Genomic DNA, 208,616 nt, shown 5'->3' with positions numbered 1-208,616 from the left:
TTCCCTTCGGTATTTCGTGTTCCCGACTCTATCAGACTCTTTCGTGTCCGATTCCCCGTCGAGATGGGGTTTGTCTTTCCGACTGTTGGGCCGTTCCGACGTCCCGAACTCTAGCTGATTTCCCCGGCCGATTCATAATCGAGTCTTCCGGTGCGACCAAAAATAGAATTCGGCATGCCGAATTCACCCCGGGCGGGAGATCGTGCTGAGTTGGGTGCCGCAGAACCTGCGGCGGACGGCTGCTGCGGAACCGTTCCGGCTCCGTGGCAACTCGAAGGACCTTACGGCCCTGCCGGGCCGGCGTCAACTTCGGGGGTCAACCCGGCGCAACCCGGGGGCTGTAGCGTTCCTCCGTGACCTTGATCCTCGAACCCGACACCGCCGTCGCGCACGCCTGGTGGTGGCGTACCGGAGACGGCCCCATCGATCCGGCCGACCTGGCCCTGCTCAGTAAGGACGAGCGCGACCGCGCCGCACGGTTCGTGCACGTGAGGACGGCGGTGGGTTACGTCGCCGCGCGCGCCGCGAGCCGGCGGATCCTCTCGGAACTCCTCGATGTGGCGCCCGCAGAGATAGGCCTCGGCCGCAGGCCGTGCCCGGGGTGCGGTGATCCGCTGCACGGGCCGCCCGCCGTGCTGCACCCGGACTCCCCTCTATGGATCAGCATTTCGCACACGGACGGCTGCGGCATGCTCGCCGTGGCCCGCGTCCCTGTGGGGGTGGACGTCGAGGTCGTACGGGAATTCCCGATCGAGGAGCTCGCGCCGTCCACGCTGACCGAGTCCGAGCGCCGGGTCGTGCTCGGCGCTCCCGGAGGGGATGCCCGCACTCAGGCCTTCCTGCGCTGCTGGACGCGTAAGGAGGCCGTGCTCAAGGCGGTGGGTGTCGGGATCACCACCGATCTGTCCGCCGTCGAAACCCGGCCAGAGAGCTCCGGTCCGGCCGTCGTGGCCGCCGGGGTGCCCGGAACGCCCGGATCCTGGACGGTGACGGACCTCGCCGTGCCCGGCACCTGGGCCGCAGCCATATCCGTACCCGCGGAAGCCGACGGCGGCCACTTCGACGTCCAGCTCCACGAGCACGCCTGAGCGGCGCCACCAGCGGCCCCGCCGCCTCAGGAAAACCACCTGGCGCACGCGTTGAGGTGCCGAACTGTCCTGTTCCATCCGGCGAGTTCGTCCGACCAGCACGCCATCACTTGATAGGCGTTGAGGCATGGAAAACGCCCCGCCGTCCGCCGCCGTCCATGACTGACCTTCCCGTACCGGGATCCGCACCAGGCCGACCGTCCAGCACGTCAACTGCCCTGCCCCACGAGGAGAGCACCATGACCCTGCAGACACTGCCGACCGGCGACAAGGCCACCACGGAAGCCGCCATCGCGGAGCTCAGAAGCTCCATCGACGTGCTCGACGCCGAGATCATCGGCCTCCTGGAACACCGCCGCGAGCTGTCCGAGGCCGTCCAGGAGGTCCGGATCGCCGCGGGCGGGCGGCGTACCGAGTTCAGCCGCGAGAACGTGATCATCAAGCGGTACGCCGACCGGTTCGGGCGCCCCGGAAGCGCCATCGCGATGAAGATCCTCGAAATCTGCCGGGGCTCCATCAAAGTGAGCCGGTAGAAAGCCCGGTGGAAGGCGAAGGGGCCGGGACGGACTCGGTGTCCGTCCCGGCCCCTTCCGGGCTTCCGCGTTACTTCTCGGTCAGCCGCAGCGAAATGCTGTTGATGCAGTACCGCTGGTCCGTCGGGGTCGGGTAGCCCTCGCCCTCGAAGACATGGCCCAGGTGGGAGCCGCAGCGGGCGCAGCGCACCTCGGTGCGGACCATGCCGTGGGTGCGGTCCTCGATGAGTTCGACCGCCTCGGTGTCCTTCGGGTCGAAGAAGCTCGGCCAGCCGCAGTGCGACTCGAACTTCTCGCCGGAGGTGAAGAGCTCGGCCCCGCAGGCACGGCAGGAGTACACGCCCTCCGTCTTGGTGTCGGTGTACTCACCGACGAACGCGGGCTCCGTGCCGGCCTGGCGCAGCACCTGGTACTCGGCGGGCGTCAGCTCCGCGCGCCACTGCTCGTCCGGCTTCTCGACGTCGTACGACATGGGGTGCTCCTCGGTCGGATCAGTTCGACAGGCGGGCCAGGATGGCCGGGCCGAGGTCCGTCACGTCGCCCGCGCCCATGGTGAGAACGAGATCGCCGGGGGCTGCCATTCCCGCGACGACGTCCGGGACGGTCGACTTGTCGTGTACGGCGGTGACCGTGGCGCCCGCCGCCTTGGCCGCGTCGATGATCAGCGCGCTGGTGACGCCGGGGACCGGGTCCTCGCGGGCCGGGTAGATGTCGAGGACGACGGAGAGGTCGGCCAGTGCCAGGGCCTCGCCCATCTCCTTGCCGAGCTCCTGGGTGCGGGAGAACAGGTGGGGCTGGAAGACCACCAGGAGGCGCGCGTCGGATGCCGCGCCCCGCATCGCCTCCAGGTCGGCGGTCATCTCGGTGGGGTGGTGTGCGTACGAGTCGATGACCTGGACGCCCTTGGCCTCGCCCTTGAGCTGGAGGCGACGCTTGACGCCGGTGTACTTGCCGAGCGCGGAGGCCAGGTTGTGCGCCGGGATGCCGAGCGCGACGCCCGCGGCGAGCGCGGCCACCGCGTTGTGGGCGTAGTGGCGGCCGGGGACCGACACCGTGAAGGTCAGGAACTTGCCGTTCAGGAGGACGGTCACCTCGGAGGTGAGGCCGCGCGGGGTGACCTTGTGGACGCGTACGTCCGCCGTCTCCGACTCGCCGTACGTGACGACGTTGAGCGAGGACAGGTCGCGGACGCGCTTCGTGAGCTCGACCGCGCCGGGCTGGTCGGCGGCGATCACCAGGGTGCCGCCGGGCCTGACCTTGCCGACGAAGGTCTCGAACGAGTCGTAGATCTCGTCCATCGAGGCGTAGTTGGCGTGGTGGTCGAGCTCGACGTTGAGGACGATGGCGACCTCGGGGTCGTACTTCTGGAAGCTGCGGTCGCTCTCGTCGGCCTCGGCCACGAAGATGTCGCCCTCGCCGTGCCGGGCGTTGGTGCCAGGCCCTTCGAGGTCGCCGCCGATCGCGTACGAGGGGTCGAGGCCCAGCTCGGTCAGGGCGACGGCCAGCATCGAGGTGGTGGTCGTCTTGCCGTGGGTGCCCGCCACGGCGATGGCGCGCAGGCCGCCCATGAGCGAGGCGAGCGCGTCGGAGCGGTGCACGACGGGCACGGACAGCTCGGCGGCGCGGGCCAGCTCGGGGTTGTCGGCGCGAATCGCGCTGGAGACGACCACACAGGTGGCGTCGTCGGCGAGGTGCTCGGCCGCGTGGCCGATGTGCACGGTCGCGCCGAGCGCTCGCAGCGCTTCGGCGGTGGCGGACTCCTTCGCGTCGCTGCCCGCGACCTGGGCCCCGCGCTGGGCCAGGATCTTCGCGATGCCCGACATGCCGGCACCGCCGATGCCGATGAAGTGCGGCCGTTCCATGGCGGTGGGAATGGCGGATGCCATGCGGTTCTCTCCCGGGGTGCGACGTACAGAAGGAGCCCCCACCCTAATTCCTGCGGGGGCTCCGGCCGCGACACGGCTCCGGACGGGGCCGCGCGGGGCTACTCGCTGTGGGCGAAAAGCTTGAGGACGGGGACGCCGACCTTGTGGCGGGCCCGCGATGCCCAGTCCCGGTGGAAGAACTCCTCCACGTAGTGCGGGGCCGTCAGGACGATGACCTCGTCGGCGTTCACCTCGTCGACCACGCCCTTCAGCTTGTCCAGGGGATGGTCGTCGACCACATGGCCCACCGCCTTGCTTCCGGCGTCCCGCAGCGACTGCACGGAATGCTGGAGCGCCAGTTCGGCGGGTCCCTGCGCGGCGGAGCCCTCCGGTTCCTCACCCTCGTGGACGGCTTCGTCGAGTTCGCCGAGCGCCACGTCGTCGATGGCGCGCAGCAACCGGTCCTGATCGCCCCTCGGCTGCATGAGCACGACAAAGGAAACCGGCTCGTCCCCGTGCAGGGTGGTGACGAATTCCACGTCGACGGAGGTCAGGGGCTTCTCGATCATCAATACGCTCGTGAACACGACAGGCGCCCTTCTGTTTTCTCCATGGCCGCCGCCACCGCTGACTGGCGGGTACGGCCCCTGCGGAAACCATCCTTCCCCGTGCCCGCACGGGGTCTGCGTGAGTAAGTGTGCCCAGCGTGAGCTAACCGGAACGGCGAATTCCACCGATTGTCAGATTCGACGGTAACGCGTGTAGAGGAACCCGGCGTCCTCCAGGACGGACGTCGGCGCGAACCGCTGGGGGACCTTCACCGCGGGCCCGCCGGCGATGCGCTGCGCGTCGCCGGCGGTCAGCGTCGGGGACACCGTCAGGCACAGCTCGTCGAGCACTCCGGCAGCCACGAACTGGCCGAGCAGTCGCGGCCCGCCCTCGGTGAGCAGCCGCAGCAGGCCGCGGTCGGCCAGGGCCTGCACGGCCCACGCGGGCTCGACGCCGGGGCCGTCGCCCGCGACCACCACCTCGGCGCCCGCCCGCTCGGCCGCCCGGACCCGGTCGGGGTCGGCGGCCGCCCCGGTCAGGATCAGGGTCGGGACGAGGGGCGAGGTGAACAGGGGCAGCGAGAAGTCGAGGTCGAGGCTGGCGGTGACCACGGCGATCACGGGGGCGGGGCCCTGCCCGGCCGCCTTGCGGCGCTCGGCGAACTCCGCGCGCGCCCGGGCGGGCCGGTATCCCTCCAGGCGTACCGTTTCCGCGCCCACCACCACCGCGTCCGCGAGCGCCCGCAGGGTGCCGAAGATCCGCATGTCGGTGTCGGAGGACAGCGGCTGCGAGCGGCCTTCGTGCTGGCCCGCGCCGTCCAGCGAGGACACCATGTTGGCCCGCAGCCAGGGGCCGTCCGTACGGGGATAGGCGTAGGCGTCGGCCAGCCGGTCGAGCGACCACTCTGCGCTTTCTGCCTGCTCGGCGCCCTCGGCGTCCGGTGTCTGGTCGGTCACAGGGAACAGTTGTCGCATGCCGTGCAGTCTGGCACGGCCCTTACAGTTAGGGACTGTGTCGACCAGCCCCATAACCGAAGCGGCCCCGGTGTCGCTCTGCGCCCGCGCGCCGCATGTCCCCGCCGATCGTCTGGTCGCCGAGATGGTGCCGCCGCCGCGGTTCGACTCGGTCCGCTTCGAGACGTACGTACCGGACCCGAACCAGCCGAGCCAGAGCGAGGCGGTCACCGTTCTGTCGTCCTTCGCCGCGGGGCTCGGCGGGGCGCACGCCGTCGGTGCCAGGCGCCGCTGGTTCGCGAAGAAGCCGGCCGCCACGACCGGGCCGCGCGGGGTGTACCTCGACGGCGGTTACGGCGTAGGCAAGACCCATCTGCTCGCCTCGCTGTGGCACGCCACTCCGGCCGAGCCCGCGCTCAAGGCCTTCGGCACGTTCGTCGAGCTGACGAACCTGGTGGGCGCCCTCGGTTTCCAGCAGACGGTGCAGACGCTGAGCGGCCACCGGCTGCTCTGCATCGACGAGTTCGAGCTCGACGACCCGGGCGACACCGTGCTCGTGTCCTCGCTCCTCCGCAGGCTCGTCGAGAACGGTGTGGCGCTCGCCGCGACGTCCAACACGCTGCCCGGCAAGCTCGGCGAGGGCCGGTTCGCGGCCGTGGACTTCCTGCGCGAGATCCAGGGCCTCTCGGCGCACTTCCGCCCGCTGCGGATCGACGGCGAGGACTACCGCCACCGGGGGCTGCCCGAGGCCCCGGCCCCGTACTCCGACGAGCAGGTCACCAAAGCGGCGTACGCCACCGAGGGCGCGGCGCTCGACGACTTCCCGCAGCTGCTCGACCACCTCTCGCGCGTCCACCCCAGCCGCTACGGCGCGCTGACGGACGGGGTGCGCGCGGTGTGCCTGACCGATGTGCGGCCGGTGCCCGACCAGTCGACCGCGCTGCGCCTCGTGGTGCTCGCCGACCGGCTGTACGACCGCGAGGTGCCGGTGCTCGCCTCGGGCGTGCCCTTCGACCGGCTGTTCAGTGACGAGATGCTGAACGGCGGCTACCGCAAGAAGTACTTCCGGGCGATCTCCCGTCTGACCGCGCTCGCCCGCGACGCGAAGGGCCTTGTGGCGCAGTAGGTTTGGGGCCGAGGGGGCCGAAGCTGCATCCGTCCGTGGTCCCCTCGGCCACAGAAGGGAATCACCATGGCCACCACGCGCACGGCGCACACGGTCTGGGAAGGCGAGCTCATCAAGGGCTCCGGCACCGTCACGTTCGACTCCTCGGGCATCGCGTCCCAGGCCGTCTCCTGGCCGTCCCGCGCCGAGCAGGCCAACGGCAAGACCAGCCCGGAGGAGCTCATCGCGGGCGCCCACTCCAGCTGCTTCTCGATGGCGCTTTCGCACGGCCTGACCGGCGCGGGCACCCCTCCCACCCGCCTGGAGACCAAGGCCGACGTCACCTTCCAGCCCGGCGAGGGCATCACCGGCATCCACCTCACCGTTCGCGGCGAGGTCCCCGGCCTCGACGAGGAGGGCTTCCAGGCGGCCGCCGAGGACGCCAAGAAGAACTGCCCGGTGAGCCAGGCCCTTTCGGGGACCACCATCACGCTCACCGCCGAGCTCGCCTGAGGCTGCCGCCCGCCGTACGTTCCCTCGCACGATCGGGGGAACGTGCCGGGACCGGAGGGGGGTGCGCAGTGGCCGGGGCGGGGCACGAACTCCGCGAGCCGCCGCGCATCCCCGCCCGTCCCCGCCCGGATGGGTGAATGTCCCGCCGGAGTTCAGGACGTGCGGCTCAGGACGTGCGGGTCATCAGGCCCGAGATGTCGACGGTCTCGGCGGGGGACGGGGTCGCGGTGGGCACCGGCTGGTCGAAGCCGTCGAAGCGGACGGTCGCATCGGGCACGGCGCTGCCCCGGGCGATGGTGATCCGCACCGGGTAGGGCTTGCCGGTCGCCGCGACGTCGAGCGTGTAGGTGCGGCCCTGCTCGGTGGCCGTCACCGGGATGACCGCGGTGCCGTCGAGCGTGGTCGGCGTGCCCTTGGTGAGGCCGGTGGCCGGTATCTCGGCGGAGGTGTCGAGGTACTGCTGGAAGGTGTCGAGGTCGCACACGCCGGTCGTGGCCCGGAGCACCGGGTCGTCGGTGGTGCCCTTCAGATACCGGTTGCCGACGAGCGAGGCCAGCGCGCTGCCGCCGCCCGGCACCTCGTTCTTCCAGAATGCCGCGTCCGGCTTCATCCACACGTCCGCGCCCCGCTTCACGATCTCGACCGAGCCCTGCGGGCCGAGACTCACCGAACCGCGGCAGTTCCCGGACCGGTCGAGCGTGAGGTCGAAGGAGGTCGGGGAGCCGGGTGAGCGCAGGTCGCCCTTGGCCGTGATGTGCAGGGATTTCGCGCCGAGCAGGGCTTCGTGGGAGCGCTGGGAGATCTGGTCGGCGGTGAGTGAGCCGGTGTCGTCGGCGTGAGCGGTGGCCGCGCCCGCGAGGGGGAGCAGGGCCGCCGAGCAGAGTGCCGCCGAGCATGCGGCCGTACGGTATCCGGACACGTCGCCTCCCTGGGGCCTTGAACCGCGCCTTGCCTGCGAAGGGGCCTGTTCGGGCGTGTGATCCGTATGCAACGAGCCTAGTCCGCCGGGGCGGATCGGTCTCGTTGCGGGGCCGGAGGGCCGGGATCCCGGGCGTACGGGACGGGCCTTCGGAGGTGCCGCTGTACGGCATTGGCCGGAATCTCCGGGGCTGCGGGAGCGGCGCGAACAAATAGGCCGATACGATCGGATACTTTCCGTTTGTGACCATTACTGTACGTAAGCTGCTCGCGGTTGCCCTGCTCGGTGCCTCGCTCGCGGGCTGCGGCTCCGACCCCGCGCCGCACAAGGCGGCCCCCTCGGCCTCGGCGGCCGCGGGCGCGCCCAAGAGCCCTCCCACGCTGGCACCCGGCCCCGGCGGAATCACCCCGGTCTTCGAGCGGGCACCCAAGAACCCCCAGGGCGAGAAGGTCGTCGCGCTGACCTTCGACGCGGACATGACGGCCGACCAGGGTCCGCGCGCGGCGGGCGGCGAGCACTTCGACAACCCCGCGCTCATCGCCGATCTCAAGCGGCTGAAGGTGCCGGCCACGGTGTTCATGACCGGCCGGTGGGCCAAGGAGTATCCGGCCGAGGCCCGTGCCATCGGGACCGACCCCAACTTCGAGATCGGCAACCACTCCTACAGCCACTACGCGTTCAAGGCCGACTGCTACGGGTTGCCCGTGGTCGAGAAGAACCGCAGGCGGGCCGACGTGGAGAAGGCGGCGGCCCAGTTCAAGAAGGCCGGGGTGCAGAACGCCGTGCCGTACTTCCGCTTCCCCGGCGGCTGCTACGACGACGAGGTGCTGCGCACGCTGGCCCCGCTGAAGATGACCGCCGTCCAGTGGGACGTGGTGAGCGGGGACGCCTTCGCCAAGGACGCGAACGCGGTCGCCGAGCAGGTCGTGGCCGGGGTGCAGCCGGGCTCGCTCGTGGTCATGCACTGCACGCGCAGCGCGGCGCCGGTCACCGACGCGGCGATTCAGCGCATCGTGCCGGAGCTGCGCAAGCGCGGGTACCGCTTCGTGAAGGTCTCCGACCTGATCCGCAGCGCCACGCACCACTGAGTCCCGGCCGGCGGTCAGCCTGAGCAGGCCGTGCGCTGGGCCTCCTGCCACTCGCAGACCGGGCACAGCGTGCTGCCCTTGGTCGACTCCGGGTACTCGGTCGGCCTGCGGCACAGCACGCACTCGGCGAAGGGGCCGTCCAGCGGGCCGGGCGCGGCGGCCGCGGCAACGGGCCCGCCCGCGCAGTACGTCCCGGGATCCTGCGTCTCGTCCATGCCGTCGAGCCTAATCGGGTACGGGGGCGGGTTCAGCGGCGTCGTGAGCTGAGCGCGCAGACCCCGGCGGCGGCCGCTCCCGCGAGGACGATCGCTGCGGCGAGCGGCAGCACCGCCAGGTGTACGGCGCCGGTCCGCGAGCCGCTGACCAGGCCGAACACCGCGTACTGCGCGGGCGACGGCGCGAGCACCAGGGCGAGCAGTGCGGCCAGTGCGGTGAGCGAGAGGGACCAGCCCCGGCCGTGCAGCACCGGACGGCTGCCGAGCGCGCCGACCACGACGCCGGTCAGCACACAGACCCCGGTGGCGATCAGCCCCGCCAGGGTCGCGGAACCCAGTGGCACCGCGACCTTGTGGTCCCCGCTCGCGAGGCCGAGCAGGGCCGCCGAGCCGGTCGCCGCAAGCAGCGACGCGAGGTGGACCCGGGCCGGGCCGGCCGCCGCGGCGGCGCAGGTGCGGGCGGCCTCCGGCTCCTGGGTGACGCAGATCCGCACGAGCCATGCCGCGACCGGGAGCAGCCCGGCGGCCGCGTATCCCAGGGAGTCGAGGACCGGCTCCCCCGCCTGCACGCCGATGCCCAGGAAGGCCGCGTACAGCAGGACCGGACCCAGCCAGCGCTGGGAACGCAGGAGCAGCGCGCTCTGGTAGCGGAGAAGCGGGATCACTGGCTGCGCACTCCTTGGATGTGCCAGGGCGGACGGGCCGCGAGCAGGACGCGCAGCAGGTCGTCGGAGTGGTCGGCGGCCACACGGAGGGTGCGGGTGCCGTCGGGAGCTTCCAACTCCTCGGGGGCGCCGGGCAGGTGAGCCGGTAGCGGGGTGGTTCCGACTATGTCGATGAGGAGGGTCCGGCCCACGTGGGGCGGCGCCACGTGGGCGGGGGGCACATGGGTCGGCGCCACATGGGCGGGGGCCACATGGGTGGGGCTCACATGGCTCGGCACGACATGGTCCGGGCCCACACGGTCCGGGCCCACATGGTCCGGGCTCGCATGGCTCGGGCCCACACAGCCCGACACCACACAGGCCGGTCCCCCATGGCTCGGGCCCACATCGTTCAGGGGCACCCGCTCCAAGCCCGCCCCCACCACCGCGTACCGCGCGTCCTCCCCGCCGGACAGTCGCTTCGGGTCGTGGTCGACGAAGACGACCGTCGCGCCCGCCGCCACGCGTTCGTGCACCGCGCGGTCGAGTTCGTTGCGGGCCTCGGTGTCGAGGCCGGTCCATGCCTCGTCCAGGACGAGGAGTGCGGGGTCGGCGAGCAGGGCCTGGGCCACGGCGACCTTCTGGCTGGTGCCCTTCGAGAGTTCGGCGAGCGGGGTGCCCGCGTGCCCGGCCGCACCGAACCGCTCCAGCCACTGTCCCGCCCGCTCCTTCGCCGTCCGGCGCGGCAGGCCGTGGACGCGGCCGAGGTGCGTGAGATAGCCGAGGGCCGTGAAGGGCAGCGCCGCCGGGAAGCGTTCGGGGACGTACGCGGTGCGCGGGCGTCCTGTGACGCGGCCCTCGGTCGGCGCGTCGATGCCCGCGAGGAGCCTCAACAGGGTTGACTTTCCTGTGCCGTTGGCGCCCTCGACCCGGACCAGGGCGCCCTCGGCCAGGTCCAGGTCGATGCCGCGCAGGACCCAGGGGCCGCCGATGGAGTACCGGCGGCCCACGCCCCGCAGTGCGCGTGCGGTGTTCAGTGCTGCTGCGCCTTCTGCGGAGTCGCCTCGCTCGGCCGGACGATGACGTAGCCCTCGCCCTGGAGCATCAGCTGGACGGCTTCGCCGGAGCCGCCGCGCAGCATCGAGCCGATGGACTGCGAACGGTGCAGCGAGGTCTGGAGGTTGGCGCTCCAGCCGACCACCGCGTCGGTGTCGACGTACACCGGCAGCTGCGGGGAGACCGGGATGACCAGCGGGTTGCCCTCGCAGACCAGGCCGAGCCGGCCGTAGCCGCTGAAGACGCTGTTGAAGAGGCCGCCGCCGGCGATGCCGGAGCCCTTGACCGTCTTGATCTCGTAGCTGAGCGAGGCATCGAAGCACAGCACGTTGCGGCCGTTGATCGTCAGGGCGTCGCCCTGCTCGATGTCGACGATGAAGCAGTTCTGCGCCTCGTGCGCGAACCAGGCCTCGCCCTGGCCGCTGACCGACATCAGGGGCAGGCCCTCACCGGTCACCGCGCGCTTGAGCATGCCGCCGATGCCCTGGCCGCGCCGCTCGAACTGGAGGGTGCCGCGGTAGGCGATCATCGCGCCCTGGCGGGCGAGCATCTCGCCGTTGACGGCGTACTTGATCGACTTGGCGTTCTCCAGCGTCATTCCGGCGACGGTCGCCGGCTGGGCCATGTTCTCTTTGGCAAAAAGGTCGCTCTTCATGCGCGCATCCTGTCCCGGAACGATTCATTCCGCCAAGAATCACCGGTTCGGCGGCTGGCAGACTGGTGGGGTGAGCACTCAGGACACCTCTTCCGACAGCCCCTTCCACCACGAGTCCCCGCGCGACGAGGCGCCGCAGTACGTGCTGCCGCTGGTCGTACGCATCGAGAAGGCCGAGCCCCCGGCGCGTACCGACGCGCTGGAGACGGCGGCCCGCGCGGTGCTCGTGATGCTCTCCGACGAGCGGTCTCTGGGCGAGGGCGACGACGAGGGCGAGTGGGCTCGGCTCATGCGCGACTGGCAGGACGCGCGGATCCGCAAGGTGGTGCGACGGGCCCGCGGCGCGGAGTGGCGCAAGGCCTCGGCGCTGCCCGGCATCACGGTGACCGGGAAGGCGGCGGAGGTACGCGTCTTCCCGCCGGTGCCGCTGGACGGATGGCCCAAGGAGCTGGCCAAGCTCCAGGTGTCGGGGACGGACCTGGACGACCCGGCGGATCCGGATGCCCCCGATCCGCTCGCGCCGGTCCTCTGGCTCAACCCGGACCTCGACATGTCCGCGGGCAAGGCCATGGCGCAGGCCGGGCACGGCGCCCAGCTCGCCTGGTGGGAGCTGTCGGACACGGACCGAAAGGCCTGGCGCGAGGCGGGCTTCCCCCTCTCGGTACGCACCGCGGCCCCGGCCGCATGGCGCGAACTGACGCTCAGCGGGCTCCCGGTGGTCCGGGACGCGGGGTTCACCGAGATCGCCCCCGGCTCGTGCACGGTCGTCGCGGACCACCCGGCGCTGCGCGCGGCCTGACGCACGCCCTCCTGTCGGTCACCGCTCGCGCAACTGCCGGAACCAGCGGACGATGTCCGCCGTGGCCGCGACATTCGATCCCAGATGACGGGAGCCGTGGTGGTCGACCGGGCCGACATCGACGACCGGGACGTCCGCGCCGTTCTGGAGCAGCGCCTTGTGGCATGCCGTGGTGTTGGCGGTGGCGGCCTGTTCGTCCCCGGTCGCCAGGTAGAGCCTGGTCGGCGTGCGGGGCGCCCAGTCGGTGCAGACGGCGTCCGTGGTGCGCAGCGCCGCCGCCAGGGGGCCCGTCGGATGCGCGAGCAGTTCCCGGCCGTGCCGGGTCAGCAGCTCGCCGAGCGTGGCGGGGGTGCCGCTCATCAGCTGCTCGCCGGTGTGCGCGCCGTCGAAGAGTGCCTCTACGGTGCCGTCGTACGGGGCTCGGAAGACCTCGCCGGGCCGGTCGTAGAGGTGGTGGAGCCGGTTGAAGGCCACCAGGGTGTAAGCCGCGTACAGCACACCGGACTTGGCATCGAGGCGGCCCGCGAGCAGCGCGGACAGCTCGGTGCCGCCGAAGTCGTAGGCGCCGCTGACGGGTGCCAGCGCGCCCAGCCGGAACCACCGGTCCTCGCCCGCCTGAAGGGCCCGGCCGAGCGCCAGGGCCGCGGAGGCGCCTTGTGAGAATCCGGTGACCTGGACCGGGCGCTCCAGTACGTGCCCGGTGCGCGGCGCGAAGGCGCGCGCCGCTCTCAGCATGTCCAGGGAGGCCGTGGTCTCGGAGTCGATGTCCATCCAGGGGTGCGGGCCGGGGCCCTTGCCCATCCCCAGATAGTCGGGCGCCACGCCCGCGGCCCCCGCCGACGCGTGCGCGATCACCGGCGCGGACACGAAGCCGCCCCGGCCCATGGACGGGGAGTCGTTCTTGTGGGCGCCGGTGCCGTGTGCGAAGGAGACCGCCCGCAGCCGGCGTTCGCTGTGCAACGGCAGCACCAGCAGTCCGCTCGCCGTGGTGGGCCGCCCCTTCGGGTCGACCGTCCGGTAGACGAGGCGGTAGGCGACCACTCCGTGCCGGACCGCTCCGTCGTCGAACCCGGCGCCTCGCAGTTCGGCGGCCACCGCCCGCGCGGAGTCGAGCGTGTACAGCTTCTCGGCGGAGACCAGCGTGCCCCGGCCGTGCGACTCCTGTCCCGTCCGCGCGTGGGCGGAGGGCGCCGCGGCGGCCCCGGCCACGACCGGCCCGCCGAGCAGCAGACCGCAGCACAGGACGCACACGCCTGCCCGGCGGGCCGCCCGGTACCTGCGGGCGGTGCGCGACGACGCGGATGGTGACGGGAGTGGTGACGCGCAGATTCCCATGAGGTCCTCCAACTGGGTCTGGAACAAGGCCTGTTCAGACTCATGCGTCACCGCGGTCCATGCACTGGTGCAGTCCCCCGATGCCACCTGGGGCCCTCCCCCGCCGGCACCTCCCTCCCGCCGGCATACCGGTCGCTGAATTGTTCCTTCCGCCCTCTGAACGCAACACCCGCCCCAGCCGTATCCTCCGGTACCGCCGAGTAGCTCTTGCGCTCTCAACTGGCCGTCCCCGGGAGGCATCTTGTCGCGTGGAATAGTTCGTTCCGGTCGTTTTGCCCTGCGTCGCGTCAACGGCACAGGGCTGCTCATCGCGGTGCTCGTGGCAACGCTCGGCGCGCTCGCCTTTCCCGTCTGGTCGTACGCGGACCGGGGTGGGACCCCGCAGGCCACTCTCGACTCCGCGTCCACGCCGACCCCTTGGGGCCCGCTGTCCGCGACCGACCGGGAGTTCGTCACCAAGGTGCGGCTCGCCGGGCTCTGGGAGGGGCCGGCCGGGCAGCAGGCGCAGCAGCGGGCGCCCAGTGCGGCGATCAAGGCGGCCGGGGACCATCTCGTCATGGGGCATGCGGCGCTGAATCAGCACGACCTCGACGTCGCGTCCAAGCTCGGCATCGAGCTGCCCAGCCAGCCCAACGCCCAGCAGCAGGGCTGGCTGCGCCAGCTGACGGCGGACACCGGCATCGCCTACGAGCGGGACTTCGCCAACCTCCTGCGCGCAGCCCACGGCAAGGTGTTCGCCCTGGTTGCCCAGGTCCGCGCGACCACCCGGAACTCCCTCGTACGGGACCTGGCGACCGATGCCAACAACACCGTGCTCGACCACATGACGATGCTGGAGGCCACCGGCCTGGTGGACTTCGACGCGCTGGCCACGCCCAGCTGATCACCGAGGCCGCCAACCTCAAATCAAGCTCTGAACGTGCCCCGCGCGGGATTCGGCGGCGGGGCACCGGGCCATGACCTGTCCATGAAGCATTTGGGCATCGGCATCGGCTGGCGGCCTGAGATCGCTCGGGCGGTGGAGGGGCTCGACGGCATCGACTGGGTCGAGGCGGTCGCGGAGAACCTCTGCCCCGGCCACCTCCCCGACTCGCTGCTGCGCCTGCGCGAGCGCGGCGTCACCGTCGTGCCGCACGGGGTCTCGCTCGGCCTCGGCGGCGCCGAGCCTCCGGACGCGGGCCGCCTCGCCGATCTGGCGGCCCGGGCCGAGGCGCTCGGCTCCCCGCTCGTCACCGAGCACATCGCGTTCGTGCGCGCGGGCGGGGCGCTGACCGCCTCGCCGCCCCTGGAGGCGGGCCACCTCCTGCCGGTGCCGCGCACCCGGGACGCCCTGCACGTCCTGTGCGAGAACGTCCGCATCGCGCAGGACGCGCTGCCGGTGCCGCTCGCCCTGGAGAACATCGCCGCTCTGATCGACTGGCCCGACGAGGAGTTGACAGAGGGTCAGTTCCTGGCGGAGCTCGTCGAACGCACGGGTGTCCGCCTGCTCATCGACGTCGCCAATCTCCACACGAACCGGGTGAACCGCGGCGAGGACCCCGCGAAGGTCCTCGACGGGCTGCCCCTGGAGGCGATCGCGTACGTCCATGTCGCGGGCGGCGTCGAGCGCGACGGCGTGTGGCACGACACCCACGCCCACCCCGTACCCCCGGAGGTCCTCGACGTCCTGGCCGAACTGGCCTCGCGGGTGACGCCGCCCGGCGTGCTCCTGGAGCGGGACGAGGCGTTCCCGCCGGCGGCGGAACTGGCGGGCGAGCTCGATGCGATCCGGGCCACGCTGCGGGCCGCGGAGCCGCCAAGGGCGCCCTCCGCCCCCATGCGGCCCGGTCCCCACGGCGCCCCCGCGGACGTCGGCCGGTCACGCGAGCGGCTCGCCCTCGCCCAGACCGCCCTGCTCTCCTCGCTCACCGCGGGCACGCCCGCGCCCGCCGGTTTCGACGGGCCGCGCCTTCGGGTGCAGGCCCGGGCGCTCGCGGCCAAGCGGGCCGATGTGGTCGCCAAGGTGGCGCCCGAGCTGCCGGGGATCCTCGGGGAGGGGTACCGGGAGGCGTTCGCCTCGTACGCCAAGGCCCGGCCGATGCGGGGCGGTTACCGCCAGGACGCCCTGGACTTCGCGCGGTTCCTGCTCGACGCCGGGCGGCCCGCCGACGCGGAGGCCCGCCGCGCGCTCGCCCGCTGGTGGAAGGAGCGCGCCGGAGCCAGGCCGCCGGGCCGGGCGGCCCGGCTCCTTCGCACGCTGACCCGGGCGGCCTGATCCGGGAAGCCCAACCCGCCAACGTACCCCGCACTCAAGGGAGTTGACCGGAACTCCCGCACCACGTGACGACCCCCACACCATCCGGCCACCCATTTCACGAAACCTCCTCCGGGATCAGCGGCACCCGCACTACCGTGCGGCACCGCACCAGGAGGCACCCATGCGTCGCTTGTTGTCCGGTACCGGGCTCGTCGTCATCGCCCTCGCGGCGACCCTGCTCGCGCTGCTCTTCCCGCTCTGGTCGTACGCCGACCGCTCCGGCACGCCGCTCGCCGATCTCAACGCCGGTACGGTGGCGACCCGCTGGGGCCCCCTGTCCGCCGCCGACCGGGACTTCGTGGTGCGGGTGCGGCTCGCCGGGCTCTGGGAGGGACCGGCCGGCCAGCAGGCCATCGAGCGGGACCCCAGCGCCGCGGTGAAGGCGGCGGGGCAGCACCTCGTCGACGGGCACGCCTTCCTGGACGCCCGGGTCCGCGAGGTCGCGGCGGACCTGGGCATGGAGCTGCCCGACCAGCCCAACACCCAGCAGCAGGGCTGGCTGCGCCGGCTGACGGCGGACACCGGCATCGCCTACGAGCGGGACTTCGCCAACCTCCTGCGCGCAGCCCACGGCAAGGTGTTCGCGCTGGTCGCGCAGATCCGGGCCAACACCCGCAACTCGCTGGTGCGCGGGCTCGCCGACGATGCGAACACGACCGTCCTCGACCACATCAAGATGCTGGAAGCGACCGGGTTCGTCGACTTCGACGCGCTCGCGCGGGGCGCGGCGACCGCGAGCCCCACCGGGCCTCCGCCGCCCACGCCCGGGGCCACCCCGACGAGCCCGGTCCCCCTCCCGCCCCCGCCGTCCGACAGCGCGTCACCGTCGTTCCCGCTGCCGCCGGCCGCCTCCCGCCCCAAGGACGAGGCGTCGCCCGGACCCGCCTCCCACACTCCGTAACGAAGCAATAACCCGACGTCCATATTGTGGACAAGCCGTGGCGGCGAAGCGTCAACTTCGCATACAACTCGGCCATGTTCTGGGTCCTTTTCCTTCTGCCGGCGATCGTCGCGGCCGGGTTGTCCTGCGGCCGCCTGTGTCTCGCGGCCGTGGCCGCGGCCCGTCCCCAACCGCGGCCGGACGGGGAGCAGGGCCTGTCCTGTTACGAGGCCGCGTTCCTGGCGGGCGGTCCCTACCGGGTCGCCGACCTGACCCTGGTCTCCATGCACCGCGCCCGCCGGCTGCTGCTCGCGCACACCGGCTGGGCCACCGTCGTCGATCCCGAGGGACGCGACGACCTGGAGCGGTCCGTCCTCACCGCGATCGGCCCCGGCGGGCAGGAGCGGATAGCGGCGATACGGTCCGGCGCGGCCGCGGCCGACGCGGTGCGCTCGCTCGCCGACCGGCTCGCCGGAGCAGGGCTCGCCGTCCCCGACGCCGTGCGGTCCGGGGTCAGCTCCTCCGTGCGGGCGGTGCGCAGTGCCACCCTGCTGATCACCGTCCTCGCCGTCAGCGCGCTGCTCATGCCGGGCGAGGGGGACACCGGGCGGGGCGAGATCGCCGCCTGGTTCGCGCTCCCGCTCGTTCTCACGCTCGGCTGCCTCGTCATCGCCCGCGTCGAGATCCATCCGTACACCCGCTGGGCCTCGCCCGACGGACAGCGCCTGCTCGGCGGGCTCGACCCGGCGGGCGATCCGCTGACGGCGGTCGCGGTGCGCGGCCTGCGCGCGGTCGACGATCCCCAGCTGCGCAGCGCCCTGACGAGCGGTCGCTTCGCGCATCGGGGTCAATGACGGAGCCCGGAGCGGCCCCGCTGCTTTACTTCACCCCCGGCAAAGTATTCCCTTTCGAACCATATGTACTTCTGTAGTACCGCAGCACGAAAGGGAATGCACCGGCGATGAGAGCTGTAGCGCTGTACGGAACCCTGGGTTCCCTCGTTCTTTCCTCCCTCGTCGCCGCGCCCTCGGGCAGCGCCGACCCGCTGACCGCCGAGGCCCGGGGCGTGGCCGTGGCCGCCCAGCGCGCGGCCGCGGCGCCGATCACGTTCAGCCGCTGCCCGCAGGTCGAGTCGCTGCCCGGCTCGGTCCAGTGCGGCACCATCGAGGTCCCGCTCGACTACGCCGAGCCGACGGGCCGTCAGATCAAGCTCACCGTCAGCCGGGTCAAGGCCAGGGGCAAACGCGCCCAGCGACAGGGCGCCCTGGTGTTCAACCCGGGCGGGCCGGGCGCCTCCAGCATGTACTTCCCGATGGTCGCCCAGCTCGCCGGCTGGAAGCGGATCGCCGCGGCGTACGACCTCGTCGGCTACGCCCCGCGCGGGGTGGCCCGCTCGGCGCCGCTGTCCTGCCAGGACCCGGCCGACTTCACCAAGGCCCCGACCGAGTCGCCCTCGCACCCCTCGGAGTCGTACAAGAAGGAGCGGATCGCGCAGGCCCAGGCCTACGCCCAGGGCTGTGCGCGCAACGCCGGGGCGGCGCTGCCGTACTACACCAGCATCAACAACGCGCGTGACCTGGACGTGCTGCGGGCCGCGCTCGGCGAGAAGAAGCTGACCTTCATGGGCGCCTCGTACGGCACCTACTTCGGGGCGGTGTACGCGACGCTGTTCCCCTCGCACATCCGCCGGATGGTCTTCGACTCGGTGGTCGACCCGGATCCCCAGCAGATCTGGTACCGCAACAACCTCGACCAGTCACTGGCCTTCGAGAGCCGCTGGCGGGACTTCCGCACCTGGGTCGCCAAGCACGACGAGGTCTACCACCTGGGCACCACGGCCGACGAGGTGCTTGAGAGCTATGAGAAGGTGCGGGCCAAGCTGACCCGCGAGCCGGCCGGCGGCCTCGTGGGACCCGCGCAGTTGCAGGCCGCGATCCTCAAGGCCGGGTACTACGACGACTACTGGTCGAGCCGGGCCACCGCCCTGTCGGAGTACCTCAAGGGCGATCCGAAGCCACTGATCGAACAGGCCGCGCCCAAGCCGGAGACGGCGCGCGACGACGAGAACGGCAACGCCGTGTACACGGCCGTCCTGTGCAACGACGCGGCGTGGCCGAAGGACTTCGAGACGTGGGACCGCGACAACAGCAAGCTCGCGACGGTCGCGCCGTTCGAGACGTGGGACAACGCGTGGATGAACCTGCCGTGCGCGTTCTGGACGACCCCGCAGCAGACGCCGATGGAGGTGGGGGCCAAGGAGGGGGAGCTGCCGTCGACGCTGATCCTGGCGGCCGAGCGGGACGCGGCGACGCCGTACCACGGGGCGCTGGAACTCCAGCGGCGGCTGCCGGGCTCCGTGCTCGTCACGGAGAAGGACGCCGGTACGCATGGCATCGCGGGCGGCGCGAACGCCTGCATCAACGGCTATGTGGAGGACTATCTGCTGAACGGTCGGACGCCGGTGCGGCGCGCATCGTGCGCGCCGCACCCGGAGCCGAACCCGGTGTCGCTGGACGAGCGGGCAGCCGGCAGGCCGGGGCATGTGATGCCCACTCTCTGATCTTCCGGGTCAGGGGTGAGCCGGGTCCGCTCGCGTGGCGCGCACCCGGCTCACCTGGTCTTGCTAGGCGAGGCCGGCGACGAGATCCGCGACGGACTTCCTCCTGCCCGTGTAGAACGGGACTTCCTCGCGGACGTGCATGCGGGCCTCGGAGGCGCGCAGGTGGCGCATCAGGTCGACGATGCGGTGCAGTTCGTCGGCCTCGAAGGCGAGCAGCCACTCGTAGTCGCCGAGCGAGAACGAGGCGACCGTGTTGGCCCGCACGTCGGGGTAGCCCCGCGCCATCTTGCCGTGGTCGGCGAGCATGCGGCGGCGGTCCTCGTCGGGCAGCAGGTACCAGTCGTAGCTGCGCACGAAGGGGTACACCGACACGTAGTCGCGGGCGTGCTCGTCGGCGAGGAACGCCGGGATGTGCGCCTTGTTGAACTCGGCGGGCCGGTGCAGCGCCATGTTCGACCACACCGGCTCCAGCGCACGGCCCAGCTTGGTGCGGCGGAACAGGTTGTAGGCGCTCTGGAGCTCGTCGGAGGTCTCCGCGTGCCACCAGATCATGATGTCGGCGTCCGCGCGCAGACCCGACAGGTCGTAGGTGCCGCGGACGGTGATGTCCTTGGCGGCGAGCTGGTCGAACAGCTCCTGGACCTCGTCGGCGTAGCCCGACCGGTCCTCAGGGAGTACGTCGCGCAGCTTGAAGACAGACCACAGGGTGTAGCGGATGACCTCGTTGAGGTCCTTCGCCTTCTTCCCCGCGTTGGGAATCTTTTCCGGAGCAGCACTCATGTGGCTATTGTCCCGCGTCACTCTGGGTGTTCTGCGCCAGGGTCGACGTGGCGATGATCTCGTCCGCGGCGCGCCGGGCGCTGGCGATGCACGCCGGGATGCCGACACCGTCGTACGCGGCGCCGCAGACGCGCAGTCCGGGCAGCTTGGCGACCTCGGCCCGGATGCGGGCGACCTTGGCCAGATGGCCGACCGGGTACTGCGGAAGCCCGCCGATCCAGCGGGTCACCTCGGTCGCGACGGGCCGGGCGGACAGGCCGACGGCCTCGCCGAGGTCGCCGAGCGAGACGTCCACGAGATCGGGGTCGTCCCAGTCCAGGTGCTGCTCCTCGCCGTAGCGCCCGATCGAGGTACGCAGCACGAACAGGTCCGAGCCGCGCTCCTTCACCCACTGCCACTTGTACGAGGAGAAGGTGGAGGCCTTGATGGTGCGGCCGTCCACCGGCGGCACCAGGAACCCGGAGCGCTCCTCAAGACCGGCCAGATCGGCGCGCCGGAAGGCGAGCGTGACCAGGACCATCGAGGCGTACTCGACCTCGGAGAGTTCGGCGGCCGCGACCGGCGACTCGGCGGCGAGCAGCGCGGAGGCGGACCAGGCGGGAGTGGAGAGGATCACGCCGTCGGCCTCGACGAGTTCCGTGTCGGTACGGATCTGCCAGCCGTCGGCGGTCCGGGCGAGGCCCAGGACGGGGGTCTCGGTGCGGATTTCGCCGCCCTGGGCGCGCACGGCGTCGGCGACCGCGCCGGGCAGGGTGCCGAGGCCGCCGTCGAGGCCCGCGAAGACCGGGCCGGTCTGCTGCTTGGCGGCGGCCTTCGCCTGGATGTCCCGGACGCCGTCGAGCAGCGAGTCGTGGGTGCGGGCCGCCTCGAAGAGCTGGGGGACCGCGGCTCGCATGGAGATCTTGTAGGCGTCGCCCGCGTACACGCCGCCGAGCAGCGGCTCCACCAGGCGGTCGACGACCTCGCGGCCGACCCGCTTGGCGACGAACTCGCCGACGCCGATGTCCTCGCCGAGCTCGGTCGGGGCGAGTTCGCGGTCCTGCTCGACGCGGGCCAGGCCCTCGGCGGAGAGGATGTCGTGGAGGGTGCCGGGCTGCGCGGGGACGCCCATCACATGGCCCTTGGGCATCGGCCGCAGCGCGCCCCGGGTCCAGATGGAGGCGGCCGCGGTGGCGGGCGCCTGGAGCCGGTCGCCGAGGCCGGCCGCACGGGCCAGGTCGACGCCTTCGGGGCGGCGGGCCAGCATCGACTCGGCGCCGAGGTCGACGGGCGCACCCGCGACCTCCCCGGCCAGCAGCTTGCCGCCGAGCACCGCGCTGCCTTCGAGCACGGTCACCCGGGCACCGGCCCCGACCAGCCGGTGGGCGGCGGCGAGTCCGGAGATCCCGCCTCCGACGACGACGATGTGCGGGGCACGGGTGACGGCGTTGTCCATGCCTCCACTGTCTCAGACCCCGAACGGCGACCCGAAACGAGTCCCGCCTCCTTGATCAACTCCCTTCCGGCCGGGGCGAGTTGACCGGCCCGGCGAACCAACACACGGGAGGCCACCGGCCGGGCGGGGAATTCCGCGCTCCCCCGGTACGTATCTTCAACACAGGAGAAGGCGGATCCGGAGCGGCTCACGAGCGGAGGCAACCCCCATGGCGGCGGAGCGACTGGTGGTCATCGGCGGTGACGCGGCGGGCATGTCCGCCGCCTCGCAGGCCCGCAGGCTGAAGGGCCCCGAGGAGCTGGAGATCGTCGCCTTCGAGCGCTCGGGCTTCACCTCGTACTCCGCCTGCGGAATCCCGTACTGGGTGGGCGGCGACGTGCCGGAGCACGACGACCTGATCGCCCGCACCCCCGAGGAGCACCGGGATCGCGGGATCGATCTGCGGATGCGTACGGAGGTGACGGAGCTCGATGTGGAGGGCCGCCGGGTGCGGTCCCGCGATCTGGCGTCCGGGGCCGAGGAGTGGACCGCGTACGACAAGCTCGTCATCGCGACGGGGGCGCGGCCGGTGCGGCCCGCGCTGCCGGGGATCGATGCTCCGGGGGTGCACGGGGTGCACACCATCGACGACGGGCGGGCCCTGCTCGAGAGCCTGGAGGCGGCCGGAGAGCGGCGCGCGGTCGTGGTCGGCGGCGGCTACATCGGCATCGAGATGGCGGAGGCGATACTCGCCCGGGGCTTCGAGGTGTCGCTGCTCACCCGGGGCCCCGAGCCCATGCACTCGCTCGACCCGGACATGGGCCGGCGCGTCACCGAGGCGATGGAGCGGTCCGGGATCCGGGTGGTCACGAACGCCGAGGTCACCAAGGTGCTCACGGCCGGGTCGGGGCGGGTGCGCGCGGTGGCGACGGAGTCCGCCGAGTACCCGGCGGACGTGGTGGTGCTGGGCCTCGGCGTCACGCCCCGTACCGAGCTCGCCCGCGCGGCGGGTCTCCCGCTCGGCGTCGCCGGGGCGCTGCGCACGGACACCTCGATGCGGGTGCGCGGGCACGAGAACATCTGGGCGGGCGGCGACTGCGTCGAGGTGCTCGACCTGGTGTCGGGCCGTCACCGCCACATCGCGCTCGGCACGCACGCCAACAAGCAGGGCCAGATCATCGGCTCCAACGTGGGCGGCGGGTACGGCACGTTCCCGGGGGTGGTCGGCACGGCCGTCACCAAGGTCTGCGAGACGGAGATCGCCCGCACCGGGCTCCTGGAGAGGGAGGCGCGGGAGGAGGGCCTCCAGTACGTCACGGCCACCATCGAGTCGACCAACACCGCCGGGTACTACCCGGGCGCGGCCCTCATGACGGTGAAGATGCTGGCCGAGCGGCGCACGGGGCGGCTGCTCGGCGCCCAGATCGTGGGCGGCGCGGGTGCGGCGAAGCGGATCGACATCGCGGCGGTCGCCCTGACCGCCCGCATGACGGTGGATCAGATGACGGCGCTCGACCTCGGGTACGCGCCGCCGTTCTCGTCGGTGTGGGATCCGGTCCTGGTGGCGGCACGCAAGGCGGTGTCGGCCGTGCGCGCCGCCGGGCAGGACTAGCGCGCCGTCTGCTCGTGGACGTAGGCGACCAGGCGGGTCAGCGCGTCCGGGTCCATCGACGGGAGCACGCCGTGGCCGAGGTTGAAGACGTGGCCCTCCAGGCCCGCGGCCGCGTCCAGGACCTCGCGGGTCTTCGCCTCGACGGCCGCGGTCGGGGCGAACAGGACCGCCGGGTCGAGGTTGCCCTGGAGCGCCTTGCCGGGGCCGACCCGGCGGGCCGCCTCGTCGAGCGGGACGCGCCAGTCGACGCCGACGACGTCCGCGCCGGCCTCGCCCATGAGGCCGAGCAGTTCGCCCGTGCCGACGCCGAAGTGGATGCGGGGGACGTTGTACGAGGCGACCGCGTCGAAGACCTTCGCCGAGGCGGGCAGGATCGAGCGCCGGTAGTCGGCGGGGGCGAGCGCGCCCACCCAGGAGTCGAAGAGCTGGACGGCGGAGGCGCCCGCCTCGATCTGCACCTTGAGGAAGGCGGCGGTGATCTCGGCGAGGCGGTCGAGCAGGTCGGCCCAGAGCTCCGGGTCGCCGTACATCATGGCCTTGGTGTTCTCGTGGTTGCGGGACGGGCCGCCCTCCACGAGGTAGCTGGCCAGCGTGAACGGGGCGCCCGCGAAGCCGATGAGCGGCGTGGCGCCGAGCTCCGCGGTCAGCATGCCGATGGCCTCGGTGACGTAGTGGACGTCCTCGGGCGTCAGGTCGCGCAGCCGCGCGAGGTCGGCCCGGGTCCGGATCGGGTCGGCTACGACGGGGCCGACGCCCGGCTTGATGTCCAGGTCGATGCCGATGGCCTTGAGCGGGACCACGATGTCGCTGAAGTAGATGGCCGCGTCGACCTTGTGCCGGCGGACCGGCTGCAGCGTGATCTCGGTGACCAGATCGGGCCGCATGCACGACTCCAGCATGGGAATGCCCTCGCGCACCTTCAGGTACTCCGGCAGCGACCGGCCCGCCTGGCGCATGAACCAGACCGGCGTGTGCGGGACGGCTTCCCGCCTGCACGCCTTGAGGAACGCGGAGTCGTGCGTCTTGCTGTTCGGCTGGCCCACAGGGCGGTCGTTGGCGCTCACGCCCAGAATCTTCGCATGTGGCCGCAAGCCGCTGCCCCGGGCCGGGTGTCCCTACCGGCGCCGGGCTCCCGTTCCGCCTAGTCTTCCCCGCATGGCTGCCGCTCAGGGACGAACTTCGGATGGCGCTGACGGCAGGGAAGCCGCGGACGGGACCACCGTTCCGATCCCCTTCCGTCAGGCCGTCGACGCACTGCGGACGGCGCGACTGCGCCCCGAGATCGAGGTGGACGAGACCCGCCCGCCACAGCGCCTGGCCCCGTACGCCTACGCCCTGGAGGCAGCGGTAGTCGACGGCGAGGACGACCTGGCCGACGGCCGGCTCGTCCTGCTGCACGACCCCACCGGGCACGACGCCTGGCAGGGCACCTTCCGCCTGGTCACGCTCGTACGGGCGGAACTGGAGCCGGAGATGGCGGCCGATCCGCTGCTGCCCGAGGTCTGCTGGTCGTGGCTGACCGGCGCCCTGGAGGCGCGGGGACTCTCGTACGGGGAGGCGAGCGGCACGGTCACCCGGGCCGGCTCGCACTACTTCGGCGGGCTCGCGGAACGCCTTCCGGCCACCCAGATCGAGATCCGGGCGTCGTGGACGCCGCGCGAGGGGCTGGGCGGGGTGCCGGACACGGCGGGCCACCTCGCGGCCTGGTGCGATCTGCTGTGCCAGATCGCGGGCCTGCCGCCGGTGTCGGGTCCCACCGAGGCGGGCAGCGGTGTCGTCACCCTGCCGCAGCGCCGCGACCCCCGCTGACATCCGCTTTCCTGTCGGCCTGCGCCCCGCCTCCGGTGGGGCGCAGGCCGTTTTCGCAGCCCCCCGTGCGGGTCCACCCGCCCCGCCGATTACTCGACGATCGAGCACGCGTCCGAATTGCCCTAAATGTTTCTCACCAAATCGTGATCATTCTCTAAAGGCCGAGGGGTTTGGTGCCGAAGAGGTTTGTGACCCTAACTGCACGGTTCGCCCCGGCTTCATCCCCGAGCCGGCTACGTCCCGCACCTTTCCAGGAGGCCTGGTGTCCGTTCTTCTTGAGCAGCCCGCAAGCCTGGTCGCCTACCGCCCGAACAAGCCGACGGCCATGGTCGTCGTTGCCGACCCCCGAGTCCGCTCCACCGTCACCCGACACCTGTGGGCGCTCGGAGTACGTGACGTCATCGAGGCGTCGTCCATCGCGGAGGCCCGTCCCCGCGTCGGCAACCCGCGCGACATCTGCGTTGCCGACGTCCACCTGCCCGACGGTTCCGGGCTGACCCTGCTGTCCGAGACCCGAGCCGCGGGCTGGCCCAACGGCCTGGCCCTGTCCGCTGCCGACGACATCGGCGCCGTACGCAATGCCCTCGCGGGCGGTGTGAAGGGCTATGTCGTCACCGGTACGCGTACCAACGTCGGGCACCCCGGCCGTCCCGGCGCCGCCCCCATCGGCGCCGCGGCCGCCCGTATGCACCGCCGCCCCCCGGGTGCCCCGAGTCACCCGGGCGGCTACCGCGAGCTCTCCGGCCGCGAGGTCGAGGTGCTCCGGCTGGTTGCGGAGGGCCAGTCGAACAAGGCGATCGGCGTCTCGATGGGGCTGTCCGCTCTGACCGTCAAGTCCCATCTCGCCCGGATCGCACGCAAGCTCGGCACGGGTGACCGTGCCGGCATGGTGGCCGTCGCGCTGCGTACCGGAATCATCCACTGACTGGTTTACGACCCTCGCGCGCCCGTCGACGGAACGTTCCGTCGACGGGCGCCGTGCATACACAGATACCCTTGACAGGTGACCGACGCCCATAAGACCGCAGCAGAGACAGCACTGCGAACCACCGGGGGCGCTCCCCCGGACGACGTCGACAAGGCGCCGATTCCCTTGCTGGAGCCCCGAGAGGGCATTCCGCCTGTCGTTGCCACCGATGAAGCACTGGCCGAAGTGGTCGCCGCCTTCGCGGCCGGCACCGGCCCCGTCGCCGTGGACGCCGAGCGCGCGTCCGGCTACCGCTACGGGCAGCGCGCCTATCTCGTGCAGATCCGCCGGGAGGGCGCGGGCACCGCGCTCGTCGACCCCGTCGGATGTCCGGATCTCTCCGCCCTCGGGGAGGCACTTTCGGACACCGAGTGGATCCTGCACGCCGCGACCCAGGACCTGCCGTGCCTGCGCGAAATAGGCATGGTGCCCTCCCGGATCTTCGACACCGAGCTCGCCGGGCGGCTCGCGGGCTTCCCGCGCGTGGGCCTCGGAGCGATGGTCGAGAGCGTGCTCGGGTACGCCCTGGAGAAGGGCCACTCGGCGGTCGACTGGTCGACCCGGCCGCTCCCCGAGCCCTGGCTGCGCTACGCCGCCCTGGACGTGGAGCTCCTGGTCGATCTGCGCGACGCCCTGGAGAAGGAGCTCGACCGGCAGGGCAAGCTGGAGTGGGCCCGCGAGGAGTTCGACGCGATCGCCTCCGCACCCCCCGCGCCGCCCCGCAAGGACCCCTGGCGCCGCACCTCCGGCATGCACAAGGTGCGCAGGCGCCGGCAGATGGCCGCCGTGCGCGAGCTGTGGAACGCCCGTGACAAGGTGGCGCAGCGCCGTGACGTCTCGCCGGGCAAGGTGCTGAGCGACTCCGCGATCATCGAGGCCTCGCTCGCGCTGCCCGCGCATGTGAACGCGCTGACCGCGCTGCCCGGCTTCGGGCACCGGATGGGCCGGCGCCAGCTGGAGCAGTGGCAGGCGGCCGTCGACCGGGCGAAGGCCCTGTCGGAGGCCGAGCTTCCGCAGCCCGGCCAGCCGTTGCAGGGCCCGCCCCCGCCGCGTTCCTGGGCGGACAAGGACCCGGCCGCGGCGGCCCGGCTCTCGGCGGCCCGCACGGCCGTCTCCGAGCTCGCCGAGCGGCTGAACATGCCGCAGGAGAACCTGATCACCCCGGACACCGTGCGCCGGGTCTGCTGGGAGCCGCCGGGCGACCGCTCCGAGGCCGCCGTCGCCGAGGCGCTCGCGTCCTTCGGTGCCAGGCACTGGCAGATCGAGCAGGTCACGCCGCTGCTCTCGGCGGCACTGACGGACACCCCGGCCAAGTCCTGACCGGCTGAACGGGTCGGGCCCGCGGCACCTCCATGTCGCCGCGGGCCCAGAATTCCCCAAGACCGGACCGTATCCAACAGCCTCGAACAGCTTTAGGCTGTGCGCCGCATCAGATTCTTTCAGTGCACCGCACCACGGAAGGAATGACATGCGCACGCCAATGCGCGCGGCGGCTCTCGCGGTCACCACCGTGCTCGCCCTCGGCGCCGCCGGCCTCACCGCCACCGCGCCCGCCGCACAGGCCCGCCCGAAGGCGCCGGCCTCCGCCCACACCGTCGGCCACGACGACCACGCCCTCACCATCGACGGCAAGCCGCTCTCCATCTGGTCCGGCGAGTTCCACTACTGGCGGCTGCCCAGCCCCGACGCGTGGCGCGACGTCCTGCAGAAGATGAAGGCGGGCGGCTTCAACGCGGCCTCCATCTACTTCGACTGGGACTTCCACTCCCCGAAGCCCGGCGTGTACGACTTCACGGGCGTCCGCGACGTCGACAAGCTGCTCGACATCGCGCGGGAGGCGGGGATCTACGTCATCGCCCGCCCCGGCCCGTACATCAACGCCGAGACCGACGGCGGCGGCTTCCCCGGCTGGCTGGTCACCCAGAAGGGCAAGGCCCGCACCACGGCGCCCGACTATCTGGCCGCCGCCGACGAATGGCTCTCCAGGATCGACCCGATCCTGGCCCGCCACCAGCTGACCAACGGCACCGGCACAGTCATCGCCTACCAGGTCGAGAACGAGTACTACGAGGACACCCCCGACGGCCACGCCTACATCCAGCACCTGGTCGACAAGGCGCACGCGGACGGCATCACCGTGCCGCTGACGGGCAACCACAACGGCGTGTTCGCCAAGGAACTCGACATCGACGGACACGACTCCTACCCGCAGGGCTTCAACTGTTCCAGCCCCGACACCTGGCACGGGCTGCCCGATCTGTCCGGTGCGAAGAAGAGCGACGAACCACTGTTTCTGGCCGAATTCCAGGGCGGTTCCTTCGACCCGTGGGGCGGCCCGGGCTTCGACAAGTGCCGCCGGCTCACCGACGGCGACTTCGAGAAGGCCGCGTACGAGAACAACATCGCCTCGGGCGCCACGATGCAGAACTTCTACATGGCGTACGGCGGCACCTCCTGGGGCTGGCTGCCCTCACCCGGCGCGGTCTACAGCTCCTACGACTACGGCGCGCCGATCCGCGAGGACCGCCAGCTCAGCGAGAAGTATCTGGTCGACAAGCGGCTCGGGTACCTGGTGCAGTCGGTGGCGCCGCTGACGAAGACGGAGAGCGCGACGGCGAGCGCGCCCGACAACACCTCCGTGCTGCGCCGCGACCGGCGCAACCCCGACGACGGCACCACGGTCACGGTCGTGCGGCACAAGGACGTCAACAACAAGACGAAGGACACCACGCATCTCGCGCTCGGCGGGTATGCGTCGGTGCCGCAGAAGCCCGGCACGGCCCTGACGATCGACGCCCGGGACTCGAAGCTCCTGCTCTCCGACTACGCGATGGATCACCAGCAGCTGAGGTACTCGACGTCCGAGCTCATGACGCACGGGACGTTCGGCACGCGGGATGTGGCGCTGCTGTACGGGCGGCACGGGCAGGACGGCGAGAGCGTGCTGCGGTACGCGGCACGGCCCGGCGTGAAGGTGCTGAGCGGCGACGTCGAGCAGACATGGGACGCGGCGACCGGCGACCTGCGCCTCAACTACCGGCACGACGGTCTGACGCAGCTCCTCATCACCCCGGCCGACGGCTCGACTCCCCTGCTTCTGCTGCTTGCTGACGATGCGACAGCCGACACGTACTGGCGGCTGGACACCCCGCAGGGGCCGGTCCTGGCGAGCGGTCCGGAGCTCCTGAGGACCGCCTCGTACGACAAGGGCGTACTGAAGCTCACCGGGGACACCGACAAGGCGGCCTCGCTGCATGTCCTGACCGGCGCGCCCGCGACGTCGGTGAGCTGGAACGGGCGGCCCGCGCCGGGCGCGCTCGACACGACGGGCAGCGCCCTTGCCGGACCGAAGCCGGTCTCCCTTCCCGCGCTGGGAAGCTGGAGGGTCCAGCGCGAGACCCCCGAGGCGGCGCCCGGGTTCGACGACGCGGCCTGGCGGGCCGCCGACAAGCCGGTGCTCTCGGCGGACGACTACGGCTTCCACGCCGGGTCGATCTGGTACCGGGGCCACTTCGCGGCCGCCGGCACGGAGTCGGGGATCCAGGTCAACGCCAGTACGGGCAAGGGCGGTGCGTACCTGGCGTGGCTCAACGGCACCTATCTGGGCAGCTCCGCGGATGCGACCCATCTGTTCGCGGTGCCGGGCGGGGTCCTGAAGGCGGGCAAGGACAACGTCCTCGCGGTGCTCGCGGCCGACATGGCGCACGAGCAGGACTGGTCGGCCGACGACAGCCACAAGCAGCCGCGCGGGCTGACCTCGGTGCGGCTCGTGGGCTCGGCGAAGCAGATCGGGTGGCGCCTGCAGGGCGCGCTCGGCGGCGAGGACCTGGTCGATCCGGTGCGCGGCGGGCTCAACACCGGTGGCCTGTACGGCGAACGCCAGGGCATGCACCTGCCCGGCTACCCGGACGGCGGCTGGCCGTCCACCTCCCTGCCCGACACGCGCTCCGGCGCTGCCGGGGTCTCCTGGTACCGCACCGCCTTCGACCTGGACCTGCCACAGGGCCAGGACGTACCGCTCGGCCTGACGATCTCGGACGACAAGGCGAAGCACTACCGGGCGCTCGTGTACGTCAACGGCTGGATGACCGGCCTGTACGTGAACGCCCTCGGGCCGCAGAAGTCGTTCCCGGTCCAGCCCGGCATGCTGCGCACCCACGGCCACAACACGGTCGCCATCGCGGTGATCGGCGAGGACGCGGGCGGCGACGGGCTCGGGAAGGTGACCCTGGACGCGTACGGGAACCACACGACGCCGCTGCACTACGGGGACATCGCCTCGCCGGGCTGGTCGGCGACGAAGAACCGCGATCCCCTGGCAGGCGCGGATGTACGGATCTCGGCGCCGGACACGATCGCGCGGGGCGCGACGGGCGAGGTGACGGCGTCGTTCACGCCGCGCCGGACGGCAGCGCGGGACGCCTCGCTCACCGTGCGGCTGCCCGACGGGTGGACGGCCGCCACGCCGCTCACCCAGGCGCTGGGCGACGTACCGGCCGGGCGCACGGTGACGCGTACCTGGAAGGTGACGGCGGCGAGCGGGTCGGGACCCTGGTCGGCGGTGCTCTCGGCGGTGGCGCGGTACCGGGGCGGCACGGCGTCCGCGGCGGCGGGGGTGGCCTCGCCGCCCCCTTCGCCGGGGGCCGGCGCGCACGACCTCGCGGATCTCGACTTCACCGCGACGAACGGATGGGGGCCGGTGGAGCGCAACACCTCCAACGGGGAGAACGCGGCGGGTGACGGACGCCCGATGTCCATCGCGGGCGTGCCGTACGCAAAGGGGCTCGGGGTGCATGCGGCCGGGGACGTGACGGTGTTCCTCGGCGGGGCGTGCTCGCGGTTCACGGCGTCGGTGGGGGTGGACGACGAGACGGGTGGGGGCGGTTCGGTGGCCTTCTCCGTCCTGGCGGACGGGCGTGCGGTGGCTACGACGGGGGTGCTGCGGGGGCGGGGCGCCGCGGTCCCGCTGGCCGCGGATGTGTCGGGCGCGCAGGTGATCGACCTGGTCGTGACCGACGGCGGCGACGGGAACGGGCTGGACCACGGGGACTGGGCGACCCCCATGCTGACCTGTGCCTGACTCCGGCCCCTGGGGCTCCGCCGCAGATCCCGGTAGACCCCACCCCGCCCCTTCCCCGAACCCGCCGGGGGTGGGATGCGGCTGCGGATCATGCGTGGCTGGTCGCGCAGTTCCCCGCGCCGCTGACAGCATGCGGTAAGGGCATACTCGGCCCGTCCGGCGTTCGAGGACGAGCGCCGTTCAGGCGCGAACGGGGTCCGGGGCGGAGCCGCGGGGGACCGGAACGGAGTGTGACGTTCGCCGCTCCCGGGCCCGGGGGTGGGCAGCCGGGTTACTCGTAAGTAGCATGGGCGGGGTGAGCGCGCGCTCAGTCGCGTGCGCAGCAGTGCAGTGCCACCCCGCACCCTGGAGGAGAGCCATCGTGCCTCGTACCGTCAGGGACGTCGTCTTCGTCGACGGCGTCCGCACCCCGTTCGGCAAGGCGGGCCCGAAGGGCATCTACCACGAGACCCGGGCCGACGATCTGGTCGTCAAGGCGATCCGGGAGCTGCTGCGCCGCAACCCGGCCCTCGACCCCGCGAAGATCGACGAGGTCGCCATCGCCGCGACCACGCAGATCGGTGACCAGGGCCTGACCCTGGGCCGTACCGCCGGCATCCTCGCTGGTCTCCCGCAGTCCGTGCCCGGCTACTCCATCGACCGCATGTGCGCGGGCGCCCTGACCGCCGTGACCTCGGTCGCCGGCTCGATCGCGTTCGGCGCGTACGACGCCGTGATCGCCGGTGGCGTCGAGCACATGGGCCGCCACCCCATGGGCGAGGGCGTCGACCCGAACCCGCGGTTCGTCAGCGAGAAGCTGGTCGACGAGTCCGCCCTCTTCATGGGCATGACCGCCGAGAACCTGCACGACCGCTACCCGCAGATCACCAAGCTGCGCGCCGACGAGTACGCGGTCCGCTCGCAGGAGAAGGCCGCCAAGGCGTACGCCGACGGCAAGATCCAGCAGGACCTCGTGCCGGTCTCGGTACGCAACACCAACGCCGAGGTGGGCGAGACCGGCTGGGGCCTCGTCACCGCCGACGAGCCGATGCGTCCGGGCACCACCCTGGAGAGCCTGGCGAACCTGAAGACGCCGTTCCGCGTCCACGGCAACGTCACCGCGGGCAACGCGGCCGGCCTCAACGACGGCGCCACCGCGTCGATCATCGCGTCCGAGGAGTTCGCGCGGGAGAACAACCTCCCCGTGAAGATGCGCCTCGTCTCCTACGCCTTCGCCGGCGTCGAGCCGGAGGTCATGGGCTACGGCCCGATCCCGGCGACCGAGAAGGCGCTGGCCAAGGCCGGCCTGTCGATCGAGGACATCAACCTCTTCGAGATCAACGAGGCGTTCGCCGTCCAGGTCCTCGCGTTCCTGGACCACTACGGCATCGCCGACGACGACGCGCGCGTCAACCAGTACGGCGGCGCCATCGCCTACGGTCACCCGCTCGCCTCCTCCGGCGTACGCCTGATGACGCAGCTGGCCCGGCAGTTCGAGGAGCAGCCGGAGGTCCGCTACGGCCTCACCACCATGTGCGTCGGCTTCGGCATGGGCGCCACGGTCATCTGGGAGAACCCGCACCACAAGGACGCCGGAGGCAGCAAGTGAGCACCACCACCGCTGAGCTTCTCAAGGGCGCGGCCGAGCTGTTCCCCGACGAGGTCGTGACGTCCGCGCACGTCCGTCACCTGGAACTCCCGTACGGGGCGGGCAGGTTCGCCCTGATCACGCTCGACAACGGCTTCGACCACACCAAGCCGACCACCTTCGGACCGGGCTCGCTGGCGAACCTCAACGCCGCCATCGACCAGGTCGAGAAGGAGGCCGCCGAGGGCGCCATCGTCGGCGCCGGTGTCACGGGCAAGCCGTTCATCTTCGCGGTCGGCGCCGACCTCAAGGGCGTCGAGATCCTCAAGCGCCACGAGGACGCGCTCGCCATCGGCAAGAGCGGGCACGAGGTCTTCAAGCGCCTTTCCGCGCTGGCCGTGCCGACCTTCGCGTACTACAACGGTGCCGCGATGGGCGGCGGTGTCGAGGTCGGTCTGCACTGCACCTACCGCACCGTCTCCAAGGCGCTGCCCGCGTTCTCGCTGCCCGAGGTCTTCCTCGGCCTGGTCCCGGGCTGGGGCGGCTGCACGCTGCTCCCCAACCTGATCGGCGCCGACAAGGCCGTCTCGGTCATCATCGAGAACTCGCTGAACCAGAACCGCCAGCTCAAGGGCAAGCAGGTCTTCGAACTCGGCATCGCCGACGCCCTCTTCGAGGGTGCCGACTTCCTGGAGCGGTCCCTCGTCTGGACCGCGCAGGTCCTGAAGGGCGACGTCACCGTCGAGCGCCCCGAGGTCGACCGCGGCGAGGCCTGGGACCAGGCCGTCGCCAAGGGCCGCTTCATCGCCGACTCGAAGGTGCACGGCGCCGCCCCGGCCGCCTACCGCGCCCTCGACATCATCGCGGCGTCCAAGGACGGCGACCTCCAGGCCGGCTTCGACGCCGAGGACACCGCGCTCGCCGACCTGATCATGGGTGGCGAACTGCGGTCCGGCATCTACGCGTTCAACCTGGTCCAGAAGCGCGCCAAGCGCCCGGCCGGTGCCCCGGACAAGAACCTGGCGCGCCCGGTCACCAAGGTCGGCGTCGTGGGCGCGGGCCTGATGGCCTCGCAGCTCGCCCTGCTGTTCCTGCGCCGCCTTGAGGTGCCGGTCGTGCTGACCGACATCGACCAGGAGCGCGTCGACAAGGGTGTGGGCTATGTCCACGCCGAGATCGACAAGCTGCTCTCGAAGTCCCGGATCAACCAGGACAAGGCCAACCGTCTCAAGGGCCTGGTCTCCGGTGTCCTCGACAAGGCCGAGGGCTTCTCGGACGCCGACTTCATCATCGAGGCCGTCTTCGAGGAGATCGGCGTCAAGCAGCAGGTGTTCGCGGAGGTCGAGGCGGTCGCCCCGGCGCACGCGATCCTCGCCACCAACACCTCCTCGCTCTCGGTCACCGAGATGGCGTCGAAGCTGAAGCACCCCGAGCGGGTCGTCGGCTTCCACTTCTTCAACCCGGTCGCGATCCTGCCGCTCCTGGAGATCGTCCGCGGCGAGCAGACCGACGACGTCTCGCTGGCCACGGCCTTCGGGGTGGCGCGCAAGCTGAAGAAGACCGCGGTCCTGGTGAAGGACGCCCCGGCGTTCGTCGTCAACCGCATCCTGACCCGCTTCATGGGCGAGATCCAGAACGTCATCGACGAGGGCACCCCGGTCGCCGTCGCCGAGAAGGCCGTCGAGCCGCTCGGTCTGCCGATGTCGCCGCTGGTCCTCCTGGAGCTGGTCGGCCCGGCCATCGGCCTGCACGTGTCCGAGACCCTCAACCGCGCCTTCCCGGACCGCTTCACGGTCTCGGAGAACCTCGCAGCGGTCGTGAAGGCGGGCAAGCGCGGCTTCTACGTGTACGACTCCGGGAAGCCGGAGCTGGACCCGGAGGTCGCCGCTCTCCTCAAGCAGGGCGATGTCGCCCTGACCGAGGAGCAGACCCGGGACCGCGTCCTGGACGCGGTGGCGCAGGAGATCGGTCTGATGCTGGACGAGGGCGTCGTCGCCGAGGCCCAGGACATCGACCTCTGCCTGATCACGGGCGCCGGCTGGCCCTTCCACCTGGGCGGCATCACGCCGTACCTGGACCGCGAAGGCGTCTCGGAGCGCGTGAACGGCAAGAAGTTCCTGGCGCAGGGCGTCGCGAGCGTCCCCGCGTAGCACCGCTCCACAGCAGAGGCCCCGCACTTCGGTGCGGGGCCTCTGTCGTGCCCGAGTCCCGTCCTGGGCAAGGCTGTTGACGGTATGCCACCCCTGCGCGAGAGGCCCGGGGCCGATGATCCGGTCCCGGGCCTCCCCGCGCGGTGCGGTGTGCGTCAGACCTGCTGCCAGACCTCCAGGGCCAGGCCCGGCTCGTCCGTGCGCTGGCGGGTGATGCGCAGGCCGCCGTCCGGGGTGAACACGCCGAGGACGATCCGGCCGTCGGCGTCCAGCGCCAACGCCGGGGCGCCCGCGCAGACTTCGCCGGTCGGGGTCCAGGTGACCCCGGCGTCCTCCTGCTCGCTGGGGTAGGCCGCTATCGCGGGGCGGCCGTCGCGGTCGCGCTGGGCGAGCACCGTGCAGTCGATGCCGTCGATCTCCTTGCGGAGCACCGCGACCGGGCCCGAACCCCGGCCGCCGAGCGGCGTGGCGGGGCCGTCGCCGCGCCAGGCGCGCAGCTCGCCGGACTTGGCGTCACGCAGGAAGAAGGTGATGCGGCCGCCCTCCGAGGTGACCAGGCCGGTGATGGTGCCGGTCTCGGGGTCGGCGGCCAGCTTCTCGATCTCCTCGAAGGAGGCCTTCGCGTCGGCCCGTTCGAAGCGCATGATGCCGGTGTTGGACGGCGCGTGGATGACCATCCGGCCGGCCTCGCCCGCCACGACCGATATCGAGCGGTCGGCGCCGTTTCCGTTGAGGTCGGCCCAGCCCGCCCACTTGCCCGACGGCTCCTGGCCGCGCGCGGAGACCCCGCCGAAGGCGTTGCGCACCACGATCTGGGCGTTGCCCGCCGAGTCCACGCCCACCGAGGGGTGGCCCATCTTGAGGCCCTTCTCCCAGTCGCGGCGCGGGTAGGGGGAGCCGACGACGGCCCAGTTCTTGACCGGGCGGCCCGTCTGGTACTGGATGGCGTGGACGAGCTCGGCCCAGGTGCCGCCGTCCTCCATGGGGGTGTGCCGCAGCGCCGTCATGTGCACATAGCCGTCGGCGCCCTGCGCGATCGAGAGGTGCGACTGGAGGCCCTTGCCCGGGGCGACCAGGTCGGGACCCGTCCAGGCGCCGCCCGGCCGCGACTCCGTCCAACGGGCCACGCCGCCGGCGGCGGGCGCGTACGCGGAGAGCCTGCCGTCCTTGCCGAGCCGGAGCCAGCCGGTGACGGTGGGGCGGCCGTCCTCGGTCGCCACGGCCGGGGTGGCGCGGGTCGGCGCGGTGACGATGCCGCCGGACCTGGCGGGCTCCCCGCCCGATGTCTGTCGAGACCTCAGTGCCATGGTCCACGACCACCTTTCCCCACCGGATCCGCGCGACGCGTCCGGGTCCAGCAAACCAGCGACTTTCTGCCGACCATAACACTGGTAAGGGCCCCTGTTTTCCCCCGGGATTTCCGTCCCGACGTGCGGCTTTTCGTCACCCGGCACAAGGGCGGCGGGCGGCGTTCCGCTCGCTGTCGTTCACCCGGTCGAGTGAACTTCGGATGGCCGTGTACGGAGAGGACAGCCCCGTCCACGGCGAGGGGCGGCGGGCGGTCGGCGCGGAACACGGGAGCGAGGTCCGCGCCACCCCATGCGGCCCCGTACGCCCCGTTCAGGAGGGACGTACGGGGCCGCGGCCGCATCGGGCTCCGGCTACGGGGAGTCGCGTACGGCGTGGGCTACTCGGCGTCGCGTCCGACACGGGCCTCGACCCGGCTGTGCCTGCGGCCGTAGCCGAAGTAGATGACGACGCCGATCGCCATCCAGACGCCGAACCGGATCCAGGTCTCGGCGGGCAGGTTGAGCATCAGCCACAGCGAGGCGGCCACCGCGGCCGCGGGCACCCAGGGCACCAGCGGGGTGCGGAAGGCGCGGGGCAGGTCGGGGCGGGTGTGGCGCAGGATGACGACACCGATCGCGACGACGACGAAGGCGAACAGGGTGCCGATGTTGACCAGTTCGGCGAGCTCGCTGAGGCTGGTGAAGCCCGCGACGATCGCGATGATCACGCCGAGCAGGATGGTCGGCCGGTGCGGGGTGCGGAAGCGCGGGTGGACGTGCGAGAAGAAACGGGGCAGCAGCCCGTCCCGGCTCATCGCGAAGAACACCCGGGTCTGGCCGAGCAGCAGGATCATGCACACCGTGGTCAGACCCACCGCGGCGCCGAAGCTGATGACGCCCGCGAACCAGGGGTGGCCGGTGGCCTTGAAGGCGTCGGCGAGCGGCGCGTCCACCGAGAGCTCGGTGTAGTGCTGCATGCCGGTGACGACGATGGAGACGGCCACGTAGAGGATCGTGCAGATGAGGAGGGAGCCGAGGATGCCGCGCGGCATGTCCCGCTGCGGGTTCCTGGTCTCCTCGGCGGCGGTCGCCACGACGTCGAAGCCGATGAAGGCGAAGAAGACGACCGAGGCGGCGGTGAAGATGCCCATAACGCCGAAGTTGGTGGGGGCGTAGCCGGACATCAGCTCGATGAGCGGGGCCTTGAGGTTGCCGCCCGCGGTCTGCGGCTGCGCGGTGGGGATGAACGGCGAGTAGTTGCCGGACTTGATGAAGAACGCGCCCGCGATGATCACGATGAGGACGACGGTCACCTTGACGGCGACGACGACCGAGGTGACCCGGGCCGACAGCTTCATGCCGAGCACGAGGATGGCGGTGAGCACCAGGACGAGGGCGGCCGCCAGGATGTCGAAGCCGAAGCCGTGGGCACCGTCACGGCCGCTCAGCGACTCGGGCAGGTGCCAGCCCGCGTTGTCGAGCAGCGAGCGGACGTAGCCGGACCAGCCGACCGCCACCACCGCCGTCCCGAGGGCGAATTCGAGCACCAGGTCCCAGCCGATGATCCACGCGGGCAGCTCGCCGAGCGAGGCGTAGGAGAAGGTGTACGCGGATCCGGCCACCGGCACCGTCGAGGCGAACTCGGCGTAGCACAGGGCGGCCAGGGCGCAGACGATGCCCGCCACCACGAACGCGAGGGAGACCGCGGGCCCGGCGTTCTCCTTGGCGACCTTGCCGGTGAGGACGAAGATGCCGGTGCCGATGATGACTCCGACCCCGAAAACGGTGAGGTCGAGAGCGGACAGGGACTTTTTGAGTGCGTGTTCTGGCTCCTCTGTGTCCTGAATGGACTGCTCGATCGATTTGGTCCGGAACAGACCGGTACTGGCCACCCGTGCACCTCCGCTAGCTCAACGTCCTCGCCATGATCGGGAGGAGTGGCGGTACGGGTACCGGGCTGAGCGCTTTATTCACGCGAACGGGCCGGACCGATCACCCGTACAGGGAGATCGGTCCGGCCCGTTGACCGAACGGTCACATCATCAGTCGCGAGCGGGCTCCGCGGCGGCCCGGCTCTCCTCGAACCGGCCGTCCAGCTTCGAGACGAGACCGGTCACCTGACGTGCGATGTCCGGCGCGGTCAGGCCGATCTCCGCCATGACCTCGCCGCGCGAGGCGTGGTCGAGGAAGCGCGGCGGGATGCCGAAGTCGCGCAGCGGCACGTCCACGCCCGCGTCACGCAGCGCCTGGCTGATCGCCGAACCGACGCCGCCCGCGCGGCTGTTGTCCTCGACGGTGACGACGACGCGGTGCTGCTCGGCGAGCGGTGCCATGGCCTCGTCGACCGGCTTGACCCAGCGCGGGTCGACCACGGTCGTCGAGATGCCCTGGGCGTCGAGCAGGTCGGCGATCTCCAGGCACATCGGCGCGAGCGCGCCGACGGAGACCAGGAGCACGTCCGGGCGCACGACGGTGTCGGCGGGCCGGCGCAGTACGTCCATGCCGCCGATGCGGCCGACGGCCGTGACGGCGGGGCCGACCGCGCCCTTGGAGAAGCGCACCACGGTCGGGGCGTCCTCGACCTCGACGGCCTCGCGCAGCTGGGCCCGTACCTGGTCGGCGTCGCGCGGGGCCGCGATCCTGAGGTCGGGCACGACCTGGAGGATCGACATGTCCCACATGCCGTTGTGCGAGGCGCCGTCGGTGCCGGTGACACCGGCCCGGTCGAGCACGAAGGTCACGCCGCACTTGTGCAGGGCGACGTCCATGAGGACCTGGTCGAACGCGCGGTTGAGGAACGTGGCGTACACCGCGAAGACCGGGTGCAGGCCGCCGGTGGCCAGGCCCGCGGCGGAGACCGCGGCGTGCTGCTCGGCGATGCCGACGTCGTAGACGCGCTCCGGGAAGGCCTTGGCGAACTTGTCGAGGCCGACCGGCTGGAGCATGGCCGCGGTGATCGCGACGATGTCCTCGCGCTCCTTGCCGAGCTTGACCATCTCCTCGCCGAACACGGAGGTCCAGTCGAGGCCGGAGGTCGACACGGGCAGGCCGGTGTCCGGGTGGATCTTGCCGACGGCGTGGAAGCGGTCGGCCTCGTCGGCGAGCGCCGGCTGGTAGCCGCGGCCCTTCTCGGTGAGGCAGTGCACGATGACCGGGCCGCCGAAGCGCTTGGCGCGCTGCAGGGCCGACTCCAGGGCGTCGATGTCGTGCCCGTCGATGGGGCCGACGTACTTGAGGCCCAGGTCCTCGAACATGCCCTGCGGGGCGATGAAGTCCTTGAGGCCCTTCTTGGCGCCGTGCAGCGTCTCGTACAGCGGCTTGCCGACGACCGGGGTGCGCTCCAGGAGGTCCTTGCCCTTGGCCAGGAAGCGCTCGTAGCCGTCGGTGGTGCGCAGGGTCGCCAGGTGGTTGGCGAGGCCGCCGATGGTCGGCGCGTACGAGCGCTCGTTGTCGTTCACCACGATCACCAGGGGGCGGTCCTTGGCGGCGGCGATGTTGTTCAGCGCCTCCCAGGCCATGCCGCCGGTGAGGGCGCCGTCGCCGATGACGGCCACGACGTGGTCGTCCTTCTTGAGCACCTCGTTCGCCTTGGCGAGGCCGTCGGCCCAGCCGAGGACCGTGGAGGCGTGGCTGTTCTCGATGAAGTCGTGCTCCGACTCGGCGCGCGCCGGGTAGCCGGACAGGCCGCCCTTCATCTTGAGCTTCGAGAAGTCCTGCCGCCCGGTGAGCAGCTTGTGGACGTAACTCTGGTGTCCGGTGTCCCAGAGGACCTTGTCCTTGGGGGATTCGAAAACGCGGTGCAGTGCGATGGTCAGTTCCACCACACCGAGGTTCGGACCGAGGTGTCCGCCGGTCTTGGAGACCGCGTCCACCAGGAAGGTCCGGATCTCTGCCGCCAGCTGGTCGAGCTGCTCCGGGCTGAGCCGGTCAAGATCGCGCGGTCCCCTGATACGGGTAAGCAGCGGCACCCGTGCCTCCTTGCATCCGTGCTGGTCGAGCATGCCGATCCGTTGAGTCTAATGTTCCGCCCGGGACCGCGGTCGCGGGGCGGTGCGTTCTGTGTCGCCCGGGCGGCTGACGGGCGCCGCGACGCGCAGACGTGCCCGGCACCTCAGGGGTACCGGGCACGTCGGCAAGCGGGCAGGTCAGGCGCGGCCCGCGGACTTCTGGGTCTTGCGGGTCAGCGAGTCGATGACGACCGTGGCGAGCAGCACACCACCAGTGATCATGTACTGGATCGGGGTGGCGATGCCCTGCAGGGCCAGGCCGTACTGGATCGACGTGATCACCAGCACACCGAGCAGCGCGTTCCACACGCGCCCCCGACCGCCGAACAGGCTGGTGCCGCCGATGACCGCCGCCGCGATGACGTTCATCAGCAGGTCGCCGGTACCGGCACCCTGGTTGGCCGCGTCGATCTTGGAGGCCCAGAACAGACCGCCGACCGCCGCGAAGAACCCGGAGATCGCGAAGACCGAGATGCGCATCGCGGTGACGTTGATGCCGGCACGGCGCGAGGCCTCGATGCTGCCGCCGATCGCGAAGACCTTGCGGCCGTAGGAGGTGCGGCGCAGCAGGAAGTCGGTGGCAACGAGGACGATCGCGAACAGGAGCGTCGCGAGCGGCAGACCCTTGTACTGGTTGAAGATCGCGGCCGTGCCGAAGACGGCGACGGCGAGCAGCCCCGTACGCACCAGGATGTCGCTCAGCGGTCGCGACGGCACTCCAGCGGCCTCGCGGCGGCGGTTGCCGAGGTACGCCGGCACCAGGTAGGCAAGGACGGCGACGAGTGCGAGGCCGTAGGCGGCGGCGACATCCGAGAAGTAGTACTTGGTGAGGTTGCCGACGACGCCGTCGTACGGGGTGTTGATCGTGCCGTTGTCACCCAGGATCTGGAGCATGAAGCCGAGCCAGAACAGCAGGCCGGCCAGGGTGACGGCGAAGGCCGGCGCACCGACGCGGGCGAAGAAGAAACCGTGGATGGCTCCGATGACCGCGCCGGACACGAGGGCGGCCAGCACCGCGACCCAGGGGTTGATCCCGTGGGTGACGCTCATGACGGCGAACACCGCCGAGGACACACCGGAGACGGATCCGACCGACAAGTCGATCTCGCCCAGCAGCAGCACGAAGATGATGCCGACCGACATCATGCCGGTGGCCACCATGGCGACGAAGATGTTGTTGAGGTTCTCTGCGCCCAGGAAGGCCGAATTCAGGCTCTGGAAGATCACGCAGATGACGATCAGCCCGATGACGACCGGGATGGCCCCGAGGTCACCACCCTTGATCCGGCGCTTGAAGTCGCCGATGTAGCCGGCGAAGCCCTGCTCACGCACGAGTAGCCGCGGGTCCACCACGGTGGTGGCCGCCGCCGCCGCGGGCGGCGCGTCCACGGGAGCCGCGTGCGGCTTGCCGAGGTCGGTCGGGGAGGTCTTGTCGGTGTTCACTTCTGAGCCTCCGCGTTGCGCGCCGCACGGCGGGTCACGGCGTTGTCCGTGGCTCCGGTGATGGCGGAGATGATCTCTTCCTGCGAGGTGCTCTTCACATCGAAGACACCGTTGTTCCGGCCGAGCCGGAGCACCGCGACCTTGTCGGCGACGGCCTTCACATCGGCCATGTTGTGGCTGATGAGGACGACCGCGTGGCCGCGCTCGCGCAGCCGCTCCACGAGGTCGAGGACCTGCGCGGTCTGCTCGACGCCGAGCGCCGCGGTCGGCTCGTCGAGGATGACGAGCTTGGGCTCGCCGAGCATCGAGCGGGCGATGGCCACGGTCTGGCGCTGGCCGCCGGAGAGCGAGGCGATCGGGATGCGCACGCTCGGGATGCGGATCGACAGCGTGGTGAGCAGCTCGCGCGAGCGGCGCTCCATCTCGACCTCGTCGAGGACGCCGCGCTTCTTCAGCTCGCGTCCGAGGTAGAGGTTGCCGACGACGTCGATGTTGTCGCACAGCGCGAGGTCCTGGTAGACGGTCGCGATGCCGAGGCTCTGGGCGTCGTGCGGCTTGCCGATCTGGACGGCCTTGCCCTCCCACTCGATGACGCCGTCATCGATGGGGTGCACGCCGGCGATCGTCTTGACCAGCGTGGACTTTCCGGCGCCGTTGTCGCCCACCAGGGCGACCACTTCACCGGCGTGGACCTCAAGCTCTACGTCGGTGAGCGCCTGAACGGCACCGAACCGCTTGGAGACCCCGCGCAACGCCAACACGGGCGTAGCGGACACGTGAACCATCTCCTTCGCCGCCTGACCGGCGGGGATGCCGCGCCCCGAGGGGTGGGGGCGCGGAGGTCGAGCAGAAGAGAACAGAAAGACACGGAAAAGACACTGAGGAGGGGAAACGTTCCGTCCGGCGCCCGCGCCGCAGCGGGAGCTGAAAGGCGGGCGCGGGGCGCCGGAGGAGTTCCGGAGTGCTCAAGTCCCTCGTACGGAAAGCTACGGAAAGGGACTTGGCGGGGGACCTACTTGAGGCCGAGCGCGTCGCAGGCGGCCTTGTAGTTGGCCGTGCAGATGTCGGCGATCGTGTAGATCTTGTCCTTGATGACGGTGTCGTTGATGTTGTCCTTGGTCAGCGACACGACCGGGACGATCGTGGACGGGACGGCCTTGGTGGTCGGCGAGTCGACCTTCTTGGCGTCCAGCGAGCCGAGGTCCTGGCCCTTGGCGAGCTTGACCGCCATCTCGGCGGCGATGGCGTCCTCCTGCGGGTAGGACTTGTAGACGCTCATGTACTGCTCGCCCGAGATGATCCGCTGCACGCCCGCGAGCTCGGCGTCCTGGCCGGTGACCGGCGGGAGCTTGGAGAGGCCGGCCGCCTTGAGGGCGGTGATGATGCCGCCGGCCATGCCGTCGTTGGCGGAGTAGACGCCGATGACCTTGTCCTTGCCGAGGGCGGAGAGCGCGGCCTCCATGTTGGAGTTGGCGTTCTCGGGCTTCCACTCCTTGGTGTCGTACTCCTTCCCGATGTTCACCTTGCCGTCGAGCTCGGCGTGGGCGCCCTTCTTGAAGAGCGCGGCGTTCGGGTCGGTGACGGCGCCGTTCATCATGACGATGTCGCCGGACTTGGCCTTGTCGCCCAGGGCCTGGAGGAGGGCCTTGCCCTGCACGTGGCCGACTTCCTCGTTGTCGAAGGACACGTAGGAGTCGATGGGGCCCTCGGCGAGGCGGTCGAAGGCGACGACCGGGATGCCGGCGTCCTTGGCCTTCTTGACCGAGCCCGCGATGGCCTTGGAGTCGACCGCGTCCACGATGAGCGCGTCCACCTTGTTGGTGATCATCGTGTCGGCCTGCTGGTTCTGGGTCGTCGCGTCCTGCTTGGCGTTCGCGTAGACGATCTGGCCCTTGCCGTTGGTCAGCTCCTTGACCTTGGCCTCGATCAGCGGCTTGTCGAACTTCTCGTAGCGCGCGGTCTGGTTCTCGGGGAGCAGCAGACCGATCTTGAGGTCGTCGCCCTTCTTGGAGCTGCCGGACGACTTGGTGCCGCCGCCGGACTCCTTGGCACTGCCACAGGCGGCGAGCGAGACGGCCATCGCGGTGGCGGCAACGGCTACAGCGGCACGACGCATGTTCGTGTTCACTTCAGAAACCTCCCTGACGAGGCCGCGACGTTGCGGCCGAGGTGGCTGGAAGTCAACTCGGCGTTAAGCCCACCGTCAAGGAGTAAATCCTTAACGAGATGACAACGGTGCCATCCGTTATCTAAGTGAAGGCAGGCGCCGAGGCGGGGAGTGCACTGTCCAACAGGGTCGAATCCCCCATTTCGCTGAGTACGAGAGCGAGCGCGCCGAGCACTTCCGCGCGGCCGCCGAGCGCCCCCGGAAGAACCGACAACTGCCGTGCGGCGCTGGGGATCGCGTACCGCGACACGGAGTCCCTGATGGGCCCGAGAACGAGCTCTCCGGCCTCCGCGAGGTCGCCGCCGAGGACGACCCGGCTGGGGTTCAGGAGGTTGCAGAGGTTGGCGACGCCGCTGCCGATGTGGCGTCCGACGTCGGCGATGACACGGCGGCAGCCCGGGTCGCCCTCGCGGGCCAACTGGACCACACGCTCCATGGTCAGGTCCGCCCCGTGGCTGGATTGCAGCAGGGGGAGCACATAGCGGGCCGCGGTGAAGGTCTCCAGGCAGCCGCGGTTGCCGCAGCGGCAGACCGGGCCCGACTCGTCCAGGGTGATGTGCCCGATCTCGCCCGCGGTGCCGCCGGGTCCCCGGTAGATCTGCCCGTCGATCACCAGACCGGCGCCGACACCGCTCGCGACCTTGATGTACGCCAGGTCGCGCACCCCGCGCCCGCCGCCCCAGACCAGCTCGCCGAGCGCGCCCAGGTTGGCGTCGTTGTCGACGTACACCGGCACGCCGAGGCGCCCGGAGAGCTCCTCGCTGGGGTTGATGCCGGTCCAGCCCGGCAGGATCGCGGTGGAGCCGAGCGTGCCGGACTCCACGTCGATGGGGCCGGGCACGCCGAGGCCGACGCCGATGACCTTGTCCTGGCCGATGCCGGTGGCCGCGATCAGCCGCTTGACCAGCTCCTCCGCCCGGCCGAAGCCCTGCGCGGAGGAGGCGTCGACGTCCAGCGGTTCGGACTCCTCGGCGAGCACCTGGTGGGCCAGGTTGCCGACCGCCACCCTCAGGTGCGTATGGCCGAAATCGACGCCGATGACGATGCCGGCCGAGCCGCTGAGCGAGACGCTGCGGGCCCGCCGGCCGCCGGCCGAGGTGGGGGTGACCTCGACGGTCCCGCCGTCCTTCAGCTCGCGGACGATGTTGGAGACCGTGGCCGCGGAGAGGCCGGTCGTCCTGGCGATCTCGGCCTGGGTGAGCGAGCCCGCCATCCGCACGGCGCGTACGACCCGCTCAAGGTTGGCCCGGTGCAGTGACGTCTGCGACCCCGGAGTCTCCATCGACTCATCCACTCCCGCCGTAGGCGGACGGCACGACGGCCGTCCCCGCACGGAGCCGCAGCAATGAGGCCCCGTCTTTTCTCCAACATGTGAACTCTAAGCTCAGCCTTCTGGGTGGTCTCCCGTCAAGACCTGAGCAGATGCGGAGCGGGGCGCGGAAACGCGCGACCGCCCGCGGGCACGGGGCCCGCGGGCGGTCGGGGAAAGAGGGCGGAGCTACGGTTCGCCTACTTGAGCGCTCCCGCCGTCAGGCCCGCCTGGACCTGCTTCTGGAAGACGATGTAGACGGCGAGCACGGGCAGCATCGCGATCGAGAGCCCCGCGAAGAGCGCTCCCCAGTCGCCCTGGTAGCCCTGCTGCACGGCCAGGTCCGCGAGGCCCTGGGTGAGCACCCAGTTCTTGGTGTCGCCCTGGTTGAGCACCAGGGGCAGCAGGTACTGGTTCCACTGGCCGAGCACGTTGAAGATGCCGATGCTGATGATGCCGGGCTTGGCCATCGGCAGCATGATCTGGAAGAACGTGCGGGTGTGCGAGGCCCCGTCGATCAGAGCGGCTTCGGCGACCGTGGTCGGCAGCGTACGGAAGAACGCCGTCATGAAGAACACCGTGAACGGCAGCGAGTACGCGATGTAGATCAGGACGAGCCCGGGCAGCGTGTTCAGGATGCCCAGGTTCTTCGTGACGAAGAAGAGCGGTACGAGCACCATCACCACGGGGAAGGCCATGCCCCCGACGAACAGGAAGTAGATGAACCGGTTGCCGGGGAACTCGAACCGGGCGAGCACATAGGCCGCCATGGAGCCGAGCAGCATCGTGCCGAAGGTCGAAAGCCCCACCACGAACGCGGTGTTGAGGAAGTACTGCCCGATGTTGGCCTTGCTCCAGGCCCGCGACCAGTTGTCGAAGTGGAACTCGCTGGGCAGCGCCCAGGGGTGGGTCAGGATGTCGCCGGAGGTCTTGAACGAGCTCCACAGCGCCCACAGCAGGGGCACGCCCACCATGAGCGCCCAGACCAGGAGGAACACGTGGGAGAAGGCGTTGAGCACGCCTCCCTCGCTGCTGCGCCACTTCCAGCGGGCGGCGCTGGCGGCGGGCGCGGACGACTGCTCGCCGGCCGTCTTCATCGTTTCGGTCGTCATCGCGCCATCCCTAGAATTCGATGCGCTCGCGGCGCGAAAGACGCATGCTGAGAACGGCGAACACCAGGGTCACGATGAGCATCGCGACACCCATGGCCGCGGCCATTCCGTACTGGCTGTTGTCCCGGAACGCCGTCTTGTAGAGGAGCAGCGGGACCACGTCGGTGGATTCGTCGGGGCCGCCGACATTCACGGACATCAGCTGTACGTAGATGAAGGCGTCCATGGCGATGATGCCCATGTAGACCCAGGCGGTGGCGACGGTGTCCCGCAGCAGCGGCAGGGTGATCCGGAAGAACGTCTTGACCCGGGAGGCGCCGTCCAGCAGGGCCGCCTCGTAGATCTCGCCCGGAATGGAGGCCATTCCGGCGGAGAACAGGACCACGTAGAAGCCGACGTTCGCCCACACCATCACGACCATGATGCAGATCAGCGCGATATTGGAATCGCCGAGCCAGGACTGCTGGAGCGAACTCAGACCGATGTCCGCCAGAAGGGAGTTGAGCATCCCGTTCTGGGGATCGGGATTGTAGATCTGCTGCCACAGGATCGCGATGATCGTGATCGAGAGAACCTGCGGGAAGAAGAAGATCACCTTGTAGAGGCCGGAGCCCCGCACGCCGGCGACCCCCGCAGAACCTCTGCGACGGCCGCCGACATTCAGCATGAAGGCGAAGAAGAGACCGAAAGCCAACGTGACGACCGGCACGAAGAGGAGCAGAAGGACGTTGTGCCACAACGCCTTCCAGAAGAGGTCGTTGTGGATCAGCTTCTGATAGTTGTCAAGACCGATGAAGTTCTTCTCGGGGGTCAGTCCGCTCCAGCTCGTCATCGAAATCTGGAAGTCCTGGAGGAACGGCGAGATCACAAGGACCCCGTACAGCGCCAGGGGAATTGCCAGGAATCCGATGATGAACCGGTACTTGCCGTGTCGCATGTCGCCGGTCGCTCTCGTCTCAGCCAGTAGTGGTAAGCGGCCTCGTCAGAGGTGCTTGAACTTCGGGACGGAGGAGTCCTTCTTGGTGTCGTCCGACGCCTTCTGGGCCTTGTCGATCCACTCGGCCGCCTTGATCTTGCCGGTGAGCAGGTCGAGCGTCAGGTTGCCGAGGGTCTCGTTGTTGAGCTTCTTGTACCAGTCCTGCAGCCGGGAGTTGAGCACATTCGACCCGGCCGCCTTCAGAGCGGCGTTCGCCGAGGTCAGGCCCGGGGTCAGGGAAAGACCGTCGGCGGCGCCCTGGACGCAGGTCAGCGACTTGATGGCGTTGGTGAAGTTGGTGGTCTGCTTCTTGCTGAGCATGATGCGAAGCAGTTCCATGCCGCCGGTCGGGTTCTTGCCGTCCTTGGCGACGATGAACGGCTCGCCGGCCGCCGCGTACAGGGTGCCGAAGGGCAGCTTGTCGCCCGGGCCCGAGCCGATGAGGGAGCCGACCGCGAGGTCGAAGTCCTTCGGCATGGTGGGCGCCGCCTCGTTCTCCACCCAGGAGCCGTCGGCCACCATCGCGGCACGGCCCTGCGTCCAGGCGGTCTGCATCTGGATGTGCGTCATGCCCTCGGAGCCCTGCAGGAAGTAGCCCTGGCCTGCCAGCTCCTCGTAGTACGTGATGACTTCCTTGACCGCGTCGGTCTTGAAGGCGCCGTCGTCGAGGTTGTCGATCGCGTTGAGGGCTTCCTTGCCGCCGACCTTGCCGATCTGGTGCAGCAGATCGAAGTGCACGTAGTAGGGGTACTTGCCCGGGTACGTGAAGGGGGCGATGCCCGCGGCCTTGATCTTCTTGCAGAGCGCCAGCATGTCCGAGAAGGTCTGCGGATACGTCCAGCCCTTCTCCTTGAACAGCTTGTTGGAGTAGAAGCTGCCGTAGACGGTGAACGCGTAGTTGAACGCGTACATCTCCTTGGAACCGAACTGGCCCTGCTCGACGGTGCCGGCGATCAATACGTCGCGGACCTTCTTCGACGGGTCGTCGATGGTCGGCGCGTCCAGGAGCGGGGTGAGGTCCTGGAGCTTGCCGGTCTTGGCGAGGGCGGCGGTGTCGAGGTTGTCGGCGCCGGAGTTGTCCATGAAGTCCGGCGGGGTGCTGCTCGCGAAACGCGGCTGGAGCTTGGGGCCGATGGCCTGCGTTCCGGTGTGCTTGATGGTGATGCCGTACTTGGCGTTGTAGTCGGCTTCGGCGGACTTGATGTAGTCGTCGCCGAATCCGCCCTTGAAGACGAACGCCTCAAGGGCGGTGCCCTTGTTGACGCCGAGCGGATTGTCCGCCGACTTGGTTCCCTGGGAGCTCGGCTTCTTGGTGCTGTCACCGCCGTCGGAACTGGCACACGCGCTCAGCAGTGACGTCGCCGGCACTGCCAGCAGGCCGATTGCCATGGCCCGCTTGAGTGCGTCACGGCGGTTGATCTCGGATCCCATGCTCAAGTCCTCGCCTTCTCCAGGACTCATGCGGTGCAGCGGAATCCGCCGACGCCCGCGAACAGTTGAAGCGTGAGTGATGCCGTACATCCATCGCGGAGGCTGCCCGGTCCCGGGCCGACCGGCCCGCACGCGGTTCCCCCGCCCGCGTTCAGCGGGTTGCCCGGACGCCGACAGGTATAGTCCACTTCCCGTCAACTGAGCAAGATCGAAAGCAGGGTTGGCCGACAGTCTTTCCCGAGTTGAGACCTCGCGGATATGTCCATTGGTACGTACCAATGTGGATGAGGCTGCTCCTTTTGACGCGCATTACACACCTTGACGTCTGCATTGCCCCTGACGATTCAGGCCATCCATTCCTTCCCAACGCCCTTGACACCAACCTGCACTTGCCGCGCTACTGGATCCTGCGTTTCCACTCTGACAACGTTGTCCACCTCGCACCTGCCGGACGAGACCGGCTTGCGCCGAAGGAAAGGGCCCTCATGCTGCCCAGATCCCGGTACCGACGAGGACCGGCGGCCGCCCTGGTGGCGGCCTCGTTCCTGCTCGTAGTGACGGCGCAGTCCGCCGTCGGGGCGCCGTCCGCGACCGCCCAACCGCCGCAGAACGGCGGCCGGTTCAGCACCTCGTTCGAAACGGGGCAGCCACAGCCGGACTGGACCAATACCGTCGATACGGACCGCGCGGGGCACCCGCGGGCCTCGGGCGTCGACGGTGGCTTCACCAGCGGCATACCGGGCAATGTGACGGACAAGGTCACCGACGTCCGGGCCAGCGCCGAGAACACCGACGGCGGCGAGGTGAAGGAGAATCTCGTCGACGGGCAGCCCAGCACGAAATGGCTCGCCTTCCAGCCCACGGCTTGGCTCGAATTCGATCTGTCCGAACCGGTGAAGACGGTCACCTACGCGTTGACGTCCGCCAACGACGCCCCCGAGCGGGACCCCAAGGACTGGACGCTGAAGGGCTCGGCGGACGGCAAGGACTGGAAGACCCTGGACAGCCGCACCGGCGAGAGCTTCAAGGACCGCTTCCAGACCAGGACGTACGATGTCGCGAACACCACGGCGTACGCGCACTACCGCCTGGAGATCACGGCCAACGGCGGCGCCCCCATCACCCAGCTCGCCGATGTCCAGTTCTCCAACGGGGACACCAGCACCCCGATCCCGCCGGACATGCGCACCATGCCCGACCGGGGCCCCGGCGGCTCCCCCACCGCCAAGGCCAACGCGGGCTTCACCGGGAAGCGGGCGCTGCGCTACGCGGGCACCCACAAGGCGGACGGCCGGGCCTACTCGTACAACAAGGTCTTCGACGTCGATCTCCCCGTCGGCCGGGACACCGAGCTCGACTACAAGATCTTCCCTTCGATGACGGAGACCGACCTCACCTACCCGGCCACCAACGTGTCCGTGGACCTGGCCTTCACCGACGGCACCTATCTGAGTGACCTGAAGGCGCTGGACTCGCACGGCGGGCTGCTCAGCCCGCAGGGCCAGGGCGCCGCCAAGACGCTCTACGTCAACCAGTGGAACCAGGTGTCCTCGGTGATCGGCACGGTCGCCGCGGGCAGGACGGTGGACCGGATCCTGGTGGCGTACGACTCCCCCAAGGGGCCGGCCAAGTTCCAGGGCTGGATCGACGACCTCTCGATCGCGCCGAAGCAGCCCGAGAAGCCGCTCGCGCACCTCTCGGACTACGCGCTGACCACCCGCGGCACCAATTCGAGCGGCTCGTTCTCGCGCGGCAACAACTTTCCCGCGACCGCCGTTCCCAACGGCTTCAACTTCTGGACCCCGGTCACCAACGCCGGCTCGCAGGACTGGCTGTACGACTACGCGCGGCGCAACAACGCCGACAACCTGCCCACCCTGGAGGCCTTCAGCGCCAGCCACGAGCCGAGCCCGTGGATGGGCGACCGGCAGACTTTCCAGGTGATGCCGTCGGCGGCGGCCGGCACCCCCGACGCCTCCCGGACCGCCCGCGCGCTGCCGTTCAGGCACGAGAACGAGACCGCCAAGCCGTACTACTACGGCGTCACCTTCGAGAACGGGCTCAGGACCGAGATCACGCCGACCGATCACGCGGCGATGATGCGGTTCACCTATCCCGGTGACGACGCGAGCCTGATCCTGGACAACGTCACCAACCAGGGCGGCCTCGCCCTCGACCCGGCGACGCGTTCCTTCACCGGCTACTCGGACGTGAAGAGCGGCCTGTCCACCGGCGCCGGACGGCTCTTCGTGTACGGCGTCTTCGACACGCCCGTGACCGCGAGCGGCAAGCTGCCGGGCGGCGGGGGCGCCGACGTCACGGGCTACGCCCGCTTCAACCCCGGCAAGAACCGCACGGTGACCCTGCGCCTGGCGACCTCACTCATCAGTGTGGACCAGGCGAAGGCCAACCTGGCCGCCGAGATCCCCGCGAAGGCCGGCTTCGACGGGATCAAGGACCGGGCGCGGCAGGCCTGGGACGACATTCTGGGCCGCATCGAGGTCGAGGGCGCCTCGCACGACCAGCTGACCACCCTGTACTCCTCGCTCTACCGCCTCTACCTGTACCCCAACTCCGGCTTCGAGAAGGTCGGTACGAAGAACCAGTACGCCAGCCCCTTCTCGCCGAAGACCGGCGAGGACACCCCCACGCACACCGGCTCGAAGGTCGTCGACGGCACGGTGTACGTCAACAACGGGTTCTGGGACACCTACCGGACGACCTGGCCCGCCTACTCCCTCCTCACCCCGAAGAAGGCCGGCGCGATGGTCGACGGCTTCGTGCAGCAGTACAAGGACGGCGGCTGGATCTCCCGCTGGTCCTCGCCCGGCTACGCGGACCTGATGACCGGCACCAGTTCGGACGTGGCCTTCGCGGACGCCTATGTCAAGGGCGTGAAGTTCGACGCAGAGGCGGCGTACGAGGCCGCCCTGAAGAACGCCACCGTCGCACCGCCCTCCTCCGGGGTGGGCCGCAAGGGCATGGACACCTCCCCCTTCCTCGGCTACGCCCCGACCTCCACGCCCGAGGGCCTGTCCTGGTCGATGGAGGGCTACGTCAACGACTACGGCCTCGCGAAGATGGGCCAGGCGCTGTACGCGAAGACGAAGAAGCCCCGCTACAAGGAGGAGTCGGCGTACTTCATGGGCCGTGCCCAGAACTACGTGAAGCTCTTCGACGCCAAGGCGGGCTTCTTCCAGGGCAAGGACGCGAACGGGCAGTGGCGCGTGGACAGCGCCACGTTCGACCCGCGTGTGTGGGGCTACGACTACACCGAGACCAACGGGTGGGGCTACGCCTTCACCGCCCCGCAGGACTCGCGGGGCCTGGCCAATCTGTACGGCGGCCAGGCGGGCCTCGCCAAGAAGCTGGACGCCTACTTCTCGACGCCGGAGACCGCGTCGCCGGAGTTCGCCGGTTCGTACGGCAGCGTCATCCACGAGATGACCGAGGCGCGGGACGTGCGGATGGGCCAGTACGGCCACTCCAACCAGGTCGCCCACCACGTGACGTACATGTACGACGCGGCCGGTCAGCCCTACAAGGCGCAGGAGAAGATCCGCGAGGTGCTGCGGCGCCTGTACAACGGCAGCGAGATCGGGCAGGGCTACCACGGCGACGAGGACAACGGCGAGCAGTCGGCCTGGTACGTGTTCTCGGCGCTCGGCTTCTACCCGCTGGTGATGGGCAGCGGCGAGTACGCGATCGGCTCGCCCCTGTTCACGAAGGCGACCGTCCATCTGGAGAACGGCCGCGACCTGGTCGTGAAGGCGCCTAAGAACAGCGAGCGCAACGTGTATGTGCAGTCCCTGAAGGTCGACGGGAAGCCGTGGAACTCGACGGCGCTCCCGCACGACCTGCTCGCGCGCGGCGGCACGCTCGACTTCACCATGGGCGCGCACCCCTCGTCGTGGGGCACCGGCAAGAACGCGGCGCCGGTCTCCATCACGAAGGACGACAAGGTGCCCTCCCCCGCGAGCGACGCGATCACCGGCTCCGGCCCCCTGTTCGACAACTCCTCGGCGACATCGGCCGAATTCGGGCCGACGGACCTCCCGGTGAGCAAGGCCACGAAGGCCACCCAGTACACGCTGACCTCGGCCACAGCCGGAAAGGCACCATCCGCTTGGGTCCTCGAAGGATCACAAGACGGAACGAAATGGACAGAGTTGGACAGGCGATCCGGAGAATCCTTCGCCTGGGACCGGCAGACCCGGGTGTTCTCCATCCATTCACCCGGTTCCTACACCCATTACCGACTCGTCCCCACAACGACCACTTCGCTGGCCGAAGTCGAGCTACTCACAGCGTCCGCAAACTAGTTGACACGCAAAGATCGCGTGAAAGGATCCAGAAGATCTCGCGTTGCGCCTCGATCAGGCGCAGCGCGTCTCTTCCTCGACATGGAGAAATACGTGGCCATACTTTCCGGCCGTAAGGGCGGTCGCGCCCTGTCCCGCATCGCCGTCGCGGCGATCGCCGCCGCCCTGGTGGGCACGACCGCGGGCGCGGCTTCCGCGGACAGCGCGCCGTCCAGCGCGGCAAAGACGGCCCAGTCGGCGCAGAAGGCCGCCAAGGCCAAGCAGTCCGGCTCCTCCGCCAACAGCTCCTTCGCTGCGGGCGACGAGACCCCGGCTGCCGAAACGTTCCCGCTGATCGCGGCGGACGGCTCGGGCCAGGCCTACCTCTACCCGCCGAACGGTACGGGCGGCTTCGGCGAGCGCGTCGCCCTGGGCGACTACAGCAAGTTCAGCCAGGTCACCAAGGTGGACAACAACAAGGACGGCGCCTTCGACGCCTTCTACGAGCTGTACACGAACGGCCACCTGGTCTACGACAGCGTGGACGGCACCCCGAAGGACCTGGGCGCAGGCTGGGACGCCTACAACCTCGTCTTCTCCGCGGGCAACCTGGGCGGGGCTCCGGCCGACGACCTGATCGCCCGCGACAAGGCCGGCGTCCTGTGGCTCTACACCGCCAACGCCGACGGCTCCTTCGCCCCCCGCGTCAAGCTGGGTGCCGGCTGGGGCGTCATGACCAAGATCGCCGGTCGTGGCGACATGAACGGTGACGGCAAGGCCGACATCGTCGCCGTCGACAACTCGGGCGTCGCCTGGCTGTACCCGGGCACCGGCAACTGGGCCGCCCCGTTCGGCAACCGCGTCAAGCTCGGCGCGGGCTGGAACACGTACAACACGCTCGTCGGCCTCGGCGACCTGGACTTCGACGGCAAGGTCGACCTCGTCGGCCGCGACGCCTCCGGCGGTCTGTGGTTCTACGCGGGCACCGGCACCACCAACGGCTCGCCCTTCAAGGACCGCGTCAAGGTCGGCACCGGCTGGAACGGCATGCGCCTGATGTTCTGATCCACCGGCAGTACCCGAACAAGGCCCGTACTCCCCCGCGGAGTACGGGCCTTGTCTCGTATGTGCGGACAAGTCACCCCCGGATGCGGGGACTAGGTATGCCCTATGCGAAGATCTCGTAAAGAGTGCCTAAAGGGCGCTCACCGCATCTTGACCAGATGTGTATCTTTCGCTTTTTGCATGTTGGAGTAACACGTGGCCCTTTTCACTGGCCGTAAGCACGGGCGGACCGCCTCCCGCATAGCCGTCGCCGCCATCGCCGCAGCACTCGTCGCCACCACCGCGGGCACCGCGGTCGCCGACGGTGCCGCCTCCGCCAAGGACGCGGCCGGCGAGGCCCGCCAGCACGTCAAGCCGAAGGCCAAGAGCCAGCAGCGGTCCGCGCCGTACGCCTCCGGGTTCGGGGCATCCGCCGAGAGCTTCGAGCTCATGGCCGTCGACGGCGCAGGCGACCTGTGGAACTACCCGCCGAACGGCCGGGGTGGCTTCGGCGAGCGCTGGCACAACACCTACGGCTGGGACTCCATTTCCGAGGCGACCCAGTACGACAACAACAAGGACGGCGACGCCGACGGCTTCTACGTGAAGTCGACGGACGGCCACCTGATCTACGCGAACTACGGCACCGGTACCAAGGACCTGGGCGCGGGCTGGAACGCCTACAACCGCGTCTTCACGCCCGGCGACCTGGGCGGCGCTCCGAACGACGACCTGCTCGCCCGCGACAAGGGCGGCGTGCTGTGGCTCTACACCGCCAAGGGCGACGGCTCGTTCACCCCGCCCGTGAAGCTGGGTGCCGGCTGGGGCGCCATGACCAAGATCGCCGGTCGCGGCGACATGAACGGCGACGGCAAGGCCGACATCATCGCCGTCGACAACTCGGGCGTCGCCTGGCTGTACCCGGGCACCGGCAACTGGGCCGCCCCGTTCGGCAACCGCGTCAAGCTCGGCGGTGGCTGGAACACGTACAACCACCTGGTCGGCATCGGCGACCTCGACAACGACGGTCAGGCGGATCTCGTGGGCCGCGACACGTCGGGCGGCCTGTGGTTCTACTCCGGCACCGGCACCACCAACGGCGCCCCCTTCAAGGACCGCGTCAAGGTCGGCACCGGCTGGAACGGCATGCGCCTGATGTTCTGATCGATCTGATGCAGAACACCGCGCACGAGTAAGGCCCGCACCCCAACCGGGGTGCGGGCCTTGCTCGTTGGGTGCTTAGTTGCGGATCAGGTTCCGCAGCACGTACTGCATGATGCCGCCGTTGCGGTAGTAGTCCGCCTCACCGGGGGTGTCGATGCGGACGACCGCGTCGAACTCGACGCCCGTGTCGGTGGTGACCTTGACCGTGCGCGGGGTGCTGCCGTCGTTCAGGACGGTCACGCCGGTGAAGGAGAAGGTCTCCTCGCCGGTCAGGCCGAGCGAGGCGGCGGTCGCGCCCTCCGGGAACTGGAGCGGCAGGACGCCCATGCCGATGAGGTTCGAGCGGTGGATGCGCTCGTACGACTCGGCGATGACGGCCTTGACGCCGAGCAGCGCGGTGCCCTTGGCGGCCCAGTCGCGGGACGAGCCCGAGCCGTACTCCTTGCCCGCCAGGATGACCAGCGGGATGCCGGCGGCCTGGTAGTTCTGCGAGGCGTCGTAGATGAACGAGACCGGGGCGCCGTCGACGGTGAAGTCGCGGGTGAAGCCGCCCTCGGTGCCCGGCGCGATCTGGTTGCGCAGGCGGATGTTCGCGAAAGTGCCGCGAATCATGACCTCGTGGTTGCCTCGGCGCGAGCCGTAGGAGTTGAAGTCGCGGCGCTCGACGCCGTGCTCCGTGAGGTACTTGCCGGCCGGGGTGTCGGCCTTGATCGCACCGGCCGGGGAGATGTGGTCGGTGGTGACCGAGTCGCCCAGCTTCGCCAGGACGCGGGCGCCGGCGATGTCGGAGACCGGGGTGGTCTCCATCGTCATGCCCTCGAAGTAGGGGGGCTTACGGACATAGGTCGACTCGGCGTCCCACTCGAAGGTGTTGCCGGTCGGGATCGGCAGCGACTGCCACTGCGCGTCACCCGCGAAGACGTCCTGGTAGGACTTGTTGAACATGTCCTCGCCGATGGCGTTGGCCACGACGTCGTTGACCTCGGCCTCGGTGGGCCAGATGTCCTTGAGGAAGACCGGGTTGCCCTCGGTGTCGGTGCCGATCGCCTCGGTGGTGATGTCGACCTTCATCGAACCGGCGATGGCGTACGCGACGACCAGCGGCGGGGACGCCAGGTAGTTCATCTTGACGTCGGGGTTGATCCGGCCCTCGAAGTTGCGGTTGCCGGAGAGCACCGAGGTGACCGCGAGGTCGTGCTCGTTGATCGCCTTCGAGATCTCCTCGTCCAGCGGACCGGAGTTGCCGATGCAGGTGGTGCAGCCGTACCCGACGAGGTTGAAGCCCATCTTGTCGAGGTACGGGGTGAGGCCGGCCTTGTCGAAGTAGTCGGTGACGACCTTCGAGCCCGGGGCAAGGGTGGTCTTGACCCACGGCTTGCGGGTCAGGCCCTTGTCCACGGCCTTCTTCGCGACGAGAGCCGCGGCGACCATGACGTACGGGTTCGAGGTGTTGGTGCACGAGGTGATCGCGGCGACGGTGACGGCGCCGTGGTCGATCTCGAACGAGGTGCCGTCGGCCAGGGTGACCTGCGTCGGGCGGCTCGGCACGCCGTTGGCGGAGGCCGGGGCGTCGGAGGCCGGGAAGGACTCCTTGCCCGCCTCGTCGTCGTCCTCGACGTAGTTGCGCACGTCGAGCGCGAACTGCTGCGCGGCGTTCGCGAGCACGATGCGGTCCTGGGGACGCTTCGGGCCGGCGATGGAGGGGACGACCGTGGAGAGGTCGAGCTCCAGCTTCTCGGAGAAGTCGGGCTCGGCGGCCGGGTCCAGCCAGAGGCCCTGCTCCTTGGCGTACGCCTCGACGAGCGCGACCTGCTGGGCGTCGCGGCCGGTCAGGCGCAGGTACTTCAGGGTCTCGTCGTCGATCGGGAAGATCGCGGCGGTGGAGCCGAACTCCGGCGACATGTTGCCGATGGTGGCGCGGTTGGCCAGCGACGTGGCGGCGACACCCTCGCCGTAGAACTCGACGAACTTGCCGACGACGCCGTGCTTGCGCAGCATCTCGGTGATCGTGAGAACCAGGTCGGTGGCGGTGGTGCCCGGGTTCAGCTCGCCGGTCAGCTTGAAGCCGACGACGCGGGGGATGAGCATCGAGACCGGCTGGCCCAGCATCGCGGCCTCGGCCTCGATGCCGCCGACGCCCCAGCCCAGCACGCCGAGGCCGTTGACCATCGTGGTGTGCGAGTCGGTGCCGACGAGGGTGTCGGGGTACGCCTGGCCGTTACGGACCATGACCGTGCGGGCCAGGTGCTCGATGTTGACCTGGTGGACGATGCCGGTGCCCGGCGGGACGACCTTGAAGTCGTCGAAGGCGGTCTGGCCCCAGCGCAGGAACTGGTAGCGCTCCTTGTTGCGGCCGTACTCCAGCTCCACGTTCTGGGCGAACGCGTCCTTGGTGCCGAACTTGTCGGCGATGACGGAGTGGTCGATGACCAGCTCGGCCGGGGAGAGCGGGTTGACCTTCGCCGGGTCGCCGCCGAGCTCCTTGACGGCCTCACGCATGGTGGCGAGGTCCACGACACAGGGCACACCGGTGAAGTCCTGCATGATCACGCGGGCCGGCGTGAACTGGATCTCCTGGCTCGGCTGAGCCTGCGAGTCCCAGCCGCCCAGCGCACGGATGTGGTCGGCGGTGATGTTCGCGCCGTCCTCGGTGCGGAGCAGGTTCTCCAGGAGAACCTTCAGGCTGTAAGGGAGGCGCGCGGAGCCCTCGACCTTGTCCAGCTTGAAGATCTCGTACGACTCGTCGCCCACGCGCAGCGTGCTGCGGGCGTCGAAGCTGTTCGCCGACACGACAGTCTCCTTCATATATGTGCGCGTTCCACCACAATCCTGCCGCCACGACGTGTTGTCGATCCGCTAAGGTAAGGCTAAGTTAGGTAACCCTTACCGAGCGTCGGCTGCGGTGCGCCTCGGTAGATATCTCGATGTCGAGATAACTCTAGTACATGGCCGCCGGTAGGTCATGCGCGGGCGAGGCCATTCAGGCGCCGAGGTGTCGGCGCCCGGCCCCGCCACACCCTCGACCTCGGGTTACACGGTCACACGACTTCGGGTTCCACACGCATGGCGTACGACACGACCGACATACACACACATGCCCCACCCCGGACGGATCCCTTCCACTTGCCGCCCCCGCGCGAGGACCGCAGTATCGGAATTGACGGTTCCTCACCCCGTTGGCTCACCCCAGCGCGAGCAGCATCTCATATCTGAGATAACCTGCCCCCATGGCAGACGACTACCTCGTACGCATCGGCAAGCTCATCCGTGACGCCCGGCAGCACCGGGGCTGGACGCAGACGCAGTTGGCCGAGGCTCTGGGCACCAGCCAGAGCGCCGTGAACCGCATTGAGCGCGGGAACCAGAACATCAGCCTTGAGATGATCGCGCGCATTGGTGAAGCGCTCGACAGTGAAATCGTCTCGCTCGGGTACTCGGGCCCCATGCACCTCCGCGTCGTCGGCGGCCGCCGCCTCTCCGGCTCGATCGACGTCAAGACGAGCAAGAACGCCTGTGTCGCGCTGCTCTGCGGCTCGCTGCTCAACAAGGGCCGCACCGTGCTGCGCCGCGTGGCCCGCATCGAAGAGGTCTACCGGCTCCTCGAAGTCCTCAACTCCATTGGTGTGCGCACCCGTTGGATCAACGACGGGACCGACCTGGAGATCGTGCCGCCGGCCTCGCTCGACCTCGACGCGATGGACGCGGACGCCGCCCGCCGGACCCGCTCCATCATCATGTTCCTCGGCCCGCTGCTTCACCGCATGGACCACTTCCGCCTCCCGTACGCCGGCGGCTGCGACCTCGGCACCCGCACCATCGAGCCGCACATGATCGCGCTGCGCCGGTTCGGCCTGGACATCACGGCCACCGAGGGCATCTACCACGCCGTGGTGGAACGCACCGCGCCCGACCGCCCGATCGTGCTGACCGAACGCGGCGACACCGTCACCGAGAACGCGCTGCTCGCTGCCGCCCGCAACGACGGCGTCACCGTCATCCGCAACGCCTCCTCCAACTACATGGTCCAGGACCTGTGCTTCTTCCTGGAGGCGCTCGGCGTCCGGGTCGACGGCATCGGTACGACCACGCTGACCGTGCACGGCATGGCCGACATCGACGTCGACGTCGACTACTCGCCCTCCGAGGACCCGGTCGAGGCGATGAGCCTGTTGGCCGCGGCCGTCGTCACCGAGTCCGAGCTGACGATCCGTCGGGTCCCGGTGGAGTTCCTGGAGATCGAGCTCGCCGTCCTCGAAGAGATGGGCCTCGACCACGACCGCACCGCCGAGTACGCCGCCGACAACGGGCGCACCCGGCTGATCGACCTCACCGTGCGCCCCTCCAAGCTGGAGGCGCCGATCGACAAGATCCACCCGATGCCGTTCCCCGGCCTGAACATCGACAACGTGCCGTTCTTCGCGGCGATCGCGGCGGTGGCCCAGGGCCAGACGCTCATCCACGACTGGGTCTACGACAACCGCGCGATCTACCTCACCGACCTCAACCGCCTCGGCGGCCGCCTCCAGCTCCTCGACCCGCACCGGGTCCTGGTGGAGGGCCCCACCCGCTGGCGCGCCGCAGAAATGATGTGCCCCCCGGCCCTGCGCCCGGCCGTGGTCGTGCTGCTCGCCATGATGGCGGCGGAAGGCACGTCCGTACTGCGCAACGTGTACGTCATCAACCGCGGCTACGAGGACCTGGCCGAGCGGCTCAACTCGGTGGGGGCGCAGATCGAGATCTTCCGCGACATCTAGGGGGACGGGGACCGGGGCGGGCTTCCTTCACGGGCCCGCCCCCCTACTCGTTCCCGCCCCGGGCCCACAACGACCGTACGTGGCCCAGGTGGCGGGCCATGCAGGCCTCGGCGGCCGGGCGGTCGCCGGACAGCATGAGGTCCAGGAGCTCGACGTGTTCCTGGGCGGAGGAGATGAGTTCGCCGCGCTCGTCGAGCCGGGTGAGCCCGTACAGGCGGGAGCGTTTGCGCAGGTCGCCGACCGTTTCGACGAGGCGTTCATTGCCCGCGAGACCGAGCAGCCGGAGATGGAAGCGCCGGTCGGCGTCGAGGTAGCCGATCAGGTCGTGGGCGCGGGCCCGGTCCACTATCTCCTCGGCCACCGGTCGCAGCGCCTCCAGCTGTTCCGCGCTCGCGGTGTCGGTGACGCGGCCGACGGTCGGCACCTCGATGAGCGCGCGCAGTTCCTTGTACTGGTCCAGGTCGCGCTCGCTGACCTCGGTGATCCGGAAGCCCTTGTTGCGTACCGGCTCGACCAGGCCTTCGCGGGCCAGGTCGAGCATGGCCTCGCGCACCGGCGTCGCGGAGATGCCGAAGTCGGCGGCGAGGCCGGGGGCGGAGTAGATGGTGCCGGGACGCAGCTCGCCCGCGACCAGGGCCGCGCGCAGTGCGTGGGCGACCTGGTCGCGCAGCCGTTCCTGGGCGACGATGAGATGGCGCTGTTTCAGGTCGCCCATGGCGCCTCCTCCGTGATCCGCGGAGGCTCAGCGTACAATCTCACCTTCCGTCGTCGGGCGGTTCCGGGCCGCGCACTTCCGCCTCAACCGGCACTGCCCGCACGGGACTTGACGCGCGGTGCGCGGCGGCCGCCACCGCGAGGTCCTCCCAGGCCATGCCCACACTCTTGAAGAACCGCGGCCGGTCCCCGGGCGCCTCGGCCCCGCCCCGCACCAGATCGGCCAGGGTCCCCGCGATGTGGTCCTCGCCGATCACGCCCTCGGCCAGCGGGACCAGCAGATCGCCCGCCTCGCGCAGAGCGGCCGTCCGCGCCTCCACCCACACCGAGGACCGCCGCACCAGCTCCGAGTCGGTCTCGCGCACGGCCGGCTGGTGCGAGCCGACCGCGACGACGGTGGCGTGCCCGGGAATCCGCCGCCCGTCGAAGAGCGGCTCGTGGGCGGTGGTGCAGCAGATGACGAGGTCGGCGCGGGACACATCCGACGGCTTCCCGTCGCGCGCCTCCAAGCCGAGTTCGCGGGCGTACGCCACCAGCCGTTCGGCCGCCCCGCCCGTCCGCGACAGGACCGTCACGCGGGTCAACTCCCTGGTGTTCAGGGCCGATTCGAGATGGGCGTACGCCTGCGGGCCCGCGCCGAACAGGACCAGGTGGGCCGCGTCCGGTCCGGCGAGGGCATCGATGGCGAGGGCCGAGACGGCGGCGGTGCGCAGGGTGGTCAGGGCCGCCGCGTCGAACAGCGCGAGCGGGAGGAGGGTCGGGCCGTCCAGGAGGAGGAAGCTGCCGGTGATGCGGGGCAGGCCGCGGCCCGGGTTGGCGGGCGCGACCCCCGCGATCTTCACACCGGCGTGCGCGGCGGAAGCGGCCGGCATGATGAGCAACTCCCCCGCCGGAACAGGGAGGTTGGACCTGGCCGGGCACCGCTCCGGGTCGAGGCCCTCGCGCAGGGCCGCGGCCAGGGCCTCGGCCGCCGCCGCAGGAGTGAGCAGCGCCGCGAGGTCGTCCGCGCCGAGGTGGATCACAGCAGGAAGCCTTCCGGGAACGGGTCGGACGGGTCCAGGAAGTACTGGGCGGTGCCGGTGATCCAGGCCCGGCCGGTGACCGTCGGCACGACCGCGGGGATCCCGCCCACGCTGGTCTCCCCGACCAGGCGGCCGGTGAACTCCGTACCGATGAACGACTCGTTGGTGAAGTCCCGGTCGAGCGGGAGTTCGCCGCGGGCGTGCAGCTGGGCCATGCGCGCGGAGGTGCCCGTGCCGCACGGCGAGCGGTCGAACCAGCCCGGGTGGATCGCCATGGCGTGCCGCGAGCGCGTCGCGTCCGAGCCGGGTGCGGCCAGGTAGACGTGCTTCACCCCGGCGATTTCCGGGTTCTCCGGGTGCACCGGCCGGTCCGAGGCGTTGATGGCGGCCATGATGTCGAGCCCGGCGGCGAGCAGCGCGTCCTTGTGGTCCCGCGCGAAGGGCAGGCCCAGCTCTTCGAGTTCGACGAAGGCGTAGAAGTTGCCCCCGTACGCCAGGTCGTAGGTGACCGTGCCGAGGCCCGGGACCTGCACCTTGTGGTCGAGCGCGAGGCAGAACGCGGGGACGTTGGTGAGGGTGACCGAGCGGGCCTCGCCGTCCTCGACCCGCACGTCCACGCTCACCAGGCCCGCCGGGGTGTCGAGCCGTACGGTGGTGACCGGCTCGGTGACCGCCACCATGCCGGTCTCCACCAGGACGGTGGCCACCCCGATCGTGCCGTGGCCGCACATCGGCAGCAGGCCGGAGACTTCGATGTAGAGGACGCCGTAGTCCGCGTCGGGCCGGGTCGGCGGCTGGAGGATCGCTCCGCTCATCGACGCGTGGCCGCGCGGCTCGTACATCAGGAGCGTACGGATGTGATCGAGGTGCTCCATGAAGTACAGGCGCCGCTCGGCCATGGTGGCGCCGGGGATGACGCCGAGCCCGCCGGTGACGACGCGGGTCGGCATGCCTTCGGTGTGCGAGTCGACGGCGTGGTAGACGTGTCGGGTCCGCATGGATTCGCCTCCCTTCAGGGCTACTTGTGGCCTTCGGCGAGCGCCTTCTCGGTGGCGGCGCGCACCATGGCGTCCTGTTCGGCGGCGAGCGGCTGGCGGGGCGGGCGGACGGGTCCGCCGGGGCGGCCGGCCAGGTCCATGGAGAGCTTGATGGCCTGGATGAACTCGGTCTTGGAGTCCCAGCGCAGCAGCGGGTGCAGCGCCCGGTAGAGGGGACGGGCGGTGGCGAGGTCGCCGGCGACGGCCGCGTGGTAGAGCTCGGCGCAGGCGGCGGGCAGCGCGTTGGGGTAGCCGGCGATCCAGCCGACCGCTCCGGCCAGGGCGAGTTCGAGCAGGACGTCGTCGGCTCCCGCCAACAGGTCCAGTTCCGGGGCGAGTTCGGCGATCTCGTAGGCCCTGCGCACATCGCCGCTGAACTCCTTGACGGCGACGATGCTGCCGTCGGCGTACAGCTGGGCGAGCAGCGCGGGCGTCAGGTCGACCTTGGTGTCGTACGGGTTGTTGTAGGCGACGACGGGCAGGCCCGCCTTGGCGACCTCGGCGTAGTGGGCGCGCACCGAGCGCTCGTCGGCGCGGTAGGCGTTCGGCGGGAGCAGCAGTACGGAGCCCGCGCCGGCCTCGGCGGCCTGCTCCGCCCAGCGGCGGGATTCGGTGCTGCCGTACGCGGCGACGCCCACCATGACGCGGTCGCCGTCGCCCGCCGCCTCGACGGCGGTGTGCACGACGCGGGCCCGCTCCTCGTCGGAGAGGGTCTGGTATTCGCCGAGCGAGCCGTTCGGCACGACGCCGTCGCTGCCGCTGTCGATGAGCCAGCGCACGTGCTGGGCATAGGAGGTGAAGTCGACGGAAAGGTCGGAGCGCAGGGGAAGCGCGGTCGCGACGAGGATTCCGTGCCAGGGCCGGATGCGCTGGGGTGCTGCAGACGTCATGGTCGAACTCCCTAGTGTGGTGTGTGACATTTTACTGAGGGATGGCGGGCGCCCACAAGGGTCCGGACCAAGTCCGGGCGCGGCCCCTCATCCGGCGCGCGGATGCGGCCCGGACCTCGATCGACGTGCCCGGGCACGCACTGGGCGGGCTCAGGGGGTGGCCTGTGAGCTGTGACATAGTAATGTGAAATTGCACTCTCCGCCCAGTGTGCCCGTTCGTCCGCACACTCCGGCGTACCCACACCTGCCCGTCCCCTCACCCCGGGAGACCCGATGGCCGAGCGCCCCGCACGCCTCAACACCGGCAGCCACGACCTTCCCATCGGCCCTGAACTCGCCGCGTTCATGAGCGGCGGCTGGGCCCCGACTCCGCTGCCCCGGGACGCCCGGGTGCCCGGATTCGACGTCATGCCGGGCCGCCGGGCACGGCTGTCGGCCCGTTTCCCGGGCGAGCGGCTGATCGTGCCCGCCGGGGAGCTGAAGGTCCGCACCAACGACTGCGACCACCGCTTCCGTCCGCACAGCGCGTACGCCTGGCTGACCGGCCTCACCGGCGAGGACCAGCCCGGGCACGTCCTGGTCCTGGAGCCGTCCGGGTCACGGCACGAGGCCGTGCTGTATCTGCGGCCCCGCTCGCCGCGCGGCGAGGGCGACGACGAGTTCTTCCGCGACCGCAGGTACGGCGAGTTCTGGGTGGGCCGCCGCCCCGACCTCGCCGAGACCGAGCGCCTGACGGGCATCCGCTGCGCCCACGTGGACGGTCTTGACGCCAGGGCCCCCGGCCGCAATGCCGCCACGGACCCGGAACTGGCCACCGCGCTCTCCGAGTTGAGGCTGGTCAAGGATGCCTGGGAGGTGGCCCAGCTCCAGCTCGCCGTCGACCACACCACCGCCGGATTCGAGGACGTCGTACGCTCCCTGCCGCGCGCGCTGGCCCACCCGCGCGGCGAGCGGCTGCTCGAAGGCGTCTTCGGGACACGGGCCCGCGCCGAGGGCAACGGCACGGGGTACGAGACGATCGCCGCGTCCGGGGCGCACGCCTGCGTCCTGCACTGGATCCGCAACGACGGACGCCTCGACGCCCAGGACCTGCTGCTGCTCGACGCGGGCGTGGAGACCGACACCCTGTACACCGCCGACATCACCCGCACCCTGCCGCTGTCGGGCCGCTTCTCCCCCGTCCAGCGCCAGGTGTACGAGCTCGTCCTGGCCGCGCAGGACGCGGGCATCGCCGCGCTGCGGCCGGGCGCCGCCTTCCGCGACTTCCACCGGGCCGCGATGGCCGTGATCGCGGAGGGCCTCGCGGAGTGGGGCGTCCTGAAGAGCGCCTCGGGCGAGCTGCACCGCCGCTACACGCTGTGCGGCAGCGGGCACATGCTCGGCCTGGACGTCCACGACTGCGCGAAGGCCCGCGCCGAGACCTACCTGGACGGCGTCCTGGAGGCGGGCCAGGTCCTCACCGTGGAGCCCGGCCTCTACCTCCAGCCGGACGACGAAACCCTGCCGCCCGAACTGCGCGGCATAGGCGTCCGCATCGAGGACGACCTGGTCATCACCGAGCACGGCGCCCAGCTGATGTCGAACGGCCTGCCGAGGTCGGTGGCAGGGGTGGAGGAGTGGATGGGGGCGTTGTTGGAGGGGTGAGCAGCCGCCAACCCCGCTCAGTCCAGGACGGCGAAGCCATCCAGCTCGACCAGCGCCTCGCTGTCCCACAGCCGGACCACCCCGATCACCGCCATCGCCGGATAGTCCCGCCCCGCCAACTCCCGCCAGATGGAACCCAGTTCACGCGCCTGCTCACGGTAGGCCGCGACATCCGTCGCGTACACGGTGACCCGCGCGAGGTCCGCCGGCGAACCTCCCGCCGCAGCCAGCGCCGCGAGGAGGTTGGTCAGCGCGGTGCGGAACTGGTCGGGCAGGGTGGCTCCCACCACCTTGCCGCCGGCGTCGAGCGCGGTCTGCCCGGCGAGGAAGACAACGCGCGACCCCGCCGCGACGACGGCGTGACTGAACCCCGTCGCCGGGGACAGCGCGCCGGGGTTCACTCGATCGAGGCTCACCGGTACAGCTCCTTCGCGATGATCGTGCGCTGCACTTCGCTCGCCCCCTCGTAGATGCGGGGCGCGCGGACCTCGCGGTAGAGGTGTTCGAGCAGGTGCCCGCGTTGCAGCGCGCGGGCGCCGTGGAGCTGGACCGCCGCGTCGACGACGTACTGCGCGGTCTCGGTGGCGAACAGCTTCGCCATGGCGGAGCCGCGTGCGATGCCCGCGTCGCCCCGGTCGTACGCGGCGGCCGCCGCGTACACCAGGAGCCGGGCCGCCTCGGTCCGCGTCGCCATGTCGGCGACCCGGTGGGCGACGGCCTGGAGGTCCTTGAGCGGGCCGCCGAACGCGGTGCGCCGGGCGGTGTGCGCGAGCGTCGCGTCAAGGGCCGCCTGCGCCATGCCGACGGCGAACGCCCCCACGCTCGGCCGGAACAGGTTGAGCGTGTTCATCGCGACCCGGAAGCCCTGGTCCGGCTCGCCCAGGATGTCGTCGGTGCTCACGGGTACGCCGTCGAAGTCGAGGCTGCCGATGGCGTGCGGGGAGAGCATGTCGAGCGCGGCGCCGGTCAAGCCGGGCCGGTCGGCGGGCACCAGGAAGGCCGTCACTCCGCGCGCACCCGCGCCCGGTGTCGTCCGGGCGAAGACGGTGTAGAAGTCGGCCTCGGGGGCGTTGGAGATCCAGCACTTCTCACCGGTGAGGCGCCAGCCCCCGCTGTTCTCGACGGCGTTGAGGCTGAGCGCGGCCGCGTCCGAGCCCGCGTCCGGCTCGCTCAGCGCGAAGGCCGCGACCGCGCGGCCCGCCGTCACCTCGGGCAGCCAGCGCCCGCGCTGCGCGTCCGTCCCGTACGCGGCGACCGGGTGCGCGCCGAGGCCCTGGAGGGCGAGCGCGGTCTCCGCCTCGGTGCACGCGTACGCCAGCGATTCGCGCATCAGGCACAGATCGAGCGCGCCGGATTCGAAGAGCCGGGCGAGCAGCCCGTGCTCGCCGAGTGCCTCGACGAGTGGCCGGTTGACCCGGCCTGGCTCACCCTTGTCCGCAAGGGGGCGCAGCCGCGCCCCGGCGAGCACCCGCAGTTCCCCGCACCATTCCAGCTGGTCCGGCTCCAGCGCGAATCCGGGCATGGCCACCCCTTTCCCACTCGGGTTCCGACTGTCCCACTCGGCTCCGACAACGACAGGGAACGCCCTATCGCGAACTGTTGACTGTCGTCATCCAAACGATACGCTCCAGAGGCGACAAGGGGGCGATCCCGTATGGAGCTGAAGAACTCAGCGCACGCCGACACCTTTCCCCGCGACCATCTGCCGCCCACCGACCAGTGGCCGGACCTGGTCCTCGGCCCGCCGGGGCCGTACTACCCCGAGCGGCTCAACTGTGGCGCCGAACTCCTCGACGCCACCATCGAGCGCTTCGGCCCGGACCGCCCCGTCTTCCGCACCGGCCAGGGCGAGGTCTGGACGTACCGGGAACTGCGCGACCGCGTCGACCGGATCGCCCACGTCCTGACCGGTGAGCTCGGCGTGGTGCCCGGGAACCGGGTGCTGCTTCGCGGGCCGACCACCCCGTGGCTGGCCGCGTGCTGGCTCGCGGTGATGAAGGCGGGCGCGGTCGCCGTCACCGTACTGGCCCAGCAGCGCGCCCACGAGCTGGGTGTGATGTGCTCCATCGCGCGGATCGGCCACGCGCTGTGCGACGCCCGCGTTCTCGCCGATCTGGAGCAGGCCGAGGCTCCCGGCCTGCGCATCACGGCGTACGGGGGTGACGGGCCCGGCGATCTCCTGAACCTGGCCAAGCGGGCGCCGACCGGGCGGTTCGCCGCCGTGGACACCTCGGCGGACGATGTCGCCCTGATCGCCTTCACCTCGGGCACGACCGGACGCCCCAAGGGCTGTATGCACTTCCACCGCGATGTGCTCGCCATAGCCGACACGTTCGCCCGGCACATCCTGAAGCCGACTCCCGACGACGTGTTCGCGGGCAGCCCGCCGCTCGGCTTCACCTTCGGGCTCGGCGGCCTGGTGATCTTCCCGCTGCGGGCCGGCGCCTCGGCCCTGCTGCTCGAACAGGCAGGCCCCCGCCAGCTGTTGCCCGCCCTCGCCGAGCACCGCGTATCGGTCCTGTTCACCGCGCCGACCGCGTACCGGACGATGCTGGAGGAACTCGACGCGCACGATCTCGGCGCGCTGCGGCGCTGCGTCTCGGCCGGCGAGAACCTTCCGGCGGCGACCTGGCGCGCCTGGGAGCAGCGCACCGGGCTGCGCATCATCAACGGCATCGGCGCCACCGAACTCCTGCACATCTTCATCTCCGCGGCGGACGAGGACATCCGGCCCGGCACCACCGGCCGGCCCGTCCCCGGCTGGCAGGCCCGCATCGTCGACGGGCAGGGGCAGCCCGTCCCCGACGGCGAGCCCGGGCTGCTCGCCGTGCGCGGCCCGGTCGGCTGCCGCTACCTCGCGGACGAGAGGCAGCGCGCGTACGTACGGGACGGCTGGAACGTCACCGGCGACACCTACGTGCGCGAGAGCGACGGCTGGTTCCGGTATGTGGCCCGCGCCGACGACATGATCATCTCGGCCGGGTTCAACATCGCGGGCCCCGAGGTCGAGGACGCGCTCCTGCGCCACCCCGACGTCACGGAGGCCGCGGTGGTGGGACGCCCCGACGAACGGCGCGGCCATGTCGTCGTCGCGTACTGCGTGCTGCGGCCGGGGGTGGCCCGCGACGAGGACACGGTGGCGCTGCTGCGCGACTTCGTGAAGGCCGAACTCGTCCCGTACAAGTGCCCGCGCGAGATCGTCTTCCTGGACGCGCTCCCGCGCACGCCCACCGGCAAGCTCCAGCGCTTCCGGCTGCGGGAACTAGAGTGATCACGTGGCCGAGCTGCACACTCCCCGATCTCTGATCGTGACTCTGTACGGCGCCTACGGGCGCGAGACCTCCGGCTCCCTCGCGGTCGCCGAACTGATCCGGCTGCTCGCGGCGGTCGGTGTCGACGCGCCCTCCGTGCGCTCGTCGGTCTCCCGGCTCAAACGGCGCGGGCTGCTCGTGGCGCAGCCCACCGCCGCGGGCACGGCGGGGTACGCCCTGTCGGCCGACGCACGCCAGCTCCTGGACGACGGCGACCGGCGCATCTACGCCCACCCCTCGCCGCAGGCCTCGGACGGCTGGGTGCTCGCGGTGTTCTCCGTCCCCGAGTCGGAGCGCAGCAAGCGGCACGTGCTGCGCTCGCGCCTGGCCGGGCTCGGCTTCGGCACGGCCGCGCCCGGCGTGTGGCTCGCTCCGGCCCGGCTGTACGACGAGACCCGGCACACCCTGGAACGCCTCCAACTCGCCCCGTACGTCGACCTGTTCAGGGGCGAGCACCTCGGCTTCGCGCCCACCGCGGAGGCCGTCGCCCGCTGGTGGGACCTGCCGGCCATCGCCAAGCAGCACGAGGACTTCCTCGACCGGCACGAACCGGTCCTGCGCACCTGGGAGTCGCGGGCCCGCACCGGGCCCGGCACGCTCACCGAGACGGACGCCGAGGCCGCCTACCGCGACTACCTGCTCGCTCTCGACTCCTGGCGCCGGCTGCCGTACGCCGACCCGGGGCTGCCCGCCGAACTCCTGCCCGGCGGCTGGCCGGGCGGGCGCTCCGCCGAGGTGTTCGGCCGGCTTCACGAGCTGCTCCGGGAGCCGGGCGCCGCGTTCGTACGGGGTGCGCTGCCGGGCCCAGGGCCGCGGCCGCCTCGTACGATGACGACGTGACGGACCAGATGAGGCGCCCCCGACGGGGGCAGGGGGAGCTGGAGGCGCGGGTGCTCGCGGCGCTGCGTCAGGCGCCGGGGCCGGTGACCGCGGGCTGGGTGCAGGAGTGGCTCGGCGAGCCGCTCGCCTATACGACCGTCGTGACGATCCTGACCCGGCTGCACACCAAGCAGGCGGTGGCCCGCGAGCGCGCGGGCCGCTCCTTCGTGTGGATTCCGGCCGACGAGGCGGGGCTCGCGGCCCGCCGGATGCGCAAGGTGCTCGACGCCGAGCGGGACCGGGGCGCGGTGCTCGCCAGCTTCGTCACCGACCTCTCGCCGGACGACGAACAGCTGCTGCGCGAACTGCTCGGCGGGGCCGGGGACTGATCCGGTGGGTGTGTTCGTCGTCCTGCCGCTCGTGCTGCCGCTGACCGCCTGGCCGATCGCCCGGCTCGCCGGTCCACGGCTGCATCCGCGCACGGCGACGCGAGTCCTGTCCCTGGTGGGCGGGGTGCTCGCGGTGTGCAGCACGCTGTGCCTCCTCCTTCTCATGGTGGCGGGAACCGCGCAGTTGCCCGGCAATCCGCTGCCGGACGCCTGGGCCGATCCCGAAGTGCGGGCGGTGGTTCCGTACGACGAGGCGGTCGGGCAGGCCGCGCTCCTGGTCCTGGCCGCCGTCGCGGTGGCCTGCGGTCACCTCCTGTGGCGCCATGGGCGGGTGCGGGCCGGGGCCGCCCGGGCGCTGACCGGACTGCCTCCGTCCCGGCGGGCGGTGCTGCCGGACGAGCGGCCCTATGCGTACGCGCTGCCCGGCGGGCGTCGCACGCATGGGCGCGTCGTGGTGTCCAGCGGGATGCTGGACCTTCTCGACGCCCGCGAGCGCGACGCCCTGATCGCGCACGAGGAAGCTCATCTGACGGGCCGTCATCATCGGTTCCTCCTGGTGGCCGGTCTTGCCGCGCGCGCCAATCCGTTCCTGCACCCGCTGCGTTCCGCCGTGGCCTTCACGGCGGAGCGCTGGGCGGACGAGGACGCGGCCCGCGCGGTGGGCGACCGCAGGGTGGTGGCGCGCGCCATCGGCAAGGCGGCCCTGGCCTCGGGCCCGGGCCGCGACCTGCGCGGGGTGCCGCCGCTGCCCGCCTTCGCGGCGGCCGGGCCGGCGCCGGGGCCCGTGCCGCGCAGGGTGGCGGCGCTGCTGCGGCCGGTGCCGCCGGGCCGCGCCTGGCCGCCCGCCGGCACGGCGGCGGGGCTCGCCCTGTGGATGGCCACGTCGGGCGCAGCGGCCTCGGCCCTGTCCTCGGCGAACGCGACGCTGGTCCTGGTCACGGTTCTGCGGGACGCGACTTCCGCGTTGTAGCCGGGCCGCCCGGAGACGGCGCGGGCACGGCACGGCCGACGGGCCATCCCGAGGGCGCGACCACGACCCCGCGCCCCGGCCCGCGACCGGCTCCCCTCCTGCAGGCGCCTACAGGTCGAACTCCACCGGCGACAGGCCGAGCGCATAGCAGGCCTCGCGGACGACAGCCTGCTCGGTCTTGTCGAAGTCGCCGTCCGCACCGCCGATGACGATGCCTATCTGGATGACGGCGCGCGCCTCGGCGGGCTTCTTCTTCGCCTTGGCGACCTCCTGCAACAGGCCCACCTTGCCGAAGTCGAAGTCGGCGGCCAGCTTGTCGAGCCCCTCGTCGAAGCGGCGCTGCAGATCGGCGGCCGGGAAGTTCTGCAACACCTCGTTGGACGCGATGAGTTGGGCCACCCGGCGCCGCTCGGACGCGTCGATCGAGCCGTCGGCCGCGGCGACCAGGGCACACATCGCCATGCTCGCGTCGCGGAAGGCGCCGCTCTTCAGGTCGTTCTTCTTGGCCACGAGCTGCGTCTGCATCGTCGTGGCGGATTCCTTGAGGCGGTCCCACAGGGCCATGGTGCTTCTCCATGCGTCGTCAAACTTCTACAGCAATGTAGAAACTGACGAGCCTCGTGAATGGTTCCTGGGGGTCCTGAGTGTTTTCGGCGCGGGCGTGCGGCGGCCGGGCCGGGCGTTTCCGCAGAGGCCCCGCCCGGCCCGTACGTGCGGGTGCGTCAGTTCAGGCTGAGCCGTGGCCGCGGGGCGTCCGTACGGCCGGTCGGCGGCTTGCGGCTGCCCGCGCGGTAGGGCGGCGGCCAGCTCGCGCCGGGGCCCGCATAGCCCTGCTCGGCCGCGGCGTGCAGCGTCCAGTGGGGGGCGTACAGGTGCGGCCGGGCCAGTGCGCACAGGTCGGCGCGGCCCGCCAGGAGCAGGGAGTTGACGTCGTCCCAGGACGAGATGGCCCCGACCGCGACGACCGGGACGCCGAGCGCGTTGCGGATCCGGTCGGCGTACGGGGTCTGGTAGGAGCGCCCGTATTCGGGGCGTTCGTCGGGGACGACCTGGCCGGTGGAGACGTCGATGGCGTCGGCGCCGTGCGCGGCGAAGGCCCGCGCGATCTCGACGGCGTCATCGGCGGAAGTGCCGCCCTCGGCCCAGTCGGTGGCGGAGATACGGACCGTCATGGGCCTGTCGGTGGGCCAGACGGCGCGCACCGCGTCGAAGACTTCGAGGGGGAAGCGGAGCCGGGCCGCGAGGGAACCGCCGTAGCCGTCGGTCCGTTGGTTGGTGAGAGGGGAGAGGAATCCGGAGAGCAGGTAGCCGTGGGCGCAGTGCAGTTCGAGGAGGTCGAACCCGCAGGAGGCGGCCCGCCGGGCGGCGGCCGAGAACTGTTCGCGGATCTCCGTGAGCCCCGCGCGGTCCAGCGCGTGCGGGACCTGATTGACGCCCGGCCGGTACGGGAGCGGGGAGGCGGCCGCGACGGGCCAGTTGCCGGTGTCGAGCGGCTCGTCCATGCCGTCCCACATCAGCTTGGTCGAGCCCTTGCGCCCGGAATGGCCCAGCTGGATGCCGAAGGCCGTGCCGGGCGCCTGCTGGTGGACGAAGTCGGCGATCCGCCGCCAGGCCGCCGCCTGTTCGGGGGTGTAGAGGCCGGCGCAGCCGGGGGTGATGCGGCCTTCGGGGCTGACGCACACCATCTCGGTCATGACCAGGCCCGCGCCGCCCAGGGCGCGGGCACCGAGGTGGACGAGGTGGAAGTCGCCGGGGACGCCGTCCACGGCGGAGTACATGTCCATGGGCGAGACGACCACGCGGTTCTTCAGTTCCAGGCCGCGCAGCCGGAAGGGGGTGAACATGGGCGGGGTGCCCGGGGGGCAGCCGAATTCCCGCTCGACGGTGTCGGTGAAGCCGGGGTCGCGCAGCCGCAGGTTGTCGTGGGTGACGCGGCGGCTGCGGGTGAGCAGGTTGAAGGCGAACTGCCGGGCGGGCTGGTCGAGACAGCGCTCAAGATCCTCGAACCAGCGCAGGCTGGCGGCGGCCGCACGCTGCGTCGACTCCACGACGGGCCGGCGCTCACTCTCATAAGCGCCCAGGGCCGCGGGCAGATCGGGCTGCTCCTCGATGCATGCGGCAAGCGCCAGGGCGTCCTCGACGGCGAGCTTGGTGCCGGAGCCGATGGAGAAGTGAGCGGTGTGCGCGGCGTCGCCGAGCAGCACCGTGTTGCCGTGCGACCAGCGCTTGTTGACGACGGTCCGGAAGGCGGTCCATGAGGAGTTGTTGCCGCGCAAAGGCCGTCCGCCGAGGGCGTCGGTGAAGATCTTGGCGCAGTACTCGGCGGAGGCGCCTTCGTCGAGCGCGTCGAATCCGGCGGCCGCCCACACCTCTTCGCGCATTTCGACGATGACAGTGGAGGAGCCGGCCGAGTAGGGGTAGCCGTGCAGCTGCATCACGCCGTGTCCGGTCTCGGCGATCTCGAAGCGGAAGGCGTCGAAGGCAAAGTCGGCGGCCAGCCAGATGTAGCGGCAGCGGTGTGTGGTGATGCGCGGCGCGAAGTGGCCGGCGTGCGCCTCGCGGGTGAGGCTGTGCACGCCGTCCGCGGCGACCACCAGGTCGTAGGCGGTGGCGAGTTCGGCGGCGGGCGGCGCCTCGGCGCGGAAGCGCAGCTCGACGCCGAGGGCTTTGCAGCGCTCGTGCAGGATCTCCAGGAGCCTGCGCCGTCCGAGGGCCGCGAAGCCGTGCCCGCCGGAGGTGAGCGTGCGCCCCCGGTGCACGATGTCGATGTCGTCCCACCGGACGAACTCGGCGCGCAGCGCACGGTAGACGGCCGGGTCGGCGTGCTCGATCCCGCCGAGGGTCTCGTCCGAGAGCACGACGCCGAAGCCGAAGGTGTCGTCGGGCGCGTTGCGCTCCCACAGGGTGATCTCGCGGTCGGGGCCGAGGCGCTTGAGCAGGGCCGCGGCGTAGAGCCCGCCGGGGCCGCCGCCGATGACGGCGATCCGCAGAGGGGCGCCCACGGTGTGCGGGGCCGGCATCGCTAGCGTCCCTGCCACTTCGGGGGCCGCTTCTCGCTGAAGGCCGCGTGGAATTCGGCGTAGTCCTCGCCGTTCATCAGCAGGGCCTGGGTCGCCGCGTCCATTTCCACGGCGGCCGCGAGGGGCATGTCGAGCTCCGCGGTGAGCAGCGCCTTGGTCTGGGCGTAGGCGAGGGCGGGTCCGTCGGCGAGGCGGCGGGCGAGCTCGGCGGCGCGCTCGTCCGCGCGGCCCTCGTCGGTCAACTCGCTGAGCAGGCCGATCCGTTCAGCCTCCTGGGCGCGTACGGGATCGCCCAGCATGAGCAGCCTGGTGGCATGGCCGAGGCCGACGACGCGGGGCAGCAGATAGGCCGCACCCATGTCGCCGCCCGACAGGCCCACCTTGGTGAAGAGGAAGGCGAACCGCGCCGAGGAATCGGCGATGCGGAAGTCGGCGGCGAGCGCGAGCACCGCGCCCGCGCCGGCCGCGACGCCGTGCAGCGCGGCGATCACCGGGAAGGGGCATTCGCGGATCGCCCGGACGACCTGGCCGGTCATGCGGTTGAAGTCGAGGAGCTCGGCGGTGTTCATCGACAGGGTGGCGCCGATGATGTCGTCGACGTCGCCGCCCGAGCAGAAGCCGCGCCCTTCGCCGGACAGGACCAGGGCGCGCACGGAGCGCTCCCTGGACAGTTCGGCGAGCAGGTCGCGCAGGTCCGCGTAGGCACCGAAGGTCAGCGCGTTGAGTTTCTCCGGCCGGGCCAGGGTGACGGTCGCGACCCCGTCGGCCACCGTGAGCCGCAGATGGCGCCAGTGCTCGGTGGGCGATGCGGAGCTGGGAAAGGGGCTCATCCGGGCGGCCTCCTTCGGCGGGACGGCAGGTGCCGCCACCTCTTCTGCTGCCTGCCCGACGAAGGTATCACCCATGCGTGACTGTCGTCACGAGTACGCGATACGCCTGCGAGGGGGACCAGAGGCCAAGGTCCTTCGCGCCGATGCCCCACGGCCCCGGCCGCCCCGGCCGGGGTCCTCTACTGGGCCGCACCTCGGCTTCGTAAGGTTGAAAGCAGGACGACCCCCGCACCCGGCGCCGCCAGGCGGCACACCGCCTCCCGCAGACCCGGCAACACCCCGCACCCCGAACGGAACATTCCGCCTTGCCCGAGCCCTCCGGCCCCGACCACGACGCCACGCCGTCCGCCTGGCGCATAGCGCTCCCCCACACCACGGCAGCCGTGCCGATCGCCCGCGCCCTGGTGCGTACCGCGCTCGCGGACATCGACGCGCCCGCCGACAGCGACACCGCCGAGCTGCTCACCGCGGAGCTCGTCGCCAACGCCGTCGAGCACACCGTGGGCGAGGCGCCGATCGAGCTGGTGGTGGAGCTGCTCTCATCCGGCTGCCAGGTCGAGGTGCACGACGGCTCGCCGCTGCCGCCGGGCGATCTCTCCGCGCCGGGGGCGGACGACCACCCGGACCCGTGGCAGGAGCACGGCCGAGGCCTGCTGCTCATCCGCACGCTGAGTTCGGCCTGCGGGCACCGCCCCACCGCGCACGGCAAGGCGGTCTGGTTCACGCTGCCGGGTCGCCGGCGCTGACCAGGCGCGAGCGGCTGCGCCCGTAGAAGGCGTACACCAGCGCGCCGGCCAGCAGGAACACGGCGAACTGCACCCAGGTCGCCCAGCCGGTCCCGTACATCAGATAGAGGCAGAAGCCGACGCCCAGGATCGGGCTGACCGGGTACAGCGGCACCCGGAACGAGCGCTTCAGGTCCGGTTCGCTGCGGCGCAGCGCGATGACGGCGATGTTCACGACGGCCATGACGGCGAGGGTGCCGATCGTGGTCAGGTTGACCACCGCGTCCAGGGAGGCGAACGCGGCCGGGACCGCGAAGACCAGCGCGACGATCCACGTGTTGGCCACCGGCGTCGCGGTCTTCGCCGAGACCCGCTCGAAGACTCGCGGGACGAGGCCGTCGCGGGACATCGACATCAGGATGCGGGTCTGCCCGTACATCACGGCGAGCACGACGGACGCGATGGCGACGACCGCGCCGAACGCGATGACGCCGCCGCCGAACGTCGAGTCGGTGACATGGTTGACGATCAGCGAGAGCGCGGCGGGCTTGTCGCCGACCGCGTCCGCGCCGAGCCCGCCGATCGCGGCCACGGCGACCGCACAGTAGAGCAGCGTGACCAGGCCGATGCAGATCATGATCGCTATCGGCACGTTCTTGCGCGGATTCTTCACTTCCTCACCGGCCGTGGTGATCGCGTCGAAGCCGATGTACGAGAAGAAGGCCAGCGAGGCGCCCGCCGTGACCCCGCCGGCGCCGTGCGTCGCGAACGGCGAGAGGTTGCCCGCCTTGAACGCGGTGAACGCGATCGCCAGGAACAGCAGCAGGATCCCGATCTTGAGCACGGCCATCGCGGCGGTGGCCCGCGCACTCTCCCTGACGCCGCGCACCAGGAGCGTCGCGGCGAGCACGATGACCACGACGGCCGGAAGGTTGATCACCCCGCCGTCGCCCGGCCCCGCGGAGAGCGCGGCCGGCAGCTGCCACCCGACGAGGCTGTTCAGGAGCTCGTTCAGATACTGGCTCCAGCCGACGGCGACCGCCGACACCGAGACGCCGTACTCAAGCAGCAGACACCAGCCGACCAGGAACGCGGTGCGCTCGCCGAGCGTCGCGTACGCGAAGGAGTACGAGGAGCCGGAAACCGGGATCGCGCCGCCGAGCTCGGCGAAGGAGAACGCGGTGAAGACGCAGGTCACCGCCGCGAGCGCGAAGGAGAGGACCACGGCGGGACCCGCCTTGGCGACGCTGTCGGAGAGCCCGACGAAGATGCCGGTGCCGACGATCGCGCCGACGCCGAAGCACACGAGCTGGAAGAGCCCCATGGTGCGGCGCAGGCCGTGTCCTTCGAGGTCGGCGCCGGATTCGGCGATCAGCCGGCGCGGCGATTTGATGCGCAGTGCGGGGGAAGGGCGGGGGGCGAGGTGGGGGCGCCGCATGGGGTGGTTCTCATTCCTGGTCTACACAACGGCCTGGCAGGGGCCGCACACAAAGAAAGCGGGGCCCGAGCGTGCGAGCTCGGACCCCACCAAGAAGCGACATAGTAGCCACCCCTGCGCATGTTCACCCAATCGCGCGCATTCCTATTCGGCGCCCTCGGTCCCCTGCCGGTCCCCCAGCGTGGCGACCATGACCGCCTTGATCGTGTGCATCCGGTTCTCGGCCTCGTCGAAGACGACCGAGTGGGGCGACTCGAAGACCTCGTCGGTGACTTCGAGTTCGGTCAGCCCGTACTGCTCGTGGATGTCACGGCCGACCTGGGTGCCGAGGTCGTGGAAGGCGGGCAGGCAGTGCAGGAACTTGACGCGCGGATTGCCGGTGGCGCGCAGCACGTCCATGGTCACGGCGTACGGCGCGAGAGCCTTGATGCGCTCGGCCCAGATCTCCTGGGGCTCACCCATCGACACCCACACGTCGGTGGCCACGAAGTCCGCACCGTCGACGCCCTCCTCGACGGACTCGGTGAGGGTGATCCGGGCGCCGCTCACCCCGGCCGCCTCGCGGGCCTGCGCGACGATCTCCTCGGCCGGCCAGTACGCCCTGGGCGCCACGATGCGGATGTCCATGCCGAGCAGCGCGCCCGTGACCAGGTAGGAATTACCCATGTTGAAGCGGGCGTCACCCAGATAGGCGAAGGCGACCTCGCCCAGCGGCTTGTCGGTGTGCTCGGTGACGGTGAGGACATCGGCGAGCATCTGGGTCGGGTGCCAGTCGTCGGTCAGACCGTTGTAGACGGGCACGCCGGCGTTCGCGGCGAGGGTCTCGACGGTCTCCTGCGCATCGCCCCGGAACTCGATCGCGTCGAACATCCGGCCAAGGACGCGGGCGGTGTCGCGCGCGGACTCCTTCTTGCCGATGTGCGAACCGGCCGGGTCGATGTACGTCGTCGACGCACCCTGGTCGGCGGCGGCCACCTCGAAGGCGCAGCGGGTGCGGGTCGAGGACTTCTCGAAGATCAGCGCGACATTGCGGCCGCGCAGCCGCTGGACCTCCGTGCCCGCCTTCTTGGCGGCCTTGAGTTCGGCGGCGAGCGCGACGAGCCCGAGGAACTCCTCGGCCGTGAAGTCCAGCTCCTTGAGGAAGTGGCGGCCTGCGAGATCTGTCGCCATGGTGGCTGCTCCTGGGGCGGGTAGGGGGACGGCTGGGCCATGAACGGGATGCAACGCTGGAAGTATATACGTAAGAGCGCATCACTATACGGCATCGCGTTCGACGGGACAGCTCATGCAGCGCGGACCTCCCCTCCCCCGCCCCAGCTCACTGCCGCGGATCTCGATCACCTCGATGCCCTCCTTGCGCAGATGCGTGTTGGTGGTGACATTGCGCTCGTACGCGACGACCACGCCCGGCTCGACCGCGAGCACATTGCAGCCGTCGTCCCACTGCTCGCGCTCTGCGGAGTGCACGTCCTGGGTGGCGGTGAGCACCCGGATCCGGTCGAGGCCGAGCGCCGCCGCGATCGCGCGGTGCATGTGCTCCGGCGGATGGTCGGTGACCTTGAGCTCCTGCTCGCCCGCGCCCGGCTCGATCGTGTACGAGCGGAGCATGCCCAGGCCCGCGTACTGGGTGAAGGTTTCTCCGTCGACCATCGTCATCACCGTGTCGAGGTGCATGAACGCCCGTCGCTTCGGCATGTCGAGCGCCACGATGGTCCGCGCCGAGCCCGCCGCGAACAGGCCGCGGGCCAGCATCTCCACGGCCTGCGGGGTGGTCCGCTCGCTCATCCCGATCAGCACGGCGCCGTTCCCGATCACCAGGACGTCACCGCCCTCGATGGTGGACGGGTAGTCGCTCTGGCCCCGCGACCAGATGTTGAACGGCCCCGCCTCGAGCCCCTTGAACAGCGGGTGGTGGCGGTAGATCGCCTCGAAGTGGACGGTCTCGCGCTGCCGGGCCGGCCAGCGCATCGCGTTGATCGATACACCGTCGTAGATCCAGGCCGAGGTGTCGCGCGTGAAGAGGTGGTTCGGCAGCGGGCCGAGCAGGAAGTCGTCCAGATCCATCGCGTGGAAACGCACCGACGTCGGCTCCGGATGCCCCTCCAGGAACTCCCGCTTCGTCATCCCGCCGACCAGCGCCTCCGCGAGATCGGCGGCGGGCAGTTCGTCGAAGGCGGCCCGCAGATGCCCGGTGGCGAGCGGCCCGTACTCCTTCTCGTCGAAGACCCGGTCCAGGACGAGCGCGCGGGCCGCCGGGATCTCCAGCGATTCCCGCAGCAGATCTCCGAAGAGATGCACCTGGACGCCCCGGTCGCGGAGCACGTCCGCGAAACCGTCGTGCTCCTGTCTGGCCCGGCGCACCCACAGCACGTCGTCGAAGAGCAACGCGTCCTTGTTGCTGGGCGTGAGCCGCTTCAGCTCGAGGTCTGGCCGGTGGAGTATGACGCGGCGCAGCCGCCCGGTCTCGGAATCGACATGAAATCCCATGCCCCCATCCTGTCCCGCGGCGGCGCCACTCACCCGGCGAAGCGCCAGGCGCCCGGCCGGGGCGGGGCGGGGCGGCACGGTCCGCTCGGTCGGCTCGGTCGGCTCGGTCGGCTCGGTCGGCTCGGTCGGCTCGGTCGGCTCGGTCGGCTCGCGGAAGGGTTGATGACGACGCTTGCTCGTCAACAGCCCGCTCGGTGCGCTCCGGCCGGACGCCTCCCACGACGTCCCCAGCGAGAGCAGGCACTGCACCCCGCGCCCGCCACGCGCCTGCAGCGGCCGGACTGCCAGTTTCTTACGCCGACCGGCCCCGCACCCGGGCCGCCAACTCCGCGATCTCCGTCGGCCCGACCCGGCAGCAGCCGCCGACGAGCCGCGCCCCCGACGCCACCCAGTCCCCCACCCGCCCCGCATCGAACGTCGTGCCACCCGCCCAGCCGCGCCGCTCCGCGTCCCAGCGCTCACCGCTGTTCGGATAGACCACCACCGGCTTGCCCGTGACCGACACCGCGAGCGGCACTGCACGGTCGGCATCGGCGGGGCTGCAGCAGTTCACCCCGACCGCGATCACCTGGTCGTGGCCCGCCGCAAGACCGAACGCCGCGGCCAGATCCTGACCGGCCCGAGTGCGCCCGCCCGCGATGCTGTACGAGAGCCACACCGGCACCCCGCACCCCTCGACCGCCCGCAGCAGCGCCTCCGCCTCGTCGGCATCCGGCACCGTCTCCAGTGCGAGAACATCGGGCCCCGCCGCCGCCAGCGCCTCGATCCGCGGCCGGTGGAACCGCTCCAGCTCGCGCACGCTCAGCCCGTAACGCCCCCGGTACTCACTGCCGTCGGCAAGGAAGGCGCCGTAGGGGCCGATGGAGGCGGCTACCCAGAATTCGGGGGGCTGGGCGTGGCTTCGGGGGGCCTCCCCCCTCCCCCTCCCCACCCACCCCTCCCCGCCCCCACCCAACTCTCCGGCGCAACGCGCCAGTTGCACACTCTCCGCCAGCAGTCGTTCGGCCTCGCCACGGCTCAGCCCTCGGCGGGCGAAGCCTTCGAACGTGGCCTGGTAGCTGGCGGTGGTCACTACCTGGGCGCCCGCCCGTACGTACGCCGTGTGCGCGGCCTGGATCTGCCGCGGATCGTCGGCGAGCAGCCGGGCCGACCACAGCTCGTCGCTCAAGTCGCAGCCCTGGTCCTCCAGTTGGTTGGAGAGGCCGCCGTCGAGGACGACCGGTCCGTGCGCGAGGGCCGCGGCGAGTGTCCGGGCGGGCCGCACGGTCAGACTCCGGTCAGCTGCGGCAGCACCTGCGAGGAGATCAGTTCGAGCTGATCGAGGTCGTCGAGATCGAGCAGCTGGAGGTAGATACGGGACGAGCCGGTCGCCTCGTACTTGCCGATCTTCTCGACGACTTCGGCGGGCGAGCCCGCGAGTCCGTTGGCCTTGAGTTCCTCCACCTCCCGTCCGATCGCGGCGGCCCGGCGGGCCACCTCTGCGTCGTCCTTGCCCACGCAGACGACCAGCGCGTTGGAGTACACGAGGTCGTCCGCCCTGCGTCCGGCGGCTTCGGCGGCCGCCTTCACCCTGGTGAACTGCCGCTCGCTGTCCTCGATGGAGGCGAACGGGATGTTGAATTCGTCGGCGTACTGCGCGGCGAGCCGCGGCGTGCGGGTCGCCCCGTGCCCGCCGATCAGGACGGGCACCTTGGCCTGCGCGGGCTTGGGCAGCGCGGGCGAGTCACTGAGCTGGTAGTAGGTGCCCTGGTAGTCGAAGGTGTGGCCCACTTCGGTGGACCAGAGTCCGGTGACGATGGCCAGCTGTTCCTCCAGCCTGGCGAATTTCTCCTTCGGGAACGGGATGCCGTACGCCTTGTGCTCGTCCTCGAACCACCCGGCGCCCAGGCCGAGTTCGACCCGGCCGCCCGACATCTGGTCGACCTGGGCGACCTGGATGGCGAGGACGCCCGGCAGCCGGAAGGTGCCGGCGGTCATCAGGGTGCCGAGGCGGATCCGCTTGGTCTCGCGGGCGAGTCCGGCCAGGGTGATCCAGGCGTCGGTCGGGCCCGGGAGTCCGTCGGCGGACCCCATCCGGAGGTAGTGGTCGGAGCGGAAGAAGGCGTCGAAGCCGAGGTCTTCGGTGGCTTTGGCGACGGTCAGGAGAGTGTCGTAGCCGGCGCCCTGCTGAGGCTCGGTGAAGATGCGAAGATCCATGCCTCCATCCTGCACCGTTGGGCCACCGTCAACCTCGCCTCCACCACTCGCCCCACGGCAGCTCGGTCGGGTGAATATTCAGTGATCCAGCAGCTCGCGCCCCCTCTGACCAGTGACGTTGGCGTCAACCAGTCGTTGGCCCGGGGGGAGCCGGACCGCCCGGCCCGCGTGTCGGCGGCCCTGTGGTGCGTCGACCGATTCTCCGCCCTGTCCGCCCCGCGGGAGGGCTTGGGCCGAGGAGGCCGCCATGTCCCAGGAAGCCGTGCCCGAAGAAACCGTGCCGCAGCAGTCGGCGCCGCAGCCCGCCGTCGAGCGGAAGGGCGCGCCGAAGGGGCTGCTCCAGCAGATGGAAGAGCTGATGGCGGCGCTGAACGCCGATCTGACGCAGCTCGACGCGGACCTTCAGTCCACCACCGACCGCACGCCGCCCGCCGACGGTCCGGGCGAGGCGCAGCAGGCGCAGCAGGCGCACGGGAACGAGGCGCGCGAACAGCACAAGGGCCGCGAGGACCGCGAGGACCGCTGACAGCCGGGGCCGGGTGGGCCCTGGGTGACCGGTCGTCCGGCAGCGGCAGCGGCAGCGGCAGCGGTCAGCGCCGGAACGCGCCAAAGCGCCCAGGGCTCCCGCCCTCGCCCCACGCGCCCTCGTCCCCCGCGCCCTCACGGCGGCCCCGTAGCCCCGTCCCGCAGCACTTCGCCCGATCTCTCCTGCTCTCGCAAGGTGAGCCGGCGCAGCATTCCGCGGATGCGGTCGCTCGATTCGTCGGCGGCGTCGATGGCCTCTATGCACTGCCAGTACAGCCCCTCCTCGTCGGTGGCGCAGGCCACGGAGACGAGGGCCATCGAGACGTCGCCGAGCAGGGCGCCCAGGGATGTCAACGCGCCTGCGGGGTCGGTCACTTCGGTCAGTTGGGCGGCCCGGATGCCGCTGCGGCGCATGCCGGGATGGTCGAGGACGGCGCAGCCCCGGCCGCCGGCTTCGCTGAGGCCGCGGGCTTCGCCCCTCAGTTCCGGCGGGCCGGTGGCCGCGAGGTGGCCGCCGATCGCCTGGGCGAGGGCTTGGGCCTGCCAGGCCTCGCCGACGATGTCGAGCACTGCCCTGCTCTGGGCCAGGGTGTGTTGGCTGAGTTTGACGAGCCGTACCGCATCCATCCGATTTCCCCGTTCGTGCGACGGACCCGAGCTTCGCGTCCACTACCTAGCGTGAGCGTGAGTGGCTCGGAAAGCCAGAGGAAATCGGAAATCTGTGCACAGCAAGCCGATTGTGAGTATCTCGGTCACTCGGATGAGTGACTCTCCGTGTCCGTCGGCGAGTTGTTCGGGTGCTTCGGCGATCCCGGGACGGGGAAGCGGAGTTCATTGCGGTCGATCTTGGCGGAGAGGGCGGCCAGCGCGTCGATGCCGAGCACCTCGCAGAGTTGGAGGAGATAGGCGAGGACGTCGGCGACCTCGTCGGTGACGCGGTGGGCCCTGTCCGGGTCGGTCATCACCCGGGCCGACTGCTCGGGGGTGAGCCACTGGAAGATTTCGAGCAGTTCGGAGGCCTCGACGCTGAGGGCTGCGGCGAGGTTTTTCGGGGTGTGGTAGGGCTGCCAGTCGCGGGCGGCGGCGAAGGCGGCGAGCCTGCGCTGCAGGGCCGGTACGTCGAGTTGGTTCACGGTGCCAGGTCTACCACCGTCGCCCCGTGGGCCTCGCGGGCCCCCGCTCCGTCCCCGACGGCGGCGAGCAGCCGGATGTGGCCGCGGGCGCACATCTCGGCGGCCAGCGCGATGAGTTCGCGGCTCTGGCGGGGGTCGAGTGCGCGGTCGAGTCCGTCGGCCAGCACGGCGAGGGTCTGCATGGCCGGGGGTACTTCGGCGACGGTGTCGACGGCGAGGACGCCGGGTCCGGTGAGCAGGACGAGGGCGAGGGCCAGGTAGCGGAGTTCGCCTTCGCCGAGTCGGCCGACGGGGGTGGCGTGCCGGGTCGCGCCGCGAGCGAGGACGGCTCGTAACGTGCCGTCGGCGAGTTGCTCGGTGGTGAGCCCTGTGACGGGGCCGGCGCAGCCCGCGCGGGCCGCGGTGACGAGGCGGCCGTGGCGGATGCCGCATTCGGTGCGGGTGCGCAGGAGGACTTCGGCGAGGTTGTCGCAGCCGCGCCTCAATCGTCCTGCACCGCTTCCCTGGGCGGGGACGACGGGTTCGCGCATGCGCTGGGGCTGGGGGTCGCAGGCGAACACCGAGCGCAGGGCGACGACGACTTGTTCGGCGGCGGCCAGGACCCGCAGTTGCCCTTCCGTCTTGCCCGCTACGCGCAGTGGCAGCAGCGCGGTGCCGAGCCGGTCGTCGGGGAGCGGTGCGCGGGTGACGGGGACCGCGCCCGCGGTGTGCCAGGCCGCCTGGACGGTGGAGCGGCTCGGGTCGCGCAGGGCGGTGCTGAGGAGGGTCTGTCCTTCGCTGGTCAAACGCTCGCCGACGACGCGGAGTTCCGGTTCGGCCTGGATCGCGAGGTCGAGGCGGGCGGGTCCGGCGGGTCCGTCCACGGTGCAGCCGATGCGGAAGCCGCGGCGGCCCTGGGCGTCGGCGTCGGCGCGTTCGGGCACGCAGCCCGCGGGGTCGCGGAACACGGATCCCAGCGACGCGCCCGAGCCGAGTCTGGCGAGGGCTTCGAATGCTTCGAGGACGCTGGTCTTGCCGCTGCCGCTCGGCCCGGTGACCAGGGTGAGCGGGCCGAGCGGGATGGCCGCACCGCGGTGTGCCCGGAAGGAGGACAGCCTGAGTTCGGTGACGGTGGGTCGATCGGGGCGGCCGGTCCGGTCACTGTTGGTGGTCGTCGTGGTCATGGCTGGGACCGTACGCAGCCGTAAAACTGACGAACCGTTCCGCCTCGGTGACCTTCCTACTAATGAGGGACGGCACAGCGCTGCGGGACGGTCCTGGGGCGGGGCGGTGGGGCGATGGGGGGCGGGTCAGGGGTGCGGGACGGCCGCCGCGGCGATGCCTTCCACTTCGGTGCCGGCCGGGGCGAGCAGGAAGACATTGCGGTCGACGCGGTGCATTCCGCTGCCCAGGCCGAAGACGACGCCGGTGCTGAAGTCGAGGATCCGCTTGGCGACTTCGGGGTCGGCGCCCGTCAGGTCGAGGAGGACGGGGATCTGTGCGATGAGGTACTCGGCGACTTCGCGGGCGTCCGCGAAGATCTGCACCCTGAGGACGACGAAGCGCCGTTGTTCGACGGTCGCGTAGTCGCCGGGGATGGTCTGGTGGTCGACTCTGGACGGCCATTCGTTGCGGCCGCGCAGCGGAACGACCTGGGCGAGCCCCTCCCACTGTTCGTCGGTGACGTCGTACCTGCTCACCGGACCACCTCGCCCACGTGCTGTATCTGCATCCGGCCATGATGACGCCGCTCACCCGTTCAGCCCAACTTCGACACGGCTCAAGAGGTGTCGGCTATGACTCATCTCATGGGCTACGGCTCTTCTCACGGGGTGGCGCGCGCAAACGCGTCCCTATGGGAGGCCGTTCGGGATCGTGTCTAGGAGCAGGCCGGGCACAGTCCGCGGTAGGTGATCTCGGCGCGGGACAGGGTGAAGCCGAAGCGTTCGTCGGCCGGGAGATCGGCCAGTGGGTCGCCGGTGGGGTGGACGTCGCGGATGGTGCCGCAGTTGGAGCACACCAGGTGCTGGTGGGGGTGGTGGGCGTTGGGGTCGTAGCGCTTGGCGCGGCCGTCGGTGGAGACCTCCAGGACCTCGCCGAGGGAGACCAGCTCGCCCAGGGTGTTGTAGACGGTCGCCCGGGAGATCTCGGGGAGCCGCTCGGCCGCCTGGACGTGCACTTCGTCGGCCGTCAGATGGACGTGGTCGCCGCCGTCCAGGACCTCCGCGACGACACGCCGCTGGGACGTCATCCGCCAGCCGCGCCCTCGCAGCCGTTCGAGCAGGTCACTCATACCGGTTCACCTGTCCACGCTTCAGGGGTCGGGATTCGGTGGAACACGCGCAGTGTGCCAGGGAGCAACCGCGTTCCGAAGGGATCTGGGCTTGGTGTACTTCTTGACTTGGATTTGGTCCATCGTAGGATCGATGCCGCCGATAGCCTAGGGACAGGAAGACTTCCGTCCCACCCGCAACGGCCGTGTCCCCCAGACCCTCGCGGCGAGGGCCCCGACCCGGTCCCCGTCCGCAGTCGCAGGCCCCGGCTTCACAACGCAACAAGGCCGAGGCCGTCAGCCGGTGCCCGTGCCCCGGTCGTTTCACCGCCCGCAGTTCCTGAGCACTGTGATCCACCGAGTGAAGAAGGATTGCCATGTCCGAGAACCCCGATGCAATCGTCACCGACGCCAAGACGGAGGGCACAGGCGGCTGCCCGGTCGCGCACGAGCGCGCACCGCACCCGACGCAGGGCGGCGGAAACCGCCAGTGGTGGCCGGAACGGCTGAACCTGAAGATCCTCGCGAAGAACCCGGCCGTGGCGAACCCGCTCGGCGAGGAGTTCGACTACGCGGAGGCGTTCAACGCCCTCGACCTCCCGGCCGTGAAGCGGGACATCGCGGAGCTGCTCACGACCTCGCAGGACTGGTGGCCGGCCGACTTCGGCAACTACGGCCCGCTCATGATCCGTATGGCGTGGCACAGCGCGGGCACCTACCGCATCAGCGACGGCCGCGGCGGCGCCGGGGCCGGCCAGCAGCGGTTCGCTCCGCTCAACAGCTGGCCGGACAACGCGAGCCTCGACAAGGCCCGCCGCCTGCTGTGGCCGGTGAAGAAGAAGTACGGCAAGAGCCTCTCCTGGGCCGACCTGATGGTCCTGACGGGCAATGTGGCTCTGGAGACGATGGGCTTCAAGACCTTCGGCTTCGGCGGCGGCCGCGCCGACGTCTGGGAGCCCGACGAGGACGTGTACTGGGGCCCCGAGACCAACTGGCTCGACGACGAGCGCTACACCGGCGACCGTGAGCTGGAGAACCCGCTCGGCGCGGTCCAGATGGGCCTCATCTACGTGAATCCGGAGGGCCCCAACGGCAACCCGGACCCGATCTCCGCGGCGCGCGACATCCGCGAGACGTTCCGCCGGATGGCGATGAACGACGAGGAGACCGTCGCCCTGATCGCGGGCGGCCACACCTTCGGCAAGACCCACGGCGCGGGCCCGGCGGACGCCGTGGGCAACGACCCCGAGGCCGCTCCCCTGGAACAGCAGGGCCTCGGCTGGAAGAGCAGCCACGGCACGGGCGTGGGCGCCGACGCGATCACCAGTGGTCTCGAGGGCATCTGGACGAACACGCCGACCGCCTGGGACAACAGCTTCTTCGAGATCCTCTTCGGCTACGAGTGGGAGCTGTTCAAGAGCCCCGCGGGCGCCCACCAGTGGCGGCCGAAGGAGGGCGCCGGCGCGGACACCGTGCCGGACGCCTTCGACGCGTCGAAGAAGCACGCCCCGACGATGCTGACGACCGACCTGTCGCTCCGCTTCGACCCGGCCTACGAGCAGATCTCGCGGCGCTTCCTGGCGGACCCGGCGGCGTTCGCGGACGCCTTCGCCCGTGCCTGGTTCAAGCTGACCCACCGCGACATGGGCCCCGTCGTGCGCTACCTCGGCCCGGAGGTTCCCTCCGAGGAGCTGCTGTGGCAGGACCCGCTGCCGGCGCGTTCGTACGAGCTCGTCGACGCGGCGGACATCGCCTCCCTCAAGGAGAAGGTGCTCGCCTCGGGCCTCTCGGTGTCGCAGCTGGTGTCGACGGCGTGGGCGGCTGCCTCGTCCTTCCGCGGCAGCGACAAGCGCGGCGGCGCCAACGGCGCGCGCATCCGCCTGCAGCCGCAGAGCGGCTGGGAGGTGAACGAGCCCGACGAGCTGGCGACGGTTCTGCGCACCCTCGAGGGCGTCCGTACGTCCTTCAACGCGGCGCAGTCCGGCGGCAAGCAGATCTCGCTCGCCGACCTGATCGTGCTGGCCGGCGCGGCGGGTGTGGAGAAGGCCGCCAAGGACGGCGGCGTCGCCGTCGAGGTCCCGTTCGCGGCGGGCCGGGTGGACGCCTCGCAGGAGCAGACGGACGTGGAGTCGTTCTCGGCCCTGGAGCCGACGGCCGACGGGTTCCGCAACTACCTGGGCAAGGGCAACCGCCTGCCGGCCGAGTACCTGCTGCTCGACAAGGCGAACCTGCTCACCCTGAGCGCCCCCGAGCTCACCGTCCTCGTGGGCGGCCTGCGCGTGCTCGGCGCCAACCACCAGCAGTCCTCGCACGGCGTGTTCACGGACAGGCCGGGGACGCTCACCAACGACTTCTTCGTCAACCTGCTCGACCTGGGGACGACGTGGAAGGCGACGTCCGCGGACCAGAACACCTTCGAGGGCAGTGACGGCGCCACGGGCCGCGTCAGGTGGACCGGCACCCGTGCCGACCTGGTCTTCGGCTCCAACTCTGAGCTGCGCGCGGTCGCCGAGGTGTACGCGAGCGACGACGCGAAGGAGAAGTTCGTGAAGGACTTCGTCGCGGCGTGGACCAAGGTCATGAACCTGGACCGGTTCGACCTCGTCTGATCCAGGGGTCCAGGCCGGCTCGATCGAGCCGGCCTGGACCGTTTCCGCAGGTCAGACCTCCCCGGCCGGCGCGGGTGCGTCGGCCCCCGGGGAATCGGCCTCACCTGCGGCGACGGCGGTGGTGGTCCGGTACGGCGCCGCGGCGTGCTGGGCGGCGTACAAAAGGGCGGGTTTCATCTTCGGCCAGAAGTAGGAGTCCTGGCAGGAGTAGGGCGGGGTGAATCCGTCGCAGCCGCGGCCGTCGCTGTCGCCGACCTCGATGGTGAAGCTGGCGAGGCCGAGCTTGTCGAAGGCCCAGTCGTCGGTGCCGCCGGACGCGTCGTACAGGATCTCGCCGGCCTGCCCGGACTTGTACCCCGTGAGCGAGCCCATCTCGGTGGCCAGGGCGCGCAGCGCAAAGTCGCTGCCGGTGTGCGCGGTGTGGTCGAACCCCCAGGGCAGCAGCACCATGTTCGCGTCGCCATGGAGGCTGATCATCATGCCCCGGGCCTCGGCCGGGGCGGGGTCGCCGTTCTCGGTGCCGGTGCGCACGGCCGGGTACAGCTGCCGGAACAGGCCTTCCAGGGCGGCGTTCTCCGGCTCGGAGTCGGCGGCCGGGCCGAGGTACTCCTGGCCGCACGGCTTCTGCGAGGTGCCCAGGCCGCCCCAGTGGGTGCCGGCGTTGCGGTTGAGGTCGATGCCGATCTGGCCGTTGCGGCCGCAGGTCGCGCCGTGGGAGTCGTTGGCGTTCTTGCGGTGGAGTACGGGGTTGTCGCCGCCGGAGGCGACGATGTCGACGCCGTCCGGGTTGGCGAGGGGCACGACCCACATCTCGGTGGTGTCCATCAGCCTGGTGATGTCGGCGTCCTTGCCGTACTGGGTCGTCAGCTCGTCGATCCACCGCAGGGCGACCTCGCCGGTGGTGATCTCGCGGGCGTGGATCTGCCCCATGAGGAAGAAGCGGGGCTTGGCGGCGTTCGGGACGAGCGCGCAGTCCCCCGGCTGCATCTTGGTGACGCAGACGGCCTTGAGGTCCCGCCCGGCGGCGCTGTCCTGCTTCTTCCGCCAGGACTGCCCGTACGTGACGACGGTGGCCAAGTCCGGGTGCTGGGTGGCCACTTGGTCGAGGTGGGCGTAGTTCCCGTCGACGGTGCGGTAGCCGCCGTGGTAAGTGGCGCCGACGGCGGGCCGGACGGTGGTGGGAGCCGGCCGCGGCTGAGTCCTGACGGCGGTCGGGCTGAATCCGATGTGCTGCAGGGAGGCGGCGGTCGTCGGATCTCCGAGAACGAACAGGTCGTTTCCCTCCCGCCGCTCCAGGAGGTCGAACCCCGCGGCGGCGAGAGTGTGCGCGTCCTGGGGGTGCCGGATCGGTACGCGGTAGGTGACGAGGGTGTCGGCGTACGGGCCGGGGGTGTCGGCCGTGGCGGCCGGGGGAAGCACGGCAGCAGCCAGGACGAGGCCTCCGGCGGCCATGAGCGCGAGCCGTCTGTCGGACATGAGCGGGCCTTCCGTGGGGGTACGGGGGCGCGCGGAGCCGACGAAGAAGCCCGGCGGCGGGCCTCACGGGCGCCCCGAGCCGTCGCCTTGAGCCTTGTGCCGCGAGGCTATGGCTGCCGGCGGGCTCGCGCCTGGGCGGCGGGGGATGTGGGTGATGCCGGGGGGCAATTGGGTGAGGGCTTGCGGGGTCGGCAGCGAGCACCTCATGCGGCCACGGCATACCGTGTTGCCCATGACGCAAGGTGACGGCGATCTCGACAGTCTCGTACGCAAGCGGATTCGTGCGCTGCGGCTGGCGCAGGGCTGGTCGCTGGAGGAGCTGGCCGGGCGGGCCAGGCTCAGTCAGTCGACGCTCAGCCGGATCGAGAACGGGCAGCGCAGGCTCGCCCTTGACAGTCTCGTCACGCTCGCCCGCGCTCTGGACACGACGCTCGATCAGCTCGTCGAGAGCGCCGCCGACGGTGTCGTCTCCAGCCCGGTGATCGACTCCGCCCGCGGCCAGATGCGCTGGCCCGTCAAGGCCGACCCCGGCATGACCGTGATCCGCCAGCGCATGACCGAGCCGCCTCCGGACAACCCCTCGCACATGCGCGCCCACCCCGGCCGCGAATGGCTCGTCGTCCTGTCCGGCACCGCGGTGCTTCTGCTCGGCAACCGCCGCTTCCGTATCGAGACCCACCAGGCCGCCGAGTTCCCCACGATGCTGCCGCACGCCATCGGTGCCGAGGGCGGGCCGTGCGACGTCCTGGGCATCTTCGACCGCGACGCCCGCCGCAGCCACCAGCGTCCTGACGGCGGTGGCGGCGGTGGCGGCGGTGGCGGCGGTGGCGGCAAGGGCCAGTCCTGAGGCTGCCGGCGACCGGCCCTGGTGTCGTTTGCGCGTTCGGCAACCCGGGAGGGCATCACCTTGCGCATCCCGGGAGCTGTCGTGCCGTATGCGCATGGCGGCCCTAGCGTCGACGGCATGACCCACGCATCCCCACGCCCAGCACACGACCACCAGCACGAGACCGACAGCGCAGCCCAGGCGGAGATTCTCGACCTGGACGCGGAGGTGCTCGCCGAGCACACCGCGTCCATCACCGCATCGCTGCCCCTGAAGTCCACCCCGCGTCACATCGTGGACCTGGGCTGCGGCACGGGGGCCGGCACCTTCGCTCTCCTCGCCCGCTTCTCCGAAGCCGAGGTGACCGCGGTGGACTCCTCGGCCGACCACCTGCGGCGCCTGCGCGAGAAGGCCGGAGCGAGCGGCGTGGGCGACCGGGTGCGTACGGTGCAGGCCGATCTCGACGCGGCGTGGCCCGACCTCGGAGCGCCCGACCTCGTCTGGGCGTCGGCCTCGATGCACCACCTGGCCGACCCCGCCCGCACGCTGCGCAAGGTCCATGAACTGCTCGCGCCCGGTGGTCTTTTCGCCGTCGTCGAGCTGGCCGGCTTCCCTCGCTTCCTGCCCGAGGGCGGCCCCGCGGAACGGCCCGGCCTGGAGGAGCGCGTGCACGCCGCGAGCGGCCGGCACCACGCCGCGCACATGCCGCACCGCGGCGCCGACTGGGGCCCCGAGTTGACCGACGCCGGGTTCACCGTCGAAGAGGCACGCACGATCGACGTGAACCTCGACGGCTCCCGCCACGAGGCGGTCGGCCGCTACGCCCTCCACAGCCTTCAGCGCATGCGCGGCACCGTCGCACAGACCCTGCCGGCCGAGGACCTCACCGCGCTCGACCGGCTGCTCGCCCCCGACGGCCCGCACAGCGTCCTGCGCCGCGCCGACCTCGTGGTCCGCACGGAACGTACGGTCTGGGCGGCGCGCCGCGCCTGATGCCCGTCCGGAGAGCCACAGTTCGGGGCGCCCGGAATGTACTGGAGTGGGCGCGTGTGACCGGCATCTCAGGTACGCCTCTCGCCTCGATGGCCTGCGGGCATACAGAGCGTGCATCAGAGATGCGCTCGATCGGTTTGCGGGCGGGATACCGGCTTTGTGTAATTCCAAGCCCAGTTGACCTGTCCTGCCTGTCAGCCCCCGGCGTCCGGCAGCTCGGCAGGTCGGCACAGAAACGGACTTGGAGCGCCTGGCATGAGCGCCACACAGACAACAACAACGACGACTACAGCACCGAAGACGCACGACGGTCGCAGCAGGTTCATTCCGCTCCTCGCGCTGGGCACGTTCGCGCTGGGTGTGGACGCCTATGTGATGGCCGGACTACTGCCTCGCGTATCCAAGGACCTGGGCATTTCGGCGTCGTCGGCCGGGCAGATGGTCACCGTCTTCACGCTCTGCTACGCGCTGGGCGGGCCGGTCTTCGCCACCCTGCTCGCCAAGCGGTCGGTGAAGGTGCTGCTCGGCGTGGCGCTGGGGGTCTTCACGATCGGCAACGCCTTGACCGCCCTCGCGCCCACGCTGCCGGTCCTCCTTGTCGCCCGCGCGGTGGCGGGCATCGGTGCGGGCGTGTACTCGCCGACAGCCGCCGCCACGGCAGCGGGCCTCACCACCCCGGAACGGCGTGGCCGCGCTCTCGCCACCGTCATGGGCGGCCTGAGCATCGGCACCGTCATCGGCGTTCCGGCCGGCATGCTCCTGGCCTCGCGCATCGGGTGGCGCGGCACGCTGTGGCTGATCACCGCCATGGGCGTGGTCGCGCTGATCGCCATCGTGCGGCTTCCGAAGATCGAGGTGAGTCCTCCGCCGCCGCTGGGCCGGCGGGTGCGGGCCCTCGCGAGCGGCCGGGTCGCGGGCATCGTCTCCGTCTCGCTGCTCGGCGGCATCGCCAGCCTCGGTCTGTACACCTACCTCGCCGAGTTCCTGCTCGACGCCGCGCACACCGATCAGACGGTCTGGGCCATGTGGGCGTGGGGCGCGGGCGGCATCCTCGGCAGCCTTCTCGTCGGCCGCATCGTGGACCGGACCAGGCGTCCCTTCGCCGCGGTCGGCTGGATCCTGGTGCTCGTCGTGGCCGGTCAGTTCGCGCTGCCCGCCGCCGCTCATGCCGCCGCGGCCCTGGCGGTCGTCCCGCTCGTGATCTGGGGTGCGGCCGCGTGGGCCCTACAGGTGCCTCAGCAGCACCAGCTCATCGCGGCCCAGCCCGAACAGGCCACGGTCGCCGTCTCGTTGAACAGTTCCGCCGTCTATCTCGGCAGCGCCATCGGGTCGGCGCTCGGCGGCCTCGTGCTGGGCCTCGGCACCGCCCCAGCCCTGCTGCCGTACTGCACGGGCGCACTCACCGTGCTCGCCCTCGTACTGCACCTGACCGTGGTACGGGGTGCGGCGCGGCCGGTCGCGGCGCGGCAGGAATGCCAACGCAGTACCCGTGACCTGGGGAAATGACCGGAGTTGGCTAGCATCGTGTGCATGGATATCGGGCTGCGTCACCTGCAATGCTTTCTGGCCCTGGCCCAGGAGCAGCACTTCACCTGGGCCGCCGACCGTCTCGGTATCTCCCAGCCCACGCTGAGCCGGCACATCCAGCGCCTGGAGGCGGTACTGGGCCGGGCCCTGGTGGACCGCAGCACCCGCCACCCCCGGCTCACCGCGGAGGGGCAGCGCCTGCGGGCCGATCTCCAAGTCCTGCTGCCCCAGCTGGAAACGGCGCTCCGGCCTGCCGAGCCGCCGTCCTCGCTGCGACTCGGCTATGCGTGGGGCTACCCCCTCCAGCGCGGCCGCCGGGCGCAGGCCACGCTGGAGGAGCGGCACCTCGTCCTCGTGCAGCCCGTACGCCGCGACGACCGCACGGCCGGACTGCGCGAGGGCGCCGTGGATGCGGCCCTGTTGTGGGGCACGGTCCGCGATCCGCGCCTTGTCTCCGCCGAGATCCTGCGGGAACCGCACATCGCGGCGGTCGCCCGGACCTCCACCCTGGCGGTGCGTGACCGGGTCACCTGGCGTGATCTGGGGCGCCGTTGCATCATCGTCAACACCGTCAGCGGCACGCTCACCGCGCAGGACTGGCCGGCCGACGCCACTCCCGAGATCGGCGCGGAGACCTCCAACATCGAGGAGTACCTGCACGCTGTCGCCGCCCGGCGCGGGGTCGGCGTGCTCCCCGTGTCGGTGGCCGCCCAGCATCCGGACCCGGACATCCTGTACCTGCCGCTCACGGGCGCCCCGCCCGCGGTCCTCACCTACGCCTACCCGCGCACCAACCCGCACCCCTACGCCGCGACGTTCGGCCACGCCCTGCGCCAGGACTGCCCCGCCGAGCGGTCCGGCGTCGTACGGGGCCTGAAGCGGAGGGCTTCGGCGGATGCTTAGGGAGTTGGGTGCGGCCCGGAGCGATGCGTCGAGGATCAGCGCTCTGTGCCGGAGCCGCCGACACGCCGGCAGGCGTCGAGGAGCGTGGCCAGACGGCGTGACGGCGCATCGGGGCGGACCGCCAGAAAGGTCTGGACGGCCGGCGCGGGGGCCCGCCCGGCACAGCGCCGAGCACCTCACGGTGGCACGACGGCGATGTGGGTGAGAGACCGGCTGAACGGGCTCTGGCACGACGAGGACTTCGAAGCCTGGTATCCCCAGGACGGCCCGGCCCGGGTTGTCGCCCGCGCAGCTCGCCACCGTCTGCGTGCTGCAGTTCCTGCTCAATCTGTCGGACTGGCAGGTTGTGGAGGCGGTGCTCTGCGGCATCGACTTCAAGTATGCGCGTAAGGGTTCACTGAGGTTGAATGCGAAGTGTCATGAAGGGCTGACCCCTCACGCCCTGCGGTCGCGATCGTCGGAGGCTGGGCTCATACGGTGGCGACGCCCCGTTCCGCGTGTTCCAGGAAGGCCGGGCCCGCGCGCTCTACTCGCCGCGCGGCAGGAGCAGGGTGAACCTGGTCGGGTGGGTCTGGGTGATGTTCAGGCGGCCCCCGGCGGACTGGGCCAGGTCCGTCGCGAGGGCGAGGCCGATTCCCTGCCCGGGCCCGGTGGAGCTGCCCCGCTCGAAGAGCGTGGATGGCGGCAGAGAGAGGGAGCCTTCGTCTCCGACGTCGATGGCGAGGGCTTCACCGAGGTCGCGCAGCGTCACCTCGACGGTTCCCCGGCCGTGCCGGTGGGCGTTGTCGAGGAGGATGTCGAGGATCTGGTCAGCGGTGCGCCTCGGCAGGGGCTCCGCGGTGACGGCAGGGTCGAGGGTGAGCTGGAGGCGGCGGCCGTCCTGGGCGAGCGGTCCGTGCCAGCGCAGTTCGGCGCGTTCGAGAAGGTGCGCGGCAGTCTGGGAGGCGGCGGTGGTGTTCGGGGCCGTCGGGGCCTTGGCGAGGCTCAGGACCTCGTCGATGGTGTCGTTGAGGTGGTGGGACTGCTCGAGTGCCTCTTCGACGGCTCCGCGCAGATCGGCGCCGGGCTTGGACAGGGCCGTTTCCAGGCCCAGTTGGAGACCGGCGAGCGGGGTGCGCAACTGGTGGGAGGCGTTCGTGGTGAACTCCCGCTCGTGCTGCAGCAGATGGGTGAGCCGGTCGACCATCGTGTTGTGGCTGTGGGCCACTTGGTCGATCTCGGCGACGCCACAGGCAGCGGCGCGAGCGGTCAGGTCTCCGTCGGCGACGGACTGGGAGGTGCGGGCGAGTGCTTCCAGCGGGGCGGCGAGGGAGCGCGCCTGGTGGCGGGCGAGGAGGAGTGCGACACCGAAGGCGGTCAGGGCCGCCGCGAGCAGGGCTCCCCACGCGGCCAGGACGCGTTTCCACACACCGGTGGTGCTCGTCGAGGCGCGGACCACGCCGATGACGTGTTCGGCGCTGGAGACGGGAACGGCCACGACGAGTTCGCCGCCGGTGTCCTGCTGTGCGACGGCGCCGGCAACGGCACGTCGGGTGACCGCATCGGCGGAGGCCGGGCCGGTGCCGGCACGCCGCCGCATCGCCGTGTCGTAGATCCCGAGGTCGCCTTCGGACTGTCCCGTGGGCAGTTCGACGGGGTCGCCCGCGGCGAAGTCCGGGCTGACGCGCACCGCCGCAGACAGGGCCTCGCGTTCCAGTTCGCCGCGCTCGTCGGCGAACAAGTAGCCCCGGATCACCACGGCGAGCGGTACGGCGAGCAAGGCCAGTGCCACCAGCACGGCCACGACGGCCACGCGGGCCACACGCTGTCTCATGCCGCCCATGATGATGGCGGCCGCGCCCACTCGGCGGGACGCGAGCGTGGTTTTGCCGTCCTCTAACCCTGGGCGCGCCGACCGTTAACCCGGTGCTCCCTAGCGTCACAGGTGTGGCAGCACGCCGTGTCCGTGACGGGCACCGGCTCTCTTGTGAAGGGGCACCGGGATCATGCGACGCACACTCTTCGTTCCGATGGCGTCTGCGGCGCTGACCGCGGTGGTACTGGCCGGATGCAGCAGCGGCAGCACTCCCCCACCAGGCTCCGGCACGTCCAGCGTCTCGCAGACACCCGCTCCGGGGGCGACCGAACCCAATCCCCCCGGCGACATCCCCGACAACCAGGCGTACGTACCCTACGCGCCCGGCGGGGGCGGCTTCACGGTCAAGGTCCCCGAGGGCTGGGCCCGTACGGACTCGGGTGGCACGACCACCTTCACGGACAAACTCAACCGGATAGAGATCGCCCCCCGGCCCGCCCCGGCCGCGCCCACGGCCCAGTCGGTGACCACCCAGGTCGTTCCGGTGCTCCGCCAACAGGTGCCCAAGTTCTCGCTGGGAAAGGTAAGTGTCGTCCCGCGGCAGGCCGGTTCCGCGGTCCTGCTCACCTACCAGGGAGACACCGCTCCGGATCCGGTGACGGGCAAGGTGGTGCGTGATGCCTTCGAGCGGTACGCCTTCCACTCCGGCGGCCGCGAGGTCGACCTGACGCTCTCCGGCCCGGTGGGCGCCGACAACGTGGACCCCTGGCGCATCGTGACCGACTCGCTCCGGTGGCAGTGATGACCGTCTCCTCCGGTGCCGTCGCACCCGCCCTTCCGACCACCGAAATCGCGGTGGAGGCACGGGAGTTGTACCGCTTCTACCGATCCGGCGATGAGGAGACGCTGGCGCTGCGCGGGGTCAGCGTGCAGGTCCGTCGCGGGGAGACCGTCGCTGTCCTGGGGCCGTCCGGCTCGGGCAAGTCGACGCTCCTTGTCTGTCTGGCGGGGCTGGACGAACCGGACGGCGGCGCGGTGCACGTCGCCGGGGAGCGCATCAGTCACCGGCCGGAGTCCGAGCGGGCCCACCTCCGTGCCCGTCGTATCGGAGTCCTGCTCCAGTCGGACAACCTCATCACCCATCTGGATGTGCGTGCCAACGTCCGCCTCGCCCAGACCGCCGTTCCCCGCGCCGGCGGCCGGGGTGTGGACGAACTGCTGGACGAGGTCGGCCTCGCCCACCGCGCCCGGGCTCTGCCCCAAGAGCTGTCCGGCGGTGAACTCGCCCGCGCGGGACTGGCCGTGGCGCTCGCCAACGGCCCGGACCTCCTGCTCGCGGACGAGCCGACGGGCGAGCTGGACGGAGCCGCCGAGCAACGCGTCCTCGAACTGCTCCGCAGCCGCGCGAGCGAGGGCCGCGGGGTACTGATCGTCACCCACAGCCCCGAGGCCGTACGGGTGGCCGACCGCGTCGTCGTGCTGCGCGACGGGAGGGTCGCATCATGACCGGCCAGGAGGTGCTGGTGCGCTGCGAGGATGCCGCGCGGACCTTCGGGAGGGGGCCGACGGCGGTCGTCGCGGTGCACGGTGCGACCTGTCAGATCCGTGCCGGTGACCGCATCGCGATCGCCGGGCCGTCCGGTTCGGGGAAGTCCACGCTGCTGCATCTCATGGCCGCGCTGGAGAAGCCCACCAGCGGGCAGGTCACCTGGCCCGGACTGTCCCAGCGGCCGCCGGCGGGCGCGATCGGTGTCGTCTTCCAAGGGCCGAGCCTGATTCCGGCCCTGACCGCGGTCGAGAACGCCGCCCTGCCGCTGGTCCTCGCCGGCGTTGCGGACTCTGCGGCGCAGCTCCGTGCCGCTCATGCGCTGGCCCTGGTCGACGCGACCGACCTCGCGAACCGGCTGCCCGAGGAACTCTCCGGCGGACAGGCCCAGCGCGTGGCGATCGCCCGCGTCCTGGCACTCGGCCCGCGCCTGGTACTCGCGGACGAACCCACCGGACAGCTGGACCGCACGACCGGCCAGCACATCATCGACGTGCTCCTGACCGCCGCCGACGAGCTCGGCGCCGCTCTGGTGGTGACCACCCACGATCCGACCGTGGCGCAACGCCTGACCGAGCAGTGGGCGATGCACGAGGGCCGCCTGGTCCCCGCGTCCACTGCGCGGCCACCAGCCGGGACCGAACCGCGGCAGAAAGGCAGGACGCCATGATCACCTCATGGACCGGCGGACTGCTGCGGCGGCGCACCGGACGGCTGATCGCCACCGCGCTCGGCATCGCCCTGGCCGTCGCCCTGATCGCCTCCCTCGGTTCCTTCCTGACCGCGTCGAAGTCGACCATGACGCTGCGCGCGGTGCGCGACGTGGCTGTCGACTGGCAGGTCCAGGTCCAGCCGGGAGCCGACCCCGACGCGGTCCTCGCGGCCGTCCGGTCGGCGGACGGCGTGCGGCAGGCCGAGCGCGTCGGCTTCGCCCGCAGCACCGGATTCCAGGCCACCGTCGCAGGCAGCACGCAGAGCACGGGGGCGGGTGTCGTCCTGGGGCTGCCCGACACCTACCGGGCGGCGTTTCCGCACGAGATCCGGCAGTTGACCGGCGCCGCTTCCGGGGTCCTCATCGCCCAGCAGACCGCGGCCAACCTGCACGTCGGCCCCGGCGACACGGTCGCCATCAGCCTTCCCGGCAGCCCGCCGGTGAAGGTGGCCGTGGCCGGAGTGGTCGACCTGCCTCAGGCCGACTCGCTGTTCCAGAAGGTCGGCGCCCCGCCGCAGTCCCAGCCGGCCGCCCCACCCGACAACGTCATCCTGCTGCCGACGAAGTTGTTCGCCCCCCTCACCGCGCCCCTGGGGAAGCTCGACCCGGCCGCCGTCACCACGCAGATCCACACCGCCCGCAACGGCCGGCTCCCCGCCGATCCCGCCGCCGCGTACACCACCGTCGTGGCGGCCGCGCACCATCTGGAGGCCCGCACATCGGGCGGCGCCGTGGTCGGCGACAACCTGGGTGCCGCCCTCGATTCGGCCCGCAAGGACGCCCTGTACGCACAGATCCTCTTCCTGTTCCTCGGCGTGCCCGGCGCAGTGCTGGCCGCCTTGCTCACCGCCGCGGTGGCCGGGGCAGGCGCAGGCCGGCGGCGCCGCGAGCAGGCGCTGCTGCGCACCAGGGGGCTGCGCATCCGTCAGGTCACCGCGCTGGCCGCGGCCGAGGCCGTCGTGGTCGGTGTGACCGGAGGGCTGCTCGGTCTCGGCACCGCGGCCCTGACCGGCACAGTCGTCTTCCGCACCGCGTCCTTCGGCGCCACGACCGCGTCCTCCGCCGCCTGGTCGGCTCTTGCGATGGGGCTGGGCCTGGTCGTGGCCGCCGCGACGGTCCTGGTCCCCGCCGTGCGGGACCTGCGGGGCGGCACGGTCGCCCAGGCCCGGCAGGCCGTCGGCCGTATCCGCTCGCCCTGGTGGATGCGCGTCGGGCTCGACTTCATCCTGCTCGCCGTGGCGCTGCTGGTCTTCAAGGCGTCCAGCGCGAACCAGTACGCCCTGGTCCTGGCCCCCGAAGGGGTGGCGAGTATTTCGGTGTCGTACTGGGCATTTCTGGGACCGGCGCTGCTGTGGTGCGGCTCGGCCCTGCTGTTGTGGCGCCTGGCCACCCTCGCCCTGACGCACGGACGCCGCCTCCTCACACGGGCGGTCCGACCGCTGACCGGAACGCTGGCCGCCACCACGGCCGCTGCGATGTCCCGCCAGCGCCGCCCACTGGCCCGCGCCATCGTGCTGCTCGCGCTCGCCGTCTCCTTCGCCGCCTCCACCGCGACGTTCAACGCCACCTACCAGCGGCAGGCCGAGGTCGACGCACAGCTCACCAACGGCGCCGACATCACCGTCACCCAGCCACCCGGCACCGCCACCGGACCCGGCGCGGGCGCCGCACTGCGTGTGGCAGGCGTACGGCACGTCGAACCCGTCCAGCACCGCTTCGCCTACATCGGCGCCGACCTCCAGGACCTGTACGGAGTCCAGCCCGCCACCATCACCTCGGCCACCGCCCTGCAGGACGCCTACTTCGCGGGCGGCACCGCAACGAGCCTCATGGGCAAGCTCGCCGCCCGACCCGACTCCCTCCTGGTCAGCGAAGAGACCGTCAAGGACTTCCAGCTCCACCCCGGCGACACCGTCAACCTGCGCCTGCAGGACAACCGCACCAAGGCGCTGACCAGCGTCCCCTTCCACTACGCGGGCATCGTCAAGGAATTCCCCACCGCCCCCAAGGACAGCTTCTTCGTCGCCAACGCCGACTACATCGCCAAAGCGACCGGCAGCAACGCCGTGGGCGCGTTCCTGGTCGACACCGGCGGCACACACCAGAGCGCCGTGGCCGCCGCCCTGCGCCACCAGGTGGGCACCACGGCGACCGTCACCGACATCACCCAGACCCGCTCCACGGTCGGCTCCAGCCTCACCTCCGTCGACCTGTCCGGACTCACCCGCATCGAACTCGGCGCCGCAGTCCTGCTGGCCGCCGCGGCCGGCGGCATCGTCCTTGCTCTCGGACTCGCCGAGCGGCGACGCACCTTCGCCATCACGACCGTCCTGGGCGCCACCCGCAGCCAGCTGCGCGGACTGATCCTGAGCGAAGCCGCCGTCATGACGGCCGGCGGTCTCACCGGAGGCGCGGTCATCGGCTGGGCCCTGTCGCAGATGCTGGTCACAGTCCTGACCGGAGTCTTCGATCCACCGCCCGCTGCCCTGACCGTGCCGTGGCCCTACCTGGCACTGACGGTTGCGGCGGCAGCCCTGGCCATCACAGCGGCAGCCCTCAACGCCGCCCGCCGCTCCACCCGCCCAGCCGTCGAAGAACTACGCGCCTTGTGACACCCCGCAACACCCGTGAGCCGGACCTCGCCGAGCGCACGGCCTGTCACCCCCCGATCCAGCTGCCGGCACCTACCCTTCACCTCATGCGCCAGCCCGAATCCCACGAGCGGACCAGCGTGCTCCTCATCGAAGACGACGAGACCATCGGACGCCACCTCGACGCCGGACTGCGCAGCCACGGCTACCACACGTCCTGGTGCCGAACCGGCGCGAACGGCCTGGCCCAGGCCCGGACCGACCCCCCGGACGTCGCCCTCCTCGACCTCGGACTGCCCGACACCGACGGCATCGACATCGCCCGCGAACTGCGCACCCACCACCCCGACCTGCTCCTGGTCATCCTCACCGCCCGCAGCAACGACATCGACATCATCGCCGGACTGGACGCCGGAGCCGACGACTACCTCGTCAAACCCTTCGCCCTGACCGTGCTCCTCGCCCGCCTCCGCGCACACCTGCGCCGCCGCCCAGCAAGCCCGGCCCAGGCACAACCGCTGATCCGGCTCGGCGACCTCACGGTGGACCTCACCGCCCGCCGCTGCCTCGTGGCAGGCCACGAAATCACCCTCCGCCTCAAGGAGTTCGACCTGCTCGCCGCCCTCGCCCGCAACGCCGGCGCCGCCGTCTCCCGCGAAAACCTCATGGCCCAGGTCTGGGACGAGAACTGGTTCGGCCCCACCAAGACCCTCGACGTCACCCTCGCCTCACTCCGCCGCCGTCTCCACCAGGAAGCCGCCACCACACCCCACCCCGTCAACCTCCCGCAGATCACCACACTGCGCGGCCACGGATACCGCCTGGACCTCATTCCGCCGACAACACCCACCACACCGAACAGTCCGTGAAGGCCAACGGCCTCACAGCGAAACATCACCGAACTTCATGACCGGGTCACCGGGCTGGTCCTCGTGCCGGTCGGACGTGACGACACATCTGATCGGCACGGGGAGGCGGGATACCGGAACCGGTCAGGGGCCGTACGTTGGCTGAGCACGAAGGGCAGACGCTGCAGCGGATCGAATGTTCGCGCCAGACCACATCGTCCGCTGCTTCGTCGGCAACCTGACCACGCGACCCAGAACGTTCGTACTGCTCGGACTCCTCTATCCGCCGCGCGACATCGTCGAGAACCACCATGAAGAACCGTTCTCGCTGTAAACGGGCCACGCAAGGAACGTCTCATCCGAACGAGGGGTCCTACATCCAGCTCCGAATTCCCGCAGAATCGGCGGGCATTGCGTCCGAGGCAGCACGCCCGGGGAACCATGGGAGGACCGCATGAACCGGGGCCTCAACGAGCGACAGCAGGCCGTGCTCGACTGGGTGAGCCAAGGGTGTCCCGACGGAATCTGGCCGGACAGCACGTACAAGGTCAGTGCTCGGGCCCTGCAAAGCCGAGGACTCATCAAAGTCACCAAACGCCACGGGCATTGGAACGCCCAACTCACCGACAAGGGGCGGCAGCATCTCGCCGACAGTAATGCCAGCCCCGGGGAGCGGAGCGGCGAAGCACCTGACGTGCCCGAGAGAACTCTGACACCGCCACACCCCCATACCGTGCCGAAGACCCGAACGAACTACACCGACCAGCTCCTCGAAGAGCTCGGGGCCAACAACAACTTTCTCATCAAGCCGGTCGAATCCGGCCCGCACGCGGTGAATTGGGCATCGCGGGTCAGCGCCGCACGCAAGTCCGGCAAGATCCCTCACACCCAGGAGCTCTGCGGAAAGCAGACCCACCGCGGCTACGAAATCAAGCTCACCGACATCCCCGCCTGGCGCCTCGCCGAACTCACCCCAGTCATCGTGCCAGCGAGACTCACCCAGCCCCATACCGTGGTGGCCGCTCTGCAAGAGCAACCCCGCCGCATGGAATTGACGAAATCCGTCTACGGCCGAGCCCTGCGCATCATCCAGGCCCTTGTCACCGCCACCGAATCACAGGGCCATACGGCAACACTCGGCCCCACTCAAACCGCTCCCCCACCCCGCCACCGCCGGAAGGCAGCACCACACTTCACTATCACCGCCCACGGCGAAAGCATCGACTTCCTCGTCCTCCAAGAACAAGACCACAGCAAACACATGCCCACCGACAAGGAACGCGCCGACGCCACGAAGCACACATGGACGCGCATCCCCCGCTTCGACTACACCCCCGCCAACCGGCTGCGTTTCATCGTCCGCGGCGGCACAGCACACCGTGGCAGCGAATGGACCGACCTCCCTGGCCGGCCTCTGGAAGACCAGCTCGCCGAAATCGCGCAAGAAGTCGACCTCCGCGGCGAAGACGCGGAACGCAACCGCCGCGCAGACGAGCAAGCCCAGGAGGCGGCACAGCAGAGCTGGGAAAGCGCCGTGCACAGAGCCTAACGCCGCATACACCCACGCCTATCGCGTCAAACACCTCGAAGAACAGACAGATGCCTGGCACCAGATCAAGCGCCTGACCGAATACGTCGCAGCAGTGCGCAGCCACGCCACATCACTGCCGCCCGGGCAGGAAAGGACCGAGATCGAGGCGTGGCTCGCAATCGCAGACGCCCACCTCCAACAGCTCACCGAGTCCGCCTTGACGCCGAAGCTGCCCACACCATCGCAGCCCAGCAGCTCAGATCTCGAGCCGTTCCTCAGCCACCAAAGCCTCTACGAACCTCGCTCCAACTGAGCCCCAAATCGGACCATAACCGGCAGGGTCTCACCAAGAGACAGTAAAGAAGGAGCCCCGGAGGGCCGCACCTGACGTACCGCCACCTGCAGGAAGTCATTCTTGACGACCCGTCAGAACGTGCGTCAAACGTGCGTCAGAAGGGCCTCACGTGCGTCGAATATGCGTCAAGATATCGCCCGTAACGCCCACAGCGCACATAATGCACACTCGGCGAAACCGCAGGTCAGGAGCCCTTTTCGGTGGGCTCAAGGATCGCGATGCATTCAACATGATGGGTCATCGGAAACAGATCGAACGCCCGCAGCGTCCGCGGCCTGTACCCCGCCTCCGCGAAGTACGCCAGGTCGCGGGCCAGGGCCGCCGGGTCGCAGGCCACGTAGGCGATGCGGCGGGCGCCCAGGGCTGCCAGGTGCTTGACCGTCTGCTTGCCGGCGCCCGCGCGGGGCGGGTCCAGGACGATTAGGTCCGCTTCGGTGATCTTGGTGCGGGGCAGGACCTGCTCGACCTTGCCCTGTTCGATGCGGACCCGGGGCAGGTCGGCCAGGTTGTGGCGGGCGTCCTCCACGGCTCGCTTGGAGGACTCGATGCCGAGGACCGCCCCGGTCTCGCCCACGCGCTCCGCGATCGCGCCCGCGAACAGGCCGACGCCGCAGTACAGGTCGAGCGCCATTTCGCCCTTGCGCGGCATCAGGCCCTGCATCACGGCCTTCACCAGGGTGTCCGGCGCCTGCGGGTGGACCTGCCAGAAGCCGCCCATGCCGACGCGGTAGGTGCGGCCGTCCGCACGCTCGCGGACGAAGGCACGGCCGTGCACGCGGTGGACTCCGCCGTCCTTCTCCTCGACCCGGAGGACCGAGACGGGCTTGTCGAGTTCGACCAGGGGGAGGCGGCCTCCCGGGTTCGGGGTGAGGACCACCTGGCGGTCGTGCGAGCCCGAGGACGCGATCGCCTCGACCGACGCCAGCTGCGGCCACTCCCGCTTCTCGATGCCCAGTTCCGAGACTCCGGGAGAAGCGATCATGCAGTGGTCCACCGGCTCCACGGCGTGCGAGCGGTGCTTGCGCAGGCCCGCGCGGCCCTCGTCGTCGATCGCGTACTGGACGCGCGTGCGCCACGCCGGGACCTGGCCCGCGGGCAGCTTGTCGCCCTCGGCGGGCACCACCGTGCCGTCCCAGCCCGCCTCCTCGGGGGTCAGGCCCGCGAGCCGGCGGAGCTGCTCGGCGATGACCTCGCCCTTGAGGCGGCGCTGGGCGCCGGGCTTGGCGTGCTGCCAGTCGCAGCCGCCGCACTTGCCCGGGCCGGCGAAGGGGCAGGGCGCTTCGACCCGGTCCTTGGAGGGCTCCAGGATCTGCACGGCGTCGGCGCGCAGGAAGCGCGAGTCCTCCTCGCCCTCGGTGACCCGGGCGACGATCTTCTCGCCGGGCAGGGCGTGGCGTACGAACAGGACGCGGCCCTCGGCGGTGCGGGCGATGCAGTGGCCGCCGTGCGCGACGGGGCCGACCTCGACCTCGTACTCCTCCCCGACCAGCGACGCCTGCGACGGCTCGGATGCGTTCTGCTGCATGGGTGGGTGACTCCAGAGGTGAGGGAGGAAACGGCAAGGCGGCCGGGTGAACAGCCCACCAGTCTACGTGGGTGTCGCCCGGCCGCCCGCCACAGGCACGGCACGGCTCGGCTCACGCCCGGCGCCGGGCGGCTCGGCCCGGGCCGGCGGACCGCCCCGCTCAGCTCTTGTTGCTCGGCTCCTTGGGCCGGGACACCGGGCCCCGTCGCACCGAACCCGGCGCGTTCCAGTCCGCCCGCCTGCGGGCCCGCTTCTTGGCGGCCTCGGAGGACTCCAGCTGGTACGGGACGGAGGTCACCATGACGCCGGGGGTGAACAGGAGACGGCCCTTGAGCCGCAGCGCGCTCTGGTTGTGCAGCAGGTGCTCGTACCAGTGGCCCACCACGTACTCGGGGATGAACACGCTGATCGCGTCGCGCGGGCTCTCGCGGCGCAGGCCCCGCACGTACTCGATGATCGGCCGGGTGATCTCGCGGTAGGGCGAGTCGAGGATCTTCAGCGGTACGTTGATGCCGCGCCGCTCCCACTCGTCCTTGAGGGCCTTCGTCTCGGCCGGGTCGACCGAGATCGACAGCGCTTCCAGCTGGTCGGAGCGCATCAGCTTGGCGTACGCGAGGGCGCGCAGGGTGGGGCGGTGGACCTTGGAGACCAGGACGATCGAGTGCACGCGCGAGGGCCGCACGCTGTCGTCGCTGGGCTCGTCGGGGGCCGCGATCTCCTCGGAGACCCGGTCGTAGTGCTTGCGGATCGCGGTCATCGTTCCGTAGAAGATCACCATGCCGAGCAGTGCGACCCAGGCGCCGTGGGTGAACTTCGTGGCGAGGACGACCACGAGCACCAGGCCGGTGAAGAACGCGCCGAACGCGTTGATCGCGCGGGAGCGGATCATGCGGCGTCGCTTGGCCGGGTCCCGCTCGGTGGCCAGGTGGCGGTTCCAGTGCCGGACCATGCCGGTCTGGCTGAGCGTGAAGGACACGAAGACGCCGACGATGTACAGCTGGATCAGCCGGGTCGAGTCCGCCCCGTAGATCACGACGAGCAGGACGGCCGCGCCGGCGAGCAGCACGATGCCGTTGGAGAACGCGAGGCGGTCGCCGCGGGTGTGCAGCTGGCGGGGCAGGTAGCGGTCCTGGGCGAGGATCGAGCCGAGCAGCGGGAAGCCGTTGTACGCGGTGTTCGCGGCGAGGAACAGGACGAGGGCGGTGGCCGCGGCGAGCACGATGAACAGGAAGCTGCCGTTGCCGAAGACGGCCTCGGCCACCTGGGAGATCACCGGGTTCTGGACGTATCCGGAGCCGAGCGGGGTGCCGTTGTGCAGCAGGTCCTCGCCGGGCTTCTCGGCCATCCGTACGTGGGTGCTCATGGCCAGCGCGATGATGCCGCAGAACATGGTGACGGCCAGGGCGCCCATCAGGGCCAGGGTGCTGGCGGCGTTCTTCGACTTGGGCTTGCGGAAGGCGGGCACGCCGTTGCTGATGGCCTCGACGCCCGTGAGGGCCGCGCAGCCGGAGGAGAAGGCGCGCAGGAGCAGGAAGACGAGGGCGAAGCCGGCGAGGCCCTGGTGCTCGGCCCGGACCGTGTAGTCGGCGGTCGGTGCCTTCATGGTGTCGCCCATGACCAGGCCTCGGTAGGCGCCCCAGGCGATCATGATGAAGACGCCGGCGACGAAGACGTACGTCGGGATCGCGAAGAGCTTGCCCGACTCCTTCACGCCGCGCAGGTTCATCAGGGTGAGCAGCACGATCACGGCGACGGCGCACAGCACCTTGTGCTCGACGACGAAGGGGATCGCGGAGCCGAGGTTCTCGATGCCGGAGGCGATCGAGACGGCCACGGTCAGCACGTAGTCGACCAGCAGGGCGGAGGCTACGGTGAGTCCGGCCTTGGGACCGAGGTTGGTGGTGGCGACCTCGTAGTCGCCGCCGCCGCTCGGATAGGCGTGCACGTTCTGCCGGTAGGAGGCGACCACGGTGAACATCAGCACCACGACCGCGACCGCGATCCAGGGGCTGAAGTGATACGCCGACACCCCCGCCACGGAAAGCACCAGGAGTACTTCTCCGGGAGCGTACGCAACGGACGAGAGCGGGTCGGAGGCAAAGACGGGGAGTGCGATGCGCTTGGGGAGGAGCGTTTCTCCCAGCTTGTCGCTGCGCAGCGCCCGGCCGATCAGGATCCGTTTGGGCACGTCGGTCAGTTTGGACACGCAGAGGATCGTAAGCGCTCTGTCTTAATAAGGCCCACCCGGCTCCCGTCGACGGGTTTGCGTGATGGGGGCACTGAGTGAGTGCATCGCCGGGCGGGCCGCATAAGCTCATCAGGCGGCAACGTGGATTTTTGTTGCCACGCTGTTGCCCGGCTAGCCGAGAAGGAAGTAGTGAGCAGGGTGTTTGCGCAGGTCATCGGGGCGACCAGGAGTGCGGGGTAAGGGGACGTGCACATCGTCATCATGGGCTGCGGGCGAGTGGGAGCCGCTCTCGCGCAGACCCTGGAACAGCAGGGGCACACGGTCGCGGTGATCGACCAGGACCCCACGGCCTTCCGTCGGCTGGGTTCGGGCTTCGGCGGGCGCCGGGTCACCGGCGTCGGCTTCGACCAGGACACCCTGCGCGAGGCGGGCATCGAGGAGGCCGGGGCGTTCGCCGCGGTGTCCAGCGGTGACAACTCCAACATCATCGCGGCCCGGGTGGCGCGCGAGATGTTCGGCATCGAGAACGTGGCGGCACGGATCTACGACCCGCGCCGTGCCGAGGTCTACCAGCGGCTCGGCATCCCGACGGTCGCCACGGTCAGCTGGACCGCCGACCAGATGCTGCGGCGGCTGCTGCCGTCCGGCGCGGAGCCCTTGTGGCGCGACCCGAGCGGTGGCGTGCAGCTGGCCGAGGTGCACACCTCGACGGCCTGGATCGGTCACAAGATCAGCAAGCTGCAGGAGGAGACCGGCGTCCGTGTCGCGTTCCTCACCCGGCTGGGCGAAGCGGTGCTTCCGACGTCCCAGACAGTGCTGCAGGAAGGCGACCTGGTGCACGTCATGATGCGTACCGACGAGGTCGAAAAGGTCGAGGCGGCGTTCGCCCAGGGTCCCGAGGAGGGCGGTCACTGATGCGGGTTGCGATTGCCGGGGCCGGCGCGGTGGGCCGTTCCATCGCGGGCGAGCTCCTGGAGAACGGGCACGAGGTGCTCCTCGTCGACAAGGCGCCCACCGCCATCTCGGTGGAGCGGGTGCCGCTGGCGGAGTGGCTGCTCGCGGACGCCTGCGAGATCACCTCGCTCGACGAGGCGGCGCTGCAGCGCTGCAACGTGGTCATCGCGGCCACCGGTGACGACAAGGTGAACCTGGTCGTCTCGCTGCTCGCGAAGACCGAGTACGGGGTGCCGCGGGTGGTGGCCCGGGTCAACAACCCGAAGAACGAGTGGCTGTTCAACGAGTCGTGGGGCGTGGACGTCGCCGTCTCGACGCCGCGTCTGATGTCGGCCCTGGTCGAGGAGGCGGTGAGCGTCGGCGATCTCGTACGCCTGCTGCGCTTCAGCCACGGCGACGCCAACCTGGTCGAGCTGACGCTGCCGCCGGAGTCGGCGATCGCGGGCACGCAGGTCGGGGACGTGGCCTGGCCGGAGGACACCTCGCTCGTCACGATCATCCGGGGTACCCGGGTGCTCACGCCGAGCCAGGAGGAGACCCTGGAGGCGGGCGACGAGCTGCTGTTCGTGGCCGCGCAGGCCCGCGAGGAGCAGCTGGAGGACCTGCTGTCGGTCCGCCGCGAGGACTGATCCTCCCGAGTACGCAAGGGAAGGGCCCGGAACCGATGCGGTTCCGGGCCCTTCCCTTGCCGTGAGCGGCTATGCCTCGCCGGCCGCGGCCCTGCGGGCCTTCTCGGCCGCTTCCTCCGCCTCCATCTCGGCGAAGACGTCGATCGGCGCCGGGGCCTTCGCGAGGAAGACCCAGGTGAGCCAGACCGCGAGCAGGAACGGCGGGATCTTCAGGGCGATCAGGACCCAGCCGAGCTGCGAGGTGTTGGCCCACCAGTACAGCGGGAAGAGGATCGCGCACTTGGCGAGCAGGATGAGCCCCCAGGCCCAGCTCGCCTTCGCGTACGCCGTCTTGCGGCCGGGGTTGCGGGTGCGCCAGGACAGGTTCTCCTTGAAGACCGGGCCGAGGATCAGCCCGATCAGCGGCACTCCGCACAGGGTGGTCACGATGTACGCGAGCGCCAGGCCGAGGGTGTAGAGCATGCCCGGCAGGTAGAAGTCCTTGGCGTTGCCCGTCATCATCGCGAAGACCACGCCGAAGGCCACGCCGAAGACGCCGCTGAAGGCGTGCTTCATCGTGTCCTTGCGGACCAGGCGGACCACGACGAGCAGCAGCGACACCGCGAGGGCGGCGATCGCCGAGGTGTGCAGGTCCTTGTTGACCGTGAAGATCGTGACGAAGAGAAGTCCCGGCAGGACCGTCTCCACCATGCCGCGCACGCCGCCGAAGGCCTCGAAGAGCGCGGCCTCGGTCACGGCTTTCGCGTCGTCGGCTGGCTGAGTGGGCGTGGTGGTCGGCTTGTCGACTGACGTCACCGGCTACTCCTGTCCGAGCGGTCGGAGTTCGTATTTGGGGTTGAACAGGACCCGCCGGCCGTGGCTCATGGAGATCCGGCCCGAAGCGATGAGCTTGCGGCCCGGCTCGATGCCCACGATCGAGCGCCGTCCCAGCCACACCACGTCCAGTGGGGCGGTGCCGTCGAAGAGCTCTGCCTCAAGGGCCGGCACACCCGCCCGCGGACGCAGGGTGACGGTCCGCAAGGTACCAGTCACCTTCACTATCTGGCGGTCACTGCACTCGGAGATGCGGGTGCACCCCGTGGCCTGCGTGTCCTCCTGCAGTTCCGCGGAGTGCAGGTCCTCCTGCGAGGTGGACAGCCGGTCGAGCATCCGGCGGAAGCGCCCCGCGGGCTTCTCGGTACGAAGGTCAGCACTCATACAGAAAGCGTACCGGGGGACACCCCCACGGGATCAAAGCGTGTGGTCAGCACGGATTCGGCACCGCCCGGGCGACTCAGCGTTCGAAGCGGTAGCCCATGCCCGGCTCGGTGATGAAGTGGCGCGGGTGCGAGGGGTCGAGTTCCAGCTTGCGGCGCAGCTGCGCCATGTAGACCCGCAGGTAGTTCGTCTCGGTGCCGTAGGAGGGCCCCCAGACCTCCTGGAGCAGCTGCTTCTGGCTGACCAGGCGGCCGGTGTTGCGTACGAGGACTTCGAGCAGATGCCACTCGGTCGGCGTCAGGCGTACGTCGCGGCCGTCGCGGTTGACCTTCTTGGCGGCCAGGTCGACGGTGAAGCCCTCGGTCTCGACGATCACCACGTCGTCGGCGCCGTCCGCGCCGCCGACCGGCTCGGCGCGGCGTACGGCGGCGCGCAGGCGGGCGAGCAGTTCGTCCATGCCGAAGGGCTTGGTGACGTAGTCGTCGGCGCCGGCGTCCAGCGCCTCGACCTTCTCGTCGGAGGTGTGGCGGGCGGAGAGCACCAGGATCGGGACCCGGGTCCAGCCGCGCAGCCCCCGGATGACCTCGACGCCGTCCATGTCGGGCAGACCGAGGTCGAGCACGACCACGTCGGGGTGGCGGGCGGCGGCGAGCTGGAGGGCACTCGCGCCGTCGGGGGCCGCGTCCACCTCGTACTTCCGTGCCTTGAGGTTGATCACGAGCGCGCGCACGATCTGCGGCTCGTCCTCGACCACGAGCACCCGGGTCATCTGGGATACCTGCCTTCTGCGTGTACTGGCTGAGCGGTTCGGTTCATGAGGTGACCTGGGCGGAGAGGTCGGCGGGGGCGCCGCCCGGGCCGGGGGCGGCGCGCACGGTGAGGACCATGGTGAGGCCGCCGCCGGGGGTGTCCTCGGCGGCGAGGGTGCCGCCCATGGCTTCGGCGAAGCCCCGGGCGACGGCGAGGCCGAGGCCGACCCCGGCACCGCGCGGGGCGTCGCCGTAGCGCTGGAAGGGCGCGAAGATGCGGTCCTTGGCGGCGTCGGGGACGCCGGGGCCGCGGTCGGTGACCCGTATCTCGACGCGCTCGGCCAGGCCGCTGGCGGCCACCGTGACGGGGCTGTCGAGCGGGCTGTACTTGACGGCGTTCTCGACGATGTTGGCGACGGCCCGCTCCAGGAGGCCGGGGTCGACCTCGACCATGGGCAGGGTTTCGGGGATGTCGAGGACGACGCTGTCCTCGGGGACGCCGCCGAGCGCCATGGGCACGACCTCGTCGAGGTCGATCTCGCGGATGAGCGGGGTGACGGTGCCGGTCTGCAGCCGGGACATGTCGAGGAGGTTGCCGACGAGGTGGTCGAGCCGGTCGGCGCCGTCCTCGATGCCTTCGAGGAGTTCGGCGCGGTCCTGTTCGGACCATTCGACGTCGTCGGAGCGCAGGGACGTCACTGCTGCCTTGATGGAGGCGAGCGGGGTGCGCAGGTCGTGGCTGACGGCGGCGAGCAGGGCGGTGCGGATGCGGTTGCCCTCGGCGAGCTTGCGGGCCTCCTCGGCCTCCCCCACCAGGCGCTGGCGGTCGAGGACCACGGCGGCCTGCGCGGCGAAGGCGCCGAGCACACGGCGGTCCTCGGCGGGCAGCACCCGCCCGGACAGGGCGAGCGCCATGTGGTCGCCGACCGGCATGTCGACATCGGCGTCCTCGGGCCGGGCGACCGGGTGCGGTCCGACGCTGCCCGCGCGGGTCCAGGGCTCGACGTCGCTCACGCGCTCCAGGAGGGCGACCGACTCCATGGCGAAGGTCTCGCGGACCCGCTCCAGGAGGGCGTCCAGGCTGGTCTCGCCGCGCAGCACGCTGCCCGCCAGGAACGAGAGGATCTCGGATTCGGCGCGCAGGCGGGCGGCCTGGTGGGTGCGACGGGCCGCGACGTCGACGACGGAGGCCACCGACACGGCCACCAGGACGAAGATCACGATGGCGACGATGTTCTTGGGATCGGCGATCGTGATCTTGTGGATGGGCGGCGTGAAGTAGTAGTTCAGGAGGAACGAGCCGAACGCGGCCGAGGCGAGCGCCGGGACGAGCCCGCCGAGCAGGGCCGCGGCCACCGTCAGCGTGAGGAACATCAGCATGTCGTTGGCGAGCCCGAGGTCCGCGTCGACATTGGTGAGCAGGACGGTGAGCAGGGCGGGGCCGATCACGCCGGCCGCCCAGCCCCACACGATGCGGGCCCGCCCGAGCCGGGCGCCGCGCGCCACGGGCAGGCCGCGGCCCTTGGCGACCTCTTCGTGGGTGACGATGTGGACGTCGAGGTCGGGCCCCGAGTCGCGGGCCACGGTCTGTCCGACGCCGGGTCCGAGGATGTACTGCCAGGCCTTGCGGCGGCTGGAGCCGAGGACGATCTGGGTGGCGTTGACGCCGCGCGCGAAGGCGAGCAGCGAGGCCGGGATGTCGTCGCCTATGACGTGGTGGAAGCTGCCGCCGAGGTCCTCGACGAGGGTGCGCTGGACGGCGAGTTCCTTGGGCGAGGCGGAGGTGAGGCCGTCGCTCCTGGCCACGTACACCGCGAGGATCTCGCTGCCGGAGCCCTTGGCGGCCATCCGGGCGGCGCGGCGGATGAGGGTGCGGCCCTCGGGTCCGCCGGTGAGGCCGACGACGATGCGCTCGCGGGCCTGCCAGGTGGACTTGATGTCGTGCTCGCCGCGGTACTGCTGGAGGTATTCGTCGACCCGGTCGGCGACCCAGAGCAGCGCGAGTTCGCGCAGGGCGGTGAGGTTGCCGGGCCGGAAGTAGTTGGACAGGGCCGCGTCGACCTTGTCGGACTTGTAGATGTTGCCGTGCGCCATGCGGCGGCGCAGCGCCTGGGGCGACATGTCGACGAGCTCGATCTGGTCGGCCCGCCGCACCACCTCGTCCGGCACGGTCTCGCGCTGGCGTACGCCGGTGATCGACTCGACGACGTCGCCGAGGGATTCCAGGTGCTGGATGTTGACGGTGGACACGACGTCGATCCCGGCCGCGAGCAGCTCCTCGACGTCCTGCCAGCGCTTGGTGTTGCGGGCGCCCGGCACATTGGTGTGGGCCAGTTCGTCCACCAGGGCGACGGCGGGCCGGCGTTCCAGGACGGCGTCGACATCCATCTCGGTGAAGGCGCCCCCGCGGTACTCGATCTCGCGCCGCTGGATCTGCTCCAGGCCGTGGAGCATCACCTCGGTGCGCGGCCGGCCGTGGTGCTCGACGAACGCGACGACGCAGTCCGTGCCGCGCTCCACCCGGCGGTGGGCCTCGGACAGCATCGCGTAGGTCTTGCCGACTCCCGGTGCCGCGCCGAGGTAGATCCGAAGCTTGCCGCGTGCCATGGCCCCATTGTCTTTCAGAATTCAGCTGCGTACGCTGCGTCGACCTTACGGCCAACAATTCCGGCAAATGGGGTGGGGGTAGGGCGGGGGCCGCGTATTGACGCGATTCTGATGCCCCGCCCCGCTGGTCACCCGCGGTTCGGCTGGGGGCCGTGGTCGACGAGCTCCCCGTCGTTCAGTTCCAGCACCCGGTCGGCGAGGCCGAGGAGCTGGCTGTCGTGGGTGGCGACCACGGCGGTGACGCCCTCGCTGCGCACCACGGCGCGGATCAGCTCCATCACCGCCAGGCCGGTGTCGGCGTCGAGCTGCCCGGTGGGCTCGTCGGCGATCAGCAGGGCCGGCCGGTTGGCGAGGGCGCGCGCGATGGCGACGCGCTGCTGCTGGCCGCCGGAGAGCTCGCCGGGGCGCTGCTTGGCGTGGTCGCCGAGCCCGACGAGGGAGAGCAGCAGGTCGACGCGCTGTTCGCGCTCGCGCGGGTCGGCCTTCTTGAGCCGCATCGGGACGCCCACGTTCTCGGCGGCGCTGAGGATGGGGATGAGGCCGAAGGACTGGAAGATGAAGCCGATCCGGTCGCGGCGCAGCTCCAGGAGGTCCTGTTCGCCCAGGCCCACGACGTCGGTGCCGTCGACCGTGATGGCGCCCTCGTCGGGCCGGTCGAGCCCGCCGAGGAGGTTGAGCAGGGTGGTCTTGCCGGAGCCGGAGCGCCCCTTGAGGGCAACGAGCTCGCCTCGCGGCACCTCGAAGGAGATCCCGCGCAGCGCGTGCACGGCGGCGGCGCCGCTCCCGTACGAGCGGTGGAGGTTGACGACCCGGACCATCGGCCCGGTGGGCCGCTCCCCCGCGACGGCCGTGCCGCCGCCCTGTGCGGTGCTGCTCTGCGTCATGCCCGACTCCCCCGTACGTACGTGTGCGCGGCCGGGCGCCAGTATGTGCAGGTTGCACCCGGCCGGGCAATGGATCGCGGGGAGTCTGCCCGGATTGCCCGCGCGAGCGGGGGCCGCGCGGGCAACGGGGCGGCGGCCGGAGCCGGCCGGCCCGCCAAGTACCGCCCGCCGACGCCGCGTTGGCGCCCGGAGCGCCGGCCCCGGACACGCCGATGGGCCGCGCCCCCTGTCCGGGAGTGCGGCCCATCGGGCACCTCTGTGTGCGGTACGGCGGTGAGGTCAGCGGATCTCGCTGATCTCGGGGCCGCGCTGGAGCTGGCCCATGCCGCCGGAGAAGCGCGAGCCCTCCTGGTCCTCCTGCTGCACGCCGTCGGGCACCATCTGCGCGTCGTTGGGGAGCTTCAGGACGATCGGGTCGCGGGGCGCCATCGGGCCCTCGCCGCGCACCACCACGGTGTCCCGGAAGATCGTCTCGAGCAGCCCGGCGGCCTGCGGCTGCACCGCGCCCTGGCCGGAGATGACACCGCGCAGGAACCAGCGCGGGCCGTCCACGCCCACGAAGCGGACCAGCTGGACACCGTTGGTGCCGTCGGGCAGCTGCACCGGGACCTGCGCGCGCAGCTCCCAGCCCAGCGGGCCCTCGACCTCGTCGATGATGCCGCCCTGCTGGGTGATGCCGGAGGCGATCTCCTCGCGGACCTCGCCCCAGATGCCTTCCTTCTTCGGGGCCGCGAAGGCCTGCAGCTGGACCGCGCTGTCGTTCAGGACGACCGTGGCCGCCACGATCGCGTCGCCCGCGACCTCGACCCGCAGCTCCATGCCCTCGACCCCGGGGACGAAGAGTCCGCCGAGGTCCACCCGGCCCTCGCCGGGCTCGGTGACCTCGGCGAGGTCCCACGGCCCGTCCGGACGGGGCGCGGGCGGCAGGTTCACCCTGCGCACCTCGCCGGCTCCGTCGGCGTCGGTCCCGTCGGACGCGGTGCCCTCGACAGCCTGCTCGGCCTCGCCCGCCGAGTCCTCGGCGTTACCGCTCTTCTTGCGACGTCCGAACACGTCACTGTCCTTCCCGGTCGGATACGACCGAAGCGTATCGATTCCCACCCGTAGTGCCGCCACCGGCGGCCGAACCGTCCACGGCGGAATGACCGCCGGTGGACCCGAAGCCCCCCTCGGCCCGCGCCGAGCCGGGAAGCTCCGCCACCTCGTGGAAGCGCACCTTCTCGACCTGCTGGACGACCAGTTGGGCAATGCGGTCGAAACGCTCGAACCGAACGCTCTCGCGAGGGTCGAGGTTGACCACGATCACCTTGATCTCCCCACGGTACCCGGCATCCACCGTCCCCGGGGCATTCACCAGGGCGACACCGCAGCGGGCGGCGAGCCCCGAGCGGGGGTGCACGAAGGCCGCGTACCCGTCGGGCAGCGCGATGGAGACGCCGGTCGCCAGGACCGCGCGCTCGCCGGGGGCGAGCTCGGCGGCCTCGGTCGTCACCAGATCGGCTCCGGCGTCGCCCGGGTGCCCGTACGCCGGGATCGGCACCTCCGGGTCGACACGGCGGATGAGGACATCTACGGGTTCACGGGTCACGGGTTCACCTCGAAGGCGCGGGCGCGCCTGACCTGGTCGGGGTCGGACATGGCGGCCTGGATCTCGGCCGGGCGTCCGTTGTCGATGAAGTGGTCCACCTTCACCTCGATGAAGAGGGCCTGGGCACGGACCGCCACGGGTCCCTCGGGGCCGCCGATGCGGCCGGTGGCCCGGGAGTAGATCTTGCGGCCGGCCACGGCGGTGACCTCGGCCTCGAGGTGCAGCACCGTGCCGACCGGCACCGGGCGGGCGAAGTCCGTCTCCAGGCGGCCGGTCACCGCGATCACCCGCAGCAGCCAGTTCAGCGAGCCGAGCGTCTCGTCGAGCGCCGTGGCGAGCACCCCGCCGTGGGCGAGGCCCGGGGCGCCCTGGTGGGCTTCGCGCACGGTGAACTCGGCGGTGACCCGCACGCCCTCTTCGGCGCGGGCGGCCAGGTGCAGTCCGTGGGGCTGTCCGTCTCCGCAGCCGAAGCAGTGCCCGTAGTGCGCACCGAGGAGCTCGCCGGGTGCGGGCGCCTCGGGGTGCCGCACCGGCGCTATGGCGTCGGCCGGGGGCGTCAGGGACGCAGATGTAGCAGTCACAGCCGCAGACCTTACCCGCGGTCAAGGCGCAGGTCGCGCCGTGCCAAGCTAGCTTTCATGCAGCCCAATGCCCCGCAGTACGCAGAACGCCTCACCGCGCCCCGGTCGTGGTGGTTCATCTCCGTCCTCGTCGGCGTCGCGTGCGCGCTGATGCTGCTGCCGGTGGGCACCCTGCCGATGCTGGCCGGCTTCGTCGGCGGCACCGCGGCGTCCTGGGTGATCGTGAGCTCGTACGGGTCGGTGCGGATCCGGGTGCTCCCGGACACCCTGGTCGCCGGTGAGGCCCGGATCCCGACGAAGGCGCTGGGCGAGCCCGAGATCCTGGATGCCGAGGAGGCGCGGGCCTGGCGGCTGCACAAGGCCGATCCGCGCGCGTTCATGCTGCTGCGGGCCTACATCCCGACGGCGGTGAAGGTGGAGATCACGGACCCGGCGGACCCGACTCCGTACGCCTACCTCTCGACCCGGGACCCCGAGGCGCTGAAGGCGGCGATCGACGCGGTCCGCACCGCCTGAGCCCGGCGCTTCAGCGGCCGAGCTCCCTGGGGGTCTTCCCCTGCGGCAGCGGGTTGTCCGGCTGCTCCAGGGCGGGCAGCTCGGGCAGCGCGTCCCAGGGCACCTGGCGCTCGCGCAGGTCCTTGCGGATGTGCCCGGCGAGCTTCTTGGTGTCCCGCCGGTTCATCACGGCGCCGACGGCCGCGCCGACCATGAACGGCGTCAGGTTCGGCAGATTGCGGACCATGCGCTTCATGATCTGCTGGCGCAGCTCGCGCTTCATCTGGCCGCCGAGCGCGAAATTGAGCGACGTCGGCTTGGTGACGTCGATGCCGCGCTCCTCGGTCCACGACGTCAGGTAGGCCATGGAACGCTCCTTGAGCGTGCCGGGCGGACGCATTCCGTAGACCTCGTGCAGCTCGGCGATGAGCTTCAGCTCGATGGCGGCGACGCCGGTGATCTCCGCGGCCAGCTCGGCGGGCATCGCGGGCGGAACGGGCAGCATCGCGGCCGCGCCGATTCCCGCGCCGACCGTGGAGGTGCCGTTGGCGGCGCCCGTGATCAGTTTGTCGGCGATCTCCTCCGGGCCGAGACCCGGGAAATGGGCGCGCAGGGTCGCCAGGTCCCGCACGGGAATGCGGGGGGCGACTTCGATGATCCGGTCGGCAAGGTGGCCGAGCGAGGCCTTTACGCCCTCGCCGCCCTTGCGTACGCCCTTCTTGAGCACCGGAACGCTCTTCCTCAGGGCGGGTACGCCCTTGTCGAGAGCGCCCTTGCGCAGGGCGTCCAGGCGTCGGGCCCCGGCCGCGGGCCCCGCCTTGTGCTCCGTGTCCGGTGCCGTGACGGCTGCTTCGAGCGAGGCCTGGTGGCCCCGCTCGGCGTCACGTGCACCGTCGGCAGCGCTCACCGCAGGGAGGCAGGCCGGCTCGGCGGGGTCTTCCACGCCTTCTGCCGGGCCTGTGCCGCCCTGTGGCGCCTCGGTGGAACCCGGGGCACCCTTCCTCCGGAACGGTCGCTTCCGGGGCGGTTTCGCGCCTGCCACAGCCGGCCTGCTCAGTCGCAGTCGCGGCAGATCGGCTGGCCGTTCTTCTCCCGGGCCAGCTGGCTGCGGTGGTGCACGAGGAAGCAGCTCATGCAGGTGAACTCGTCGGCCTGCTTGGGCAGGACGCGCACGGCGAGCTCTTCGTTGGACAGGTCCGCGCCGGGCAGTTCCATGCCTTCGGCGGCCTCGTACTCGTCGACGTCGACAGTCGAGGTGGACTTGTCGTTGCGCCGGGCCTTCAGCTCTTCAAGGCTGTCGGAATCGACGTCGTCGTCGGTCTTGCGTGGGGTGTCGTAGTCCGTTGCCATGTCGCTCTCCCCCTCTGGGTGGTTGCGGTGTCTCAGCGCACGTAACGCGTGAGAGGCCGGACTTGTGCCCGACCTGAGGCGGAGATTTTGCCTCACATCAAGGTCTGTTACTCAATCGACACCCAACCGCACTCCTCAAGAGTGATCGTCTTGGATGGCGATCGGGACCGTACACGGTCCTAATGTCGCACTTCACCAGCGCCACCCCGTGTACTTCCCGTGATCTCACCCCCTGGAAACCCGGACTTTTCCCGGGATTCCAGCGGATTCGACGATCACGGAGAGTAGGTGGCCGGATGTTTGCCTTTGTGACTGATCACACACGAAACTCACAGGAGCAGGTCCCGAAAATTCCGCGCAAAGCGAACTGTCAAAACGGCCTCGAGCAGCGTCTCAGACCGGGAGGGTGACACGCATCACGAGGCCGCCGCCTTCGCGGGGCTCCGCGATGATACGGCCTCCGTGAGCCCTCGCGACCGACCGGGCGATGGACAGGCCGAGGCCGACGCCCTTGTCGCTGCCGGTGCGCTCCGTGCGCAGCCGCCGGAACGGCTCGAAGATGTTGTCGATCTCGTACGCCGGAACCACCGGCCCGGTGTTGGTCACCAGCAGCGTCGCGTGGCCGTCCCTGAGCTCGGTGACCACCTCGACCCAGCCGCCTTCGCGGATGTTGTACCGGACGGCGTTCTGGACCAGGTTCAGGGCGATGCGCTCCAGGAGGACGCCGTTGCCCTGGACGACCGCGAGGCCGCGCTCGCCGCGGACCTCCACACCCTTGGCGTCGGCCTCGGCCCTGGCCTGGTCGATGGCGCGGGAGGCGACCTCGGCGAGGTCGACCGGCTTGCGGTCGATGATCTCGTTGTCGCTGCGGGCGAGCAGCAGCAGGCCCTCCACCAGCTGCTCGCTGCGCTCGTTGGTGGCGAGCAGCGTCTTGCCGAGCTGCTGGAGCTCCACCGGGGCGCCGGGGTCGGAGAGGTGCACTTCGAGCAGCGTGCGGTTGATCGCGAGCGGGGTGCGCAGCTCGTGCGAGGCGTTCGCGACGAACCGCTGCTGTGCGGTGAAGGCCCGCTCCAGGCGGTCCAGCATCTCGTCGAAGGTGTCGGAGAGCTCCTTGAGCTCGTCGTCGGGGCCGTCCAGCTCGATCCTTCGGCTCAGGTCCGTGCCGGCCACCCTGCGGGCGGTCCGGGTGATCCGGCCGAGCGGTGACAGGACGCGGCCGGCCATCGCGTACCCGAAGGCGAACGCGATGACGCTGAGGCCGACGAGGGCGAGCAGGGAGCGGCTCAGGAGGTTGTCGAGGGCGTGCTGGCGCTGGGCGGCCATGCAGGCGCTGATGGCGTCGTTGAAGGCCCCGGGGGTGCCCCGCTCCGGAAGCTGGCAGCTGCCGCTGGAGACCACGATGTTCTGGCCGTCCACGATCTTGAACGGGGTGCTTCCCGCGTGCAGGGCCTGGGCGGCCAGCAGGTAGATGATCGAGAGGAGCAGTATTCCCGCGATCATGAACATGCCGCCGTAGAGCAGCGTGAGGCGTATGCGGATGGTGGGGCGGAGCCAGGGGAAGGGCGGCTCGGCGGACTTCGGGGCCCAGGTGGGCTTCGGAGGCGCCGTCGGCGGCGCGGGAGTGGCGGCCATCGCCGTCAGATCCGGTAACCCGAGCCCGGCACGGTGACGATCACCGGGGGCTCGCCGAGCTTGCGGCGCAGCGTCATGACGGTGACCCGCACGACGTTGGTGAACGGGTCGGTGTTCTCGTCCCAGGCCTTCTCCAGGAGCTGCTCGGCCGAGACGACCGCGCCTTCGCTGCGCATGAGGACCTCCAGGACCGCGAATTCCTTGGGCGCGAGCTGGATCTCCCGGCCCTCGCGGAAGACCTCGCGGCGGTTGGGGTCCAGCTTGATGCCGGCCCGCTCCAGGATGGGCGGCAGCGGCACGGTGGTGCGCCGGCCGAGCGCGCGCACGCGGGCGGTCAGCTCGGTGAAGGCGAAGGGCTTGGGCAGATAGTCGTCCGCGCCGATCTCCAGGCCCTCCACGCGGTCGCTGACGTCTCCGGCGGCCGTCAGCATCAGGACACGCGTGGGCATGCCCAGCTCGACGATCTTGCGGCAGACGTCGTCGCCGTGGACGAGCGGGAGGTCCCGGTCGAGCACGACCACGTCGTAGTCGTTCACACCGATGCGCTCCAGGGCCGCGGCGCCGTCGTACACGACGTCGACGGCCATGGCCTCCCGGCGCAGTCCGGTGGCCACCGCATCGGCGAGCAGTTGCTCGTCCTCGACGACGAGTACGCGCACGGCGCATTTCCTTCCCTAGGGACCCGCGTCGTTCGCGGGCAAATCTCTGCACTGGACCAGTGACTGTGCGCTTCCATCCTGCCCCTTACGCCCATAAACCGGCGGTAAGACGGTGCCGGACCGGAGCCCGCCCGCCACCTGCGGCTTTCGGCCAGACGAGGTGAGTGCAGCGGGAATGGACAGGATTGGCGCGGCAGTTGAGGTTTCTTTGAGAGTGGGCTTGGGGAGGACGACTGCACACCCCGCGATCACGCCCTGTATGTGGCATGCCACATCTTCCTGTCGTGGTCGCGTCCCACCGTCGGCACACCCCCGTGCCACCGACCCACGACGAGGGGGCGCACCATGGACGCTTTCACCGCAGGACTTCTGCAGCGCATCAGGACCACGGAAACCGACCTCACACGGGCGCGCGAAACCGGCGACGACTTCCTCGCCGACGTCGAACAGGCCGAGCTGGACGACCTGCGTCGTCTGGCCGCCGAGCACGGCGTCGAGGTAGCCGCAGCGCTCTGACCCCACCCACCGGGAAACCCCGGCGCCACGGGACGGCGCCGGGGTTTCGTCATGCCCGGGGGCCACGACGGGGCGCTCAGTCGTGCCAGGCCCCGTACTCCTCCAGGAGCGACTGGAGCGGGCCGAAGAGCTCCGGGGACGCGGCGATCGCCAGCTCGCGGGACGGGGGTGTGCCGGGGCGGCCTCCGGTGAGCGCGCCCGCCTCGCGGGCGATCAGGTCGCCGGCCGCCAGGTCCCAGGGGTTGAGGCCACGCTCGTAGTACGCGTCGAGCCGGCCGGCCGCCACGTCGCACAGGTCGATCGCCGCCGAGCCGCCGCGGCGGATGTCGCGGAACCGCGGGATCAGCTGCTGGGCCACCTCGGCCTGGTGGGCGCGTACGGCCTTGACGTAGGCGAAGCCCGTCCCCACCAGGGACTGGGACAGCGGGGCCGGCGGGCGGCAGCGCAGCGGGCGATCGCCCTCGAAGGCCCCGCCGCCGAGCACGGCGTGGTAGGTCTCGCCGCGCATCGGGGCGGCGACCACGCCCGCGACCCGCTCGCCGTCCTGTTCGGCGGCGATGGAGACGGCCCAAGTGGGCAGCCCGTAAAGGTAGTTGACGGTTCCGTCGAGGGGGTCGATGACCCAGCGGATGCCGCTGGTGCCTTCGCTGGAGGCGCCCTCCTCGCCGAGGAAGCCGTCGTGCGGGCGGTGCTCGGAGAGGTAGCCGGTGATCAGTTTCTCGGCGGCGATGTCCATCTCGGTCACCACGTCGATGGGGCTGGTCTTGGTGGCGGCGACGGCGAGGTCGGCCGGGCGGCCGTCGCGCAGCAGCTCGCCGGCCCGCCGGGCGGCCTCCAGGGCGAGGCCGAGCAGTTCGCGGTGCAGAGGGTCGGTCATCGGTGCTCCTTACGCGTACGGGCTGTCGGCGCCGGCGGCCGCGGGCTTGGCGCCACCGCGGCCGGCCGGGCAGCAGCCGACCGCGCAGAGGTCGTGCGAGGGGCCGAGGGCGCCGAGGGCGCAGCGCTCGGCGGGCAGCCCGCGCTCGGCGGCGGCCCGCTCGACGACGAGCTCGCGCACGGCCGCGGCGAAGCGCGGATCGGCGCCGACGGTCGCGGAGCGGGCCACGGGCAGGCCGAGCTCGGCGGCCTTGGCGGTGGCCTCCGTGTCGAGGTCGTACAGGACCTCCATGTGGTCGGAGACGAAACCGATGGGGACCATGACGACGGCTGGGGCGCCCCCGCCGTGCAGCGTCTCCAGGTGGTCGCAGATGTCCGGTTCGAGCCAGGGGATGTGCGGGGCGCCGGAGCGGGACTGGTAGACGAGCTGCCAGGGCCGCTCGACGCCGGTGGCGACCTGGACGGCGTCGGCGATGATCCCCGCCACGTCGAGGTGTTCGCGGACGTAGGCGCCGCCGTCGCCGTGCTCCTCGACGGGCCCCGAGGTGTCGGCGGCGGCCGTGGGGATGGAGTGCGTGGTGAAGGCGAGGTGGGCTCCCGCGCGGACGTCCTCGGGCAGCTCGGCGAGCGACGTCAGGACGCCGTCGATCATGGGGCGGACGAAGCCGGGGTGGTTGAAGTAGTGCCGCAGCTTGTCGACCCGCGGCACCGCGAGCCCCTCGGCCTCCAGCGTCGCGAGCGCCTCCGCCAGGTTCTCGCGGTACTGCCGGCAGCCCGAGTACGAGGCGTACGCGCTGGTGGTGAGGACCGCGATGCGGCGGCGGCCGTCGGAGACCATCTCGCGCAGGGTGTCGGTGAGGTAGGGCGCCCAGTTCCGGTTGCCCCAGTACACCGGCAGGTCCAGGCTGTTCTCGGCGAAGTCCTTGCGCAGCGCGTCGAGCAGCGCGCGGTTCTGCTCGTTGATGGGGCTCACCCCGCCGAACAGGAAGTAGTGCTGCCCCACCTCCTTGAGCCGCTCCTTGGGGATGCCGCGGCCGCGCGTCACGTTCTCCAGGAACGGGACCACGTCGTCGGGGCCTTCGGGGCCGCCGAAGGAGAGCAGCAGCAGGGCGTCGTACGGGGCGGCGGCCGCGGCCGCTCCGGGAGCTGGATCGCGCAGTTCGGACATGACTCGATCCTGCCATCCGCCTCTGACAGCGGCTGAACCGAGCCGGAGAATGCCGGGAGCACCGGGGACCTTCGAGGAACGCGAGGCAGCGACTTCCGGAGGAAGCCGGTCGGAAAAGGCGGTGCGCTCGTCGACTTCAGCGTCGTAAGCTTTAGGAATTAATTACACGCGTCACGCCGGATCCCGGAGCCCCCGTTGCCCAGTCCCTACCGCGCGATATTCGCCGCCCCCGGCACCAAGGGGTTCTCCGCCGCCGGCCTGCTGGGGCGGATGCCGCTGTCGATGATGGGCATCGGCGTCGTGACCATGGTGTCCCAGCTGACCGGCCGCTACGGCCTGGCGGGGGCGCTCTCGGCGACGCTCGCCATGTCGGCCGCCGTGGTCGGCCCCCAGATATCCCGGCTCGTGGACCGGCACGGCCAGCGGCGGGTGCTGCGCCCGGCCACCCTGGTCGCGGTCGCCGCCGTCGCCGGGCTCCTCCTCTGCGCCCAGCAGGGCGCCCCGGACTGGACGCTGTTCGTCTTCGCGGCGGGCGCCGGCTGCGTGCCGAGCGTCGGCTCGATGGTGCGGGCCCGCTGGGCCGCGATCTACCGCGGCGACGCCCAGAACCTGCACACGGCGTACTCGTGGGAGTCGATCGTCGACGAGCTGTGCTTCATCCTCGGGCCGATCCTGTCCATCGGGCTCTCCACCGCCTGGTTCGCCGAGGCGGGCCCGCTGATCGCCGCCTGCTTCCTGGTGGCCGGCGTCTTCACGCTGACCGCCCAGCGCGCCACCGAACCCGTGCCGCATCCGCACGAGCACCACAGCGGCCGCTCCGCGCTCGGCTCGCGCGGACTCCAGGTCCTGGTCGCCACATTCGTCGCCACCGGCGCCGTCTTCGGCTCGGTCGACGTGGTCACCGTGGCCTTCGCCGACGAGCAGGGCCACAAGGCGCTGGCGAGCGTGGTGCTCGCCGTGTACGCGCTCGGATCCTGCCTCGCGGGAGCCGTGTTCGGGCTGCTGCGCCTCAAGGGTGCGGCGTCGAGCAGGTGGCTGGTGGGCGTCTGTGCGATGGCGGTGAGTATGATCCCGCTCCAACTGGCCGGGAACCTGCCGTTCCTTGCCGTGGCGCTCTTTGTCGCGGGCCTGTCCATCGCACCGACGATGGTGACGACGATGGCCCTCGTCGAACAGCACGTACCGCGCAGCAAGCTCACCGAGGGCATGACCTGGACCAGTACCGGGCTCGCGGTCGGTGTGGCCCTCGGCTCCTCCGCCGCAGGTTGGGTGGTGGACGCGGCGGGAGCGCAGGCGGGGTACCTGGTGTCCGGCGTGTCGGGAGCGCTCGCGGCGGTGGTGGCGTTCCTGGGGTACCGCCGGCTTCGCAGGCCGGTGACGCATCGGGAGGGGCTCGAAGCAGATGAGCGGAGCGAACGGCAGCAGCACCTGGCGTAACTGGGCGGGGAACATCACCGCGCGGCCGGCGAGGGAAGTGTCCCCGGCCTCCGCGGCCGAACTCGCCGAGGCCGTGCGCCGGGCCGCCGAGGACGGCCTGACGGTGAAGGCGGTCGGCACCGGCCACTCCTTCACCGCGGCCGCCGCCACCGACGGCGTGCTGATACGTCCCGACCTGCTGACCGGCATCCGCGAGATCGACCGCGCCGCGATGACCGTCACGGTGGAGGCCGGCACCCCCCTGAAGCGGCTGAACGCGGCGCTCGCCAGGGAGGGCCTGTCGCTCACGAACATGGGCGACATCATGGAGCAGACGGTGGCGGGCGCGACGAGCACCGGAACACACGGCACCGGCCGCGACTCTGCTTCGATCGCCGCCCAGATCAAGGGACTTGAGCTGGTCACCGCCGACGGCTCGCTCCTGGCCTGCTCCGAGAAGGAGAACCCCGAGGTCTTCGCGGCGGCCCGGATCGGGCTCGGCGCGCTCGGCGTCGTCACCGCGATCACCTTCGCCGTGGAACCGGTCTTCCTGCTCACGGCCCGCGAGGAGCCGATGGCGTTCGACAAGGTCACCGGCGAGTTCGACGCGCTCTTCGCGGAGAACGAGCACTTCGAGTTCTACTGGTTCCCGCACACCGGCAACTGCAACACCAAGCGCAACAACCGCAGCGCCGGCCCCGTCGCCCCGCCCGGGAGGCTGCGCGGCTGGATCGAGGACGAGTTCATGTCCAACGGGCTCTTCCAGGTGGTGTGTTCGCTCGGCCGGGCCGTGCCCGCGACGATCCCGTCGATCGCCAAGGTGTCCAGCCGGGCGCTGTCCGCCCGCACGTACACCGACATTCCGTACAAGGTCTTCACAAGCCCGCGCCGGGTGCGGTTCGTGGAGATGGAGTACGCGCTGCCGCGCGAGGCCGCGGTCGGGGCGCTGCGCGAGGTGAAGGCCATGGTGGAGCGCTCGCCGCTGCGGATCAGCTTCCCGGTGGAGGTCCGCACCGCGCCCGCCGACGACATCGCGCTCTCCACGGCCTCGGGGCGCGAGACCGCCTACATAGCCGTGCACATGTACAGGGGCACGCCGTACCGGGAGTACTTCACCGAGGTCGAGCGGATCATGACCGCGCACGCGGGCCGGCCGCACTGGGGCAAGGTGCACACGCGCGACGCGGCCTACTTCGGGGAGGTCTACCCGCGCTTCGCCGAGTTCACCGCGCTGCGCGACCGGCTCGACCCGGAGCGCCGCTTCGGCAACGCCTATCTGCGGCGCGTGCTCGGCGAGTGAGAGGGCTACGGGGTGGGGCTGCCGCCGGTCCCGGACCGAGGGGTGCTCTGCCCGCCGGAACCGCTCCCGGATCCGGAGCTCTGGGACGTGGACGGCGTGGGCGTCGGGGTCGGTGTCGTACCGCCCGAGCCGGATCCGGATCCCGAACCCGAGCCCGGATCCGTGGACTTGGAGGGGGAAGGCGTCGGCGAGGGACCGGTCGTCGACGAATCCCCTCCGGTCGTGCCGCTGCCGCCGGCACCCGGCGTCGGCGAACCGCCGGTGCCGGGCGCGTGCTTGTGGTCGTCGCCGGTGTCCGACGGCGCGGACGGCTTCTCCTGCTTCTTGGAGCCGCCGGTGAGCACGGACGAGAGCGTCGTCCCAGTGCCGTTGCCGCCGACCTCGCCGCCGGAGATCAGTTCGTACGCGGTGATGCCGCCCATCGACACGCCGAAGACGACGGCCGCCGCGAGCAACGGCCGCTTCCATCCGCGCAGCCGGGTGCCGTGGACGGTCGCCTCGTTGAACTGCTTGGCGGGGCGGGCCGCGGACGACAACAGCCGGGTCTCGTCGAGCGACTTCAGCAGCTGGGTGCGATCGGCGTCGGCCTGCGGCAGCATCGTCGTCTCGTCGAGCGACTTCAGCAGCTGGGTGCGGTCGGTGTCGGTTTGCGGCAGGACCGTGGTCCCGTGCTGCGCCCCCTTGTACGGGGAGACCACGGGCACCTGGCGCGAGCCGGACTTCGCCTGGACGGTGACCTCGCGCAGCTGCTCGCCGGTCCGCTTGAAGAAGTGCTGGAAGACGGTGCCGCCGCAGGTGGCGACCACGCTCACGACACCGGCGCCGACGAACGTGCCGTACACGCCCATTTGCGAGGCGAGCACCGCGGCGGTGACCGCGGCGAGCGCGCTGCCCGCGACTTGAGGCACGCTCAGGTCGATGCGCTTCTTCTCTTCGGTTCCGGTGTCCGGCTTGTCACCCATTGCCAGCCTCTGTTCGCCCTTCTGGTCCGTCTTGCACAGAGAAAGGACATTTGAGCGAAAGGAATAGTTCCGTTTCCGTGGATTGTGTGAAGCAGGACACGTACAGATCACTCGCCAAGGCTTTACAACGGGTCCAACTCCCGTACCCCGCGAGAACTTCGGCGGCGCGCCGGTCCACCCCGGTGGCCCGAATGGAGTACTGTGGCGAGCCCTGGGCCCCGGGTCCCACACGGGTATCCGGGACTTACGGGAGGGGGCCGAACGCGGCACTCGAACCGGCGGCGCCGCGGCACCGCACGGGCGCCTGCTGCACAGAGTGACCATCCCGGTCACTCTGCGTTGCGAAAAGGTAACCGTGCCATAACGGCGTTCCAGGGCCCATGCCCGACACGCCGGGCAACTCGGCAATGTTGTGGCAGGCTGCACCCGGGCAGGCCACACTCGACTAGCGGAAGCAGCGACGCACGTGACGTCGGCAGGCACCACCCGGGAGGTCCCCATGCCCGAACTGCGTGTCGTGGCCGTCTCCAACGACGGCACACGACTGGTGCTCAAGGCTGCGGACAGCACGGAGTACACGCTTCCGATCGACGAGCGGCTCCGGGCCGCTGTGCGCAACGACCGAGCCCGCCTCGGACAGATCGAGATCGAGGTGGAGAGCCATCTCCGCCCGCGCGACATCCAGGCGCGTATACGAGCCGGTGCCTCCGCGGAGGAGGTCGCCCAGCTCGCCGGCATCCCGGTCGACCGCGTACGCCGTTTCGAGGGTCCCGTCCTCGCCGAGCGCGCCTTCATGGCGGAGCGGGCGCGGAAGACTCCCGTGCGGCGTCCGGGCGAGAACACCGGTCCCCAGCTCGGCGAGGCCGTCCAGGAGCGGCTGCTGCTGCGCGGCGCCGACAAGGACAGCGTCCAGTGGGACTCCTGGCGCCGCGACGACGGCACCTGGGAAGTCCTGCTCGTCTACTTGGTCGCGGGTGAGCCGCACTCCGCGAGCTGGACCTACGACCCGCCGCGCCGGCTCGTGCAGGCCGTCGACGACGAGGCCCGCTCGCTCATCGGCGAGTCCGACGACACCATCACCGCGGTTCCCGAGCCGAGCTTCCCGTTCGTGCCCCGGATCGCCCGGCTGCCCCGGGACCGGCCTCTGGACCGCGCCCTGGACCGGCAGTTGGAGCGTCCGACGCCGCCGCCCGAGCCGGTGGCGGACGAGAGCGACTCGCTGACAAGCCTGCTCGAAGCCGTGCCGAGCTTCCGCGGCGACATGGTCGTGCCCGAGCGTCCGACGGCTCCGCCCGAGCCGCCCGAGACCGAACCGGCCGCCGAGCCGGAGGTCGAGGAGCCGCCCGCGCCGGCCGCTTCGGCGGGTGCGGGTTCCGCGTACGCGGATGTGCTGATGCCGCGCACGGTGGCCGGTCATCGGGACCGGCTCACCGGGACCACCGATCGGCAGGCCGAGGCGGACGGGGTGCGGCCCGGGCGGCGGGCGGCTGTCCCCAGCTGGGACGAGATCGTGTTCGGGACGCGGCGGAAGAAGCAGGACTAGCAGGACCAGCGGAACTGGGCGTTCTGCTGGTTTCGGCTTCAACGCCGGTTGTTCGGCTGCGGGTCCGCCGTGGCTGGTCGCGCGGTTCCCCGCGTCCCTGAGGGCATGCAGGGGATCCGCATGCATCATGCGGGCGGGCGCGGGACAGCCCCGCGCCCCTGAGGGCGCGGGGTGCCGCCTCCCCCTACTGCGGGTCCGGCCCCGTGGCCACCGGCCTTGACTCGTCCGACGACCACTCCGACCATGAACCCGCATACAGCGCCGCCGGGATGCCCGCCACCGCCAGGGCCAGGACCTCGTGGGCGCCCGAGACTCCGGAGCCGCAGTACACGCCCACCTCGGTGCCCGAGGCGCCCAGGGACTTGAAGCGGGCGGCCAGTTCGTCGGCGGGCAGGAAGCGGCCGTCCGGGGCCACGTTCTCGGTGGTGGGCGCCGAGTGGGCACCCGGGATGTGTCCGCCGACCCGGTCGATGGGCTCCACCTCGCCGCGGTACCGCTCCCCCGCACGGGCGTCGAGCAGCAGTCCGGAGCGGGCAAGGGCCGCCGCCGCGTCCGCGTCGAGGAGCTTGACGGCGCCCGGCTCGGGCCTGAAGTCGCCCTCCGCGGGGGCGGGGATCTCGGTGGAGAGCTCGCCCGTCCAGGCGGCCAGGCCGCCGTCCAGGACGCGCACGTTCCGGTGGCCCGTCCAGCGCAGCAGCCACCAGGCGCGGGCAGCGGCCCAGCCCTGTCCTCCGTCGTACACGACGACCGGCGTCCCGGCCGACACGCCCGCCCGGCGCATGACCCGACCGAATTCGGCCACGTCCGGCAGCGGGTGGCGGCCTCCGGATCCGGGCGGGCCGGCCAGTTCCGCGTCGAGGTCGACGAACACGGCACCGGGCAGGTGTCCTGCCGCGTACTCGGCCCGGCCGTCGAACGCGGGTGCGCCGGCCGCCTTCGCCAGGCTCAGCTGCCAGCGGATGTCGAGCAGTACCGGTGGCCGCGGCCCGGCCGCCTCGGCCGCGAGTTCGGGTGCGGAGATGATGGCATTCATGGACTCATCCTTGCGCAGAGTCCACCGGGAACGTAACGCTCAGGAAAAGGATGAGCGGCCCCAAAACGGGCATCCTCCTGCGGGAACGCGCCAAAAGCGGCGCGGCCGGGGCGCGGTGCGGCGCTGGTGGTGGAAGCATCGGCCCGGGTGCGCGGGTTCCCGAACCGCACCACCGAGCAGCAGTTTGGCGACGGTCGAGGAGAGAGTGACGATGACCCAGTCGGAGACCCGGCGCACACCTGGCACGCCTTGCTGGGTAAGTCTCATGGTGCACGGTCTGGCCGAGACCCAGGAGTTCTACGGGGCACTGTTCGGCTGGGAGTTCCGGCCAGGACCGAACCAGCTCGGCCCGTACGTCCGCGCGCTGCTCGACGGCAAGGAGGTCGCGGGAATCGGCCAGCTGCCGCCCGACCGGCACCTGCCGATCGCCTGGACCACCTATCTGGCGACCGACGACGCGGACGCCACGGCCGAGACGATCCGGCACTGCGGCGGCACCGTCGGCGTCGGCCCGCTCGACGCGGGGGACGCGGGCCGGATGGCGATCGCCTCGGACCCGGTGGGCGCGGTGTTCGGCATCTGGCAGGCCGGTGCGCACGTCGGCTCCGCCGTCGCGGGCGCGCCCGGCACCCCCGCCTGGAACGAGCTGGTCACGCGCGAGACCTCGACGGTCGGCAAGTTCTACCAGGCGCTGTTCGGCTACGACGTGGAGGCCGTCGTGTCGGCCGACTTCGACTATGTGACGCTCCATCTGGAGAGCCGCCCGGTGGCCTCGTTGCACGGCGTGGGCAACGCCCTGCCGCGCGACAAGGGCGCGCACTGGATGACGTACTTCGAGGTCGCCGATGTCGACGAGGCCTCCGTGCGGGTCGCCGACCTGGGCGGGCACGTCCTTCAGCAACCGCACGAGGGCGCGAGTGGACGCCTCGCCACGGTCGCCGACCCCGAGGGCGCGGTGTTCACCCTCGTACGATCGAACGGATGAGCCCAACTTCCTTGCTCCCTATGTGAGTTGCGGCTGACTGAGCCGGGGCACGCACGCGGTCCACTGTGGCGTACACCAGACGTACCCATCGCTTCCTCGCGCCCGGTTACGGTCTGCTCGGCCGACGTGTGCCTGCGGGACACTGGCCGCCGGGGGTAACGCATGGGGGATGCAGGACACTCGGGGGCCCGCAGCGTGCTGGAAGGCACCTTCGCGCTCCTCGCCGCGATGGAACGGCTCGGCCAGGCCGGCGTGACCCGGCTCGCCGCGGAGAGCGGACTGCCGAAGGCCACCGCTCACCGGCTGCTCCAGCAGCTGGCGGATCTCGGCGCGGTGGAGCGGCAGCAGCAGGGCCAGTACCGGATGGGGCCGAGGATGTTCCGGCTCGGGCAGGCCTGGCAGCCGTACCCGGGGCTCGGGGCAGCGGCGCGCGCCCCGCTGCGGCGGCTCGCGTCGGCGACCGGGGCGACGGTGACGGTCGCGGTGCTCTCGGAGGGCAGGACCCTGATCGCGCACGCCTCGCCCGGCGAGCTCGACGAACGGATGCCGGTGCGGGCGGGCGCGGTCTTTCCGTGGGCCACGGCGGCGGGCAAGCTCCTGGTGGCCGAGGCCCGGCCGAACGGCCTTTTCGGGCCACTGCCGTCGGGCTGGCGGTGGGAGGCGGCCGCGATCCAGGAGCGGGGCATCGCCTTCGACCGGCAGGAGCTCATGGAAGGCGTGAGCTGTGTGGCAGCCCCGGTCCACGGCGCGAGGGGGCGTCCGGTGGCGGCGGTCTGCGCGCTGGTCGATCCCGACGGCCCGCTGGAGCGGTTCTCGGAGGCGGTGCGGCAGGCGGGGTGTGCCGTCAGCGCCGGATTGCGGGCGGCGCGTTCCGCTGAGCGGAACCGCGCGTGACAGCGGCAGGGCCCCGGGGCCAGGCTTCCAGTCCGGCACACCTGCCGTTGAGACGAAGGGGAAAGCGATGAGCGGGGGAAGCAGGTCACGGCGGTGGAACTTCCATGTTCTGGCGACCGTGGTGGTATGGGTCGTGGCGCCCGAGGTGTGGGTCGGCCGCGACCGGTCGGGCAGGGGCGGCGCATGACCGGCGCGCCCCTGCCGGGCGGTCCGGCGGCGGGCGAACTGGCCCGGCTGCTGCGCCGCAAACGGATCGAGACCGGACAGTCGATGCGGGTCCTGGCCCGCCGGATCGGACTGTCCGCGCACAGTCCGGTCTCCGACTACGAGCAGGGCAGGCGGCTGCCGCCGCCGGATCTGGACAGGGCGCTGGAGGCGGCCCTCGAAATTCCCGGCGGCACGCTCGCCCGGCTGCGCCGCGAGGCGCTCGCCGAGCGGGCGGCGGCGATACTGGACGGCGAGTCGGCGGAGCACGGTGAGGCGTACGTTCCTGCCGAGCCGGGTGGGGCATCACCGCGGGGCCACCGGAGGCCGCGGGCGCTGCTGCCGGTGGCGCCGGGTGCCGGGCCCGGCGGTGGCGCGGCACCGGCGCTCGGCTTCGCGCTGGGCGTCCCGGCCGCGCTCGCCGTTGTCATCCTGTGGGGAGCGGCGCGCCGCGCGGCGCGCTGAGTGCCTCGTGCGCGGCTGCCGGGGCGAGGGACCGGTAGCCGCGCGCGTGGTACACCAAGGGGGCGTCGCCGAAGCGGCCTCTTGACGACGTCAACGAGCCGTCTCCAGAAGCGAGTTGGGCTTCCAGCACGCGGCCGAGCACCATGCTGTGGTCGCCCGCCGGGACAATCCGTTCGTGCGCGCACAGCAGCCGGACGAGCGAGCCCCGCACCGCCGGAAGGCCGCCGAAGGCATCGAGCCCGGGTCCGGCGAACCGGTCCTCGCCCTGGGCGGCGAACCGGCGCGCCACGTCCTCCTGCCCGGCCGCGAGCACGCTCACGCACCACCGGCGGGCCGTGCGGAGCACCGGGTGGCAGGAGGCGGTGGCCGCCACGCAGAACAGCACGAGCGGCGGCCGCAGCGAGAGCGAGCACAGCGAGCTCACCGTCATTCCGTACGGCACACCGTCCGGGTCCCGCACGGTGACGACGGCGACCGGGCCCGCGATGCGCGCCATGGCCGCCCGGAAGGTGTCAGCGTCCATCGCGCGCACCGCCCACGCCCGCCGCGGAGAGCTCCTCCAGCATGTCCAGCGCCTCGGCCGGTTCCGCGTCCGGCGGGAGCAGGCCCTGGTCATGCAGGTGGAGAAGGCCGTTGAGGTCGTCGGCCGCCCGGCGGGTCTCGCCGAGCCGGGTCAGGCACTCCGCCCGGCGGCACAGCAGCCCCGCGAGGTCCGCGCCGGGGAGTGCGAGCGCCCGGGTGAAGTCGGCCAGGGCCTGCTCGGTGTCCCCCGCGGCCAGCAGGGCGAAGCCCCGGTTGTAGAGCACGTCCGGGTGCTCGCCGCCCAGCGCGAGGGCTGCCGTCAGATCGGCCACCGCGCCGTGCGGGTCGCCCTGTTCGAAGGTGAGGACCGCGCGGTCGGTCAGCGCCGGGACGTTCGCCGGGTCCCCGGCGAGGGCCCGGTCGTAGGCATCGCGGGCCGACTCCGGCCGCCCCAGGGCCTGTTCGGCGAGTCCGGCCAGGCACAGCAGCCGGGAGTCGTCGCCGTGCAGCGCGAGGCCGGCGCGCACGTCGGCGAGCGCCTCGCCCGGCCGGTCCGCCTCGATCAGGAGGGCGACGCGCGCGAGCCTGGTTCCCAGCTCGTCCGGCTCCAGTTCGAGGGCGCGGGCGAAATCGGCGAGCGCCCCTTCGACGTCCCCCGCCTCGGCCCGTACATCGCCCCGGTTGTGGAAGAGCTCGGGCATCGGCGCCGACACCTCGACGGCCCGGTCGTATCCGGCGAGCGCGCCGGCCAGGTCGCCGCGCCGGCGGCAGAGGTTGGCGCGGTCCACGTGGTACTCGACGTAGTACGGGTCCCGGGCGATCAGCTCGGTGAAGTCCGCGTACGCCTCATCGAGGCGGCCGAGCGCATAGCGCACCCGGGCGCGGTTGTGCAGGAGCTGGGAGCGGTGCACGACGTAACGGTCGGGCGGCAGTTCGCGCTCCAGGCGCTCGATGCCGCGCGCGGTGAGGTCGTGCGAGCGCTCCAGACCGCCCCGGTGCATCTCGACGAGGGCGAGTCCGTTGTCCTGGAACACCTGGTAGTAGGCGCCGAGCACCGGGTCGGGCTCCAGGGCGGCCAGCGCCCGCGCGTTGTTCATGTACTCCAGGGCCAGGTCGTGGTCCCTCGGCTCCAGGAAACGGGTGTGCAGGACGGCGAGCGCGTAGCTGGTCGACATCTGCACCCGGGGTGTGGCGTACCGGCGGCGCAGTTCCCGGTAGAGGGCGACGCACTCCTCCGGGCGGCCGAGCGGCACCAGGGCGCTCGCGGCCTTGGCCGTGAAGTGGCAGTAGTCCTGGGCGTCGGAGTCCGGGTCGCAGAGGGCGCGGCCGCGCATGCCGAGGTCGGCGGTCGCCTCCGAGTAGCCGATCGCCACACAGAGTTCGAGGGCGGTGCGCAGGGCACGGCGGCCCGCGCCGTACGGATCGGCGCCCCGCTCGCGGTGGCCCGGGATCGCGCCGAGCAGCAGACCGCGGTCGGGGCGGGCCTCCAGTTCGGCGGCGCGCTCGTCGTGCAGCGCGGCCCGCGCCGCATCGGGGAGCGCGCGATAGGCCGCGTACGCCTCTGGGTCGTCGCTGGTGCAGTCCGTCCAGACGTAGCCGCGGGCGTCCAGCGGAGGGGTGACGAGGGCCGGTGCCACCGGAACGGCGTCGGTGAACTTCCCTACGGCGTCGGCCAGTTCAGGGGTCAGCGGTTCGTCCGCTCCCGCGATCGCGATCCTCAGCACCCCGGGGTCGGCGCGCCGCACGAGCAGCGCCAGGAACTCCTGCTCGGTGGCGGAGGCCGCGTGTACGTCGTCGAACGCGAGGGTGAGCGGCGGGCCCTGGCGGCGGCGGGCGTGGGCGAGCAGGAAGTCGATGATCCCGTGATGGGTGGCCCGGATCATGCGCTCGGCGAAGTAGCGGGTGCGCTCCTCGTGCGGGGTGTCGTCGACCAGCGAGGGCGGCGGCGGGCCGATGCGGCCGGCCAGTTCGGGGACGATGTAGAGCAGGGCGGCCCGGTGCTCCTCGACCAGTTCCGGCCCGGTCTCCCATGCCTCGGGCACATAACGGTGCAGCAGCGCGGTGAGCGCCGTGCACGGGCCGCGGAGCCACTGGTGGCAGGTGGTGGTGAACTCGAAGGGGCCGGCGGCTTCGAGCGCGGCCCGGCGGTCGGCACTGCGGGCGCCGGTGATCCGGAGGTGGCGAGTGGTCATGACGGGACTCCACGGGAGGTACGGCGGCGACGGAGGTGGACCCGCACGGTCAGCCAGGCCCAGAAGGCGATCTGCACGATGTTGAGCGCGGCGAACACCAGGCTGTCCCAGAACGGCAGTCCGCTGCCCGCCGAGGAGATCCCGTCCGCGAGCAGCCGTACGGTCTGCACGAAGAGCGGCACGAACACCAGCGGCGCCATGGCCAGCAGCACGGCCACCCCGACCGTGAAGAACGGGGCGTACCAGCGGGCGACGGCGAGATCGCGCTCGGTCCACTGGGACAGGTCGACGCGCGCCGGGCGCCCGAGGATGCGGCGCAGCCGGTTCAGGACGAGGGCGCGGGTGGCCGCGTGCAGGTCGTGGCAGCCGAGCGCGGTGGCGAAGACGTAGTAGACGTCCGTCTCCAGGAACAGGAAGAGCTGGTAGCCGCAGCGGATCAGGATCGGGAAGGCCATCGCGAGCAGCAGCCGGCCCGCCACGGGCTCCGCGCCGCCGGACGTCCGCAGCGCGAAGGCGACGAGGCCGAGGGTGCTCACCACCACCAGGTCGACCAGCATTCCGGCGAGGAAGGGCAGATACCGCTTGCGGCGCTCGACGGTGAGCAGGCCGTTCATGCGGGTCTCGAAGACCACGATGTAGAGCCGTGTGCCCATGCCGAGTTCGCTGGGCAGCCCGAGCCGGCGGCCGGCCAGGACGTGGAACGCCTCGTGCAGGCCGACGAAGGGCAACTGGCCGAAGACCACGACGAGTTGGACCAGGAGCAGCGAGTCGGTGTAGAAGACCTGGCCCGGGTGGGGCGCGAGATCGGGTGTGGTGGCGATGACGGCGAGCCAGGCGGCGACGAGCAGGGCGTAGCAGCAGAGCGCGGGGCGCGAGAACAGGACCTGGGCCAGGCGCTGGAAGCGGACCGGCGCATCGGGCGCGGCCTCCTGGGCGTCGCCCTCCCCCCGCAGGAACCCGAGTTCGCCGAGGGTGTCGAGGAAGTCGGCCATGTCGAGCTGTTCGCCGTAGTGCCCGGCGTACCAGGCGGCGGCCTGCGCGGGCGTCTGGCCCTCGGTCATCCGCCGCAGCGCGGCGGCCCCGTCGGGTGGCAGGACGGCGAACGCATCGGTGTCGGGCCGCCCCACCAGGACGCCTTCGCCGTCGGGAACGAAACTCAGGCGGTGGAAGGAGACAGGACTGTCGAGGAGCACGGGACGCCTCCCGGTAGGTGTACGGGATGGGGACGGGGCCCGCGCCCCTTGGTGAAGGCGCGGGCCCCGCTGCGCACACGTCGCTGGAGCGTGCCGGTCAGAAGGCGAAGATGTTGTAGTGCGTCTGGCACGGCGCGGTCAGGCGGATGGAACCGGTCTTGCGCACGACGATCTTCTTCATGGTGTCCTCCTTGAAGGGAGCCGTCCGCGGTGGCGGCGACAACCCAAGGAGTACAGGGGCTCCGGTGGTCGTGGTGTTCGGGCGAACCACTGCCGAACACTTCCGTGCCGAGCGCCGGACGCCCGCCGAACACGCGGGACCGGCTGAAGATGCCGGTGCCGGCCAGGATCAACCCTGCGGGATGGGACCTCCCGGGGTCCGGGGCGGAACCCCGGGGGGTTGAGCTACAGCGTGTTCCGCCCGGGCCGGGTGGAGGCGGTGGCTGTGATGCTCACCGCGGCCAGCACGGTCACGACCGCGGCGAAGACGACCGCCGAGGCGGTCAGCGACGTGACGGTCACCAGGAGACCGACGCCGATCGCCGGTACCGCCATGCCCAGATAGGCGCCCACGAAGTAGGCGGACACGACCTCGCTCGTCCGGCCGGGCGGCGCGTGCCGGGTCACCAGCGCGAGCCCCGCCTTGAAGGCCGCGCCGCCGCCGGCGCCGCTCAGCGCGGAGCCCAGAAGGAACAGGCCCGGCGACGAGGCGGGCAGGGCCGCCACGATGAGAACGAGCCCGAGGGGCACGGCCACCATGCCCGCGACGGCGCTGGTGTGCGGGGCGAGGCGGACCGTGGCGAGCTGGGCGAGGCCGGCCGAACCGAACGCGCAGAGGACCACGACCCCGACGGTGACCGGGCTGGTGATGTGCAGCCCTTCGGCCAGGAAGCGGCTCGTGAGCGCGGAGAGCAGACCGAGCACCGCGAGCGAGCAGAATGCGGCGGCCGCCGCGGCGGTGAACAGCGAGCGCATGTCCGCCGGGATGCCCAGGCGTTGGGGCCGGATGCTCAGCCGTCCCCGGGACACCGTCTCCGGGAGCCGGGCGAGCAGGAGACCGGGCAGCGCCATCGCGGCGAGCACCAGGTAGGGCGTGACCAGCGGGTGGGGAACGTACCTGACGAGGACCCCGGAGAGCAGCGGGCCGCAGCCCAGTCCGGCCATGCCCGTCACCGAGGAGATCAGGGCGGCCTTCGCCCGGTCCAGGTGCAGCTCGCCCAGATAGGCGGTCGCCGCGCCCATGGTCAGCCCGACCGACAGGCCCGAGAGGACCCGCCCCGCCACGATCCCCGGCAGGGTGGGGAAGACCCCGAACGTCAGGCAGCTCAGTACGGTCAGGGCCAGCGCCGGGGCGATGGCGGCCCGGCGCCCCATCTGGTCCGACAGCCCTCCGAAGAGGAGCAGGACGACGAGGATTCCTCCCGCGTACGCGGCGAAGACCAGGGCGATGACGAGGGGCGTCAGACCCAGTTTCTGCGCATAGAGGGAGTAGACCGGGGTGGGAAGGGTGCCGCCCAGCATCACGACGAACAGCAGATAGGTGACGGTCCAGGCCGCGGCGGGCCGGGGCCGCGGGGCGGCCTCGGCGGCGGGGCGGACATGGTCGGTGGTCATGGGCTCTGTCTCTTTCGGGGTCGTCCCGCGGATCATGCGACGGCGTCGAGTTCTCGGGCGGCGAGGTAGGCCCGCACTCCCTTCCACCCGCACTTGCGGCCGAGGTGGCCGGTGGTGACCAGCTCCTCCAGCAGGGGCGGCGGCGCGAACTCCGCCCGCCCGTAGTCCTCGTGGAGGCGGCGTTGCACGGCGAGCGCGACATCCGCGCCGACGGTGTCGAGGAGACGTGTGGGGCCGATCGGCTGGCCGCCGACGGACTTGGCCACCCCGTCGAGGAGCTGGGGGCCGACGACGTCGTGGTGCAGCAGCGCGAGCGCGTCGTTCAGATAGGGGAAGAGCAGGTAGTTGACGAGGAAGCCGGTGCGGTCGGCGCATTCCACACCGGTCTTTCCGAGCCGCCGCACGACGTCGTGGGCCGTGGCCAGCGCCCGTTCGCCGGTGCGCTCGCTCCGTACCACCTCCACCAGCGGCATCATCGGGGCCGGGTTGAAGAAGTGCAGGCCGACGACGTCGCCGGGACGGCCGGACGCCTCGGCGCAGTCGCGCACCGGGAGGCTGGAGGTGGTGGTCGCCAGGACCGCCCGAGGCTTGCACACCGCGCCCAGTTCGGCGAAGAGTCCGCGTTTGACGTCGCGGTCCTCGATCACCGCCTCGACCACGAGGTCGGCCCGGGCGAGCACGGAGCGGTCCGCGGTGCCGGACAGAGTGCCGCGCCTCTCCCCGGACGCCGGCCCGGCGCCCGGCAGGGCGAGTTCGACCGCCTCAACCGCCGCTGCCGCCTTGGCCTCGGTGCGGGCCACCAGCACGGTGCGGTATCCGGCCCGCAGGAACACCTCGGCGATGCCGGTGGCCATGGTGCCGGATCCGACGACGGCGACCGTGCCGGCCGGCGGCGAGGACGGCCCGGAGGGGACCGGCGGCCGGGCAACCGGTCCGCCCGTCCGGTGGTCGTGGAATCCGCGGCCCGACTTCCTGCCGAGGTCGCCGCGCCCGATCAGCCGGCCGAGCACCGGGGCGGGCTCGAAGCGCGGGCCGAGGCGACGGTGCAGCCCGTCGAGGACGTCCTTCGCGGTGTCCAGGCCGATGCCGTCCAGGATCCGCAGCGGTCCTTGGCGCCAGCCGCAGCCGAGCCGTACCGCCGTCTCCAGTTCCTCGGTGCCCGCACGGCCCTCGTGCTGCATCCACGCGGCCTGGTTGAGCATGCCGAACACCAGGGCCGGCGCGATGGATCCGGGCCGGTCGGGAACCTGATGGACCTTCAGCCCGGTCCGCTGGAGCAGGTCGCCGAACGCCGGCGCGCTCCGGTGCGTGGCGCCCGGTGCCGCTGCCAGCTCGACGGCGGTGAGGCGCTCGGCGTCCAGGAAGCGCAGCGCGAGGAGGTCCGGGCGTCCCGCGCCCGCGAGTTCGGCGGCCGTGGCGGTGAGCGCCGTCGTGACGACCAGGGCGTCGGGCCGGCCGTGCCGGGCGATGCCGGCGAGCACGGCCCGCTTGGCGGACTCGGTCTCGGGCACCGCCTCGATGACCACGTCCGCGGCGCCGGTCTCCCGGAGGTCGTGCGTGACCCGCACGTCCGTCCCGGCGAGCCGTTCGCGGCCGCGCTCGGCGCCCGCCGCGTCCGCCTCGACGCCGACGGTGGGCACGCCCGCCGCGGACAGCCGGCGGGCCAACTCCGCTCCGGCGCCGCCGAGTCCGACGACCGCGGCCGTGGCGATGTCCCCCGTTGTCATGTGGTTCTTCCCTTCTCTCAGGCGGCCGTGAGGACCAGCGCCGCGTTGTGCCCGCCGAAGCCGAGCGAGGTGCTGACCGCGACCCGGAGCGGCGTGGTGCGCGCCTCGCCGGTGACGACGTCCACCGCGATCTCGGGGTCCAGCGTCCGCACATTCGCGGTCGGCGGGACCACGCCGTGGCGCAGGGCCAGTGCCGTGTAGGCCGCCTCCACCGCGCCGGCCGCGGCGAGGGTGTGTCCGGTGACGCCCTTCGTCGACGTCACGGCCGGCCGGGAGCCGAAGACCCGGTGCAGGGCGCGGGCCTCGGTCAGGTCGTTCATCGGCGTCGACGTGCCGTGGGCGTTGACGTGGTCGACCTCGTCGGGTGCCACGCCCGCGTCGGCGAGGGCCGTGCGCAGCGCGCGGGTCACCCCGGTGCCGTCGGGGTCCGGGGCGGTGGCGTGGTGGGCGTCGGAGGAGGCGCCGAACCCGGCGATGTGCGCATGGCCGCGGGCCCCTCGGGCGGCCGCGTCGCGGGCCCGTTCGAGCACCAGCACCCCGGCGCCCTCGGCGGCCACGAATCCGTCCCGGTCGGCGGCGAACGGACGCGACGCCGAGGCGGGGTCGTCCCGGCGGGCGGACAGGGCGCCCATCCGGGAGAGGCCGGTGAGCGTCGCCGGGCTGATGGCGGACTCCGTACCGCCCGCGACGACGATGTCGCACACCCCGCCGGCCAGCCAGTCCCGCGCGACACCGAGGGCCGAGGCACCCGAGGCGCAGGCCGTCGCCGTGACGAGGCTGGGGCCGTGGACGCGAAGGTCCATGGCGACGTATCCGGCGACCATGTTGACCATGGCCATGGGGATCATGAGCGCGGACACCTCGTCGGGCGCTCCCCCGTAGTACGTGCGGTGTTGCGCCTCGACCGTGGCGGTGCCGCCCAGGGAGTTGCCGATGACCACGCCGACGCGCGTGCTGTCCCAGGTCTCCCGGTCGAGGCCCGCGTCGGCGACGGCCTGCCGGGCGGCCACGATGGCCAGCTGGACGAACCGGTCGAGCCGCCAGGCGGTGCGCCGGCCCAGCAGGGCGTTGGCGTCGAAGCCCGGCACCCGGCACGAGAAGTCGACGGCCAGGCCCGCGAGTTCGGGGTCGGTGGCCGCGGCGGAGACTCCGGAGCGGATGCGCTGCCAGTTGGCCTCGGCCCCGATGCCCGCCGGGGTGACCAGACCGATGCCGGTGATCGTGACGGTCCGGTCGGCCCGCGCACTGGACCCGGGCATCACACCATCGCCCGCTTCGCTTCCACGGCCGCCACGGCGTCGTCGATACGGAAGGAGGAGTCCAGGTCGCCCTCGGCCAGATCGACCCCGAGTTCCTTGCGCAGGATCAGGCTCAGTTCGACGAGGACGAGCGAGTCGATGTCGAGCTCGTCGAAGGTGGCGCCGGAGAGGACCTCGTCCTCGGGGAGTCCGAACTTCTCGCCCAGGATCGCGACCAGGCGGGCCTTGAGGTCGAAGGAGGTGGGGGTGGTCATGTCGTCGTCCTTGTCCGCCGGGTCACGGCCCGGCCGCTGTCGGTCTTGGTCATGGGTGAGGTCATGGGTGGGGTCATGGGTGGGGTCGTGCCTGGGATCGTGAGTGGGATCGCGTGCGGGGTCGCGCACCCAGCCGTGCGCGCAGTGGTGCGCCCCGTGGTGGGCGAAGGTGTTTCACGGGTGGGTGCCCGGCGCGGCCGCGGGCCCGTCGCCGTCGAGCCCCGGCACCGGTTCGACCTGGAGCTCGGGCCATCGAAGGGCCGCAGATCCCCAGGTGAGGCCGCCGCCGAAGCCCGTGAGCAGCACGCGCTGGCCCGGCCGCAGACCGCCGGAGGCCGCCGCGTCCGCGAGGGCGAGGGGGATGGATCCCGCCACGGTGTTGCCCACCCGGTCCAGGTTGACCACGAGCCGGTCCTCGGCGAGGCCCAGTTGCTCGCCGACCGCCCGCAGAATGCGGACGTTGGCCTGATGGGCCACCATCCGGTCCAGCTCGTCACCGCGCCAGCCGATGCCGTCGAGCAGCGCCTCGGCGGACCTGCTCATGCTGAGGACGGCCTGGGTGAACACCTCTCGCCCCCGCATGGAGAACCACTCGTCGCCCTCGGGGGCGGGGGCCCCGGTGGAACGCTGCCGGGAGCCTCCGGCCCGTACGGTGATCAGCTCCTCGCCGCCGCCGTCGCTGCCGAGGTCGAAGCCGAGCAGTGCGCCCGGCTCGTCCGTGCGGCCGGCGCGGAGCACCACCGCTCCGGCGCCGTCACCGAAGATGGCGCGCGTGGTGCGGTCGGCCGGGTCGAGGATGGTGGAGAAGGTGTCCGCGCCGATGACGAGTGCCCGCCGCGCGAGGCCCGCGGTGACCATCGAGGCCGCGGTGGCCAGGGCGTAGACGAAGCCCGTGCAGACCGCGCCCACGTCGAAGGCGGCGACCGGGCCGAGACCGAGCCGCCGCGCCACCACGGGCGCGGTGGCCGGGCAGGGGTGGTCCGGGGTACTGGTCGCGAGGACGACCAGGTCCACGTCCGGCGCGGGCCCGCCGTCCGCACCGCCGTGTTCCCTGGTGCGGCGGGCCGACTCCAGTGCCCTGCGGCCGGCTTCGACCGCCAGGTCCGAGGTGGCCTGCCCCGGGTCGATCACGAACCGCTGCCGGATGCCCGTGCGGGTGCGGATCCATTCGTCGGTGGTGTCGAGCTGCTCGGCCAGGGTGCTGTTGGCGACCGCCTTGGCGGGTACCCAGCCACCGAGTCCGCACAGGACCGCGGCGCGGCTCACGGCATCTCCCTTCCTGCGGCCGGTGCGGCCGTTCTGACGGATGTGGTCCAGGTGCGCCCCGCCGCGGCGACCTCGCCGCCCTGCTCGAACTCGACCTGGTAGGAGCGGAGTTCGGGCAGCGCCGCGGTCATGCCATGGCCGTCGGCGCGGGTTTCGGCGGTGAGGCGCACCGCGACCGGGGCGTCGAGTTCGACGAAACGGTGGAAGGAGAAGTCGGCCGCGACGAGCGTGGTGCGCTTCGCGGCGGCGCCGGAGATCCGGGCGGAGGCAGCGAGGCAGAGCTGACGGGCCGCCTCGATCAGGACCATGGCGGGCACGTGGTCGTAACTCCGGTCGAACAGGCTGGAGTTGTCCGACGGAAGCCGCAGTGCGGCCCGCGCCTCGCCCCGCCCCGCATCGGCCACGACGTCCGCCAGGACGACGTTCGAGGCCCGCGTGCGGCCGACGAGGTGCGGCGCGACGGGGACCGCGGGCGCGGCGGGGCGTGCCGCGGCCGGGTCCCGCCGCCCCCGCAGCGTGTCGTAGAGCTCGTTCGAGACATGGCGCACGTCGATGCGCGCCGTGCCCAGACGCCCACCCGGAAGCGTCAGGCCGAAGGCGTACGAGACCTTGCGCGCGCCGGCCCGGGAATGCGGGCGGCCTCCGGCGTCGACGGCCAGGGCTATTTCTGCCGGGAGTTCGCCCGGCGCCGCGGCCGGGGACGCGAGACCGGGCAGCCGGAACGAGCAAGAATGCAGCAGGAACTTGCTGTCCGGGTCGATTCCGATGAATTCACGGCCACCGTAGGGGCCGGCCTGGCGGCAGCATTCGAGAAGAAAGAGCGGATCGATTGTTCCGGTTCGGTGATCCGTGAAGTACGCATGCGCCTTCGGTGTCCTGGCCGTTGCCAGGTATTCCTGTTCGTCCGTCTTCCGCACACCGGTGAGGAAGATTTCCGGGAGTGCCCAGCTATCCAGCACGGGCAGGTCACCGGTACCGACGCGGTGATCCACAGAGGCCATGAATTGCAATTTCCTACACCAACCGCCCACAGATGAAGAGGGTTTGGACAGATCGTCGCGCAGTCACGGAAACACCCTGAAAGGAAGGTCACCTTCCCCAGTATCTGCTCCGGCCGGTTCCGCAATGCAGAACTTCCCTTTCGCGTATGACGATCATGGCATCGCTCCGATGCGACCGTCAACCCTGTTCCTTCCGTGTAACGCAAGGCACATTCGCTGAACTTTCCCTGTTTTTACCGAGTCGACGTAACCGCTCCGCGCTCTCGCGAGGAATTCCGGACAGGAAATGCAGAAGCTCCATGACCCACACGCGTGCGTGTGGGTCATGGAGCTTTGCGAGCGGTGTTCTCAGCGGGACGCCGGCCGTCCCAGCGCGGTACGGACGTCCTCGACCACCTGCGCGACGACGGCGTCGGCCCGGCCCTCGAAGTAGAAGTGGCCTCCGGGGTACAGGTGTTGCCCGGCGAAGTGCTCCGCCCCGTCCGCCCAGGCCTCCAGCTGGTCCAGCGGGACCACCTGGTCCCGGTCGCCGCCGAAGAGCGAGAGCGGCACCCGTACGTCCGGCCGCCCGGCGCGCGGCACCCACGTCTCGACCACGCTGAAGTCGGCGCGCACCCGTCGCTCGAACAGCGCCCAGAGGTCGTCGTCGGCCAGGACCGCGGGCGGCATGCCGCCCATCCGCCCCAGTGCCGCGCGCAGTTGGGCGTCCGGCAGCAGATGCAGCGGCCGGCCGTCACCCGGAACGGCGTCGTAGGGGGCCTCACACGCCGAGACACCCAGCCAGACCGGCTCCGGGAGCCCGCGGTCGGCCAGTTGGGCGGCCGTCTCGTAGGCGATCAGCGCCCCCATGCTGTGCCCGAACAGCGCGAACGGGCGGTCCAGGAGGTCCGTGACCGCGTCCAGGAGATGGCCGGCGAGCCCCCGGGCGTCGCGGTACGGGGGCACGTGGCCGAGCTGCCCCCGGCCCGGCGCCTCCAGCAGGCAGACCTCCCAGTCCGCCGGGAAGTGCTCGGTCCAGTCGTTGAACGCGAGGTGCGAACCCGCCGCGTGGTGCAGCAGGAAGACCCGCAGTGCGGGGTCGGCCACCGGCCTGGGCCGGACGACGGCGCCGCTGCGCGCCGCGGTGTCGGTGAGGGTGGGCTGTGTCATGACGGTTCCTCGTCTGGATGGGTAGGGGACGTCCGCTGCGGTCGCCGGCTCGGCTCAGGCGGCGGCGAGCTCCCGCCGGGTGGCGCGCAGCATGCGGGTCAGGACCGTGCTGTCCCCGGCCTCGCGGAATGCGGCGCCCTCGCCCAGGAGCCCCTCGACGGTCTGCCGCCACAGCACCGGATGGTCGATCTGTTCGAGCAGTACGCCGTCGACACCGGCGTCCGGGTAGGGCCGCGCGTGCCGGTTGGAGATCACCGGGAACCGGGGTGCCCCCAGAGCCACCGCCCGCAGCACCGGGGCGAACTCCGCGACCGCGGGGGCCATGTGGCGGGTGTGGAAGGGCCCGCTGACATCCAGGCGCCGCACCATCCGGGCACCCGCCGCGAGCAGCACCGGGGCGGCCCGGTCCAGATCGGTCACCGGGCCCGCGATCACCGTCTGGTCCCAGGTGTTGAAGTTGGCCGCCGCGACGTCGGCGAAGCCCTCCCTGCGCAGCACCAGGCGGAGCACGGCGTCGTCCAGGCCCACCACGGCGGCCATGCCGCCGTCGGTGACGCGCGCCATGGCGCGGGCCCGCGCGGCGACCAGCCGCAGACCGTCGCCGAACCCGAACACCCCCGCCGCCTCCAGCGCGTTGTACTCGCCCAGGCTGTGCCCGATCGCCACGTCGGGCGGACCGTGTTCGGCCAGCGCCGCCCGGTGGCCGAGGGCGTTGACGGTGTACACGGCCGGCTGGGTGTACTCGGTCCGGCCCAGCCGGCCCTGCGGGTCCGTGAGGCACAGCTCCCGCACGGAGTAGCCGAGGACGTCGTCCGCCTCCTGCTCCAGCTCGGGGAAGCGGGCGAACAACTCCCGTCCCATTCCGACGAATTGGGACCCCTGGCCGGGGAACATGAGGACGCGTGTCATGTGAAGGGTGATCCTTGCTCGCTCGGGGCCTGCTAGGCCGATTCCGTACGGTCCGGTGTCTGCGCGGGACAGGCCACCAGGCGGCTGTCGCTGAAGAGCAGCGCCGGGTCCTGCGAGAGCTCCTCGAAGGCCTCGACCCGGCCGATCAGCACGGTGTGGTCGCCCGCCGGATAGGTCGCGGCCAGCGAGCAGTCGAAGGCGGAGACTCCGTCGAGGAGCACGGGCGCGCCCGAGTGCGCGGCCGGGCGCCACGGCCGGCCGGCGAAGCCTTCGGCCCCGGCCGGCCGTGCGGAGTCCGCGAACCAGCGGGCGTCCGGCTCCTGGTGGGCGGCCAGGACCGTGGCGGCGAAGCATCCGCTGCGCAGGATCTGCTCGCGCAGCCGCGAGCGGCGGCCCAGCGCCACCAGGATCATCAAGGGGTCCATCGAGGCGGTGGCGAAGGCGTTGACGGTCGTCCCGTGCGGTTCCCCGTCGAGCACGGTGGTGATCACCGTGACCCCGGTGGGGAACCGGCCGGCCGCCCGCCTGAAGCTCCGGCGTGCCGCCTCGTCCGACGGGGCGGCCGTCCTCGGTGCCGTGTCCAGGCCTGTACTCATCGGGCACTCAGCTTCCGCAGCTCGTTGAGGTGTTCCAGACCGTCGAGCACCGTCTTGACGGGCAGGCCGAAGTCGATGAGGCAGGCGGTCTCGTCCACGCCGAGGCCCGCCAGCCGCTCGACGACGCGCGCGGCCTTGGGCACCGTGCCAAGCAGCCCGCCGTCGTCGTAGTAGCGGTCGAAGGCCCGGCCGACCAGGAAGTCCACGTCCTTCTCGCGGAGCTTGGCCGGATCGATCCGCCGGGCGCCGCCGGTCTGGGAGCCGAGGAGCAACCCGAGGGAGCCGCGCAGGTATCCGCACAGCGGCTCCCGGACCAGCTCCCTGACGGTGTCGTCGTCCTCGCCCAGGAACGTGTGCACCATGAGGACGACATGTCCGGGCCAGCCGTCGGCGTCCGGGCGTGCGGCGACCGCCTCACGATAGGCGGCGATCTTGGTGGCGAGCTCGTCGAGGTCCTGGCCGAGGAGGTGGGTGAGGATTCCGGCGCCCGCCGCCCCGGCGTTGCGGAAGGTCTCCACTCCGCCCGCGCTGGTGATCCACAGCGGCAGCCGGCGCTGCACCGGCTCCGGGTAGATCCGTACCCGCTGCTCCTCGCCGACGCCGTCCCGCACGGTCAGCTGCTCGCCGCGCCACAGCCCGCGCACCTGCTCCACGGTGTCGAACATGACCTGGCGGCGGTCCGCGTACGACTCGGGGCGGAGCGCGAAGTCGACGGCGTGCCAGCCGGAGGCGAAGGCGAGGCCGACCCGGCCGCCGGAGATGTTGTCGACGACGGACCACTCCTCGGCGATCCGCAGCGGATGGTGCAGCGGGGCGACAACACTGCCCGCGCGGATGCTCACGCGGCTGGTCGCCGCGGCGATCGCGGCTCCGGTGACCGCCGGGTTGGGGTAGAGCCCGCCGAAGGGGTGGAAGTGGCGTTCCGGGGTCCAGACCGCGGTGAAGTCGTTCTCGTCCGCGAAGCGGGCGCCCTTGAGGACGAGGTCGTACGCGCTGCCGGAGGCCGCGTCACCGCCGTCGTCCCCGAAGTAGAACAGGCTGAAGTCCATCTGAGTCTCTCTGCCGGGTGGTTGGGATGAAAAGGGGCCAGCGCGTCAGGCGGCGACGGGCTCGTCCGCTGCCCGGGGCGGCGTGGCCGACGCGCGGGTGCGCTCCGCCCAGCGCGCGACGGACGGCGTGGCGAGACCGCCGGCCAGCAGGATGCCCGCGAAGAGCAGCCAGCCCGGCCTGCCCCAGCCGATGAGCACGGCGGTGGTCAGCATCGGCGTGATCGCCGAGCCCACCCGCTGGGTGAGCCCGAACAGGCCCTGGTACTGGCCGTGGGCGTGCGCGGGGGCCAGTTCGTAACTGAGCGCCCAGGAGCCCGCGGAGTGCAGCATCTCGCCGATCACCTGGACCAGCGCCCCGAGCAGCAGGCAGACGACCGCCACCCACGCGGGCTGGCCGGCCGAGAGCGCGAAGATCCCGCAGCTGACCGCGAGCACCACGCCCGACCTGCGCATGGCACGGGCGCCGCCCGTCACGTCCTCCGCGCCCCGGCTGAGGCGCACCTGGAACAGCACGCACATCGCGGTGTTGAGGAACATGATCGCCGCGTAGACGGAGACCGGGGCGTCCGTCCGGTCGGCGATCCAGATGGGCAGCGCGGCGGTGAGGAGCGCGTCGGTGCCGAGCACCAGGACGGCGTTGAGCACGGAGACCGTCAGATACGGGACGTCCCGCAGGACGTGCCGGGCCCGGTGGTCCTCGGGTGCCCGGCCCGGGGCCGCGGCGGGCAGGGCCAGGCAGGTCAGTCCGGCGCCGAGGAACAGCACGCCGGCGCCGAGCAGCATGCCGGCGTAGAGGGCGTGCGAGTCGGCGGCCAGGGCTACGCCGCCGAGCAGGGTGCCGCCCGACAGGCCGACGTTGTTGACCGACTGCAGGTAGGCCCGGGCCTTGACCCGCTCGTTCGACGGCAGCGCCTCCGCGATCAGGGCGCCGCGCGCGACCGCGCTCGCCGAGTCGGCCATCGCGGCCAGGCTCACGATCACCAGGAAGCCGGCGAACCCGCCGACCAGGGCGTATCCGCAGACCAGCACGCCCTGCGCGACGCCCGAGACGATGGAGGTCCGGCGTGCGCCGAGCCGGTCCGACACCTGGCCGGCCGGAATGCTGACCAGCATCGCGAGGACCGCCGAGACGGTCAGCCCGATGCCCACCCTGTCTGCGGGAACGCCGACGGACCGGATGAAGTACAGGACGCTGACGGAGAGCAGGAAGCCGTTGGCCACGGTCCGGCCCAGGTTGCTGACGGCCAGGATCCTGACGATGCCCGGCGGTGGCTTGAGGTCGTGAAGTATCGACATCGGTGGTGCACTTCTCCTTGGTGTCCGGCCGGCGGCCGGGGACCGCACGGGTCAGGAAACGGAGGCTGCCTCGGTGAACCGGCGCCGCAGCGCGGGGCGGTCGATCTTTCCGTTGGGGTTGAGCGGGAGCTCCGTCAGACACGTGAAGCGGCGCGGCACCATGTGGACCGGGATGCGCTTGCGCAGCCAGAGCATCGCGTCGGTGGCCGTGAGCTTCTCGCCCGTGTAGAAGGCGACGAGTTCGGTCTCCTCGGCGCCGGGCACCGCGAGCACGACCGCCTCGGTCATCGCCGGGTGCCGGCGCATCGCCGCCTCGATCTCGCCGAGTTCGATGCGGTAGCCGCGCACCTTGACCTGGTTGTCGAGCCGGCCCAGGTGGACCAGGTCACCCTTCTCGTGCCGGACGCGGTCGCCGGTGCGGTAGTAGTGCTCGGCGCGCACCCCGCCCGTGCCGTCGTACGCCGTGGCCCGCTCGCCGTCGAAGGAGAGGAAGCGGCCCCGGTCGTCGGCCGGGTCCAGGTATCCGTCGAAGCGCTGCGAACCGCGCACGCACAGCTCGCCCTCGGCCGCCGGGCGGCCTTCCTCGTCGAGGATCAAGTGGTCCAGGAAGCCGTAGACGGGACCGATCGGGACGGTGCCGTTCGACGTCTCGGGCCACTGTCCGGGGTCCGCTGCCAGCCTGAACTCGGTGCAGGCGACGGTGAGTTCGGTGGGGCCGTAGACGTTCTCGATCACCGCCCCGGGAGCCACCGCCTGCCAGGCCTCGGCCTGACGGTACGTCAGCTGCTCGCCGATGAAGATTCCGTACCGCAGTGCGGTGACGAGCCCGGCCGGCAGGTTGCCGAGTCCCGCCGCCACCGACACGAGGGAGGGCACCGAGAACCAGTGGGTGATGCCGCGCTCGACCAGGTAGTCCACCGGCGTGAGCAGGTCGCTGCGCCGCGGCACCACGAGCGTGCCGCCGCCGCCCCAGGTCACGAAGAGGTCGAAGACCGAGGGGTCGAAGGTGAGGTCGAAGGTGTGGGACACCCGGCACCCCGGGCCGACCTCGAACCGGGCGATGTTGTGGGCGATGTAGGCGGACAGGTTCCGGTGCCTGACCGGCACGCCCTTGGGGCGGCCCGTGGAGCCGGAGGTGAACAGCACATAGGCGATGTCGTCCGGCGTGGTGCGGTACTCCGGCAGCGCGGCCGGTGCACCGGCGTGCGGACCGGCGACCTCGGCATCGGTCAGCAGGAGCCGCGTGTGCTCCGATCCGAGCTCGAAGTGCGGGAGTTGGGGCGCGCCCGCCTCGTCCACGATCAGCGTCTCGGCGTCGGCCAGGTCGTACACGGAACGGTTGCGCTCCGCCGGATAGCCCGGGTTGAGCGGGGTCACCGTCGCTCCCAGGCGCTGCGCGGCCAGATAGCCGGCGAAGGCCGTCAGGCTCCGTGACGCGAGCAGCGCGACCCGGCGCGGTGCACTGCCGCGGGCCAGCAGGATCCGCTCGGCCAGCGCTGTCGCGCACGCGTCGAGCTCCCGGTAGGTGAGGCTGCGGTCGTGCAGCTCCAGCGCCGTGGCCTCGGGGAACCGGGCGGCGGAACGGGCGAACCATTCGTGGAGGGTGCGGTCAGTCATCGTGGTCCTTGCGCAGTAGCGGGTCGAGGAGTTCGGCGAATCCCGGGTGGCGTGCCGCGGCGGAGGTGAGCGCGGCGCGCAGCAGCGGCCCGGTCGGCGCGGGGTCGGCGCCGTTGCGGTCGAGCCAGGGCTGCCAGGCCTTCGCCTCCGGACGGCCGTGGCCCGCGCCGGCGGCGGCGAGCAGGCGCGGGGCCAGCGGCGACAGGACGGGGTTCTCCCGGTCCAGCGCGCGCAGTGCCACCGCGCGCTGCCACTGCCGTACGGGTACGCCCTCGGTCGGCCAGCCGGCCTCACCGAGCAGGGCGAAGAGTTCGCGCACGGTCACCGGGTCCGGGCTCACCAGGTGGTAGGCGCGGCCCACCGATCCCGGTGCGTCCATGAGTTCGGCGACCGAGCGGGCCACCAGGTCCACCGGCGACACCGCGAAGGCCTGCTCGTCCAGGGGGTGCCGGCCCACGGCCAGGCCGCCGGCGAGCAGGTGCCACAGCGGGTCGTCCGGGTCGCAGGCCCCGGTGGCGGCGCCGAGCAGCAGGCCGGTGCGGAAGACCCGTACCCGCATGCCGTCCGCTTCGGCGCGTTCGAGGAGCCGCTCGGTCAACCAGGCGGCCACGGCGGATCCGGGGCGCTCCGGGTCGAGCGGCTGGGCGCGGTCCTCGGGAACCGTGTCGTCCCCGCCGAGCGCGGAGCCGCAGGCGGCCAGCGTGGACAGGCACGTGAAGTCGTCGATCCCGTGCTCACGCATCCAGCCGAGGAGATCGGCGAGCGGCAGCACGGTCGTCGCGCGCAGCTCCTGGTAGGAGGCCGTGCCGCCGGGCCGCGGCGCGGCGTGCACCACGCGGCCGACCCGGGCGGCCAGTTCGCCGTCGCGGTGCTGCGCGCAGAGCTTGCCGAGGTCGGCCGGGGAACCGAGGACGAGAGGGACCCGGCCGGCGTCCGGTTCGGGGAGGCCGAGGGCCGCGGCGGCCGTACGAAGGTGGCGGCGGCCGCTCTCCTCGTCCGGCTCGTCGAGGACGACGTACACACGGCCCCGGGCGGTCCTCAGCAGTGCGTCGAGGAGGCAGGCGTCGAGCGGTCCGGCGCCGCCGGTGAACAGCGTGTCGGTGCCCCGGGAGCGGGGTGCCGCGCCGGACGGCGTGAGCGGGAGGGCCAGATCGGCGTCGATCAGGTCCGCTTCGCTCGCCTCGGCCGCCGTCGCGCCGCGCTCGGGGCCGGGGTCCCCCGCCGGGCCCGGTGACTGCGTCAGCCCCCGGACGATCTCCGCCATCCTGCGGACGGTGGCCTGGCCGCCGCCGGCCCGGTAGACGTTGACGGACACGCCGTAGCGGCGCTGGACGGCGGCCTCGATGCGCATGGCGGTGAGCGAGTCCCCGCCGAGCGCGCCGAACTCGTCGTCGGCCCCGAGGGTCTCGACGCCGGTCAACTCCCGCCACAGCGCGAGGAGTTCGGCGTCCACGTCCTGTGCTCGGGCGGGCTCCGGCGCCGGAGCGGCGGGGTCTTCGTACGCCGGGGTGTCCGGGCGGGCGATGGGCGGCAGCCGGTCCAGTGCCCAGTAGCGCTTGCGGCTGAACGGGTAGGCGGGCAGTGCCACCCGGCGCCCGCGGCCCGCCGTCCGCTCCGGCCAGTCCACGTCGACGCCGTGCAGCCAGGCCAGGGTGACGGCCTCGTCCAGACGGTCCGCGAGCGCCTGGCCGCCGTTCTCGTCGAGCCCGTCCAGCGGGAGCACGAACCGGCCCTCCCCGGACTCGCCCTCGCCGAGCAGGATCAGGAAGCGGTCGGCGGACGCCTCGTGCGCCGGGCCGGTCACGACCTCGGCGCGCCCGCGGAAGGCCGCGCCGAGCCGGGTCACCAGGGCCTCGGGCGCCCGGCCGTCCTCCGGCAGCACCAGGCGAACTCCGCGCACGGCCGCGGGCGTCGCGGGCGCGGGCCGGCGCAGCGCCTCGGCGAGCCGGCCGGCCGGAGCCGACACCACCCGGCGCCGGGCGAAGGAGCGGCGGCCGACCCGCAGCGTGTGGGCGACGTCGCCGGCGGCCGGCGCGCCCCGCTCCAGTTCCTCGGCCAGGTCCGCCGACAGCTTCTCCAGCTCGTCGTCGGTGCGGGCCGAGAGCACGAGGCGTACGGTCTCGCGGTCCGCCGCGCCGGGCCGGGTGGGCTCCGGCGGCGGCCCGACCACCACGGTCGCGTTGGTCCCGCCCAGGCCCATCGAGTTGACCAGGACGTAACGGCCGTCCTCCGCGATGTGCCCGGGCTCGGCGGAGATGCGGAACGGGCTGTCGGCGAGCACACCGGGGCTGCGCGGGCGCTCGAAGAGGGGGTGCGGCGGCAGCTCGCCGGTGCGGGCCACGTGCACGGCCTTGATGAGTCCGGCGACTCCGGCCGCCGGTCCGCAGTGCCCGATGTTGGCCTTGACCGACCCGAGGCCGCAGTAGCCGGTGCCGCCCTCGGCGGACCGCGTGCCCTCGGTCAGACCGCGCAGTTCGATCTGGTCGCCGAGCGGGGTGCCCGATCCGTGTGCCTCGACGTACCGCAGCCGGTCCCCGCTGATCCCGGCGACATCGAGTGCGGCGGCCACCACGTCGGCGAGGCCCGAGGGGCTCGGGGCGGTGAACCCCGAGCGGCCGGAGCCGTCGTTGCCGACCGCCGAGCCGTGCACGACGGCGAGCACCGGGTCGCCGTCGGCGAGCGCGTCGGAAAGCCGGCGCAGCACGACCGCGCCGACGCCCGAGCTGAAGGACGTACCGGTGGAGCGGGCGTCGAAGGGGCGGCAGTAGCCGTCCTGCGAGGCGAGGGCGCCCGCGTGGTGGCGGTAGCCGAGCATCGGTTCGTTGACGGCCGCGCCGCCCGCGAGAGCCAGGTCGCACTCGCCGGACAGCAGGCTGAGCACGGCGTAGTGCACTGCGGTGAGCGACGAGGAGCAGGCCGTCTGGACCCCGACGGACGGGCCGCGCAGGCCGAGCTTGTACGCCACGCGGGACGACAGGAAGTCCGGGAGGCCGCCCAGGTGCAGCGCCACGTCGTCCGCCGCGGCGAGGACGCCTTCGCTGCGCGCGCGGGCCACCGTGAGCGCCGTCATGTAGGTGCTGGCGCTGGCGCCGGCGAACACACCGGTGATCAGCGGGTCGCCGGTGGGCAGGTGGCCCGCCGACTCCAGCGCCTCCCAGCACACCTCCAGGAAGAGGCGCTGCTGCGGGTCGGTGGCCTCGGCCTCGGCCGGGGAGTAGCCGAAGAACTCGGCGGCGAAGTCCTCGGCGCCCTGCAGGGTCGCCGCGGTCTTCACATAGGCCGGGTCGTCGAGGACCTCGTCGCTCAGTCCGGCGGCGCGCAGCCGTTCCGGGTCGAGATCGCGGAAGGAGACCCTGCCTTCGGTGATGTTGCGCCAGAACTCCTGGGGGCCCCGGGCGTCCGGGAAGCGGCATCCGACGCCGATGACGGCTATCGCGGTGTCGTTGTTCACGCGGTGCTCTCCGGGGCGCTCGTGCCGCGCCGGGACCGCCCGAGGAGCCGGCCGTGGCCGCGGCCCGGGCCCTGCTGCTCGGCGGGCTCGGCCGCCGGGGCCCCGGGCCCGCCCGCGGCGAGCAGGTCGGCCTGCGCCTCGACGGTGCTGTGCTGGAAGAGGTCGGCCGCCTCCAGCTCGCGGTCGGTCAGCCCGGACAGCGTGTCGAGCAGCACGATGAGCAGGAGCGAATCCCCGCCCACGTCGAAGAAGTTGGCGTCGTGGGGGACGGTGTCCACGTCCAGCACCTCGCGCCAGGCCGCGGCGACCCGGTCGGTCATGGCGGTGCGGTCGAGGGCCGGGACGGGGGTCGCGGCGGGCGAGGGGGGCTGGGTGTCGGTGAGCACAGGGGACTCCAGGTCGGTGGCGAGATCGGTGGCGGCGGAGGTCAGTTCGTCGAGCAGCGCCTCGACGGTGGTGGCGTCGAAGAGCGCGGTGGAGTAGGCGAGGGAGAGGACCAGGCCGTCGGGTCCGCCGGTGGCGGTCAGCTCCAGTTCGTACTTGAGCTTGAGTGCCGGCGGCACCCGGTACCGCGTGGTGAGGCCGGCTCCGAGATGCGGCGCCCGCGCGGGCTCGTCCGTCGCGTTGACGTACACCGGGGTCACCGCCGGGCGGCTGAGGTCGCGGCCGGGATGCAGTTCGGCGGCGACCGCGTCGAACGGGGCGTCCGCGTGGCGGTAGGCGGCCGTGGCGGACCGCCGGATCCGGTTCAGCAGGGTGCGCCAGTCGGGGGCGTCGGTCAGGTCGGCGCGCACGAGCAGCGTGTTCACGAACATGCCGACCGTGTCCGCGGCGCCGGCGCCGTCGCGGCCCGCCCACGGGAAGGCGAACAGGAAGTCCCGCTGGTTCCCCCGCCGGGCCAGGACCGCGGCGAGCAGGGCGGTCGCGGTCATGAAGGTCGTGCAGCCCAGCTCCGCGCCGATCTCCCGGACCCTGTCGCCGAGTTCGGCGGGCAGCCGGGTCTCGCGGGTGTCCGCGTCGATGGACTGGATCGCCGGGCGGGCCCGGTCGTACGGAAGACCGACGTCGGTCGGCGCACCGCGGAGCCCGGCCAGCAGTCCCGCCACAGCGCCGTCGGACGCGGGCTCGGTCACCAGGTCCGCGGGGTGCGGGGCGGGTGCCTCGGCCGGCGGGCGGCCGTCGGCCGACGCCCGGTACTGCTCGGCGAGCTGGTCCATGACGATGCCGAGCGACCAGCCGTCGGTGACGATGTGGTGCACGCCGTAGAACAGCAGTGTCCGGTGGTCGGCCAGGGCGATCACCTCGCCCCGGGCGGGGGCCTGGGTGGCGAGGTCGAAGGGCGCCCAGCACACCTCGGCCAGATGGTCCTCCAGGCGCTGCCGGCTCCAGAGCGAACCGTCGACCAGGGCGACCTCGGGCGCGGAGCCGTCGGTCCGGTAGAAGACCTTGCGGGCCCGGGCGTCGAGCGTGAAACGGGAGCGCAGACCCGGATGGCGGGCCAGGACCGCGCCGAAGGCCTCGCGCAGCAGCGCGTGGTCCACCGGGCCCTCGATCTCGACGAGGCTCGGAGCGAGGTACGCGGCGCGCAGCGCCGGAAGCCGGTCGAGGAACCAGAGCCGCTGCTGCACCGGCGTGGCCGGGTGGCGCCCGTCGCGGGCTTGCTGTGCACGGGCCGCGCCCCCGGCCGCCGGAGCCTCGGCGCCGGCGGCCAGGAAGCGGGCCAGGCCCGCCACCGTGGGGTCGGCGAGGAAGCCGCGCAGCGGAACGGTCCTGCCCCACTCGCGCTCCGCGGCCGCCAGCATGCGCACGGCGAGCAGCGAATGGCCGCCCAGCGTGAAGAAGTCGGCGTCCGGCCCGATCTCCTCGGCGTCCAGTGCCCCGGCCCCCCGGTCGGCCTCGGCCAGGGTGTCCGCCATGAGGCGGGCCGCCCGCCGCTGCTCCGCGGTCAGCGGCGTCCTGCGCCGCTCACCGCGGGCGAGGGGCGCCGCCCGCAGTTCCGCCAGGGCCGCGAAGTCGACCTTGTCGTTGCTGGTGCGGGGCATGGCAGGGACCGCGTACACCTCGGAGGGCAGCACGGCGGCGGGCAGCCAGCGCAGCAGCGGGCGGACGACGTCGTCGTGGCTGCCCAGCTCCGCGCCGGCCGCCGACTCCACGTAGGCGACGAGGCGTTGAGGGGTTCCGGTGGCGTGGACGGCCGCCGCGACGATGGCGGGGTTCTCCTCCAGGAGCCTGCGCACCTCGTTCGGCTCGATCCGGTTGCCCAGGATCTTCACCTGGTCGTCGGCCCGGCCGAGGTACTCCAGCTGACCGTCCGGCCGGAGCGACACCCGGTCGCCGGTGCGGTACATCAGGGCGCCCGGCTCGTGCGGGTACGGGTCCGGGAGGAAGGCCGCCGCGGTGCGCTCCGGCTGGTCGAGGTAGCCGAGTGCGACCCCTGCTCCGGCGACGTACAGCTCGCCGGGGACCTGGGCCGGGAGTTCCTCGCCGTGCGGACCGAGCACGTAGGCACGGGTGTTGGGAAGCGGGCGGCCGATGGCGGGGGCGCGCTCGTCGTCGGGGTCGACCGCGGCGAAGGTGCTGTTGCAGGAGGCCTCGGCGGGTCCGTACACATTGCGCACCTCGGTGTCCCAGCGGCGCGCGCACTCGGCGGCCAGCCGGCGCGGCAGCGCCTCGCCGCCGCAGTAGACCACCCGCAGGCTCGATGTGCCGCCGGGGTCGGCTTCCAGCATGGCGTGCAGCAGGCTCGGGGTGAGCGAGCCCGCGACCGTCGCCCCGTGCGGTCCGCGGGTGAGGCGCAGGAGCGCGGCGGGGTCGCGCCGCTCGACGTCGTCGGCGACGATCAGCCGGGCTCCCGCCAGGAGCGCCTCGAAGACGTTGAAGGCGGCCGGGTCGAACGCGGTGCCCGCGGTCAGCAACAGCCGGTCCCCGGGGGTGAGCCGGGCGTCGTCCGCCCACCACAGCGCCGTGTTGAGCAGCCCCCGGTGCGGAACCAGCACGCCCTTGGGCCGGCCCGTGGTTCCCGAGGTGTAGATCACGACGGCGACGTCGTCGCCCGCCGGACGGGCCGGGACCGCCGGGGCGTCGTCGCCGAAGGCGCGGACCTCCTCCAGGCGGACCGGCTTGACCGCGGTGTCGAGACCGCGCAGCAGGTCCGCGCCCGCCTCGTCGACGAGGACCACGGACGCGCCCGTCTCCCGGAGGATGAACTCGATCCGGGCGGCCGGGGTGTCCATCGCCAGCGGCACATAGGCGGCGCCGGAGCGCAGCGCGCCCAGCCAGCCGGCCACCAGCGCTCCGCCGCGTGCGCAGAGGACGGGTACGAGCGTGCCCGCCGCGGCTCCGTGCGTGCGCAGCCGGTGGGCCACTGCCCACGCCCACCGGTCGAGTCCGTGCCAGGACAGTTCGGTGCCCGCGCAGCTCACCGCGGTGGCGGCGCCCTCCATCGAGGCGATGCGCGCGTCCAGCAGGTCGAGCACGGACCGCGCTCCCTGATGATCCGTCAGATCGGTCATGCCCGGTCCCCCTGTTCGGCTGTCGCCAGACGTTCTCGGTACTCCCCCACGAGGTCCCGCTCCTCGCCGAAGAGGACTCCGGGCCGCGGTCGGCCCGCGGCGGGCCGGGTGAGGGGGAGGCGGTACAGCGGCGCCTGCGGGTCGGCGACGGCCGCGGCGAGCAGGACCTGGAAGTGCCCGGACACCGCGCGGACCCTCTCCTCGGTGTACCGGTCGATGTCGTATTCGACGGTGGCGAGGATCCCGTCGCCGTCGTACTCCAGGACCAGCGTCAGGTCCTGCTTGGCGGTCCCGGTGGGCAGGAGTCGCGGCGCGGTCCACCGGGGCCGGTCCCCGAGCCGCGGCGCGGGCATGTTCTGCAGGACGAACCCGACGCCGACCAGCGGCCCCTGCGGGCGGGAGCGGTCGGCGGCCGCCCGTGCCGTCAACTGGTCGAAGGGCAGCCGCTGATGGGACAGGGCACGGAACGACTCGCCCCTGACCTCGTGGCACAGCCGCTCGAAGGACCACCGGGCATCGAGCCGGCAGCGCAGCGGAACGGTGTTCACGAAGAAGCCGACGAGCTGCTCGACGCCGGGGTGCGGGCGATTGGCGGCGACCGTGCCGAGCAGGAACTCCTCCTGGCCGGTCCAGCGCTGCACCACGGCCTGGAACGCCGCGAAGAGCACGACGAAGTCGGTGGCTCGCAGCCGCGTCGCCAACTCCCTCGTGTTCGCGACCAGTTGGGACGGGAGGCGGAACGTGTGCTGTCTGCCGAGCCGCTCCCCCTCGGGGAGGGCGCGGCGCGGCGGGCAGGGCCCGAGCGCGAGGTCCCCGGGCACCGCCAGGATTTCCGCGAGGCGGGCGTCGAGCCGTTCGGCCATGGCCGGATGCCCGCCCGCCTCGCGGTCCCAGGCGGCGAAGTCCGCGTACTGCACGGCCAGTTCCGCGAGACGGGGCACGGCGCCGGACAGCGCCTGCTCGTAGGCCTCGGCCAGGTCCTCGTACAGCGCGGTCAGCGACCATCCGTCGACGGCGATGTGGTGCACCACCAGGAGCATGGCGTCGCCGTCCGCGCCGCCCTGCCACACCACGCAGCGCAGCGGCGGGGCCGTCGTCAGGTCGAAGGGTGCGCGGGCGTGCGGGGCGAGCTCCTCGTCGTCGCGCAGCGCGCCGGGGATCACCTCCAGCGGCACCGGTACGGGTTCGCCGACGTACTGGACGGGGCGGCCGTCGCGCAGCCCGTAGGTGGTGCGCAGGACCTCGTGGCGGGCGACGACGGCGGCCAGCGCCCGGGTGAGCGCGCCGATGTCGACCGGTTCGTTCCACCGGGTCAGCAGGGGAACGTTGTAGACGGCCGAACCGGGCGCGGCGGCGTCGATGAACCAGAGGCGTTCCTGCGCGTACGACAGCGGCGCGACGGAGGCCGCCCGGCGGCTCAGGGGCGGAGTCGGCGGCTTCGCCATCATGCCTTCCTTCCGGGGAGGTCGAGGTGTCGGGGGCGGCGGCGCGTCACGGCAGCACCACCTCCGACCGGCCCAGCTGCCGGGCGAGTTCGCCGAGGTCGGGGGCGAGCAGCAGATCGGCGGGCTCGATGTCGACGCCGAGCAGCTCGCCGATCCGGGAGGCCGCCTGGGTCGCCAGGATCGAGTTGCCGCCGAGCGAGATGAAGTCGTCGCCCGGCCCGATCACGCGCGTGCCGAGGAGTTCGGCCCAGACGCCGGCGAGTACGTTCAGGAGCGGGTCGCCGAGGTCCGGGCCCGCTTCCTCCCGACCCGCGCCGGCCGGCTCCGCAGCGGAGTCGAGCAGTTCCTCGATCCGCCGCCGGTCCGCCTTGCCCGTGCTGGTGAGCGGCAGGGTGTCGAGGACCGTCCAGCGGCTGGGGAGCATGTACGCGGGCAGCGCCGACGCCAGGTCCGAGCCGAGCCGGCGGGCCGTCTCCTCCGGAGGCGCGGACGAGGCGAGGCAGGCGGCCACGAGCCGTGCGTCGGGGCCTTCGCCGGTCTTCGCGACGAAGGCCGCCCCGGTGTGGCCGGTCGCGACCGCCGCGCGCTCGATCTCCTCCAGCTCGATCCGGAAACCGCGCAGTTTCACCTGCCGGTCCGCGCGGCCCACGATCTCCAGCTCGCCGTCCGGCAGCAGCCTGGCCAGGTCCCCCGTGCGGTACATGGGCTCGCCGGTGCCGGGCTCCGGCACGAAGGACCGCGCGGTCCGCTCCGGCAGCCCCAGGTAGCCGGTGGCCACGCCCGGTCCTGCGATGCAGAGTTCACCGGTCGCGCCGGGCTCCACGGGCCGCAGGTCCTCGTCCAGGACGTGAATCCGCGTCTCCTGGATCGCCCGGCCGACCGGCATCCGCTCCCGTCCCGCCAGCGACTCCTCGGTGCAGTCGAAGGAGGCGGCGATCACCGTCGCCTCGGTCGGACCGTACGCGTTGACGAGCCGCCCGGGCGGGGCCGCGGCCAGCACCCGGCGGACCGCGGAGATCTCCAGCTGCTCGCCCCCGACGAGCAGGGTGCGCAGCGTGCCGAGCGCGTCCGGCCGGGCCCGGGCCACCAGGTGGAACAGCGAGGTGGTCAGCAGCAGGGTGGTGATGTCCTCGTCGCGGACGAGGGCGGTCCAGCGCTCCAGCGCGAGGTCGGCCACGGAGGGCAGGACGACGAGGGTGGCGCCGGCGGTCAGCGCGCCCCAGACCTCGAAGGTGGTCGCGTCGAACGCCGGGTTGGCGATGTGGCCGACCCGGTCGCCCGGCTCGATGGCGCAGTAGGTGGCCCCGGTGACGAGGCGGCGTACGCCCCGGTGCGGCACGACGACACCCTTGGGCACGCCGGTGGATCCCGAGGTGTAGCCGATGTACAGCGGCGCCTCCTCGTCCACCGGGACGTCCGGCACCGGCTCGTGGCCCGGGTCGCTGCCCGGCACGGCGAGGCGCGTCACCCCCGGGGCGCTCCCGAGCCGCCGCTGGCGCCGGTCGTCCCCCTTGGCGACGACCGCGACGCGGACGCCGGCTCCCTGGAGGATCCCTGTCACCCGCTCCGCCGGGGCGTGCGCGTCGAGCGGCAGATACGCGGCTCCGGCCCGCGCGATGCCGAGCAGGGCCACCACGAGGTCCGCTCCGCGGTCGAGGTCGACCGCGACGGGGTCTCCCGGGAGCACGCCACGCGCCGCCAGCGCGGAAGCCATCCACCCGGCGCGCAGCCACAGTTCCCGGTAGGTGAGCGAGGTCCCGGCCGGATCCCGGACCGCGCAGGCCTCGGGACACCGCGCCACCCGCTCGGCGACGATGCGGTGGACACCGTGCCGCTCGCCCTTCGGCGAGCCGGCTCGCGGATACGTACCCATGGATGAATTCCTCTGCTCGAAGTCTGTCGTGGTGTCCGGGGGCGCGGTGAGCGCGGCGCGAGTCCCGGGAGCGCGGCTCAACGGGCTTTTCCGATCTTGCGGTTGACCACCGTGGTGACGGCGACGCTCAGCAGGCAGCAGGCCAGGTGGAGCCAGTAGAACAACGGGATTCCGCACAGCCGCGGCCGGTCGGGACGGACGGCGATAACCAGAACGGGAGCCGCGATCGGCACGACGAGCAGGAGGCGCCAGGCCCGGGGCCCCCAGGACATGCGTCGTCTCTCTCCGGATCTTCGCCTCGCCACCACGACTGCTTCTCCCAGTGGATTGATCCGGCGCCCGGGGAAAACGGACGGCGTCCCGGTAGGCGAAGGGCCATGTCGTGTTCTCCTTTCCGAAGTGCCGGTGAAGTTTCTGGCTGCCCAAAGCGACCTCGCGGCAGCACAGGAGTTCTGTCTCCTGCGTGCGGAGGTTCGCGTTCCAGATGGCGGAATTCGGGCCGTCGGCGGCCAGTACGGTGAAAGGGGGCGTCGCAAGGCCACGACGGGCCCGCGGATTCCCCCGAAACACCGCGGCGGGATTGCCCCCTTGCACTCCCGCCGAAGCTTCCGAGTGTTAGTTGCGCGAGTTCCCGGTTGGGTTTACGCCGTCGGCCGGCTTTTCGAAGTGGCGTGCGTCACTCCGCCCGTCACCGGGCAGACGAAAGGGCCGGCCCCGCCAAGGACCGGCCCTTTGTGGTGAATCGGCCTCAGACCAGATGCCGTCCGCCGTCCACCATCAGCACGGATCCGGTGGTGTATGCGGCGTGCGCGAGGCCGAAGACCGCCTCGGCCACGTCCTCGGGCGAGCCGACCCTGCACAGCGGGGTGTTGGCGGTGATCCAGTCCCGCGAGCCCTCCCACACCTCGGGGGCCTCGTCGTACCACGGCGTGTCCACGAGCCCGGGCGCGACCGCGTTCACCCGGACCTCGGGGCCGAACGTCGCGCCGCACAGCCGGGTGAGGTGGTCGACGGCCGCCTTGCTCACGGCGTACGGGATCGAGCTGCCCATGGCCCGGCTGCCCGACACGGACGAGATGTTGACGATCGAGCCGGACCCGGTGGCCTTGAGGTGCGGCTGGGCGGCCTTCATCATGTGCCAGGTTCCGATGACGTTGACGTCGAAGATCTCCCGCCAGACCGACTCGTCGACCGCCTCGGTGTCGTCGAGCGGGATGAACCGGGTGAGCCCGGCGTTGTTCACCAGGACGTCGAGCCGTCCGAACTCCTCCACGGTCGCCTCGACCACGCGCCGCGCGTCCGCCGGGTCGGAGACGTCGCCCTGCACATAGATGGCCCGGGGCAGTTCGGCGGCCAGCTTTTCACCGGCCTCGACGGACGTCGCCGAGTTGATGACCACGCACATTCCGGCCTCGGCCATACGGCGGGCCACCGCGGCACCAATTCCCGATGACGAGCCGGTTATCAGCGCGACACGAGCGTCGTTCACGAATACCTCCACAGGTCGAAAGCGGGGACAAGCGGGATGTTCCAAGCCAACCCGTCCGCATGGGAAAGGGCCTTGACGCCCCCGCGACGTGATCCGTAGGGTACCACCAAGTGGAATTCATTTTCCGCATTGTGGAATTCAGGGTGAGGCGTCATCATCCCGTTCCAGCGGCCGAGCCGGTCCGGCAGCCGCGGACGGGCACGCCCTCCCGGAGCTTGGGGGCATCATCAACGGGGCCATCGCGGTCGGATTCGCGCTCATCACAGGTGGTGCGGCCCTCGCCGGAGCGCGCGGGGCGCCGCGCGACGAACTGCCGCACCCGGCCCGCTGGGCCCTCGCCGGCCGAGGGCTCGGCACCGCGTCCACGAGCCTGCTCCTGGGCGGCACCGTGTACACGGCCTACACCTACATCGCGGTGCCGGGGCTGATGTTCGGCACCGGCGGCCTGGCGCTCTACTCCCTCGTGTACACCATGCTGCTCTCGCCGCTCATCATGGTGCTGCTCCCCCGGCTGCGGGACATCGCCGCGCGCCACGGCCTGATCACCGGGGCCGACTACGTCCGCGCGCGGCACGGATCGCAGCCGCTGGCCCTGGCCGTCGCCCTGACCGGCATCCTGGCGACCATGCCCTACCTGGCCCTTCAAGTGGTGGGCATGACAGCGGTGTTGCGCTCCATGGGCATCGCCCCCACCAGCCTGGCGGGCGGCGCGGCACTCGCGCTGCTCTTCGCCCTGTTCGCCCTGGTGACCCACCCCGGCGGGCTGCGCGCGTGCGCACGGATGTCGGTGGTCAAAGCACTGCTCATCGGCGCCATGGTGGCTGTGCTCGTCACCCTGGCCGTCACCGAACTGGGCCCGCCCGGAAGGGTCTTCGCGCTGGCCGACCACCGCATCGCGACCGACGGCCTGACCATCGGCGTGCCGCCGCAGGGCTTCACCGCGTACGCGACGCTGGCCCTCGGCTCCGCCCTCGCCCAGCTGATGTACCCACAGGTCCTGATGGTGTCCCTGGCCAGCCGGAGCGGGAACACCCTGCGCGCCGCCACGAACTTCCTCCCCGCCTGGAGCCTGTCCCTGGGCCTGTCCGCCTTTCTGGGCGTCGCCGCCCTCGCGTCGGGGAGCCGCACTCCATCCGGCCACGCCGAGCTGGCGGTACCGATGCTGGTCCGCACGCTGGCTCCGGACTGGCTGGCCGGAGTGCTGTTCGGGGCGCTCGCCGTGGGCGGCCTGCTCCCGGCGGTCGTCATGGCGATGAGCATGGCGATGCTGCTCGTCCGCAACGTCTACAGCGAGTACCTGAACCCCACGGCCACGCCCAAGCACGAAGTCCGCGTCGCCCGCGGGGCGTCACTGGCCATCATGGCCGGGGCGGTTGCCTTCGCACTGCTGCTCCAGCCCCAGGACACCATCAACCTCCATCTGCTCGGCGGCATCTGGATCCTGCAGACCCTGCCCGCCGTCGCGCTGTCCCTCTTCACCCAGTGGTTCCACCAGCGCGCCCTGTTCATCGGCTGGGCGGCGGGCATGGTCCTGGGAACCGCCCTCGCGGGGCTGCACGGATTCTCCTCCGTCGTCGACATCGGAATCGGCCCCTTCCACGCCCCGGTCTATGTGGCGATGGCCGCCCTCGCGGTCAACCTCGTCACCGCCGCGGTGCTGACCCCCCTCCTCGGCCCGCTCGGCGTCCCACGGGGTCACGACAGCATCGCCAGCGGAGCCGCCTGGGAACGACGCGGTTCCAAGTACGCCTTCGTCGTCGAGTGAGTGAGGACCCCGTCGTGAAACCGTTCCTGCCGAGACACCCCGGGCCGTCCCGCCCCGCGCCCGCACGCACGCCCGGCCCTTCCGGCGCACCCGGCCCCGAGGCGACGGATGTGCCGTCGGGGGCCGGCCCCGGAATCGCCCTCGACCTGCGCGACGCCGACCGGGAAGTGGCCATCGCCCATCTCTTCGACCAGTACTACGCCCAGTTGCTGAGGCTGGCAGTGCTGCTCGGCGCGGACCAGGAGGCCGAGGACGTCGTCTCCGAGGCCTTCTACCAACTCCACTGCCGCTGGGCGAAATTGAAGACACCCGACGCCGCGATCGGATATCTCCGGTCCATCGTCTGCAATCTGACCCGCATGCGCATTCGCCGCATCCGCGTCGCCCGCCGGCACAGCTACCAGGAACTCGACGAACAGGTCCGCTCGGCGGAACAACAGGTACTGCTCAACGACGACCAGCGGGCCCTGATAGAAGCGCTGCGCGCGCTCACCGCGCGCCAGCGCCAGACGATCGTCCTGAAGTACTGGCTCGACCTCAAGGAGACCGAGGTCGCCGACACGATGAAGATATCCGTCGGTGCGGTGAAATCGCACACCGCTCGCGGAATGGCCAAGCTGACGGAAACGATGACGGGGAGTGTCCGGTGAGCGCGCGCATGGAGGAGCTGCTGCGGGACGCACTCGAAAACGTCGCCTCCGCCGTGCCCGACGAATCCCGCCAGTCCTACCGCAAGGAGCAGGCCCGTTGGCGCCGGCGCGAATACCGCCGCAGATGCGTCGTCGCCCTGCTGGTGTTCCTGATCGTCGGAGCCGTCTGCACCATCGGCCTGCTGGAACTCTCGGGTGCCTCGCCGGACAACCACGTCATCTTCTACAACGGCGCCCCGGGTACGACGGACGACGGCTCGCGGCCGCTCGGCCGGTAGGTCCCGCTACGGGGAGAGCCGCGCGGCACCCGTCCTCGGCTGTCCCGCGGCGAGGCGCGCGGGCCGTCGGGCAGCCGTCCCCGTCGCCTCACCGACCGCCGCCGCGAAGGCCTCCGCCTGCGCGGTGGGCCGCAGGCGATGGCGGACGAGGCCCAGCTCGGAGTCGGGCAGGCCCTGCACCGGTACGAAGGTGAGGGAGCCCCGGCGCCCCTGGTGGTCGGCCGTGGACCGGCACAGCAGCATGGCGCCACGGTCGGCCGCCGCCAGACTCAGCCCTTCCTGGAGCGTGTTGACGCTGGGGCCGGCCGGCACGGGAAGGCCACCGGGGGTCAGGCCGGGGGCCTGGGCCCGGCGCCAGTACTCGGGGGCGCCGCCGTCGATGCCGATGAGCCGGCAGCCGGCGAGTTCCTCGGCGGACAGCGAGTCCCGGGCGGCGAAGGGGTGCCGGACGGACACGGCGAGCGTCTGCGGCTGCCGGGAGAACACCGGGCCGAGGACGAGGTCGTCCTCGGCCACCGGCAGCAGGACCACCGCGCAGTCCACCTCCTGGCGGCGCAGCGGCCCGAAGGGGTCGGAGAGCGGGATCTCGACGATGTCGACCGCGCAGTCGGGATACCGGTCCCCGAACCGCGCGATCGCCCGGCTGAGGGAGTCGTCGACGCTGCCCTGGAAGCCGATGCGCAACTCCCCTCCCCTGCCTCGCGCGACAGCCCGGGCCTCGTCGACCGTGGCACGCAGGGCGTCGTACGCGGGGCGCAGGTCCGCGAGGAACTTCTCGCCCAGCGGCGTCAGGCGCACCCGGCGGCTGGTGCGTTCGACGAGCGGGGCGCCGATACGGCTCTCCAGGGAGCGCAGCAGCTGGCTGACCCGGCTCTGGGAGACGTACAGCCGCTCGCCCGCCCGGCCGAAGTGCAGCTCCTGGGCGAGCACGAGGAACGACTCCAGCTCACGCATCTCGACACCGCTCATGGTTCCCCTTCCGCACGGCCGCTCCGCGCCGCCGATCGAGTAGTCCCGCTTATCGAAGGATGAGGGATCGGCCGTTGTTCCCGCAGGTCGGGACGGGTTGGCTGGCCGCATGGCACAGACTGAGGAAATCACAGGCACCGCCGGGGTGCCTCAGCGGCCGGCAGCCCGCGGCCGGCTGGGCGTCGCGGCGGTCGCGAGCGCGACGTTCACGGTGGTGACGTCCGAGATGCTGCCCGTGGGCCTGCTGACACCCATCGGGGACACACTGAAGGTGACCGAGGGCACCGCCGGGCTGACCCTGACCATCACCGGTCTGGTCGGCGCGGTGTCGGCACCGCTGCTGACACCGCTGTTGGGCCGGTTCGACCGGCGCCCGGTGCTGTGTGCGCTGATGGCGGTCCTGACGGCGGGCAACCTGCTGGCCGCGTGGTCACCGCACTTCGCGGTGATGGTGGCCGCCCGCGTCCTTGTGGGCATCGGCATGGGAGGCGTCTGGGCGATCGCGGCGGGCCTGGCGGTACGTCTGGTGCCGCCGAAGTCCGTCGGCCCCGCAACGTCGTTGATCTTCAGCGGGATCGCGGTGGCCTCGGTGCTCGGCGTCCCTGCGGGTACGTACATCGGCGAACTGGCCGACTGGCGTACGGCGTTCGTGACGGCGGGAGCGCTGGCACTGGCCGCGCTGATCGCCCTGGCGGCCCTGCTGCCGCGGCTGCCGGCCGAGCAGGAGATGCGGCTCGGCGGTGTGATGCGGCTGCTCGGCGAAGCGCGGGTGCGAACCGGACTGGCCGTCGTGGCGCTGCTGGTCACCGGACACTTCGCCGCCTACACGTACGTGCGGCCCGTACTCGAAGAGGTCTCGGGAGCCGGCGCCGGGATGATCGGCACGCTGCTGCTCGTGTACGGAGTCGCCGGCGTGGCGGGCAACTTCGCCGCCGGTGCGGGCGCCGGGCGGTCGCCGCGCTCCACCCTGCTGGTGATCAGCGCGGTGCTCGCGGCCACGGTCGCGCTGGTACCGGTGCTCGGCGGCTCCGTCCTGACCGCCGGTGTGCTGCTCGCCGTCTGGGGACTGTCCTACGGCGGCGTGTCGGTCAGCACCCAGACCTGGCTGCTGGCTTCGGCGCCAAAGACGCGCGAGGCCGTGTCCTCGCTGTTCGTCGGTGTCTTCAACGGGGCGATCGCGCTGGGCGCGCTGGCCGGAGGGCTGGTCGCGGACGGCGCCGGGGCCGGCGCGGTGATGTGGCTGGGCGGCGGGCTCGCCGTCGCGGCCCTCGCGGTGACGGCGCTCGGCAGGGCCCCCTCGTCGGGACGCCTGTGAGACCGGGCCTGCGTCGACGTCCGCTCAGGGCGCCGCGACAGGCAGCACGTCCGGGGAGAGGGCCGCCGCTCGGGCCGAGGCGCTGGTCATGCGGCGGCGGTGGTGGCGCCGGCACAGGACCTCGTAGCCGATCTCGTCCTGCGACTGGTTGACGTCGCCGACGACCACCTGGGCGCCCTCGACGACCATCCGGCCGCCGATCGTGCGGGCGTTGTGGGTGGCGCGCGCGCCGCACCAGCACAGCGCCTCGACCTGAAGCACCTCGACCCGGTCGGCGAGTTCGACAAGGCGCTGCGAGCCGGGGAACAGCTTGGAGCGGAAGTCGGTGGTGATACCGAAGGCGAAGACGTCGAGTTCGAGGTCGTCGACGACCCGGGCGAGCTGGTCGATCTGCCCGGGCGCGAGGAACTGGGCCTCGTCCGCGATGACGTAGTCGCAGCGGCCGCCCTTGGAGAGGTGGGCGACGAGGTAGGCGTAGAAGTCGAAGCCGTCGGCGGCCTCGACGGCGTCGGTCACCAGGCCGAGCCGGGACGACAGCTTGCCCGCGCCCGCCCGGTCGTCGCGGGTGAAGATCATGCCCTGGAGGCCGCGCGCGGAGCGGTTGTGCTCGATCTGAAGAGCGAGGGTGCTCTTTCCGCAGTCCATCGTTCCGGAGAAGAACACCAGCTCGGGCATGGGGAGGTGACGGCCTTTCAGGTCTGTGGAGGGAGGGTGGTTACGAGCGTACTTCGAGGAGCGGTACGAGCTGTTCCACCGGGGTCATCGAGCCGTGGTTGCCGACCATGAGGGACTCGTGGGGCTCGCGCCGCGAGGCGGTGATGACGACGTCGTCGCGGGCCGCGGCGACCACGTCGCCGATCCGCCCGTGGACCCGCTCGTCGATGTGCGGGCCGAACCAGCCCGCCGCGATCGCCTCGTCCCGGCTCGCGACCCAGAACTGCTCGCCGAGCACCTCGCGCCAGCAGGTCAGGACGTCGGAGACCGCGCCCGGCACCGCGTACACATGGCGGGCCCGGCCCTCGCCGCCGAGCAGGGCGACGCCCGCGCGCAGCTCCCAGTCCTCGTCGAAGTCGATGCGGGACTGCTCGTCGAAGGGGATGTCGATCATGCCGTGGTCGGCGGTGATGTACAGGGCCGCGCGCGGCGGGAGCTGTTCGGCCAGGCGCTGGGCGAGCCGGTCCACGTACATCAGCTGGCCGCGCCAGGCGTCCGAGTCGACGCCGAAGCGGTGGCCCTTGCCGTCGACCTCGGAGTAGTACGTGTAGACCAACGACCGGTCACCTGCGGCGAGTTGGGCCGCCGCGAGGTCCATGCGCTCCTCGCCGGAGAGCCGGCCGCGGAAGCTGCCGCCGCTGAGCGCGATCTTGGTGAGCGGGGTGTGCTCGAAGTCCGGCGAGGACACCTGCGCGGTGTGCACGCCGTCCTGGTCGGCGAGCTGGAAGACGGTGGGGTACGGCTGCCAGGCGTGCGGGTCGGTCCACGGCTTCCAGCGGAGCTGGTTCATCAGCTCGCCGCTGTCGGGGTTGCGCGCGGTGTAGCCGGGCAGGCCGTGCTCGCCGGGGGCCAGTCCCGTACCGACCGAGGCGAGCGAGGTCGCGGTGGTGGCGGGGAACCCGGCGGTTATGGGCCGCCCGGTGCCGCCGCGCGAGGTGGCGAGCAGGGAGTGCAGATACGGGGCCTCGTCCGGGTGGGCCTTGATCTGCTCCCAGCCGAGGCCGTCGATCAGGAAGACGCAGTTGCGGTCGGCGGGGGTGAGCTCCGCGATCCGCTGCTCGAATCCGGGTACGCCCTGCCCGGCCACGAGGGTGGGCAGCAGATCGGCGAGCGATCCGGTGCCGTACTCGGGGACGGGTGCGGTGTCGAGGGCGAGGGGTTCGGGGTCCTGCCAGGCGGGCTGGGCCATCAGCGGCCGGTCGCCGCGGTCGCCTCGGACAGCGCCTGGGCGAACGCCAGCGTCTGGCGCACCGTGTCCGGGCCGTCGCCGGCCTCGCTGACCCTGAGGCTCAGGTCGTCGGCGGTGGAGTTGCCGGTGTAGCCGTGGTCGGCGTCGCAATTGGGGTCGCCGCAGGCGGCGGGCTCCAGGTCGATCCGGGCGACCGCACCCCAGCCGATGGTCAGGACGACCTCGCGGGGCAGGGTGCCGGGCGTGTACGACTCGGGGTTGGCCACGACGCGGCTCACCACGACCGACGAGATCCGGCCGAGCTTCACGGACTCGGTGGAGGTCGTCGCGTACGGCGTCGGGGAGCTGGTGTCGGCGTTCTGCTCGTCGGTGTGGCTGACGATGAAACGGTTGTCCGTGAGCACGAGGACCGTCACATGGCGGCGTACCTCGTTGGCGTCGAACGTGGTCTCCTGGTGCACCAGGTACGACGAGATCGGCTCCCCGCCGACCGCGGCCTCCACTGCCTCGGCCACAAGGGCCGGGTAGTAGCCGCTGCGCTCGATCGCCGCGCGGAGCCCCTGGGTCGTCGTACCGGTCTTCGCCATGGGGTCCATCTTAAGCTGCCGCACGGGGCGGACGGCCCCTCAGAGCTCTCAGTAGCTGGGCAGGCGCCTGGGACCGAGGTCCGTGCGGGGCGGGGCGGGCGCCAGGCGGACGCTCGCGCCGAGCACCGACAGGCCGTGCTGGGCGACGATGACGGGTTCCAGGCCCACCGCGACCACCTCGGGATGGTCGTCGACCAGCCGCGACACCCGCAGCAGCAGCTCTTCGAGCGCCGCGGTGTCGACGGGCGCCGAACCCCGCCAGCCGAACAGGAGCGGCGCCGTCCGGATGGATCGCAGCAGTTCGGCGGCGTCGCGGTCGGTGGCCGGAATCAGCCGGTGCGAGGTGTCACCGAGCAGTTCGGAGGCGGCGCCCGCGAGTCCGAAGGACAGCACCGCGCCGACCGCCGAGTCGATCGAGGCGCGCACGACGGTGTCCACGCCGCGCGGGACCATGGCCTGCACGACCGGCTTGAGCTCCTCCGGCTTGCCGAGCGTGGCCGTCAACTCGGCATATGCGCGGGCGAGTTGGTGCTCGTCCGCCAGATCCAGGCGTACGCCGCCGAGGTCGGGGCGGTGGCGCAGATGCGGGGCGGTGGTCTTCAGAGCCACGGGGTAGCCGAGGCGGCGGGCGGCCTCGACGGCACGGTCCGGGTCGGGCGCGGGCAGCGTCGGGCGCACGGGGATGCCGTACCGGCCGAGCAGTTCCTCGGCGTCCTGAGCGGCCAGGGTCGTGCCGCGGGGGTCCGGGGCGGGGCCCAGGAGGCGGTCGACCAGGGCGGCCGCGCCCGGCTCGTCGATGTCGTCGTACTCCCCCACCTTGCCGGGGTCGGCCGCCTCCCGCCGCCAGCGGGCGTAGCGGACGGCTTCGGCCAGCGCCCGTACGGCTCGCTCCGCGGCGGGGTAGGCCGGGATGCGTCGGGCCTCGCGGGGTGGCCCGCCGACGGGAGTGCCGAGGCTCTGCCCCGGACCCCGCTCCTCATATGTCAAAGGGGCTGGACCTTCGCCGGCCGGTACCGGGTCCGGCGGAGACGTGGGCGCCCCCCTGTTCACCGTGCGGGCCGCCGCCGACAGCGCTTCCGCCAGGCCGCCGATCTCCACATGGACCACCGCCACCGGCTTCGCCGGCGCCGTCGCGGCCGCCTCGCGCAGGGCGTCGGCGAGGACCTGGCCGTCGCCGGATTCCATCGCCCCGTTCTCGCCGACCCACGGGATCGCCGTCACCACGACCGCGTCGCAGGCATCGTCCGCGAGGGCCGCAGCCAAAGCCGCGCGGAAGTCGGCCGGGGTCGCCCCCGTCGTCAGGTCGAGGGGCCTCAGCGGGCGCAGCCCCTCGGTCAGGCAGGCGTCGTACGTGAGGAGCCCGAGCGATTCGGAGTTGCCGAGGATCGCCACGCGCGGGCCGGCGGGCAGCGGCTGGCCCGCGAGCAGCAGGCCCGCGTCCACGAGTTCGGTGACCGTGCCGACCAGGATGACGCCCGCCTGGCGCAGCAGCGCCGAGACCGTGGCGTCCGGCACCCGGGTCACCGGCACGGCGTGGCCCGGCGGGGTCGTACCGCTGTGCCGGGCGCCCTTGACCACGACGACGGGCTTCGCGGCGGCCGTGCGGCGGGCGAGCCGGGTGAACTTCCGCGGGTTCCCGATGGATTCGAGATAGAGCAGGACCACATCGGTGGCGGGGTCCTCGTACCAGTACTGGAGGAAGTCGTTGCCGGAGAGGTCCGCGCGATTGCCGGAGGAGATGAAGGTCGACAGGCCCGCGCCGCGCCGGTAGAGGCCCGACAGGAGGGCGATGCCGATCGCGCCGGACTGGGTGAACAGGCCGATCCGGCCCGCGGCCGGCGGCTCGGGGGCCAGCGAGGCGTTCAGCCGCACCCCCGCCGCGGTGTTGATGATCCCGAAGGCGTTGGGGCCGATCAGCCGCATCCCGTACGAGCGGGCCTGGCGGACCAGGGCGCGCTGACGCTCCCTGCCGTCCGGGCCGCTCTCCGCGTAGTCGGCGGCCAGGACGACGAGGCTCTGGACGCCGTGCTCCCCGCAGTCGGCGACCGCTTCCGGCACGCGTTCGGCGGGCACCGCGACGATCGCCAGGTCGACCGGTTCGCCGATCGCGGCGACGGAGGGAAAGGCGGGGACGCCGTCGAGCTCGCGCTGCTCCGGGCCGAGCGCCTTGTTCACGGCGTACGTCCGTCCGGTGAATCCGGCGTCCAGGAGGTTGCGCAGGACCGTGCGGCCGACGCCGCCGGGGGCGCGGCCGGTGCCGACGACCGCGACCGAGCCGGGCGCGAGCAGGCGCTGCACCGATCTCGCCTCGGCGCGGTGCTCGCGGGCGCGCTGCACGGCGAGCGACTCGGCGGTGGGCTCCAGGTCGAGCGTGAGGTGGACCGAGCCGTCTTCGAAGGACCGCTTCTGCTGGTAGCCGGCGTCCGTGAACACCTTGATCATCTTGCTGTTGGCGGGCAGCACCTCGGCCGCGAACCGCCGGATGCCCCGCTCGCGGGCGACCGCCGCGATGTGTTCGAGCAGCGTGGAGGCCACACCCCGGCCCTGGTGCGCGTCCTGGACGAGGAAGGCGACCTCGGCCTCGTCGGCGGGGGCGGGGGCCGGGCGGCCCTGGGCATTGATGCGGTCGTAGCGGACGGTCGCGATGAACTCGCCGCCGACGGTCGCGGCCAGGCCGACCCGGTCGACGTAGTCGTGATGGGTGAAGCGGTGGACGTCCTTGGCGGAGAGCCGGGGGTAGGGCGCGAAGAAGCGGTAGTACTTCGACTCGTCGGAGACCAGCTCGTAGAAGGAGACGAGCCGCTCGGCGTCCTCGGTGGTGATGGGCCTGATGCGCGCGGTGCCGCCGTCGCGGAGCACCACGTCGGCCTCCCAGTGGGCCGGGTACGCGGGGTCGGACGCCGTCGTCATACCGAAAGCGTACGGGTCGCGGGGCCGTACGGGGCGGGGCAAGGTGGCAAGGGCCGATCGGCATCACACTGGGGCCTAAGGTCGGTACGAGCACCGCGCACCACATGAGAGACTGGTCTAGACAACCGTCAGAGATTTCGAAGGGCAACACCATGGCTGAGCGCCGCGTCAACGTCGGCTGGGCCGAGGGCCTGCACGCCCGCCCCGCGTCCATCTTCGTCCGTGCCGCCACGGCTGCCGGAGTCCCCATGACGATCGCCAAGGCCGACGGCAACCCGGTCAACGCCGCGTCCATGCTCGCGGTGCTCGGCCTGGGTGCGCAGGGCGGCGAGGAGATCGTGCTGGCCTCCGACGCCGAGGGCGCGGACGTCGCTCTCGACCGGCTGGCCAAGCTGGTCGCCGAGGGTCTCGAGGAACTCCCCGAGACCGTCTGACCCGGTCGGCGCGGCACCGCGTCACACCGAAGGACCGCTGATCCCGCATTCGGGCCCGGCGGTCCTTTTCTTTTTCCCTCGGCTCGGGGCATCGGGTTCTCGCGGGCATTCGGTGCGCGGAAAAACCAATTCCGGACAGCACAATGCGGCGGCCCTTTTGGCCTTTCTTTGTATACGGCCACGCTGTTAAGTGCGGGCGCTCGCGGTGTTTACGGCATGTTGCGAAGTTCTCACGGGTGCGGGCCCGCGCAGCCGATGGGCGGAAAATGATCGCTCGGCGTGCAGGGCGGTGAGCGAGCGGGCGCGTTCGGCATCCCCGCGGGCCACCGCGTCGGTGATCGCGCCGAGTTCGGCCCAGGCCTCGGCCGGGCGGGCCGGCGCCTCGACCGCGTACATCCAGGCGACCTTGTGCCTCAACTGCGTGAGCAGCGCGATCAGTCCGGGGCTCGCCGAGGCCTGGGCGAGCGTCTCGTGGAACCAGCCGCCGAGCGAGCGCAGATCCTCGCCCTGGCCGCGCCTGGCCCGGTCCTGCCCCAGCCTCACCAGGCCGCGCAGCACCTTGAGATGGGCCTCGCTGCGGCGCCCGGCGGCGCGGGCCGCGGCCAACGGCTCAAGGAGCAGCCGCAGTTCGAGCAGGTCGGCCGCCTCCAGGTCGGTGGGCTCGGCCACGCAGGCGCCGGCGTGCCTGCGGGTGGTGACGAAGCCCTCCGACTCCAGGGTGCGCAGGGCCTCGCGCACAGGAACGCGCGAGACTCCGTAACGGCGTGCGAGGACTTCCTCGGTGAGCCGGCTGCCCCGCTCGAAGGCACCCGAGACGATGTCGTCGCGGATTGCCGTGCATACCGAATGCGCCGGAATGCGCATGGCCGAACCTCCGCCTCAATCCTCGCGAAACGCGATCGCGCAACGCCTGTTCGGCGACTCTATGGCAGGCCTTGTTAATTCCCGGTGACGGGCCGGAACCAATGGATATCTTCTGGCCAATACGAATGGCCCCCGGCATGCTGTCGGGGGCCTTCGGTATGCGCGGGGGCGCTTCGGACGTCCTGGACGTCTCGTACGCCTTGGGTGTCTCGGGTGTCTCAGACGCCGACGCCGTGCGAGCGCAGGTAGGCGATGGGGTCGATGTCCGAGCCGTAGTCCGGGCCGGTGCGGGCCTCGAAGTGGAGGTGCGGGCCGGTGGTGTTGCCGGTGTTGCCCGACAGGGCGATCTGCTGGCCCGGCTCGACGGACTGGCCGACGGAGACCTGGATCACCGAGAGGTGGCCGTACTGGGTGTACGTGCCGTCGTTCATCTTGATCACGACGTTGTTGCCGTACGCGCCGCCCCAGCCCGCCTCGACGACGGTGCCCAGACCCACGGCGTGCACCGAAGTGCCGCTCGCCGCATGGAAGTCGATGCCGGTGTGGCTGCCGGAGGACCACAGCGATCCGCCGGTCTTGTAGCCGGTGGACACATAACTGTCGGATATGGGGGCCACGAAGGTGTTGAGGCGCTTGCGCTCGGCCTCGCGCGCGGCGCGCTCCTTGGCCTCGCGTGCCTCCTTGGCCCGCTGCTCGGCCTTCGCCTTGGCGGCGGCCTCGGCCTCGGCCTGCGCCTTGGCCTTCGCGGCGGCCTGCTTCTGCGCGTCGGCCTGGGCACCCACCTGGTCGGCGATGCTGTCGCCGATGACGATGGCCTGGGTGAGGCCGGTGTCGACCGTGGTGGTGCTGGGGGCCGCCATGGCCGGGGAGGCGAGGGTGCCTACGACTCCGGCGGTGGCGAGGGTGGCGATGCCCGCGATGTTCGCGCTGCGGCGCGTCATACGGCTGGGCGCGCGATGCTTCCCGGTGGCACGGGTGAACGCCATGGAGTGGCGGTGTCCTTTCCTTCCATCTCGCCTACCGGGTTAGCTGACGGGTTCGGAGCAGGAAGGTCTCCTACGGGCTCCTCCGCGGGCGGAGGCGTCCGATTCACCCCAGGGACTGAGTGGGTCCCCGGCTCCCCAGGCTCGCGCCTTCGGGGACTCGGCGATCACTGTCCGGTGCCGCGGCTGCGACGGGTGGTGACGGACAGCGGGACCGACGCTAGACGGCTGATCTTTCAATCACCAAACAGACACCGGTTTTTGTAGCGCACGCCACATGACAGACAGGCAACCTCTCCTACAAAACGGACATTGGGCCGACATGGGGAGGACCCCGGTGGCACATCCGCCACCGGGGTCCCGTAACCCTCCGTCGTCCGTCTGCCTCGGCCGGCCCGGACGGTGCCTCAATCAGCCTGCTACGACGGTCACTTCACCGATTCCGAGGGCCCTGACGGGCTCCTCGATCTGTGCCGCGTCGCCCACGAGGACCGTGACGAGCCGGTCGGCCGGGAAGGCGTTGACGACGGCCGCCGTCGCCTCCACGGTGCCGGTCTCGGCGAGCAGCGCGTACAGCTGCGCCTGGTAGTCGTCGGGGAGGTGCTGCTCGACCTGGTCGGCCAGCGTCCCCGCGACGGCCGCCGCGGTCTCGTACTTGAGCGGCGCGACGCCCACCAGGTTCTGCACGGCCGTCTCGCGCTCGGCGTCCGTCAGACCCTCGGCGGCCAGCGTGCGCAGCACCTTCCACAGGTCGTCGAGGGCCGGGCCGGTGTTCGGGGTGTCGACCGAGCCGCTGATGGCGAGCATGGCCGCGCCGCCGTCCGGCCCCGAGCGCAGCACCTGGCCGAACGCGCGGACCCCGTAGGTGTAGCCCTTCTCCTCGCGCAGCACGCGGTCCAGGCGCGAGGTGAGGGTGCCGCCCAGGCAGTACGTGCCGAGCACCTGGGCCGGCCAGACCCGGTCGTGCCGGTCGGCGCCGATGCGGCCGATGAGCAGCTGGGTCTGGACGGCGCCGGGGCGGTCCACGATGACGACCCTGCCGGTGTCGTCGGCGGTGATCGGCGGCATGGGGCGCGGCTCGGCCGTGTTGCCCGTCCAGTCGCCCAGGGTGTCCGCGAGGATCGCGTCGAGGTCGGTGCCCGCCAGGTCGCCGACGATGACGGTGACGGTCGTCGCGGGGCGCACGTACGCCTCGTAGAAGGCGCGCACCGCGGCCGCGTCGATGGCGGCGACGGTCTCCTCGGTGCCCTGGCGGGGCCGCGACATGCGCGCGGAGGCCGGGAACAGCTCCTTGGAGAGCTGCTTGGCGGCCCGCCGGGACGGGTTGGCCAGCTCGTGCGGGATCTCGTCCAGCCGGTTGCGTACGAGCCGCTCGACCTCGGAGTCGGCGAACGCGGGGGCCCGCAGCGCCTCGGCGAGCAGCGAGAGCGCCTTGGGCAGCCGGGAGACGGGCACTTCGAGGGAGACCCGGACGCCGGGGTGGTCGGCGTGCGCGTCGATGGTGGCGCCGCACCGCTCCAGCTCGGCGGCGAACTCCTCGGCGGAGTGCTTGTCGGTGCCCTCGGTCAGGGCGCGCGCCATGATCGTGGCGACGCCGTCGAGGCCCTCGGGCTCAGCGTCCAGCGGGGCCGCGAGGAAGATCTCCACGGCGACGACCTGCTGGCCCGGGCGGTGGCAGCGCAGCACGGTCAGGCCGTTGGCGAGCGTGCCGCGCTCGGGGGCCGGGAAGGCCCACGGCGTGGCGGTGCCGGCGGCCGGCTGCGGGTGGAACTCCATGGTCACGACAGCGTCCGTCACTGGCCCGCCTCTTCCTCTTCGTTGCCTGCCTCGGGTGCCGCGGTGGGCTCGTACACCAGGACGGCCCGGTTGTCGGGGCGCAGGGTCGCGGCGGCGACCGCCTTGACCTCTTCCGCGGTGATGTCCAGAACGCGGTCGACGGCGGTCAGGGCGAGCTGCGGGTCGCCGAACAGCACGGCGTACCGGCACAGTTCGTCGGCGCGGCCGGCCACGGTGCCGAGCCGGTCGAGCCACTCGCGCTCCAACTGGGCCTGGGCGCGCTCCATCTCCTCCTCGGTCGGGCCCTCCTCGGCGAACCGGGCGAGCTCCTCGTCGACCGCGGCCTCGATGTCGGGAACCTCGACGCCGGCCGACGTCTTGACGTCCAGCCAGCCGAGCGAGGGGGCGCCGGCGAGCCTCAGCAGGCCGAACCCGGCCGCGACGGCGGTCTGGTCGCGGCGGACCAGGCGGTTGTGCAGCCGGGAGGACTCGCCGCCGCCGAGGACGGTCAGCGCCAGGTCGGCGGCGTCCGACTCGCGGGTGCCGTCGTGGGGCAGCCGGTAGGCGGCCATCAGGGCGCGCGCCGGGACGTCCTCCTCGACGACCTCGCGCAGCTGCCCGCCCATGGTGTCGGGCAGCGCGCCGTCGCGCGGCGGCTGCTTGCCGTCGTGGGTGGGGATGGAGCCGAAGTACTTCTCGACCCAGGCCAGCGTCTGCTCGGGGTCGATGTCGCCGACCACCGCGAGCACCGCGTTGTTGGGCGCGTAGTACGTACGGAAGAAGTTCCGGGCGTCTTCGAGCGTCGCCGCGTCCAGGTCGGCCATGGAGCCGATCGGCGTGTGGTGGTAGGGGTGGCCCTCCGGGTAGGCGAGGGCGGTCAGCTTCTCGAAGGCGGTGCCGTAGGGCACGTTGTCGTAGCGCTGGCGGCGCTCGTTCTTGACGACGTCGCGCTGGTTCTCCATGGACTGCTCGTCGAGGGCGGCGAGCAGCGAGCCCATGCGGTCTGCCTCCAGCCAGAGCGCGAGCTCCACCTGGTGGGCGGGCATGGTCTCGAAATAGTTGGTGCGCTCGAAGCTGGTGGTGCCGTTCAGCGAGCCGCCGGCCCCCTGCACCAGCTCGAAGTGGCCGTTGCCGTGCACCTGGTGGGAGCCCTGGAACATGAGGTGCTCGAAGAGGTGGGCGAGGCCGGTGCGGCCCTTGACCTCGTGGCGCGAGCCCACGTCGTACCAGAGGCACACCGCGGCGACCGGGGTCAGGTGGTCCTCGGAGAGCACCACGCGCAGGCCGTTGGCCAGTCGGTGCTCAGTGGCTGTCAGACCGCCGGAGCCGGCCTGCGCTGTGGCCGTGTGACCCATGGGCATGTACGTCCCTTCGTTCGCGATGTGCAGTACTGCGAGGTGAAGTACTGGCGGGGGAAGTCCTCAGCTGAAGAAGTCCTGCCACTGTATGCAAGCGCGCGGGCACCTGGCGAAGTTCCCGGGTCGCGGTCGGCGTTGTCAGTGGGACGGTCCACAATGGTCGGCATCAGACCCGAATCCGGTACGTGAAGGAGCAGCAGCCGCGATGGCCCGCCGCAGCACGAAGACCCCGCCGCCGCCCGACGACTTCGAGGAGCGGATCCTCGACATCGACGTCGTCGACGAGATGCAGGGCTCCTTCCTCGAGTACGCGTACTCCGTGATCTACTCGCGGGCCCTGCCGGACGCCCGGGACGGCATGAAGCCCGTCCAGCGCCGCATCGTCTACCAGATGAACGAGATGGGCCTGCGCCCCGACCGGGGCTATGTGAAGTGTGCCCGCGTCGTCGGCGAGGTGATGGGCAAGCTGCACCCGCACGGCGACGCCTCGATCTACGACGCCCTGGTGCGCATGGCGCAGCCGTTCTCCATGCGCCTTCCGCTGGTGAACGGGCACGGCAACTTCGGCTCGCTCGGCAACGACGACCCGCCGGCCGCCATGCGCTACACCGAGTGCAAGATGGCGGACGCCACATCCCTGATGACGGAGTCCATCGACGAGGACACCGTCGACTTCGCGTCGAACTACGACGGCCAGGAGCAGGAGCCGGTCGCCCTTCCGGCCGCCTATCCGAACCTGCTGGTCAACGGCTCGTCCGGGATCGCGGTCGGCATGGCGACCAACATGCCGCCGCACAACCTGGGCGAGGTCATCGCCGCGGCCCGCCATCTGATCCGGCACCCGGACGCGGACCTGGAGGCGCTGATGCGTTTCGTGCCGGGTCCCGACCTGCCGACGGGCGGGCGGATCGTGGGCCTGGGCGGCATCAAGGACGCGTACGAGTCGGGCCGTGGCACCTTCAAGATCCGTGCCACGGCGTCGGTGGAGAACGTCACGGCGCGCCGCAAGGGCCTGGTCGTCACCGAGCTGCCGTTCACGGTCGGCCCGGAGAAGGTGATCTCCAAGATCAAGGACCTGGTCGGCTCGAAGAAGCTCCAGGGCATCGCCGATGTGAAGGACCTCACGGACCGTTCGCACGGCCTGCGTCTGGTCATCGAGATCAAGAACGGCTTCGTCCCGGAGGCCGTCCTGGAGCAGCTCTACAAGCTGACGCCGATGGAGGAGTCCTTCGGCATCAACAACGTGGCGCTGGTCGACGGCCAGCCACTCACCCTGGGGCTCAAGGAGCTTCTGGAGGTCTACCTCGACCACCGCTTCGATGTCGTACGGCGCCGCAGCGAGTTCCGCCGCACCAAGCGCCGCGACCGGCTGCACCTGGTCGAGGGTCTGCTGGTGGCCCTGGTCGACATCGACGAGGTCATCAGGATCATCCGGTCGAGTGACAACTCCGCGCAGGCCAAGGAGCGGCTCATCGAGCGCTTCTCGCTGAGCGAGATCCAGACGCAGTACATCCTGGACACGCCGCTGCGCCGGCTCACCAAGTTCGACCGGATCGAGCTGGAGAGCGAGCGCGACCGGCTGACCGGCGAGATCGACGAGCTGACCGGGATCCTGGACTCGGACAACGAGCTGCGCAAGCTGGTCTCGGCCGAACTGGCCGCGGTGGCCAAGAAGTTCAGCACCGACCGGCGCACCGTGCTCCTGGAGTCGGCGGGCGCCCCGGTCGCGGCCGTCGCCCTCGAAGTCGCGGACGACCCGTGCCGGGTGCTGCTCTCCTCGACGGGCCTGCTGGCCCGCACCGCCACCGGCGACCGGTTCGTGGCCGGTGAGGAGGACAAGCGCGTCAAGCACGACGTGATCGTCTCGGCGGTGCCCGCGACCCAGCGGGGCGACGTGGGCGTGGTGACGTCCAGCGGGCGCCTGTTGCGGCTCGCGGTGATCGACCTGCCGCAGCTCCCGGACACGGCGTCCGCGCCGAACCTGTCGGGCGGCGCCCCGATCTCGGAGTTCCTGTCCTCCCTCGAGCCGGACGAGACGGTGGTGTGTCTCACGACGCTCGACGAGTCCTCGCCCGGTCTCGCGATCGGCACCGAGCAGGGCGTCGTCAAGCGGGTGGTGCCCGACTACCCCGCGAACAAGGACGAGTTGGAGGTCATCACCCTCAAGGACGGTGACCGCATCGTGGGCGCGGCCGAGCTGCGCACCGGCGAGGAGGACCTGGTCTTCATCACCGACGACGCCCAGCTCCTGCGCTACCAGGCGAGTCAGGTACGCCCCCAGGGGCGGCCCGCGGGCGGGATGGCCGGTATCAAGCTGACCGACGGCGCCAAGGTCATCTCGTTCACCGCGGTCGACCCGGCCGGGGACGCGGTGGTGTTCTCGGTCGCGGGCTCGGGTGCCACCCTGCTCGGCGACACGGCGGTGTCCGCGAAGCTGACGCCGTTCGACCAGTACCCGCGCAAGGGCCGGGCCACCGGCGGGGTGCGCTGTCAGCGGTTCCTGAAGGGCGAGGACAAGCTGGTGCTCGCCTGGGCGGGCCCGGCCCCGGCCCGGGCGGCCCAGGCCAACGGCGCCCCGGCACAGCTCCCGGAGCCGGACCCGCGCCGCGACGGCTCGGGCACACCGCTGGTCTCCCCGGTGACGGTCCTGGCGGGCCCGGCCTCGTAACGAGGGGCGAGCGCCCCGAAAGGGGCGCGGGGAACTGCGCGATCAGCCCCCACAGGCCCGCGGGCAAAGCATTCCGCCTCCTGCTTCCGGCCGGGCGCTCAGCTGCAAGGGGCTGGGGAGTCAATCGAACTCCCCAGCCCCTTCCGGCTCCCGGGGCTCGGAATCCGGCTCCGGCACGTACCGCAGAACGCCCCACATCGCATGCTCGGGCGGGGTCTCCCCCGAGTCCGCCACCACACACCCGGCGAGCTGCTTGTCCAGCGCGGCCGCGTCGATGCCGGCGCCGATGAGGACGAGTTCGGTGCGGCGCTCCTGCTCGCGCTCCCACGGCTCGGGGTAGAAACGCAGGAACCGGCCCACCGCGTGCAGGCTGTACCGGTTGCGGGCGTCGGCGGCTCCGAAGTCGACGAATCCCTTGATGCGGTAGAGGCCCTCGGGCCGGGTGTCGAGGAAGGCCATCAGGCGGCGCGGGTCGATCGGCACGTCCGAGGTGAAGGCCACGGACTCGTATCCGGCGTGCAGATGGGGATGCGCGTGGCCGGTACAGGAGCTGTGGTCGTGGCCGTCCTCGCCGCAGTCCCCCTGCGCGGACGCGTCGTCGAGGAGGTCGTCGAAGGCGAGCTGGCCGACGCGTTCGGTCAGGGGCCTGCGGTCGAAGAAGAGCTCCGGGTCGACCCGGCCGTACGCGGACTCGACCACCGCGGCCGACCCCGCGAGCGCGGTGCGCAGCCGGGCCAGGTCCGCCTCGCCGACCCGGTCCGTCTTGTTGAGCACCACCAGGTCGGCGACGCTCAGGTGCCGCTCGATCTCGGGGTGCTTCTCGCGCGTGGCGTCGTACTCCGCCGCGTCGACGACCTCGACCAGGCCCCCGTACACGATCCGCGGGTTCTCGCTGGCGAGCAGCATCTTCACGAGTTCCTGGGGTTCGGCGAGACCGCTCGCCTCGATGACGATGACGTCGAGACGGGCGGCGGGCCGGGTCAGCTTGTCCAGGTAGAGGTCGAGTTCGCTGGCGTCCACGGCGCAGCACAGGCAGCCGTTGCCGAGCGAGACGGTGGAGTCGCCGAGCTGGCCCGCCACCGTCATGGCGTCGATCTCGATGGAGCCGAAGTCGTTGACGATGGCTCCGATGCGGGTGCCCCGGCAGGCTCTGAGCAGATGGTTGAGCAGGGTGGTCTTGCCCGAGCCGAGGAAGCCCGCGAGGACGATGACGGGGATCTGCTTGCTCGGGCTGTTCACCTGGGGCCTTTCAGACTGCGGGTACGGGCTGCGGCGGGGGCGGGCCCACGTAGCGGGCCGCCGGGCGAATGATCTTCGAGTCCGCCGACTGCTCCAGGATATTGGCGCTCCAGCCGACCACCCGGGCCGCGCAGAACGTGGGCGTGAACATCTCGCGCGGCAGCCCGCACAGCTCCATGACCACTCCGGCGTAGAACTCCACGTTGGTGTGCAGCTCACGGCCCGGCTTGAGCTCGGCCAGGATCGCCTCGACCTGGCGCTCGACCTCGACGGCGAAATCGACGAGGTGCCCGCCGAAGCCCTCCGCGATCCCGCGCAGCATGCGCGAGCGGGGGTCCTCGGTGCGGTAGACGGGGTGCCCGAAGCCCATGATCCGGTCGCCGGCCAGGACGCGCTCGCGGATCCAGCCGTCGATGCGGTCGGGGGTGCCGATCGCGTCCAGGGTGTCGAGGGCGCGGCTGGGGGCACCGCCGTGCAGCGGCCCGGAGAGCGCGCCGACCGCGGCGACCAGGCTCGCCGCGACGTCGGCCCCGGTGGAGGCGACGACGCGGGCGGTGAACGTGGAGGCGTTGAAGCCGTGGTCGATGGTGGAGATGAGGTACCGCTCGACGGCCCGGACGCGCTCGGGCCCGGCCTCTGAACCGGTCAGCATGTAGAGGTAGTTGGCGGCGTACGGCAGGTCGTCGCGGGGCTCGACCGGTTCGAGTCCCTGGCCGAGCCGGTGCAGCGCGGTCAGCAGCGTGGGCACGGCGGCGCAGGCGGCGAGCGCGTCCTCGGCGCGCTGCGTCGCGTCCAGGTCGTACACCGGCCGGAAGCCCTTGGCCGCGCCGAGCAGGGAGAGCGCGGTGCGCAGCCCGGCGAGCGGTCCCGACAGGGCGCCGGTGCGGGCGATGCCGGGCAGTGCCTCGCGTACGCCGTCGGGCAGGTGGCGCAGTGCGGCGGTGCGGGCGGTGAAGGCGGCGCGGGCCGCGGCGTCGGGCAGCTCGCCGTGGAACATCAGGTGCCAGACGTCCTCGAAGCTGCGGCTCTGGGCGAGCTCGACGGCCGAGTACTGGCGGTAGTGGTAGAAGCCCTCGCGGCCGCGGACGTCCCCGAGTTCGGTGTCCGTGACGACGACGCCCGCGAGACCGCGGGGTACCGCGGCGGGGGCCGTGATGGTGCTGGCCATGTGGCTGCCTCCTTCAGTTCTTCATGTTGACTCGACTGTCTATGATTGACTCCGAAGCTGTCAATGTTGATTGAATCAATATGGATACGGTGACCCCATGAGTGATCAGGCACGGCTCACCACCCGCGAGGCGGCTGAGCGGCTGGGCGTGAAGCCCGAGACGGTCTACGCGTACGTCAGCCGCGGACAGCTGAGCAGTGAGCGCGCCCCGGGCGGCCGGGGCTCGACCTTCGACGCGAAGGAGCTCGACGCGCTGGCCCGGCGCAGCGGCCGCCGCGAGCCGGGCCCGGGCACCGCGAGCGGGGATTTCACGTTCCGCACCGGCATCACCCTGATCGACAAGGACCGCTACTACTTCCGCGGTGTCGACGCCGTCGAGCTCGCCACCGCGTACGGCTTCGAGGAGGTCGCGGAGTGGGTGTGGACCGGGGAGCTGACGCACGGCCCGCGGTTCACCGCGCCGCAGCCGTTCCTGGACGCGGCCCGGCTCGCCGTCAACGCGCTGCCCGTGCACAGCAGCACCATGGACCGGCTGCGCGGTGCGGCGGTCGCGGTCTCGGCGGCCGACCCGCTGCGCTTCGACCTCGACCCCTCGGCGGTGCTCGGCTGCGGCCGCATGCTGATCCCCACCCTGGTCGGCGCCCTGCCGACGGCCGGCAAGCGGCACCGCGGCGAGGGCCGCACGGCCTGGCAGCTGTGGCAGCGCCTCACCCCCCAGCTCCCCGACGAGCAGTCGGTTCGCCTCCTCGACACGGCACTTGCGCTGCTCATCGACCACGACCTGGCCGCCTCCACGCTCGCCGCCCGGGTCGCGGCCTCGGCCCGCGCGCATCCGTACGCCGTGGTCTCGGCGGGGCTCGGCGCCCTGGAGGGGCCGCTGCACGGCGCGGCGAGCGGGCTCGCCCACCGCACCCTGGCCGAGGTGCTCGACCGCGGGAGCGCGGCCCCGGTCGTCGCCGACCACCTGCGCTCGGGGCGGCGCGTGCCCGGGCTCGGCCACCGGCTCTATCCGGGTGAGGACCCGCGCGCCCGGGCCCTTTTCGCACTCCTCGAAGCGATTCCGCAGGCCTCGGACGCGCTGGCGGCGGCGCGCGACGTGGTCGACACGACGGCCCGGCACACCGCGCTGCACGCCAATGTCGATCTTGCGCTTGCCGTCATCAGCGTGGCTTTCGGCATGCCCGCCGAGGCCGGCGAGACGGTGTTCGCGGTGGCCCGCACGGCCGGCTGGATCGCCCACGCCCTGGAGGAGTACGCGGAACGCCCCCTCCGGATGCGCCCGAGCGGCCACTACACCGGCCCCCGGCCGCCCCGCCCGCTGCCCGCCTGAGCGGATCCGGCGCGGCCTGAACTCGCCTGTCTCCAGGCCTACTTGGCCCGGCCGGGACGTACCGCCAGACTTGCCGCATGGAACTCACAGTGCCGGTCAAGGACGGCGAAGTCCGGGCCGAGGACACCGGCGGCGAGGGTCCGCCGCTGGTGCTGCTGCACCCGGGGGTCGCGGCCTCCGGCGTCTGGGACCCGGTCATGCCGGCACTCACCGGCCGCCGCGTGATCCGGTACGACGCGAGGGGCTTCGGGCGCTCCCCCGCACCCACCGCGCAGTACTCCCTGTCCGCCGATCTGCTCGCGGTGCTCGACCACTTCGAGGTGGACCGGGCCGTGCTCGTCGGGTCCAGCATGGGCGGCGCGACCGCGCTGAGCCTCGCCCTCGACGCCCCCGCGCGGGTCGCCGGGCTCGCCCTGTTCTGCCCCGGCGTCACCGGCGCCCCCGCCCTCGAATCCCCCGAACTCATGGCACAGATCGGCGAGTTGGCGCAGAAGGGCGACATGGAGGGCATGGTGGATCTCACCCTGCGCACCTGGGGAGCAGCCGGAACCGGCGGCGACCCCGAGGCCGCCGCGCAGGTGCGCGCGGCGATCCCGGGGTGGTTCACCAATCTGGGCCGCCAGATCCCGGACGCGGGCGCCTTCGACCGGCTCGGCGAGATCACGGCGCCGTGCCTGCTGGCCCTCGGCGAGCTCGACCAGACCGAGGTGATCCGGTGCAACGAGGAGATGGCCGCCCGCATCCCGGGCTGCCGCCTGGTCCGTCTGGCCGACAGCGACCACTTCCCGTCGCTGCGGGAGCCGGACCGGGTGGCCCGGCTGACCCTGGAGCTGTACGACAGCGCCGGCTGAGCCCCTGGTGATCAGGAGCCGTACGCCTCGCATCGCGTGTCCTGGCGGCCCGCTGCCGGGATGCACGGAGATCGCCCTGTGACCGGACCGGGATTTCGGGATGTGCCCCGGGCCGTCTAACGTGCCTGTGCATGACCGCCCCGCCCACCAGGACCACCCCGCGCCGGCGACGGCTTGGCTGGCCGCGGCGCGTGTTCTCCCAGGTGCTGCTCATGCAGCTGGCCATCGCCGCCGGAGTCGCCGTGCTCGCGACCGGGCTCTTCCTGGCCCCGCTCAGCGCCCAGCTCGACGACCAGGCCATGCGGCGCGCGCTCGCCATCGCCGCGACCACGGCCGCCCAGCCGCAGGTCGCCGACGACCTGCTCGCCTCGCGGCCGTCCGCCCAGGGACCGGTGCAGGCGGACGCGGAACGGATCAGGCAGGCGACCGGCGCCGAATACGTGGTGGTCATGGACACTCGCGGGGTGCGCTGGTCGCACACCGACCCCGGCGAGATCGGCCGGGTCGTCTCCACCGACCCGACCGACGCCCTCGCGGGCCGCGACGTCATGGAGATCGACAGCGGCACCCTGGGCCGCTCGGCCCGGGGCAAGGTGCCGCTGCGGGACGCCGGCGGCCGGATCGTCGGCGCCGTCTCGGTCGGCATCGAGTACGACAGCGTCCGGGCCCGGCTCCTGAACGCGATCCCAGGCCTGCTCGCCTACGCGGGCGGCGCGCTCGCGGTGGGCGCGCTCGCCGCCTATCTGATCGCCCGACGCATCCACAAGCAGACCCGCGACCTGGCCTTCTCCGATATTTCGGGACTGCTCGCAGAGCGCGAGGCCATGCTGCACTCCATCCGCGAAGGCGTGGTCGCGCTCGATGGCGACGGCCGGATCAGGCTGCTCAACGACGAGGCGCAGCGTCTCCTCGGCGTCGGTCCCGAGGCCGGGGGCCGGGCCCTGGACGAGGTGCTCGGTGCGGGGCGTACGACCGATGTGCTGGCCGGCCGGGTCGAGGGCACCGACCTGTTGACCGTGCGCGGTCACCGCGTCCTCGTCGCGAACCGGATGCCGACCGACGACGGGGGCGCCGTCGCCACCCTCCGCGACCGCACCGAGCTGGAGCGCCTGGGCCGCGAGCTCGACTCGACACGCGGCCTGATCGACGCCCTGCGCGCCCAGGACCACGAGCACGCCAACCGCCTGCACACCCTGCTCGGCCTGCTCGAACTGGAGCTGTACGAGGAGGCCGTCGAGTTCATCACCGAGGTCGTCGGGGTGCACCGGGCCACCGCGGAGCAGGTCACCGAGAAGGTCAGGGACCCGCTGCTCGCCGCGGTCCTGGTCGGCAAGGCGACGGTCGCCGCCGAACGCGCGGTCGCCCTCAGCCTGTCCCCCGCCACCTCGCTTCCGGACCGGCTCGTCGATCCGCGCGGCCTGGTCACGGTCACCGGCAACCTCCTCGACAACGCCCTGGACGCGACGGCCGGGTCGCCCGGCGCCGCGGTCGAGGTGGAGCTGCGCGCCGAGGGCCGCACCGTCGTCCTGCGGGTCCGCGACAACGGGCCCGGCATCCCCGCCGAGCACCGTGACCTGGTCTTCACCGAGGGCTGGACGACCAAGGAGCCGCCCGCCCACGGCAAGCGGGGGCTCGGCCTCGCGCTGGTCGGCCGGTTCGCGGAAAGGATGGGCGGCAGCGCCCGGGTCGGCGCGGGCCCGGACGGCGGGGCCGAGTTCACCGTCGTGCTGCCGGACGCGCTGAGCGAGGCGCTGGAGCAGGAGCTCACCGACGACGGGCATCGGCGCGAGGCCGTGGAGGAGGCGCGATGATCGACGTACTGGTCGTGGACGACGATCCCCGGGTCGCCGACATCAATGCCGCGTACACCGCGAAAGTTCCCGGATTCCGGGTGGTCGCCCAGGCGCATTCGGCCGCCGGGGCGCTCGCCCGGATCGTCGAGCGACCGGTCGACCTGGTGCTGCTCGACCACTATCTGCCGGACGAGAACGGCCTCGCGTTCGTACGGGAGCTGCGCAGGCTCGGCCACCACACCGACGTGATCATGGTGACGGCGGCCCGCGACGTCGCCACCGTGCAGGCGGCGATGCGCCAGGGCGCCCTCCAGTACCTGGTCAAGCCGTTCAACTTCGCCGGTCTGCGCACCAAGCTGGAGGCGTACGCCGTGCTGCGCCGCACCCTGGACGGTGGAGGCGAGGCCGAACAGGCGGAGGTGGACCGGATCTTCGGCGCGCTGTCCGTCCCCGCCGAGCCCGACCTCCCCAAGGGCCACTCCCCCACCACCGCCGACCTGTTGCGCAGGGTGCTGAAGGAGGCCGAAGGCTCGCTCTCGGCACAGGAGATCGCGGAGCGGGCCGGGGTGAGCCGTCAGACGGCCCAGCGCTATCTGAAACTCCTGGAGCGGGCGGGCCGGGTGCGGCTCGGCCTGCGCTACGGCGAGACCGGCCGCCCCGAGCACCGCTACGAGTGGGCGGCGTCGCAGTAAGCCGCCCCGGACAGGGGGTTTCCGCTCTGCGGGGTCGGTTGTTGCGGGGCTTGCTGTTGCGGGGTTGGTTGTTGCCGGATCAGCTCTGCGGGGCCTTCTTCACGAACTCCGTCGTGAAGGTCTGGGACAGATCGACCTTGGCGGACTTGAGGTTGGGGTTGAACGCCTTGAGCACCCTCTCGACCGTTTCCGGCCCGTTCTCGGGCATGACGCCGTCCTTGGTGAACATCGGCAGCGTGCTCTTGATCGACTGCGCGTAGAGGGCCTTGCCGCCCTGCGCGTAGTCCGCGGGCATCTTCGCCGCGATCTCGTCGGCGCTGTGCGCGGACATCCAACGCAGCGTCCTCACCAGGGCGTTGACCAGCTTCTGCACCGTCTGCTTGTGGCCGTTCACCCACTGAGTGTTCATGTACAGACTGGACGACGGGTAGGGGCCGCCGAGCGCCTGCTGGGAGCCTTCGGGCGTGCGCATGTCGATCAGGACCTTGCCCAGCTTCTGGTCGACGAGGGTGGCGACCGTCGGGTCGGTGGTCATGCCGCCCTGGATGGAGCCCTGCTTCAGGGCGGCGATGAACGTCTGCCCCGCGCCCACCGCGACGGGCGTGAACTCGCTCGTCTTCACCCCGTCCCGCACGGCGAGGTACTTGGTGAGGAAGTCCGTCGAGGAACCGAGCCCGGTGACGCCGAGCTTCTTCCCCTTGAAGTCCTTGGGCGAAGCGATGCTGCCCGCCGCCTGGTTGGAGACCACCTCGACCTCGCCGGGCGCGTGCGAGAACTGCACCACGGACTCCACCTTCTTGCCCTTGACCTGGAGATCCAGCGTGTGGTCATAGAACCCGACGGCGCCCTGGACGTCGCCGGAGATCAGCGCGGTCTCGGCCTGCACCCCGGCGGGCTCGGTCAGCAGCTCCACGTTCAGGCCCTCGGCCTTGAAGTAGCCGAGCTGCTGGGTCAGCATCGCCGGCAGATAGATGACCTTGTCGAGACCGCCGACCATCACCTTGACCTTGGCCTGTCCGGACGCGCTCTTGGCATCCGAGGCGGAGTCGCCACCGCATCCGGAGAGGGTCATCAGCAGGGCGACACACAATCCTCCGGCCAGGACGGCCGAGGGTGCCCTGCGCGGGTCGTGGGTGGCGGGTCGCCGGGAAAGGGGCGTGTTTGAAGTGGCAGCGTCCATAAAGGCGTTGGGATTGCTCGGCATGATCATCACGTCCCTGCGATCAATGTTCGGTACGTACAGGAAAGGGGGCTCACGGAGGCCCGTCGGCGCCCGGTGCGGGTCGGCTCCCGGCCGGTCAGCGCTCGGTGCCCGCCTCGGCCGGGCGCCAGCGGAACAGGCGTCGTTCGGCGAAGGTGAGCAGCCCCTCGGTGAGCAGCGCCACGACCGCGAGGATGGCCATCGCCGCGTACACCCCGGCGGCGTTGAACGTCCCCTGCGAGGCGGCCACGAGGAGGCCGAGCCCCTTGGTCGCGCCGATGTACTCGCCGACGATCGCGCCGATCAGCGCGAAGCCGAAGCTGACGTGGAGGCTGGTGAAGATCCAGGAGGTGGCGGAGGGGATCACCACCTGGAGGGTGACCCGGCGGTTGCTCGCGCCCAGGATGCGGGCGTTGTTCACCAGGTTCCGGTCGACCTCGCGCGCCCCCTGGAAGGCGTTGAAGAAAACCGGGAAGAAGACGAGCACGACGGCGGAGGCGACCTTCGAGGCCGGTCCGAGCCCGAACCAGATCAGGAAGATCGGCGCGAGCACGATGCGCGGGATGGCATTGAGCACCTTGATGTACGGGCCGAGGACATCGGCGAGGAACCGGATCCGGCCCAGCGTGATACCGAGCACGACACCCGCCGTGACCCCGAGGAGCCAGCCGAGCAGCGCCTCGTAGAGGGTGTACCAGATCTGTTCCCAGAGCGATCCCTGCGCGGTGCCGTGCACGGCCCACTCGCGGATCTGGTCCCAGATCGCCGACGGCATCGAGAAGTTGAACGGGTCGATGATCTCGGCGCGGGCCAGGATCTCCCAGAGCGCGACGACCACCGCCAGGAGCAGGACGCGGCTGCCGTGCACGAGGAGCCGGCGATTGCGGGCGGCGCGGGCGCGAGCCACGGTGCGGGTGCCGGGCTCGACCCCGGGAGCGGCGACGGTGTCAGGCGACATCGGCCACGCCCCGCTCTCGGGTGATGCGGACCTCTTCGCCGAGCGATTCCCAGATCTCCCGGTAGATCTCGACGAAGCGGGGTTCCAGGCGCACCGACTCGACCTTGCGCGGGCGCGGCAGGTCGATGTCGAAGATCCGCTTCACGGTGGCGGGGCCCGCCGTCATCACGACGACCCGGTCGGCGAGCGCGATGGACTCCTCCAGGTCGTGCGTGACGAACACGACGGAGGCTCCGGTGCCGGACCACAGGTCGAGAAGTTCGTCCGACATCAGGGCTCTGGTCTGCACGTCGAGGGCCGAGAACGGCTCGTCCATCAGCAGGATCCGGGGGTCGTTGACGAAGGTCGCGGCCAGCGCGACGCGCTTGCGCTGGCCGCCCGAGAGCTGGTGCGGATAGCGGTCCTCGAACGCCGAGAGGCCGACCCTGGCCAGCCAGGCCCGCGCCATCTCCTTCGCCTCGGCCTTCGGTACGCCGCGAAAGCGCGGGCCCGCCATGACGTTGGAGAGCACGGTGCGCCAGGGGAAGACGGCGTCCTGCTGGAAGACGAAGCCGACCTTGTCGCCGATGCCCTCGACCGGCTCCCCGGCCACCAGGACCTCGCCCTCGGTGGGCTCCTCCAGGCCGCTGACCAGGGTCAGCGTGGTCGACTTCCCGCAGCCGGTGGGGCCGACGACCGCCACGAACTCGCCCTGCCCCACGGTCAGATCGAGCTCCCGCACGGCGGTGTGCAGCGTCCCCGACGGCGTACGGAACGCCTTGCCGGCGCCCCTCAGCTCGATGGCGGGGCTGGTGTCTGTGTTCATGGAGCGGGACCGTAGATGCGGCCCGCGCCACGGCGTCAGCCTTGTGGTCTCAAGACACACTTCTGCTCGCAAACCCCTGTTGTGCTCGTTTTGCGCGCGATACAACTGCGGGGTTCGAAGAGCGGGCATGGAGGAGGAGAGCGTCTTGATCGACGTCCTGGTCGTGGACGACGACTTCCGTGTCGCCGAGATCAACGCGGCGTACGTCGGGAAGGTTCCCGGGTTCCGGGTCGCGGCGCGTGCGCACAGCGCCGCCCAGGCCCTCGCCACGCTGGAACGCCGCCGGATCGATCTCGTCCTGCTCGACCACTTCCTGCCCGACGAGACCGGGCTCAGTCTGGTCCGCCGGATGCGGCAGCAGGGCCACCACACCGACGTGATCATGGTGACGTCGGCGAGTGACGTGGCCACCGTCCAGGCCGCGATGCGCCACGGCGCGCTGCACTACCTGGTCAAGCCGTTCACCTTCGCCGGGCTCCGGGCCAAGCTCGACTCGTACGCGACCTTGCGGCGCACGGTGGAGCGGGCGGCGGGGACGGCCGGCGGCGGGCCCGCCGCCCAGGACCAGGAGCAGGTCGACCGGATCTTCGCGGCCCTGCGCACCGGGCTGCCCACCCGCCACTCGGTACCCACCGCGGAGCTCATCCGCGACGTCCTGCACACCGCGGACCACCCGCTCTCCGCCCACGAGGTCGCCGACCGGACCGGCCTGAGCCGCTCCACGGCCCAGCGCTATCTCCGCCTCCTGGAACAGTCCGGCCGCCTCCGCCTGACCCTGCGGTACGGAGAGACGGGCCGTCCGGAACATCGCTACGCATGGGCGGTATGAGGCTCAACTGCCTGCGTTCTGAGGGAAGTTGCACCGGTTCGAAACCCGGGCAGGGCGGGTACTACACCGCGCCCGCCCCCGTCAGGGACCGCACCTCCGCCTCCGCGTTCTTCGCCTCGTCCGGGATTTCGCCGGAGGTCACCGTGCCGAGCCAGCCCGCGAGGAATCCCAGCGGGATGGAGACGAGCCCCGGGTTCTGCAGCGGGAAGAACTGGAAGTCCACGCCGGGGAAGAGGGATTCGGGGCTGCCGGAGACCACGGGCGAGACCAGCACCAGGACCAGTGCCGGGACCAGCCCCCCGTACACCGACCACACCGCGCCCCGCGTCGTGAAGTTCCGCCAGAACAGGGAGTACAGCAGCACCGGAAGGTTCGCGGAGGCGGCCACCGCGAAGGCCAGGCCGACCAGGAACGCCACATTGAGGTCCCGGGCGAGGAGGCCGAGGGCGATGGCCACCGCCCCGATCCCCACCGCCGCGACCCGCGCGACCGCCACCTCGCTGCGCTGTTTGGCGTGTCGGCGCCGGAGCGAGGCGTACAGGTCGTGGGCGACGGACGCCGAGGAGGCGAGGGTGATGCCCGCGACCACGGCGAGGATCGTGGCGAAGGCGACGGCGGCGACGACGGCGAAGAGAACCGTTCCGCCTGTGGAACCGGCACCACCGCCCAGGTTGTAGGCGAGCAGCGCAACAGCCGTGTTCCCGGCGGGATTCGACGCCTTGACCTCGGCCGAGCCGACCAGTGCGGCCGCACCGAAGCCGAGCACGATCGTCATGAGGTAGAAGCCGCCGATGAGGCCGATGGACCAGACGACCGAGCGGCGCGCGGCCCGCGCGGTCGGCACGGTGTAGAAGCGCGAGAGGATGTGCGGCAGCCCGGCCGTGCCGAGGACCAGGGCGAGCCCCAGGCTGATGAAGTCGCACCGAGCCGTCCAGTCACCGCCGTACTTGAGACCGGGCGAGAGGAACTCCTTCCCATGGCCGCTGTGTTCGGCCGCCGAATTCAGCAGCAGGTTGATGTCGCCGTGGAAGCGCAGCAGCACCAGCACGGTGAGGGTGATCGTGCCGGCCATGAGCAGGACGGCCTTCACGATCTGGATCCAGGTGGTGGCCCGCATCCCGCCGAGCGACACATAGACCACCATCAGGGCGCCGACTCCGATGACCGTCCAGCTCCGCGCGGCATCGCTGGTGCCGCCGAGCAGCAGGGCGACCAGGCTCCCCGCGCCGACCATCTGCGCCACCAGATAGAGAACGGAGACGGTGACCGAAGAAGTTCCCGCCGCGACCCTGACCGGGCGCTCGCTCATCCGGGCGGCGACCACGTCGGCCAGGGTGAACCGGCCGCAGTTGCGGACCAGTTCGGCGACCAGGAGCAGCACCACGAGCCAGGCGACGAGGAAGCCCACGGAGTACTGCATTCCGTCGTAGCCGAAGAGCGCGATGAGTCCGGAGATGCCGAGGAAGGAGGCGGCCGACATGTAGTCGCCCGCGATGGCAAAACCATTCTCCATGGGCGAGAAGAGGCGCCCGCCGGTGTAGAACTCCTCGGCCGAGCCGCGCCGGTTGCGGCTCACCCAGGTGGTGATGGCGAGCGTCGCCGCCACGAACGCACTGAAGAGCAGCAGCGCCAGAGTCTGATGGTCCCCGCCGACGATCACCTGTTGGTCCCCCGTGTCGTTCCCTGTCCGCCGGTCCACCGGGTCCCGCGACCCTGTTCTGCCTGCGGGTGGGGTCCGTCGCGCGGTGGGTTGTTCTGCTGGTTCTGCTCGAACACGACCCAGCGCAGCTCCAGCGCGGCCCGGTCCCGGCGCAGCCTCGCATGGCGCGCGTACGCCCAGGTCAGCAGGAAGGTGGTGAGGAACTGGGCAAGGCCGGCGACCATCGCCACGTTCAGCGCGCCGGCCACCGGGCGGGCCATGAGGCCGGGGGCACCGACCGCGGTGACCACATAGGCGAGGTACCAGGCGAAGAAGGCGAGGACGGCCGGGACGACGAAGCGGCGATAGCGGCGGCGCACCTCCTGGAAGGCCGCGCTGCGGTGCACTTCGAGATAGATCTCGGCGGGGCTGAGCCGTTCGTCGCCGTCGCCGTCATGCTGTGCGGGCACGGTCGCGGGGACCGTCTCGCCGTCCAGTTCACCCCACCCGGAGGCGAGGGCGTCATACCAGGGGTCGTCGATCCGCGCCGCCGCGGGATCACACCCTTCCTGCTCGTCCACCGCACAACTCTCCTTGCCCACGGCCCCGTTCGGCCGCGTGGCCCAAGGATGGGCAGAGGGGGCGGGCCCTGAGCTCTCCTATGCCCCCGCTTCACTCCATTAGGTGATGGAGCAAGGTGGCGGAGCCGCCTCGGGACAACCGGCTAGCCCCGCGGTGGCTGGGCGAGGCCGTGCAGGTAGGCGTACCGCATGGCCTGGACCCGGTCGCGCACCCCGGTCTTGCCGAAGATGTTGTTGATGTGTGTCTTCACGGTGGCCGTCGAGATGTGCAGGGCCCGCGAGATCTCGGGGTTGGACATCCCCTCGGCGACCAGCCCCAGCACTTCGCCCTCGCGCACGGTGAGCCCGTCGGGCAGCTCGGCCGGTGCGGCGGGGACGGGCGGCGGCGCGGTCACCCGTTCCAGGAGCCGGCGCTGCACGGCGGGGGCGAGCCCGGCCTGCCCGGCCAGCACGTCCTCTATCGACTTGACGATCTCCTCGCCCCCGGCGTCCTTGGTGAGATAGCCCCGCGCTCCTGCCTGCAGGGCCGGGAAGAGCGAGTCGTCGTCCGCGTACGTCGTCAGGATCACCACCTCGGTGCCGGGATGCCCGGCCCGGATGCGGCGAGTCGCCTCGACCCCGTCGCAGCGCGGCATGCGCAGGTCCATCAGGACGATGTCCGGAGCCAGTTCGGCCGTGAGGGCGACCGCCTCCTCGCCGTCTCGCGCCGATCCGACGACTTCGATGCCCGGCAGCAGGCCGAGCAGCATCACGATGCCCTCGCGCACCACGGACTGGTCGTCGGCCACGACCACCCTGATCGTCCCCCGTGCCCCGGGCCCACTCCCGGTCATGCGGGCACCCTCAGTCTCACCACGAAGCCCTCCTCGTCCGGCCCGGCCTCCAAAGTCCCGCCGAGCAGTTCGGCGCGTTCTCTCATCCCCAGCAGACCGTATCCGGAACCACTGACAGCGAGCTCCCCCGCCCGCTTGCGCCCGCCCGAGTCCCTTACTTCCAGGGCCACTTCGTCCGGCAGATACTCCAGCCGTACGGCGACGACCGCGCCCGGCGCGTGCTTGCGCACATTCGTCAGGGCCTCCTGCGCCACCCTGCGCACCGCCTGCGAGGCCTCCGCGGGCAGCGGCCTGCGCTCCCCCTCCACCTGCACCCCGGCGCCCGGGGCGAGCCCGCTCCCGGCTCCCGATCCCTCGATCAGGGTCTGCAGAAAGTCCTCCACCGGGGTCATCTCGCCGCGCAGCGCGGAGAGCGCCTGACGGGTCTCGGCCAGGCCCTCCCTCGCCATGCCCCGGGCGGCCACCACCCGTTCGAGGATCTTCTCCCGGAACTCCCCGGGCGGCTCCCGCTCGATCAGCAGCCGCGCCGCCTCCAGGTGCACCAGCTGCGCGGAGAGACTGTGCGCCAGTACGTCGTGGATCTCGCGGGCGATCCTGGCCCGCTCGCCCAGCGCGGCGGACCGCGCCTCGGCGGACCGAGCGGCCCGCTCCTGGGCGAGCAGCCGCTGGGCGTTGCCCCGGGCCTCGGCATCGAGGCGCAGCACATATCCGGCGAGCCCGAGCCCGGCCGCGGTCACCGCCGTAGTGAGCCAGTTGTCCGTGTTGACCAGGCTGTACGCGGCCAGTGCCACCACCGTGCACGGCACGGCGGCGCCCAGTGGCAGCCGTTCGAGGGCGGTCACCGCGCAGCCGCACCACAGAACCAGCGCGAGCACCGGCCAGCCCGCCGCCCCGGCGCCGACGGCGGCTCCCATCACCAGCAGGAGGGTGGCCAGCGAGGGCCAGAGCCGGTGCTCCAGGGTGAACCGGAAGAACACGCGGGCCAGCAGCACGGAGCCCACCACGAGGGCCACGCCCGCCACCCAGGCCCACGCCCGGTTCCCTGGGCCCTGCTTGCTGCTGAACGTGGACCAGAGCAGCCCGCCGAACACCACGGCCCTGATGCCCCGGGCGACATTGCGTCTGGCACGGGTCAGGCCCTCGCGGGAGAGTGCTTCCCGCGAAGGCCAGCTGAGCCAGGTCTCCAGGGTCACACGCGGTCCTTCCACACCTGCTGGGCGGGGCTTGCGGCAGCAACACCGTACGACGCGAGGGCCGGGCGGGCCCTCCACATCAGGAGGGCGCCGCGGACGAGCAGCGAGGCGGCCAGCGCGACCAGGATGGCGCCGGTGCCCAGGTGGATCCCCGCCAGCGCGCCGAGCCCCGCGAGCCCCACGCGCAGGGCGATGCCCAGGACCCAGATCCCGGCGGTGGCCTTGGTGCCGCGGGACCACACCGTGCCGTCCGGCTCGGTCCATATCTTCGAGGTCCAGGCCCAGCCGACGCCCATGAGGACTCCGGTCACGAGCTCGGCGCCGAGCAGGGCGATCGAGCCGGCCTGGTGGTGCTGGTCGACGAGCCCTCCGTTCTTCACCGCGAAGAACACCAGGACGGCTGGAATGATCCACCACTTCCTCCCGTCGCCGCCCAGCTGCTGCGGCTTGAACTGGCGGACGAGGATCAGCGCCACCACCGCGACTGCCACGAGCACGTTGAAGAGCGCGGACATCGGAGCCTCCGGACTACGAGAAGACGAGGAAGACGAGACGCCGGGAGCCGGAATCTCCGTACGTCTACGAAGTTACGGAAACGACCTGGTCAGAGGCATCGGATCAGGGGTGGACCGCGGGTGGATGTTCCGTCTCCACCCACGGGTGGAGACGGCGAACGCCGGCCTGGGGAAGCCCCCGGACCGGCGTTCGCCGGGCCCGGATCACGCGTCGATGCGCGAGCGGTCCAGCGTGGCCGCGGAGCTGGTGATGAACTCCCTGCGCGGCGCCACCTCGTTGCCCATCAGCAGGTCGAAGACCTGCTCGGAGGCCTCCAGGTCGCCGATGTTGATCCGGCGCAGGGTACGGAACCGCGGATCCATCGTGGTCTCGGCCAGCTGGTCGGCGTCCATCTCGCCAAGGCCCTTGTAGCGCTGGATGGTGTCCTTGTAGCGGACGCCCTTGCGCTGGAACTCGAGCAGCGTGGTGCGCAGCTCGTTGTCCGAGTACGTGTAGACGTACTTGTCCTGGCCCTTCTTGGGCTGGACCAGCTCGATCCGGTGCAGCGGCGGCACCGCGGCGAAGACCCGGCCCGCCTCGACCATCGGGCGCATGTAGCGCTGGAAGAGGGTCAGCAGCAGGATCCGGATGTGCGCGCCGTCGACATCGGCGTCGACGAGCAGCACGATCTTGCCGTACCGCGCCGCGTCGATGTCGAAGGTCCGGCCCGAGCCCGCCCCTATGACCTGGATGATCGCGCCGCACTCCGCGTTCTTCAGCATGTCGGAGACCGACGCCTTCTGAACGTTGAGGATCTTGCCGCGGATCGGCAGCAGCGCCTGGAACTCGGAGTTCCGCGCGAGCTTGGCGGTGCCCAGCGCCGAGTCCCCCTCGACGATGAAGAGCTCGCTGCGCTCCACGTCGTCGCTGCGGCAGTCGGCCAGCTTGGCCGGCAGCGAGGACGACTCGAGGGCCGTCTTGCGGCGCTGCGCCTCCTTGTGCTGGCGGGCCGCGATGCGGGTGCGGGCAGCCGCGACGATCTTGTCGAGGACGGCCCTGGCCTGCGCCTTCGCGTCGCGCTTGGTGGAGGTCAGGAACTCCTTGAGTTCCTTGGCGACCACATTGGCGACGATCCGGTTGGCCGCGGACGTACCCAGGACCTCCTTGGTCTGGCCCTCGAACTGCGGCTCCGCGAGCCGGACGGTGACGACCGCGGTGAGCCCCTCCAGGGCGTCGTCCTTGACGACGTCGTCCTCCGCGACCCGCAGCATCTTGGCGGAGCGGAGCACCTCGTTGACCGTCTTGGTGACCGATCGCTCGAAGCCGCTGACGTGGGTGCCGCCCTTGGGGGTGGCGATGATGTTCACGAACGACTTGAGGTTGGTGTCGTACCCGGTGCCCCAGCGCAGCGCGATGTCCACGCCGAGCTCGCGGGTGACCTCGGTCGGCGTCATGTGGCCGCGCTCGTCGAGGACCGGGACGGTCTCCTTGAAGGTGCCGGAGCCGGACAGGCGCAGCACGTCGTTGACGGCCTTGTCCTGGGCCAGGTACTCGCAGAACTCGCTGATCCCGCCGTCGAAGCGGAACGTCTCCTCGGTCTTGCCCTCGCCGTCGAGACCCCGCTCGTCGCGGACCACGATGGTCAGGCCCGGCACCAGGAACGCCGTCTGGCGGGCGCGCTGGTAGAGCGTGTCCAGGGAGAGCTTGGCGTCCTTCAGGAAGATCTGGCGGTCCGCCCAGTAGCGGATGCGGGTGCCGGTGCGGCCCTTGGGCACGCGCTTGCCCTTGAGCAGCCCGCTGCCGGGGTCGAAGGGCGCGTCGGGGCCCTGCTCGGTGAAGATGCCGGGCACCCCGCGGCGGAAGCTGATCGAGTGCGTGGTGGTGCGGTCGACCTCGACGTCCAGGCGGGCCGAGAGCGCGTTCACCACGGAGGCGCCCACGCCGTGCAGACCGCCGGACGCGGCGTAGGAGCCGCCGCCGAACTTGCCGCCGGCGTGCAGCTTGGTCATGACGACCTCCACGCCGGAGAGCCCGGTCTTGGGCTCGACGTCGACGGGGATGCCCCGGCCGTTGTCACGCACCTCGACGGAGCCGTCGTCGTGCAGGATCACTTCGATGTGGTCGCAGTAGCCGCCCAGGGCCTCGTCGACGGAGTTGTCGATGATTTCCCAGAGGCAGTGCATCAGACCGCGGCTGTCCGTGGACCCGATGTACATGCCGGGTCGCTTGCGGACCGCTTCGAGGCCTTCGAGTACGAGCAGATGCCGAGCGGTGTAGTTGGAGCCGTCGCGGTCTGCCCCGCTCAGCAGCGCAGTGGACGGAACGGACGTCTCGGCGGTCACGCAGTTCGCTCCTCGCTGAATTTCAATTGCGCCCCTGGTGGGTAAGGGGTCGGCGTCGGTCGCCGGTCAGAGGGTACCGAGGCCTGGTAGAGCCGTTGTAACGCCACCCTCGCGAATCCTCATGCTAGTCCAGCGTCGCAAACCTGTTCGATCCCTCGTGGGGGTGATGCGGATATCACGTTCCCATTCAGGCATGAACCATTTAGGCTCCGGGCACGTCCTCATGAACAACCGGCAACCCCGCCGGGAGGGCCAAACGAGACAAGCAACGCGAAACCCGTAAAGCTCCGCAATACGGCTCATTCGCCGCCAACCGGCAGCAGACAGCCACCTTGACCAAGAACTTTCGAGGAAAAGCCACGAGCGGGAACGTTTTCGGCCTGGTTGGATGTTGACCCTGGTACGACAGCTCGTCGAGCTAGAGAAGAGGCGACGTGACTACTGTTCTGACCCCCGCGAGCCCCCTGACGGCCGCCGACCGTTGCGACCGCTGCGGCGCACAGGCCTACCTTCGCGTAGTCCTGACCAGCGGCGGCGAGCTGCTCTTCTGCGCTCATCACGGACGTAAGTTCGAGCCGGAACTGAAGAAGATCGCCGCTGACATACAGGACGAGACGGACCGCCTCACGGCGGTGCCCGAGTCCGCAGGCGACGAGGATCGCTGAGACCTCGCATCACGACGAGCCAGGGCCGGTCCAGGACCGGCGACGGGCGGTCGCTCCCCGTGCAGGGGGAGTGACCGCCCGTTCTCATGTCCGGACGGCTCTCCCGTCCGCTCAGGCCGTGCCGGGCCTCGCCACGGCCGACACCCGCGTGTAGACCCCGGGGCTGTCGGCCCGCCCGCAGCCGTTGCCCCAGGAGACCAGGCCGATGAGCCGGCCCTGGGCCACCAGTGGGCCACCGCTGTCGCCCTGGCAGGCGTCGTGGCCGCCCCTGGGATCGCCTGCGCACAGCATGGTGGACGCCTCGTACGTCCCGTCCGAGTTCGGCGGGTAGGCACGCTCACAGGCCGCGTCCGACAGCACCGTGACGGCCGCCGCACGCAGCGCCGTCGGATACCTTCCGCCTCCCGTCGTGTCGCCCCAGCCGTAGACCGTGGCCCGGGTGCCCGGGGTGTACGCCGCGTCTCCCGCCGGAGCCGTGGCGATCACGTACGACGCGGGCAGCGGGGCGGCCAGGGTCAGCACCGCCATGTCGCCCGCATTGGTCCCCGCGTCGTAGCCCGGGTTGACCCACGTGGCGCTCACCGGGATCTCCTGGCCGGCGGTCGAACGCAGCTCGGTGCGGCCTGCGATCACTTTGAGGTCCTGCACCTGGGACACGTCCACGCCCAGCACGTCGCGGCGCAGACAGTGCGCGGCCGTCAGGACCGTGGTGGGCGAGATCACCGCTCCCCCGCAGAACTGACCCGCCCTCGTACCTCCGAACCGGTCACGGCTGGACAGCGCCACCACCCAGGGGCTGTCCGAGATCTGGACCTTCTGCCCACCGATGACGACCTCGTCGGCGGCCGCGGGCGGCGGCGCCCCCAGTGCGGTGACCACAAGGGCGGCCGCCCCTGTCACGGCTCGGGTGATGCAGCGGCGCATAGGGTCTCCTGACTCTCGGTGACACAGGCACACTCAGCGTCAATCAGTGAGCCGTGCACCGCACCCGCGGATACGCCCGAGGGCCCGGCCTCCCCAAGGAGACCGGGCCCTCGATGACTTACGACCGCGACCTAGTCGAGGTAGTCGCGCAGGACCTGCGAACGCGACGGGTGGCGCAGCTTCGACATGGTCTTGGACTCGATCTGGCGGATCCGCTCACGGGTCACGCCGTAGACCTTGCCGATCTCGTCCAGCGTCTTCGGCTGGCCGTCGGTGAGGCCGAAGCGCATGGAGACCACGCCCGCCTCACGCTCGGAGAGCGTGTCGAGCACCGAGTGCAGCTGCTCCTGGAGGAGCGTGAAGCTGACCGCGTCGGCCGGGACGACCGCCTCGGAGTCCTCGATGAGGTCACCGAACTCGCTGTCGCCGTCCTCACCGAGGGGGGTGTGCAGCGAGATGGGCTCGCGGCCGTACTTCTGGACCTCGATGACCTTCTCAGGGGTCATGTCGAGCTCCTTGGCCAGCTCCTCCGGGGTGGGCTCGCGGCCCAGGTCCTGGAGCATCTGGCGCTGGACGCGCGCGAGCTTGTTGATGACCTCGACCATGTGCACCGGGATACGGATGGTGCGGGCCTGGTCGGCCATGGCGCGGGTGATCGCCTGACGGATCCACCAGGTGGCGTACGTGGAGAACTTGTAGCCCTTGGTGTAGTCGAACTTCTCGACCGCGCGGATCAGACCGAGGTTGCCCTCCTGGATGAGGTCCAGGAAGAGCATGCCGCGACCGGTGTAGCGCTTGGCCAGCGAGACCACCAGACGGAGGTTGGCCTCCAGGAGGTGGTTCTTGGCGCGGCGGCCGTCCTCGGCGATGATCTCCAGCTCGCGCTTGAGCTTCGGCGCCAGCTTGTCGGCGTTCGCCAGCTTGTCCTCGGCGAAGAGGCCGGCCTCGATGCGCTTGGCGAGCTCGACCTCCTGCTCGGCGTTGAGGAGCGGGACCTTGCCGATCTGCTTCAGGTAGTCCTTGACCGGGTCGGCGGTGGCTCCGGCGACCGCGACCTGCTGGGCGGGAGCGTCGTCCTCGTCCTCGTCGGACAGGACGAAGCCCTTGCTCTCGCCCTCGGGCTCCTCGTCGTCACCCTTGCCGGGCGCGGCGTCCTCGAGAAGCTCGTCGCCCTCGACGACCTCTTCGTCGTCGCCCTTCTTGGCGGCGGTCTTCTTCGCCGCCGTCTTCTTGGCCACCGTCTTCTTGGCGGCGGTCTTCTTGACGGCCGCCTTCTTGGCGACAGCCTTCTTGGGGGCGTCCTCGGCCTCGTCGGCCGACACGTCCACGGTCTCGGCCGGTGCCGCGGAGGCGGCGACGGTCCTGGTGGTGGTCACGGTCGTCTTGGCCGCGACCGTCTTGGTGGCGGTGCGCTTCGCCGGGCTCTTCGCTGCGACGCTCTTGCGTGTGCGCTTCGGTGATTCCGCGGCACTGACCATCAGCGTCACACCCTCTTCCTCGAGGATCTGGTTGAGGCTGCGCAGAACATTCTTCCACTGGGTCGGCGGAATCTGGTCGGCTTCGAAGGCCCGACGCACGTCATCGCCGGCGATCTGTCCATCAGCCTTTCCCCGCTCGATGAGCGCCATCACAGACTCGGACTCGGCGATCTCCGGCGGGAGCGTACGGGATGTGCTGGCCGACACGAACAACCTCTCGAAACGATGGAAAACGGCTTCCGGCCCCGCCCAGGATCGGGCCGGAGCCGACGACCACCGGCTGGGAATGTGCCGGGGGCGCGGGCTGAACCTCGGAGCTGCACAGCGCCACGCATGGCCGCTGTATTCCCTCCTCGGCTGTTACCTCTTAAGTCATCGCATGGTTCCGAGGAGTGTTACGCGCAATCTTCGTGGCCCGAGTCACACTCCAAAGGCGACCAAGGGGTCACAAGGGGCATATACCCCGTAATTGAGCGCGCCGGACCCCCTCCAGGATCCGGCGGCACAGCAGGTCCGGCGGGGTTCCGGTCAGTGCTCGCGCGGCGCGGGGACGACCCGCTCCACCTCCGGGTGGACGGTGAGCAGTTGACGTACGGCCGTCTCGGCCGCCAGGGCGTCGCCGTTGGCGAGGGCGTCCACGATCCGCCCGTGGTGCGCGAGGGAGCCGTCCGAGGGGCGGTCACAGCCGGTGACCGGGGAGCCGGAGACCTGGAGCGCGGCCGAGACGATGCCGGAGAGATGCTCCAGCATCCGGTTGCCGGCGAGCTGGATCAGTAGGGAATGGAACTCGGCGTCGGCCCGCGAGAAGGTGATCGCGTCCCCCTGGGCGAGCGCGTGGCCCATGATCTCCACCATGTCGCCGAGGCGCTGCTGGATGTCCTCGCGGCCGTGCCCAGCGGCCAGACGGGCGGCGAGCGGCTCGATGGTCCAGCGCAGCTCGGCGAGCTCGCGGCGCTGGTCGTCGCGCTGGGGGCCGAACGCGCGCCACTCGATGATGTCGGGGTCCAGCAGGTTCCAGTCGCTGACCGGCCGGACCCGGGTGCCGACGTTGGGCCGGGCGCTGACCAGGCCCTTGGCCTCGAGCACGCGCAGGGACTCGCGGACGACCGTGCGGGAGACCTCGAACCGCTGGCCGATCTCCTCGGGGACGAGCGGGCGGTCCGCGCCGAGGTCGCCGGAGACGATCATCTGGCCGAGCTGCTGGACGAGTTGGCCGTGCAGGCCGCGGCCGCGGCTGCCCGCCGCGCGTCGGCCGACCCGGCCGAGTTCCGCGTCGCCGCTGTCCCAGGAGGGGGTGCCGATCCGGTCGGAGGGGCGCGCCTCCCCGTAGGGGTAGCGGTCGAGTTCGCCCGGGGCCGAGAGGCCGGCGTCGGCGGTGCGGGCGGTCATCATGGTGTGCGCAAGGGTGCTCATGCACCCTTTGTCGGCGGGACCGCGGCGCCCCTTGAGGTCTTTGGTGAAAAGCACACGAAAGGGTGATCACCGCCCGCCCCGCAATTGACGCTTTATCGGAAAGAAGCGGGCATTCCCAAGGGAGTTCTGGGCAGATGCTCGCTCTCCGGCCCCCGGCGCCTCACCAACGGGCCCTGGCGCGCAGGCCGGTGACCAGGTATGCGCAGATCAGGACGGTGAGCGACAACGCGAGCGCGGCTCCGACCGGTTCGGCGACCAGGTGCAGGACGACGATCAGCCAGTGGTCGAGGGCGTGCGGCCACCGCACCCAGGCCAGGTCGCGCAGCCGGTCGGGAAGCCCGGCGGCGGAACGCACCGCGTGCCCGTCGACAGCCTTCTTCAGGAGCGGTACGACGACGACGGGCACGGCGAGGACCGCGGCGAGACCCGCGACGGTGGCCCGGAAGATCCCGGCGGCCAGCAGCCCGGCCCAGGCGCAGCCGACGGTCAGGGCGGCCCAACTGGCGCCCGGCGCAACCCATTCGTGCCATGCGCGCGGCGGCCGTGCCATGGCGGCGCCGTACACCAGGCGCAGCATCTGGTAGTCGACCGCGGCGGCGAGTGCGGCGAGCAGGAGGGCCGCCGCGGCGGTCACGGCGAGCTTTGCGCCGAGCAGGCCGAGCCGGCGCGGGACGGTGCCCCGGTCGGCGGCGAGCGCCGGATAGCGGTACTCGTCGCCGAAGGCGAGCGCGCCGAACAGGCCGGCGCCGAGCGCGGCGGGCGGCAGCGGAAGGAGGCCGGGCCAGGCAGCGAGGAGCCGCGGCAGCGGGGCGTGCCCGGCCCTGGCGAGCAGCACGGAGAGGACGGCCGACAGCGCCAGAACGCCCGCCGCCAGCAGGAACGTTGTCCGTACGCCGAGGAGCCTGCGCAGTTCGTAGCGCAGGGGGCGCAGCGGGGTGCGGGCGGGCCGGCGGGTGATGGGCAGGGGGTGGGAACCCCGGGGCGGTCCGGGGCGTTCCTGGGGTGGGACGGTGACGATCGGGCCGGCGTCGCCGACCTCGTCGGCGAGTCGGTGAAGCAGCACGCCGTTGCGGAAGGCCGTCTCCCCGACCTCCGCGCAGCTGCTGCCGTACACGGACAGGTGGTTGCCGTCCTCGGCGACCACCTCGACGGAGCGCTGGGCGGCGCGCGCCTCTCGGCTGACCAGGGCGCCGAGGCGGGCGGCGTGCGGGGTGGCGACGGCGACGCGGGGCCGCAGCCGGGTGCGGGCGAACTCGGTGACGTACTGGTCGGCGACGAGGCGGCCGCCGTCGATGGTGACGACGCGGTCGGCGACCCGGGCCGCCTCCTTGGGGTCGGCGAAGGTGCACAGGACGGTGCCGCCGTGGTCGGCGTGGCCGCGCAGGAGTCCGTAGAGCCAGGCGTTCTCGCGGGGGGAGAGTCCCTCGGCGGGCTCGTCGAGGATGAGGGTGTGCGGGTCGCCGAGGAGGGCGGCGGCAAGGCCGAGACGGCGGTCCATGCCGAGCGAGAGGGTGCCCAGGCGCTGGTCGGCGAGGCCCGAGAGGCCGACGACTTCGAGCATCTCGTCGGCGCGCGAGACCGGGACGCCCGCGACGGTGCACATCAGCTTGAGCTGCCCCCTGGTGGTGCGTACGGGGTGGCCCGGCACATCGCCGAGGAGGGTGCCCACTTCGCGGGCGGGGTGGGCGATTTCGTGCAGGGGGCGGCCGCGGAAGTAGGTGACGCCCCGGCCCGGTTCGAGTTCGAGCATCAGGCGCAGGGCCGTCGTCCGCCCCGAACCCGGGGCGCCGAGGAGGGCCGTGAGCTGCCCGGGTCTCGCCTCGAAGGTGAGGTCGTCCACGGCGGGCGGAAGGTCTCGGCGGGGGGCACTGGTGAGTCCGATTGCCTGGAGCATCGTTTCTCCCGCGGTAGATGAGACCGCTCGGCGGCAGGCCGGGGTACCGCAGCAAGATAACGCGACATTTCGGACTTTTGGCGCAGGGTTGGGGCGATGTGGCCCCGGATGTCAGGCCTTTGGGGGGCCACGGTGGGGCAAGCGGACGTCTGCCGGCCCCGACCGGCCCCCCCGCCCCGATGACAGGACGGGCTCGCGGCTGCCTCTGCTCCTGGGGGCCGGATCGGCACCGGGGCCGGCGCGGACCCTGCCGGATCTCTCGGTCCTTGTGCCCTTCGGGCCGGGCCTCAGACCTCGGGGCGCAGCATCGGCGGGTTGAGCAGCGTCGCGCCGCCGGCCCGGAACAGCTGGGCGGGACGGCCGCCCTGCCGGGTCGTGGTGCCGCCGGCCGGGACCAGGAAGCCCGGGGTGCCGGTCACCTTGCGATGGAAGTTGCGCGGGTCCAGGGCCACGCCCCACACCGCCTCGTACACCCGGCGCAGCTCGCCGACGGTGAACTCGGCCGGGCAGAAGGCAGTGGCCAGCGAGGAGTACTCGATCTTCGACCGGGCCCGCTCCACCCCGTCCGCCAGGATCTGGGCGTGGTCGAAGGCGAGCGGCGCGGGCTGCTCGCCGTCACGGCCGAAGCCGCCTTCCTGACCGAGCAGGTCCTCCACCGGAGCCCAGCGCGCACTGTGCGCGTCGCCGCCCGCGCGGGGTGCGGGCAGGTCGGGTGCGAGGGCGAGATGCGCCACGCTGACCACCCGCATGCGAGGGTCGCGCCGGGGGTCGCCGTAGGTGGCGAGCTGTTCGAGGTGGGCGCCGTTGGCGAGGGCCGGGGCCGACGGGTCCGAGGCGCACAGTCCCGTTTCCTCGCCGAGTTCCCTGGCCGCCGCGGTGGAGAGGTCCTCGTCGTCGCGGACGAATCCGCCGGGCAGCGCCCAGCGCCCCTGGAACGGTGGCTCCCCGCGGCGCACCACGAGCGCGCAGAGCGCGTGGCGGCGCACGGTCAGCACGACCAGGTCGACGGTCACGGCGAAGGGCGGAAAGGCCGACGGGTCGTAGGGCGACATGCCGCGATCATAGTCGTCTGCCTGACGATAAACACTCCCCTCGACACCCTCCGGCACTTCCTCTCCCCGCGCACCTCCCGCGGCGCTCATCCCCCTCAGCCTCCCAACTGGAGCCATGCGGCGGCCTGCTCGACCATGCCGACCCCGAGCCTGCTGATCCGTACGGTGAACTGCTCCCCCGCGACGCTCAGGCCGGCGAGCCGGACCGCCCCCAGCGGGGCCGACCGCATCGGGTCCAGCGCGACCGATCCGGCCGGGGCGTCCGGGCGGATCCCGGCCAGGGTGGTGAGCAGCTGGATGCCTGCCGCGGCCGCCACCGCCGCCGGACGACAGGCCGCCGGATGCGGCACGGGCACACTGCCGGCGGTGCGCTGCTCCCCCGCGTACATCTCGGGCAGCCGGTGACCGAAGGCTTCCGAGGCGGCCAGGACGCCCCGCAGCAGGGCCGCGGCCTCCTTCTCGTAGCCGGCGGCCGCCAGGCCCGCGACGGCGACGGCGCTCTCGTGGACGCGCACCGCCCCGGCCCGGTGCCCGAACGGGTTGTACCCGGGCTCCTTGGCGGCGAGCCCGCGCAGCCCCCACCCCGAGTCCATCGCGGGGCCGCCGAGCAGCCGGGCCAGCTGCTCGGTCTGCACCTTGTCGAGCAGCCCGGGCGCGGGGCGGCCGCCGCCCAGCAGCCCCGTGTCCAGCAGGTGGGCGGCGCCCGCGCCGAGCAGCGGGACCGGGCGCCCGTCGGCGGTGCGGGCGGCGGCGGGACGGCCGCCGCCGAGGTCGTCCAGCCAGAACTCCGCCCGGAACCGGTCCCTGAGCGCCCCGGCCCGCGCGAGCCAGGCATCGGCGCCGGGACGGCCGCACTCCCGCAGCAGTTCCCCGCCGAGCAGCGCGGCCCGGTGGACGTGGGCCTGGGTCTCGGCGCGTACGAACCCGGCGGCCCCGGGGCCGGTCTCGGCGAGGTAGCCGTGGTCGTCCAGAGCGGCGGCCAGCCAGTGCAGGCAGCGCTCGGCGGCGGGCAGCAGCTCGGTCACCTCCGGTTCGGGCAGTCCCCAGCGCCGCGCCTCCGCGAGCACCACCGGGAAGGCCAGGGTGGCTTCCACTCCCGTACAGCCCGGCGGAAGGTAGGGGCCCGCGTCCCTGAACGGGCCCGGAATGCGCCCCAACTCCGCTCCGGGTCCGCCGAGTTGAGTCCTGGCGAGGGTGCGGAGGGTGGCCGCCGCGAGCCGGGTGGACAGCGGCAGCACCATCCGGGCCGCCCAGAGCGCCTCCGCCGGCGCGGCCCCGCACCGCCAGGGGACTCCGGCCGCCGCGTACAGGTCGGCCGGGCGTGCCGGGTCGCGGATCAGGAGAGCCCGCAGATCGTCGATGCTGTGGTGGAGCAGTGCCGCGACGCGCGGGTCGTCGCCCTCGGCCCGGGCTTCCTGGGGCGAGGGCAGCGGGCTCGCGACGTGACCGGGCGGGCGGACCGGCCGGCCGGTCCTGATGCTCAGCCGGATCGTGCACGAGCCGCCCGGAGGCAGTTCCACGGCCCAGCGCAGCACCCCGGCGGAGGCGAGCGCGTCGGTCGGCGGAGGCTGGGCGGTCACCGCCGCGTGGGCGCGGCCGGAGGTCCAGCGCATTCCCGAGTCGTGGACGCTCGCCGGGAGTTCGGGACCGGCACGGCCCGCGGCGACCGCGCCCAGCTCCGCCAGGTCGGTGCCGAGCGCGATCTCCACCGGGAGCCTCAGCGGCCGGGCCGCCGAACTGCTCAGGGTGATGCGCTCGGTTCCGTCCGCGTGGCGGAGGCGCTCGACGGTGATCTCGGGGTCGGGCCCGCCGTCCGCCGTGGTGCGGACCACCGCGAGGAAGCGGGCGCGGTCGGCCGATATCGCCCTGCCCTGCACGGCGATCGGGTCCCGGCCCGCCACCCTCAACTGGCAGCGGGAGAGCAGCCGCCGGCCGTGCTGGTAGAAGCCTTCGAGGCCCTGCCCGGTCAGCTGTCCGTGCTCCGGCGACACCGCGAGGCCGGGCAGGGCCACGCAGATCACGGCCGCGTGCACGGCGGGCAGCTCGCCGAGCGGCCCGGAGGCTCTCGGCAGGACCGGCCCCGGCGTGCTCCCGGTGCCGGTACGGGGAGGGGCGGTGAACACCATACGTACCCTTTCCTCAGCATTCCGGGCGCCGACGACGGAGGGGGCGGAGCCTGCCGCCCGTGCGGCGCGGTGCCCGGTGCCACGCCGCCACTCGGGTGAACGCCGCGAGCCTCGACCGGGTCACGGACGGATCGCTGCGCCGCGCGACCCGGGTCCGGATGCCCCGCGCCTCCCCCATTCCCCGGCCTCCTTCAATCGCCCCGGCCCGCGCCTGCGGACCGAGCAGTCGACGCCGTCTTCACCCCTCCCGATTGACCCGCTCCCCACCCCTGCGGCGCACCCGGTCACGTACCTTCTCCGGATGCGGGTGGGCAGGTCCTGGACGGCCCGAACTCTCCGGCCTGCGTGGCGAGTTGGCACTCTTCCGCGCGGCCGGCGCGGACTTGCGCCGCGGCTTGGGGCGGGGTGTCCGGCGCGCGGGCGGATCCGCGGACTCCTCGGCGCCTCCGGGAAGGGAAGCAACCGAGTCCTCTGGCACGGACGGCTCCGCAACGCCCCCGGCCGGGTCGGCGGCATCCAGCCCCGCCAGCCTCGCGGCGCGTTCCTGGCGCAGGCAGACGCGCAGCTCTTCCGGGTCGAGGCCGCCGTTGCAGGCCCGGTGGAGCAGTTGGGCGAAGCGGTAGTCGGGGTCGGCCCGCAGGGCGAGGCTGAACGCCACTCGGGCGTTCGGGTCGTCGCCGGTCGACCAGGAGACCCACCCGGCCAGGGCGAGCAGCGCGGCGGCATGGTCGCCGTACGGGCCGACGCAGCGACGGGCCAGCGCCCGCCACAGGCGCAGGGCGGGCCCGGCTTCCGCCCCCTCCATCCACTCCGCGGCCCAGTCCCGTGTCGTGCGGTCCTGGAGTCCGAGGATCACCGCCGCCGCCTCGTCGTGGGCGATGAGCCCGTCGTCCAGGTCGTCCGACGCGTTCCCGCCGAGGAGCAGGGTGCCGGCCCCCCGGCCGCCTGCCGGGAGGACGTCCGTGCCGCGGGCCGGGGCGGGTGCCTCCGCGATCCGGCGCATGAGCCGGGCCGCCAGGTCGAGCGTCTCGTCGGCCACGGTGCGCCGGTCGCCCTCGCTCAGGATGCGGGGGAACATCTCGGCGGCCGCGGCGTCCAGCGCCCGTTCCTGGTCGGCCGCCGCCCCGGTTCGCCACGGCGCCAGCCGCTCCTCCATCTCCCGCAGGGATCCCCGCACTTGGATGCCCGCGTAGGTGGCGGCGGCCGCCATGACGGAGGTGCCCGGCAGGGCGAGCACAGTGCCCTCCGGTGGACAGCACCGGGCGTCCGGGCAGCAGTACGACCAGTAGCGGCCGTCGGAAATGCAGAGCGCTTCCAGTACGGGGACGTCGAGGCCACCGCACGCGATGCGGAGCCGCTGAGCCAACGGCCGCAGCCGCTCCATCACTTCGCGTCCGCTGCCGCCCGGCGACGGGTCCTGGCAGAGGAAGACGACGATTCCGTCGGGCCGTGGTCCGCGCCGCTCGCTACCCGTGATCAGGCAGTCGGCGAGCTGGCCGGCGATGTCGGACCACTCCTGCGGCGAGGCGGGGAGCCCGACCCTGACCCGGCCTCCGAACCGCCCGCTCTCGCCGTGCAGCGCGACCAGCACGGCCGAGTCGGTCGGGTGGAAGCCCATCAAGTACGGCAGCGCGTCGGCCAGTTCGGCCGGGCCGCGCAGGGTGATCCGCGGCTCGCCCGACGAGCCGTGGGGTTCGGACGCGCGGGAGGCGGCCCCGCAGGGCTCCTGAGGCTCGGAGAGCCCAGACCCCCAGGACTCGCACCCGCAGGATTCGGTCGCGCGGGAGTCGGGCTCATGGGATTCGGATTCGTGGGATTCGCTTGTGTCTCGCATGACTTGAGGGTTTCGCGATCACAGATCTCCCACCACCCCTGTGGATAACCTTGTCCACAGGGCGAAGGTGCTGGTCATACAAATGGCGCGACCAGCGGCGGGCGGCCCAACTACCGCTTTCACATGCCTGGTTCAGCCCTGCCAGGAGTGAGGCGCGCGATGGCCCGGGGTGCGCCATCCCGCCCTGGAGCGGCCGCGCCTGACGGCCGGGGAGCCGGCCTGGGCGGCGGCGCGGGCCAGGAGCACCGCGGTGATCGCGGCAAGTTCCTCGGGACCGGCCTCGCCCCGTTCGATGCGTACGACCGTGTTGCGCACGACTTCATCGCGTACGGCTCCATCGCGTACGACGCCATCCGGTACGACAGCATTGGCGCTCACAGCTTGAACTCCCTTGCTACTGGGGTGGGTTGCCGTGTTTGCGGGACGGCAGGTCGGCGTGCTTGGTCTTGAGCATCGCCAGCGAGG

The 208,616-nt window shown here is 71.6% G+C and carries 176 protein-coding genes and 1 riboswitch; of the genes, 63 read left to right on the top strand and 113 right to left on the bottom strand.

The genetic code is table 11. The features are described from left to right. Nucleotides 1–353: 353 nt before the first annotated feature. Nucleotides 354–1,088, top strand: a complete 735-nt coding sequence (locus ABD346_RS33905; RefSeq protein WP_344380150.1) for a 4'-phosphopantetheinyl transferase family protein — start codon at nt 354–356, stop codon at nt 1,086–1,088. 158 nt (nt 1,089–1,246) lie between these two features. Continuing rightward, nucleotides 1,247–1,621: a chorismate mutase gene (locus tag ABD346_RS33900; RefSeq protein WP_344380149.1), complete on the top strand. Its 375-nt coding sequence runs from the start codon at nt 1,247–1,249 to the stop codon at nt 1,619–1,621. 70 nt (nt 1,622–1,691) lie between these two features. Here ABD346_RS33900 and msrB read toward each other — a convergent pair whose 3' ends face one another. The 4 genes from msrB to ABD346_RS33880 form a co-directional block, all read right to left on the bottom strand. After that, nucleotides 1,692–2,093 carry a peptide-methionine (R)-S-oxide reductase MsrB gene (gene msrB / locus ABD346_RS33895; RefSeq protein WP_344380148.1) on the bottom strand — a complete coding sequence of 134 codons (402 nt, stop codon included), beginning with the start codon at nt 2,091–2,093 and terminating at the stop codon, nt 1,692–1,694. Nucleotides 2,094–2,112: 19 nt separating this feature from the next. Next, nucleotides 2,113–3,507 (bottom strand): UDP-N-acetylmuramate--L-alanine ligase, encoded by a 1,395-nt coding sequence (murC, locus tag ABD346_RS33890; RefSeq protein WP_344380147.1) that lies wholly within the window; start codon nt 3,505–3,507, stop codon nt 2,113–2,115. Between the two features lie 98 nt (nt 3,508–3,605). Then, on the bottom strand, nt 3,606–4,073 hold the full coding sequence (locus ABD346_RS33885; RefSeq protein ID WP_344380146.1) for an indole-3-glycerol phosphate synthase: 468 nt from the start codon (nt 4,071–4,073) through the stop codon (nt 3,606–3,608). A 153-nt stretch (nt 4,074–4,226) separates the two neighbouring features. After that, a complete protein-coding gene (locus ABD346_RS33880; protein ID WP_344380145.1) occupies nt 4,227–5,009 on the bottom strand; it encodes a pyrimidine reductase family protein in 783 nt (260 codons plus the stop codon). Between ABD346_RS33880 and zapE the strand changes: the two genes are divergently transcribed. Beyond that, nucleotides 5,008–6,114, top strand: a complete 1,107-nt coding sequence (gene zapE / locus ABD346_RS33875) for a cell division protein ZapE (RefSeq protein ID WP_344380144.1) — start codon at nt 5,008–5,010, stop codon at nt 6,112–6,114. The two genes, ABD346_RS33880 and zapE, sit on opposite strands and share 2 nt — an antisense overlap. A 66-nt stretch (nt 6,115–6,180) precedes the next feature. After that, nucleotides 6,181–6,606 (top strand): OsmC family protein, encoded by a 426-nt coding sequence (locus tag ABD346_RS33870; RefSeq protein ID WP_189965666.1) that lies wholly within the window; start codon nt 6,181–6,183, stop codon nt 6,604–6,606. A gap of 166 nt (nt 6,607–6,772) precedes the next feature. On the opposite strand, the gene ABD346_RS33865 is transcribed toward ABD346_RS33870, so the two are convergent. Continuing rightward, the gene (locus ABD346_RS33865; RefSeq protein ID WP_344380143.1) at nt 6,773–7,525 is read right to left on the bottom strand and encodes a hypothetical protein; all 753 of its coding nucleotides are present in this window, start codon (nt 7,523–7,525) and stop codon (nt 6,773–6,775) included. A 242-nt stretch (nt 7,526–7,767) separates the two neighbouring features. Between ABD346_RS33865 and ABD346_RS33860 the strand changes: the two genes are divergently transcribed. Beyond that, nucleotides 7,768–8,613, top strand: coding sequence for a polysaccharide deacetylase family protein (locus ABD346_RS33860; protein WP_344380142.1), 846 nt, complete (start codon nt 7,768–7,770; stop codon nt 8,611–8,613). A 14-nt stretch (nt 8,614–8,627) separates the two neighbouring features. Here ABD346_RS33860 and ABD346_RS33855 read toward each other — a convergent pair whose 3' ends face one another. Genes ABD346_RS33855 through ABD346_RS33840 form a run of 4 tightly spaced genes read right to left on the bottom strand, consistent with a single transcriptional unit; the run spans nt 8,628 to nt 11,183 of the window. Continuing rightward, nucleotides 8,628–8,828, bottom strand: coding sequence for a hypothetical protein (locus ABD346_RS33855; RefSeq protein WP_344380141.1), 201 nt, complete (start codon nt 8,826–8,828; stop codon nt 8,628–8,630). Between the two features lie 32 nt (nt 8,829–8,860). Then, nucleotides 8,861–9,493 carry an ABC transporter gene (locus ABD346_RS33850; protein WP_344380140.1) on the bottom strand — a complete coding sequence of 211 codons (633 nt, stop codon included), beginning with the start codon at nt 9,491–9,493 and terminating at the stop codon, nt 8,861–8,863. Beyond that, a complete protein-coding gene (locus ABD346_RS33845; protein WP_417801265.1) occupies nt 9,490–10,482 on the bottom strand; it encodes an ATP-binding cassette domain-containing protein in 993 nt (330 codons plus the stop codon). Before ABD346_RS33845 ends, ABD346_RS33850 begins: the two co-directional genes overlap by 4 nt. Before the next feature lie 23 nt (nt 10,483–10,505). Then, complete coding sequence (locus ABD346_RS33840) at nt 10,506–11,183, bottom strand: AIM24 family protein (RefSeq protein ID WP_344380139.1); 678 nt, start codon at nt 11,181–11,183, stop codon at nt 10,506–10,508. A gap of 70 nt (nt 11,184–11,253) precedes the next feature. Between ABD346_RS33840 and ABD346_RS33835 the strand changes: the two genes are divergently transcribed. After that, nucleotides 11,254–11,982 (top strand): peptidyl-tRNA hydrolase, encoded by a 729-nt coding sequence (locus ABD346_RS33835; protein ID WP_344380138.1) that lies wholly within the window; start codon nt 11,254–11,256, stop codon nt 11,980–11,982. An 18-nt stretch (nt 11,983–12,000) separates the two neighbouring features. Here the strand turns inward: ABD346_RS33835 and ABD346_RS33830 are convergent, their stop codons facing one another. Beyond that, nucleotides 12,001–13,317: an alpha/beta hydrolase gene (locus ABD346_RS33830; RefSeq protein ID WP_344380137.1), complete on the bottom strand. Its 1,317-nt coding sequence runs from the start codon at nt 13,315–13,317 to the stop codon at nt 12,001–12,003. A gap of 277 nt (nt 13,318–13,594) precedes the next feature. On the opposite strand from ABD346_RS33830, the gene ABD346_RS33825 reads away from it, so the two are divergent. The 5 genes from ABD346_RS33825 (at nt 13,595) to ABD346_RS33805 (ending at nt 19,053) form a co-directional block, all read left to right on the top strand. After that, nucleotides 13,595–14,200 (top strand): DUF4142 domain-containing protein, encoded by a 606-nt coding sequence (locus ABD346_RS33825; protein WP_381226388.1) that lies wholly within the window; start codon nt 13,595–13,597, stop codon nt 14,198–14,200. 84 nt (nt 14,201–14,284) lie between these two features. Continuing rightward, nucleotides 14,285–15,571, top strand: a complete 1,287-nt coding sequence (locus tag ABD346_RS33820) for an MbnB/TglH/ChrH family RiPP precursor modification enzyme (RefSeq protein ID WP_344380136.1) — start codon at nt 14,285–14,287, stop codon at nt 15,569–15,571. Between the two features lie 163 nt (nt 15,572–15,734). Continuing rightward, nucleotides 15,735–16,514: a DUF4142 domain-containing protein gene (locus ABD346_RS33815; protein WP_344380135.1), complete on the top strand. Its 780-nt coding sequence runs from the start codon at nt 15,735–15,737 to the stop codon at nt 16,512–16,514. A 74-nt stretch (nt 16,515–16,588) separates the two neighbouring features. Beyond that, the gene (locus ABD346_RS33810) at nt 16,589–17,347 is read left to right on the top strand and encodes a TIGR04222 domain-containing membrane protein (RefSeq protein ID WP_344380134.1); all 759 of its coding nucleotides are present in this window, start codon (nt 16,589–16,591) and stop codon (nt 17,345–17,347) included. Between the two features lie 107 nt (nt 17,348–17,454). After that, a complete protein-coding gene (locus tag ABD346_RS33805; protein WP_344380133.1) occupies nt 17,455–19,053 on the top strand; it encodes an alpha/beta hydrolase in 1,599 nt (532 codons plus the stop codon). Between the two features lie 63 nt (nt 19,054–19,116). On the opposite strand, the gene hemQ is transcribed toward ABD346_RS33805, so the two are convergent. Beyond that, entirely contained in the window at nt 19,117–19,833 is a 717-nt protein-coding gene (hemQ, locus tag ABD346_RS33800; RefSeq protein ID WP_344380132.1) for a hydrogen peroxide-dependent heme synthase, read from the bottom strand. Between the two features lie 4 nt (nt 19,834–19,837). Beyond that, a complete protein-coding gene (hemG, locus tag ABD346_RS33795) occupies nt 19,838–21,268 on the bottom strand; it encodes a protoporphyrinogen oxidase (protein ID WP_344380131.1) in 1,431 nt (476 codons plus the stop codon). Between the two features lie 208 nt (nt 21,269–21,476). Between hemG and ABD346_RS33790 the strand changes: the two genes are divergently transcribed. Continuing rightward, nucleotides 21,477–22,859, top strand: coding sequence for an FAD-dependent oxidoreductase (locus tag ABD346_RS33790; protein ID WP_344380130.1), 1,383 nt, complete (start codon nt 21,477–21,479; stop codon nt 22,857–22,859). Here ABD346_RS33790 and hemE read toward each other — a convergent pair. Continuing rightward, nucleotides 22,856–23,923 (bottom strand): uroporphyrinogen decarboxylase, encoded by a 1,068-nt coding sequence (gene hemE / locus ABD346_RS33785; protein WP_344380129.1) that lies wholly within the window; start codon nt 23,921–23,923, stop codon nt 22,856–22,858. The two genes, ABD346_RS33790 and hemE, sit on opposite strands and share 4 nt — an antisense overlap. A 91-nt stretch (nt 23,924–24,014) precedes the next feature. Here hemE and ABD346_RS33780 point away from each other — a divergent pair, with 91 nt between their 5' ends. The 6 genes from ABD346_RS33780 to ABD346_RS33755 all read left to right on the top strand — a co-directional run bounded on the left by ABD346_RS33780 (nt 24,015) and on the right by ABD346_RS33755 (nt 34,432). Continuing rightward, complete coding sequence (locus ABD346_RS33780; protein ID WP_344380128.1) at nt 24,015–24,668, top strand: DUF3000 domain-containing protein; 654 nt, start codon at nt 24,015–24,017, stop codon at nt 24,666–24,668. Between the two features lie 262 nt (nt 24,669–24,930). Beyond that, the gene (locus tag ABD346_RS33775; RefSeq protein ID WP_053729434.1) at nt 24,931–25,593 is read left to right on the top strand and encodes a helix-turn-helix transcriptional regulator; all 663 of its coding nucleotides are present in this window, start codon (nt 24,931–24,933) and stop codon (nt 25,591–25,593) included. A gap of 78 nt (nt 25,594–25,671) precedes the next feature. Then, complete coding sequence (locus tag ABD346_RS33770; RefSeq protein WP_344380127.1) at nt 25,672–26,955, top strand: HRDC domain-containing protein; 1,284 nt, start codon at nt 25,672–25,674, stop codon at nt 26,953–26,955. Between the two features lie 148 nt (nt 26,956–27,103). Beyond that, nucleotides 27,104–30,715 carry a beta-galactosidase gene (locus tag ABD346_RS33765; RefSeq protein WP_344380126.1) on the top strand — a complete coding sequence of 1,204 codons (3,612 nt, stop codon included), beginning with the start codon at nt 27,104–27,106 and terminating at the stop codon, nt 30,713–30,715. A gap of 361 nt (nt 30,716–31,076) precedes the next feature. After that, on the top strand, nt 31,077–32,303 hold the full coding sequence (locus ABD346_RS33760) for a thiolase family protein (RefSeq protein ID WP_344380125.1): 1,227 nt from the start codon (nt 31,077–31,079) through the stop codon (nt 32,301–32,303). After that, entirely contained in the window at nt 32,300–34,432 is a 2,133-nt protein-coding gene (locus ABD346_RS33755) for a 3-hydroxyacyl-CoA dehydrogenase NAD-binding domain-containing protein (RefSeq protein ID WP_344380124.1), read from the top strand. Before ABD346_RS33760 ends, ABD346_RS33755 begins: the two co-directional genes overlap by 4 nt. A gap of 155 nt (nt 34,433–34,587) precedes the next feature. Here the strand turns inward: ABD346_RS33755 and ABD346_RS33750 are convergent, their stop codons facing one another. The 10 genes from ABD346_RS33750 to ngcE form a co-directional block, all read right to left on the bottom strand. Continuing rightward, entirely contained in the window at nt 34,588–35,739 is a 1,152-nt protein-coding gene (locus tag ABD346_RS33750) for a PLL family lectin (protein ID WP_344380123.1), read from the bottom strand. Nucleotides 35,740–36,119: 380 nt separating this feature from the next. Then, complete coding sequence (locus ABD346_RS33745; RefSeq protein WP_344380122.1) at nt 36,120–37,613, bottom strand: amino acid permease; 1,494 nt, start codon at nt 37,611–37,613, stop codon at nt 36,120–36,122. 150 nt (nt 37,614–37,763) lie between these two features. Further along, nucleotides 37,764–39,689, bottom strand: a complete 1,926-nt coding sequence (gene dxs / locus ABD346_RS33740; protein WP_344380121.1) for a 1-deoxy-D-xylulose-5-phosphate synthase — start codon at nt 39,687–39,689, stop codon at nt 37,764–37,766. 177 nt (nt 39,690–39,866) lie between these two features. Further along, nucleotides 39,867–41,171, bottom strand: coding sequence for a sugar ABC transporter permease (locus ABD346_RS33735; RefSeq protein WP_381226368.1), 1,305 nt, complete (start codon nt 41,169–41,171; stop codon nt 39,867–39,869). Continuing rightward, nucleotides 41,168–41,956 carry an ATP-binding cassette domain-containing protein gene (locus ABD346_RS33730; RefSeq protein WP_344380120.1) on the bottom strand — a complete coding sequence of 263 codons (789 nt, stop codon included), beginning with the start codon at nt 41,954–41,956 and terminating at the stop codon, nt 41,168–41,170. Before ABD346_RS33730 ends, ABD346_RS33735 begins: the two co-directional genes overlap by 4 nt. A gap of 227 nt (nt 41,957–42,183) precedes the next feature. Beyond that, nucleotides 42,184–43,287: an ABC transporter substrate-binding protein gene (locus ABD346_RS33725; RefSeq protein WP_344380156.1), complete on the bottom strand. Its 1,104-nt coding sequence runs from the start codon at nt 43,285–43,287 to the stop codon at nt 42,184–42,186. A 133-nt stretch (nt 43,288–43,420) separates the two neighbouring features. Continuing rightward, on the bottom strand, nt 43,421–44,620 hold the full coding sequence (locus tag ABD346_RS33720; protein ID WP_344380119.1) for an ROK family transcriptional regulator: 1,200 nt from the start codon (nt 44,618–44,620) through the stop codon (nt 43,421–43,423). Between the two features lie 227 nt (nt 44,621–44,847). Further along, the gene (locus ABD346_RS33715; protein ID WP_344380118.1) at nt 44,848–45,759 is read right to left on the bottom strand and encodes a carbohydrate ABC transporter permease; all 912 of its coding nucleotides are present in this window, start codon (nt 45,757–45,759) and stop codon (nt 44,848–44,850) included. A gap of 10 nt (nt 45,760–45,769) precedes the next feature. Further along, a complete protein-coding gene (locus ABD346_RS33710) occupies nt 45,770–46,696 on the bottom strand; it encodes a carbohydrate ABC transporter permease (RefSeq protein ID WP_189965614.1) in 927 nt (308 codons plus the stop codon). Nucleotides 46,697–46,741: 45 nt separating this feature from the next. Then, entirely contained in the window at nt 46,742–48,166 is a 1,425-nt protein-coding gene (gene ngcE, locus ABD346_RS33705; RefSeq protein ID WP_344380155.1) for an N-acetylglucosamine/diacetylchitobiose ABC transporter substrate-binding protein, read from the bottom strand. 485 nt (nt 48,167–48,651) lie between these two features. Between ngcE and ABD346_RS33700 the strand changes: the two genes are divergently transcribed. The 3 genes from ABD346_RS33700 to ABD346_RS33690 all read left to right on the top strand — a co-directional run bounded on the left by ABD346_RS33700 (nt 48,652) and on the right by ABD346_RS33690 (nt 54,675). After that, nucleotides 48,652–52,488 carry a GH92 family glycosyl hydrolase gene (locus ABD346_RS33700; RefSeq protein ID WP_344380117.1) on the top strand — a complete coding sequence of 1,279 codons (3,837 nt, stop codon included), beginning with the start codon at nt 48,652–48,654 and terminating at the stop codon, nt 52,486–52,488. 93 nt (nt 52,489–52,581) lie between these two features. Further along, complete coding sequence (locus tag ABD346_RS33695; protein ID WP_344380116.1) at nt 52,582–53,532, top strand: FG-GAP repeat domain-containing protein; 951 nt, start codon at nt 52,582–52,584, stop codon at nt 53,530–53,532. Nucleotides 53,533–53,727: 195 nt separating this feature from the next. After that, on the top strand, nt 53,728–54,675 hold the full coding sequence (locus tag ABD346_RS33690) for an FG-GAP repeat domain-containing protein (protein ID WP_344380115.1): 948 nt from the start codon (nt 53,728–53,730) through the stop codon (nt 54,673–54,675). Nucleotides 54,676–54,750: 75 nt separating this feature from the next. Here the strand turns inward: ABD346_RS33690 and acnA are convergent, their stop codons facing one another. Continuing rightward, nucleotides 54,751–57,465, bottom strand: a complete 2,715-nt coding sequence (gene acnA / locus ABD346_RS33685) for an aconitate hydratase AcnA (RefSeq protein ID WP_344380114.1) — start codon at nt 57,463–57,465, stop codon at nt 54,751–54,753. Nucleotides 57,466–57,902: 437 nt separating this feature from the next. Here acnA and ABD346_RS33680 point away from each other — a divergent pair, with 437 nt between their 5' ends. Beyond that, the gene (locus tag ABD346_RS33680; protein ID WP_344380113.1) at nt 57,903–59,429 is read left to right on the top strand and encodes a helix-turn-helix domain-containing protein; all 1,527 of its coding nucleotides are present in this window, start codon (nt 57,903–57,905) and stop codon (nt 59,427–59,429) included. Between the two features lie 43 nt (nt 59,430–59,472). Here ABD346_RS33680 and ABD346_RS33675 read toward each other — a convergent pair whose 3' ends face one another. The 4 genes from ABD346_RS33675 to ABD346_RS33660 are packed head-to-tail and all read right to left on the bottom strand — an operon-like array spanning nt 59,473 to nt 63,092. After that, on the bottom strand, nt 59,473–60,144 hold the full coding sequence (locus ABD346_RS33675) for a GntR family transcriptional regulator (protein WP_344380112.1): 672 nt from the start codon (nt 60,142–60,144) through the stop codon (nt 59,473–59,475). 40 nt (nt 60,145–60,184) lie between these two features. Next, nucleotides 60,185–61,165, bottom strand: a complete 981-nt coding sequence (locus ABD346_RS33670; protein ID WP_344380111.1) for an ornithine cyclodeaminase family protein — start codon at nt 61,163–61,165, stop codon at nt 60,185–60,187. Continuing rightward, nucleotides 61,162–62,163: a proline racemase family protein gene (locus ABD346_RS33665; protein WP_344380110.1), complete on the bottom strand. Its 1,002-nt coding sequence runs from the start codon at nt 62,161–62,163 to the stop codon at nt 61,162–61,164. Before ABD346_RS33665 ends, ABD346_RS33670 begins: the two co-directional genes overlap by 4 nt. Nucleotides 62,164–62,183: 20 nt before the next feature. Next, complete coding sequence (locus tag ABD346_RS33660) at nt 62,184–63,092, bottom strand: dihydrodipicolinate synthase family protein (RefSeq protein ID WP_344380109.1); 909 nt, start codon at nt 63,090–63,092, stop codon at nt 62,184–62,186. A gap of 273 nt (nt 63,093–63,365) precedes the next feature. On the opposite strand from ABD346_RS33660, the gene ABD346_RS33655 reads away from it, so the two are divergent. Continuing rightward, nucleotides 63,366–64,736, top strand: a complete 1,371-nt coding sequence (locus tag ABD346_RS33655; RefSeq protein ID WP_344380108.1) for an aminopeptidase P family protein — start codon at nt 63,366–63,368, stop codon at nt 64,734–64,736. Between the two features lie 17 nt (nt 64,737–64,753). Here the strand turns inward: ABD346_RS33655 and ABD346_RS33650 are convergent, their stop codons facing one another. Together ABD346_RS33650 and ABD346_RS33645 are read right to left on the bottom strand one after the other, a co-directional pair. Beyond that, nucleotides 64,754–65,152 (bottom strand): RidA family protein, encoded by a 399-nt coding sequence (locus ABD346_RS33650; RefSeq protein WP_344380107.1) that lies wholly within the window; start codon nt 65,150–65,152, stop codon nt 64,754–64,756. After that, nucleotides 65,149–66,258: an acyl-CoA dehydrogenase family protein gene (locus ABD346_RS33645; RefSeq protein ID WP_344380106.1), complete on the bottom strand. Its 1,110-nt coding sequence runs from the start codon at nt 66,256–66,258 to the stop codon at nt 65,149–65,151. The genes ABD346_RS33650 and ABD346_RS33645 overlap by 4 nt, the downstream gene beginning before the upstream one ends. A gap of 132 nt (nt 66,259–66,390) precedes the next feature. On the opposite strand from ABD346_RS33645, the gene ABD346_RS33640 reads away from it, so the two are divergent. The 4 genes from ABD346_RS33640 to ABD346_RS33625 are packed head-to-tail and all read left to right on the top strand — an operon-like array spanning nt 66,391 to nt 70,225. Beyond that, nucleotides 66,391–68,007: an AMP-binding protein gene (locus ABD346_RS33640; protein ID WP_344380105.1), complete on the top strand. Its 1,617-nt coding sequence runs from the start codon at nt 66,391–66,393 to the stop codon at nt 68,005–68,007. Nucleotides 68,008–68,011: 4 nt separating this feature from the next. Next, on the top strand, nt 68,012–68,887 hold the full coding sequence (locus ABD346_RS33635) for a PaaX family transcriptional regulator (RefSeq protein ID WP_344380104.1): 876 nt from the start codon (nt 68,012–68,014) through the stop codon (nt 68,885–68,887). After that, on the top strand, nt 68,884–69,255 hold the full coding sequence (locus ABD346_RS33630; protein WP_344380103.1) for a BlaI/MecI/CopY family transcriptional regulator: 372 nt from the start codon (nt 68,884–68,886) through the stop codon (nt 69,253–69,255). The genes ABD346_RS33635 and ABD346_RS33630 overlap by 4 nt, the downstream gene beginning before the upstream one ends. A gap of 4 nt (nt 69,256–69,259) precedes the next feature. Then, nucleotides 69,260–70,225 carry a M56 family metallopeptidase gene (locus tag ABD346_RS33625; protein WP_344380102.1) on the top strand — a complete coding sequence of 322 codons (966 nt, stop codon included), beginning with the start codon at nt 69,260–69,262 and terminating at the stop codon, nt 70,223–70,225. 108 nt (nt 70,226–70,333) lie between these two features. Here the strand turns inward: ABD346_RS33625 and ABD346_RS33620 are convergent, their stop codons facing one another. The 3 genes from ABD346_RS33620 to ABD346_RS33610 all read right to left on the bottom strand — a co-directional run bounded on the left by ABD346_RS33620 (nt 70,334) and on the right by ABD346_RS33610 (nt 74,075). After that, nucleotides 70,334–70,789 carry a tellurite resistance TerB family protein gene (locus ABD346_RS33620; RefSeq protein WP_344380101.1) on the bottom strand — a complete coding sequence of 152 codons (456 nt, stop codon included), beginning with the start codon at nt 70,787–70,789 and terminating at the stop codon, nt 70,334–70,336. A 158-nt stretch (nt 70,790–70,947) separates the two neighbouring features. Next, complete coding sequence (locus tag ABD346_RS33615; RefSeq protein ID WP_344380100.1) at nt 70,948–73,245, bottom strand: bifunctional salicylyl-CoA 5-hydroxylase/oxidoreductase; 2,298 nt, start codon at nt 73,243–73,245, stop codon at nt 70,948–70,950. Between the two features lie 2 nt (nt 73,246–73,247). Continuing rightward, nucleotides 73,248–74,075 carry an enoyl-CoA hydratase family protein gene (locus ABD346_RS33610; protein WP_344380099.1) on the bottom strand — a complete coding sequence of 276 codons (828 nt, stop codon included), beginning with the start codon at nt 74,073–74,075 and terminating at the stop codon, nt 73,248–73,250. Nucleotides 74,076–74,380: 305 nt separating this feature from the next. On the opposite strand from ABD346_RS33610, the gene ABD346_RS33605 reads away from it, so the two are divergent. After that, nucleotides 74,381–74,821, top strand: a complete 441-nt coding sequence (locus ABD346_RS33605) for an ATP-binding protein (RefSeq protein ID WP_344380098.1) — start codon at nt 74,381–74,383, stop codon at nt 74,819–74,821. Here ABD346_RS33605 and ABD346_RS33600 read toward each other — a convergent pair. From ABD346_RS33600 to ABD346_RS33580, 5 genes are all read right to left on the bottom strand, one after another. Further along, complete coding sequence (locus ABD346_RS33600) at nt 74,796–76,238, bottom strand: amino acid permease (protein ID WP_344380097.1); 1,443 nt, start codon at nt 76,236–76,238, stop codon at nt 74,796–74,798. The two genes, ABD346_RS33605 and ABD346_RS33600, sit on opposite strands and share 26 nt — an antisense overlap. 144 nt (nt 76,239–76,382) lie before the next feature. Continuing rightward, nucleotides 76,383–77,408: an ornithine carbamoyltransferase gene (argF, locus tag ABD346_RS33595; RefSeq protein ID WP_344380096.1), complete on the bottom strand. Its 1,026-nt coding sequence runs from the start codon at nt 77,406–77,408 to the stop codon at nt 76,383–76,385. Between the two features lie 84 nt (nt 77,409–77,492). After that, on the bottom strand, nt 77,493–78,725 hold the full coding sequence (locus ABD346_RS33590; RefSeq protein WP_344380154.1) for an arginine deiminase: 1,233 nt from the start codon (nt 78,723–78,725) through the stop codon (nt 77,493–77,495). A gap of 292 nt (nt 78,726–79,017) precedes the next feature. Further along, nucleotides 79,018–79,989 (bottom strand): homocysteine S-methyltransferase, encoded by a 972-nt coding sequence (gene mmuM, locus ABD346_RS33585; protein ID WP_344380095.1) that lies wholly within the window; start codon nt 79,987–79,989, stop codon nt 79,018–79,020. 2 nt (nt 79,990–79,991) lie between these two features. Then, the gene (locus ABD346_RS33580) at nt 79,992–80,921 is read right to left on the bottom strand and encodes an LLM class F420-dependent oxidoreductase (protein ID WP_344380094.1); all 930 of its coding nucleotides are present in this window, start codon (nt 80,919–80,921) and stop codon (nt 79,992–79,994) included. A gap of 247 nt (nt 80,922–81,168) precedes the next feature. On the opposite strand from ABD346_RS33580, the gene ABD346_RS33575 reads away from it, so the two are divergent. Next, nucleotides 81,169–81,447, top strand: coding sequence for a hypothetical protein (locus tag ABD346_RS33575; protein ID WP_344380093.1), 279 nt, complete (start codon nt 81,169–81,171; stop codon nt 81,445–81,447). 134 nt (nt 81,448–81,581) lie between these two features. Here ABD346_RS33575 and ABD346_RS33570 read toward each other — a convergent pair whose 3' ends face one another. The 5 genes from ABD346_RS33570 to ABD346_RS33550 all read right to left on the bottom strand — a co-directional run bounded on the left by ABD346_RS33570 (nt 81,582) and on the right by ABD346_RS33550 (nt 84,851). Continuing rightward, nucleotides 81,582–82,073 (bottom strand): DUF6099 family protein, encoded by a 492-nt coding sequence (locus ABD346_RS33570; RefSeq protein WP_344380092.1) that lies wholly within the window; start codon nt 82,071–82,073, stop codon nt 81,582–81,584. A gap of 125 nt (nt 82,074–82,198) precedes the next feature. Then, nucleotides 82,199–82,579 (bottom strand): nucleotide pyrophosphohydrolase, encoded by a 381-nt coding sequence (locus tag ABD346_RS33565; protein WP_344380091.1) that lies wholly within the window; start codon nt 82,577–82,579, stop codon nt 82,199–82,201. Continuing rightward, nucleotides 82,576–83,742, bottom strand: a complete 1,167-nt coding sequence (locus tag ABD346_RS33560) for an AAA family ATPase (protein WP_344380090.1) — start codon at nt 83,740–83,742, stop codon at nt 82,576–82,578. Before ABD346_RS33560 ends, ABD346_RS33565 begins: the two co-directional genes overlap by 4 nt. 126 nt (nt 83,743–83,868) lie before the next feature. After that, nucleotides 83,869–84,258 (bottom strand): cell division protein SepF, encoded by a 390-nt coding sequence (locus ABD346_RS33555; protein ID WP_053730371.1) that lies wholly within the window; start codon nt 84,256–84,258, stop codon nt 83,869–83,871. A gap of 179 nt (nt 84,259–84,437) precedes the next feature. Then, nucleotides 84,438–84,851, bottom strand: coding sequence for a Fur family transcriptional regulator (locus ABD346_RS33550; protein WP_344380089.1), 414 nt, complete (start codon nt 84,849–84,851; stop codon nt 84,438–84,440). Between the two features lie 356 nt (nt 84,852–85,207). Between ABD346_RS33550 and katG the strand changes: the two genes are divergently transcribed. Then, nucleotides 85,208–87,439, top strand: a complete 2,232-nt coding sequence (katG, locus tag ABD346_RS33545) for a catalase/peroxidase HPI (RefSeq protein WP_344380088.1) — start codon at nt 85,208–85,210, stop codon at nt 87,437–87,439. 51 nt (nt 87,440–87,490) lie between these two features. Here katG and ABD346_RS33540 read toward each other — a convergent pair whose 3' ends face one another. Then, nucleotides 87,491–88,915 carry a M14 family zinc carboxypeptidase gene (locus ABD346_RS33540; RefSeq protein WP_344380087.1) on the bottom strand — a complete coding sequence of 475 codons (1,425 nt, stop codon included), beginning with the start codon at nt 88,913–88,915 and terminating at the stop codon, nt 87,491–87,493. 232 nt (nt 88,916–89,147) lie between these two features. Between ABD346_RS33540 and ABD346_RS33535 the strand changes: the two genes are divergently transcribed. The 4 genes from ABD346_RS33535 to ABD346_RS33520 all read left to right on the top strand — a co-directional run bounded on the left by ABD346_RS33535 (nt 89,148) and on the right by ABD346_RS33520 (nt 93,164). Then, on the top strand, nt 89,148–89,762 hold the full coding sequence (locus tag ABD346_RS33535) for a helix-turn-helix domain-containing protein (RefSeq protein ID WP_344380086.1): 615 nt from the start codon (nt 89,148–89,150) through the stop codon (nt 89,760–89,762). Nucleotides 89,763–89,879: 117 nt separating this feature from the next. Beyond that, nucleotides 89,880–90,734, top strand: coding sequence for a class I SAM-dependent methyltransferase (locus tag ABD346_RS33530; RefSeq protein ID WP_344380085.1), 855 nt, complete (start codon nt 89,880–89,882; stop codon nt 90,732–90,734). A 255-nt stretch (nt 90,735–90,989) separates the two neighbouring features. Continuing rightward, on the top strand, nt 90,990–92,240 hold the full coding sequence (locus ABD346_RS33525) for an MFS transporter (protein WP_344380084.1): 1,251 nt from the start codon (nt 90,990–90,992) through the stop codon (nt 92,238–92,240). A gap of 24 nt (nt 92,241–92,264) precedes the next feature. Next, a complete protein-coding gene (locus tag ABD346_RS33520; RefSeq protein ID WP_344380083.1) occupies nt 92,265–93,164 on the top strand; it encodes a LysR family transcriptional regulator in 900 nt (299 codons plus the stop codon). A gap of 526 nt (nt 93,165–93,690) precedes the next feature. Here ABD346_RS33520 and ABD346_RS33515 read toward each other — a convergent pair. Then, complete coding sequence (locus tag ABD346_RS33515; RefSeq protein ID WP_344380082.1) at nt 93,691–94,977, bottom strand: sensor histidine kinase; 1,287 nt, start codon at nt 94,975–94,977, stop codon at nt 93,691–93,693. Nucleotides 94,978–95,149: 172 nt separating this feature from the next. On the opposite strand from ABD346_RS33515, the gene ABD346_RS33510 reads away from it, so the two are divergent. The 7 genes from ABD346_RS33510 (at nt 95,150) to ABD346_RS33480 (ending at nt 102,205) form a co-directional block, all read left to right on the top strand. Then, nucleotides 95,150–95,761, top strand: a complete 612-nt coding sequence (locus tag ABD346_RS33510) for a hypothetical protein (RefSeq protein WP_344380081.1) — start codon at nt 95,150–95,152, stop codon at nt 95,759–95,761. Beyond that, nucleotides 95,761–96,465, top strand: a complete 705-nt coding sequence (locus tag ABD346_RS33505; protein WP_344380080.1) for an ABC transporter ATP-binding protein — start codon at nt 95,761–95,763, stop codon at nt 96,463–96,465. The genes ABD346_RS33510 and ABD346_RS33505 overlap by 1 nt, the downstream gene beginning before the upstream one ends. Next, on the top strand, nt 96,462–97,175 hold the full coding sequence (locus ABD346_RS33500) for an ABC transporter ATP-binding protein (RefSeq protein ID WP_344380079.1): 714 nt from the start codon (nt 96,462–96,464) through the stop codon (nt 97,173–97,175). The genes ABD346_RS33505 and ABD346_RS33500 overlap by 4 nt, the downstream gene beginning before the upstream one ends. Further along, nucleotides 97,172–99,829, top strand: coding sequence for an ABC transporter permease (locus ABD346_RS33495; RefSeq protein ID WP_344380078.1), 2,658 nt, complete (start codon nt 97,172–97,174; stop codon nt 99,827–99,829). Before ABD346_RS33500 ends, ABD346_RS33495 begins: the two co-directional genes overlap by 4 nt. Nucleotides 99,830–99,915: 86 nt before the next feature. Further along, the gene (locus ABD346_RS33490) at nt 99,916–100,677 is read left to right on the top strand and encodes a response regulator transcription factor (RefSeq protein WP_344380077.1); all 762 of its coding nucleotides are present in this window, start codon (nt 99,916–99,918) and stop codon (nt 100,675–100,677) included. A gap of 175 nt (nt 100,678–100,852) precedes the next feature. Further along, nucleotides 100,853–100,990, top strand: coding sequence for a hypothetical protein (locus ABD346_RS33485; protein ID WP_344380076.1), 138 nt, complete (start codon nt 100,853–100,855; stop codon nt 100,988–100,990). 120 nt (nt 100,991–101,110) lie between these two features. Then, the gene (locus ABD346_RS33480) at nt 101,111–102,205 is read left to right on the top strand and encodes a hypothetical protein (RefSeq protein WP_344380075.1); all 1,095 of its coding nucleotides are present in this window, start codon (nt 101,111–101,113) and stop codon (nt 102,203–102,205) included. 521 nt (nt 102,206–102,726) lie between these two features. On the opposite strand, the gene ABD346_RS33475 is transcribed toward ABD346_RS33480, so the two are convergent. Beyond that, nucleotides 102,727–104,067 carry a class I SAM-dependent RNA methyltransferase gene (locus ABD346_RS33475; RefSeq protein WP_344380074.1) on the bottom strand — a complete coding sequence of 447 codons (1,341 nt, stop codon included), beginning with the start codon at nt 104,065–104,067 and terminating at the stop codon, nt 102,727–102,729. A 160-nt stretch (nt 104,068–104,227) separates the two neighbouring features. Continuing rightward, nucleotides 104,228–106,273 (bottom strand): APC family permease, encoded by a 2,046-nt coding sequence (locus ABD346_RS33470; RefSeq protein WP_344380073.1) that lies wholly within the window; start codon nt 106,271–106,273, stop codon nt 104,228–104,230. 228 nt (nt 106,274–106,501) lie between these two features. Between ABD346_RS33470 and ABD346_RS33465 the strand changes: the two genes are divergently transcribed. After that, nucleotides 106,502–107,170, top strand: coding sequence for a potassium channel family protein (locus tag ABD346_RS33465; RefSeq protein ID WP_189965509.1), 669 nt, complete (start codon nt 106,502–106,504; stop codon nt 107,168–107,170). Further along, a complete protein-coding gene (locus ABD346_RS33460; protein WP_189965507.1) occupies nt 107,170–107,838 on the top strand; it encodes a potassium channel family protein in 669 nt (222 codons plus the stop codon). Before ABD346_RS33465 ends, ABD346_RS33460 begins: the two co-directional genes overlap by 1 nt. 69 nt (nt 107,839–107,907) lie before the next feature. Here the strand turns inward: ABD346_RS33460 and ABD346_RS33455 are convergent, their stop codons facing one another. From ABD346_RS33455 to ABD346_RS33420, 8 genes are all read right to left on the bottom strand, one after another. After that, complete coding sequence (locus tag ABD346_RS33455) at nt 107,908–108,633, bottom strand: DUF3159 domain-containing protein (protein ID WP_344380072.1); 726 nt, start codon at nt 108,631–108,633, stop codon at nt 107,908–107,910. Nucleotides 108,634–108,636: 3 nt separating this feature from the next. Continuing rightward, on the bottom strand, nt 108,637–109,035 hold the full coding sequence (locus ABD346_RS33450) for an OB-fold nucleic acid binding domain-containing protein (RefSeq protein ID WP_078966308.1): 399 nt from the start codon (nt 109,033–109,035) through the stop codon (nt 108,637–108,639). A gap of 76 nt (nt 109,036–109,111) precedes the next feature. Then, nucleotides 109,112–109,804 (bottom strand): response regulator, encoded by a 693-nt coding sequence (locus tag ABD346_RS33445; protein ID WP_344380071.1) that lies wholly within the window; start codon nt 109,802–109,804, stop codon nt 109,112–109,114. Between the two features lie 43 nt (nt 109,805–109,847). Continuing rightward, nucleotides 109,848–112,391 (bottom strand): DUF4118 domain-containing protein, encoded by a 2,544-nt coding sequence (locus ABD346_RS33440; protein ID WP_344380070.1) that lies wholly within the window; start codon nt 112,389–112,391, stop codon nt 109,848–109,850. Nucleotides 112,392–112,519: 128 nt separating this feature from the next. After that, nucleotides 112,520–113,275 carry an ABC transporter ATP-binding protein gene (locus ABD346_RS33435; protein ID WP_344380069.1) on the bottom strand — a complete coding sequence of 252 codons (756 nt, stop codon included), beginning with the start codon at nt 113,273–113,275 and terminating at the stop codon, nt 112,520–112,522. A 279-nt stretch (nt 113,276–113,554) separates the two neighbouring features. After that, nucleotides 113,555–114,328, bottom strand: coding sequence for a DUF3710 domain-containing protein (locus ABD346_RS33430; RefSeq protein WP_344380068.1), 774 nt, complete (start codon nt 114,326–114,328; stop codon nt 113,555–113,557). Nucleotide 114,329: 1 nt separating this feature from the next. Continuing rightward, on the bottom strand, nt 114,330–114,863 hold the full coding sequence (gene dut, locus ABD346_RS33425) for a dUTP diphosphatase (RefSeq protein ID WP_344380067.1): 534 nt from the start codon (nt 114,861–114,863) through the stop codon (nt 114,330–114,332). Next, a complete protein-coding gene (locus ABD346_RS33420) occupies nt 114,860–115,444 on the bottom strand; it encodes a PaaI family thioesterase (RefSeq protein WP_344380066.1) in 585 nt (194 codons plus the stop codon). Before ABD346_RS33420 ends, dut begins: the two co-directional genes overlap by 4 nt. A gap of 57 nt (nt 115,445–115,501) precedes the next feature. Here ABD346_RS33420 and ABD346_RS33415 point away from each other — a divergent pair, with 57 nt between their 5' ends. Continuing rightward, the gene (locus tag ABD346_RS33415; RefSeq protein WP_344380065.1) at nt 115,502–115,960 is read left to right on the top strand and encodes a DUF3093 domain-containing protein; all 459 of its coding nucleotides are present in this window, start codon (nt 115,502–115,504) and stop codon (nt 115,958–115,960) included. A 10-nt stretch (nt 115,961–115,970) separates the two neighbouring features. Here the strand turns inward: ABD346_RS33415 and ABD346_RS33410 are convergent, their stop codons facing one another. The 4 genes from ABD346_RS33410 to ABD346_RS33395 form a co-directional block, all read right to left on the bottom strand. Further along, nucleotides 115,971–116,981, bottom strand: coding sequence for a hypothetical protein (locus ABD346_RS33410; RefSeq protein ID WP_344380064.1), 1,011 nt, complete (start codon nt 116,979–116,981; stop codon nt 115,971–115,973). A gap of 11 nt (nt 116,982–116,992) precedes the next feature. Next, nucleotides 116,993–117,289, bottom strand: coding sequence for a DUF4193 domain-containing protein (locus ABD346_RS33405; protein WP_053725482.1), 297 nt, complete (start codon nt 117,287–117,289; stop codon nt 116,993–116,995). 393 nt (nt 117,290–117,682) lie between these two features. After that, nucleotides 117,683–118,921 (bottom strand): sensor histidine kinase, encoded by a 1,239-nt coding sequence (locus tag ABD346_RS33400; protein ID WP_344380063.1) that lies wholly within the window; start codon nt 118,919–118,921, stop codon nt 117,683–117,685. Nucleotides 118,922–118,926: 5 nt separating this feature from the next. Beyond that, nucleotides 118,927–119,580 (bottom strand): response regulator transcription factor, encoded by a 654-nt coding sequence (locus ABD346_RS33395; protein ID WP_053725484.1) that lies wholly within the window; start codon nt 119,578–119,580, stop codon nt 118,927–118,929. Nucleotides 119,581–119,925: 345 nt separating this feature from the next. Between ABD346_RS33395 and ABD346_RS33390 the strand changes: the two genes are divergently transcribed. Continuing rightward, complete coding sequence (locus ABD346_RS33390) at nt 119,926–120,096, top strand: hypothetical protein (RefSeq protein ID WP_189965484.1); 171 nt, start codon at nt 119,926–119,928, stop codon at nt 120,094–120,096. A gap of 76 nt (nt 120,097–120,172) precedes the next feature. Here ABD346_RS33390 and ABD346_RS33385 read toward each other — a convergent pair whose 3' ends face one another. Next, nucleotides 120,173–120,973 carry an inositol monophosphatase family protein gene (locus ABD346_RS33385; protein ID WP_344380062.1) on the bottom strand — a complete coding sequence of 267 codons (801 nt, stop codon included), beginning with the start codon at nt 120,971–120,973 and terminating at the stop codon, nt 120,173–120,175. Nucleotides 120,974–120,982: 9 nt separating this feature from the next. After that, nucleotides 120,983–122,140: a ferrochelatase gene (locus ABD346_RS33380; protein ID WP_344380061.1), complete on the bottom strand. Its 1,158-nt coding sequence runs from the start codon at nt 122,138–122,140 to the stop codon at nt 120,983–120,985. 195 nt (nt 122,141–122,335) lie between these two features. Between ABD346_RS33380 and ABD346_RS33375 the strand changes: the two genes are divergently transcribed. Beyond that, nucleotides 122,336–123,577, top strand: coding sequence for an MFS transporter (locus ABD346_RS33375; protein ID WP_344380060.1), 1,242 nt, complete (start codon nt 122,336–122,338; stop codon nt 123,575–123,577). After that, the gene (locus ABD346_RS33370; protein WP_344380059.1) at nt 123,543–124,856 is read left to right on the top strand and encodes a D-arabinono-1,4-lactone oxidase; all 1,314 of its coding nucleotides are present in this window, start codon (nt 123,543–123,545) and stop codon (nt 124,854–124,856) included. Before ABD346_RS33375 ends, ABD346_RS33370 begins: the two co-directional genes overlap by 35 nt. A 5-nt stretch (nt 124,857–124,861) precedes the next feature. Here the strand turns inward: ABD346_RS33370 and ABD346_RS33365 are convergent, their stop codons facing one another. Then, nucleotides 124,862–125,818, bottom strand: coding sequence for a hypothetical protein (locus tag ABD346_RS33365; RefSeq protein ID WP_344380058.1), 957 nt, complete (start codon nt 125,816–125,818; stop codon nt 124,862–124,864). Between the two features lie 499 nt (nt 125,819–126,317). Between ABD346_RS33365 and sepH the strand changes: the two genes are divergently transcribed. Then, nucleotides 126,318–127,361 (top strand): septation protein SepH, encoded by a 1,044-nt coding sequence (gene sepH / locus ABD346_RS33360; protein ID WP_189965473.1) that lies wholly within the window; start codon nt 126,318–126,320, stop codon nt 127,359–127,361. A 184-nt stretch (nt 127,362–127,545) separates the two neighbouring features. On the opposite strand, the gene ABD346_RS33355 is transcribed toward sepH, so the two are convergent. Continuing rightward, nucleotides 127,546–128,394: a sulfurtransferase gene (locus tag ABD346_RS33355; RefSeq protein ID WP_344380057.1), complete on the bottom strand. Its 849-nt coding sequence runs from the start codon at nt 128,392–128,394 to the stop codon at nt 127,546–127,548. A gap of 211 nt (nt 128,395–128,605) precedes the next feature. Here ABD346_RS33355 and ABD346_RS33350 point away from each other — a divergent pair, with 211 nt between their 5' ends. The 3 genes from ABD346_RS33350 to ABD346_RS33340 all read left to right on the top strand — a co-directional run bounded on the left by ABD346_RS33350 (nt 128,606) and on the right by ABD346_RS33340 (nt 130,942). Then, on the top strand, nt 128,606–129,379 hold the full coding sequence (locus tag ABD346_RS33350) for a VOC family protein (RefSeq protein ID WP_344380056.1): 774 nt from the start codon (nt 128,606–128,608) through the stop codon (nt 129,377–129,379). A gap of 162 nt (nt 129,380–129,541) precedes the next feature. Continuing rightward, entirely contained in the window at nt 129,542–130,273 is a 732-nt protein-coding gene (locus ABD346_RS33345) for an IclR family transcriptional regulator (RefSeq protein WP_344380055.1), read from the top strand. Between the two features lie 183 nt (nt 130,274–130,456). After that, entirely contained in the window at nt 130,457–130,942 is a 486-nt protein-coding gene (locus ABD346_RS33340) for a helix-turn-helix domain-containing protein (RefSeq protein WP_344380054.1), read from the top strand. Here ABD346_RS33340 and ABD346_RS33335 read toward each other — a convergent pair. The 22 genes from ABD346_RS33335 to ABD346_RS33230 all read right to left on the bottom strand — a co-directional run bounded on the left by ABD346_RS33335 (nt 130,905) and on the right by ABD346_RS33230 (nt 160,356). Next, nucleotides 130,905–131,465, bottom strand: a complete 561-nt coding sequence (locus ABD346_RS33335) for a flavin reductase family protein (RefSeq protein ID WP_344380053.1) — start codon at nt 131,463–131,465, stop codon at nt 130,905–130,907. The genes ABD346_RS33340 and ABD346_RS33335 overlap by 38 nt on opposite strands. Beyond that, nucleotides 131,455–133,656 (bottom strand): tetratricopeptide repeat protein, encoded by a 2,202-nt coding sequence (locus tag ABD346_RS33330; protein WP_344380052.1) that lies wholly within the window; start codon nt 133,654–133,656, stop codon nt 131,455–131,457. Before ABD346_RS33330 ends, ABD346_RS33335 begins: the two co-directional genes overlap by 11 nt. Then, entirely contained in the window at nt 133,653–134,849 is a 1,197-nt protein-coding gene (locus ABD346_RS33325) for a hypothetical protein (protein ID WP_344380051.1), read from the bottom strand. The genes ABD346_RS33330 and ABD346_RS33325 overlap by 4 nt, the downstream gene beginning before the upstream one ends. Nucleotides 134,850–134,946: 97 nt before the next feature. Beyond that, on the bottom strand, nt 134,947–135,072 hold the full coding sequence (locus tag ABD346_RS33320; RefSeq protein ID WP_344380050.1) for a hypothetical protein: 126 nt from the start codon (nt 135,070–135,072) through the stop codon (nt 134,947–134,949). 182 nt (nt 135,073–135,254) lie between these two features. Continuing rightward, nucleotides 135,255–136,463, bottom strand: a complete 1,209-nt coding sequence (locus tag ABD346_RS33315) for an MFS transporter (protein ID WP_344380049.1) — start codon at nt 136,461–136,463, stop codon at nt 135,255–135,257. 32 nt (nt 136,464–136,495) lie between these two features. Next, nucleotides 136,496–138,190 carry a 3-hydroxyacyl-CoA dehydrogenase family protein gene (locus ABD346_RS33310; RefSeq protein WP_344380048.1) on the bottom strand — a complete coding sequence of 565 codons (1,695 nt, stop codon included), beginning with the start codon at nt 138,188–138,190 and terminating at the stop codon, nt 136,496–136,498. A gap of 17 nt (nt 138,191–138,207) precedes the next feature. Next, on the bottom strand, nt 138,208–139,449 hold the full coding sequence (locus ABD346_RS33305; protein WP_344380047.1) for a beta-ketoacyl-[acyl-carrier-protein] synthase family protein: 1,242 nt from the start codon (nt 139,447–139,449) through the stop codon (nt 138,208–138,210). After that, the gene (locus ABD346_RS33300) at nt 139,449–139,703 is read right to left on the bottom strand and encodes an acyl carrier protein (protein WP_344380046.1); all 255 of its coding nucleotides are present in this window, start codon (nt 139,701–139,703) and stop codon (nt 139,449–139,451) included. The genes ABD346_RS33305 and ABD346_RS33300 overlap by 1 nt, the downstream gene beginning before the upstream one ends. Before the next feature lie 174 nt (nt 139,704–139,877). After that, nucleotides 139,878–140,969: a beta-ketoacyl-ACP synthase III gene (locus ABD346_RS33295; protein WP_344380045.1), complete on the bottom strand. Its 1,092-nt coding sequence runs from the start codon at nt 140,967–140,969 to the stop codon at nt 139,878–139,880. Beyond that, the gene (locus tag ABD346_RS33290; protein WP_344380044.1) at nt 140,966–141,970 is read right to left on the bottom strand and encodes an AfsA-related hotdog domain-containing protein; all 1,005 of its coding nucleotides are present in this window, start codon (nt 141,968–141,970) and stop codon (nt 140,966–140,968) included. The genes ABD346_RS33295 and ABD346_RS33290 overlap by 4 nt, the downstream gene beginning before the upstream one ends. 348 nt (nt 141,971–142,318) lie before the next feature. After that, entirely contained in the window at nt 142,319–143,119 is an 801-nt protein-coding gene (locus tag ABD346_RS33285) for a thioesterase II family protein (protein ID WP_344380043.1), read from the bottom strand. A gap of 54 nt (nt 143,120–143,173) precedes the next feature. Then, on the bottom strand, nt 143,174–144,028 hold the full coding sequence (locus tag ABD346_RS33280; protein ID WP_344380042.1) for an ACP S-malonyltransferase: 855 nt from the start codon (nt 144,026–144,028) through the stop codon (nt 143,174–143,176). A gap of 32 nt (nt 144,029–144,060) precedes the next feature. Then, nucleotides 144,061–144,624: a flavin reductase family protein gene (locus ABD346_RS33275; protein WP_344380041.1), complete on the bottom strand. Its 564-nt coding sequence runs from the start codon at nt 144,622–144,624 to the stop codon at nt 144,061–144,063. Further along, nucleotides 144,621–145,673, bottom strand: coding sequence for a MupA/Atu3671 family FMN-dependent luciferase-like monooxygenase (locus tag ABD346_RS33270; protein ID WP_344380040.1), 1,053 nt, complete (start codon nt 145,671–145,673; stop codon nt 144,621–144,623). Before ABD346_RS33270 ends, ABD346_RS33275 begins: the two co-directional genes overlap by 4 nt. A gap of 45 nt (nt 145,674–145,718) precedes the next feature. Beyond that, nucleotides 145,719–146,969 (bottom strand): MFS transporter, encoded by a 1,251-nt coding sequence (locus ABD346_RS33265; RefSeq protein WP_344380039.1) that lies wholly within the window; start codon nt 146,967–146,969, stop codon nt 145,719–145,721. Nucleotides 146,970–147,020: 51 nt separating this feature from the next. Next, nucleotides 147,021–148,586 (bottom strand): amino acid adenylation domain-containing protein, encoded by a 1,566-nt coding sequence (locus ABD346_RS33260; protein ID WP_344380038.1) that lies wholly within the window; start codon nt 148,584–148,586, stop codon nt 147,021–147,023. Then, nucleotides 148,579–152,037 (bottom strand): beta-ketoacyl synthase N-terminal-like domain-containing protein, encoded by a 3,459-nt coding sequence (locus ABD346_RS33255; protein ID WP_344380037.1) that lies wholly within the window; start codon nt 152,035–152,037, stop codon nt 148,579–148,581. Before ABD346_RS33255 ends, ABD346_RS33260 begins: the two co-directional genes overlap by 8 nt. Next, on the bottom strand, nt 152,034–155,549 hold the full coding sequence (locus tag ABD346_RS33250) for a non-ribosomal peptide synthetase (protein ID WP_344380036.1): 3,516 nt from the start codon (nt 155,547–155,549) through the stop codon (nt 152,034–152,036). The genes ABD346_RS33255 and ABD346_RS33250 overlap by 4 nt, the downstream gene beginning before the upstream one ends. Then, nucleotides 155,546–156,994: a condensation domain-containing protein gene (locus ABD346_RS33245; RefSeq protein ID WP_344380035.1), complete on the bottom strand. Its 1,449-nt coding sequence runs from the start codon at nt 156,992–156,994 to the stop codon at nt 155,546–155,548. Before ABD346_RS33245 ends, ABD346_RS33250 begins: the two co-directional genes overlap by 4 nt. Nucleotides 156,995–157,040: 46 nt before the next feature. Beyond that, nucleotides 157,041–158,867 carry a non-ribosomal peptide synthetase gene (locus ABD346_RS33240; protein ID WP_344380034.1) on the bottom strand — a complete coding sequence of 609 codons (1,827 nt, stop codon included), beginning with the start codon at nt 158,865–158,867 and terminating at the stop codon, nt 157,041–157,043. Between the two features lie 77 nt (nt 158,868–158,944). Further along, nucleotides 158,945–159,139 carry a DUF3311 domain-containing protein gene (locus ABD346_RS33235; protein ID WP_344380033.1) on the bottom strand — a complete coding sequence of 65 codons (195 nt, stop codon included), beginning with the start codon at nt 159,137–159,139 and terminating at the stop codon, nt 158,945–158,947. Between the two features lie 476 nt (nt 159,140–159,615). Then, nucleotides 159,616–160,356, bottom strand: coding sequence for an SDR family NAD(P)-dependent oxidoreductase (locus ABD346_RS33230; protein ID WP_344380032.1), 741 nt, complete (start codon nt 160,354–160,356; stop codon nt 159,616–159,618). Nucleotides 160,357–160,744: 388 nt separating this feature from the next. Between ABD346_RS33230 and ABD346_RS33225 the strand changes: the two genes are divergently transcribed. Genes ABD346_RS33225 through ABD346_RS33215 form a run of 3 tightly spaced genes read left to right on the top strand, consistent with a single transcriptional unit; the run spans nt 160,745 to nt 163,049 of the window. Beyond that, nucleotides 160,745–162,121: a sodium:solute symporter family protein gene (locus ABD346_RS33225; protein ID WP_344380031.1), complete on the top strand. Its 1,377-nt coding sequence runs from the start codon at nt 160,745–160,747 to the stop codon at nt 162,119–162,121. Between the two features lie 14 nt (nt 162,122–162,135). Then, the gene (locus ABD346_RS33220; RefSeq protein ID WP_344380030.1) at nt 162,136–162,771 is read left to right on the top strand and encodes an RNA polymerase sigma factor; all 636 of its coding nucleotides are present in this window, start codon (nt 162,136–162,138) and stop codon (nt 162,769–162,771) included. Further along, complete coding sequence (locus tag ABD346_RS33215) at nt 162,768–163,049, top strand: hypothetical protein (RefSeq protein ID WP_344380029.1); 282 nt, start codon at nt 162,768–162,770, stop codon at nt 163,047–163,049. Before ABD346_RS33220 ends, ABD346_RS33215 begins: the two co-directional genes overlap by 4 nt. A 6-nt stretch (nt 163,050–163,055) precedes the next feature. Here the strand turns inward: ABD346_RS33215 and ABD346_RS33210 are convergent, their stop codons facing one another. Then, nucleotides 163,056–164,018, bottom strand: a complete 963-nt coding sequence (locus ABD346_RS33210) for a LysR family transcriptional regulator (RefSeq protein WP_344380028.1) — start codon at nt 164,016–164,018, stop codon at nt 163,056–163,058. 109 nt (nt 164,019–164,127) lie between these two features. On the opposite strand from ABD346_RS33210, the gene ABD346_RS33205 reads away from it, so the two are divergent. Further along, the gene (locus ABD346_RS33205; RefSeq protein WP_344380027.1) at nt 164,128–165,333 is read left to right on the top strand and encodes an MFS transporter; all 1,206 of its coding nucleotides are present in this window, start codon (nt 164,128–164,130) and stop codon (nt 165,331–165,333) included. Nucleotides 165,334–165,357: 24 nt separating this feature from the next. On the opposite strand, the gene ABD346_RS33200 is transcribed toward ABD346_RS33205, so the two are convergent. Genes ABD346_RS33200 through ABD346_RS33185 form a run of 4 tightly spaced genes read right to left on the bottom strand, consistent with a single transcriptional unit; the run spans nt 165,358 to nt 170,733 of the window. After that, entirely contained in the window at nt 165,358–166,008 is a 651-nt protein-coding gene (locus tag ABD346_RS33200; protein ID WP_344380026.1) for a thymidine kinase, read from the bottom strand. A gap of 40 nt (nt 166,009–166,048) precedes the next feature. After that, nucleotides 166,049–167,236: an alkaline phosphatase family protein gene (locus tag ABD346_RS33195; RefSeq protein ID WP_344380025.1), complete on the bottom strand. Its 1,188-nt coding sequence runs from the start codon at nt 167,234–167,236 to the stop codon at nt 166,049–166,051. Further along, on the bottom strand, nt 167,236–167,823 hold the full coding sequence (locus tag ABD346_RS33190; protein ID WP_344380024.1) for a DUF5998 family protein: 588 nt from the start codon (nt 167,821–167,823) through the stop codon (nt 167,236–167,238). Before ABD346_RS33190 ends, ABD346_RS33195 begins: the two co-directional genes overlap by 1 nt. A 48-nt stretch (nt 167,824–167,871) precedes the next feature. Further along, nucleotides 167,872–170,733: a bifunctional acetate--CoA ligase family protein/GNAT family N-acetyltransferase gene (locus ABD346_RS33185; RefSeq protein ID WP_344380023.1), complete on the bottom strand. Its 2,862-nt coding sequence runs from the start codon at nt 170,731–170,733 to the stop codon at nt 167,872–167,874. Nucleotides 170,734–170,885: 152 nt separating this feature from the next. On the opposite strand from ABD346_RS33185, the gene ABD346_RS33180 reads away from it, so the two are divergent. After that, complete coding sequence (locus ABD346_RS33180; protein ID WP_053725500.1) at nt 170,886–171,167, top strand: HPr family phosphocarrier protein; 282 nt, start codon at nt 170,886–170,888, stop codon at nt 171,165–171,167. A gap of 186 nt (nt 171,168–171,353) precedes the next feature. On the opposite strand, the gene ABD346_RS33175 is transcribed toward ABD346_RS33180, so the two are convergent. The 4 genes from ABD346_RS33175 to ABD346_RS33160 all read right to left on the bottom strand — a co-directional run bounded on the left by ABD346_RS33175 (nt 171,354) and on the right by ABD346_RS33160 (nt 176,145). Further along, a complete protein-coding gene (locus tag ABD346_RS33175; RefSeq protein WP_344380022.1) occupies nt 171,354–172,031 on the bottom strand; it encodes a GntR family transcriptional regulator in 678 nt (225 codons plus the stop codon). Nucleotides 172,032–172,249: 218 nt separating this feature from the next. Further along, on the bottom strand, nt 172,250–173,017 hold the full coding sequence (locus tag ABD346_RS33170) for a M23 family metallopeptidase (protein WP_344380021.1): 768 nt from the start codon (nt 173,015–173,017) through the stop codon (nt 172,250–172,252). A gap of 13 nt (nt 173,018–173,030) precedes the next feature. Next, a riboswitch (cyclic di-AMP (ydaO/yuaA leader) is annotated at nt 173,031–173,190 on the bottom strand. Nucleotides 173,191–173,425: 235 nt separating this feature from the next. Next, nucleotides 173,426–174,790, bottom strand: a complete 1,365-nt coding sequence (locus ABD346_RS33165) for a M16 family metallopeptidase (protein WP_344380153.1) — start codon at nt 174,788–174,790, stop codon at nt 173,426–173,428. 17 nt (nt 174,791–174,807) lie between these two features. Continuing rightward, the gene (locus tag ABD346_RS33160; protein WP_344380020.1) at nt 174,808–176,145 is read right to left on the bottom strand and encodes a M16 family metallopeptidase; all 1,338 of its coding nucleotides are present in this window, start codon (nt 176,143–176,145) and stop codon (nt 174,808–174,810) included. A 208-nt stretch (nt 176,146–176,353) separates the two neighbouring features. Between ABD346_RS33160 and ABD346_RS33155 the strand changes: the two genes are divergently transcribed. Continuing rightward, complete coding sequence (locus tag ABD346_RS33155) at nt 176,354–178,816, top strand: DNA gyrase/topoisomerase IV subunit A (RefSeq protein ID WP_344380019.1); 2,463 nt, start codon at nt 176,354–176,356, stop codon at nt 178,814–178,816. A 120-nt stretch (nt 178,817–178,936) separates the two neighbouring features. Here the strand turns inward: ABD346_RS33155 and ABD346_RS33150 are convergent, their stop codons facing one another. Both ABD346_RS33150 and ABD346_RS33145 read right to left on the bottom strand, forming a co-directional pair. Next, nucleotides 178,937–180,055, bottom strand: coding sequence for a CobW family GTP-binding protein (locus ABD346_RS33150; protein ID WP_344380018.1), 1,119 nt, complete (start codon nt 180,053–180,055; stop codon nt 178,937–178,939). 10 nt (nt 180,056–180,065) lie between these two features. Continuing rightward, a complete protein-coding gene (locus tag ABD346_RS33145) occupies nt 180,066–181,223 on the bottom strand; it encodes a citrate synthase/methylcitrate synthase (RefSeq protein ID WP_344380017.1) in 1,158 nt (385 codons plus the stop codon). A 97-nt stretch (nt 181,224–181,320) separates the two neighbouring features. Here ABD346_RS33145 and ABD346_RS33140 point away from each other — a divergent pair, with 97 nt between their 5' ends. The 4 genes from ABD346_RS33140 to ABD346_RS33125 all read left to right on the top strand — a co-directional run bounded on the left by ABD346_RS33140 (nt 181,321) and on the right by ABD346_RS33125 (nt 185,889). After that, nucleotides 181,321–182,553: a citrate/2-methylcitrate synthase gene (locus ABD346_RS33140; protein WP_344380016.1), complete on the top strand. Its 1,233-nt coding sequence runs from the start codon at nt 181,321–181,323 to the stop codon at nt 182,551–182,553. 77 nt (nt 182,554–182,630) lie between these two features. Continuing rightward, nucleotides 182,631–183,404, top strand: a complete 774-nt coding sequence (locus tag ABD346_RS33135; RefSeq protein WP_344380015.1) for an alpha/beta fold hydrolase — start codon at nt 182,631–182,633, stop codon at nt 183,402–183,404. 131 nt (nt 183,405–183,535) lie between these two features. Further along, the gene (locus ABD346_RS33130) at nt 183,536–185,215 is read left to right on the top strand and encodes a sensor histidine kinase (RefSeq protein WP_344380014.1); all 1,680 of its coding nucleotides are present in this window, start codon (nt 183,536–183,538) and stop codon (nt 185,213–185,215) included. Then, nucleotides 185,212–185,889 carry a response regulator gene (locus tag ABD346_RS33125; protein ID WP_344380013.1) on the top strand — a complete coding sequence of 226 codons (678 nt, stop codon included), beginning with the start codon at nt 185,212–185,214 and terminating at the stop codon, nt 185,887–185,889. The genes ABD346_RS33130 and ABD346_RS33125 overlap by 4 nt, the downstream gene beginning before the upstream one ends. A 79-nt stretch (nt 185,890–185,968) precedes the next feature. Here the strand turns inward: ABD346_RS33125 and ABD346_RS33120 are convergent, their stop codons facing one another. From ABD346_RS33120 to ABD346_RS33110, 3 genes are all read right to left on the bottom strand, one after another. Further along, nucleotides 185,969–186,961, bottom strand: a complete 993-nt coding sequence (locus tag ABD346_RS33120) for an ABC transporter substrate-binding protein (protein ID WP_344380012.1) — start codon at nt 186,959–186,961, stop codon at nt 185,969–185,971. 226 nt (nt 186,962–187,187) lie between these two features. Continuing rightward, nucleotides 187,188–188,048 (bottom strand): ABC transporter permease, encoded by an 861-nt coding sequence (locus ABD346_RS33115; RefSeq protein ID WP_344380011.1) that lies wholly within the window; start codon nt 188,046–188,048, stop codon nt 187,188–187,190. Beyond that, a complete protein-coding gene (locus ABD346_RS33110; protein ID WP_344380010.1) occupies nt 188,038–188,853 on the bottom strand; it encodes an ABC transporter ATP-binding protein in 816 nt (271 codons plus the stop codon). Before ABD346_RS33110 ends, ABD346_RS33115 begins: the two co-directional genes overlap by 11 nt. A 145-nt stretch (nt 188,854–188,998) precedes the next feature. Here ABD346_RS33110 and ABD346_RS33105 point away from each other — a divergent pair, with 145 nt between their 5' ends. Continuing rightward, entirely contained in the window at nt 188,999–189,682 is a 684-nt protein-coding gene (locus tag ABD346_RS33105) for a response regulator (protein ID WP_344380152.1), read from the top strand. Nucleotides 189,683–189,743: 61 nt separating this feature from the next. On the opposite strand, the gene ABD346_RS33100 is transcribed toward ABD346_RS33105, so the two are convergent. The 6 genes from ABD346_RS33100 to ABD346_RS33075 form a co-directional block, all read right to left on the bottom strand. Then, nucleotides 189,744–191,342 (bottom strand): solute symporter family protein, encoded by a 1,599-nt coding sequence (locus ABD346_RS33100; protein WP_344380009.1) that lies wholly within the window; start codon nt 191,340–191,342, stop codon nt 189,744–189,746. Further along, nucleotides 191,339–191,902 carry a DUF485 domain-containing protein gene (locus tag ABD346_RS33095; RefSeq protein WP_344380008.1) on the bottom strand — a complete coding sequence of 188 codons (564 nt, stop codon included), beginning with the start codon at nt 191,900–191,902 and terminating at the stop codon, nt 191,339–191,341. The genes ABD346_RS33100 and ABD346_RS33095 overlap by 4 nt, the downstream gene beginning before the upstream one ends. A gap of 143 nt (nt 191,903–192,045) precedes the next feature. Continuing rightward, a complete protein-coding gene (locus tag ABD346_RS33090) occupies nt 192,046–192,735 on the bottom strand; it encodes a response regulator transcription factor (protein WP_189965397.1) in 690 nt (229 codons plus the stop codon). Further along, nucleotides 192,732–193,928: a sensor histidine kinase gene (locus tag ABD346_RS33085; protein WP_344380007.1), complete on the bottom strand. Its 1,197-nt coding sequence runs from the start codon at nt 193,926–193,928 to the stop codon at nt 192,732–192,734. The genes ABD346_RS33090 and ABD346_RS33085 overlap by 4 nt, the downstream gene beginning before the upstream one ends. After that, entirely contained in the window at nt 193,925–194,443 is a 519-nt protein-coding gene (locus ABD346_RS33080; protein ID WP_344380006.1) for a DUF1453 domain-containing protein, read from the bottom strand. Before ABD346_RS33080 ends, ABD346_RS33085 begins: the two co-directional genes overlap by 4 nt. A gap of 204 nt (nt 194,444–194,647) precedes the next feature. Beyond that, complete coding sequence (locus ABD346_RS33075; RefSeq protein ID WP_344380005.1) at nt 194,648–196,765, bottom strand: DNA gyrase/topoisomerase IV subunit B; 2,118 nt, start codon at nt 196,763–196,765, stop codon at nt 194,648–194,650. Nucleotides 196,766–197,199: 434 nt separating this feature from the next. Here ABD346_RS33075 and ABD346_RS33070 point away from each other — a divergent pair, with 434 nt between their 5' ends. Next, entirely contained in the window at nt 197,200–197,430 is a 231-nt protein-coding gene (locus ABD346_RS33070) for a DUF7455 domain-containing protein (protein ID WP_053725523.1), read from the top strand. Nucleotides 197,431–197,541: 111 nt separating this feature from the next. Here the strand turns inward: ABD346_RS33070 and ABD346_RS33065 are convergent, their stop codons facing one another. From ABD346_RS33065 to ABD346_RS33030, 8 genes are all read right to left on the bottom strand, one after another. Then, on the bottom strand, nt 197,542–198,354 hold the full coding sequence (locus ABD346_RS33065; RefSeq protein WP_344380004.1) for a S1 family serine peptidase: 813 nt from the start codon (nt 198,352–198,354) through the stop codon (nt 197,542–197,544). Nucleotides 198,355–198,485: 131 nt separating this feature from the next. Beyond that, nucleotides 198,486–200,039, bottom strand: a complete 1,554-nt coding sequence (locus ABD346_RS33060; RefSeq protein ID WP_344380003.1) for an RNA polymerase sigma factor — start codon at nt 200,037–200,039, stop codon at nt 198,486–198,488. A 321-nt stretch (nt 200,040–200,360) separates the two neighbouring features. Continuing rightward, nucleotides 200,361–201,245 carry a FadR/GntR family transcriptional regulator gene (locus ABD346_RS33055; protein ID WP_344380002.1) on the bottom strand — a complete coding sequence of 295 codons (885 nt, stop codon included), beginning with the start codon at nt 201,243–201,245 and terminating at the stop codon, nt 200,361–200,363. A gap of 160 nt (nt 201,246–201,405) precedes the next feature. Further along, a complete protein-coding gene (locus ABD346_RS33050) occupies nt 201,406–203,139 on the bottom strand; it encodes an ATP-binding cassette domain-containing protein (protein WP_344380001.1) in 1,734 nt (577 codons plus the stop codon). Between the two features lie 287 nt (nt 203,140–203,426). Next, nucleotides 203,427–204,191: an NUDIX hydrolase gene (locus ABD346_RS33045; RefSeq protein WP_189965380.1), complete on the bottom strand. Its 765-nt coding sequence runs from the start codon at nt 204,189–204,191 to the stop codon at nt 203,427–203,429. A gap of 95 nt (nt 204,192–204,286) precedes the next feature. After that, nucleotides 204,287–206,317 (bottom strand): glycogen debranching N-terminal domain-containing protein, encoded by a 2,031-nt coding sequence (locus ABD346_RS33040; RefSeq protein ID WP_344380000.1) that lies wholly within the window; start codon nt 206,315–206,317, stop codon nt 204,287–204,289. 238 nt (nt 206,318–206,555) lie between these two features. Continuing rightward, nucleotides 206,556–208,151 (bottom strand): DUF4192 domain-containing protein, encoded by a 1,596-nt coding sequence (locus tag ABD346_RS33035; RefSeq protein WP_344379999.1) that lies wholly within the window; start codon nt 208,149–208,151, stop codon nt 206,556–206,558. Nucleotides 208,152–208,283: 132 nt separating this feature from the next. Next, the gene (locus tag ABD346_RS33030; protein WP_344380151.1) at nt 208,284–208,466 is read right to left on the bottom strand and encodes an acyl-CoA carboxylase subunit epsilon; all 183 of its coding nucleotides are present in this window, start codon (nt 208,464–208,466) and stop codon (nt 208,284–208,286) included. Nucleotides 208,467–208,616: the final 150 nt, after the last annotated feature.

The sequence above is a fragment of the Streptomyces mauvecolor genome, assembly GCF_039532965.1.
GTDB lineage: Bacteria > Actinomycetota > Actinomycetes > Streptomycetales > Streptomycetaceae > Streptomyces > Streptomyces violascens.
Note: the sequence above shows the minus strand (reverse complement) of the source record. Positions and strands in the feature narration are given on the sequence as shown.

Coding starts and splice junctions, on each gene's coding strand:
- ABD346_RS33080 (WP_344380006.1), bottom strand. CDS start 194,443: ATGTCCGCGCTCTTCAACGTGCTCGTGGCAGTCGCGGTGGTGGCGCTG.
- ABD346_RS33185 (WP_344380023.1), bottom strand. CDS start 170,733: ATGACGACGGCGTCCGACCCCGCGTACCCGGCCCACTGGGAGGCCGAC.
- hemG (WP_344380131.1), bottom strand. CDS start 21,268: ATGGACAACGCCGTCACCCGTGCCCCGCACATCGTCGTCGTCGGAGGC.
- ABD346_RS33050 (WP_344380001.1), bottom strand. CDS start 203,139: ATGCTCCAGGCAATCGGACTCACCAGTGCCCCCCGCCGAGACCTTCCG.
- ABD346_RS33665 (WP_344380110.1), bottom strand. CDS start 62,163: ATGCGGACCCGACACGTCTACCACGCCGTCGACTCGCACACCGAAGGC.
- ABD346_RS33495 (WP_344380078.1), top strand. CDS start 97,172: ATGATCACCTCATGGACCGGCGGACTGCTGCGGCGGCGCACCGGACGG.
- katG (WP_344380088.1), top strand. CDS start 85,208: ATGTCCGAGAACCCCGATGCAATCGTCACCGACGCCAAGACGGAGGGC.
- ABD346_RS33065 (WP_344380004.1), bottom strand. CDS start 198,354: ATGCGCCGCTGCATCACCCGAGCCGTGACAGGGGCGGCCGCCCTTGTG.
- ABD346_RS33390 (WP_189965484.1), top strand. CDS start 119,926: ATGGACGCTTTCACCGCAGGACTTCTGCAGCGCATCAGGACCACGGAA.
- ABD346_RS33280 (WP_344380042.1), bottom strand. CDS start 144,028: ATGACACGCGTCCTCATGTTCCCCGGCCAGGGGTCCCAATTCGTCGGA.
- ABD346_RS33520 (WP_344380083.1), top strand. CDS start 92,265: ATGGATATCGGGCTGCGTCACCTGCAATGCTTTCTGGCCCTGGCCCAG.
- ABD346_RS33110 (WP_344380010.1), bottom strand. CDS start 188,853: ATGAACACAGACACCAGCCCCGCCATCGAGCTGAGGGGCGCCGGCAAG.
- ABD346_RS33765 (WP_344380126.1), top strand. CDS start 27,104: ATGCGCACGCCAATGCGCGCGGCGGCTCTCGCGGTCACCACCGTGCTC.
- ABD346_RS33365 (WP_344380058.1), bottom strand. CDS start 125,818: ATGGGTGACAAGCCGGACACCGGAACCGAAGAGAAGAAGCGCATCGAC.
- ABD346_RS33265 (WP_344380039.1), bottom strand. CDS start 146,969: ATGTCGATACTTCACGACCTCAAGCCACCGCCGGGCATCGTCAGGATC.
- ABD346_RS33500 (WP_344380079.1), top strand. CDS start 96,462: ATGACCGGCCAGGAGGTGCTGGTGCGCTGCGAGGATGCCGCGCGGACC.
- ABD346_RS33290 (WP_344380044.1), bottom strand. CDS start 141,970: ATGGCCTCTGTGGATCACCGCGTCGGTACCGGTGACCTGCCCGTGCTG.
- ABD346_RS33720 (WP_344380119.1), bottom strand. CDS start 44,620: ATGGAGACTCCGGGGTCGCAGACGTCACTGCACCGGGCCAACCTTGAG.
- ABD346_RS33815 (WP_344380135.1), top strand. CDS start 15,735: ATGCGTCGCTTGTTGTCCGGTACCGGGCTCGTCGTCATCGCCCTCGCG.
- ABD346_RS33135 (WP_344380015.1), top strand. CDS start 182,631: ATGGAACTCACAGTGCCGGTCAAGGACGGCGAAGTCCGGGCCGAGGAC.
- ABD346_RS33600 (WP_344380097.1), bottom strand. CDS start 76,238: ATGCGGCGCCCCCACCTCGCCCCCCGCCCTTCCCCCGCACTGCGCATC.
- ABD346_RS33285 (WP_344380043.1), bottom strand. CDS start 143,119: ATGACACAGCCCACCCTCACCGACACCGCGGCGCGCAGCGGCGCCGTC.
- ABD346_RS33125 (WP_344380013.1), top strand. CDS start 185,212: ATGATCGACGTACTGGTCGTGGACGACGATCCCCGGGTCGCCGACATC.
- ABD346_RS33380 (WP_344380061.1), bottom strand. CDS start 122,140: ATGTCCGAACTGCGCGATCCAGCTCCCGGAGCGGCCGCGGCCGCCGCC.
- ABD346_RS33370 (WP_344380059.1), top strand. CDS start 123,543: ATGAGCGGAGCGAACGGCAGCAGCACCTGGCGTAACTGGGCGGGGAAC.
- ABD346_RS33310 (WP_344380048.1), bottom strand. CDS start 138,190: ATGACAACGGGGGACATCGCCACGGCCGCGGTCGTCGGACTCGGCGGC.
- ABD346_RS33040 (WP_344380000.1), bottom strand. CDS start 206,317: ATGGTGTTCACCGCCCCTCCCCGTACCGGCACCGGGAGCACGCCGGGG.
- ABD346_RS33090 (WP_189965397.1), bottom strand. CDS start 192,735: ATGACCGGGAGTGGGCCCGGGGCACGGGGGACGATCAGGGTGGTCGTG.
- ABD346_RS33790 (WP_344380130.1), top strand. CDS start 21,477: ATGGCGGCGGAGCGACTGGTGGTCATCGGCGGTGACGCGGCGGGCATG.
- ABD346_RS33505 (WP_344380080.1), top strand. CDS start 95,761: ATGACCGTCTCCTCCGGTGCCGTCGCACCCGCCCTTCCGACCACCGAA.
- ABD346_RS33275 (WP_344380041.1), bottom strand. CDS start 144,624: ATGAGTACAGGCCTGGACACGGCACCGAGGACGGCCGCCCCGTCGGAC.
- ABD346_RS33115 (WP_344380011.1), bottom strand. CDS start 188,048: ATGTCGCCTGACACCGTCGCCGCTCCCGGGGTCGAGCCCGGCACCCGC.
- ABD346_RS33035 (WP_344379999.1), bottom strand. CDS start 208,151: ATGCGAGACACAAGCGAATCCCACGAATCCGAATCCCATGAGCCCGAC.
- ABD346_RS33120 (WP_344380012.1), bottom strand. CDS start 186,961: ATGACCCTCTCCGGATGCGGTGGCGACTCCGCCTCGGATGCCAAGAGC.
- ABD346_RS33055 (WP_344380002.1), bottom strand. CDS start 201,245: ATGAGCACCCTTGCGCACACCATGATGACCGCCCGCACCGCCGACGCC.
- ABD346_RS33450 (WP_078966308.1), bottom strand. CDS start 109,035: ATGAGTGCTGACCTTCGTACCGAGAAGCCCGCGGGGCGCTTCCGCCGG.
- sepH (WP_189965473.1), top strand. CDS start 126,318: ATGCCCGAACTGCGTGTCGTGGCCGTCTCCAACGACGGCACACGACTG.
- ABD346_RS33535 (WP_344380086.1), top strand. CDS start 89,148: ATGACGCAAGGTGACGGCGATCTCGACAGTCTCGTACGCAAGCGGATT.
- ABD346_RS33305 (WP_344380047.1), bottom strand. CDS start 139,449: ATGCCCGGGTCCAGTGCGCGGGCCGACCGGACCGTCACGATCACCGGC.
- ABD346_RS33315 (WP_344380049.1), bottom strand. CDS start 136,463: ATGACCACCGACCATGTCCGCCCCGCCGCCGAGGCCGCCCCGCGGCCC.
- ABD346_RS33580 (WP_344380094.1), bottom strand. CDS start 80,921: ATGGATCTTCGCATCTTCACCGAGCCTCAGCAGGGCGCCGGCTACGAC.
- ABD346_RS33160 (WP_344380020.1), bottom strand. CDS start 176,145: ATGGGTCACACGGCCACAGCGCAGGCCGGCTCCGGCGGTCTGACAGCC.
- ABD346_RS33250 (WP_344380036.1), bottom strand. CDS start 155,549: ATGACCGATCTGACGGATCATCAGGGAGCGCGGTCCGTGCTCGACCTG.
- ABD346_RS33880 (WP_344380145.1), bottom strand. CDS start 5,009: ATGCGACAACTGTTCCCTGTGACCGACCAGACACCGGACGCCGAGGGC.
- ABD346_RS33355 (WP_344380057.1), bottom strand. CDS start 128,394: ATGAATGCCATCATCTCCGCACCCGAACTCGCGGCCGAGGCGGCCGGG.
- ABD346_RS33615 (WP_344380100.1), bottom strand. CDS start 73,245: ATGCCGGCCCCGCACACCGTGGGCGCCCCTCTGCGGATCGCCGTCATC.
- murC (WP_344380147.1), bottom strand. CDS start 3,507: ATGGCATCCGCCATTCCCACCGCCATGGAACGGCCGCACTTCATCGGC.
- ABD346_RS33525 (WP_344380084.1), top strand. CDS start 90,990: ATGAGCGCCACACAGACAACAACAACGACGACTACAGCACCGAAGACG.
- ABD346_RS33840 (WP_344380139.1), bottom strand. CDS start 11,183: ATGAAGAGCGACCTTTTTGCCAAAGAGAACATGGCCCAGCCGGCGACC.
- ABD346_RS33830 (WP_344380137.1), bottom strand. CDS start 13,317: ATGGGAATCTGCGCGTCACCACTCCCGTCACCATCCGCGTCGTCGCGC.
- ABD346_RS33820 (WP_344380136.1), top strand. CDS start 14,285: ATGAAGCATTTGGGCATCGGCATCGGCTGGCGGCCTGAGATCGCTCGG.
- ABD346_RS33730 (WP_344380120.1), bottom strand. CDS start 41,956: ATGGTTCACGTGTCCGCTACGCCCGTGTTGGCGTTGCGCGGGGTCTCC.
- ABD346_RS33335 (WP_344380053.1), bottom strand. CDS start 131,465: ATGGACGCTGACACCTTCCGGGCGGCCATGGCGCGCATCGCGGGCCCG.
- ABD346_RS33350 (WP_344380056.1), top strand. CDS start 128,606: ATGACCCAGTCGGAGACCCGGCGCACACCTGGCACGCCTTGCTGGGTA.
- ABD346_RS33405 (WP_053725482.1), bottom strand. CDS start 117,289: ATGGCAACGGACTACGACACCCCACGCAAGACCGACGACGACGTCGAT.
- ABD346_RS33480 (WP_344380075.1), top strand. CDS start 101,111: ATGAACCGGGGCCTCAACGAGCGACAGCAGGCCGTGCTCGACTGGGTG.
- ABD346_RS33175 (WP_344380022.1), bottom strand. CDS start 172,031: ATGCGCATTCCGGCGCATTCGGTATGCACGGCAATCCGCGACGACATC.
- ABD346_RS33445 (WP_344380071.1), bottom strand. CDS start 109,804: ATGACCCGGGTGCTCGTGGTCGAGGACGAGCCGCAGATCGTGCGCGCG.
- ABD346_RS33240 (WP_344380034.1), bottom strand. CDS start 158,867: ATGGGTACGTATCCGCGAGCCGGCTCGCCGAAGGGCGAGCGGCACGGT.
- ABD346_RS33330 (WP_344380052.1), bottom strand. CDS start 133,656: ATGACCACTCGCCACCTCCGGATCACCGGCGCCCGCAGTGCCGACCGC.
- ABD346_RS33675 (WP_344380112.1), bottom strand. CDS start 60,144: ATGGGCGACCTGAAACAGCGCCATCTCATCGTCGCCCAGGAACGGCTG.
- ABD346_RS33245 (WP_344380035.1), bottom strand. CDS start 156,994: ATGGCGAAGCCGCCGACTCCGCCCCTGAGCCGCCGGGCGGCCTCCGTC.
- ABD346_RS33550 (WP_344380089.1), bottom strand. CDS start 84,851: ATGAGTGACCTGCTCGAACGGCTGCGAGGGCGCGGCTGGCGGATGACG.
- ABD346_RS33610 (WP_344380099.1), bottom strand. CDS start 74,075: ATGAGCCCCTTTCCCAGCTCCGCATCGCCCACCGAGCACTGGCGCCAT.
- ABD346_RS33270 (WP_344380040.1), bottom strand. CDS start 145,673: ATGGACTTCAGCCTGTTCTACTTCGGGGACGACGGCGGTGACGCGGCC.
- ABD346_RS33620 (WP_344380101.1), bottom strand. CDS start 70,789: ATGGCCCTGTGGGACCGCCTCAAGGAATCCGCCACGACGATGCAGACG.
- ABD346_RS33400 (WP_344380063.1), bottom strand. CDS start 118,921: ATGGCCGCCACTCCCGCGCCGCCGACGGCGCCTCCGAAGCCCACCTGG.
- ABD346_RS33490 (WP_344380077.1), top strand. CDS start 99,916: ATGCGCCAGCCCGAATCCCACGAGCGGACCAGCGTGCTCCTCATCGAA.
- ABD346_RS33510 (WP_344380081.1), top strand. CDS start 95,150: ATGCGACGCACACTCTTCGTTCCGATGGCGTCTGCGGCGCTGACCGCG.
- ngcE (WP_344380155.1), bottom strand. CDS start 48,166: ATGGGATCCGAGATCAACCGCCGTGACGCACTCAAGCGGGCCATGGCA.
- ABD346_RS33260 (WP_344380038.1), bottom strand. CDS start 148,586: ATGACTGACCGCACCCTCCACGAATGGTTCGCCCGTTCCGCCGCCCGG.
- ABD346_RS33560 (WP_344380090.1), bottom strand. CDS start 83,742: ATGACCACGACGACCACCAACAGTGACCGGACCGGCCGCCCCGATCGA.
- ABD346_RS33805 (WP_344380133.1), top strand. CDS start 17,455: ATGAGAGCTGTAGCGCTGTACGGAACCCTGGGTTCCCTCGTTCTTTCC.
- ABD346_RS33130 (WP_344380014.1), top strand. CDS start 183,536: ATGACCGCCCCGCCCACCAGGACCACCCCGCGCCGGCGACGGCTTGGC.
- ABD346_RS33655 (WP_344380108.1), top strand. CDS start 63,366: ATGGCCGAGCGCCCCGCACGCCTCAACACCGGCAGCCACGACCTTCCC.
- ABD346_RS33145 (WP_344380017.1), bottom strand. CDS start 181,223: ATGGCCAGCACCATCACGGCCCCCGCCGCGGTACCCCGCGGTCTCGCG.
- ABD346_RS33345 (WP_344380055.1), top strand. CDS start 129,542: ATGGGGGATGCAGGACACTCGGGGGCCCGCAGCGTGCTGGAAGGCACC.
- ABD346_RS33385 (WP_344380062.1), bottom strand. CDS start 120,973: ATGACCGACCCTCTGCACCGCGAACTGCTCGGCCTCGCCCTGGAGGCC.
- ABD346_RS33440 (WP_344380070.1), bottom strand. CDS start 112,391: ATGGCACGCGGCAAGCTTCGGATCTACCTCGGCGCGGCACCGGGAGTC.
- ABD346_RS33340 (WP_344380054.1), top strand. CDS start 130,457: ATGACCGGCGCGCCCCTGCCGGGCGGTCCGGCGGCGGGCGAACTGGCC.
- ABD346_RS33590 (WP_344380154.1), bottom strand. CDS start 78,725: ATGGGATTTCATGTCGATTCCGAGACCGGGCGGCTGCGCCGCGTCATA.
- ABD346_RS33180 (WP_053725500.1), top strand. CDS start 170,886: ATGGCTGAGCGCCGCGTCAACGTCGGCTGGGCCGAGGGCCTGCACGCC.
- ABD346_RS33200 (WP_344380026.1), bottom strand. CDS start 166,008: ATGCCCGAGCTGGTGTTCTTCTCCGGAACGATGGACTGCGGAAAGAGC.
- ABD346_RS33515 (WP_344380082.1), bottom strand. CDS start 94,977: ATGAGACAGCGTGTGGCCCGCGTGGCCGTCGTGGCCGTGCTGGTGGCA.
- ABD346_RS33475 (WP_344380074.1), bottom strand. CDS start 104,067: ATGCAGCAGAACGCATCCGAGCCGTCGCAGGCGTCGCTGGTCGGGGAG.
- ABD346_RS33205 (WP_344380027.1), top strand. CDS start 164,128: ATGGCACAGACTGAGGAAATCACAGGCACCGCCGGGGTGCCTCAGCGG.
- ABD346_RS33435 (WP_344380069.1), bottom strand. CDS start 113,275: ATGACGCAGAGCAGCACCGCACAGGGCGGCGGCACGGCCGTCGCGGGG.
- ABD346_RS33570 (WP_344380092.1), bottom strand. CDS start 82,073: ATGGATGCGGTACGGCTCGTCAAACTCAGCCAACACACCCTGGCCCAG.
- ABD346_RS33780 (WP_344380128.1), top strand. CDS start 24,015: ATGGCTGCCGCTCAGGGACGAACTTCGGATGGCGCTGACGGCAGGGAA.
- ABD346_RS33575 (WP_344380093.1), top strand. CDS start 81,169: ATGTCCCAGGAAGCCGTGCCCGAAGAAACCGTGCCGCAGCAGTCGGCG.
- ABD346_RS33750 (WP_344380123.1), bottom strand. CDS start 35,739: ATGGCACTGAGGTCTCGACAGACATCGGGCGGGGAGCCCGCCAGGTCC.
- ABD346_RS33045 (WP_189965380.1), bottom strand. CDS start 204,191: ATGTCGCCCTACGACCCGTCGGCCTTTCCGCCCTTCGCCGTGACCGTC.
- ABD346_RS33460 (WP_189965507.1), top strand. CDS start 107,170: ATGCGGGTTGCGATTGCCGGGGCCGGCGCGGTGGGCCGTTCCATCGCG.
- ABD346_RS33700 (WP_344380117.1), top strand. CDS start 48,652: ATGCTGCCCAGATCCCGGTACCGACGAGGACCGGCGGCCGCCCTGGTG.
- ABD346_RS33170 (WP_344380021.1), bottom strand. CDS start 173,017: ATGGCGTTCACCCGTGCCACCGGGAAGCATCGCGCGCCCAGCCGTATG.
- ABD346_RS33300 (WP_344380046.1), bottom strand. CDS start 139,703: ATGACCACCCCCACCTCCTTCGACCTCAAGGCCCGCCTGGTCGCGATC.
- ABD346_RS33540 (WP_344380087.1), bottom strand. CDS start 88,915: ATGTCCGACAGACGGCTCGCGCTCATGGCCGCCGGAGGCCTCGTCCTG.
- ABD346_RS33680 (WP_344380113.1), top strand. CDS start 57,903: ATGGCAGACGACTACCTCGTACGCATCGGCAAGCTCATCCGTGACGCC.
- ABD346_RS33530 (WP_344380085.1), top strand. CDS start 89,880: ATGACCCACGCATCCCCACGCCCAGCACACGACCACCAGCACGAGACC.
- ABD346_RS33810 (WP_344380134.1), top strand. CDS start 16,589: ATGTTCTGGGTCCTTTTCCTTCTGCCGGCGATCGTCGCGGCCGGGTTG.
- ABD346_RS33870 (WP_189965666.1), top strand. CDS start 6,181: ATGGCCACCACGCGCACGGCGCACACGGTCTGGGAAGGCGAGCTCATC.
- ABD346_RS33415 (WP_344380065.1), top strand. CDS start 115,502: ATGCAGCCCAATGCCCCGCAGTACGCAGAACGCCTCACCGCGCCCCGG.
- ABD346_RS33645 (WP_344380106.1), bottom strand. CDS start 66,258: ATGCCCGGATTCGCGCTGGAGCCGGACCAGCTGGAATGGTGCGGGGAA.
- ABD346_RS33165 (WP_344380153.1), bottom strand. CDS start 174,790: ATGGAGTTCCACCCGCAGCCGGCCGCCGGCACCGCCACGCCGTGGGCC.
- ABD346_RS33155 (WP_344380019.1), top strand. CDS start 176,354: ATGGCCCGCCGCAGCACGAAGACCCCGCCGCCGCCCGACGACTTCGAG.
- ABD346_RS33195 (WP_344380025.1), bottom strand. CDS start 167,236: ATGGCCCAGCCCGCCTGGCAGGACCCCGAACCCCTCGCCCTCGACACC.
- ABD346_RS33210 (WP_344380028.1), bottom strand. CDS start 164,018: ATGAGCGGTGTCGAGATGCGTGAGCTGGAGTCGTTCCTCGTGCTCGCC.
- ABD346_RS33900 (WP_344380149.1), top strand. CDS start 1,247: ATGACTGACCTTCCCGTACCGGGATCCGCACCAGGCCGACCGTCCAGC.
- ABD346_RS33715 (WP_344380118.1), bottom strand. CDS start 45,759: ATGACGACCGAAACGATGAAGACGGCCGGCGAGCAGTCGTCCGCGCCC.
- argF (WP_344380096.1), bottom strand. CDS start 77,408: ATGGCGACAGATCTCGCAGGCCGCCACTTCCTCAAGGAGCTGGACTTC.
- ABD346_RS33725 (WP_344380156.1), bottom strand. CDS start 43,287: ATGCGTCGTGCCGCTGTAGCCGTTGCCGCCACCGCGATGGCCGTCTCG.
- ABD346_RS33485 (WP_344380076.1), top strand. CDS start 100,853: ATGTTCGCGCCAGACCACATCGTCCGCTGCTTCGTCGGCAACCTGACC.
- zapE (WP_344380144.1), top strand. CDS start 5,008: ATGCCGTGCAGTCTGGCACGGCCCTTACAGTTAGGGACTGTGTCGACC.
- ABD346_RS33660 (WP_344380109.1), bottom strand. CDS start 63,092: ATGACGTCTGCAGCACCCCAGCGCATCCGGCCCTGGCACGGAATCCTC.
- ABD346_RS33190 (WP_344380024.1), bottom strand. CDS start 167,823: ATGGCGAAGACCGGTACGACGACCCAGGGGCTCCGCGCGGCGATCGAG.
- ABD346_RS33855 (WP_344380141.1), bottom strand. CDS start 8,828: ATGGACGAGACGCAGGATCCCGGGACGTACTGCGCGGGCGGGCCCGTT.
- msrB (WP_344380148.1), bottom strand. CDS start 2,093: ATGTCGTACGACGTCGAGAAGCCGGACGAGCAGTGGCGCGCGGAGCTG.
- ABD346_RS33640 (WP_344380105.1), top strand. CDS start 66,391: ATGGAGCTGAAGAACTCAGCGCACGCCGACACCTTTCCCCGCGACCAT.
- ABD346_RS33140 (WP_344380016.1), top strand. CDS start 181,321: ATGAGTGATCAGGCACGGCTCACCACCCGCGAGGCGGCTGAGCGGCTG.
- ABD346_RS33235 (WP_344380033.1), bottom strand. CDS start 159,139: ATGTCCTGGGGGCCCCGGGCCTGGCGCCTCCTGCTCGTCGTGCCGATC.
- hemQ (WP_344380132.1), bottom strand. CDS start 19,833: ATGAGTGCTGCTCCGGAAAAGATTCCCAACGCGGGGAAGAAGGCGAAG.
- ABD346_RS33710 (WP_189965614.1), bottom strand. CDS start 46,696: ATGCGACACGGCAAGTACCGGTTCATCATCGGATTCCTGGCAATTCCC.